The organism is Nonomuraea sp. NPDC049637 (genome assembly GCF_040675235.1).
Taxonomy (GTDB): Bacteria; Actinomycetota; Actinomycetes; order Streptosporangiales; family Streptosporangiaceae; genus Nonomuraea.
On the sequence record NZ_JBFAOM010000001.1, the window covers coordinates 224,564 to 450,364 of the forward strand.

General features: G+C 72.6%; 216 protein-coding genes, 1 tRNA gene and 2 pseudogenes (2 of these 219 only partly in view). 101 read left to right on the top strand and 118 right to left on the bottom strand.

Translation table 11 applies throughout. The features are described from left to right. The 3 genes in view from htpX to AB0J71_RS01050 are tightly spaced (at most 5 nt apart) and all read right to left on the bottom strand, a layout consistent with a single transcriptional unit that may run on beyond the window. Window positions 1-44, bottom strand: partial view of a zinc metalloprotease HtpX gene (gene htpX, locus AB0J71_RS01040; RefSeq protein WP_364411841.1) — the start only. The gene continues 856 nt to the left of window position 1, outside the view; the window shows 44 of its 900 coding nt (coding positions 1-44); its start codon is at window positions 42-44; the stop codon falls past the left edge of the window. Window positions 45-49: 5 nt separating this feature from the next. Continuing rightward, entirely contained in the window at window positions 50-328 is a 279-nt protein-coding gene (locus tag AB0J71_RS01045; protein ID WP_352323076.1) for a hypothetical protein, read from the bottom strand. Then, window positions 325-1,128, bottom strand: a complete 804-nt coding sequence (locus tag AB0J71_RS01050) for a PspA/IM30 family protein (RefSeq protein ID WP_352323075.1) — start codon at window positions 1,126-1,128, stop codon at window positions 325-327. The genes AB0J71_RS01045 and AB0J71_RS01050 overlap by 4 nt, the downstream gene beginning before the upstream one ends. A gap of 151 nt (window positions 1,129-1,279) precedes the next feature. Here AB0J71_RS01050 and AB0J71_RS01055 point away from each other — a divergent pair, with 151 nt between their 5' ends. Continuing rightward, window positions 1,280-1,864 (top strand): DUF3043 domain-containing protein, encoded by a 585-nt coding sequence (locus AB0J71_RS01055; protein WP_352323074.1) that lies wholly within the window; start codon window positions 1,280-1,282, stop codon window positions 1,862-1,864. Between the two features lie 108 nt (window positions 1,865-1,972). On the opposite strand, the gene AB0J71_RS01060 is transcribed toward AB0J71_RS01055, so the two are convergent. After that, a complete protein-coding gene (locus tag AB0J71_RS01060) occupies window positions 1,973-2,929 on the bottom strand; it encodes a hypothetical protein (RefSeq protein ID WP_352323073.1) in 957 nt (318 codons plus the stop codon). Between the two features lie 56 nt (window positions 2,930-2,985). Between AB0J71_RS01060 and AB0J71_RS01065 the strand changes: the two genes are divergently transcribed. Then, window positions 2,986-3,984, top strand: a complete 999-nt coding sequence (locus AB0J71_RS01065; protein ID WP_352323072.1) for an aldo/keto reductase family protein — start codon at window positions 2,986-2,988, stop codon at window positions 3,982-3,984. A gap of 62 nt (window positions 3,985-4,046) precedes the next feature. Here the strand turns inward: AB0J71_RS01065 and AB0J71_RS01070 are convergent, their stop codons facing one another. Beyond that, window positions 4,047-4,253 carry a hypothetical protein gene (locus AB0J71_RS01070; RefSeq protein WP_352323071.1) on the bottom strand — a complete coding sequence of 69 codons (207 nt, stop codon included), beginning with the start codon at window positions 4,251-4,253 and terminating at the stop codon, window positions 4,047-4,049. A gap of 84 nt (window positions 4,254-4,337) precedes the next feature. On the opposite strand from AB0J71_RS01070, the gene AB0J71_RS01075 reads away from it, so the two are divergent. Then, window positions 4,338-5,060 (top strand): SCO2322 family protein, encoded by a 723-nt coding sequence (locus tag AB0J71_RS01075; RefSeq protein ID WP_364411844.1) that lies wholly within the window; start codon window positions 4,338-4,340, stop codon window positions 5,058-5,060. Between the two features lie 10 nt (window positions 5,061-5,070). Beyond that, window positions 5,071-6,054 carry a bifunctional adenosylcobinamide kinase/adenosylcobinamide-phosphate guanylyltransferase gene (locus tag AB0J71_RS01080; protein WP_352323069.1) on the top strand — a complete coding sequence of 328 codons (984 nt, stop codon included), beginning with the start codon at window positions 5,071-5,073 and terminating at the stop codon, window positions 6,052-6,054. Between the two features lie 22 nt (window positions 6,055-6,076). On the opposite strand, the gene AB0J71_RS01085 is transcribed toward AB0J71_RS01080, so the two are convergent. Then, window positions 6,077-6,877 (bottom strand): ATP-binding cassette domain-containing protein, encoded by an 801-nt coding sequence (locus AB0J71_RS01085; protein WP_352323068.1) that lies wholly within the window; start codon window positions 6,875-6,877, stop codon window positions 6,077-6,079. A gap of 35 nt (window positions 6,878-6,912) precedes the next feature. Here AB0J71_RS01085 and AB0J71_RS01090 point away from each other — a divergent pair, with 35 nt between their 5' ends. Beyond that, window positions 6,913-7,656, top strand: a complete 744-nt coding sequence (locus tag AB0J71_RS01090; protein WP_352323067.1) for an adenosylcobinamide-GDP ribazoletransferase — start codon at window positions 6,913-6,915, stop codon at window positions 7,654-7,656. A 71-nt stretch (window positions 7,657-7,727) separates the two neighbouring features. Here the strand turns inward: AB0J71_RS01090 and AB0J71_RS01095 are convergent, their stop codons facing one another. From AB0J71_RS01095 to AB0J71_RS01105, 3 genes are read right to left on the bottom strand one after another with little or no spacing between them, the layout of a single operon-like run. Beyond that, complete coding sequence (locus AB0J71_RS01095) at window positions 7,728-8,615, bottom strand: CPBP family intramembrane glutamic endopeptidase (RefSeq protein WP_364411846.1); 888 nt, start codon at window positions 8,613-8,615, stop codon at window positions 7,728-7,730. Beyond that, window positions 8,612-9,577, bottom strand: coding sequence for a hypothetical protein (locus AB0J71_RS01100; RefSeq protein ID WP_364411849.1), 966 nt, complete (start codon window positions 9,575-9,577; stop codon window positions 8,612-8,614). The genes AB0J71_RS01095 and AB0J71_RS01100 overlap by 4 nt, the downstream gene beginning before the upstream one ends. Next, window positions 9,574-9,921 carry a GntR family transcriptional regulator gene (locus AB0J71_RS01105; protein ID WP_352323064.1) on the bottom strand — a complete coding sequence of 116 codons (348 nt, stop codon included), beginning with the start codon at window positions 9,919-9,921 and terminating at the stop codon, window positions 9,574-9,576. Before AB0J71_RS01105 ends, AB0J71_RS01100 begins: the two co-directional genes overlap by 4 nt. 105 nt (window positions 9,922-10,026) lie before the next feature. On the opposite strand from AB0J71_RS01105, the gene AB0J71_RS01110 reads away from it, so the two are divergent. The 14 genes from AB0J71_RS01110 (at window position 10,027) to AB0J71_RS01175 (ending at window position 25,164) form a co-directional block, all read left to right on the top strand. Further along, window positions 10,027-11,496, top strand: coding sequence for a leucyl aminopeptidase (locus AB0J71_RS01110; RefSeq protein ID WP_352323063.1), 1,470 nt, complete (start codon window positions 10,027-10,029; stop codon window positions 11,494-11,496). A 51-nt stretch (window positions 11,497-11,547) separates the two neighbouring features. Then, window positions 11,548-12,912, top strand: a complete 1,365-nt coding sequence (lpdA, locus tag AB0J71_RS01115; RefSeq protein WP_352323062.1) for a dihydrolipoyl dehydrogenase — start codon at window positions 11,548-11,550, stop codon at window positions 12,910-12,912. Window positions 12,913-12,950: 38 nt separating this feature from the next. Next, window positions 12,951-14,417, top strand: coding sequence for a 2-oxoglutarate dehydrogenase, E2 component, dihydrolipoamide succinyltransferase (sucB, locus tag AB0J71_RS01120; protein WP_364411852.1), 1,467 nt, complete (start codon window positions 12,951-12,953; stop codon window positions 14,415-14,417). Window positions 14,418-14,483: 66 nt separating this feature from the next. Beyond that, complete coding sequence (locus AB0J71_RS01125; RefSeq protein WP_352323060.1) at window positions 14,484-15,377, top strand: TIGR01777 family oxidoreductase; 894 nt, start codon at window positions 14,484-14,486, stop codon at window positions 15,375-15,377. Between the two features lie 36 nt (window positions 15,378-15,413). After that, window positions 15,414-16,151, top strand: a complete 738-nt coding sequence (locus AB0J71_RS01130) for a peptidase E (RefSeq protein ID WP_352323059.1) — start codon at window positions 15,414-15,416, stop codon at window positions 16,149-16,151. Between the two features lie 37 nt (window positions 16,152-16,188). After that, window positions 16,189-16,881, top strand: a complete 693-nt coding sequence (lipB, locus tag AB0J71_RS01135) for a lipoyl(octanoyl) transferase LipB (RefSeq protein ID WP_352323058.1) — start codon at window positions 16,189-16,191, stop codon at window positions 16,879-16,881. A gap of 56 nt (window positions 16,882-16,937) precedes the next feature. Further along, window positions 16,938-17,921 (top strand): M48 family metallopeptidase, encoded by a 984-nt coding sequence (locus AB0J71_RS01140; RefSeq protein ID WP_352323057.1) that lies wholly within the window; start codon window positions 16,938-16,940, stop codon window positions 17,919-17,921. 42 nt (window positions 17,922-17,963) lie between these two features. After that, window positions 17,964-18,893: a lipoyl synthase gene (gene lipA, locus AB0J71_RS01145; protein ID WP_352323056.1), complete on the top strand. Its 930-nt coding sequence runs from the start codon at window positions 17,964-17,966 to the stop codon at window positions 18,891-18,893. A gap of 122 nt (window positions 18,894-19,015) precedes the next feature. Continuing rightward, window positions 19,016-19,972 (top strand): helix-turn-helix domain-containing protein, encoded by a 957-nt coding sequence (locus AB0J71_RS01150; RefSeq protein ID WP_364411855.1) that lies wholly within the window; start codon window positions 19,016-19,018, stop codon window positions 19,970-19,972. Window positions 19,973-20,068: 96 nt separating this feature from the next. Further along, complete coding sequence (locus AB0J71_RS01155; RefSeq protein WP_364411858.1) at window positions 20,069-20,452, top strand: VOC family protein; 384 nt, start codon at window positions 20,069-20,071, stop codon at window positions 20,450-20,452. Next, window positions 20,449-21,240: an alpha/beta hydrolase gene (locus AB0J71_RS01160; protein ID WP_364411860.1), complete on the top strand. Its 792-nt coding sequence runs from the start codon at window positions 20,449-20,451 to the stop codon at window positions 21,238-21,240. Before AB0J71_RS01155 ends, AB0J71_RS01160 begins: the two co-directional genes overlap by 4 nt. 67 nt (window positions 21,241-21,307) lie before the next feature. Then, a complete protein-coding gene (locus tag AB0J71_RS01165) occupies window positions 21,308-23,662 on the top strand; it encodes a glycoside hydrolase family 3 C-terminal domain-containing protein (RefSeq protein WP_364411863.1) in 2,355 nt (784 codons plus the stop codon). 57 nt (window positions 23,663-23,719) lie between these two features. After that, window positions 23,720-24,400: a DUF4191 domain-containing protein gene (locus AB0J71_RS01170; RefSeq protein WP_352323051.1), complete on the top strand. Its 681-nt coding sequence runs from the start codon at window positions 23,720-23,722 to the stop codon at window positions 24,398-24,400. Then, window positions 24,400-25,164 carry a methyltransferase domain-containing protein gene (locus tag AB0J71_RS01175; protein ID WP_352323050.1) on the top strand — a complete coding sequence of 255 codons (765 nt, stop codon included), beginning with the start codon at window positions 24,400-24,402 and terminating at the stop codon, window positions 25,162-25,164. Before AB0J71_RS01170 ends, AB0J71_RS01175 begins: the two co-directional genes overlap by 1 nt. On the opposite strand, the gene AB0J71_RS01180 is transcribed toward AB0J71_RS01175, so the two are convergent. The 4 genes from AB0J71_RS01180 to AB0J71_RS01195 are packed head-to-tail and all read right to left on the bottom strand — an operon-like array spanning window position 25,145 to window position 28,414. Beyond that, window positions 25,145-26,086 carry a hypothetical protein gene (locus AB0J71_RS01180; RefSeq protein WP_364411866.1) on the bottom strand — a complete coding sequence of 314 codons (942 nt, stop codon included), beginning with the start codon at window positions 26,084-26,086 and terminating at the stop codon, window positions 25,145-25,147. The genes AB0J71_RS01175 and AB0J71_RS01180 overlap by 20 nt on opposite strands. Further along, the gene (locus AB0J71_RS01185) at window positions 26,083-26,709 is read right to left on the bottom strand and encodes a TetR family transcriptional regulator (protein WP_364411869.1); all 627 of its coding nucleotides are present in this window, start codon (window positions 26,707-26,709) and stop codon (window positions 26,083-26,085) included. Before AB0J71_RS01185 ends, AB0J71_RS01180 begins: the two co-directional genes overlap by 4 nt. A 50-nt stretch (window positions 26,710-26,759) precedes the next feature. Continuing rightward, the gene (locus tag AB0J71_RS01190; protein ID WP_364411872.1) at window positions 26,760-27,956 is read right to left on the bottom strand and encodes an MFS transporter; all 1,197 of its coding nucleotides are present in this window, start codon (window positions 27,954-27,956) and stop codon (window positions 26,760-26,762) included. Beyond that, a complete protein-coding gene (locus tag AB0J71_RS01195) occupies window positions 27,953-28,414 on the bottom strand; it encodes an RDD family protein (protein WP_352323046.1) in 462 nt (153 codons plus the stop codon). Before AB0J71_RS01195 ends, AB0J71_RS01190 begins: the two co-directional genes overlap by 4 nt. 77 nt (window positions 28,415-28,491) lie before the next feature. Between AB0J71_RS01195 and AB0J71_RS01200 the strand changes: the two genes are divergently transcribed. Together AB0J71_RS01200 and glnA (AB0J71_RS01205) are read left to right on the top strand one after the other, a co-directional pair. Continuing rightward, window positions 28,492-29,514 carry a hypothetical protein gene (locus AB0J71_RS01200; protein ID WP_364411875.1) on the top strand — a complete coding sequence of 341 codons (1,023 nt, stop codon included), beginning with the start codon at window positions 28,492-28,494 and terminating at the stop codon, window positions 29,512-29,514. Window positions 29,515-29,609: 95 nt separating this feature from the next. After that, complete coding sequence (glnA, locus tag AB0J71_RS01205) at window positions 29,610-31,034, top strand: type I glutamate--ammonia ligase (protein WP_352323044.1); 1,425 nt, start codon at window positions 29,610-29,612, stop codon at window positions 31,032-31,034. A 206-nt stretch (window positions 31,035-31,240) separates the two neighbouring features. Here the strand turns inward: glnA (AB0J71_RS01205) and AB0J71_RS01210 are convergent, their stop codons facing one another. After that, window positions 31,241-31,966, bottom strand: a complete 726-nt coding sequence (locus AB0J71_RS01210; RefSeq protein ID WP_352323043.1) for a 5-formyltetrahydrofolate cyclo-ligase — start codon at window positions 31,964-31,966, stop codon at window positions 31,241-31,243. A 7-nt stretch (window positions 31,967-31,973) separates the two neighbouring features. Beyond that, window positions 31,974-33,158: a helix-turn-helix transcriptional regulator gene (locus AB0J71_RS01215; protein ID WP_352323042.1), complete on the bottom strand. Its 1,185-nt coding sequence runs from the start codon at window positions 33,156-33,158 to the stop codon at window positions 31,974-31,976. 749 nt (window positions 33,159-33,907) lie between these two features. On the opposite strand from AB0J71_RS01215, the gene AB0J71_RS01220 reads away from it, so the two are divergent. The 6 genes from AB0J71_RS01220 (at window position 33,908) to AB0J71_RS01245 (ending at window position 36,635) form a co-directional block, all read left to right on the top strand. Then, the gene (locus AB0J71_RS01220; protein WP_352331366.1) at window positions 33,908-34,105 is read left to right on the top strand and encodes a hypothetical protein; all 198 of its coding nucleotides are present in this window, start codon (window positions 33,908-33,910) and stop codon (window positions 34,103-34,105) included. Between the two features lie 70 nt (window positions 34,106-34,175). Further along, window positions 34,176-34,388 (top strand): DUF397 domain-containing protein, encoded by a 213-nt coding sequence (locus tag AB0J71_RS01225; protein ID WP_352331368.1) that lies wholly within the window; start codon window positions 34,176-34,178, stop codon window positions 34,386-34,388. Between the two features lie 79 nt (window positions 34,389-34,467). Further along, the gene (locus AB0J71_RS01230) at window positions 34,468-34,866 is read left to right on the top strand and encodes a hypothetical protein (protein ID WP_352331370.1); all 399 of its coding nucleotides are present in this window, start codon (window positions 34,468-34,470) and stop codon (window positions 34,864-34,866) included. A gap of 216 nt (window positions 34,867-35,082) precedes the next feature. Further along, window positions 35,083-35,421 carry a hypothetical protein gene (locus tag AB0J71_RS01235; protein WP_364390736.1) on the top strand — a complete coding sequence of 113 codons (339 nt, stop codon included), beginning with the start codon at window positions 35,083-35,085 and terminating at the stop codon, window positions 35,419-35,421. Between the two features lie 43 nt (window positions 35,422-35,464). Continuing rightward, complete coding sequence (locus AB0J71_RS01240) at window positions 35,465-36,241, top strand: hypothetical protein (protein ID WP_364390738.1); 777 nt, start codon at window positions 35,465-35,467, stop codon at window positions 36,239-36,241. Window positions 36,242-36,401: 160 nt separating this feature from the next. Continuing rightward, a complete protein-coding gene (locus AB0J71_RS01245; RefSeq protein ID WP_364411878.1) occupies window positions 36,402-36,635 on the top strand; it encodes a hypothetical protein in 234 nt (77 codons plus the stop codon). 25 nt (window positions 36,636-36,660) lie between these two features. Here the strand turns inward: AB0J71_RS01245 and AB0J71_RS01250 are convergent, their stop codons facing one another. Both AB0J71_RS01250 and AB0J71_RS01255 read right to left on the bottom strand, forming a co-directional pair. Next, a complete protein-coding gene (locus tag AB0J71_RS01250; protein WP_364411881.1) occupies window positions 36,661-37,383 on the bottom strand; it encodes a phenylalanine--tRNA ligase beta subunit-related protein in 723 nt (240 codons plus the stop codon). After that, window positions 37,380-38,654, bottom strand: a complete 1,275-nt coding sequence (locus AB0J71_RS01255) for an MFS transporter (RefSeq protein WP_352330721.1) — start codon at window positions 38,652-38,654, stop codon at window positions 37,380-37,382. The genes AB0J71_RS01250 and AB0J71_RS01255 overlap by 4 nt, the downstream gene beginning before the upstream one ends. Before the next feature lie 83 nt (window positions 38,655-38,737). On the opposite strand from AB0J71_RS01255, the gene AB0J71_RS01260 reads away from it, so the two are divergent. Continuing rightward, entirely contained in the window at window positions 38,738-39,565 is an 828-nt protein-coding gene (locus tag AB0J71_RS01260) for a LysR family transcriptional regulator (protein WP_364390742.1), read from the top strand. Window positions 39,566-39,578: 13 nt separating this feature from the next. Here the strand turns inward: AB0J71_RS01260 and AB0J71_RS01265 are convergent, their stop codons facing one another. Beyond that, window positions 39,579-40,622, bottom strand: a complete 1,044-nt coding sequence (locus AB0J71_RS01265; protein WP_352329488.1) for a hypothetical protein — start codon at window positions 40,620-40,622, stop codon at window positions 39,579-39,581. Window positions 40,623-40,655: 33 nt separating this feature from the next. Beyond that, window positions 40,656-43,577: a bifunctional [glutamine synthetase] adenylyltransferase/[glutamine synthetase]-adenylyl-L-tyrosine phosphorylase gene (locus AB0J71_RS01270; protein WP_352329486.1), complete on the bottom strand. Its 2,922-nt coding sequence runs from the start codon at window positions 43,575-43,577 to the stop codon at window positions 40,656-40,658. 84 nt (window positions 43,578-43,661) lie between these two features. Here AB0J71_RS01270 and AB0J71_RS01275 point away from each other — a divergent pair, with 84 nt between their 5' ends. Further along, entirely contained in the window at window positions 43,662-44,240 is a 579-nt protein-coding gene (locus tag AB0J71_RS01275) for an HXXEE domain-containing protein (RefSeq protein ID WP_364411884.1), read from the top strand. 34 nt (window positions 44,241-44,274) lie between these two features. Here the strand turns inward: AB0J71_RS01275 and AB0J71_RS01280 are convergent, their stop codons facing one another. After that, the gene (locus AB0J71_RS01280; RefSeq protein ID WP_352329483.1) at window positions 44,275-44,961 is read right to left on the bottom strand and encodes a type 1 glutamine amidotransferase; all 687 of its coding nucleotides are present in this window, start codon (window positions 44,959-44,961) and stop codon (window positions 44,275-44,277) included. 114 nt (window positions 44,962-45,075) lie between these two features. Here AB0J71_RS01280 and AB0J71_RS01285 point away from each other — a divergent pair, with 114 nt between their 5' ends. Next, window positions 45,076-45,924 (top strand): alpha/beta hydrolase, encoded by an 849-nt coding sequence (locus AB0J71_RS01285; protein WP_352329481.1) that lies wholly within the window; start codon window positions 45,076-45,078, stop codon window positions 45,922-45,924. Between the two features lie 44 nt (window positions 45,925-45,968). Here the strand turns inward: AB0J71_RS01285 and AB0J71_RS01290 are convergent, their stop codons facing one another. After that, a complete protein-coding gene (locus AB0J71_RS01290) occupies window positions 45,969-46,682 on the bottom strand; it encodes a hotdog fold domain-containing protein (RefSeq protein WP_352328044.1) in 714 nt (237 codons plus the stop codon). Between the two features lie 445 nt (window positions 46,683-47,127). Here AB0J71_RS01290 and AB0J71_RS01295 point away from each other — a divergent pair, with 445 nt between their 5' ends. Next, a complete protein-coding gene (locus AB0J71_RS01295; protein ID WP_352328045.1) occupies window positions 47,128-47,721 on the top strand; it encodes an AAA family ATPase in 594 nt (197 codons plus the stop codon). Between the two features lie 37 nt (window positions 47,722-47,758). Beyond that, window positions 47,759-48,103, top strand: coding sequence for a YciI family protein (locus tag AB0J71_RS01300; protein WP_352328046.1), 345 nt, complete (start codon window positions 47,759-47,761; stop codon window positions 48,101-48,103). A gap of 26 nt (window positions 48,104-48,129) precedes the next feature. Here the strand turns inward: AB0J71_RS01300 and glnA (AB0J71_RS01305) are convergent, their stop codons facing one another. After that, window positions 48,130-49,491 (bottom strand): type I glutamate--ammonia ligase, encoded by a 1,362-nt coding sequence (gene glnA / locus AB0J71_RS01305; RefSeq protein ID WP_352328047.1) that lies wholly within the window; start codon window positions 49,489-49,491, stop codon window positions 48,130-48,132. Between the two features lie 153 nt (window positions 49,492-49,644). Here glnA (AB0J71_RS01305) and AB0J71_RS01310 point away from each other — a divergent pair, with 153 nt between their 5' ends. Together AB0J71_RS01310 and AB0J71_RS01315 are read left to right on the top strand one after the other, a co-directional pair. Continuing rightward, a complete protein-coding gene (locus tag AB0J71_RS01310; RefSeq protein ID WP_352328048.1) occupies window positions 49,645-50,190 on the top strand; it encodes an EF-hand domain-containing protein in 546 nt (181 codons plus the stop codon). Window positions 50,191-50,198: 8 nt separating this feature from the next. Next, on the top strand, window positions 50,199-51,179 hold the full coding sequence (locus AB0J71_RS01315) for a terpene synthase family protein (protein ID WP_358294221.1): 981 nt from the start codon (window positions 50,199-50,201) through the stop codon (window positions 51,177-51,179). Between the two features lie 6 nt (window positions 51,180-51,185). Here the strand turns inward: AB0J71_RS01315 and AB0J71_RS01320 are convergent, their stop codons facing one another. Then, a complete protein-coding gene (locus tag AB0J71_RS01320) occupies window positions 51,186-52,163 on the bottom strand; it encodes a DUF5937 family protein (protein WP_364411887.1) in 978 nt (325 codons plus the stop codon). 58 nt (window positions 52,164-52,221) lie between these two features. Here AB0J71_RS01320 and AB0J71_RS01325 point away from each other — a divergent pair, with 58 nt between their 5' ends. From AB0J71_RS01325 to AB0J71_RS01345, 5 genes are all read left to right on the top strand, one after another. After that, entirely contained in the window at window positions 52,222-53,415 is a 1,194-nt protein-coding gene (locus AB0J71_RS01325; protein ID WP_352328051.1) for an MFS transporter, read from the top strand. Window positions 53,416-53,532: 117 nt separating this feature from the next. Beyond that, a complete protein-coding gene (locus AB0J71_RS01330; RefSeq protein WP_364411890.1) occupies window positions 53,533-55,413 on the top strand; it encodes a sensor histidine kinase in 1,881 nt (626 codons plus the stop codon). 49 nt (window positions 55,414-55,462) lie between these two features. After that, the gene (locus AB0J71_RS01335; protein WP_364390744.1) at window positions 55,463-56,959 is read left to right on the top strand and encodes a BTAD domain-containing putative transcriptional regulator; all 1,497 of its coding nucleotides are present in this window, start codon (window positions 55,463-55,465) and stop codon (window positions 56,957-56,959) included. 32 nt (window positions 56,960-56,991) lie between these two features. Next, window positions 56,992-58,764, top strand: coding sequence for an NAD+ synthase (locus AB0J71_RS01340; RefSeq protein WP_364390746.1), 1,773 nt, complete (start codon window positions 56,992-56,994; stop codon window positions 58,762-58,764). A gap of 99 nt (window positions 58,765-58,863) precedes the next feature. Continuing rightward, a complete protein-coding gene (locus AB0J71_RS01345; protein ID WP_364411892.1) occupies window positions 58,864-60,027 on the top strand; it encodes a DNA alkylation repair protein in 1,164 nt (387 codons plus the stop codon). A 7-nt stretch (window positions 60,028-60,034) separates the two neighbouring features. Here the strand turns inward: AB0J71_RS01345 and AB0J71_RS01350 are convergent, their stop codons facing one another. From AB0J71_RS01350 to AB0J71_RS01360, 3 genes are all read right to left on the bottom strand, one after another. After that, window positions 60,035-60,652 (bottom strand): TetR/AcrR family transcriptional regulator, encoded by a 618-nt coding sequence (locus AB0J71_RS01350; protein ID WP_352327866.1) that lies wholly within the window; start codon window positions 60,650-60,652, stop codon window positions 60,035-60,037. Between the two features lie 7 nt (window positions 60,653-60,659). Then, window positions 60,660-62,201: an MFS transporter gene (locus tag AB0J71_RS01355; RefSeq protein WP_352327865.1), complete on the bottom strand. Its 1,542-nt coding sequence runs from the start codon at window positions 62,199-62,201 to the stop codon at window positions 60,660-60,662. Window positions 62,202-62,449: 248 nt separating this feature from the next. Beyond that, window positions 62,450-63,691 carry an MFS transporter gene (locus AB0J71_RS01360; protein ID WP_352327864.1) on the bottom strand — a complete coding sequence of 414 codons (1,242 nt, stop codon included), beginning with the start codon at window positions 63,689-63,691 and terminating at the stop codon, window positions 62,450-62,452. A 134-nt stretch (window positions 63,692-63,825) separates the two neighbouring features. Here AB0J71_RS01360 and panB point away from each other — a divergent pair, with 134 nt between their 5' ends. After that, window positions 63,826-64,665 carry a 3-methyl-2-oxobutanoate hydroxymethyltransferase gene (gene panB, locus AB0J71_RS01365; RefSeq protein WP_352327863.1) on the top strand — a complete coding sequence of 280 codons (840 nt, stop codon included), beginning with the start codon at window positions 63,826-63,828 and terminating at the stop codon, window positions 64,663-64,665. A gap of 70 nt (window positions 64,666-64,735) precedes the next feature. On the opposite strand, the gene AB0J71_RS01370 is transcribed toward panB, so the two are convergent. Next, a complete protein-coding gene (locus tag AB0J71_RS01370) occupies window positions 64,736-65,671 on the bottom strand; it encodes a serine/threonine dehydratase (RefSeq protein ID WP_364411895.1) in 936 nt (311 codons plus the stop codon). 47 nt (window positions 65,672-65,718) lie between these two features. Beyond that, window positions 65,719-66,891 (bottom strand): aminotransferase class I/II-fold pyridoxal phosphate-dependent enzyme, encoded by a 1,173-nt coding sequence (locus AB0J71_RS01375; protein ID WP_352327861.1) that lies wholly within the window; start codon window positions 66,889-66,891, stop codon window positions 65,719-65,721. A 60-nt stretch (window positions 66,892-66,951) separates the two neighbouring features. Here AB0J71_RS01375 and AB0J71_RS01380 point away from each other — a divergent pair, with 60 nt between their 5' ends. Genes AB0J71_RS01380 through AB0J71_RS01405 form a run of 6 tightly spaced genes read left to right on the top strand, consistent with a single transcriptional unit; the run spans window position 66,952 to window position 72,457 of the window. Beyond that, window positions 66,952-68,397 carry a PLP-dependent aminotransferase family protein gene (locus tag AB0J71_RS01380; RefSeq protein ID WP_352327860.1) on the top strand — a complete coding sequence of 482 codons (1,446 nt, stop codon included), beginning with the start codon at window positions 66,952-66,954 and terminating at the stop codon, window positions 68,395-68,397. Window positions 68,398-68,410: 13 nt separating this feature from the next. Beyond that, entirely contained in the window at window positions 68,411-69,100 is a 690-nt protein-coding gene (locus tag AB0J71_RS01385; protein ID WP_352327859.1) for an alpha/beta hydrolase, read from the top strand. Window positions 69,101-69,146: 46 nt separating this feature from the next. Continuing rightward, complete coding sequence (locus AB0J71_RS01390; protein WP_364411898.1) at window positions 69,147-70,028, top strand: ABC transporter ATP-binding protein; 882 nt, start codon at window positions 69,147-69,149, stop codon at window positions 70,026-70,028. Further along, window positions 70,025-70,744: an ABC transporter permease gene (locus tag AB0J71_RS01395; protein WP_352323857.1), complete on the top strand. Its 720-nt coding sequence runs from the start codon at window positions 70,025-70,027 to the stop codon at window positions 70,742-70,744. Before AB0J71_RS01390 ends, AB0J71_RS01395 begins: the two co-directional genes overlap by 4 nt. A gap of 19 nt (window positions 70,745-70,763) precedes the next feature. Further along, entirely contained in the window at window positions 70,764-71,855 is a 1,092-nt protein-coding gene (locus AB0J71_RS01400) for a sensor histidine kinase (RefSeq protein WP_364411901.1), read from the top strand. Further along, the gene (locus AB0J71_RS01405) at window positions 71,852-72,457 is read left to right on the top strand and encodes a response regulator transcription factor (RefSeq protein WP_364411904.1); all 606 of its coding nucleotides are present in this window, start codon (window positions 71,852-71,854) and stop codon (window positions 72,455-72,457) included. The genes AB0J71_RS01400 and AB0J71_RS01405 overlap by 4 nt, the downstream gene beginning before the upstream one ends. Here AB0J71_RS01405 and npdG read toward each other — a convergent pair. After that, a complete protein-coding gene (gene npdG / locus AB0J71_RS01410; protein WP_352323861.1) occupies window positions 72,454-73,107 on the bottom strand; it encodes an NADPH-dependent F420 reductase in 654 nt (217 codons plus the stop codon). The genes AB0J71_RS01405 and npdG overlap by 4 nt on opposite strands. 103 nt (window positions 73,108-73,210) lie before the next feature. Between npdG and AB0J71_RS01415 the strand changes: the two genes are divergently transcribed. After that, window positions 73,211-73,789, top strand: a complete 579-nt coding sequence (locus tag AB0J71_RS01415) for a hypothetical protein (RefSeq protein ID WP_352323862.1) — start codon at window positions 73,211-73,213, stop codon at window positions 73,787-73,789. Window positions 73,790-73,847: 58 nt separating this feature from the next. Here AB0J71_RS01415 and AB0J71_RS01420 read toward each other — a convergent pair whose 3' ends face one another. Next, complete coding sequence (locus tag AB0J71_RS01420; RefSeq protein WP_352323863.1) at window positions 73,848-74,789, bottom strand: LysR family transcriptional regulator; 942 nt, start codon at window positions 74,787-74,789, stop codon at window positions 73,848-73,850. Between the two features lie 73 nt (window positions 74,790-74,862). On the opposite strand from AB0J71_RS01420, the gene AB0J71_RS01425 reads away from it, so the two are divergent. Both AB0J71_RS01425 and AB0J71_RS01430 read left to right on the top strand, forming a co-directional pair. Continuing rightward, window positions 74,863-75,114, top strand: a complete 252-nt coding sequence (locus tag AB0J71_RS01425; protein WP_352323864.1) for a hypothetical protein — start codon at window positions 74,863-74,865, stop codon at window positions 75,112-75,114. Beyond that, the gene (locus AB0J71_RS01430) at window positions 75,111-75,758 is read left to right on the top strand and encodes a cyclase family protein (RefSeq protein WP_352323865.1); all 648 of its coding nucleotides are present in this window, start codon (window positions 75,111-75,113) and stop codon (window positions 75,756-75,758) included. Before AB0J71_RS01425 ends, AB0J71_RS01430 begins: the two co-directional genes overlap by 4 nt. Window positions 75,759-75,765: 7 nt before the next feature. On the opposite strand, the gene AB0J71_RS01435 is transcribed toward AB0J71_RS01430, so the two are convergent. After that, window positions 75,766-75,942, bottom strand: a complete 177-nt coding sequence (locus AB0J71_RS01435; protein ID WP_352323881.1) for a hypothetical protein — start codon at window positions 75,940-75,942, stop codon at window positions 75,766-75,768. A 32-nt stretch (window positions 75,943-75,974) separates the two neighbouring features. Here AB0J71_RS01435 and map point away from each other — a divergent pair, with 32 nt between their 5' ends. Next, window positions 75,975-76,823, top strand: a complete 849-nt coding sequence (gene map / locus AB0J71_RS01440; protein WP_352323866.1) for a type I methionyl aminopeptidase — start codon at window positions 75,975-75,977, stop codon at window positions 76,821-76,823. Between the two features lie 13 nt (window positions 76,824-76,836). On the opposite strand, the gene AB0J71_RS01445 is transcribed toward map, so the two are convergent. The 4 genes from AB0J71_RS01445 to AB0J71_RS01460 all read right to left on the bottom strand — a co-directional run bounded on the left by AB0J71_RS01445 (window position 76,837) and on the right by AB0J71_RS01460 (window position 81,315). Beyond that, window positions 76,837-77,226: an ATP-binding protein gene (locus AB0J71_RS01445; protein ID WP_352323867.1), complete on the bottom strand. Its 390-nt coding sequence runs from the start codon at window positions 77,224-77,226 to the stop codon at window positions 76,837-76,839. Window positions 77,227-77,432: 206 nt separating this feature from the next. Beyond that, window positions 77,433-79,409, bottom strand: coding sequence for a cytochrome c oxidase assembly protein (locus AB0J71_RS01450; protein WP_364411907.1), 1,977 nt, complete (start codon window positions 79,407-79,409; stop codon window positions 77,433-77,435). Continuing rightward, entirely contained in the window at window positions 79,406-79,987 is a 582-nt protein-coding gene (locus tag AB0J71_RS01455) for a copper resistance CopC family protein (protein ID WP_364411910.1), read from the bottom strand. Before AB0J71_RS01455 ends, AB0J71_RS01450 begins: the two co-directional genes overlap by 4 nt. Before the next feature lie 44 nt (window positions 79,988-80,031). Continuing rightward, a complete protein-coding gene (locus AB0J71_RS01460; RefSeq protein WP_352323870.1) occupies window positions 80,032-81,315 on the bottom strand; it encodes a helix-turn-helix domain-containing protein in 1,284 nt (427 codons plus the stop codon). 452 nt (window positions 81,316-81,767) lie between these two features. On the opposite strand from AB0J71_RS01460, the gene AB0J71_RS01465 reads away from it, so the two are divergent. Genes AB0J71_RS01465 through AB0J71_RS01475 form a run of 3 tightly spaced genes read left to right on the top strand, consistent with a single transcriptional unit; the run spans window position 81,768 to window position 90,174 of the window. Next, window positions 81,768-84,566 (top strand): BTAD domain-containing putative transcriptional regulator, encoded by a 2,799-nt coding sequence (locus tag AB0J71_RS01465; protein WP_352323871.1) that lies wholly within the window; start codon window positions 81,768-81,770, stop codon window positions 84,564-84,566. Further along, window positions 84,563-87,370 (top strand): BTAD domain-containing putative transcriptional regulator, encoded by a 2,808-nt coding sequence (locus tag AB0J71_RS01470; protein ID WP_364411913.1) that lies wholly within the window; start codon window positions 84,563-84,565, stop codon window positions 87,368-87,370. Before AB0J71_RS01465 ends, AB0J71_RS01470 begins: the two co-directional genes overlap by 4 nt. Further along, the gene (locus AB0J71_RS01475; protein WP_364411916.1) at window positions 87,367-90,174 is read left to right on the top strand and encodes a BTAD domain-containing putative transcriptional regulator; all 2,808 of its coding nucleotides are present in this window, start codon (window positions 87,367-87,369) and stop codon (window positions 90,172-90,174) included. The genes AB0J71_RS01470 and AB0J71_RS01475 overlap by 4 nt, the downstream gene beginning before the upstream one ends. A 2-nt stretch (window positions 90,175-90,176) precedes the next feature. On the opposite strand, the gene AB0J71_RS01480 is transcribed toward AB0J71_RS01475, so the two are convergent. After that, on the bottom strand, window positions 90,177-91,745 hold the full coding sequence (locus tag AB0J71_RS01480; RefSeq protein ID WP_352323874.1) for a helix-turn-helix domain-containing protein: 1,569 nt from the start codon (window positions 91,743-91,745) through the stop codon (window positions 90,177-90,179). Window positions 91,746-91,840: 95 nt separating this feature from the next. Here AB0J71_RS01480 and AB0J71_RS01485 point away from each other — a divergent pair, with 95 nt between their 5' ends. From AB0J71_RS01485 to AB0J71_RS01495, 3 genes are all read left to right on the top strand, one after another. Next, window positions 91,841-94,048 carry a molybdopterin cofactor-binding domain-containing protein gene (locus tag AB0J71_RS01485; RefSeq protein ID WP_352323876.1) on the top strand — a complete coding sequence of 736 codons (2,208 nt, stop codon included), beginning with the start codon at window positions 91,841-91,843 and terminating at the stop codon, window positions 94,046-94,048. Beyond that, window positions 94,032-94,265 (top strand): EF-hand domain-containing protein, encoded by a 234-nt coding sequence (locus AB0J71_RS01490; protein ID WP_352323877.1) that lies wholly within the window; start codon window positions 94,032-94,034, stop codon window positions 94,263-94,265. The genes AB0J71_RS01485 and AB0J71_RS01490 overlap by 17 nt, the downstream gene beginning before the upstream one ends. A 61-nt stretch (window positions 94,266-94,326) precedes the next feature. Then, window positions 94,327-95,706, top strand: a complete 1,380-nt coding sequence (locus AB0J71_RS01495; RefSeq protein ID WP_352323878.1) for an NCS2 family permease — start codon at window positions 94,327-94,329, stop codon at window positions 95,704-95,706. On the opposite strand, the gene AB0J71_RS01500 is transcribed toward AB0J71_RS01495, so the two are convergent. After that, entirely contained in the window at window positions 95,703-96,662 is a 960-nt protein-coding gene (locus tag AB0J71_RS01500) for an excalibur calcium-binding domain-containing protein (RefSeq protein WP_364411918.1), read from the bottom strand. The two genes, AB0J71_RS01495 and AB0J71_RS01500, sit on opposite strands and share 4 nt — an antisense overlap. A 166-nt stretch (window positions 96,663-96,828) precedes the next feature. On the opposite strand from AB0J71_RS01500, the gene ald reads away from it, so the two are divergent. Next, window positions 96,829-97,944, top strand: coding sequence for an alanine dehydrogenase (gene ald / locus AB0J71_RS01505; RefSeq protein WP_352323880.1), 1,116 nt, complete (start codon window positions 96,829-96,831; stop codon window positions 97,942-97,944). 94 nt (window positions 97,945-98,038) lie between these two features. Here the strand turns inward: ald and AB0J71_RS01510 are convergent, their stop codons facing one another. After that, window positions 98,039-98,740: a DUF3105 domain-containing protein gene (locus AB0J71_RS01510; RefSeq protein WP_352328500.1), complete on the bottom strand. Its 702-nt coding sequence runs from the start codon at window positions 98,738-98,740 to the stop codon at window positions 98,039-98,041. A gap of 119 nt (window positions 98,741-98,859) precedes the next feature. On the opposite strand from AB0J71_RS01510, the gene AB0J71_RS01515 reads away from it, so the two are divergent. Both AB0J71_RS01515 and AB0J71_RS01520 read left to right on the top strand, forming a co-directional pair. Then, window positions 98,860-99,501 carry a DUF305 domain-containing protein gene (locus tag AB0J71_RS01515; RefSeq protein WP_352328502.1) on the top strand — a complete coding sequence of 214 codons (642 nt, stop codon included), beginning with the start codon at window positions 98,860-98,862 and terminating at the stop codon, window positions 99,499-99,501. 57 nt (window positions 99,502-99,558) lie between these two features. Then, the gene (locus tag AB0J71_RS01520; protein ID WP_364411921.1) at window positions 99,559-100,980 is read left to right on the top strand and encodes an NAD(P)/FAD-dependent oxidoreductase; all 1,422 of its coding nucleotides are present in this window, start codon (window positions 99,559-99,561) and stop codon (window positions 100,978-100,980) included. Window positions 100,981-100,987: 7 nt separating this feature from the next. Here the strand turns inward: AB0J71_RS01520 and AB0J71_RS01525 are convergent, their stop codons facing one another. From AB0J71_RS01525 to AB0J71_RS01550, 6 genes are all read right to left on the bottom strand, one after another. After that, window positions 100,988-102,037, bottom strand: a complete 1,050-nt coding sequence (locus tag AB0J71_RS01525) for a low specificity L-threonine aldolase (protein WP_352328505.1) — start codon at window positions 102,035-102,037, stop codon at window positions 100,988-100,990. After that, window positions 102,034-102,663, bottom strand: coding sequence for an SDR family NAD(P)-dependent oxidoreductase (locus AB0J71_RS01530; RefSeq protein WP_352328507.1), 630 nt, complete (start codon window positions 102,661-102,663; stop codon window positions 102,034-102,036). The genes AB0J71_RS01525 and AB0J71_RS01530 overlap by 4 nt, the downstream gene beginning before the upstream one ends. After that, window positions 102,660-104,723, bottom strand: coding sequence for a DUF6421 family protein (locus AB0J71_RS01535; RefSeq protein WP_364411924.1), 2,064 nt, complete (start codon window positions 104,721-104,723; stop codon window positions 102,660-102,662). Before AB0J71_RS01535 ends, AB0J71_RS01530 begins: the two co-directional genes overlap by 4 nt. Before the next feature lie 70 nt (window positions 104,724-104,793). Continuing rightward, the gene (locus tag AB0J71_RS01540) at window positions 104,794-105,450 is read right to left on the bottom strand and encodes a response regulator transcription factor (RefSeq protein ID WP_125630960.1); all 657 of its coding nucleotides are present in this window, start codon (window positions 105,448-105,450) and stop codon (window positions 104,794-104,796) included. A 70-nt stretch (window positions 105,451-105,520) separates the two neighbouring features. Then, a complete protein-coding gene (locus AB0J71_RS01545) occupies window positions 105,521-107,236 on the bottom strand; it encodes a protein kinase (RefSeq protein ID WP_364390912.1) in 1,716 nt (571 codons plus the stop codon). Continuing rightward, window positions 107,236-108,711: a hypothetical protein gene (locus tag AB0J71_RS01550; protein ID WP_364411927.1), complete on the bottom strand. Its 1,476-nt coding sequence runs from the start codon at window positions 108,709-108,711 to the stop codon at window positions 107,236-107,238. The genes AB0J71_RS01545 and AB0J71_RS01550 overlap by 1 nt, the downstream gene beginning before the upstream one ends. Window positions 108,712-108,813: 102 nt before the next feature. On the opposite strand from AB0J71_RS01550, the gene AB0J71_RS01555 reads away from it, so the two are divergent. Together AB0J71_RS01555 and AB0J71_RS01560 are read left to right on the top strand one after the other, a co-directional pair. Next, entirely contained in the window at window positions 108,814-110,814 is a 2,001-nt protein-coding gene (locus tag AB0J71_RS01555; RefSeq protein WP_364411930.1) for a hydantoinase/oxoprolinase family protein, read from the top strand. Beyond that, the gene (locus AB0J71_RS01560; RefSeq protein WP_364411933.1) at window positions 110,811-112,511 is read left to right on the top strand and encodes a hydantoinase B/oxoprolinase family protein; all 1,701 of its coding nucleotides are present in this window, start codon (window positions 110,811-110,813) and stop codon (window positions 112,509-112,511) included. Before AB0J71_RS01555 ends, AB0J71_RS01560 begins: the two co-directional genes overlap by 4 nt. Here the strand turns inward: AB0J71_RS01560 and AB0J71_RS01565 are convergent. The 10 genes from AB0J71_RS01565 to AB0J71_RS01610 form a co-directional block, all read right to left on the bottom strand. Next, complete coding sequence (locus AB0J71_RS01565) at window positions 112,454-113,110, bottom strand: Uma2 family endonuclease (RefSeq protein ID WP_364411936.1); 657 nt, start codon at window positions 113,108-113,110, stop codon at window positions 112,454-112,456. The genes AB0J71_RS01560 and AB0J71_RS01565 overlap by 58 nt on opposite strands. Continuing rightward, window positions 113,107-113,745, bottom strand: a complete 639-nt coding sequence (locus AB0J71_RS01570; protein ID WP_352323660.1) for an adenosylcobinamide amidohydrolase — start codon at window positions 113,743-113,745, stop codon at window positions 113,107-113,109. The genes AB0J71_RS01565 and AB0J71_RS01570 overlap by 4 nt, the downstream gene beginning before the upstream one ends. After that, complete coding sequence (locus tag AB0J71_RS01575) at window positions 113,742-114,518, bottom strand: ABC transporter ATP-binding protein (protein WP_352323661.1); 777 nt, start codon at window positions 114,516-114,518, stop codon at window positions 113,742-113,744. Before AB0J71_RS01575 ends, AB0J71_RS01570 begins: the two co-directional genes overlap by 4 nt. Then, window positions 114,515-115,564: an iron ABC transporter permease gene (locus tag AB0J71_RS01580; protein WP_364411939.1), complete on the bottom strand. Its 1,050-nt coding sequence runs from the start codon at window positions 115,562-115,564 to the stop codon at window positions 114,515-114,517. Before AB0J71_RS01580 ends, AB0J71_RS01575 begins: the two co-directional genes overlap by 4 nt. A 2-nt stretch (window positions 115,565-115,566) precedes the next feature. Then, entirely contained in the window at window positions 115,567-116,532 is a 966-nt protein-coding gene (locus AB0J71_RS01585; protein WP_364411942.1) for an ABC transporter substrate-binding protein, read from the bottom strand. Window positions 116,533-116,769: 237 nt separating this feature from the next. Next, entirely contained in the window at window positions 116,770-117,687 is a 918-nt protein-coding gene (locus tag AB0J71_RS01590) for a Gfo/Idh/MocA family oxidoreductase (RefSeq protein WP_364411945.1), read from the bottom strand. 12 nt (window positions 117,688-117,699) lie between these two features. Beyond that, complete coding sequence (locus AB0J71_RS01595) at window positions 117,700-118,536, bottom strand: SDR family oxidoreductase (protein ID WP_352323666.1); 837 nt, start codon at window positions 118,534-118,536, stop codon at window positions 117,700-117,702. Further along, window positions 118,533-119,750 carry a cytochrome P450 gene (locus tag AB0J71_RS01600; RefSeq protein WP_364390766.1) on the bottom strand — a complete coding sequence of 406 codons (1,218 nt, stop codon included), beginning with the start codon at window positions 119,748-119,750 and terminating at the stop codon, window positions 118,533-118,535. Before AB0J71_RS01600 ends, AB0J71_RS01595 begins: the two co-directional genes overlap by 4 nt. Then, complete coding sequence (locus AB0J71_RS01605; protein WP_364411948.1) at window positions 119,747-120,703, bottom strand: phosphotriesterase-related protein; 957 nt, start codon at window positions 120,701-120,703, stop codon at window positions 119,747-119,749. The genes AB0J71_RS01600 and AB0J71_RS01605 overlap by 4 nt, the downstream gene beginning before the upstream one ends. Beyond that, complete coding sequence (locus tag AB0J71_RS01610; RefSeq protein WP_352323669.1) at window positions 120,688-121,455, bottom strand: phytanoyl-CoA dioxygenase family protein; 768 nt, start codon at window positions 121,453-121,455, stop codon at window positions 120,688-120,690. The genes AB0J71_RS01605 and AB0J71_RS01610 overlap by 16 nt, the downstream gene beginning before the upstream one ends. Window positions 121,456-121,514: 59 nt before the next feature. On the opposite strand from AB0J71_RS01610, the gene AB0J71_RS01615 reads away from it, so the two are divergent. Together AB0J71_RS01615 and AB0J71_RS01620 are read left to right on the top strand one after the other, a co-directional pair. After that, window positions 121,515-122,441, top strand: coding sequence for a TIGR03621 family F420-dependent LLM class oxidoreductase (locus AB0J71_RS01615; protein ID WP_352323670.1), 927 nt, complete (start codon window positions 121,515-121,517; stop codon window positions 122,439-122,441). Continuing rightward, window positions 122,434-123,018, top strand: coding sequence for a histidine phosphatase family protein (locus AB0J71_RS01620; protein WP_352323671.1), 585 nt, complete (start codon window positions 122,434-122,436; stop codon window positions 123,016-123,018). The genes AB0J71_RS01615 and AB0J71_RS01620 overlap by 8 nt, the downstream gene beginning before the upstream one ends. Before the next feature lie 10 nt (window positions 123,019-123,028). Here AB0J71_RS01620 and AB0J71_RS01625 read toward each other — a convergent pair whose 3' ends face one another. The 5 genes from AB0J71_RS01625 to AB0J71_RS01645 all read right to left on the bottom strand — a co-directional run bounded on the left by AB0J71_RS01625 (window position 123,029) and on the right by AB0J71_RS01645 (window position 126,047). Further along, on the bottom strand, window positions 123,029-123,826 hold the full coding sequence (locus AB0J71_RS01625) for a maleylpyruvate isomerase family mycothiol-dependent enzyme (protein ID WP_364411951.1): 798 nt from the start codon (window positions 123,824-123,826) through the stop codon (window positions 123,029-123,031). A 35-nt stretch (window positions 123,827-123,861) separates the two neighbouring features. Then, window positions 123,862-124,605 (bottom strand): hypothetical protein, encoded by a 744-nt coding sequence (locus AB0J71_RS01630; RefSeq protein WP_364411954.1) that lies wholly within the window; start codon window positions 124,603-124,605, stop codon window positions 123,862-123,864. Window positions 124,606-124,648: 43 nt separating this feature from the next. Continuing rightward, window positions 124,649-124,888, bottom strand: coding sequence for a hypothetical protein (locus tag AB0J71_RS01635; RefSeq protein WP_352323674.1), 240 nt, complete (start codon window positions 124,886-124,888; stop codon window positions 124,649-124,651). Window positions 124,889-124,988: 100 nt separating this feature from the next. Beyond that, window positions 124,989-125,225, bottom strand: a complete 237-nt coding sequence (locus AB0J71_RS01640) for a DUF397 domain-containing protein (protein ID WP_352323675.1) — start codon at window positions 125,223-125,225, stop codon at window positions 124,989-124,991. After that, window positions 125,226-126,047, bottom strand: a complete 822-nt coding sequence (locus AB0J71_RS01645) for a helix-turn-helix transcriptional regulator (RefSeq protein WP_352323686.1) — start codon at window positions 126,045-126,047, stop codon at window positions 125,226-125,228. A 232-nt stretch (window positions 126,048-126,279) separates the two neighbouring features. On the opposite strand from AB0J71_RS01645, the gene AB0J71_RS01650 reads away from it, so the two are divergent. Next, window positions 126,280-126,774: an ATP-binding protein gene (locus tag AB0J71_RS01650; protein ID WP_352323676.1), complete on the top strand. Its 495-nt coding sequence runs from the start codon at window positions 126,280-126,282 to the stop codon at window positions 126,772-126,774. Window positions 126,775-126,851: 77 nt separating this feature from the next. Continuing rightward, the gene (locus tag AB0J71_RS01655) at window positions 126,852-129,269 is read left to right on the top strand and encodes a helicase-associated domain-containing protein (RefSeq protein ID WP_352323677.1); all 2,418 of its coding nucleotides are present in this window, start codon (window positions 126,852-126,854) and stop codon (window positions 129,267-129,269) included. Here AB0J71_RS01655 and AB0J71_RS01660 read toward each other — a convergent pair. Beyond that, the gene (locus AB0J71_RS01660; RefSeq protein ID WP_364411957.1) at window positions 129,263-130,321 is read right to left on the bottom strand and encodes an ABC transporter substrate-binding protein; all 1,059 of its coding nucleotides are present in this window, start codon (window positions 130,319-130,321) and stop codon (window positions 129,263-129,265) included. The two genes, AB0J71_RS01655 and AB0J71_RS01660, sit on opposite strands and share 7 nt — an antisense overlap. Before the next feature lie 251 nt (window positions 130,322-130,572). Between AB0J71_RS01660 and AB0J71_RS01665 the strand changes: the two genes are divergently transcribed. The 3 genes from AB0J71_RS01665 to AB0J71_RS01675 are packed head-to-tail and all read left to right on the top strand — an operon-like array spanning window position 130,573 to window position 133,366. Beyond that, window positions 130,573-131,559 (top strand): iron chelate uptake ABC transporter family permease subunit, encoded by a 987-nt coding sequence (locus AB0J71_RS01665; protein WP_364390775.1) that lies wholly within the window; start codon window positions 130,573-130,575, stop codon window positions 131,557-131,559. Beyond that, on the top strand, window positions 131,556-132,563 hold the full coding sequence (locus AB0J71_RS01670) for an iron chelate uptake ABC transporter family permease subunit (protein ID WP_364411960.1): 1,008 nt from the start codon (window positions 131,556-131,558) through the stop codon (window positions 132,561-132,563). Before AB0J71_RS01665 ends, AB0J71_RS01670 begins: the two co-directional genes overlap by 4 nt. Beyond that, the gene (locus AB0J71_RS01675) at window positions 132,563-133,366 is read left to right on the top strand and encodes an ABC transporter ATP-binding protein (RefSeq protein WP_352323682.1); all 804 of its coding nucleotides are present in this window, start codon (window positions 132,563-132,565) and stop codon (window positions 133,364-133,366) included. Before AB0J71_RS01670 ends, AB0J71_RS01675 begins: the two co-directional genes overlap by 1 nt. Before the next feature lie 14 nt (window positions 133,367-133,380). Here the strand turns inward: AB0J71_RS01675 and AB0J71_RS01680 are convergent, their stop codons facing one another. Continuing rightward, window positions 133,381-134,019: a TetR/AcrR family transcriptional regulator gene (locus tag AB0J71_RS01680; RefSeq protein ID WP_352323683.1), complete on the bottom strand. Its 639-nt coding sequence runs from the start codon at window positions 134,017-134,019 to the stop codon at window positions 133,381-133,383. A gap of 37 nt (window positions 134,020-134,056) precedes the next feature. On the opposite strand from AB0J71_RS01680, the gene AB0J71_RS01685 reads away from it, so the two are divergent. Next, complete coding sequence (locus tag AB0J71_RS01685; protein WP_352323684.1) at window positions 134,057-134,374, top strand: rhodanese-like domain-containing protein; 318 nt, start codon at window positions 134,057-134,059, stop codon at window positions 134,372-134,374. Window positions 134,375-134,393: 19 nt separating this feature from the next. Here the strand turns inward: AB0J71_RS01685 and AB0J71_RS01690 are convergent, their stop codons facing one another. Continuing rightward, window positions 134,394-135,647, bottom strand: a complete 1,254-nt coding sequence (locus AB0J71_RS01690) for an ArgE/DapE family deacylase (RefSeq protein WP_364411963.1) — start codon at window positions 135,645-135,647, stop codon at window positions 134,394-134,396. Between the two features lie 55 nt (window positions 135,648-135,702). Between AB0J71_RS01690 and AB0J71_RS01695 the strand changes: the two genes are divergently transcribed. Together AB0J71_RS01695 and AB0J71_RS01700 are read left to right on the top strand one after the other, a co-directional pair. Beyond that, on the top strand, window positions 135,703-136,638 hold the full coding sequence (locus AB0J71_RS01695; protein WP_364411966.1) for an endonuclease/exonuclease/phosphatase family protein: 936 nt from the start codon (window positions 135,703-135,705) through the stop codon (window positions 136,636-136,638). Between the two features lie 75 nt (window positions 136,639-136,713). After that, window positions 136,714-137,034: a co-chaperone GroES gene (locus tag AB0J71_RS01700; RefSeq protein ID WP_352327236.1), complete on the top strand. Its 321-nt coding sequence runs from the start codon at window positions 136,714-136,716 to the stop codon at window positions 137,032-137,034. Here AB0J71_RS01700 and AB0J71_RS01705 read toward each other — a convergent pair. Next, window positions 137,029-137,958: a hypothetical protein gene (locus AB0J71_RS01705; protein WP_364411969.1), complete on the bottom strand. Its 930-nt coding sequence runs from the start codon at window positions 137,956-137,958 to the stop codon at window positions 137,029-137,031. The two genes, AB0J71_RS01700 and AB0J71_RS01705, sit on opposite strands and share 6 nt — an antisense overlap. A gap of 72 nt (window positions 137,959-138,030) precedes the next feature. Beyond that, the gene (locus AB0J71_RS01710) at window positions 138,031-138,486 is read right to left on the bottom strand and encodes a TIGR02611 family protein (protein WP_352327238.1); all 456 of its coding nucleotides are present in this window, start codon (window positions 138,484-138,486) and stop codon (window positions 138,031-138,033) included. Between the two features lie 149 nt (window positions 138,487-138,635). Here AB0J71_RS01710 and AB0J71_RS01715 point away from each other — a divergent pair, with 149 nt between their 5' ends. The 3 genes from AB0J71_RS01715 (at window position 138,636) to AB0J71_RS01725 (ending at window position 141,782) form a co-directional block, all read left to right on the top strand. After that, the gene (locus tag AB0J71_RS01715; protein WP_352327239.1) at window positions 138,636-139,541 is read left to right on the top strand and encodes an aryldialkylphosphatase; all 906 of its coding nucleotides are present in this window, start codon (window positions 138,636-138,638) and stop codon (window positions 139,539-139,541) included. A gap of 208 nt (window positions 139,542-139,749) precedes the next feature. Beyond that, complete coding sequence (locus AB0J71_RS01720; protein ID WP_364411972.1) at window positions 139,750-141,003, top strand: histidine kinase; 1,254 nt, start codon at window positions 139,750-139,752, stop codon at window positions 141,001-141,003. A gap of 80 nt (window positions 141,004-141,083) precedes the next feature. Next, entirely contained in the window at window positions 141,084-141,782 is a 699-nt protein-coding gene (locus tag AB0J71_RS01725) for a response regulator transcription factor (protein ID WP_352327241.1), read from the top strand. Window positions 141,783-141,834: 52 nt separating this feature from the next. Here AB0J71_RS01725 and secY read toward each other — a convergent pair whose 3' ends face one another. Then, window positions 141,835-143,124 (bottom strand): preprotein translocase subunit SecY, encoded by a 1,290-nt coding sequence (gene secY / locus AB0J71_RS01730; protein ID WP_364411975.1) that lies wholly within the window; start codon window positions 143,122-143,124, stop codon window positions 141,835-141,837. 85 nt (window positions 143,125-143,209) lie between these two features. Here secY and AB0J71_RS01735 point away from each other — a divergent pair, with 85 nt between their 5' ends. Next, a complete protein-coding gene (locus AB0J71_RS01735) occupies window positions 143,210-143,806 on the top strand; it encodes an AAA family ATPase (protein ID WP_352327243.1) in 597 nt (198 codons plus the stop codon). Here AB0J71_RS01735 and AB0J71_RS01740 read toward each other — a convergent pair. Then, on the bottom strand, window positions 143,748-144,368 hold the full coding sequence (locus AB0J71_RS01740; protein WP_352327244.1) for a TetR/AcrR family transcriptional regulator: 621 nt from the start codon (window positions 144,366-144,368) through the stop codon (window positions 143,748-143,750). The genes AB0J71_RS01735 and AB0J71_RS01740 overlap by 59 nt on opposite strands. 52 nt (window positions 144,369-144,420) lie before the next feature. On the opposite strand from AB0J71_RS01740, the gene AB0J71_RS01745 reads away from it, so the two are divergent. Then, entirely contained in the window at window positions 144,421-146,694 is a 2,274-nt protein-coding gene (locus AB0J71_RS01745; RefSeq protein WP_352327245.1) for an excinuclease ABC subunit UvrA, read from the top strand. Here AB0J71_RS01745 and AB0J71_RS01750 read toward each other — a convergent pair. Next, window positions 146,603-147,382: a putative hydro-lyase gene (locus AB0J71_RS01750; RefSeq protein ID WP_352327246.1), complete on the bottom strand. Its 780-nt coding sequence runs from the start codon at window positions 147,380-147,382 to the stop codon at window positions 146,603-146,605. The genes AB0J71_RS01745 and AB0J71_RS01750 overlap by 92 nt on opposite strands. Before the next feature lie 214 nt (window positions 147,383-147,596). On the opposite strand from AB0J71_RS01750, the gene AB0J71_RS01755 reads away from it, so the two are divergent. The 3 genes from AB0J71_RS01755 to AB0J71_RS01765 are packed head-to-tail and all read left to right on the top strand — an operon-like array spanning window position 147,597 to window position 149,391. After that, complete coding sequence (locus AB0J71_RS01755) at window positions 147,597-148,088, top strand: hypothetical protein (RefSeq protein ID WP_364411978.1); 492 nt, start codon at window positions 147,597-147,599, stop codon at window positions 148,086-148,088. Next, a complete protein-coding gene (locus tag AB0J71_RS01760) occupies window positions 148,064-149,227 on the top strand; it encodes a hypothetical protein (RefSeq protein WP_364411981.1) in 1,164 nt (387 codons plus the stop codon). Before AB0J71_RS01755 ends, AB0J71_RS01760 begins: the two co-directional genes overlap by 25 nt. After that, entirely contained in the window at window positions 149,224-149,391 is a 168-nt protein-coding gene (locus AB0J71_RS01765) for a hypothetical protein (protein WP_352353608.1), read from the top strand. The genes AB0J71_RS01760 and AB0J71_RS01765 overlap by 4 nt, the downstream gene beginning before the upstream one ends. A 117-nt stretch (window positions 149,392-149,508) precedes the next feature. Here AB0J71_RS01765 and AB0J71_RS01770 read toward each other — a convergent pair whose 3' ends face one another. Both AB0J71_RS01770 and AB0J71_RS01775 read right to left on the bottom strand, forming a co-directional pair. Further along, window positions 149,509-149,748, bottom strand: coding sequence for a hypothetical protein (locus tag AB0J71_RS01770; RefSeq protein WP_352327066.1), 240 nt, complete (start codon window positions 149,746-149,748; stop codon window positions 149,509-149,511). Beyond that, complete coding sequence (locus AB0J71_RS01775) at window positions 149,748-149,972, bottom strand: DUF6158 family protein (RefSeq protein WP_125631040.1); 225 nt, start codon at window positions 149,970-149,972, stop codon at window positions 149,748-149,750. The genes AB0J71_RS01770 and AB0J71_RS01775 overlap by 1 nt, the downstream gene beginning before the upstream one ends. A 96-nt stretch (window positions 149,973-150,068) precedes the next feature. Between AB0J71_RS01775 and AB0J71_RS01780 the strand changes: the two genes are divergently transcribed. Next, window positions 150,069-151,001: a LysR family transcriptional regulator gene (locus AB0J71_RS01780; protein WP_352327067.1), complete on the top strand. Its 933-nt coding sequence runs from the start codon at window positions 150,069-150,071 to the stop codon at window positions 150,999-151,001. Between the two features lie 308 nt (window positions 151,002-151,309). Here AB0J71_RS01780 and AB0J71_RS01785 read toward each other — a convergent pair whose 3' ends face one another. After that, window positions 151,310-151,837: a histidine phosphatase family protein gene (locus tag AB0J71_RS01785; RefSeq protein ID WP_352327068.1), complete on the bottom strand. Its 528-nt coding sequence runs from the start codon at window positions 151,835-151,837 to the stop codon at window positions 151,310-151,312. 239 nt (window positions 151,838-152,076) lie between these two features. Here AB0J71_RS01785 and AB0J71_RS01790 point away from each other — a divergent pair. Both AB0J71_RS01790 and AB0J71_RS01795 read left to right on the top strand, forming a co-directional pair. Continuing rightward, a tRNA-Ile gene (locus AB0J71_RS01790) sits at window positions 152,077-152,150 on the top strand. A gap of 299 nt (window positions 152,151-152,449) precedes the next feature. Next, window positions 152,450-152,815: pseudogene (locus AB0J71_RS01795) on the top strand (helix-turn-helix domain-containing protein); the annotation flags it as partial. Between the two features lie 205 nt (window positions 152,816-153,020). On the opposite strand, the gene AB0J71_RS01800 reads toward AB0J71_RS01795, so the two are convergent. Both AB0J71_RS01800 and AB0J71_RS01805 read right to left on the bottom strand, forming a co-directional pair. After that, the gene (locus AB0J71_RS01800) at window positions 153,021-153,431 is read right to left on the bottom strand and encodes a DUF1801 domain-containing protein (RefSeq protein WP_364411984.1); all 411 of its coding nucleotides are present in this window, start codon (window positions 153,429-153,431) and stop codon (window positions 153,021-153,023) included. Beyond that, complete coding sequence (locus AB0J71_RS01805; RefSeq protein ID WP_352327070.1) at window positions 153,428-153,820, bottom strand: DUF1761 domain-containing protein; 393 nt, start codon at window positions 153,818-153,820, stop codon at window positions 153,428-153,430. The genes AB0J71_RS01800 and AB0J71_RS01805 overlap by 4 nt, the downstream gene beginning before the upstream one ends. An 85-nt stretch (window positions 153,821-153,905) precedes the next feature. Between AB0J71_RS01805 and AB0J71_RS01810 the strand changes: the two genes are divergently transcribed. Further along, window positions 153,906-154,541 (top strand): TetR/AcrR family transcriptional regulator, encoded by a 636-nt coding sequence (locus AB0J71_RS01810; RefSeq protein WP_352327071.1) that lies wholly within the window; start codon window positions 153,906-153,908, stop codon window positions 154,539-154,541. 33 nt (window positions 154,542-154,574) lie between these two features. Here AB0J71_RS01810 and AB0J71_RS01815 read toward each other — a convergent pair whose 3' ends face one another. The 5 genes and pseudogenes from AB0J71_RS01815 to AB0J71_RS01835 form a co-directional block, all read right to left on the bottom strand. Further along, a complete protein-coding gene (locus AB0J71_RS01815) occupies window positions 154,575-155,525 on the bottom strand; it encodes an integrase core domain-containing protein (RefSeq protein ID WP_364411987.1) in 951 nt (316 codons plus the stop codon). Continuing rightward, the gene (locus AB0J71_RS01820; RefSeq protein ID WP_364411990.1) at window positions 155,522-155,677 is read right to left on the bottom strand and encodes a hypothetical protein; all 156 of its coding nucleotides are present in this window, start codon (window positions 155,675-155,677) and stop codon (window positions 155,522-155,524) included. Before AB0J71_RS01820 ends, AB0J71_RS01815 begins: the two co-directional genes overlap by 4 nt. 463 nt (window positions 155,678-156,140) lie before the next feature. Continuing rightward, window positions 156,141-157,568 (bottom strand): annotated as a pseudogene (locus AB0J71_RS01825) (DEAD/DEAH box helicase). A gap of 352 nt (window positions 157,569-157,920) precedes the next feature. Further along, window positions 157,921-158,127, bottom strand: a complete 207-nt coding sequence (locus AB0J71_RS01830; RefSeq protein ID WP_020545593.1) for a cold-shock protein — start codon at window positions 158,125-158,127, stop codon at window positions 157,921-157,923. Between the two features lie 1,200 nt (window positions 158,128-159,327). Further along, window positions 159,328-159,516: a hypothetical protein gene (locus AB0J71_RS01835; protein ID WP_364411993.1), complete on the bottom strand. Its 189-nt coding sequence runs from the start codon at window positions 159,514-159,516 to the stop codon at window positions 159,328-159,330. Window positions 159,517-159,655: 139 nt separating this feature from the next. Here AB0J71_RS01835 and AB0J71_RS01840 point away from each other — a divergent pair, with 139 nt between their 5' ends. From AB0J71_RS01840 to AB0J71_RS01850, 3 genes are all read left to right on the top strand, one after another. Further along, complete coding sequence (locus AB0J71_RS01840) at window positions 159,656-159,955, top strand: hypothetical protein (protein ID WP_352327075.1); 300 nt, start codon at window positions 159,656-159,658, stop codon at window positions 159,953-159,955. 94 nt (window positions 159,956-160,049) lie between these two features. Beyond that, window positions 160,050-160,994, top strand: a complete 945-nt coding sequence (locus AB0J71_RS01845; RefSeq protein WP_364411996.1) for a hypothetical protein — start codon at window positions 160,050-160,052, stop codon at window positions 160,992-160,994. A 371-nt stretch (window positions 160,995-161,365) separates the two neighbouring features. Then, window positions 161,366-161,917 carry a hypothetical protein gene (locus tag AB0J71_RS01850; RefSeq protein WP_352327077.1) on the top strand — a complete coding sequence of 184 codons (552 nt, stop codon included), beginning with the start codon at window positions 161,366-161,368 and terminating at the stop codon, window positions 161,915-161,917. 173 nt (window positions 161,918-162,090) lie between these two features. Here AB0J71_RS01850 and AB0J71_RS01855 read toward each other — a convergent pair whose 3' ends face one another. The 10 genes from AB0J71_RS01855 to AB0J71_RS01900 form a co-directional block, all read right to left on the bottom strand. Further along, window positions 162,091-165,426 carry a GH116 family glycosyl hydrolase gene (locus tag AB0J71_RS01855; RefSeq protein ID WP_364411999.1) on the bottom strand — a complete coding sequence of 1,112 codons (3,336 nt, stop codon included), beginning with the start codon at window positions 165,424-165,426 and terminating at the stop codon, window positions 162,091-162,093. Window positions 165,427-165,457: 31 nt separating this feature from the next. After that, on the bottom strand, window positions 165,458-166,429 hold the full coding sequence (locus AB0J71_RS01860) for an ABC transporter substrate-binding protein (RefSeq protein ID WP_352326495.1): 972 nt from the start codon (window positions 166,427-166,429) through the stop codon (window positions 165,458-165,460). 54 nt (window positions 166,430-166,483) lie between these two features. Beyond that, a complete protein-coding gene (locus tag AB0J71_RS01865; RefSeq protein WP_352326494.1) occupies window positions 166,484-167,497 on the bottom strand; it encodes an ABC transporter permease in 1,014 nt (337 codons plus the stop codon). Beyond that, a complete protein-coding gene (locus AB0J71_RS01870; protein WP_125647845.1) occupies window positions 167,494-168,270 on the bottom strand; it encodes an ATP-binding cassette domain-containing protein in 777 nt (258 codons plus the stop codon). The genes AB0J71_RS01865 and AB0J71_RS01870 overlap by 4 nt, the downstream gene beginning before the upstream one ends. A 103-nt stretch (window positions 168,271-168,373) precedes the next feature. After that, entirely contained in the window at window positions 168,374-169,039 is a 666-nt protein-coding gene (locus AB0J71_RS01875; RefSeq protein ID WP_352326492.1) for an FCD domain-containing protein, read from the bottom strand. Between the two features lie 304 nt (window positions 169,040-169,343). Continuing rightward, entirely contained in the window at window positions 169,344-170,801 is a 1,458-nt protein-coding gene (locus AB0J71_RS01880; protein ID WP_364412002.1) for a hypothetical protein, read from the bottom strand. Between the two features lie 36 nt (window positions 170,802-170,837). Continuing rightward, window positions 170,838-171,524 (bottom strand): response regulator transcription factor, encoded by a 687-nt coding sequence (locus AB0J71_RS01885; protein ID WP_364412005.1) that lies wholly within the window; start codon window positions 171,522-171,524, stop codon window positions 170,838-170,840. A gap of 5 nt (window positions 171,525-171,529) precedes the next feature. Beyond that, on the bottom strand, window positions 171,530-172,672 hold the full coding sequence (locus tag AB0J71_RS01890; RefSeq protein WP_364412008.1) for a histidine kinase: 1,143 nt from the start codon (window positions 172,670-172,672) through the stop codon (window positions 171,530-171,532). A 74-nt stretch (window positions 172,673-172,746) separates the two neighbouring features. Continuing rightward, window positions 172,747-173,190, bottom strand: a complete 444-nt coding sequence (locus AB0J71_RS01895; protein ID WP_364412011.1) for a hypothetical protein — start codon at window positions 173,188-173,190, stop codon at window positions 172,747-172,749. 161 nt (window positions 173,191-173,351) lie between these two features. Further along, entirely contained in the window at window positions 173,352-174,995 is a 1,644-nt protein-coding gene (locus AB0J71_RS01900) for a chitobiase/beta-hexosaminidase C-terminal domain-containing protein (protein ID WP_352326487.1), read from the bottom strand. A gap of 342 nt (window positions 174,996-175,337) precedes the next feature. Here AB0J71_RS01900 and AB0J71_RS01905 point away from each other — a divergent pair, with 342 nt between their 5' ends. After that, window positions 175,338-175,808 (top strand): pyridoxamine 5'-phosphate oxidase family protein, encoded by a 471-nt coding sequence (locus AB0J71_RS01905; protein WP_352326485.1) that lies wholly within the window; start codon window positions 175,338-175,340, stop codon window positions 175,806-175,808. An 81-nt stretch (window positions 175,809-175,889) separates the two neighbouring features. Here the strand turns inward: AB0J71_RS01905 and AB0J71_RS01910 are convergent, their stop codons facing one another. Continuing rightward, window positions 175,890-176,897, bottom strand: coding sequence for a WYL domain-containing protein (locus AB0J71_RS01910; protein WP_352326484.1), 1,008 nt, complete (start codon window positions 176,895-176,897; stop codon window positions 175,890-175,892). Window positions 176,898-177,001: 104 nt separating this feature from the next. Here AB0J71_RS01910 and AB0J71_RS01915 point away from each other — a divergent pair, with 104 nt between their 5' ends. Beyond that, entirely contained in the window at window positions 177,002-177,847 is an 846-nt protein-coding gene (locus AB0J71_RS01915) for an NAD(P)H-binding protein (protein WP_364412014.1), read from the top strand. Window positions 177,848-177,850: 3 nt separating this feature from the next. Here AB0J71_RS01915 and AB0J71_RS01920 read toward each other — a convergent pair whose 3' ends face one another. Genes AB0J71_RS01920 through AB0J71_RS01945 form a run of 6 tightly spaced genes read right to left on the bottom strand, consistent with a single transcriptional unit; the run spans window position 177,851 to window position 184,354 of the window. Beyond that, entirely contained in the window at window positions 177,851-179,218 is a 1,368-nt protein-coding gene (locus AB0J71_RS01920) for a carboxylesterase family protein (protein WP_352326882.1), read from the bottom strand. Beyond that, window positions 179,203-180,525, bottom strand: a complete 1,323-nt coding sequence (locus AB0J71_RS01925; protein ID WP_364412017.1) for a M28 family peptidase — start codon at window positions 180,523-180,525, stop codon at window positions 179,203-179,205. The genes AB0J71_RS01920 and AB0J71_RS01925 overlap by 16 nt, the downstream gene beginning before the upstream one ends. Next, on the bottom strand, window positions 180,522-181,322 hold the full coding sequence (locus AB0J71_RS01930; RefSeq protein ID WP_352326880.1) for a carbohydrate ABC transporter permease: 801 nt from the start codon (window positions 181,320-181,322) through the stop codon (window positions 180,522-180,524). The genes AB0J71_RS01925 and AB0J71_RS01930 overlap by 4 nt, the downstream gene beginning before the upstream one ends. After that, window positions 181,319-182,230, bottom strand: coding sequence for a sugar ABC transporter permease (locus tag AB0J71_RS01935; protein ID WP_352326879.1), 912 nt, complete (start codon window positions 182,228-182,230; stop codon window positions 181,319-181,321). The genes AB0J71_RS01930 and AB0J71_RS01935 overlap by 4 nt, the downstream gene beginning before the upstream one ends. Before the next feature lie 2 nt (window positions 182,231-182,232). Then, complete coding sequence (locus AB0J71_RS01940) at window positions 182,233-183,486, bottom strand: extracellular solute-binding protein (RefSeq protein ID WP_364412020.1); 1,254 nt, start codon at window positions 183,484-183,486, stop codon at window positions 182,233-182,235. Window positions 183,487-183,496: 10 nt separating this feature from the next. Further along, window positions 183,497-184,354, bottom strand: a complete 858-nt coding sequence (locus AB0J71_RS01945; RefSeq protein ID WP_364412023.1) for an alpha/beta hydrolase — start codon at window positions 184,352-184,354, stop codon at window positions 183,497-183,499. A gap of 66 nt (window positions 184,355-184,420) precedes the next feature. Between AB0J71_RS01945 and AB0J71_RS01950 the strand changes: the two genes are divergently transcribed. Further along, a complete protein-coding gene (locus AB0J71_RS01950) occupies window positions 184,421-185,107 on the top strand; it encodes a TetR/AcrR family transcriptional regulator (RefSeq protein ID WP_352326876.1) in 687 nt (228 codons plus the stop codon). Here the strand turns inward: AB0J71_RS01950 and AB0J71_RS01955 are convergent. The 3 genes from AB0J71_RS01955 to AB0J71_RS01965 all read right to left on the bottom strand — a co-directional run bounded on the left by AB0J71_RS01955 (window position 185,077) and on the right by AB0J71_RS01965 (window position 189,633). Beyond that, on the bottom strand, window positions 185,077-186,975 hold the full coding sequence (locus AB0J71_RS01955) for a hypothetical protein (RefSeq protein ID WP_364412026.1): 1,899 nt from the start codon (window positions 186,973-186,975) through the stop codon (window positions 185,077-185,079). The two genes, AB0J71_RS01950 and AB0J71_RS01955, sit on opposite strands and share 31 nt — an antisense overlap. Next, window positions 186,972-188,552, bottom strand: coding sequence for a hypothetical protein (locus AB0J71_RS01960; protein WP_352326874.1), 1,581 nt, complete (start codon window positions 188,550-188,552; stop codon window positions 186,972-186,974). The genes AB0J71_RS01955 and AB0J71_RS01960 overlap by 4 nt, the downstream gene beginning before the upstream one ends. A 70-nt stretch (window positions 188,553-188,622) precedes the next feature. Further along, entirely contained in the window at window positions 188,623-189,633 is a 1,011-nt protein-coding gene (locus tag AB0J71_RS01965; RefSeq protein WP_352326873.1) for a LacI family DNA-binding transcriptional regulator, read from the bottom strand. A 156-nt stretch (window positions 189,634-189,789) separates the two neighbouring features. Here AB0J71_RS01965 and AB0J71_RS01970 point away from each other — a divergent pair, with 156 nt between their 5' ends. The 5 genes from AB0J71_RS01970 to AB0J71_RS01990 are packed head-to-tail and all read left to right on the top strand — an operon-like array spanning window position 189,790 to window position 196,346. Then, window positions 189,790-191,079 (top strand): ABC transporter substrate-binding protein, encoded by a 1,290-nt coding sequence (locus tag AB0J71_RS01970; protein ID WP_352326872.1) that lies wholly within the window; start codon window positions 189,790-189,792, stop codon window positions 191,077-191,079. Then, entirely contained in the window at window positions 191,079-191,927 is an 849-nt protein-coding gene (locus AB0J71_RS01975; RefSeq protein WP_364412028.1) for a sugar ABC transporter permease, read from the top strand. The genes AB0J71_RS01970 and AB0J71_RS01975 overlap by 1 nt, the downstream gene beginning before the upstream one ends. Continuing rightward, complete coding sequence (locus AB0J71_RS01980) at window positions 191,924-192,742, top strand: carbohydrate ABC transporter permease (protein WP_364412031.1); 819 nt, start codon at window positions 191,924-191,926, stop codon at window positions 192,740-192,742. Before AB0J71_RS01975 ends, AB0J71_RS01980 begins: the two co-directional genes overlap by 4 nt. Beyond that, window positions 192,739-193,728, top strand: a complete 990-nt coding sequence (locus AB0J71_RS01985) for a serine hydrolase domain-containing protein (RefSeq protein WP_364412034.1) — start codon at window positions 192,739-192,741, stop codon at window positions 193,726-193,728. Before AB0J71_RS01980 ends, AB0J71_RS01985 begins: the two co-directional genes overlap by 4 nt. Continuing rightward, entirely contained in the window at window positions 193,725-196,346 is a 2,622-nt protein-coding gene (locus AB0J71_RS01990) for a family 78 glycoside hydrolase catalytic domain (RefSeq protein ID WP_352327688.1), read from the top strand. Before AB0J71_RS01985 ends, AB0J71_RS01990 begins: the two co-directional genes overlap by 4 nt. Window positions 196,347-196,364: 18 nt before the next feature. On the opposite strand, the gene AB0J71_RS01995 is transcribed toward AB0J71_RS01990, so the two are convergent. Then, window positions 196,365-197,318, bottom strand: coding sequence for an acyl-CoA desaturase (locus AB0J71_RS01995; RefSeq protein ID WP_364412037.1), 954 nt, complete (start codon window positions 197,316-197,318; stop codon window positions 196,365-196,367). Window positions 197,319-197,535: 217 nt separating this feature from the next. Here AB0J71_RS01995 and AB0J71_RS02000 point away from each other — a divergent pair, with 217 nt between their 5' ends. The 4 genes from AB0J71_RS02000 to AB0J71_RS02015 are packed head-to-tail and all read left to right on the top strand — an operon-like array spanning window position 197,536 to window position 202,835. Further along, window positions 197,536-198,828 (top strand): cytochrome P450, encoded by a 1,293-nt coding sequence (locus tag AB0J71_RS02000; RefSeq protein WP_364412040.1) that lies wholly within the window; start codon window positions 197,536-197,538, stop codon window positions 198,826-198,828. A 2-nt stretch (window positions 198,829-198,830) separates the two neighbouring features. Further along, window positions 198,831-200,411: a peroxidase family protein gene (locus AB0J71_RS02005; RefSeq protein ID WP_364412043.1), complete on the top strand. Its 1,581-nt coding sequence runs from the start codon at window positions 198,831-198,833 to the stop codon at window positions 200,409-200,411. Then, window positions 200,408-202,537 (top strand): hypothetical protein, encoded by a 2,130-nt coding sequence (locus AB0J71_RS02010; RefSeq protein ID WP_364412046.1) that lies wholly within the window; start codon window positions 200,408-200,410, stop codon window positions 202,535-202,537. Before AB0J71_RS02005 ends, AB0J71_RS02010 begins: the two co-directional genes overlap by 4 nt. Window positions 202,538-202,547: 10 nt before the next feature. Further along, complete coding sequence (locus AB0J71_RS02015; protein ID WP_364412049.1) at window positions 202,548-202,835, top strand: hypothetical protein; 288 nt, start codon at window positions 202,548-202,550, stop codon at window positions 202,833-202,835. Between the two features lie 10 nt (window positions 202,836-202,845). On the opposite strand, the gene AB0J71_RS02020 is transcribed toward AB0J71_RS02015, so the two are convergent. The 3 genes from AB0J71_RS02020 to AB0J71_RS02030 all read right to left on the bottom strand — a co-directional run bounded on the left by AB0J71_RS02020 (window position 202,846) and on the right by AB0J71_RS02030 (window position 204,264). Beyond that, window positions 202,846-203,025: a hypothetical protein gene (locus tag AB0J71_RS02020; protein WP_364390829.1), complete on the bottom strand. Its 180-nt coding sequence runs from the start codon at window positions 203,023-203,025 to the stop codon at window positions 202,846-202,848. A gap of 117 nt (window positions 203,026-203,142) precedes the next feature. Continuing rightward, on the bottom strand, window positions 203,143-203,685 hold the full coding sequence (locus tag AB0J71_RS02025) for a M56 family metallopeptidase (protein WP_352331124.1): 543 nt from the start codon (window positions 203,683-203,685) through the stop codon (window positions 203,143-203,145). Window positions 203,686-203,907: 222 nt separating this feature from the next. Beyond that, entirely contained in the window at window positions 203,908-204,264 is a 357-nt protein-coding gene (locus AB0J71_RS02030) for a BlaI/MecI/CopY family transcriptional regulator (RefSeq protein ID WP_352331123.1), read from the bottom strand. A gap of 149 nt (window positions 204,265-204,413) precedes the next feature. Here AB0J71_RS02030 and AB0J71_RS02035 point away from each other — a divergent pair, with 149 nt between their 5' ends. Both AB0J71_RS02035 and AB0J71_RS02040 read left to right on the top strand, forming a co-directional pair. Continuing rightward, window positions 204,414-205,106 (top strand): DUF899 family protein, encoded by a 693-nt coding sequence (locus AB0J71_RS02035; protein WP_364390832.1) that lies wholly within the window; start codon window positions 204,414-204,416, stop codon window positions 205,104-205,106. 29 nt (window positions 205,107-205,135) lie between these two features. Next, the gene (locus AB0J71_RS02040; RefSeq protein ID WP_364412052.1) at window positions 205,136-205,852 is read left to right on the top strand and encodes a PIG-L deacetylase family protein; all 717 of its coding nucleotides are present in this window, start codon (window positions 205,136-205,138) and stop codon (window positions 205,850-205,852) included. A gap of 52 nt (window positions 205,853-205,904) precedes the next feature. Here AB0J71_RS02040 and AB0J71_RS02045 read toward each other — a convergent pair whose 3' ends face one another. The 8 genes from AB0J71_RS02045 to AB0J71_RS02080 form a co-directional block, all read right to left on the bottom strand. Further along, complete coding sequence (locus AB0J71_RS02045) at window positions 205,905-206,579, bottom strand: Crp/Fnr family transcriptional regulator (protein ID WP_352327016.1); 675 nt, start codon at window positions 206,577-206,579, stop codon at window positions 205,905-205,907. Window positions 206,580-206,703: 124 nt separating this feature from the next. Then, entirely contained in the window at window positions 206,704-207,831 is a 1,128-nt protein-coding gene (locus AB0J71_RS02050; protein WP_352327017.1) for an alpha/beta hydrolase, read from the bottom strand. Between the two features lie 133 nt (window positions 207,832-207,964). Continuing rightward, a complete protein-coding gene (locus AB0J71_RS02055; protein ID WP_352327018.1) occupies window positions 207,965-208,909 on the bottom strand; it encodes a chlorinating enzyme in 945 nt (314 codons plus the stop codon). Window positions 208,910-208,913: 4 nt separating this feature from the next. Next, window positions 208,914-210,650, bottom strand: coding sequence for an amino acid adenylation domain-containing protein (locus AB0J71_RS02060; protein ID WP_364412055.1), 1,737 nt, complete (start codon window positions 210,648-210,650; stop codon window positions 208,914-208,916). After that, window positions 210,647-211,546, bottom strand: coding sequence for a DUF6039 family protein (locus AB0J71_RS02065; RefSeq protein ID WP_364412058.1), 900 nt, complete (start codon window positions 211,544-211,546; stop codon window positions 210,647-210,649). Before AB0J71_RS02065 ends, AB0J71_RS02060 begins: the two co-directional genes overlap by 4 nt. Window positions 211,547-211,625: 79 nt before the next feature. Then, entirely contained in the window at window positions 211,626-213,011 is a 1,386-nt protein-coding gene (locus AB0J71_RS02070) for a carboxyl transferase domain-containing protein (RefSeq protein ID WP_352327021.1), read from the bottom strand. After that, window positions 213,008-214,201 (bottom strand): cytochrome P450, encoded by a 1,194-nt coding sequence (locus AB0J71_RS02075; protein WP_352327022.1) that lies wholly within the window; start codon window positions 214,199-214,201, stop codon window positions 213,008-213,010. Before AB0J71_RS02075 ends, AB0J71_RS02070 begins: the two co-directional genes overlap by 4 nt. Window positions 214,202-214,311: 110 nt before the next feature. Continuing rightward, complete coding sequence (locus AB0J71_RS02080; protein WP_352327023.1) at window positions 214,312-215,802, bottom strand: MFS transporter; 1,491 nt, start codon at window positions 215,800-215,802, stop codon at window positions 214,312-214,314. A gap of 137 nt (window positions 215,803-215,939) precedes the next feature. Here AB0J71_RS02080 and AB0J71_RS02085 point away from each other — a divergent pair, with 137 nt between their 5' ends. After that, window positions 215,940-217,250 carry a fatty acid--CoA ligase family protein gene (locus tag AB0J71_RS02085; protein ID WP_352327024.1) on the top strand — a complete coding sequence of 437 codons (1,311 nt, stop codon included), beginning with the start codon at window positions 215,940-215,942 and terminating at the stop codon, window positions 217,248-217,250. On the opposite strand, the gene AB0J71_RS02090 is transcribed toward AB0J71_RS02085, so the two are convergent. The 9 genes from AB0J71_RS02090 to AB0J71_RS02130 all read right to left on the bottom strand — a co-directional run. Continuing rightward, window positions 217,247-217,786, bottom strand: a complete 540-nt coding sequence (locus AB0J71_RS02090) for a DUF1697 domain-containing protein (protein ID WP_364412061.1) — start codon at window positions 217,784-217,786, stop codon at window positions 217,247-217,249. The genes AB0J71_RS02085 and AB0J71_RS02090 overlap by 4 nt on opposite strands. A 5-nt stretch (window positions 217,787-217,791) precedes the next feature. Beyond that, a complete protein-coding gene (locus AB0J71_RS02095) occupies window positions 217,792-218,853 on the bottom strand; it encodes an NAD(P)/FAD-dependent oxidoreductase (protein WP_364412064.1) in 1,062 nt (353 codons plus the stop codon). A 108-nt stretch (window positions 218,854-218,961) separates the two neighbouring features. Further along, window positions 218,962-219,360 carry a DUF3224 domain-containing protein gene (locus AB0J71_RS02100; RefSeq protein WP_352327373.1) on the bottom strand — a complete coding sequence of 133 codons (399 nt, stop codon included), beginning with the start codon at window positions 219,358-219,360 and terminating at the stop codon, window positions 218,962-218,964. A gap of 66 nt (window positions 219,361-219,426) precedes the next feature. Next, a complete protein-coding gene (locus AB0J71_RS02105) occupies window positions 219,427-220,680 on the bottom strand; it encodes a beta-ketoacyl synthase N-terminal-like domain-containing protein (RefSeq protein WP_352327372.1) in 1,254 nt (417 codons plus the stop codon). After that, window positions 220,677-220,916: a phosphopantetheine-binding protein gene (locus AB0J71_RS02110; RefSeq protein ID WP_352364810.1), complete on the bottom strand. Its 240-nt coding sequence runs from the start codon at window positions 220,914-220,916 to the stop codon at window positions 220,677-220,679. Before AB0J71_RS02110 ends, AB0J71_RS02105 begins: the two co-directional genes overlap by 4 nt. Next, window positions 220,913-222,130, bottom strand: coding sequence for a hydroxymethylglutaryl-CoA synthase (locus AB0J71_RS02115; RefSeq protein WP_364412068.1), 1,218 nt, complete (start codon window positions 222,128-222,130; stop codon window positions 220,913-220,915). Before AB0J71_RS02115 ends, AB0J71_RS02110 begins: the two co-directional genes overlap by 4 nt. Beyond that, window positions 222,127-222,363, bottom strand: coding sequence for a phosphopantetheine-binding protein (locus tag AB0J71_RS02120; protein WP_352327369.1), 237 nt, complete (start codon window positions 222,361-222,363; stop codon window positions 222,127-222,129). The genes AB0J71_RS02115 and AB0J71_RS02120 overlap by 4 nt, the downstream gene beginning before the upstream one ends. Continuing rightward, window positions 222,350-223,273: an LnmK family bifunctional acyltransferase/decarboxylase gene (locus AB0J71_RS02125; RefSeq protein ID WP_352327368.1), complete on the bottom strand. Its 924-nt coding sequence runs from the start codon at window positions 223,271-223,273 to the stop codon at window positions 222,350-222,352. The genes AB0J71_RS02120 and AB0J71_RS02125 overlap by 14 nt, the downstream gene beginning before the upstream one ends. Further along, window positions 223,257-225,801: the final stretch of an SDR family NAD(P)-dependent oxidoreductase gene (locus AB0J71_RS02130; RefSeq protein WP_364412071.1), read on the bottom strand. 17,909 nt of this gene lie beyond the right edge of the window; only the last 2,545 of its 20,454 coding nucleotides appear in the window; the start codon falls outside the window, past its right edge; it ends in the stop codon at window positions 223,257-223,259. The genes AB0J71_RS02125 and AB0J71_RS02130 overlap by 17 nt, the downstream gene beginning before the upstream one ends.

The window sequence follows — 225,801 nt, forward strand, 5'->3', positions numbered from 1 at the left end:
ATGCGGCGGGTCAGGCCGCTGTCGGACGCGAACCACGTGCCCACGGGGCTCAGCCCGGGATGAGGCCTTGGTCGCCCAGCATCTCCCGGACCTCCTCGATCGAGGCGTCCGCGGGGGGAAGGATCAGCTCTGACGGCTCAAGGCTGTCGTCGGGAAGCGCCTTGCCCACATGGCGCACCTTGTCGAGCAACGCGTGCAGCTTGACGCGGAAGGCCCCCTCGTCACCGGTCTCGATGGCGGCCTCCAGCTCGCTGTCGAGCTCGTTGAGCACCGCGATGTCGTCCGGCGAGATCTCGACCTGGCCCTCGCCCATGATTCTGACGATCATGCGTTCTCCCCGGGCTGACGCAGCTGCTGGGTGTGACCCTGCTGCGGCTGGGCCTGCTGCTGCGGCTGGCCCTGCTCGATGGCGCTCTTGGGCGCCGGGCCCTGGCCCAGCTCGGCCTTCATCCGGGCCAGCTCCAGCTCGACGTCCATGCCGCCGCCCATGCGGTCGAGCTCGGCCTGGATGTCGTCGCCGCGGGTGCCGCTGAAGTCGTCGAGCGCGCCACTGGCCAGCAGCTCGTCGATCGCGCCGGCGCGGGCCTGCATCTGCGCCGTCTTGTCCTCGGCGCGCTGGATCGCCAGGCCGACGTCGCCCATCTCCTCGGAGATGCCGGAGAACGCCTCGTTGATGCGCGTCTGGGCCTCGGCGGCGGTGTAGGTCGCCTTGATCGTCTCCTTCTTCGTGCGGAAGGAGTCGACCTTGGCCTGCAGCCGCTGGGAAGCCGTGGTCAGCTTCTCCTCCTCGGCCTGCAGGTTGTCGTGCTGGACCTTGAGGTCGGCCATCTGCCCCTGCAGATTGGACCGCCGCTGCAGGGCCTCGCGGGCGAGGTCCTCGCGCCCGACGGACAGCGCCTTGCGGCCCTGGTCCTCGTAGCGCCTGGCCTGCGCCTCCAGGCCGTTGATCTGCAGTTCTACCCGCTTGCGCGAGGTGGCCACGTCGGCCACCCCTCGACGCACCTTCTGCAGCAACTCGAGCTGCCGCTGATAGGAGTAGTCAAGCGTCTCGCGCGGATCCTCCATCTTGTCCAGGGCCTTGTTGGCCTTGGACTTGAAGATCATCGAAAGTCTCTTCATCACGCTCATGCGCGTCGGCCGTCCCCTTCTAGGTCGTGCTGGTGTTCACCCAATGCAGCGCAGCCGCCTTGGGATTACCCTACGCATAACGCACGGGGGCGTCACTAAGTTGCAGTCCAGGTAGGGTTGACGTGTGTTGCGACGCCGATCCCAAACCTCCGTGGACGACACCCCCGTCCCCGTTGACGATCCTAAGCCCCAGGGTAAAGGTCGTCCCACACCCAAGCGCCGGGATGCCGAGGGCAGACGACGCCAGCCGGTCTCCGCGCCGAAGGACCGCAAGGAGGCCTATCGGCAGATGCGCGCCAAGCAGGCCGCCGAGCGCGACCGGGCCCGCAAGGGCATGCTCGCAGGTGACGAGCGTTATCTTCCGGTTCGCGACAAGGGCCCGGCGCGCAAGTTCGCGCGCGACTGGGTCGACTCGCGGCGCCTGCCCAGCCAGTACTTCCTGCCGTTCTCGCTACTGATCCTGCTGGCCACCTGGATCCCGTGGCCGATCGAGATCCGCGCCAAGGTGCTCAACATCGTGATCGCGGTCGGCTGGCCGATCATGATGGTCGGCGTCCTGGCCACCTCCCTCTACGTGGCGTGGAAGGTGAAGAAGGAGGTCGCGGCCAAGCTCCCCAACGAGAGCGTGAAGGGCGTCGGCTTCTACGCGGCGATGCGCGCTTTGCAGATCCGCAAGCTGCGCTTCCCGCCGCCCACGGTGCTGCCGGGCGGGAGGCCCGCGCCGCCCAAGAAGTAGCCCCGTTTTCCCGATTTTTCGGGAAAACGGCTTATCGGCGACGCCCGCGTGCCCATCACCGTCCGGTGGTGGGCACTCGTGCTTCCCGCCTCCCCGCGTCCCGCCCGCTCAGCGGGCGGGTTTCCAGCGCAGGAGGCCGCCGGTGACCACGGGGCGGCGTCCGTCGATCGTGCCGCCCCGTTCGAGGGCGTCGGCGACGGTCCGCAGCAGCGTGTACGACGACCGCAGCCGCCTGGCCGTGACCCCGGCCACCGTCCCGTCGGCCGAGCTCACGGTGGCGTACGCCGTGGCGCCGTCGGCGGTCGTGTAGGACAGGATCGGGATCAGCAGGCCGTCCCAGGAGCCGGCCGGGCGGCGGGCGCACATCTCGCGCCAGGCGTCCCTGATGCCGCGGACGGTGAGGTGGTCACCCGCCCCGGGGCGGAAGCCGAGGATCCCGGCGCCGCGCGCGCCGTTGTGGCGCAGCAGGGAGGCGCGCAGGGCGTCGGGGAAGTCCACGCCCATCTGCGACTCCGCCACGGCGATCGTGCGCGCCCTGACCGGGCCGCCGAGCGTGCGGTAGGTGCGGGGGGCGTTGCTCCTGAGCCAGCGTTCGATGCGCCGCCACTGGGCGTCCACGGCCCGCTTGACGTCGGGCGCGACCCTGCGGGGGTCGATCGGGCGGCGCCGGGGCGCGCAGTTGGGCGCCTGGGCGGCGGAGGCGGCGGGCGTGGGCTGCGCGGTCGCCGCGGGGTCGGCCGGCGGCTCCACGGGCGTCAGGGGCGTCACGGGTGTCAGGGCCTCGCGGCCCGCCGGGGGCGGTTCCTCCTGCTCGGTGACGGCGCGCACGAGGGCCAGGGCGCCGCGCTGCACCGACGTCCCCATCAGGGCGAACCCCAGCGTCAGGGTCACGACGACCCCGATGACCAGCCACGACAGGACCGTCCCCGCACCCCGGCGCCGCGGCGCGGGAGCCGGGACGGACGGCGGCGGCTCGGCCCGCGGCAGGCGGGCCCGGCGGCGCAACCGCACCGCGAGGGCGATCAGGACGGCCGCGGTGAGAGCCTGGCGGACGAGCTTGAGCACGTCGCGCACCCTATCCCGAATCGAATCGGCTCATGTGACGCTCTATGGTCGAACGTATGGAATTCCGACACCTCGGCCGCAGCGGTCTCCTGGTCAGCGAGATCAGCTACGGCAACTGGCTCACCCACGGCTCCCAGGTCGAGGAGGACGCCGCCAAGCTGTGCGTGCAGGCGGCGCTCGACGAGGGCATCACCACCTTCGACACCGCCGACGTCTACGCGGGGACGAAAGCCGAGGAGGTGCTCGGCCGGGCGCTCAAGGGCGTCCGCAGGGAGTCGCTGGAGATCTTCACCAAGGTCTACTGGCCCACGGGCCCCGGCAAGAACGACCGCGGGCTGTCCCGCAAGCACATCACCGAGTCGATCCACGCCTCGCTGCGCCGCCTCCAGACCGACTACGTCGACCTGTACCAGGCCCACCGCTTCGACAACGAGACCCCCCTCGAGGAGACCCTCAAGACGTTCGACGACCTCGTGCGCCAGGGCAAGGTGCTCTACGTCGGCGTCAGCGAGTGGACGGCCGAGCAGATCGGCCGCGCGCTGAAGATCGCCGACGAGATGGGCTTCGACCGGATCGTGTCGAACCAGCCGCAGTACTCGATGTTGTGGCGGGTCATCGAGGCTGAGGTCGTGCCGCTGAGCGAGCGCGAGGGCATCGGCCAGATCGTCTGGTCGCCGATCGCGCAGGGCGTGCTCACCGGCAAGTACCTGCCCGGTCAGCAGCCTCCGCAGGGCTCGCGGGCGACCGACGCGAGCGGCAGCGCCATGATCGCGCGGTACATGAACGACGACGTGCTCACCCGCGTGCAGGAGCTGCGGCCGATCGCCGACGACCTCGGCCTGACCATGGCCCAGCTCGCCGTGGCCTGGGTGCTGCAGAACCCGAACGTCTCCAGCGCCATCGTCGGCGCCACCCGCCCCGAGCAGGTGCGCGACAACGTCAAGGCGGCCGGCGTCAAGCTGGAGGACGACGTGCTCAAGCGCATCGACGACGTGCTCGGCACGGTCGTGGAGCGCGACCCGGCCAAGACGGTGAGCCCCGCCACCCGTCCGTGACCCGGAAAACGGAAAACCCCTTGAGCCACAATGCGCTCAAGGGGTTTCCGTTTTTTCGCGGATCACTCCGGACGCAATGACAATCCCGTGTATTCGACGCGGTCCTCGTCGAGCAGCGCCACCTGCTCGACGCCGGATTCGAGCAGCTCACGCCAGTTCTCCCCGAGCCAGGACTCCGCATCGGCCTGACTCGGGAAAACCTCTCGCGGCAAAGGGCGGTCCGTCACCTCACCACCATTTGCATTTTCATAACGCCACCGCCATGTCATGCCATACGCTCCTTCTCCGCGGGTTCGCCGGCGCCTTCCCTCCGACGGCACTGGAACCCTACTCCCGAGCTCGGAGGTCCATCGATGCTGCGCGCGGGCCGTGTTGCCGCGGCGGTCGTCCTGGGGGCGGCCGCCGTACTCCTTCTCCCCTCCTCCGCGCTCGGCTCACCCTCCTCGCGGCCCGCTGGTCCCGCGCCGGAGGTCGTGCGGCTGTGGGGGGTCTGGCGCAGCGACGGCACGGCGTGGCTGGCGTCCACGGCCGCGTACGAGCCGGCGGACGGCTCGGTCGTGGGGTGGCGCTTCGCGGTCTCGGCCGACGGGGCGGTGGGCGAGCCGCCGGGGGGTGAGCTGCCGTCGTTCCCGGCGGTGTGCGTCCAGGACGCGGCCGGTTCGGGGCACAAGCGGGTGGTGGTCGCGGTGGACTTCGGGGACGGGGAGGGCGACGTCCCGCCCGGTGACCGGCCGCCGGCGCACCCGCTGCTGCGCTGCGTGACCGGCGCCGAGGACGCGACCGCCGCCCAGCTCCTGGCCGCCGCGGCCAGGGTCGGCGTGAACGGGCGCGGCGAGGTCGTGTCGGTCAGCGGCTACCCGTCCCGGGGCTCGGGGACCGTCCCGTCCGGGAGTGCGGAGAGCGCTCCGTCCGGGGAGCCGGACGTCGCCGAGCGGGCCGCCGAGCCCGCCAGCGCGCCCGGCGGCATTCCGGCGCCGCTGATCGCGGCCGCCGCCGGGGTGCTGTTGCTGGTCGGCGCGGGCACGGCCCTGGCCGCCCGCCGCCGCCCCGGTCGGGCGGGTCGGGCCGGTCGGTAGCCTCTGGGCGGTGAAGCTTCTTCTCTCCGGGACCGGGGGTGCGGCGGGCTGGCCCGTGGACGGGTGCTCGTGCGCCTCGTGCGCCCGGCTCCCCCAAGGCCGTCGCCGCCCCTTCGAGCTGGTCGTGGACGACGCGGCGCGGTTCCCCTTCACCGGCGGCGGCGCGTTCGGCGGCGGGCTCGGCCTGGTGGCGGCCGACGGCGCGGCGGTGTTGTGCCTGCCGCCGGGCCGGGAGGCCCCCTCCGACGGTCCCGCCCGCTACGACATCGTCGTGCTGGACCTGCTGGACCGCCCGGAGCGGCTCGGCGAGCTGCGCCGCGCGGGGCTGGCCGACGAGCGGACCACGGTGGTGGCCGCGTGGCTGGACCACCGGATCAGGTCGGAGGAGGAGCTGGCCAGGCGGCTGCGGTTGTGGGGGGCGGTGGCCGTGCCGGACGGGACGGTCCTGGAGTGCGGCGGAACGGTACGCGAGACGCCGCCGCGGCGGGCGCTGCTGCTCGGCGGGTCCAGGTCGGGCAAGTCGGCCGAGGCCGAGCTGCGGCTGGCGGCCGAGCCGTACGTCACCTATGTCGCCACCGGCGGCGACGGCGCGGCGGACGGCGAATGGGCGGCGCGGGTACGGGCGCACCGGGAACGGCGGCCCGCTCACTGGGACACGGCCGAGACGACGGACCTGGTGGCGGTCATCGCGGCGGCGCGCACGCCCCTGCTGATCGACGGGCTGGGCACGTGGCTGGCGGCGGTGTTCGACGAGCACGGGGCCTGGGACGGCGACCGCACGCCGGTCGCCCGGCGCTGCGCGGAGCTGGTCGAGGCGTGGCGCGGCACGCCGGTGCCGCTCGTGGCGGTCTCGGACGAGGTGGGAATGGGCGTGGTGCCCGCCACGTCCGCCGGCCGGGCCTTCAGGGACGCGCTCGGCAAGCTCAACGAACGGCTCGCCGCCGAGTCCGAGTACGTCGCCCTGGTGGTCGCGGGACGCCTTCTGGAACTGTGACCTCGGGCCCCCGGAGCAGGGGCTACGGGCGTACGGCTCTGGCGTACCAGCGGCCGTCGAGGCGGTCGACGTGCAGCGGGCGGCCGAAGCACTCGGACAGCAGGCCGGGGGTGAGCACCTCCGACACCGGCCCGGCGGCCAGCAGCCGCGAGTCGCGCATGAGCAGCGCGTGCGTGGTGGTCGCGGGCACCTCCTCCAGGTGGTGGGTCACGGTGACCGTGGTCAGCACCGGACGGGTGGCGGCCAGCTGCTCGACGGCGGTGATGAGGTCCTCGCGGGCCGGCAGGTCGAGTCCGGCGAACGGCTCGTCGAGCAGCAGCACGGCGGGCTCGGCCATGAGCGCCCTGGCCACCCTGACCCGGGCCCGCTCCCCTTGCGAGCACACCCGGAACGGGCGCTCGACCAGGTCCTTGCAGCCCAGGTCGGCCAGCAGTCGGGTGGCGCGCTCGCGCTCGTTGTCGCCGTACTTGTCCCACAGCGGGACGCTCGTGCCGGTGTGGCCGGTCAGGACCACCGTGTGGGCGGTGGCGCCCTCCTCCTCCAGCAGGTCTTCGTCGATCAGCCGCTGGCTGGCCGCGACCAGGCCGATGTGGCGGCGCAGCTCTCGCAGGTCGACCCGGCCGAGCCGGTGGCCGAGCACGCTGACCGCGCCCTCGCTCGGGTGGCGCACCGCCCCGGCCAGTGAGAGCAGAGTGGTCTTGCCCGCGCCGTTGGGGCCGAGGATCACCCAGTGGTCGCCGTACGCCACCTGCCAGTCGATGCCGTCGAGCAGCGTTTTGCCGACAACCCGGACAGCTACACCTTCGAGTTCAAGCACGTGCATTCCCGCCACATTAGTCGGCCCTAGGATCGGTCGTTATGCCGCTTGCTGAGCTGACCCATGGGCTGCGCTTCGCCATCGGCATGCTCAGCGCCGTTCCCGTGCCGGTCGACAGGATCGATCGGGAGGTCGCCGGGCCGGCCATGGTGGCCGCCCCCGCGGTCGGGCTGGGGCTCGGCGCGGTCGCCGGCCTGGCGCTGCTGCTGCCGGGGCCGCCGCTGCTGGGCGCGGCGCTCGCGCTCGGGCTGCTGGCCGCGCTCACCCGGGGGCTGCACCTGGACGGGCTGGCCGACCTGGCCGACGGCCTGGGCAGCGGCCGGCCCGCCAAAGACGCCCTCGACATCATGAAAAAGTCGGACATCGGGCCGTTCGGGGTGATGACGCTGGTCCTCACACTGCTCGTCCAGGCGGCGGCGCTGACCGGGGCCGGTTACCCCGCCCTGGTGACCGCCTGCGTGGCCGGGCGGCTGGCGCTCACCTGGGCGTGCCGGGCGAGCGTGCCCGCCGCGCGGCCCGGCGGGCTCGGGGCGATGGTGGCGGGCACCGTCGGCGATCCGGCGGCGTGGCTGGCCACGGTCGCCGCCCTGGCCGTGACCGGCGGGCTGGGGCTGGCGGCCGGGACGTGGGCGCCGCCGGTCGCCCTGGCGGCCGGGCTCGGGGCGGCGCTGCTGCTGCTCCGGCACGCCCGGCGGCGGCTCGGCGGCGTCACGGGTGACGTGTTCGGCGCGCTGGTGGAGACCGGGACGGCGGCCGCGCTGGTGGTGTACGCGATCCTGGCCTGACCGCCAGACCGCCAGACCGCCAGACCGCCAGACCGCCAGACCGGCGGACCGGCGGACCGGCGCAGGCGGGGTCAGGCGGCCGGCTGCGGGGCGCGGGCGCGCAGGCGGCGCAGGAGCACCACGCAGAGCAGGGCGAGCGGGACCCAGCCGACCAGCCCGGTGAGCCCGGACACCGCCGTGTCGGGCGGGGCCGCGGCGTCCCCGAGCAGCAACACGGCGGGCAACACCGCGTTCAGCGAGCCGTGCGCGACCACGCAGGGCCACACGCTGCCCGTACGCAGCCGCAGCCAGCCGATCGCGACGCCGGCCAGCACGCAGAAGCCGGTGAACTGCAGCGCCGCCCACGACCCGAGGCTCGGGTAGTTGTAGCCGAGCAGGGTGAGCGGGGCGTGCCACAGCCCCCAGATCGCCCCGGACAGCGCCAGGCCGCCGATCGGGCCGTACGTGGCGGACAGCCTGGGCAGCAGCCAGCCGCGCCAGCCCCACTCCTCGCCCAGCGCCGGGACCGCGTTCAGCACCGGGCCCGCCAGCACGCCGATGGCGATCTGCAGGTAGAGCGCCGGGCCCGGGTCGGCCGGCGGCTGCACGCCCGCGGCCGCGAGCTGGGCCCGGAACAGGCTGAACCGGTCGAGGTCGAGCGGGAACAGCCCGACGGCGGTGCTGAGCCCGGCGCAGACGGCGATCAGCAGCGGCACGCCCAGCCAGGCGGCCAGCACGTACCGGCCGGTGCGGCCCTTGCTGTCGCCCAGGGTCAGGCCGGTCTCGGCGGCCCAGCGCCGCCAGGGCGCGCGCGACAGCGCCCACACCCCGAGCACCCCGGCGGTCGGCGTGAACATCATGACCGCGGCCAGCCCCTTGGCCGCCGGCGAGCCCAGCCCCGCGCCGAGCCAGATGGGCAGCGCCACCAGCCAGGACAGCCCGAAGGCGAGGGCGAGGAAGACGGGAAGCTGTTTTCTCATGACCGTGCACGCTCCGAGACGAGGGCGTTGATGAGGGAGGCGCCGCGCTCGGCGTCGTCGATGCTGATCGCCAGCCGCCCCCCGGAGCGGTAGCCGACGACCAGGCACTCGCCGCCGCGCAGCATGATGGTGGCCGCGCCGGGCAGGCCGCGGAAGCCCCAGCCGCCGACCTCGCTCGGCCTGCGGTCCTCGGTCCAGGCCCGGTCGATCCGCGACAGCGGGATCCTGCGCGCCGGGACGCCGAACGGCCCGAAGCCGATGACGAGCGCGTCGTCGCCGACCCGTACGGACAGCGTCGCCGTCGCCAGCCCCGCGACCAGCACGATCACCGCCCCGGGCAGGGCGGAGGCCAAGGTCGCCGGCGACAGGACGCCGGCCAGGCGCAGCCCGCAGAGCACGACGACCGCCGCCGCGGCCACCAGCGTCAGCGCGACCAGCCAGGGGTTGACCAGCCGGCTGACCCAGACCGTACGGCGGCCGGGCCGCAGCTTCATGGCCGGGGGCGGCGCGACGCCCTCGACCGGGTCGGGCCCGCCCCTGCCGAGGGACCCGGCGAGCACGCCCACGCCGAGCGAGCCGACGACGACCAGCGGGACGTGCCAGCCGGGAAGGCTCGCGGCCGTCCAGTCGGGCACGTCGAGGTTGGCCGCCAGCGTGGCGGCCTGCGTGCCGAGCACCAGGACGCCGCCGCCGAACAGCCCGCCCCACCACAGCGCCCGCCCGTTGCGGTGCCGCAGCGCCCAGCCCCGCGCGGCGACGGCCAGGAACGCGATCCACACCACGGTCCACACCGCCGCCACGGTCAGCACGTGGGCCTGGAAGGAGGCCGAGCCGTCGACGCCCGATGCGCCCCAGTGGGTGGCCAGCGGGTCGGGCAGCCGGTCGCGCAGCCCCAAGGGGGCCAGGACCAGGGCCGCCGTGACGGCCGCGCCCCACGCGGCCGCCGGGATTCGGGGGTTCATGGCAGATCCTCCAGGATGGTGATGAGGTCCTCACGGCGGTAGCCGTGCCTCTTGGCCTCCTCCAGCAGCTCCCGGGCGCGCTGCACGAGCAGCGCGCGCCCGTCGGCCTGGCCCGCGACGCTGACCCCGCGGCCCCGCCTGAACTCCAGCAGCCCTTCGTCGCGCAGGTCGCGCAGCGCGCGCAGCACGGTGTTGGGGTTGATGCCGAGCGCCCTGGCGAGGTCGCGGGCCGGTGGAAGGCGGTCGCCGGGCGCGTAGGAGCCCTCGCCGATGGCGCGGCGGATGGCGCCGGCCACCTGTTCATGGAGGGGCCGTGCGTCGTTGAGATCGAGCGCTAGCAACATGATGCTAATGACACTAGCACCATGAAACGGAATGCGCCCGACCAGCATTTGTAGGATGAACCCCTGTTTGTGAGTACGCAGAAACCGTGGATAGCATCGGTTTACGTGACCACTGTGCGGCTGAACTCAGCAGACCCAGTCTCTGTCGACACCGACGCCCTGATCGTCGGCTTCCGGCCCGGCCAGGACGGCCCCCGCCCGGCCACGGGCGCTGAGTCCCTCGACGCGGCTTTCGGCGGCAACCTCGCCACCTCCCTCAGCTCGCTCGGCTTCTCCGGCAAACCCGGAGAGCTGGCCAAGCTGCCCACGTTCGGCGCCGTCCAGGCCCCGGTGCTCGTCGCCGTCGGCCTGGGCGACTCCTCCGACCACGAGTCCCTTCGCCGCGCCGCCGGCGCCGCCGTGCGGTCGCTGGCCGGCACCGCGCGCGCCGCGCTGGCCCTGCCTGCCGACGACGACGCCCAGGCCGAGGCCGTCGCCCTGGGCGCGCTGCTCGGCGCGTACGGCTTCGACCGCTACCGCACGGGCGAGCCGCCGAAGGCGCCCGTCTCCGAGATCACCGTCCTGTCCGGCCGGGGCGAGTCCGCCGCCGAGCGGGCCGGCGTGCTGGCCGAGTCGGTCTCGCTCGTCCGCGACCTGGTCAACACGCCACCGTCCGACCTGTGGCCGGCCAAGTTCGCCGAGATCGCCGAGCAGGAGGGCGCCAAGCACGGGCTCACCGTCGAGGTCCTCGACGAGAAGCAGCTCAAGGACGGCGGCTACGGCGGCCTGGTCGGCGTCGGCCAGGGCTCGGTCAACCCGCCGCGCCTGGTCCGCCTCGCCTACAGCCACCCCGAGGCGGGCAAGACGCTGGCGTTCGTGGGCAAGGGCATCACGTTCGACTCCGGCGGCCTGTCGCTCAAGCCGTCGGCCGCCATGGACTGGATGAAGTCCGACATGGGCGGCGCGGGCGCCGTGCTCGGCGCGCTGGTCGGCATCGCCCGGCTCGGCCTGCCGGTCAACGTCGTGGGCTACCTCTGCCTGGCCGAGAACCTGCCGAGCGGCACCGCCCAGCGCCCCTCCGACGTCATCCACAGCTACAGCGGCAAGACCGTCGAGGTGCTCGACACCGACGCCGAGGGCCGCCTGGTGCTCATGGACGGCATCGCGCGCGCCGCCGAGGACGACCCCGACCTGATCGTCGACATCGCCACGCTGACCGGCGCGCAGATCGTCGCGCTCGGCTGGCGCACCGCGGGCGTCATGGCCAACGACGACGCCGTCCGCGAGCTGGTCGTCGAGGCCGCCACCGCCGCGGGCGAGGGCGCCTGGGGCATGCCGCTGCCGGAGGAACTGCGCAAGGGCCTCGACTCGCCGGTCGCCGACATCGCCAACCTCCACCCCGAGCGCTTCGGCGGCATGCTCACCGCCGCCATCTTCCTCAAGGAGTTCGTCCCCGACGGGGTGCGCTGGGCGCACATCGACATGGCCGGACCGGCCTACAACAAGGGCGAGCCGTACGGCTACACCCCCAAGGGCGGCACCGGCGCCATCACCCGCACCCTCATCGGACTCGCAGAGCGGCACGCGAGCATCTGAAACAAATGAAAAGATGACGGCATCACGAACACCCCGACAAGGAGCCTTCCTGTGGCCTATGACATCGTCGTCCTAGGTGGCGGCAGCGGCGGTTACGCCTGCGCGCTCCGGGCGGCCGAGCTGGGCAAGTCGGTCGTCCTCATCGAAAAGGACAAGATCGGCGGCACCTGCCTCCACAGGGGATGCATCCCCACGAAGGCCCTGCTGCACTCGGCCGAGGTCGCCGACGAGACCCGCGAGAGCGCGTCCTTCGGCGTCAAGGCGAGCTTCGAGGGCATCGACGTCCAGGGCGTGCACGCGTTCAAGGACAAGATCGTCACGCGGGCCTGGAAGGGCGTCCAGGGCCTGCTCAAGGGCGCGGGCGTGACGGTCGTCGAGGGCGAGGGCCGGCTGGTGGGCCCGCGCAGCGTGCAGGTGGGCTCGGAGGTCTACGAGGGCGCCAACCTCGTGCTGGCCACCGGCTCGGCCCCCCGCACGCTGCCCGGCCTGGAGATCGACGGCGAGCGGGTCATCACCAGCGAGCACACCCTGAAGATGGACCGCGTGCCGTCGTCGGTGATCGTCCTGGGCGGCGGCGTGATCGGCGTCGAGCTGGCCAGCGTCTACCGCTCCTTCGGCGCCGAGGTCACGATCGTCGAGGCGCTGCCGCACCTGCTGCCCACCGAGGAGGAGTCCAGCTCCAAGCTGCTGGAGCGGGCCTTCCGCCGCCGCGGCATCAAGTACGAGCTGGGCGTCTTCTTCGACTCGGCCAAGACCACCGAGACGGGCGTCGTCGTCACCCTGGCCAACGGCAAGACCCTCGACGCCGAGATCCTGCTCGTCGCGGTCGGCCGCGGCGCGGTGTCGTCCGGCATGGGCTTCGAGGAGCAGGGCGTCACGGTCGAGCGCGGCGCCGTCGTGGTCGACGAGCACTGCCAGACCTCGGTCCCCGGCGTCTACGCCATCGGCGACCTGATCCCCACGCTGCAGCTGGCGCACGCCGGGTTCGCCGAGGGCATCATGGTGGCCGAGCACATCGCCGGCCTCAACCCGCCGCCGATCGACTACGCCGGCGTGCCCCGCATCACCTACTCCGACCCCGAGGTCGCCTCGGTCGGCATCACGTCGGCGCAGGCCGCCGAGCGCGGCATCGAGATCGTCGAGCAGGTCTACGACCTGGCCGGCAACCCCAAGAGCCAGATCCTCGGCACCTCCGGAGCGGTGAAGGTCATCGCCCAGAAGGACGGCCCGGTCGTCGGCGTCCACATGGTGGGCCGGCGCATCGGCGAGCTCGTCACGGAAGGCCAGCTGATCTACAACTGGGAGGCGCTGCCCGCAGAGGTCGCCCAGCTCATCCACGCACATCCGACTCAGTCCGAGGCAGTCGGTGAGGCGATGCTGGCCCTGGCCGGCAAGCCGTTGCACGTACACAACTAGTCCAGCCCTCGAGATCAGAACGCGAGAGAAGAATAACGATGCCGGTCTCCGTACAGATGCCCCAGCTCGGCGAGAGCGTGACCGAGGGCACGGTAACCCGTTGGCTGAAGAAGGAGGGCGAGCGCGTCGAGGCCGACGAGCCGCTCCTCGAGGTCTCGACCGACAAGGTCGACACCGAGATCCCGTCGCCTTCCGCGGGTGTCCTGACCAAGATCGTCGTGGCTGAGGACGAGACGGTCGAGGTCGGCGCCGAGCTCGCCATCATCGACGAGAACGCCCAGCCGGGCGCCGCCGCCCCGGCCCCGCAGGCCGCTCCCGAGCCCGAGCCGGAGCCCGAGCCCGCCCCGGCTCCCCCGGCCTCCTCCATCCCGCAGCCGGCCCCGGCCCAGCCCGCTCCCCAGCAGGCCGCCCCGGCTCCGGCCCCGCAGGCCCCGGCCCCGCAGCAGGCCGCTCCGGCTCCGGCCCCGCAGGCTCCGGCTCCGCAGCAGCAGCCCGCCGCCGAGCCGGCCGCGCCGGCGCCCGCGGGCGACAGCCCCTACGTGACGCCGCTGGTGCGCAAGCTCGCCAACGAGCACGGCGTCGACCTCGACTCGATCAACGGCACCGGCGTCGGCGGCCGCATCCGCAAGCAGGACGTGCTGGAGGCCGCCAAGTCCCAGCGCGAGCAGGCCGCCGCCCCGGCCGCGGCTCCGGCGGCCCAGCCGGCCGCCGCCGCGCCGGCCCCCGCCGCCGCCCAGGCCCCGGTCGCCGCGGCGCCCGAGCCGGTCGAGGTCGACACCACGCTGCGCGGCCGTACGGAGAAGATGACGCGGCTGCGTCAGACCATCGCCAAGCGCATGGTCGAGTCGCTGCAGACCGCGGCGCAGCTCACGTCGGTCGTCGAGGTCGACGTCACGAAGATCGCCCAGCTCCGGGCGCGGGCGAAGGACGACTTCTTCCGCCGCGAGGGCGTGAAGCTGACCTTCACCCCGTTCTTCGCGATGGCCACCGTCGAGGCGCTCAAGCAGCACCCGAAGCTCAACGCCACGATCAACAACGAGACCAACGAGGTCACGTACTTCGACGTGGAGAACCTGGGCGTCGCGGTCGACACCGAGCGCGGCCTGCTCGCGGCGGTCGTCAAGAACGCCGGCGACCTCAACCTGGCCGGCCTGGCCCGCAAGGTCACCGACCTGGCCGAGCGCACCCGCAACAACCAGGTGACGCCCGACGAGGTCACCGGCGGCACGTTCACGCTGACCAACACCGGCAGCCGTGGCGCGCTGTTCGACACGCCGATCCTCAACCAGCCGCAGGTGGGCATGCTCGGCACCGGCGCGGTCGTCAAGCGGCCCGTCGTGCTCGACACGCCCGAGGGCGAGGTCATCGCGGTGCGGTCGATGGTCTACCTGGCGCTGACCTACGACCACCGCCTGGTCGACGGCGCCGACGCCGCCCGCTTCCTGACGACGATCAAGCGTCGCCTGGAGGAGGGCCGCTTCGAGGCCCAGCTCGGGCTCGCGTAGTCATCGCTCTTGAGGCCGGGTGGCTCCTTCGGGGGGCCGCCCGGCCTCTGGCGTACTGTGGGGGCCATGGCGATCATCGTGACCGGGGCGTCGGGCCTGATCGGTACGGCGCTGGTCGGGGCGCTGCGCGACGAGGGGCGGGAGGTCGTCCGCCTGGTCCGGCGGGAGCCCGCGGGGCCGGGAGAGGCCTTCTGGGACCCCTCGGCGGGGGTGCTCGACCGGGCCGCGCTCGAAGGGGCCGAGGCCGTGGTGCACCTGGCCGGGGCCTCGGTCGGCGACCGGCGCTGGACCACCGGCTACAAGCGCGAGCTGGTGCGCAGCCGCGTCGAGGGCACCCGGCTGCTGGTCGACGCCCTGCGCGCGCTCGGCAGGCCGCCCGAGGTGCTGCTGTCGGCCTCCGGGGTCGACTTCTACGGCGACACGGGCAGCCGGGAGATCGACGAGAGCCAGGGCAAGGGCCGGGGGTTCCTGGCCGAGCTGTGCGAGCGCTGGGAGCGGGAGGCCGAGCGGGCCGCCGAGGCCGGGTGCCGGGTCGCGCGGCTGCGCACGGCGATGGTGCTGAGCCGGCACGGCGGGGCGCTCGGGCGCATGTTGCCGATCTTCCGCATGGGGCTGGGCGCGCCGCTGGGGACGGGCCGGCAGTACTGGTCGTGGATCTCCTTGGACGATTGGGTGGCCGCCGCACTACATATCCTGAAAAATCGGGAAATCGAAGGTCCGGTCAATCTCGGGTCCCCTTCTCCGGTCACCAACGAAGAATTCACCCGGACTCTGGGTAAATGCCTGCGTAAAGGCACAGTCCCCATGCCGGTACCGGCGTTCGCCCTGTCCATCGGGGTGGGCGAATTCGCCCGCGCGGGGCTGCTGCCGAGCCATCGCATGATCCCGCGGAAACTGCTTGACAGCGGCTACGGCTTCACGCATACCCGTCTCGACGAGGCGCTGCGCGCCGTACTGTAGGGTGCCGTTCGTCCTTCAGCACGCGGGAGATCCGACATGAGCAGGTCCGGGCAGTCGCACATTCTGGCCATCGGGGGCGGGTCGTTCCGCCCGAGCGAGCGCCACAACTTCATCGAGGCGAGCGGGTTGCTGCGGTACGGCCTCGACCTGACCGGCCAGGACCGCCCCAAGCTCGGCTTGGTCGCCACCGCCCTCGGCGACTCCGCCGACTGGCTGCTGAAGATGTACGGCGCCTTCTCCGGCTGGGACGTCGAGCTGAGCCACCTGACGGTCTTCCCCATGCCCAACGTCGAGGACGCGCGGGCCTGGGCGCTCGAACAGGACATGATCTACGTCAGCGGCGGCAGCGTGGCCAACCTGATGGCGTTGTGGCGGCTGCACGGCCTCGACGAGGTCTTCGAGGAGGCCTGGCGGGCCGGCGTGGTGCTGTCCGGGCAGAGCGCGGGCGCCCTGTGCTGGCACGTGGGCGGCAACACCGACTCCTTCGGCCCGGCGCTGCGCCCGTGGGCCGACGGGATGGCGCTGCTGCCGTACTCGTGCGGGGTGCACTACAACGCCGAGCCGCAGCGCCGCCCGCTGCTGCAGGAGTCGGTCGCCTCCGGCGAGCTGCCCGGCGGGTACGCCGCCGACGAGGGCGTCGCCCTGCACTACGTGGGCACCGAGTTCATCCAGGCGGTCACCGTCGACCCGCGGGCGTACGCCTACCGGCTGGAGTACGACGGCGCCAACGGCGTCAAGGAGTTCAGGATCGAGCCACGCCTGTTGACCCCCTGATTACCCGGACAGGGTGAGGGAACGGCACAATAGGCTCATGCGCCCCACCCACGGGGACGATCCCCACGCGCTGGCCGTCGTCCGCCTCGGTGTGGACGTCCCCTACGAGCAAGCCTGGTCGTTGCAGCGCTGGATGCACGGCAAGCGGGTCGCCGGCGAGCTGGGCGACGCGGTCCTGATCCTGGAGCACGCCCCCGTCTACACCGCGGGCAGGCGCACCCTGCCCGGCGACCGTCCCGCCGACGGCACCCCCGTCGTCGACGCCGACCGGGGCGGCCGGGTCACCTGGCACGGCCCCGGCCAGCTCGTCGCCTACCCCATCGTCGCCGTCGCCGACGTCACCCGTTACGTCTGCGCCCTTGAGGAGACGATGATCCAGGTGTGCGCCGACTTCGGCGTCACCGGCCGGCGGGTGCCGGGGCGTCCGGGCGTGTGGGCGGCCGGCGACGTCGCGCTGGGGCTGCCCGACCGGCAGCTCGGCGCGGTCGGCATCCGCGTCGCGCGCGGCGTGACGATGCACGGCTTCGCGCTCAACTGCGCCAACGACCCGCGCTGGTTCAACCGGATCGCGCCGTGCGGGCTGCCCGATGCGGGGGTCTCCTCGCTCTCGGCCGAGACCGGCCGCCGGATCGTGGTCGAGGAGGTCATCCCGATCGCCGAGAAGCGGCTGGCCGAGGCGCTCGGCAGGGAGCCGTTCGACCTGCACGAGGAGGATCTGCTGCGCAGGTGACCGAACCGGCATCGAACAGCGGTTGAATCCGGATCTTTCCGGCTTAACATCGCCGTGTGAAGCGTTCCGCCGCTCTCGTCCTTGCGCTCCTGGTCCACCTGCTCACGCTGGCCTTCCTCGCGCTGGGCGCGTGGGCCGTGCTGGCGCACCTCGGCTCCCTCGTCGCGTGGCTGGCCGGCGGCGTGAGCCTGGCCGTGGGCTGGGCGCTGCGGCCCCGCCTTCCCCGCCTGCCGGCCGACGCAGAGGTGCTCGACCGCGCCGCGGCCGGCGAGCTGTACGCGCTGGCCGACCGGGTGGCCGACCGGGCCCGCGTCAAGAGGCCGCGCAAGGTCGCGGTCCGGGATCTGGCCACCGAGACCGTCTATGACCATGTGGGCGTGCCGCGCACGCCGGTGCTGGTCATCGGGCTGCCGTTGTGGCTGGCCCTGACGCCGCGGCAGCGGGTGGCGCTGCTGGCCACCGCGTACGCGCGCACCCCCGCCGCCGAGGAGCTGATCGTGGACGGCGCCCTGTTCACGCTGGCCTCCTGGCACGACGCGCTGCTCGGGTCGAGCGCTCCGCTGAAGATCAGGGAGGAGGCCCAGGCCAAGATCGCCGCTTCGTCGCTGGGCGCGATCGACCAGCCCGGCACGACGTACGAGGCGGCGGGGTTCTTCGGCCGGCTGATCGGGCAAGTGCTGGGCGGCCCGGTGCTGCTGGCGGAGTACGCGCTGACGGCGCTGGCCCGCGCCGGGCGGCCTCGTACCGAGGAACGGCGGGCGGCGATCGCCCGGCGGGTGGTGTCCGAGGCCGAGCTGGACGAGCTGCGCGACCTGGCCGCCGGCGGCTACCTGGCGCCCATCCAGGCCGCGGCCCTGCGCGGCGAGAGCGTCACGGCCATCAGGCAGGGCGCGCTGGCCCGCCACCGGCTCACCGACGACGGCGTGCTGACCTCGGCGCCGCACTCGGAGCTGCTGGACACCGCCGGGTCCGCGCTGATCGACGAGGAGCTGCTGCGCCACTACACCAGGGCGATCCGCGGCTTCGGGCTCATCACCTGACCCTCGACCGGTCCGGTTCGACGGCGGACGTAAGCTGGACGGGTGACCGTTGCTCCTGATGGCCGAAAGCTCCTCCGCCTGGAGGTGCGCAACGCCGAGACCCCTATCGAGCGCAAGCCCCCGTGGATCAAGACCAAGCTGAAGACGGGCCCCGAATACACCGAGCTGAAATCGCTCGTGCGCCGGGAGGGCCTGCACACGGTCTGTGAAGAGGCGGGCTGTCCCAACATCTACGAGTGCTGGGAAGACCGCGAGGCGACCTTCCTCATCGGCGGCGACCAGTGCACCCGCCGGTGCGACTTCTGCCAGATCGACACGGGCAAGCCCAAGGAATACGACCGCGACGAGCCGCGCCGGGTCGCCGAGTCCGTCCAGCAGATGGGCCTGCGCTACGCGACCGTGACCGGCGTGGCCCGCGACGACCTGCCCGACGGCGGCGCCTGGCTCTACGCCGAGACCGCCCGGCAGATCCACTCGCTGCTGCCCGGCTGCGGCGTCGAGCTGCTGGTGCCCGACTTCAACGGCAACCGCGACCAGCTGGAGGAGGTCTTCTCCAGCAAACCCGAGGTGTTCGCCCACAACGTCGAGACGGTGCCGCGCATCTTCAAGCGCATCCGTCCGGCCTTCCGCTACGAGCGTTCGCTCGGGGTGATCACGACGGCCCGCGAGGCCGGGCTGGTCACCAAGTCCAACCTGATCCTGGGCATGGGCGAGACCCGCGAAGAGGTCGTCGAGGCGATGCGCGACCTGCACGCCGCCGGCACCGACCTGCTGACGATCACCCAGTACCTGCGGCCGACGCCGCGCCACCACCCGGTGGAGCGCTGGGTCAAGCCGGAGGAGTTCGTCGAGCTGCAGGCCGAGGCCGAGGCGATCGGGTTCGCCGGGGTGCTGTCCGGGCCGCTGGTGCGCTCGTCCTACCGCGCGGGCAGGCTCTACCAGCAGGCCATCGCGGCCCGCCAGACCACCTGATCCAGGCTGGTCCCAGCTGATCCCGATTGATCCCGCTTGATCCCGCTTGAGCGGAGCCCCGGGCCGTTTGCCCGGGGCTTTTCGCGTCCCTAGCATGGCAGGGCCGAGGGAGGGGTGAGGCCATGGCGACCGTGATCCGCACCAGCGACCTGCCCGCGCGCAGTCGTCACGAGGCCTGGCGCGGCATCGTCTGCGACACGCTCGGGCCGCTCGACCTGCGCATCGATTCCGGCGCGCCGCTGCGGGGCGAGATCGAGCTGGGGCAATTAGGCCCCGTGGGCGTGGGCCGGGTGCGCACGTCCACGCCGCACAGCGTCCACCGCACGGCGAAGTTGATCCACCGCGACAACCCCGAGCTCTACCGGGCCGTGCTGGCCGTCTCGGGCAACCCGGTGCTGCGCCAGGACGGCCGCGAGATCCGCCTGGACAAGGGCGAGTTCGCCATCTACGACTTCACCCGCCCCTACGAGGTGGCCTACGACTCGGCCGTGCAGGTGGCGGTGTTCAGCTTCCCGCACGAGCTGCTGCCGCTGCCCTACGACGACGTGGCCAGGCTGACCGCGGTGCCCGTCTCGGCGCGCGAGGGCACCGGCGCGCTGGCCGTGCCGCTGCTGCGCCGGGTCACCCAGGACTACGACGACTACACCCCGGCCAGCGCGGCCAGGCTGGCGACGGTGGTGATGGACCTGGTCACCACGGCCCTGGCCGAACGGGCCGAGCAGGCCGCCGCGGTGCCCGAGGACGCCCGCCGCCGCGCCCTGCTGCTGCGCGTGCGCGCCTTCATCGACCAGCGGCTGGGCTGGGCCGACCTCGACCCGGCGATGGTGGCCGAGGCGCACCACGTCTCGGTGCGTTACCTGCACCGGCTGTTCGAGTCCGAGAACACGACGGTGGCCGCCTGGATCAGGCACCGGCGGCTGGAGCGCTGCCGCGCCGACCTGCTGGGCGCCCGCCACCTGCCGGTCGGCGAGGTCGGGGCGCGGTGGGGGCTGCCCGACTCGGCGCACTTCAGCAGGCTGTTCAAGCGGGCGTACGGGTTGCCGCCGGCCGAGTTCCGGCGCGCCAACCCCGTGCGCTGATCGTCAACCGTCCTGGCACGGGGATCCAAGACGCGCGGGGTCGTGGTGAGCAGACTGAAGGTGTCACAGAACACCTCAGATGCCTAGGAGCACGACATGCAGCTCTTCCTGAACCTCCCGGTCACGGACCTGGACCGGTCGCAGAAGTTCTTCACCGAGCTCGGCTTCACCATGTACGGCATGGCCGAGGGCATGGCCTCGATGCTCGTCAACGAGCAGACCCAGGTCATGCTGCTCACCGAGCCGACGTTCTCCGCCTACGTCACCAAGGAGATCGCCGACGCCACCACCAGCACCGAGGCCATCCTGGTGCTCGGCATGGAGAACCCGGCCCAGGTGGACGAGCTGGTGGACAAGGCGCTCGCGCTCGGCGCCACCCCGGCCGGCGTGCCGCAGGAGGCCGGCGTCCGCTACCAGCGCGGCTTCGCCGACCTCGACGGGCACCACTGGGAGGCCCTCTGCCTGGTCCAGCCCGCGTGAACGGCCACGCCACCTCGGCGGACGGCACCGTGCTGGCCTACGACAGCTACGGCGCCGGCCCGGCGGTCGTGCTGGTCAACGGCGCGTTCGGCGACCGGGCGCACCCCACGCCGGCGGGTGTGGCCGCCGGGCTGGCGCCCTGGTTCACGGTCGTCAACTACGACCGCAGGGGCCGGGGCGGCAGCGGCGACACCCGGCCGTACGCGGTCGAGCGGGAGATCGAGGACCTGGCGGCGGTGATCGGGGCGGCGGGCGGGACGGCCATGGTGTTCGGGGGCTCGTCCGGCGCGGCGCTCGTGCTGGAGGCCGCCGCCCGGGGCCTCGGCATCACCAGGGTGGCGGTGTGGGAGCCGCCGTACCACGTGGACGCCGACGCTCCCCCGCTGCCGGACGACTTCGCCGCGCAGCTCGACGCGCTGGTCGACGCCGGCCGCTGGGAGAAGGCGGTCGAGCGGTTCATGGTGGAGGCGGCCGAGGTGCCGGCCGAGGCCGTGGCCGCGATGCGGGCCGACGCGTCGTGGGCGCACCTGAAGGGCGTGGCCCGCACGCTGGCCTACGAGGCCGCCGTCCTCGGGCCGGGCAACCGGCTGCCGGCCGCCACGCTGGCCGCGATCGCACAGCCGCTGCTGGTGCTGAGCGGGGAGCGCAGCCCCCGGTGGATGGCGGGCGCGGCGCGGGCGGTCGCGGCGGGCGTGCCGGGGGCGCGGCACCGGGTGCTGGAGGAGCAGTCCCACGCCGTGACGCCGGAGGCGCTGGTGCCCGAGTTGCTGGAGTTCTTCGCCCGGTGAGAGGCTTTGCGTAACGTAAAGGTCACAAACCTATCGAGTGCTCGGTTTTCTGGTGAACACTGATGCCGTGGAACTCGACGAACTGATCGCCCGGCTCGACCTCGCCACCAAGATCCGCCTGCTCACCGGGGCCGGCATGTGGTCCCTTCCGCCGATCCCCGAGATCGGGCTCGACCGGCTCGTGATGAGCGACGGCCCGATCGGCGTCCGCGGCGAGCAGTGGACCTCCGCCGACCCGTCGATCGCGCTGCCCAGCCCGACCGCGCTCGCGGCCACCTGGGACGTGGAGCTCGTCCGGCGGGCCGGCGCGCTGCTGGCCCAGGAGGCCCGGCGCAAGGGCGTGCACGTGCTGCTCGCGCCCACGATCAACCTGCACCGCTCCCCGCTCGGCGGCCGGCACTTCGAGTGCTTCTCGGAGGACCCGTACCTGACCGGCGAGATCGGCGCGGCCTACGTCGAGGGCGTGCAGGAGGGCGGCGTGGCCACCACGCCCAAGCACTTCGTGGCCAACGACTTCGAGACCGACCGCTTCACCGTGGACGTGCGGGTCGACGAGAAGACGCTGCGCGAGGTGTACCTGCGGCCGTTCGAGCGGGTGGTGCGGGCCGGCGCGTGGGGGCTGATGACGGCCTACAACTCGGTGAACGGCACGACCATGACCGAGCACTCCGCCCTGGTCAACGGCGTGCTGAAGGACGAGTGGGGGTTCGACGGGCTCGTCGTGTCCGACTGGACGGCCGTGCGCAGCACCGAGGCCGCCGCCCTCGGCGGCACCGACGTGGCCATGCCCGGCCCGTTCGGCCCGTGGGGGGACAGGCTGGAGGCCGCCGTCCGGGAGGGGCGGGTGCCCGAGTCGGTGATCGACGACAAGGTCCGGCGCGTCCTGCGGCTGGCCCGGCGCACGGGTGCGCTGGGCGGCGGCGACCGGCCCTCACCCGGCGTCGTCGACGGCCCCATCGACGGACCCGCGCTGGCCCGCGAGGTGGCCGCGCGCGGGTTCACCCTGCTCACCAACGACGGCGTGCTGCCGCTGCGGGACGTGCGCACGCTCGCGCTCATCGGCTCGGCCGCCGGCGAGGCCCGGGTCATGGGCGGCGGCAGCGCCCAGGTCTTCCCCGACCGGATCGTCTCGCCGCTGGCCGGGCTGGGCGCGCTGGAGGGCGTCGAGGTCCGGCACGCCGTCGGGACCGACCCGCGGATCCGCCTGGCGCCGCTGGCCTGCCCGGTCGTGGCGCAGTTCCTCGACGCGGCGGGCGGCCTGCTGGCCGAGCACCCGCTGGCGGCGGCCGAGGCGCGCTGGGTCGGCCAGTTGCCGCCGGACGTGGACGGCGAGCGGCTCGGGGCCGTGCGGCTGCGGGCGGCGTACACGCCGGCCACGTCGGGACGGCACGAGCTGTCGGTGGCGGGCGTGGGCGCCTTCACCGTCACGGTGAACGGCGAGACCGTGCTCGACGCGGCGATCGAGCCGGAAGGGGGCGATCCGGCGGCCGCGTTCCTGTCGCCGCCGGAGCGGCGCTTCGCCGTCGAGATGACCGCGGGGGAGCCGTACGAGCTGAGCGTGACGCATCCGGCGGGGGCCTTCGGGGGCATGGCGTTCGTGGCGTACACGCTGGGCCACGCCGACCCGGCGCCGGGGCCGGACGAGCTGATCGCCGAGGCCGTGCGGGTGGCCGCGGACAGCGACGTGGCGGTGGTGGTGGCCTCGACCACGCCGGAGGTGGAGAGCGAGGGCTTCGACCGCGAGACCCTCGCGCTCCCCGGCCGCCAGGACGAGCTGATCCGCGCCGTGGCCGCCGCCAACCCGCGCACGGTGGTGGTGGTCAACGCGGGCTCGCCGGTGGAGATGCCGTGGGCGGACGAGGTCGCGGCCGTGCTGCTGACCTGGTTCCCCGGGCAGGAGGCCGGGGCCGCGCTGGCCGACGTGCTGTCGGGCCGCGCCGAGCCGGGCGGCCGCCTGCCCACCACCTGGCCCGCCACGCTCGCGGACGCCCCCGTCACGGACGTCACCCCCGTGGACGGCGCTGTGGCCTACGACGAGGGCCCGTACATCGGGTACCGGGCCTGGGAGCGGTCGGGGCGGGTTCCGGCCTTCTGGTTCGGCCACGGCCTCGGCTACACGACGTGGAGCTACGACTCCATCGCCGCCGAGGGCTCCACCGTGACCGTCGCGCTGACCAACACCGGCGACCGCTTCGGCCGCGAGGTCGTGCAGATCTACCTCTGCCGGGGCGCCGACCGCCGCCTGGCCGGGTTCGACGTGGTCGAGGCCGGGCCGGGCGAGACCGTGATCACGACCGTCTTCCTGCCCGACAGCGCCTTCCAGGTGTGGGAGGACGGCTGGCGCACGGTCGAGGGCGAGTACACGCTCCAGGCGTCGCACCACGTCGCGGACCCGAGGCTGTCGATCACGGTGAAGATCTAGCGACAAAGGCCGGTCGCGTTTTCCATAGTGCACCAGTTGGTTTGTATCCTTCTGAGCATGGCAAAGTCCGAGGATCCAGAGAAGCCGGGGCGCATCAAGCAGCTCCGCATGATCGCGCAGATCATCAAGCAGGCCAACCCCAAGGGGATGCCGATCGTCTTCCTCTCGGCGGTGGGCACGCTGGCTGTGGTCGTCGTGATCGGCCTGGTCACGGACTACCTGTGGTATTCGGTGTTCATCGGCGTCCTGGCCGCGCTCACTGTCGGGCTGGTCGTCTTCGGCCAGCTCGCCCAGAAGGCCCAGTACTCGATCCTGCACGGCCAGACCGGCGCCGCCGCCGCGGTCCTGCAGGGCATGCGGGGCAACTGGCAGGTCACCCCGGCCATCGCCGTCAACCGTGACCAGGACCTGGTCCACCTCGTCGTCGGCTTCCCGGGGGTCGTGCTGGTCTCGGAGGGGCCGGGCAACCGGGTGGCCAAGATGCTCGCCGCCGAGAAGAAGCGGGTCGCGCGCGTGGTGCTGGGCGTCGAGATCTACGACATCCAGTGCGGCGACGGCGAGGGCCAGGTGCCGATCGCCAAGCTGCAGCGGCACATCATGAAGCTGCCGCGCAACCTGAAGAAGCCCTCGGTCAACGAGGTCAAGGACCGGCTGCGCTCGCTGCCGAAGAACCTGCCGATGCCGAAGGGCCCGATGCCCAAGGGGGCCCGCATGCCGCGCGGCCCGAAGATGCGCTAGTGCTGTCGGTCTCCTCGCGGGCCAACCGCCACTGGTGGGACGGCAACGCCGACGACTACCAGGTCGAGCACGGCGGCTTCCTGGGGGACACCGGTTTCGTCTGGTGCCCCGAGGGCGTCGACGAGGCCGAGGCGCACCTGCTGGGCGAGGTGCGCGGCCGGCGCGTGCTGGAGATCGGCTGCGGCGCGGCGCAGTGCGCGCGGTGGCTGGTGACGCAGGGGGCGCGGGTGGCCGCCTTCGACATCTCCCACCGGCAGTTGCGCCACTCCCAGCGCATCGACCTCGACACCGGCCTGCGCGTGCCCGTGGCGCAGGCCGACGCCGAGTCGCTGCCGTTCGCCTCCGGCGCCTTCGACCTGGCGTGCTCGGCGTACGGGGCGCTGCCGTTCGTGGCCGACCCGCTGGCGGTCTTCCGCGAGGTGCGCAGGGTGCTGCGGCCGGGCGGCCGGTTCGTGTTCTCGGTGAGCCACCCGATCCGGTGGGCCTTCCCCGACGATCCCGGCCCGCGCGGGCTCACCTCCGACCGCTCCTACTTCGACCGCTCGCCCTACGTCGAGCGGGACGACGACGGCACCCCCACCTACGTCGAGCACCACCGCACGATGGGCGACTGGATCGGCCTGCTGGCCGCCTCCGGGCTGACCCTCACCGGCCTGCTGGAGCCGGAGTGGCCGCGGGGGCACGAGCGGGCGTGGGGCGGCTGGAGCCCGCTGCGCGGCCGGCACATCCCCGGCACGGCCATCTTCACCTGCGCGAATACCTAGCCGCGAGCGCGGCGAAGACCTCCTTGGGCTCCCAGCGGGTCTCGTCGAGCATCCTGACCACGCCGTAGGAGCCGAGGTCGTCGGCGCCGCGCCGGTTGTAGGCGGCGAAGGTGAACCAGAACGCGGCCGCCAGGCCCTCGACCTCGAAGACGTCGAGCAGCTCCTCGAAGTAGCGGACCTGCTCCCCCTCGTCGGGCACGGCCCCCTCGGGCACCAGGTACGCCGAGCCGCCCCGCTCCCCCGCGCCCTTGTAGGCGCAGGTGCCGAACTCGGTGGCGGCCACCGGCTTGCCGTGGGCGAAGTGGGCGCGCAGCTCCGCCGGGAAGTCCGCGGCGTTGTAGGCGGCGCGGTAGGCGTCGACGCCGACGATGTCGAAGGGCGTCCAGTCGACGAACTCCCAGGGGCCCGACGCGTACGTGAGCCGTCCGCCGAACCGGGCCCGGACCGCCGCGGCGGCCTCGGCCAGGAAGGCGTTGAAGCGGGGCGCGACGTCGGCGGCCGTCGTCTGCCACCAGGCGAGGTCGGCGGTCGTCATGGCCGCCAGGCGCTCGCCGTAGCTGGCGCCGGGGATGAAGCCGTGGCAGAACGCGCTGGTCTCGCACCCGGCGACCAGCACCACCTCGGCGCCGGTGCGGCGCAGGGACTCGGCGCGGGCGGCGCAGTCGGCGTAGAGGGCGACGGCCTGCTCGGGGGTGGCGTCCACGGGGAAGGGCGCGAACCACACCTCCAGACCGGCCGCGGCGGCCCGCTCGGCCGCGACGGAGAGCCGGTCGGGATCGCCGCCGGAGACGCGGACGGCCGTGCAGTGGAGCTCGTCGGCGATCACCCGCATCTCGCGGGCGACGACGTCGGGATCGAAGGTCCGGCGGCTGAGCTGCGGGCCGTTCAGAAACCCAGTGTCGTAGTTAATCCCTTTTTTCACTCTTTTTCCCCTTTTATGGATGAAAAGCCGTTTTCGAGGAGATCGAAGGCCGTCTCGACGTCGTCCGCCAGCAGCCGGCCCGCCTCCTCCAGCGCGGCCCCCGAGGCGAGCCGGTGGAAGAACGTCTCCTGCAGCGTGGTGACCGCGGCGGTGATCTGGGCCGCCATGAGCTGGGCGGTCAGGTCGCCCGCGGGCGCGCCCAGGTCCTCGGCCAGCGCCGCGGCCAGCGCGTGCCGCTCCCCCGCGTGGGTCTGCTGGACGGCCGCCAGCAGCGCCGGGGTGGCCGCGATCACCCGGACGCGGGTCAGCAGCCCCTCCACGTCCACCTCCCGCGCGCCCTGGGCGGCCATCGTCCGGTAGTGCTCGCGCAGCGCGCCCAGCGGCGAGCGGCCCGGCGCCCGGCCCGCCACGATCGCGGCCGTGTCCTCCGTGACGCCGTCGAGAGCCAGGCACTCCTTGCTGGGGAAGTACGCGAACAGCGTGACCTTGGCGACCCCGGCCGCCTCGGCGATCTCGTTGACCGTCACCGCGTCGAAGCCGCGCTCGGCGAACAACCGCAGAGCCGTCTCCGCGATGCGCCGCCGCGTCTGCTCCTTCTTGCGCTCCCTGAGCCCCGCCATCATGGCTCAACGATAACCGTACCGAGTAAGAATTCAAACCCGGTACGGTTTCTTTACTCCGCAGTGCTCATCGGCGCGCGGGCCGCCAGGCCGGCGGTGGCGGCCAGCATGGCGGCGCTGAGCGCGAAGACGCCGAGCACGCCGGTCGCGCCCGCCACCACGCCCGCCAGGGCCGGCACCAGCACCTGACCCAGCCGGTTGCCGGTCAGGCGCAGCGCGAGCGCCGTGCCGCGCTCGCCGGCCCGCGCGCGACCGGCTACCCAGGACAGCGTCAGCGGCTGGCCCAGCCCCAGCGCGAACCCCATCAGCGCGACGACCGGCACCGCGGCGGCCGTCCCGCACAGCGGCAGCGCGGCGACGGTGACCGCGGCGGCGACGGTGCTGGTCACCAGGACGGCGCGGCGGCCGTACCGCAGGACCAGGCGTTCCATGGCGAGCCTGCTCGCCATGGTGGTGGCGGCCCGCAGCGCCAGCAGCGCGCCGACCGCGACCACCCCTGCGCCGCGGCTCTGCCCCCAGGCCGGCAGGTACGCCAGCACCATGTCGATCGTGGACACGGTGGCCAGGCTGGTGACGAGGGCCTGCCACATGCCCTCCTGGCCGAGCGTGCCGCGCAGCGGAAAACGCCGGACGGCGGCCCGCTCGCGCGCCGGGCCCGGCCCGTCGGCCCACAGGCTCGCCAGCCCCGCCACCAGCCCGAACCCGGCCGCCACGACGAGGGCGGGCCCGACGCCGGTCGCACTGCCGGGGCCGCCGCCGGCGGCGATCGTGCCGCCCGCGACGAGGGCCGCGGCGGACGGCCCGGCGAGCTGGCCGAGCGAGGTGAACACGGTGAAGCGCGCGTAGGCCCGGTCGTGGCCCCCGGCGGCCACCCGGTTGGCGATGACGGCCTGCTGGGCGACGACGGACAGCAGATGCCCGAGCCCGAACAGCGCGTTGAGCAGCACCAGCGCCCACAACGAGCGGGCCACGGCCAGGGCCAGGGCGCTGCCGGTGATCAGCGCGGCGCCCAGCAGAGCCGCGCCGCGCTCGCCGGAGGCGTCCACCCAGCGGCCCACGGAGACGGCCGCGAAGAGCGGGAGCACCGAGAACCCGGCGGTGATGAGCCCGATGCCGAGGTTGCCCGCGCCGATCTCGATGGCCCGGTAGCTGACCATAGGACGGGCCGCGAACGTCGCCGCCTGCACGCACACCGCCGCCACCATGAGCGGGCCGAACCACCGGCCCGCCCCGGCCCGGCCGGTCGTCACATCCGGACGACCACGGTGTTGGACACCCGGTCGTGCACCCCGCGGTGGTCACGGTCCCAGATCAGGGCCGGCAGGGCCAGGCCGAGCAGGACGGTGCGCACCAGCACGGGCAGCAGGCGCGGGGCGCCGCCGTCCATGGCGGCGACGCGGACGCCGGCCAGCCGGTGGCCGAACGTCTGGCCCATGAAGCCGACGAGCAGCAGGTACTGGAGCGCGAACACCAGCACCGGCGCCCACGGGGACTCGGCCGGGTTCATCCTGAGCAGCAGCTGCACGACGACCCAGGTGCAGATCATCCAGTCGATCACGAGCGCGGCGATCCTGCGCCCCCACCCGGCGACCGATCCGCTGCCCTCCTCGGGCAGCCCGAGACGCTCACCCGGGTATCCGAGGTCGATCCCGGCCGACCGGATGCCGCCCAGCCAGGTCTGCGTCCACCGAGGCTCGTTGCTGCTCATGCCGTCAACGGTATCCGGCCCCCTGGGCGGTCGGCATCGTGACCCAACCGCGCTCTGCCGTCGCCATCATGGTCGCCATGCCACACGGGGATGACCTTGACGCGCGCTTCAACGAGGTGATCGCGCAGTTCGACGAGGGCGAGCGCCGCAGGATGCGCTCGTCCGCCGCCAAGGGGGCCAGGGAAGGCGTCACGCGGCAACGCGCGCCTCGCCCGCCGCGGCGGGACCGCTTACCCGCCGGCCACGTGCCGGCCGAGCGCGGCTCGCGCCGGCTCGGGCGCATGTCGGTGGCGCTGATCGCGCTGTGCGCGATCGTGGGCGCCGCCGGGGTCGTGGTCACCTACCGCCCCGACCTGCTCGGCGGGAACCCCGGCCTGGAGGCCCTGTCCCTGCCCGCGACCCGCGTCGACGCGGACGACCCCTTCGCCGGCTCGCCCGCCGAGCACTACGCCGACGGCGCCGCGGGCCTCGTGATGCCGGCGGCGAAGGCGCTGGGCGGCCTGTCGAAGGCGGAGGTGGCCAAGGGCCTGGAGCGCACCCGCGCCCTGCTGGCGGCGGCCCTGCTCGACCGCGAGACGCTGCTGGGCGGCAGGCCCAAGGCGTTCGCCGGGCTGCTCGACGCCGACCAGCGCGAGGAGTTCTACAAAGAGCTGGGCGGCAAGAAGTACGACAGCCGCCAGATGGTCAACAGCTTCGCCCCCGGCAGCGCCGAGCTCGCCACCGACGTGGTCAAGATCCACGGCACCGCCCGCCTCGGCACCTTCCGGGAGGACGGGCTGCACGGTGTCAAGGTCGAGGTGAACTACCTGGCCGTCTACGCCGTGCGCCGCCCCGGCGTGCCGGCCACCACCATGCGGCTGGTCTCGCAGCTCACCGGCGAGGTGCAGCTCCACCGCTCGGACGGCAAGCCCGCCGTGTACGTGGACTGGGGCATGAGCAGCACCCCGGCCGACTGCGACATCGACGACGGGTTCGTCCACCCCGTCTACGAGGACGACCCGCCCGGTTCCGTCGCGCCGACGGGCCCGGCCACCGACCCCTACGACCTGGACGTCCGGCCGGATTTCGACGGAGGCTGCGACACGTCCCAAGGGACGTGACCCTGCGTAACACATGCGAAACAATCGAGACACCGTACGGAAACGGCCGCGACTTAGCGTCGGCACGATGGCCAGTCCCTCAGGGAGGTTCGAGAGTGTTCAACTCCGCCGACGACGTCCTGAAGTTCATCAGTGACGAAGGGGTGCAGTTCGTCGATGTCAGGTTCACCGACCTGCCGGGGACGACGCACCACTTCACCTTCCCGGTCGAGAACTTCGGCGCGAACGTCTTCACCGACGGGCTCATGTTCGACGGCTCGTCCATCCGCGGCTTCCAGGCGATCCACGAGTCGGACATGCTGCTGCTGCCCGACCCGTCCAGCGCGGTGCTCGACCCGTTCCGCCAGCACAAGACGCTCAACCTGAACTTCTTCGTGCACGACCCGCTGACCGGCGAGGCCTACAGCCGCGACCCGCGCAACGTGGCGCGCAAGGCCGAGGAGTACCTCAAGGGCACCGGCATCGCCGACACGGCCTACTTCGGCCCCGAGGCCGAGTTCTACATCTTCGACGACGTGCGCTTCGAGACGAAGGCCAACGCCGGCTACTACTACATCGACTCCATCGAGGGCGCCTGGAACACCGGCAAGCGGGCCGAGGGCGGCAACCTGGGCTACAAGCCGCGCTACAAGGGCGGCTACTTCCCGGTCCCGCCGATGGACCACTTCACCGACCTGCGCTCGGAGATGGTGCGCAACCTCATCGAGTGCGGCATCGACGTCGAGATGCAGCACCACGAGGTCGGCACGGCGGGCCAGGCGGAGATCGACTTCAGGTTCGGCACGCTGCTCAAGACGGCCGACAACCTGATGCTCTACAAGTACGTCATCAAGAGCACCGCCCTGGAGTACGGCCACACCGTCACGTTCATGCCCAAGCCGATCTTCGGTGACAACGGCTCCGGCATGCACTGCCACCAGTCGTTGTGGAAGGACGGCTCGCCGCTGTTCTACGACGAGGTCGGCTACGCGGGCCTGTCCGACACCGCCCGCTACTACATCGGCGGCCTGCTGCGGCACGCGCCGTCGCTGCTGGCCTTCACCAACCCGACGGTCAACTCCTACCACCGCCTGGTCCCGGGCTACGAGGCCCCGGTCAACCTGGTCTACTCCCAGCGCAACCGCTCGGCCTGCGTGCGCATCCCGATCACGGGGTCCAACCCGAAGGCCAAGCGCATCGAGTTCCGCGTGCCCGACCCGTCGTGCAACCCGTACTTCGCCTTCTCGGCGATGCTGATGGCGGGGATCGACGGCATCCGCAACAAGATCGAGCCGCCGGAGCCGGTCGACAAGGACCTCTACGAGCTGCCGCCGGAGGAGGCCCGCCAGGTGCCGCAGGTGCCCGGCTCGCTGCCCGAGGTGCTCGACGCGCTGGAGGCCGACCACGACTACCTGCTCGAAGGCGGCGTGTTCACGCCCGACCTGATCGAGACGTGGGTGTCGTACAAGCGGGAGAACGAGGTAGACCCGATCCGCCTGCGGCCGCACCCGCACGAGTTCGAGTTGTATTACGACGTCTAAAGACGGGTTTCTCCGGCCTCGACAATCTTTCTGAGGACGGGCGTTGACCCGGGGGAAAACGTTCTCGTCCTTACGCGAGACCGAACGGGAACGGCCCGGCATCGAGTGACGATGCCGGGCCGTTCCCGATGTGCCGCGAGAATCACGGCACACGATGTACGGTCGATCAGCTGCGACCAAGGGTTCCGCGACCGTCCCGCTAACCCCTAGCCATTACGACGCCACACTCGCTCCGCCAAAAAAGGAATAGCGGCGATCTTCTCAGGGCTCAAGCGTTCCCATGACAGGCCCGTTGGTCGCTTCGGTGAGCCGCATTCGATGACCCGCTCAGGCGTGACGATGAAATCCGCACGAAAATCATGCTCATCCTCAGGCAAGTCCTCTTCGAGCACTTGGAGCTCGTGAACAGTGGTCACGATGGTGGTCTTGCTCGTCAGCAGGCCCGCCTCGGCCAGCAATGCGACCTCGATATCGGAGTAACCCGCACCCTTACCCAGGCGTACTCCGGCCCGGTTCACGGCCACGCTGCCGCACACCACGAGGTCGACTGGTCTCATCTCCTCCACACCGACCTTTCGGGCTACACGGGCTGCGACAGCTCGGTCAGCGGCCTCCTCGGCCGGCATGGATAGATCGTGCGGGTCGAGGAGGTAGAACGGCGGCACCGTGGCCAGTCTCGGCACAGCCATGTAAACGATCTTGCCTGCTTTGAGGGCACGCACCCTCACGGGAAGCTGCGCTCGGTCTGGTACAGCCTTCACAACCCGGCCACGCTGCCATGACGAAAGCGCCGTCAACCGCTCGGCGGCCTCGTCAGCACCCCTGAAGTTCGGGATGTAGCCGCGTGCTCCAGCCCCGGCCGCTCCATACTGCTCAAGGAGCGCCCACACCCGTTCGCGTACAGCCTGCTTCGCCTGGTCAATGCCAGCCACGTCGTCCCTACCCCATGGTCATGAGACTCAAGAGCCTGTCCTGCACGTCCTGCACCGCTGGAACGTCCGGCCAGGAACGCAAATCGCGACTGGCCCTGAAAACGATGTTCAGGCCACCGCCGCCCCAATTGACCTCGATCACGTCTATGGCTTGGTGCAACCTTGCCGCCGCAACATCCAGGTCGCCTTGCCGAATCGCGGCCAACGCCAGATTGCCCAGCACAATCGCGCGCGCCTTGGACTGGTCATCCAATGCCAGCGCCGTACGTTCGAGCAATGACCGTGCACGCCGGTGATCCTTCAAGAACAGATAGCACGAGCCGGCCATTCGACTGAACTGACTGGACGAGAAGAGGTCGATCGCAGCATCGGCGTCATCTACCCGGCCGAAGCAGGTATCGGCTTCGGCGAGCGCCGCTTCACATGCGGCTCGTGCGCTCAACATGGCATGTGCCTCAGCCAAATGCAGCAGGGCCAAGCCGCGCAGTACCTCACTGGCGTGCATGGTGATCTCCGCAGTCTGCTGGGCAAGAGTGAGCGCGGTACGCGGGCTTTGCTCGCCGTACAGGACCACGATCGTCTTGCGCAGCAAGGCGAGCCCTTCTGCTACCGGATCACAGCACTGACGTGCGGCTCGCAGCGCCTGGTCGAGGTATAGGTGGGCCGTCGCATGGTCACGTCGCTGAGAGGCGTCCCAGACGAGTTGGCCCATGAGAGTGGCGGCTTCAGCTTCCACGACGGACAGTTCGCGCCGGACGCGCCCATTGAGGCTGTGCGCGCTCAGGAAGCGAACCTGGGCGAGGTACTGCCCAGCATCGGCCAAGAGCGCGGTCGATGGTTCGCAGACGTACCGGTCATCGAGCTGGTGGACCTGGAGCCGTAGGTGGGCCACAGCGACCAGGTCGAGGCGAGCGGGGAGGTGGGCGGTCAGTACGAAGCGCTCCTGGTCGTCAGTCGCGCCCTGGGGCAGGCGCCACATCGCGGCGGGCGGTGCGAGGGCCACCAGTTCGCCGCCTGCCGCGAGTGCTTTGTCCAGTGCGGTGGCGACCGCCAGGCTGGGTGTGCTCCGTCCGTGTTCGAGATCGGAGATGTAGCTCTTGCTGCAGTTGGACAGCCGGGCAAGATCACGGACGGACATGCCCGCGTCCAGGCGTAGACGCCGAAGTGCCCCGTCGAACAGTTCTGCGTCCATGAGGTGCTCCCCATCGCATCGCCGAGTGTCCGCCGGGTGTCCGGAACTGCTCCGGACACCCGGCGGACAAGCAACCCCTAGCCATTACTGACGGTCCTGACAACGCTACTCCTGTGAGCTGCTTCTACCAGCGCCCTCACGACAAAAGGCGGCCCCGGCCCACCGCTCGCGAACTCCGGCGGAAGTTCCAGGGCCTTGATCAGGAATAGAGGTTCTGCCCCATGCGGAAGCGTAGAGCCGTCCGGTGGCGGTGGCCGAGGCCCTCCCGGCGCCCCCACCCGCTCGGCTGCCTTCAACAGGTTCCGGTGACCAGACGAGATATGGCCGGACCAGCGCGGGCAACGCGCCGGCATCCGCCGCCCTGCGCACGTCGTCATCCGCGAACGCAGGCACGTCCACTCGCGGCCGGCAGGCCGCGAGCCCATCGAGGTCCCACTGCGGCCTGCTCGGGCAAAGGTCGCATCCGATCGACACAGGACGCGTGCTTGCTCACGTCCAGATGGACCAGCGTTTCCACGTCCCTGCCGGCCCCGCACACCGTCCTGATCCTGCTCGGCCCGCTCCGGTGAACGGTCGCGGGGAGAGAGCAGGTGACGGAACGAATCGGCCGAGCGCCACGGCCGAGTAAACATATCGCTTCGTCCCGGGTGTGGGAACCGCAGCGGGCCGCCGGAGGCGGAACGGTCCGTATCTGGCACACGTCATGCTGTGGCGCCTACGAATTGGCCAGCCTCGGGGGCCAATACTTCGTGCTCCGTCAGGACGGCCGCGGTGGCTACGAGGAGACCGCGCGCGGCGTCCACGCTCACGCCCTGGCGGCCTACATCGAGCTCGTGACCGAACACCGCCACCCCCACGGGCGGAGAGGAGAGCCCGCCGAACCCGGCCCTCTCCTGGAAGTCCCCGAGCAGCCCGGCCGGCCGTCGATCGAGCGGCGGGCCGGGTGACCGTAGCGCCGAACCGGCGCACGGGCCACCGACGCCCCGGTACCTGCCGGGGCCGAAAGGAGAAACACACATGGATTTGTACGCGCTCCCGCTCGGCGAGCTGGAGTTCAGCCGCCGGTGCGGCGGCAACCAGCAGAACGAGGACGGTGAGTCGTGCGTCGAGATCGCCCCGATCCCGGGCGTCGAGGACGTGTTCGCCCTGCGTGACTCGAAGAACCCGAACGCCGGGACGCTCCGCTTCACCCGGAACGAGCTTCACGCCGCCGGCATGACCACCATCTGAACCATCCGATGACAGGGGTGGTCCCTGCCTGACCGAAACAAGCAGGGGCCACCCCCTGAAGACCACTCTACGGAGCAGCATGCATTGGCACGCCTACCAGTGGACCGGCTCTGGGGTCGAACGCGGCGACGAGGCCGGGCGGCGGCCCTCCTCCCCCGATTTCCCCACCTCGCCGCTGCCGCCCATGCGCACCGGCGACTGGCTGGCCAAGCCGTCCGCTCGCGTCGCGGGCACGTTCGACGACGTCACCGCCGCCGTCAAATGGCTGGCCGACCAGTACCACGTCGTCTCCGGCCTGCTCCTCCACCCCGATCGCGTCCCGCTGGACGACCGGCTCGGCACCGCCCGCGACGCCATCTCCCGAGGGGTGGACGTGCAGTGGGGCGAATGGCTGCACGGCGGCCGGTTCGCCACGGTCGGCATGATCTGCTGCCCCAACCGCCACGTCCCCCACCCCTGCCCGACCCGCGCCCGGTGACGACTGCCACACGGCGTATCCGCAGCGCTTCTCCGTGCCGCAGAAGCGCTGCGGCGGCCCTAAGGCGAAGGGGCCGTCCGCGTTTCGCGCGGCGATAAACGCAAAATGCTCACCTCACGACATTTCCTGACAAAGTCGGGCCGCTCGGGCGGGAGACAAATGCTACCTTTCCCCTCCCGCCTATCAATGATCATGCGATGCCTGGATACTGTCGCCATGTCACGACGGAAGCTTATGTGGGCGGGGGGCGTCGTCACCGTCGGCGCGATGGCCGCTCTGGCCGTCTACTTCGCCGTGGTCGGCCTTGAGCGGGCCGAGAAGATCGCCACTGTGCTGGCGCTGTTCATCGCCCTGGCCGGCCTGGCGCTGGCCGTTCCGGGCCTTCTGGAAATGCGCCGGGATTCGGCGCCTCCCGGCGAACTCGACCCGCCCCCGCCTGCCGGGAAAACGAAGGAACGCTCCTCGCCCGGGAATCGCACGGTGAACCTGAACGGCCCGAACAACATCTACAACGAAGCGCCGTCCCGGATTCACATCGAGAACTACAAGAAGTAATCAGGAACGACGCGAAAGACGATGGAGTTCGCTGCGAGGATCTGTGTCACATAGCGACGATGTCATTGTTGCCATTCTCCGCAAGATCGCCGACGGGACCCACGACGACCGGGACATCGACTATTTGAAGAAGTCGATGCGCTCGTCCGACAGGAACGTCGTCCTCTTCGGAGACACCACCGTGTACCTGGAGCAGGGCGGGGAGGTGGTCATCAACTCGACGGTGGTCCGCGGCGCGGACGCCGACGCCATCGGCGACGTCGTACGGGACCTGCTGGACGAGCACGACGAGGACATCCCCCGTGGCTCGCTGCGCAGCGTCGGCGGCTTCATCTACGGCGCCGGCTTGCTGATCGGCGTCGGCAGCGTCGGATTCAGCATGATCAATAGCGCCCTCGGCGGCGGCCGTTCGTCCCATGACGTCTTTCCCAACGCGTTCATCGGGCTTTTCGTCGGCGCGATCGTCACGGTGGTCGGCCAGCTCGTCAAGGAGTCCGAGAAACGCCGCGACCGCGCGCGGCGGAGAAACGGCGGCGGCAGCGCCGCCGCCCGCCGGACCGGGCCCGCCCGCGGATCCGGCGGGTCCTTCGCCGGAGGGCTGTCGAAGCTGGTGGAGATAGCGGGAGTGGTCATCTGCTTCATCGGCATCTATCTGTTCGTCTCCCCCGCCTTTCCCCTGTCGAGCGGGGAGATGACCATCACCGAACTGGCCGCCAAAGGATGGCCGCCGCCGATGGCCATGCAGGGATTCGCGGTTCTCGCCGCAGGAATGGTCGTGGCGGCCGTGGGCAAGATCATGGGCGGCTGGACCAGGAAGTGAGCCGGGCCTGCCGCGCCGTCAGGCGTTCTCGCCGGACGCGGATGGGGTCGTGAAGCACCAGAGGAATGATCTGGCGGGTGGGGCGGAACGCGGTTACGGTGATCCCAGATCGCGCGGCCGGCGTCCCGCCGATCGCGCCCGAGGGATCTGGAGGACCTTCATGAAGCTCAGGCGAGGGGTGTTAGCCGCGGTACTGACCGCGGGCGCTCTGTGTCTCGTCTCGACTCCGGCTCACGCCATCCCCCCGCCGCCGCCCGGCGGCGACCTCCTCGTCGTCTTCGCCTACTTCAACGGCGATCAGCTCGTCGGCCAGCGCTGGTTCGGCTGCGGCCAGCCCGCCGGCGAGTGGGGCGTCCTGTCGGGCACCCAGAAGGTCTACTTCACGCCCTGCTGAGCCGTGAGCGGGGGCCGCCCCGTGGTCAGAAGTCGAAGCGGGGCGACGACGCGGTGAGGATCTCCGACTTCGGCGACACCGGCCACAGGGCGGTCAGCTCGTCGTAGAGGGCCGTGGCCAGGCGTTCGACGTCGGCGCGGGCCGTCTCGTGCAGGGCCTCGGCCACGATGAGCACGTCGGTGGTGGTGTCGCGGACCGCCGACAGGCCGCTCTGCCGGTTGGTCCAGCGGCGCGCGTGCGCCCGGTCGCCGGCGTCGGCGAAGATCACTTCTCCGGCGGCCGGGTGCTCCGTCTCGCCGGAGAAGGTCAGGTACGTCTCCTCGCCCGAGGCGTACCGCACCTCGAGGAAGCCGGAGACGCGGGAGACGTCGAACACCGCCACCGGCACGGCGAAGGCGACCGAGACCGCGTTGCACAGGTCGATCAGGGGATGCAGGCGCGGCAGCGCGCCCTCCTTCCTGAAGCGGCGCAGCAACGACTCCGACGCGCACCGGTACTGCGTCGGCTTGAGCCCCATCCGCGTGAATGCCCGCCGCCACGCCTGGATCTCGGGCAGCTCGCTCTCGGGGGCGGCCCGCCGGGCGGCCAGGTCGCAGTAGCGGGCCACCTGGTCGTCGACGCGGGCGGCGGCGTCGACGCCCGTCGCGTGGAGCGCGAAGGGCACCAGGTCGGGGAAGTCCCGCCAGATGTCCGCGGAATGCTGGAAACGCACTGTCACCTCGCCGGTCGTCTGACTCGTGCGCCTCACGATACTGCGGCGGGCTCCCGGCGTCCCCGCGCGGCGTGCCGGGCGCGGGCGGCGGCCAGGGCGTAACAACCGAACGTCGCCGCCGTCAGGACGGCCGCCGCGACCAGGGGCCGCCCGACGACGCCCAGCACCGCGACGCCGAGGGTGGCGCCGACCTGGCGGGAGGCGTTCAGCACGCCGCCCGCGGTGCCCGCCGTGCCCGCGGGGGCGGCGTTCACCATGCCCGCCATCAGCGCCGGGAACACGAACGACAACCCGAACCCCATGACCACCAGCCAGGGCGCGAGCACGTCGGTGAAGGCCACCCCCGCCAGGCCGGTCGCGAGGAGGGCGAGACCGCCCAGGATCGGCGGACGGGGGCCGTAGCGGGCCACCAGACGGCCGGTGAGCAGCGGGTTCACCGTCATGGGCAGGGTGAGCGGCAGGAAGGCGAGCCCGGCGGCGACCGGGGTCAGGTGGCGGGTGTCCTGGAGGAGGAGGGTGAGCACGAACAGCGCGCCGGAGAAGGCGAAGTTGGCGACCGTCCCGGCCAGCAGCTCCGGCCAGGTGGCGGCGAGCAGGCCGCCGGGCAGGGCGGGGGCGTGGCTGCGGCGCTCCACAAGCACCAGCGCCACCAGGACGGCCACGGCCAGCCCGGCGGCGGGCGCGGAGGAGTCGATGAGGGCCTCGGCGACCAGGCCGAGCAGCACGCAGGCCAGGGCCTGGACCTGCCAGTCGATGCGGCGGGACCCGCGCGGCGAGACGACGGTCCGCATGATCAGCAGGCTGGCCACGGCGAAGGGCACGTTGACCAGGAACACCGCGCGCCAGCCGGACAGCCCGACCAGGACGCCGCCGAGCAGGGGGCCGGCGGCGAGCGCCGAGCCGGTGAGCGCCGCCCACAGGCCGGTGGCGCGGGCGCGGGCGGCGGGCGCCGGGAACAGCTCGGCGAGCAGCCCGAGCGAGCCGCCGGTGCACAGCGCCGCGGCCACGCCGAGCAGCGCGCGCAACACGACCAGCACCCCGAGGTCCGGCGCCGCCGCGCTGAGCAGCGACAGCGCGCCGAACAACGCCACCCCGGCCTTGAAGACGCGGGCCGCGCCGAACCGGTCGGCCACGGCGCCGGCGGTGAGCAGCGACGCGGCGAAGGCGACGGTGTAGGCGTTGACCGCCCACTGCTGCCCGGCCAGCGAGCCGCCGAGGGAGGCGCGCAGGTCCGGCAGCGCGATCGTCAGCACGGTCGTGTCGAGGATCACCAGGAAGTAGGCGAGGGAGAAACCGAACATTCGCATGCCCACAGCCTGCTGAAACGCCGCTTTTCCCCTCAACAGGCGCCGCCGTACGGGGCATTCGGGAAAACCTTATGCTGCTTTATATGGACTTGCGGCAGTTGAGGGGCTTCGTCGCCGTCGCGGGGGCGGGCACCGTCACCGGCGCGGCGAACGCGCTCGGCCTGGCCCCGGCGTCGGTGTCGGAGCAGGTGCGCAGGCTGGAAGGCAGCCTCGGCGTGCCGCTGTTCGAGCGCACGCCCCAGGGCATGCGCCTGACCGAGGCCGGCGCCGCGCTGCTCGGCCGCGCGCAGGGCCTGCTCGACCACGCCGAGGAGGTGCGCCGCGCGGTCACCGGCCGGCGCCGCCGGGTGCGCGTCGGCGCGCTGGAGATGCTGGCCGCCGCCCGGCTGCCCGCCGTGCTGCGCCGCCTGTCCGAACGCCGTCCCGACCTGGACGTGGACGTACGCTCCCTGATGCGGCAGGACCTGCTGGCCCAGGTGGCCTCCGGCGACCTGGACGCGGCGCTCCTGCTCGACCTCGGCCCGCGGATCGGCGGCCTCGGGTTCACCCCGCCGCCCGGCATGGACTTCCTCGACGTCGGCGAGGTCGCGCTGTCGCTGGTCGCCGCGCCGGACGGCGAGCGGGAGCCGCTGCTGGTGAGCCCGCCCGGCTGCTCGATCCGGCTCGCGGCCGACCAGGCGTTCGGCCCGGACGTGCCGCGCCGGGAGCTGACCAGCATCGCCACCGCCCGCGAGTGGGCCAGGCAGGGCTTCGGGCAGGCCCTGCTGCCGGACTTCGCGCTGGGCGCCGACCTCGCCTCCGGCGCGCTGGTCGCGCTCGACTGCCGGGCGCCCGCGCTGGCCCTGCGCCTGGTCTGGCTGCGCGGGCGCGAGGAGTCGCTGCGGGACGTGCTGTACGCCATGAGCGCCTGACCCGGCGGCCTGCTCACTGGTCCTTGCGCCGGGCCTTGATGCCGGTGATGCGGCGGAACACGTCCCACCAGAAGGGGGCGCCGAACAGCAGGGCCACGTACGTCAGCAGGTAGCCGGGCCAGTGGCTGGGGGTGGTGAGCCGGCTCCACCAGGTGGCGCCGTTCCAGTGCAGCGTGGGGTCGCCCTCGGCCGGGATGGCGATGCTGACCAGCGCGTGCTGGAGCATCTGGACCATCGCGGGCTCGCTGAGCGTCTCGGTGATGCACGGCACCGGGTCGGACTGGCCGCATCGGGCCTTGAGCTCGTCGTAGGCCGCCGGGCCCGCCTCGGCCACGGCGGTCACCGAGGCGCGGAAGGCGTTGTCGCGCAGCAGCGTCTTGCCGTACTCCAGGCCGTCCATGGTGAACAGCAGCGTGACCAGGAGGCCGAGGACGGCCACCACCCACTTGACGTAGCGCCTGTACAACATCGACAGGCGTTCCATCTCGCCGTCGAACCAGGTCTCGACGCCCTGCCTGAACCGGTCGAGGTCGCGCTGCGCGGTCTCCCAGACGCCGCGCAGGTGGCCGTACAGGGGGCTGCCCATCTCCTTGAGCTTGGCCAGGAAGCCCTCGACGCCCTCGGGCTCGGCGGCCGCCATCTCCATCAGGGCGACGGCGAAGCGCCCCGGCGGGATGTTCGCGATGCTCGTCCGGCCCTTCGTCGGGTGGTCGATCTCCTGGACGCGTTCGTACAGCAGCTTGACCATGGCGTCCTGCGCCTTGGGCTCGGCGGCCGGCAGCGTGCCGGGCTCGGCGGGCGAGGGCTGGTCGCTGTGGACGGGCCGGGGGTCGCGGGAGAACGGCAGCGCGGCGAACACGTCGCGCACCTTGGCGGGCAGCCATGACCTGCCCTGCGCGTCGGCGCCGTCGAGGGTGTCCCTGAGGTAGGCCCACAGGAACTTGCTGCGGATGGCGAGCAGGCGCACGAACGCCTCGTTGACCCCGCTCACCAGCAGTGAGAGCAGCAGGAACGACACCACCAGGCCGAGGGCCAGGTCCACGTAAACGGATAACACCTGCGCCTTGATACACCCGGCCGCGGACCGGGATCAACCCCCGTAGAAGACGCGCTCGACGACCTGGCGGGCGCGGCGGGTGACGCGGCGGTAGTCGTCGAGGAAGTCCTCCGAGCCGTCGGGCGGGTAGCCGAGCGTGCGGGCGATGAGCCGGCGCTCCCCCGCCTCGGCCGGCACGCTGTCCCCCGGCCTGCCCCGGACCAGCATGATCGCGTCGCGGACCCGGGAGGCGAACCGCCACGCCTCGGCCAGCACGCGCTCGTCGGCCGGGTCCAGCAGCCCCTCGGCCGCCGCCGCGCGCAGCGCCCCGATGGTACGGGTGGTGCGCAGGGCCGGCACCTCGCCCGCGTGGCAGAGCTGGAGGAGCTGGGCCACCCACTCCACGTCCGACAGGCCGCCGGGGCCGAGCTTGGTGTGCAGGGCGGGGTCGGCGCCGCGCGGCAGCCGCTCGGCCTCCATGCGCGCCTTCAGCCGCCTGATCTCCCTGACGGCGTCCTCGCGCAGCCCGCCGGCCGGGTAGCGCAGCTCGTCGATGACGGCGGTGAACGCGTCGCCGAGCGCGGCGTCACCGGCCGAGAAGCGGGCGCGCAGCAGCGCCTGCGCCTCCCACGGCGACGACCAGCGGGCGTAGTAGGCGCGGTAGGAGGCCAGCGTGCGCACCAGCGGGCCCTGGCGGCCCTCGGGGCGCAGGTCGGGGTCGATGAGCAGCGGCGGGTCGGGCGCGGGCAGCGACAGCAGCCGACGCAGCTCGTTGGCCACGGCGAAGGCGGCGTCGGTGGCCTCCCGCTCCTCGACGCCGGGCAGCGGCGCGTGCACGAACATCACGTCGGCGTCGCTGGCGTACGAGCACTCCATGCCGCCGAGCCGGCCCATGGCGATGACCGCGAACCTGGTCACGTCGGGGGCCTTGGCCAGCGCGGCGTCGAGCGCGGCCTGGAGGGTCACGTCGGTGAGCGACGACAGGGCCGTGCCGACGGTCTCGATGTCGAGGAGGCCCGAGATGTCGGCGACGGCCGTGCGGAACAGCTCCCTGCGGCGCAGCCCGCGCACGGCCGCCACCGCGGTCTCCGGGTCGCCGGCGTGCCGGGACACCGCGGCCGACGCCTCGCCGCGCAGCGACTCGGGCGGGCGCACGGCAAGCTCCGCGTCGGAGCCGAGCATCGCGACCGCGTCGGGGGCGTGCATGAGCAGGCCGGTGGCGTAGCGGCCGGTGCCGAGCACCCGGGCCATGCGGGCGGCCACGGCCGTCTCGTCGCGCAGCAGCCGCAGGTACCAGGGGGTGCTGCCGAGCTTGTCGCTGACCTGGCGGAAGCCGAGCAGCGCCGCGTCGGGGTCGGGCGTGTCGGCGAACCAGCCGAGCATGACGGGCAGCAGCGTGCGCTGGATGGCCGCGCGCCTGGACACGCCCGTGGACAGCGCGGCGATGTGCCGCAGGGCGCCGTTGGGATCGACGTAGCCGAGCGCCTCCAGCCGGGCCGCCGCCGCGGCCGTGGACAGCCGCGCCTCCGACTCCGGCAGCCGGGCCACCGCCTGGAGCAACGGCCGGTAGAACAGCTTCTCGTGCAGCCGCCGCGCCTCCATGGCGTGCCGCCGCCACCGGGCGGTGAACTCCCCCACCGGGTCGGCCTGCATGCCGAGGGCGCGGCCGAGCCTGCGCAGGTCGGCCTCGTCGGTGGGCAGCAGGTGCGTCCGCCGCAGCCGGTGCAGCTGCAGCAGGTGCTCGACCTGGCGCAGGAACGAATACGCCTCGGCGAGCCCGCGCGAGTCGTCGCGGCCGACGTAGCCGCCGCGGGAGAGGGCGGCCAGGGCCGGGAGGGTGGCCCGGCGGCGCAGCAGCGGGTCGAGCCTGCCGTGCACGAGCTGCAGGAGCTGGACGGCGAACTCGATGTCGCGCAGCCCGCCGGGCCCCAGCTTGAGCTGCCGCTCCCCCTCGGCGCGCACGTGCGACTCGACGCGGCGGCGCATGGCCTGCACGTCCTCCACGAAGTGCTCGCGGGTGGCGGCCGTCCAGACCAGGTCGTTGACCGCCTGGACGTAGGACTCGCCGAGCTCTTGGTCGCCCGCCACCGGACGGGCCTTGAGCAGCGCCTGGAACTCCCAGGTCTTGGCCCAGCGGCGGTAGTAGGCCAGGTGGCTGGCCAGGGTGCGGACCAGCGGGCCGGACCGCCCCTCCGGCCGCAGGCCGGCGTCGACCTCCCACAGCGAGCCCTCCTGGGTGGCCGCCGTGCAGGCCCGCATCATGGCCTGGGCCAGCCGGGTCGCCGACCGCAGCGCCTTGGTCTCGTCGGCGCCCTCGCGCGGCTCGGCGACGAAGATCACATCTACGTCGCTGATGTAGTTGAGCTCGCGCGCGCCGCACTTCCCCATGCCGATGACCGCCAGGCGTGCCTCGGAGTCGTCGACCTCGGCGCGGGCGATCGCGAGGGCGGCCTCCAGCGCCGCACCGGCCAGGTCGGACAGCTCGGCCATGACCTCCGTGAGCGTGGCCTGCCCGGTCAGGTCGCGGGCGGCCAGGTGCATGAGCCGGCCCCGGTAGGCCACCCGCAGCGCCACCAGCGGGTCGGGGGCGCCGGCGCGCGGCTCGGGCTCGCCGGGCTCGGCGCCGACGGCGCGCAGCAGCGCGGCGCGCGCCTCGCCCAGCTGGGGCTCGGCCAGCAGGGCCGTCTGCCCGGGGTGGCGGACCAGGTGCTCGCCGAGCGCGGCGCTGACGCCGAGCACGGCGAACAGGCGCGTCCTGAGCCGCTCGTCCTCGCGCACGGCGGTCAGAACGGCCGGCTCGCGCTCGGCCAGGCGGGTCAGCGAGACCAGGGCCAGGTCGGGATCGGCCACGGCGACCAGGAACTCCAGGAGGTCGTCGAGGTCGGCCGGGGTGCGGTCGAGCAGCTGCGCGGCTCTGGCCCCGTCGGCGAAGCCGAGCTTGGCGAGGCGTGCGGCGGTCGATTCGATCCTGGGCACCTGCCCATCTTGACAGGTGGCTTCGGGAAAGCCGTAGAGTACAACGCAACGTAGCGTTGCGTTTTGCTTCAGGAGGGGGACGACATGAGCCGGATGCCCGCGGCGGTGACCTGGGGACTGCTGGCGGCCTGGGCCGTGCACGACGCCGAGGAGCTGGCGACCATGGCGGGATGGGCGCGGCGGGCCCGTCCCCGGCTGGAGCGGCTGTACCCGGGGGTGCCGTGGGAGCGGCTGGAGGTGTCGCAGGCGCGGGTGAACGTGGCGATCGGGCTGATGGGCGGCGTGGTGGCGGGGGCCTCGGCGCTGGGGGCGCGCAGCGGCGGGCGCAGTCCGGTGTTCCAGGCGGTGCTGGCCGGGTTCGGGCTGCACGGGGTCGTCCACCTGGCGCAGGCGGCCGCCACGCGGGGGTACACGCCCGGGGTGGCGACGGCGCCGCTGGTGGTGATCCCGTTCTCGGCGTGGGCGTGGCGGCGGTTGCGGCGGGCGGGGGTGGTGGCGGCGCCGGGGCGGTCGGCCGCGTTCGGGCTCGCGGCGCTGCCGCTGACGGTGGGGGCCGTGCACGCGGCCGCCCATCTGCTCACCCGCCGCCACGACCGGTCCGCCGGGTCCGCGCCGGCCGCGTCATCGGCCACGGACGGCCTCGGCCGCGACCGCTGGTTCTGACCCGCGTCGGCACCTCGCCTCCCGAGGTGGGCCGTCAGGCTGGGCGGGAGGCTTCGATCACCTGGGCGAAGGCCTGCGCGACCGGGCGCCAGGTCGCGACCAGGGCGGGCTCGGCGGCCTTGACGGCGGCGTTCAGGTCCTCGGCCGCCTCCAGGTCCGACTCCGCCGTCCAGGAGGTGAAGATCTCCGGGGTGGCCTCGGGGTGGAACTGCACCGCCCAGGCGCGCTCGCCGATGCGGTAGGCCTGGTTCGGGTACTGGGCGCCGGTCATCAGCGGCACCGCGCCCTGCGGCAGCCGCGTCATGGCGTCCTGGTGGTACTGGACGGCGGTGGCCCGGGCCGGGACGCCGGCCAGCAGCCGGTCGGAGGCGGCGGCGGGCAGCGCGACCACCTCGCACGCCCCCACCTCCAGGCCGTTCCCGCCGCGCTCGACCGTGCCGCCGAGCGCCATGGTGAGAAGCTGGGCGCCGAGGCAGATGCCGAGCGTGGGCGTGCCCTCGGCCACGGCGCGGCGCAGCAGGGCGCGGGTGGCGGGTTGCCAGGGGCTGCGCTCGTCCTCCCAGGCGGCCGCGGCGCCGCCGAGCACGATCAGGCCGTCGGCGGCCCGCTCCGGCACCGGCTCGCCCCGGTACGGCCGTACGACGTCGCAGGTCAGGCCCAGCCAGTCCGCCAGGTAGCCGAGCCCGGCGCCGGCCTCGTGCTCGATCACGGTGATGCGCATATCGGGTAATTTATCCGCATTTTTTGGTGAAAACGCTCTTACGCCCGTCGTGCGACGTGCCTGCACCGACGGGCGGTGATTCCCGGCCCCGGACGGCCTCCCTAGGATCCGGCTATGAGATTCGACGAAGTGGACGGGCTCCGCGTCGCCACGTTCGGCACCGGCCCCCGCAAGGTCATCGCGGTCCACGGCATCAGCGCCTCGCTGATGGCCTGGGGCGCGGTCGGGCGACGGCTGCCCGAGGAATGGTCGCTGATCGCGATGGACCTGCGCGGACGCGGTCACAGCGCCTCCCTGCCCGGCCCGTACGGGCTGCCCCGGCACGCCGAGGACGTCCTGCGCGTCGCCGAGCACGTCGGCGCGGGCCCGGACGCGGTGCTGGCCGGCCATTCGATGGGCGCGTACGTGGCCGTGCTGGCCGGAGCCCGGCGCGACTTCGACCGGGTCGTCCTGGTGGACGGCGGCCTCCCGCTGCCCCTGCCCGAGGGCGCGGACCCCGACGCCGCGCTGGCGGCCACGCTCGGCCCCGCGCTGGACCGGTTGCGCCGGACGTTCGCCTCCGCGGAGGAGTACGTGGACTTCTTCAGGGCCCACCCGGCCTTCGCCGGCCACTGGAGCCCCGACGTGGAGGCGTACGTGCGCTACGACCTCGCCGGCCCCGAGGGCGCGCTGCGCTCGCGGGCGGTGGGTGAGGCCGTGATGGCGGACGGGCGCTGGATGCGTACCGAGACCGACGAGATCGGCGCCGCGCTGGCCGCGATCAAGGCGCCGGCCTATTTGCTCAGGGCCCCGCGCGGCCTGCTGAACCAGGACACCGGCATGCTCCCCGACGAGGTCGCCCGCACCTGGACCGCCCGCGTGCCCGGCCTGCGCGACGAGGTCGTGCCCGACTGCAACCACTACACGATCCTGTTCGACGAGCAGCCGGTGACGACCGTCCTGGAACGCATCACCGGGGCATGAGAAAGGCCCCCGAGCCGAGCTCGGGGGCCGTCCTGATGCGCAGGTCAGCGTGGAGCGATCCACGTGGCGCGGGCGGCGGCCACCAGGGTGCCGTCGTCCTCGTAGATGCCGCTCTCGCCGTACATCTTGCGGCCGTCGCGGCCGGTCGGACGGGCCACGACGGAGTAGCGGCCGCCCGGCAGCACCGGGCCGTTGATCTGCACGACCAGGCGGCCGAGCAGGGCCGACTCGCCGGGGCCGAAGTGCGCCCAGCCGGTGATGCAGTCGAGCACCGCGCCCACGATCGAGGCGGGCACGCCGTCCTCGCCGCTCACCGTGAACGGCACCCGCCATCCGGCGGCGACCAGGTCGGAGCCCTCCACCGGGCCGGGGAAGATGCGCAGGCCGTCGCCGGGCTCGCGCAGGCCGCAGGCGAAGCACTCGGCGAACGGGTGAGCCTTCAGGCCGACGAACCCGGCCTCGGCGCGGGCGGCGTCGGTGAACGGCACGAACCCGGGCCCGGCCAGGGTCTCGGCGACGGGGATGGCCTCGACCAGGACCTTGTCGCCGTCGGACAGCGAGACGCTGTTGGCGACGTGCTCCAGGCGCAGCTCGGTCTCCAGGGGCGTGGGCGCGTGCAGCGTGACCTCGACCGCTGATCGGCCGCCGTTCAGCGCCTCTGCCATGGTGCCCGCGATCCAGCCGCCGTTGGCGACTCCCACCGGGCCCCGGAAACGCTCGGGAACGGTCAACACGGTCTGCAGGGCAGCCGTCGTCATGCCACACCCTCCAATATCGCCCCACAAGGCGAGAAGTCCGGAAATATCGTAAAGAGTAGGCCGATTTTACTGGACTCCCGGATTACCACGATGCTGGGGGTCCCTGACCGACGGCCGACTCATGCCATAACGCCACAGGCGTGGCCGAAACTTCCCCGGCCGCCCCCGGCCGTCCCCTCCCAGGGTCGGCGCCGTCCATGGCACGGATGTGACTCGGGGGTGAGGAACAACGAAAATCGGCCCCAACCCGGAGCCGCATCTGTATCCGGGGTGAGACCGATCAAGGCGTCGGCAGTACCTTATCCCGTGATTTCCCCGCCCCGGACCCGTTCCCGGTATATCCCGTCGGACCGTTCCGGCGGCCGGGCCCGCCCGCCACGCGCCCCCGCCCCCTATGCTGGCGCGCACAGGGGTCGAAGCGAATCCGATCGGGCGGGGTGGGTCTGTGCAGCGGGCGACGTTACGCTTTCCGCCCGGGTCGCTGGTCGTGCTGACCGGGCTGCCCGGCGCCGGCAAGACCACGCTGCTGCGCCGCCTCTACGGCCTGCACGGCGCCGAGAGCGCGCCCGTCGCCGCCGAGGCGGTCGTGGTGATCGACTCGGGGCAGTCCCGCCTGCGCTGGCACGGCCGGATCCCCTGGGCCCCCCGTCCGGTGCGCCGCGCCGTGGTGTTCGCCACCCACCTGAGCCGCATCAGCCGGGCGCTGGCCGGCGGTCGGGCGGTCCTCGCGCACAACCGGGGCTGCGCCACGTACGTGCTGAAGGGGTTCGCCTGGCTGGCCCGCAGGCAGCGGGCGAGCTTCCACCTGCTGCTGCTCGACGCGCCGCCGGAGGTGGCGGTCGCCGGGCAGCACGCCAGGGGCCGGGTGGTCGCGCCCCGCACGTTCGCCCGCCACCGCCGCCGCTGGGAGAGCCTGCTGGCGCGGGTGGCCGGCGGCGACCCCGCCCCGGCCGTCAGCGCGCACGTGCTCACCCGGGCCGAGGCCGACCTGCTGGAGCACATCGTCTTCGACAGCGCCGACCGCGCCCCCGCCGACTGACGGCGTCCGGGGGACGCGGACGCACGAGGGAGGACCCATGAAGCAGTACCTGCTCACCCTGTTCGAGCCCGACGGCCCGCCGCCCGAGCCCGCCGTCCTGGAGCCGATCATGCGCGACATCGGCGCGGTCGAGGCGGAGATGCGCGCGGCCGGCGTGTGGGTCTTCTCCGGGGGCCTGGCCCCGGCCGAGCAGGCGTCGGTGATCCGGATGCGCGCGGACGAGACGTTCACCACCGACGGCCCCTACACCGAGGGCAAGGAGCACGTCGGCGGGTTCACCGTCATCCGGGCTCCCGACCGGGACGCCGCGCTGGAGTGGGGGCGCCGGCTGGCCCGCGCCGTGGGCGTGCTGCCGGTCGAGGTGCGCGAGTTCAAGGGCTGAACCGGGCGGGTGCGTCCCGCCCGGCCTCACAACACCGGCAGGTAGCGGCCCAGCTCGAACTCGGTGACCGTACGGCGGTACTCGCGCCACTCGGCCCGCTTGTTGCGCAGGAAGAAGTCGAAGACGTGCTCGCCCAGCGTCTCGGCCACCAGCTCGCTGCGTTCCATGACGGCGATGGCCTCGTCGAGCGAGCCGGGCAGCGGCTGGATGCCCAGGGCCCGGCGCTCGGCGCTGGTCAGGGTCCAGACGTTGTCCTCGGCGGCCGGCGGCAGCTCGTAGCCCTCCTCGATGCCCTTGAGCCCGGCGGCCAGCACCAGCGCGAAGGCCAGGTACGGGTTGCACGCCGAGTCGAGGGAGCGGAACTCGACGCGGGTCGAGCCGCCCTTGTGCGGCTTGTACATGGGCACCCGGACCAGCGCCGAGCGGTTGTTGTGCCCCCAGCACACGTAGGAGGGCGCCTCGCCGCCCTGCCCCGCGATGGCCTCGGCGCCGCCCCACAGCCGCTTGTAGGAGTTGACCCACTGGTTGGTGATGGCGGTGATCTCGGCGGCGTGCCGCAGCAGGCCCGCGATGAACGAGCGGCCGATCTTCGACAGCCGGTAGTCGGTGCCCGCCTCGTGGAAGGCGTTGCGGTCGCCCTCGAACAGCGACATGTGGGTGTGCATGCCCGAGCCGGGGTGCTCGGTGAACGGCTTGGGCATGAACGAGGCCCAGATGCCCTGCTCCAGGGCGACCTCCTTCATGATCAGCCGGAACGTCATGATGTTGTCGGCCGTGGTGAGCGCGTCGGCGTAGCGCAGGTCGATCTCCTGCTGGCCGGGGGCGCCCTCGTGGTGGCTGAACTCGACGGAGATGCCCATCGACTCCAGCATCATGATCGCCTGGCGCCGGAAGTCGTGGCCGGAGCTGTGGGGCGTGTGGTCGAAGTAGCCGCCGGAGTCGATCGGCTCGGGCCTCTGGCCGGCCTCGGGACGGTTCTTCAGCAGGAAGAACTCGATCTCGGGGTGGGTGTAGAAGGTGAAGCCCATGTCGGCGCACTTGGCGAGCGTGCGCTTGAGCACCCAGCGCGGGTCGGCGTGCGACGGGGTGCCGTCGGGCATCAGGATGTCGCAGAAGATGCGCGCCGCGCCCGGCGTCTCGCTGCGCCAGGGCAGGATCTGGAACGTCGAGGGGTCGGGCTTGGCCAGCATGTCGGACTCGTAGACCCGGGCGAAGCCCTCGATCGCCGAGCCGTCGAAGCCGATGCCCTCGGCGAAGGCGCCTTCCAGCTCGGCGGGCGCGATCGCGACGGACTTGAGGAAGCCGAGGACGTCGGTGAACCAGAGCCGGATGAACCGGATGTCGCGTTCCTCTAGCGTGCGGAGCACGAACTCCTGCTGGCGGTCCAAGGCATCCCCTCGTCGAAGCTGGTGCGGGTCTTGACATCAGCATGCCGTGCCCGTGTTTCGCACACGTTACGGGGGGTGCCGGTGCGAGCCTCACTGACAAAGGGGCCGCCCAGATCTACTGTGATCACGCAGTTAGTCTCGGGGGAGGCATTGGTGGCTATCGACCTGCTCAATCACAAGCTCGATCGGGCGTTCGACCACATCGACGCGAACGGCAACGGCGTCGTCGAGCGGGAGGACCTGCTGGGGCTGGGCGCACGCCTGCTGGTGGGTTTCGGGGAGTCCCCCACCTCGGTCACCGGCAACCGGCTCGTCGGCAGCTTCGACGGCATCTGGTCGACGTTGTCGCAGGCGCTCGACCGCGACGGCGACTCCGGCATCGCGCGTACGGACTTCCGCGGCGGGATGACGGCGGCGTTCGTCACCGGCGACCGGTACGAGCCGGTGTTCCGGCCGGCGACGGTGGCGGTGGCCCAGCTCTGCGACGGCGACGGCGACGGCCTGATCCGGCCGGGCGAGTTCCGCACGATGCTCAGCGCGTTCGGCACCGCCTACGACGACGTGGACGAGGCCTTCGACCGGCTCGACCGGGAGGGCAGAGGCGCGCTCACCGTCGAGGAGCTGATCCACGCGGCCGAGGACTACTACCGCAGCTCAGACCCGAACGCCGCGGGCAACTGGCTTTACGGTCCGCTGTGAACACGGCCGTGAGCACCACCGTGTTCGCCACGGTGCGCACCGCGCTCCGCTCGGTCCTGCACTGGAAGCCGATGTTGCCGCTGCCGCGCAAGGGCGGCTCGCCCGCGCTGGCGCTGCTGCCGCTCGTCGAGCGGGTGCCGGCGATGGCGGCGCCCTGCCGGATGCACCCGGCCGTGTACGCCATCGAGGCCGCGGTCATCGACTGGGCCAGGCGGACGGGCCTGCGCGCCGACGCCGGGGTGGGCTTCCACCGGATGGCCGGGCGCGCGTTCGCCGAGTTCGACGCGGCCGCGGCGGCACTGTTCGCCCAGTGGCTGACCTGGCTGTTCCACCTCGACGACGAGCTGGACGAGGGGTCGTGCCCGCTGGACATCTTCGGCGGCATGCTCAAGGGCGCGGCCCGGCACCCGCTGGAGGCGGCCTTCGCCGACCTGTGGCGGGTGACCAGCGCGCGCATGAGCGACCAGTGGCGGGCCCGCTTCGCGGTCAACCTGCGCCGCCAGGCCGACGCGTGCCGCACCGAGGCCGACAACCGGGCCGCCGGGCGCATGCCGACGCTGGAGGAGTACCCGGCCCTGCGCAGGGGCACCGTGGGCCCCTACCTGTACGACCTGGTGGAGCCGTGCCTGCGGGTCGAGGTGCCGGCCTGGGTGGTCCAGTGCGACCCGTGGCGGGAGCTGGTGGAGGCCTGCAGCGACGTCACGGCCTGGTGCAACGACGTGGCCTCGCGGCCCAAGGAGCGCGGCGACGTGCACAACCTGGTCGTGCTGGCGGTGCGGCAGCTCGGGCTGGGCGAGCGCGAGGCCGTGGCGTGGGTGCTCGACCGGATCGCCGGGCGCTGCCAGGACATGAACCGGGCGGCCAGGCGGCTGCCGCTCGACGACCTGCCGCCCAAGGCGGCCAGGGACGTCAGCAAGGTCGCCTGCGCCTACCTGGCCGCGCCGCGCGCCCACCTGGACTGGCTGCTGGAGTCGTCCCGGTACGCGTGAGGCCGGTCAGGGGGCGGCGCCGGCGAGCATGTCGCCGGCCGCCGTCCGGCGGTAGACGACCTGTTTGCCGAGGCGCAGGCCCACCGCCAGCCCGCCGTCGCTGAGCACCCCGAGGTGCTGGCTGACCGCGCCCGGGGTGAGCGACATCCGGGCGGCCAGCGCCGAGGTGGTGCTCGGCTCGGCCAGCGCGAGCAGGATCTGCGCCCGGCTGCGGCCGATGAGCGCGGCCAGCGCGCCGGGTGCGGGCGGCGGCCCCTGCTCCCACAGCGTGCCGACGCCGAGCACCGGATAGACGAGCATCGACTGGTACGGCGCCGACATCACGGCCACCGACGGCCAGTAGAACGCGCTCGGCACCAGCAGCAGCCCGTCGCCGTGCAGGCCGCCCGCGTGGCACCAGGGCCGGTCGATGAGCAGCCGCTCCCCCGTCCACTCCACGGCGGGGCCGAGCCCGGCGAACAGCTCCCTGGCCCCGCCCTGGGCGAGCTGGCGGGAGCGGCGCAGCACGTCGCGTTCGAGCAGCCCGTAGACGCGCGGCCAGAACTCCTCGAAGCAGGCCCGCCAGTACGTCTCCAGCGCCGCCGCCACCCGCGCCACGCCGGCCGCCGGGTCGGCCATGAACCGGTCGAGCAGCGCCCGGTCGGTGCCCGCGATGGTGCCCGCGATGGTGGCGGCCTCGGTGCGGGCGCGTTCCGGCGGCGTGTTGCGGACCTGCTCCAGCTCGGCGGCGTAGTCGGGCAGCGGCGTGCGCGGGGGCGGCGTGATGAAGTCGGCCAGGTAGCCGCTCGGCGGCACCAGCGCGAACAGCTCGTCGAGGTCGAGCCCGGCCAGCCGGGGGCGCACGGCCTTGATCCAGGGCAGGTGGATCGACTGCCTGGAGGGGTCCTGGAGGGTGCGCAGGCTCGCGACCAGCTCCCACATGGGCGAGAACGCGAACCGGATGCGCGCGACGTCCTCCGGCTTGAGGTCCCAGGTGACGGCCATGGTTTTAGTGTGCACTAAATCGATGGCGCCTCGGCGTCCCAGACCTGACCCTTGGTCCGTGTCTAGCACCGCTGTTGAGAAGCCTTCCTTCCTCCGCTCCCAGATCGGCGGGCTGCCGCGGCCCTTCTGGGCCCTGTGGAGCGGCACCCTCGTCAACCGCCTGGGCACCCTGGTCATGCCGTTCACCGGCGTGTACCTGACTCACTCCCGCGGCATGTCGGTGACCGCCGTGGGCCTGGTCATGGGCGTCTACGGCGCGGGCTCGCTGCTGTCGCAGATCCTCGCCGGCGTGCTCACCGACCGGATCGGGCGCCGTGTCACGCTGGCGGGCGGCATGCTGGCCACCGCCGCCACCATGCTGGCGCTCGGTTACAGCACCTCGCTGCCGGCGATCGTCGCCTCCATGTTCGTGCTCGGGCTGGTGATCGACATCTACCGGCCGGCGTCCAGCGCCCTGGTGGCCGACCTGGTGTCGCCGTCGGAGCGGGCCCGCGCGTACGGGCTGCTGTTCTGGGCGATCAACCTGGGTTACGCGGTCGGCATGACGGCCGGCGGGTGGCTGGCCAGCGTCGGGTTCGCCTGGTTGTTCTGGATCGACGCGGCGTCGTGCCTGGTCTTCGCCGCGCTGGTGTGGCGGGCGGTGCCCGAGACCCGGCCGCCGGCGCGCGAGTCGTCCGGGGGGTTCGGCGTCGTGCTGCGCGACCGGCTGATGGTGGCCTTCACGCTGGTCGTGCTCGGCAACGCGCTGGTCTACCTGCAGACCGTGACCATGCTGCCGGTCGCGATGACGTCGGTGGTGAAGCTGACGCCGGGGCAGTTCGGCCTGGCCATGGCGCTGAACGGGGTGCTGATCGTCGTCGTGCAGCCGCTGGTGTCCGGCTGGCTCGGGCGCAGGGACCCCTCCCGCACGTTCGCGCTCGGGCTGGCGGTCATGGGGGCCGGGTTCGCGCTGACGGCCTTCGTCACCACGACGTTCTGGCTGGCCGTCACGATCGGGGTGTGGACCGTCGGCGAGATCATCACCGCGGGCATCGCCGGGACGATCGTGGCCGCGCTGGCCCCCGAGCACCTGCGGGGGCGGTACTCGGGGCTGTTCGGCTTCGCCTGGTCGCTGGCCTCGGTGCTGGCGCCGCTGATGGGCGGCCCGCTGCTCGCGGCCGGGCCGAAGACGTTGTGGTTCGCCGTGGGCGGCGTCGCGCTGGTCTCGGCGGCCGGCATGCTGGCCCTCGGCCCGGCGATCCGCCGGCGCTGACGCCGGCCTGAGGTTCTGGGCGGCGTTTCAACGGAATCCGCCGCCGTTGAGAGAATTTTGATCAGATGTTGGCTTCGTCCCGATAATTTCCTGCCGATCACGGAAGGAAATGGTGGGATGCGCCACGCAGTCTGGGCGCGCCGGGTGGTGACGAGGCTGGCCACGCCCCGCGTCGCGATCGGGATCGCCACGTTCGCCGTCGTGCTGGAGCTTGCCGACATCTGGGTGACCGCCCAGTTGCCGCCGTCGCCGTCCACGCCGCTGCCGTTCGCGCCGGAGGACATGGCGGGCACGGCCTTCCCGGTCTTCGGCGCGATCCTCGTGCACAGCAGGCCGCGGCTGGTCATCGGCTGGCTGCTGTGCCTGGGCGGGGCGAGCGCGGCGGCCAACATCCTGTCGGCCAACCTCTACCAGCTGCTCGACGGACGGCCGGGGCTACGCTGGCCGGTCGTCAACCTGACCTGGAACGTCTGCGAGCTGACCCTCGGCGTCCTGCTGCCCCTGCTGTACCCGGTGGGCAGGCTGCTGTCGCGGCGCTGGCGGGCGGTGATCGCGCTGGCCGTGGCCGGGCAGGCGCTGGACTGGGCCGGGCTGCTGACCGGCCGGCCGGAGCTGCGCGAGGCCGGGCACGGCACGCTCTCGGCGAGCATGGTGCTGGCCTTCGCCTCGCTGGTCGTGCGCTTCCGGCGCGGCGACGCGGTCGAGCGGCGGCAGCTCCTGTGGCTGCTGGTGGCCCTGCCGGGCCTGCTGGTGCCCTGGATGCTCGGCGCGGACGTCTGGTGGGTGGCCTCGCTGGCCATCCCGCTGATCCCGGCGGCCATCGCCGTGGCGGTGCTGCGCTACCGGCTGTTCGGCATCGACACGCTGATCAGCAGGGCGCTGGTGGGCACCGGCCTGGCCATCGTGATCACCCTCGTGTACGTGGCGGTCAGCGCGGCGCTCAGCCTGTTCCTGTCGGAGGTGGACCGGATCGCCGGGATCCCGGCGGCCCTGTTCGCCGGGGCGTTCTTCCAGCCGATGCGCCGCGGCCTGCAACGCGGCGTGGACCGCCTGCTGTACGGCAGCACCGGCGTCCCCGGCACGCTGGCCCGGCGGCTGCGGCACCGGCTGCAGCACACCGACCCGGTGCACGGCCTGCTGGCCACGCTCGACGTGCTGCGCGATGGCCTGTCGGTGACCGGCGTGGCGGTCGAGGCCGACGGCGCGGTCACCACGTCCGGCGTGGTGGGCGCGGCGGCCAGGACGGTGCCGCTGGTGTGGCACGGCGAGCCGGTCGGGCTGCTGCTGATCGGGCCGACGGACCGGCGCAGGTTCCCCGCGGCCCACGACGAGCGGGTGATCGCCACGATCACGCCGTACATCGCCGACGCCGCGCACGCCGTACGGCTGACGGCGGCGTTGCAGCGCTCGCGCGAGCGCATCCTGACCGCGCGGGAGGAGGAACGGCGGCGGCTGCGCCGCGACCTGCACGACGGGCTCGGCCAGTCGCTGACCGGCATGGCCATGTCGATCAACGCCGCCCGGCTGACCATGCACAGCGCCCCCGAGCAGGCCGACCGGCTGCTGGCCGGGCTGCGCGCCGGCATGGACGCCGTGACCGGCGACATCCGCCAGCTCGTCTACGGCCTGCGCCCGCCCGCCCTGGACGAGCTGGGCCTGGCCGGCGCGATCGAGGAGCTGGCCGGGACGCCGATCGAGACGTCGGGCGAGCTGACCGGCCTGCCCGCCGCGGTCGAGGTCGCGGCCTACCGCATCGTGCAGGAGGCGCTCACCAACGCCCGCAAGCACGCCAGTGCCTCGCGGATCACGGTGGCGCTGCGCCGCGACGACCGGCTGCGCGTCACGGTCCGCGACGACGGGATCGGCCTGCCGCCGGACGCGCGGCCCGGCGTCGGGCTGGGCTCGATGCGCGAACGGGCCGCCGAGCTCGGCGGCACCTGCGCCGTACGAACGGGACCAGGAGGTGGCACGGTTGTCCACGCCGAACTTCCCCTGTGACAATTCGCCATATCCCCGGACGTGTTCTCCCTCTACGCTTACCCCTGACATGCTGACATTCACCGCACTGGGACCGTTCCACGCCTGGAGCGACGGCGTCCCCCTCGACCTCGGCGGCCAGCGGCAGCGGGCGGTGCTCGCCCGTCTGCTCGTGGCGGGCGGCCGGGCCGTGCCCGTGCACACCCTCATCGACGAGCTGTGGCCGGGCGATCCGCCCGCGCAGGCCCTGTCCACCATCCAGGGCTACGTCTCCCGGTTGCGGCGCGCGCTGGAGCCCGGCCGCGCGCCGCGCGAGGAGGCCGAGGTGCTGGTCTCGGCCGCGCCCGGCTACGCGCTGCGGGCCACGCCCGAGCAGGTGGACTCGTGGCGGTTCGAGGGCCTGGTGAAGACCGAGGGGCCGCCGCCGCAGGTGTGGGCGGCCATGGAGAGCGCGCTCGGGTTGTGGCGCGGGCCGGCGCTGGCCGAGTTCGCCGAGCTGACCTGGGCGGCGACCGAGGCGGGCCGGCTGGAGGAGCTGCGGCTGATCGCGGTCGAGCGGCGCGCCGACGCCGGTCTCGCGCTCGGCCGGGCCACCTCCCTGGTGGCCGACCTGGAGGCGCACGCCTCGGCCCATCCGCTGCGCGAGGAGGCGTGGCGGCTGCTGGCCCTCGCGCTGTACCGGATGGGCCGCCAGGGCGACGCGCTGGCCGCGCTGCGCCGGGCCCGCGCGGTGTGGCGGGACGAGCTGGGGCTCGACCTGTCGGCCGGGCTGCGCCGGCTGGAGGCCGACATGCTGGCCCAGCGGCTGGAGGAGCCGCCGCCCGTGCCGTCCGCCCCGTCTCCCGTGCCGTCTCCCGCGCCGTCGCCCGTGCCGGCCGCGGCCGCCGACGAGCGGGTGCTGCGCGTGCTGGTGGCCGACGACCAGGCGCTCGTACGGGCGGGGCTGCGCGCCATGCTCGACAGCGAGGACGGCGTCGTGCTGGCCGGCGAGGCCGCCAACGGTGAGGAGGCCATCGCGGGGGTGCGCGCGCACCGGCCGGACGTCGTGCTGCTGGACATCCAGATGCCGCACCTGGACGGCCTGGCCGCCGCCCGCCGGATCCTGGCCGGGGAACGCCCGCCCAAGGTCGTCATGATGACGACGTTCGGCAGCGACGAGAACCTGTACGCGGCGCTGCGCGCGGGCGTGAGCGGCTTCGTGCTGAAGACCTCGGCCCCCGAGCAGTTCCTGGCCGCCATCAGGGCGGCCGCCGTCGGGGACGCGCTCATCGACCCGGCGGTCACCACCCGGCTGATCTCGGCGTTCGCCGGCCGCACCGACCCGGCCTCGCCGCCGGCGCTGGCCGGGCTCTCCGACGCCCGGCTCGACGTGCTCAAACTCGTCGCGCGCGGGCTGACGAACCGGCAGATCGGCCAGACGCTCGCACTGCCCGAGGAGGAGGTGGCGGCGCTGGTGAAGTCGCTGCTGGACCACCTGGGGCTGTTCGACCGGGCGCAGCTGGTGATGGCGGCCTACGAGTCCGGATTGGTCACTCCTGGCGACATGGGACACTTTTCGTCGCTTTGACGATAAAAATCGGGTCGTACTAGGCTAATGACGTGGCACAACTGCGCATAGCCCTGGCACAGACGAATCCGACCGTCGGCGACCTGGCCGCCAACGCCGAGCGGCTGGTCGCGTGGACCCGTGACGCCGCCGAGCGGGGCGCTCACCTCGTCGTCTTCACCGAGATGTTCCTCACCGGCTATCCCGTCGAGGACCTGGTGCTGCGCACGTCCTTCGTGGACGCCAGCGTCAGGACCCTGGAGGAGGTGGCGCGCAGGCTCGACCGCGAGGGACTGGGCGACCTCCCCGTGGTCGTCGGCTACGTCGACCGCGCCGGCCTGGCCCCCCGCGTGGGGCAGCCCAAGGGCGCGCCGCTGGACGCGGCCGCGCTGCTGCACAAGGGCGAGGTCGTCACCCGCACGGCCAAGCACCACCTGCCCAACTACGGCGTGTTCGACGAGTACCGCTACTTCGTGCGCGGCGACCGGTTGCCGATCTTCCGGTTGCACGGCGTGGACGTGGCGATCGCGGTCTGCGAGGACCTCTGGCAGGAGGGCGGGCCGGTGTCCGTCGTCGGCCAGGCGGGCGCCGGGCTGCTGGTGGTGCCGAACGCCTCGCCGTACGAGAAGGAGAAGGACGACGTACGGCTGGAGCTGTGCGCCCGCAGGGCGCGCGAGGCCGGCTGCGCGCTCGCCTACGTCAACCAGGTCGGCGGCCAGGACGAGCTGGTCTTCGACGGCGACTCGATCGTCGTCGACGGCTCGGGCGAGCTGGTCGCGCGGGCCGGCCAGTTCCGCGAGGAGCTGCTGGTCGTGGACCTCGACCTGCCGGTCTCCGACGCCGAGCCCGGGACGTTCCCCTGCGACGCCCTCGACGGCACCACGATCACCGTGGAGCGCCGGGTGCTCTCGCAGGAGCCCGTGGCGCCCTACCCGGCGGCGCCCGCCCCCGTCGCCGAACGGCTCGACCTGCACGCCGAGGTGTACTCGGCCCTGGTGCTCGCGGTACGCGACTACGTGGCCAAGAACGGCTTCCAGTCGGTCATCCTGGGCCTGTCGGGCGGCATCGACTCGGCCCTGACGGCGGCCATCGCCTCCGACGCGATCGGCCCGTCGCGGGTGCACGTCGTGCTCATGCCCTCGCGCTACTCCTCCGACCACTCGCTGGCCGACGCCGAGGACCTGGTGGCCAGGCAGGGCATCAACTCCAGGATCGCGCCGATCGCAGAGATCGTCACGGCCTTCGAGAAGGAGATCGAGCTGTCCGGCCTGGCCGCGGAGAACCTCCAGGCCAGGGTGCGCGGCATGATCCTCATGGGCCTGTCGAACGAGCACGGCCACCTGGTGCTGACCACCGGGAACAAGAGCGAGCTGGCGACCGGCTACTCCACCCTCTACGGCGACTCGGCCGGCGGCTTCGCCCCGATCAAGGACGTGCCGAAGACGATGGTGTGGGAGCTGTCCAAGTGGCGCAACGCGCACACCTGCGAGGGCTTCCTGATGGACGTCGAGCAGCCGATCCCGGAGAACTCGATCACCAAGGAGCCCAGCGCCGAGCTCCGTCCCGACCAGCGCGACACCGACTCGCTGCCGCCGTACGAGGTGCTGGACCGGCTGCTGGACGACTACGTGGAGAAGGACATGGGCTCGCAGGAGCTCATCGCGGCCGGGCACGACCCGGCGCTGGTCACGCGGGTGATCAGGCTGGTGGACCTGGCGGAGTACAAGCGCCGCCAGTACCCGCCGGGGCCCAAGATCACGCCGAAGAACTTCGGGCGCGACCGCCGTCTGCCCATCACCAACCGGTGGCGCGAGACGACGACCTGACCCCATCGCCGTCCACCCGCAAGAAGAGCGGCAGGCCCGCCCGCCCCTCCGCTCCGGAGGGGCGGGCGGATTGTCGGTCGTGGATGGCAGGGTGGGGCCGTGGCACAACCGCTCAAAGACCTGATCAACGCCCGGTCCGTCTCGGTGCTGGCCGACGGCATGGCCGCCGTGTGGCCGTCGTTCCCGCGCGCCCGGTTCACCGAACGCGCCCTGGCCGGGCTCGGCCCGCTGGAGCTGAAGGGCCGCGTCAGGCACGTCTCCACGGCCCTCCACGACGCCCTGCCGCTGCCCTATCCGCGGGCCGCCGAGCTGGTGCGGGCCTGCGCCGCGCGCGGGGAGCTCGACCTGTGGAGCGGCTGGCCGCTCACCGACCACACCGCCGTCCACGGGCTCGGCCACCTGGAGGCGGCGATGGCCACGCTGGCGGCGCTCACGCCGTACTCGACGGGCGAGTTCGCCGTGCGCCCCTACCTCGACCACCACCGCGACGACGCCCTCAAGATCATGTACGGCTGGGCCGAGTCCCCCGACGAGCACCTGCGCCGCCTGGCCTCCGAAGGCTCCCGGCCGCGCCTGCCGTGGGCTCCGCGGGTCGGCTGGCTGATGGCGCCCGGCCCCACCCTGCCCCTGCTCGACCTGCTGCGCGACGACCCGAGCGAATACGTCCGCCGCTCGGTCGCCAACCACGTCAACGACCTGGCCAAGGACCACCCCGACGCGGCGCTCGCCGTGCTGGCCCGCTGGCGGGCGGGTGGCGGCTCGCACGTCGAGCGGGTCGTCCGCCACGCGGTGCGCGGGCTGCTGCGGTCGGGGCATCCCGAGGCGCTCGTGCTGCTGGGCGCCACGCCGGGCAGCGGCTCGGCGCGGGCGCTCACCCTGGAGTCCGACACGGTCGCCGTCGGCGGCAGCCTGACCTTCAGCGTCACGGTCACGGCGGGCGCGCCAGGCCCGCTGGTGGTCAAGTACGCCGTCCGCCGGGTGGGCTCTCGCCGCGTCTTCCACCTGGGCGAACGGTCGGCCACCGCCGAGGGGGCGGAGTTCACGCTGCGCAAGAGCCATTCCTTCCGCCCGGTCACCACCCGCAACGAGCCGCCCGGCCCGCGCGAGCTCGACGTCATCGTCAACGGCCGCGTGGCGGCCACCGCGCCCTTCACCCTGACCGGCGGCTCAGACGGCTCAGGGCACGGCGCGACAGTAGGGCACAGGCCACCCCGGAACGACGAACGGAGGCCGTCCCGAGGGACGCGCCTCCGTGCGGGGTGAGGGAGATTCAGGGCTCGGCGCGGTCTCCGGCCAGCCCGAGCAGGACCATGTCGACCACCCGTTCGGCCAGGTCGGCCGGGAGGTCGCCGGCCGGACCCCACTTCGACTGCCACATCATCGTGCCGGAGAACAGGGCCATCGCCAGGTCGACGTCGAGGCCGGGCCGCAGCTCGCCGGTGGCGACGCCGCGCTCGACCACCGAGCGCAGCGCCTCCCTGCGCGGCTCGACGGCCCGCTTCACGAAGCGCTCCATCAGCCGGGGATAACGATCGGCCTCGCTCATCGCGATGTTCATCACGCACCGGGTGCGGGCCTGGCCCGCCTCCCTGCGCATCGCGTCCAGCAGGACGATCAGGTCGTCGCGCACGGAGAGGCCGGACAGCGGCGGGAGCGGCGCCTTCAGCGTGGACAGGGCGTCGACGACCAGGTCCTCCTTGTTGGACCAGCGCCGGTAGATCGTGGTCTTGCCGACGCCCGCCCGCGACGCGATGGCCTCGATCGACAGCTCCGACACCCCCATGCCCTCACCGATCAGGTCGAGGGTCGCGTCGATGATCGCCTTCTCGGCCTTCTCGCTGCGCGGACGGCCCGCCGGGCGGGCAGTCCCTGAATCCTGGATCGTCATCGCGGCCTCACACTACCGCTGGTTCCTTCTGTTCCGCCTGCTGGACCGGGCGCGCCTTGCCCGGCATCCACTTGGCCACCACCGCGACGCCCACCAGGCCGATCACGGCCGACACCATCGCCGTGACGTGCATGCCGTCGACGAAGGCGGTGAAGGCGGGCTTGATCAGCGCATGGCCGCGCTCGCCGAGCGTTCCGGCGAACTGCAGCGTCTGCATGATCGACTCACCGGCGGTGTGCGGGGCGCCGGCGGGGAGCGCCGAGGCGATCTCGCCGCGGTAGCTGCTGGACAGGACGGAGCCGAGCACGGCCACGCCGAGCGCGCCGGCGACCTGGCGGACGGTGTTGCTCATGGCCGAGCCCACACCGGCCTTCTCCCTGGGCAGCGCCTCCATGATGGCGGTGGTCGCGGGCGGCATGATGTTCGCCATCGCCGCGCCCTGGACGAAGAAGATGATCTCGATCAGCACCACGGGCGTGTCGACGTCCATCAGCGCGTAGCTGCCCAGCGCCGCGGTCACCACGAGCATGCTGACCGTGGCCGACAGCTTGGCGCCGAAGAGCTGGTTCACCCGCTGGCTGAGCGGCGCGAAGATGAGCTGCGCGGCGGCGAACGGGATCATCAGGGCCCCCGCCTGGATCGGGCTGAAGCCCAGCACGATCTGCAGGTAGAAGGTCAGGAAGAACATCCCGCCCATCATCGCGAAGAAGACCAGGCCCATCATGCCGATGGCCGAGCTGAACCGTACGTTGCTGAAGTTGCGCACGTCGAACACCGGGTTGTCGATGCGCCGCTCCCACCACACGAACACGCCCAGCACGAGCAGGCCGGCCACCGTCGGGACGATCACCTCGGCGTTCGCCAGGGTGCCCAGGTCGCCGCCGCGGATGATGCCGTAGACCAGCGCGACCAGACCGATGATCGACAGCAGCACGCCCACCGGGTCGAGCTTGGACGGCTTCGGGTCACGCGACTCGGGCACGAAGGCGGCGATGAGGAACATGCTGATCACCACGATCGGCACGTTGATCAGGAAGACCGAGCCCCACCAGAAGTGCTCGATGAGCAGGCCGCCGGTGATCGGGCCGATCGCCACCGCGAGCCCCACGCCGCCGGCCCAGACGCCGATCGCCTTGCCACGCTCGCCGGGCGGGAACACGTTGGAGATGATCGCCAGCGTGGCCGGCATGATCGCCGCGCCGCCGATGCCCATCGCCGCCCTGGCGAGGATCAGCTGCATCGGGTCCTGGGAGTAGGCGCTGGCCAGCGAGGCCAGGCCGAACAGCGCCATGCCGATGAACAACATGCGCTTGCGGCCCGTGCGGTCGCCGATCACGCCGAAGGTGAACAGCAGCCCGGCGAAGACCAGCGTGTAGGAGTTGATCGCCCACTCCAGCTGGCCCTGCGTCGCGCCCAAGCCGGCATGGGGGTCGGCAATGGTCTTCATCGCCACGTTGAGAATCGTGTTGTCCAGCACGACCGCCAGGAGGCTGAACACCAGCACTCCCAGGATGCCCCACCTGCGTGGATGCCCCGCGTTCTGATCCATGAGAACGTCCTTAATTTCGATACGACCAAGTTTCGCAACGACACCGTATCGCAAGGTATTCCGATACGCAACGGTCCCGTTTCGTAACTTTCCTCTGACGGGCGGAGTGCGCACGGGGAAACAACGGGGAAACCCCGTTCACCCCGGCGCAGGGCGTCACAACCACCCCCGCACAGGCCGTCACGAAGCCTGCGGGCACCGCTGACACACCCGCCGGCCCGACGGCCGGCAGGCTGGAACCCCCCGGATCAGCTCTTGGCCGCCGCCGGAGGCTGGACGTGCTCCTCGGCCTCGACCGGCGTGCCCGCGACCGGTGTGCCCGCGACCGGCGGACGCCGCCGCCACAGCGGCAGCGCGACCGCCACCATGACCACCCCGACCAGCCCCGCCACCACGAACGCCCACGTCGGCCCGCTGCCGTCGATGATCGCCCCGGCGATCGGCGAGGACGCGGCCCCGCCGATGAGCAGGGCCGTGCCGTGCAGGCCCATCGCCTCGCCCCTGGCCGCGGCGGGCACCCAGCGGCTGAGCACGTCGACGGTGGAGGACAGCGCCGGGGCGCACAGCAGACCGGCGGGCAGCATCGCCAGGATCAGCCACCGCCAGTCGGCGCCGGCCAGGCCCACGGGGATGGTCAGCAGGCCCATGCCCGCGATGAGCACCAGGGGCGAGAACCCGCGCGACAGCCCGCCGTAGACGAAGCCCCCGACCAGCGAGTAGAGGCACCAGATCGCCACGGCGAGGCCGACCCACTGCGTCTCGCCCGCGGTGTTGATGGTGGCCACCAGCCCGAGCTCGGTCGCGGTGAGGATGAACGTGGCCGCCGCCGTGGTGCCGAGCAGCGCGACGAAGCCCGGCGTGAGCCACTGCCGCCGCGGCACCTTCACCACCGGCTCCTCCAGCTCGACGGCCGACCGGGTGGGCGGGTTGAACACGATCAGGCCGAGGCCCGCGGCCGTGATGCCGACGCCGATGAGGACCAGCGTCGTCGTGCTGCCCAGCGTGGTGATGCCGGCCGCGGCGAGCGCGGGACCGGTCATGTACGACAGCTCGACCAGCATCGAGTCGAGCGTGAACCCGGTGCGCCGCTGCTCCGGCGGCACCAGCGCGGCCAGCGACTGCCTGGTCACGCTGAACACCGGCAGGTTGAGCAGGCCCGCCAGGGCCGCCATGACGGCGAGGGCGGGCAGCGGCAGCGCCCACGCGCACGACCAGAACACCGCCTGGGCCAGGGTGGTGACGACGAGCACGGGACGCACCCCGTGGCGGTCGACCATCCGGCCCGACAACGGCGAGCCGACGGCCATGCCGACCGTGCTGGCCATCGTCACCACGCCGGCCTCGACGTAGCCCAGGCGCAGCCCGAAGACCACGTGGAGGGTGAGCGCCATTCCCATGGCGGTGGCCGGGACGCGCGCGAGCATCCCCACCAGGAGCAGAGTGCGGACGCCGGGCAGCCGGAAGAGCCTGCGGTATTGGTCGAGAGCCATGGTGTGTCGTTTACCTCCGCGTCGATTGTGTCAAGAGGCACCGACAGTTTCGCCACCGGATTTCCCGCATGACATCATCGAAGGAGTCCGGGGACGTCACTGGGACGCCTCGAGACGTTTCTGGAGGGAGTTCCATGTCTTCCACCACGTCTTCCACCACGCTGTACGGCGGCGCGTCAGGGCGCCGGATCACCGTCCGCGACCTCGCGGCGGCCAAGGAGCGCGGAGAGCGGTGGCCCATGGTCACCGCCTACGACGCGATGACGGCCCGGGTGTTCGACCAGGCGGGCGTGCCCGTGCTGCTGGTCGGCGACTCCGCGGCCATGGTCGTCTACGGCTTCGACTCCACCCTCCCGGTCACCCTCGACCACCTCGTCCCGCTCACCGCGGCCGTGGTGCGGGGGTCGTCGCGGGCGCTCGTCGTGGCCGACCTGCCGTTCGGGTCGTACCAGGGGTCGCCGCAGCAGGCGCTGGAGTCGGCGGCCAGGTTCATGAAGGAGGCGGGCGCGCACGCGGTCAAGCTGGAGGGCGGCCGGCGGGTGCTGCCGCAGGTCGAGGCGCTGGTGTCGGCGGGCGTGCCGGTCATGGCCCACCTCGGGCTCACGCCGCAGTCGGTCAACGCGCTCGGCGGCTACCGGGTGCAGGGGCGCGGGCAGTCGGGCGACGAGCTGATGGCCGACGCCAAGGACCTGGAGCGGGCCGGGGCGTTCGCGGTGGTGCTGGAGTGCGTGCCGGCCGACCTGGCGCACCGGGTGACCACGTCGTTGTCGGTCCCGACGGTCGGCATCGGGGCGGGGCCGTCCACGGACGCGCAGGTCCTGGTGTGGCAGGACCTGATGGGGCTGACGCCGCGCCCGGCCAAGTTCGTCAAGCGCTACTTCGACCTGGCCTCGGAGATGGACCGCGCGGTGCGGGCCTTCGCCGACGAGGTGACCTCGGGGGCCTTCCCGGCCCCCGAGCACACCTACAGCTGACCGCGCGCGCCGTCCCGCACCGCGAAGAAGCCCCGGGTGCCGTCCCGCGCCCCGCGCATCTGGGCCGCGCTCACCCCGCCGCGCCGTAGAGCGTGGCGGGGTCGGTGTTGGAGCCGCACACCACGACGGCCACCCGCTCCCCCGCCGCGGGCCGGTAGGCCCCCGACAGCAGCGCCGCGTACGCCGCCGCGCCCGCGGGCTCGGCCACCAGCCGGTGCCGCTCCCACAACGTCCGCCGGGCCGCGACGATCGCGTCGTCGTCCACCAGGACGCTGTCCACCCCGGCCCCCGACAACACCTCGAAAGCCAGCCCGCCGAGCTGCGTGGCGCCGAGCGCGTCGGCCGCCACGCCGCCCACCGGCACCGGCACCGGACGGCCCGCGCGCAGCGCCTCGTGCAGCGTGGGGATGGCGTACGGCTCCACCGCCACGATCCGCGGCGCGGCTCCCCCGGCGCGGGCGCCCAGGGTGATCCCCCCGGCGAGCCCGCCGCCGCCCACGGCCACCACCACCGTGTCCACGCCCCCGGTCTGCTGCATGATCTCCAGCCCGGTCGTGCCCTGCCCGGCCAGCACCTCGGCCTGGTCGTAGGCGTGCACGGCCAGCGCGCCGGTCTCGGCGGCGCGCTTGGCGGCGGCCTCCGCGGCCTCGGAGTAGATCGCCCCGATCTGGGTGGTGTGCGCGCCGAGCGCCTTGAGCCCGGCCACCTTGACCGGGTTCGTCACCTCCGGCACGAAGATCTCGGCCCGCACGCCGAGCGCCCTGGCGGCGTGGGCGACGGCCAGCCCGTGGTTGCCGCCGCTGGCCGCGATGACCCCGGCGGCGGGCAACGGGCCGGCCGACAGGATGCGGTTGAACGCCCCCCGCACCTTGAAGGAGCCCGAGTGCTGCAGCAGCTCCAGTTTCAGTGACAGGCCCGGCGAGATCTCCAGGACGGGCGTGCGCAGCACGTGCCCTTCGATCCGGCCGGCCGCGTCGAGGACGTCCTGGTGAGTGACGGTGGTCACGGCTCTCCTTCGGTCGTGCGCCCGCAATGGGCGGGTATGAGCCGACGTTATCCGAGCGCCTGGGCCAGGTCCGCCCACAGGTCCTCGGGATGCTCGACGCCCACGGCCACGCGCACCATGCCCTCGCTCACGCCGTGCCTGGCCAGGTCCTCGGGGCCGAGGAAACGGTGGGAGGTGGTGGCGGGCTGCATGACGCGGGTCTCGACGCCGCCGAGCGAGGGGGCGATGCGCGCCAGCCGTACGGACCGCATGAACGCCTCCCCCGCCGCCCGCCCGCCGGCCAGCTCGAAGGAGAACACGCCGCCGAAGGCCGGCAGCAGCTTGGCGGCCAGCTCGTACGACGGATGCGCGGGCAGCCCCGGCCAGTGGACGGCCGTCACGGCGGGGTGCTCGGCGATCCGGCGGGCCAGGAGGTCGGCGTTGGCGCAGTGGCGTTCCATGCGCAGCGGCAGCGTCTGGATCCCGCGCAGCGTCAGCCAGGCCGTGAAGGGCGCGGCCGCGGCCCCCAGTTCGGTGGCGAAGTGCCAGACCTTTCCGTACAGGTCGGGGTCGGCGAAGACGGCGATGCCGCCGATCACGTCACCGTGCCCGGACAGGTACTTGGTGGCGGAGTGCACGACGACGTCGGCGCCGTGCTCAAGGGGACGGCAGAGCACCGGCGTGGCGAAGGTGTTGTCCACCACCGACAGGACGCCCAGCTCGCGGGCCGTGGCGCACATCGCGGGCAGGTCGGCGACCAGCCCCATCGGGTTGCTGATGGTCTCCAGGTAGACCAGCCGCGTCTCGGGCCGGACGGCGGCGCGCAGCGCGGCGGGGTCGTTCTCGGGGACGTGGGTGACGGCGATGCCGAACCGGCCGGCCAGGTCGTTGAGCATGGTGGCGGTGCCGCCGTACAGGGAGCGCTGGGCGATCAGGTGGTCGCCCGGCTTGAGCAGGGCGAGCAGCACGGTGTTGATCGCGCCCATGCCGGAGGCGGCGGCCAGCGCGGCGGCGCCGCCCTCCAGGCCGGACACCGCCAGCTCCAGGGCGCGCACGGTGGGGTTGGTGTCGCGGCCGTAGACGAAGGCGTCGTCGGGGCGGGTCATCGCCACGCCCATCAGCTCGGGGTCGTCGAAGGCGAACCCGGCGCTCTGGTAGATGGGCATGCCGATCGGCCGGCTGCCCTCGACCGGGGGCTGCGGCAGATGGACGGCACGCGTCTCAGGGCGAAAATCACTCATGTCATCGAATATCCCCTGGATTGGTGCGCGAGTGCAGAGCCAATACCGGAGAATTGGTCCATGAACAGGGCCAATCCCGATGACCTCGTCCATCTGCTGGGCCGGTGGGCCTCCGGGCGCGGGCCGCTCTACCTGCTGCTCGCCGCCCGGCTGCGGGCGCTGATCGACGACGGCGTGCTGCCGCCCGGCGAACGGCTGCCGCCCGACCGGGTGCTGGCCGACCGGCTCGCGGTCGGCCGCGGCACGGTGGTCGCCGCCTACGAGCTGCTCCAGCAGGAGGGCCGGGTGACGCGCCGCCAGGGCAGCGGCACCCGCGTCGCGCCGGGCGACCCGCCGGCCACCAGGACCGCCGACGGCGTGGCGGCCAACCCGCTGATGCTGAACCTCCTGCACGACTCCGACGGCGTGCGGCTGCTGACCTGCGCGGCGCCGGACGACCCGCCGCCGGCGCTGTTCGAGGCGTACCAGGAGGCGGGGGCGCGGGTGGCCGGCCGGCGCGATCTGGGCTACCACCCGGCGGGCGACCCCGCGCTCCGGGAGGCGCTGGCGGGCTACTACGCCGCGCGCGGCCTGCCCACCACGGCCGACCAGATCATGGTGACGACGGGCGCGCAGCAGGCGCTCACGCTGCTGGCCGGCCTGCTGGTGGCGCCGGGCGACACCGTGCTGACCGAGGCGCCGACGTACCCGGGGGCGCTGGAGGTGTTCCGGCACGCGGCGGCCGTCGTCAAGCCCGTCGACCTGGGCGACGCGGGCGGCGACCAGACGCTGCGCGCGATGCGCGAGCGGCCGGCGCTGGTCTACAGCGTGCCCACCGCGCGCAACCCCGACGGCGCGGTCATGGACGACCCGGGCCGCAGGCGGCTGGCCGCCCTGGCCGCCGCGCACGACGTGCCGCTGGTCGACGACGAGGTCTGCGCCGAACTGTGCTTCTCCGGCGGGACGCCGGCGCCGGTGGCGGCCTTCGGCGGGGGCGAGCGGGTGGTCACCGTCGGCTCGCTGAGCAAGCTGGTGTGGGGCGGGCTGCGGGTGGGCTGGATCCGCGCGGCCGCCCCGCTGGTCTCGCGGCTGGCCAGGCTGCGGGCCGTGCACGATCTCGGCGGCGAGGTCTTCAGCCAGCTCGCCGCCGTCGCGCTGCTGCGCCGCCTCAGCGAGGTGCGCGAGTCCCGCGTACGCGCCCTGCGCCGGCGGCACGACCACCTGTGCGCCGAGCTGCGGGCGCGCCTGCCGTCCTGGACGTTCGAGCCGGCCCAGGGCGGCCAGACCGTCTGGGTGCGCCTGCCGCGCGGCGACGCCGGCTCCTTCGCCCAGGTGGCGCTCCGGCACGGCGTCGCGGTGCCGCCGGGCGGCTCCTTCGACCCGCTGGGCGGCCACGCCGGCCACCTGCGCCTGCACTTCCTGTTCCCCGAGGAGGAGCTGTCGCGGGCGGTGTGCGACCTCGCGGCGGCCTGGGCGGCCTACGACGGCGCCGGGAAACCCGTCTCCCGGCACGCCCTCGTCGTCTGACAGGGTGGGGGCCATGGAAACGACCTTCGTGCTGGTGCACAGCCCTTCCGTCGGGCCCTCGACGTGGGCTCCGGTGGCCGAGTCGCTGGCGCGGCGCGGCCGGGCGGCCGTCGTCCCCGACCTGACCGGCGTGTCCGCCGGCGGGGCGCCGTACTGGCCGCGCGTGGTCGCGGCGGTGCGCGCGGCCGTGCACTCCGACGGGCCGCTCGTGCTGGTGGCGCACAGCAACGCCGGGTTCTTCGTGCCGGTGATCAAGGAGGGGCTGGGCGACCGGGTGGTGGCGTGCGTGTTCGCCGACGCGCACGTGCCGCCGTCCCAGGGGCTGGTCAGGACGGCTGAGGAGGGCTTCCTGCCGTTCCTGCGCGGCCTGGCGGGCCCCGACGGCGTGCTGCCGCGCTGGACCGACTGGTGGGACGAGGAGGACATCGTGGCCATGCTCCCCGACCCCGCCCAGCGGCTGCTGGTCACCGGCGAGCAGCCGCGGCTGCCCCTCGACTACTACACGCAGCCCGTCCCGGTGCCCGCGGGCTGGGACGCGGTCAGGTGCTCGTGCCTGTGGTTCGGGCCGCCGTACGAGGAGGTGGCCCGCGACGCGGCCGGGCGCGGCTGGCCGGTGACCCGGCTGCCCGGCCTCCACCTGCACCAGGTGATCGACCCCGAGGGGGTCACGGACGCGCTGCTGAAGCTGTCCAGGAAGTCGTGAATTCTTCACTGTCGGCCCCCTGACCCGTCCGGCCATAGTCGGACACATGATCGAGGTGACCGAGCTCAGGAAGAACCACGGGACATTCGCGGCGGTCAGGGGCGTCTCGTTCCGGGTGGGCGAGGGCGAGATCTTCGCCCTGCTCGGCCGGAACGGCGCGGGCAAGACCACCACGGTCGAGGTGCTGGCCGGCTTCCAGCGCCCGGACGGCGGCGCCGTCCGGGTCGCCGGCCTCGACCCCTGGTCCGACCGCGCGGCCGTACGGCAGCGCGTCGGCATCATGCTCCAGGAGGCCGGCTTCTTCCCCGACCTGACGGTCGCCCGGACGGTCAAGGTCTGGCGCGACTTCACCCCCGCGCCGCGCCCGGCCGGGGAGGCGCTCGACCTGGCCGGCCTGACGGACAAGGCCGGGACCAGGGTCCGCCAGCTCTCCGGCGGCGAGAAACGCCGGCTCGACCTGGCGCTCGCCCTGCTCGGCCGCCCTGACGTGCTGTTCCTCGACGAGCCCACGACCGGCATGGACCCCGAGGCCCGCGCGAACACCTGGGAGGTCGTCTCCGGCCTGGCCGCGCGCGGCACCACGATCCTGCTCACCACCCACTACCTGGAGGAGGCCCAGCGGCTGGCCTCGTCCATGGCGATCATGGACAGGGGCGAGATCGTCGCGGCCGGCGGGATGGCCGAGACGCTGGCCGCGCGGGGCGGACGGGTGACCTTCCGGCTGCCCGCCGGGGTCGCCGCGGACGACCTGCCGCTGCCGGTCACGGTGGACGGCGGCATCGCCGTCTGCCGGGCCGAGGACCCCGACCTGGCCGCGCAGACGCTGCTGACCTGGGCGGCCGGCCGCGGGCTGCGGCTGACCGGCCTGGAGGTCCGCGCGGCCACCCTCGAAGACCTCTTCCTCGACCTGCCCAGGAGCGCCCGATGAGCCTGACCGCCACCTACCGTCTCGGCACCCGCCTGTTCTGGCGCGACCGGGCCATGCTGGCCGCCTCGGTGATCACCCCGGTCGGGCTGACCGTCGGCATGCCGGCGCTGATGCGGCACGTCACCGGCGGCGGCGTGCCGTTCGCGACGGCGGTGTTCCACAGCTCGCTGGCGATCGTGCTGGCGCTCACCGCGTTCATGAACATCGCGGTCGCGCTGACCAACCGGCGCGACCAGCTCGTGCTCAAGCGGCTGCGGGCCGGGCTGCTGACCGACGCGCAGATCCTGGCCGGCCAGGTGGCCAGCACGGCCACGCAGACCTTCCTGGTGATCGTGCTGTGCGCGGTGGCCGTGCGGTTCGCCGCCGGGGTGCCGCTGCCGGACGACCCGCTGCTGTTCGCCGCTATGACCGCTGCGGGCTCGGCCGTCATGGCGCTGCTGGGGGCGGCCTACACGGCGGCGATCCCGCGGAGCGAGCTGGCCGGGGCGTTCGCCATGCCGGTGTTCCTGGTCGCCGCCGTGTCGGCGGGCGCGATGGGGCCGATCCCGCTGCCCTCGTGGCTGAGCCCGGTGCTGGACCTGCTGCCCACCTCGGCCGTGGTGCACGCGGTGAAGACCGGGGAGGCGCTCGTGCCGGCGCTGGTCCTGGCCGGTTGGGCGGTGGTGGGCGGGGTGGCGATCCGGCTGTGGTTCCGCTGGGAACCGCGCCGGTCCTGAGTCGGACATAATCGCTGCTGTGGTGGTCTCGTCCTCGGCGCAGAGGCTCGCGCGCGTGCTCATCACCGGCGTCTCGGTCGTCTATTCGCTCATCGGGCTGCTCTACTTCATGGGCGGCCCGGCGATCGGGCTGCTCGCGGCGGCCGTGACGGTCGCCGTCGTCTCCACCCACTACGTCAACATGCGGGCCGCCCTGCGCGGCGGGCGGCCGCCGCTGTTCCCGGCCACGCTGGTGCTCCAGGCCGTCGTCACCTACGCGGGCGACTACCTGCTGCCGAGCGGGTGGTCGTCGATCGCCGCCCCGCTGCTGGCCGGGACCCTGCTGGTGTTCCTGGGGCTGCGCTGGGCCGTGCCGCTGGTCGTCCTCATGATGTCGTACGAGGGCGCCATCATGTGGATCGGCCCCCACTACGCCGTGGTCACCCTGTTCTACGTGATCGCCGTCCCCATCACCGGCTCGATGATCTACGTCCTGGTCCGGCTCGTCCGCGTCGCCGCCGAGCTGGAGGAGGCCAGGGCCGAGCTGGCCGACGCCGCCGTGCTCAAGGAACGCCTGCGCATCTCCCGCGACCTGCACGACGGCCTGGGCCGCAGCCTCACCGCCATCGCGCTCAAGGGCGACCTGGCCGCCCGCCTGATGGACCGCGACCCCGCCTCCGCCCGCGGCGAGGTGGGCGAGCTGGTACGCGTCGCCCGCGAGGCCGCGCAGGACGTCCGGCACGTGGCCCGCGGCTATCGCGCGATGTCGCTGAGCGGCGAGACCGACCGCGCGGCCGCCCTGCTGGAGTCGTCGGGGGTGAGCTGCCAGGCGCACCTGGCCGCCGTGACGCTGCCCCGGCGGGCCGAGGAGGCGCTGGCTTGGGGGGTGCGCGAGGCGGTCACCAACGTCCTGCGCCACAGCAGGGCCACCACCTGCACGATCACCACGTCGCTGCGCGACGGCCGGGTCCGCCTGGAGGTCGCCAACGACGGCGCGGCCGGCACGCCGGCGCGCGAGCCCGGCGGTGGCCTGACCGGGCTCGCCGAACGGGCCTCCCAGGCGGGCGGCACGAGCGCCGCCGCCCCCACGGACGGCGGCGGCTTCCTGCTGACCATGGAGGTTCCGGCGTGATCCGGGTGCTGCTGGCCGAGGACATGCACATGATCCGCGCCGCGCTCACCGCCCTGCTCCGGCTGGAGCCGGACATCGAGGTGGTGGCGGAGGTCGTCCGCGGCGACGAGATCGTGCCGGCAGCCCTCGACGTCCGGCCCGACGTGGCGGTCGTGGACATCGACCTGCCGGTGACCGACGGCATCACCGCCGCCGCCGAGCTGCGCGAACGGCTGCCGTCCTGCCGGATCCTGGTGCTCACGGCCATGGGGCAGCCCGGCCACCTGCGCCGGGCGCTGGCCGCGGGCATCGAGGCGTTCCTGGTCAAGGACGCGCCGGGCGACCGCCTGGCCGAGGCCATCAGGCGCACCGCGGCCGGCCTGCGCGTACTGGAGAGCGAGCTGGTCTCCTCGGCCATGGAGTACGGCGAGAGCCCGCTCACCCCCCGCGAGACCACCGTGCTCCGGCAGGCCGCCAGGGGCGCGACCGCCGAGGAGATCGCCGCCGGCCTGCACCTGTCGCCGGGCACGGTGCGCAACTACCTCACGGCCGCGATCACCAAGACGGGCGCCCGCAACAAGATCGACGCCGTCCGCGTCGCCGAGGACGCGGGCTGGCTCTAGACGTCGGTGACGCGCAGCCCGGCGTGGGCCTTGTAGCGGCGGTTGATCGAGATGAGGTTGGCGGTCAGCGCCTCGACCTGGTGGGCGTTGCGCAGCCGGCCGCCGTAGACGCCGCGCACCCCCGGGATCAGCTCGGCCAGCGCCTGCACGGTGTCGGTGGCCTCGCGGTCGTCGCCGAGCACCAGCACGTCGAGGTCGACCTTCTCCACGGCCGGGTCCATCAGCAGCACGGCCGACACGTGGTGGAAGGCCGCCACGACCCGGCTGTCGGGAAGCACCGCGGCGGCCTGCTGGGCGGCGCTGCCCTCTTCCACCGGCAGCGCGTAGGCGCCCTGCTTGTCGAAGCCGAGCGGGTTGACGCAGTCGACCACGATCTTCCCGGCCAGCTCGGCGCGCAACGACTCCAGCAGCGCCTTGTGCCCCTCGTACGGCACCGCCACGATCACGACGTCGGCCTCGGCCGCGACGTCGGCGTTGGCCCCGCCCCGCGCGCCCGAGCCGATCGAGGCGGCCGCCTCCTGGGCCCGCTCGGCGCTGCGCGAGCCGATCAGCACCGTGTGCCCGGCCAGCGCGAACCGCCGCGCCAACCCCTTCCCCTGGTCCCCGGTGCCGCCGAGGATCGCGACGGAGAGCCCGTTCACATCTGTCATGACTCCGATCATGCCAGCCCCGGCCGCGCGGGCCGCAGTCCGGGGGCGGCCACCCGGCCGCGAACGGGCCACCTGCGCCGCGCTCCTCGTGCACCATGGAGGCATGGACTCAGGTTCGGTGGCATTCCTGCGCGAGCTCCTGGCCACGACGGGCTGGCTCGAACGCACCCGCGAGCTGGGCCTGGCCCTGCGGACCACCCGCTCGCCCGGCGGCCTGCTGCTCGTCGGCCCCCCCGACGACGAGCCCTGGCACGTCACGGCCCACCTCAGCGACGAGGCCAAATTCTCCGGCCTGCCGCAGCTCGCCCCCACCCTGATCCGCTGGTCGCCGCCCGCCGACGCCCCCGCCCACCTGCGCGTCGGCCTCGACCGCCTGCGGCAGGCGGGCCGCGGCGAGACCCTGTTCGTGCTGTCGGAGCAGGCCGCGCCCGTCCCGCTGCTGGAACGCGTCGACGACGCCCGCCGTACGGGGGCGACCATCCTGGCGATCGAGGGCGCCGACTCCGAGCTGAGCGGGCTGGCCCACGACGCCATCGCCGTCCCGCCGACCGGGCTGATCACCTTCGACGGCGCCCAGCACCTGGTCAGCGCGGCGGCCGGCGAGGTCGAGCGGCGGGCGGGGCTGCGCGAGCGGCTGGCCCGCCTGCTGGAGAAGGTCAGCGGCCCCCGCCTGTCGGAGTAGGCCACGGCCGCAGGGTCGGGGCTGGGCCGCGCGACGGGGGCCGAGTGCGGCTCGCGGGTCAGGGATGGGCGGCGAGGCGGGGGCCGAGGGCGGTCCGCAGGTTCTCGGTGGCCTCCTCGATGGCGCCGATCACCACCGCCTGCACCGGGTCCGGCTCGCCCGACCGCGTCCTGCTCACCCGGGTGACCGCGTCCAGGCGGCGGGCCCCCACCTCCCGCACCTCGCTCACCCGCACCTCGCCCTCCGGCACGTCGAGCAGGGCGAGGGCGGGCACGATCGCCACCCCGTGCCCGGCGGCCACCAGCGCGAGCACCGGCGAGAAGTCGGTGACGACGTGCGTCCTGCGCGGCTCGACGCCGTGGATCCCGGCGAGCCGGTCGAGCGCCTGCCCGCACGCCTGGTCCGGCTCGGCGGCCACCCAGGGCAGGCGCATCAGGTCGGCCGTCGACTCCGGCTCGGGCCAGTCGGGCGGCAGCACGACCCGGAACTCGTCCACGTGCAGCGGCCGGACGTTCAGCGACGGCTGCGCCGGCACCGGCAGGCTCATGTCCTGCTCGGTGATGAGCAGGTCGACGGCGCCCAGCCGCAGCTCCTGGAGGGCGGGCTGGCCGTAGACCTCGTGGATGACCGGCGTGATGCGGGGGTGGCGCTCGGCCAGGGCGCGCATCGCCGGCACCAGCATGTGCTTGATGGCCGTGGGGAAGGCGGCGATGCGCACCGGCCCGGCCAGGCGCTCGGTGAACCTGGTCAGCTCCTTCCTGGCTTCGCTCAGCTCCTCCTCGACCCGCTCGGCGTAGCCGGCGAGCACGCGTCCCGCCGGGGTGAGCGAGACGCGGCGCTGCGAGCGGTCGATGAGCGCCAGCCCGACCTCGCGTTCGAGCTGGGCGAGCTGCTGGGAGACCGCGGAGGGGGTGAGGAACAGCGCCTCGGCCGCGCGCATCACGCCGCCGCGGCGGGCGACCTCGTGCAGGACACGCAGGCGTCGAGGATCAATATCCATGCAGGTCAGCTTACGTCTACCTTTAGCTTTCTTTATTTGTGCTTTAAGGCCAAAAATCCAGAGAATATCGGCCATGGATCTCCTCCTCGACGCCGTCGGCTGGGCCGGAGCCGCCCTGCTGCTGGCCGGGTACGCCCTGGTCTCGTCCGCGCGGCTGTCCGGCGACGGCGCGACGTACCAGGTCGTCAACCTGCTCGGCGCGCTCGGGCTCATGGTCAACAGCGCCTACAACGCCGCCTGGCCCTCGACCGGGCTGAACCTCGTCTGGGCCGCCATCGGCACGGTGGCCCTCGTCAGACTCGTCCGGGTGGGAGCCGCCAGATGATCGTCGAACTCAGCCACCGCATCACCGAGGGCATGACCACCTACCCCGGCGTCCCCGGGCCGACGCTGGGCACCCACCTGAGCAGGGAGGACTCGCGCGAGGTCTACGCCCCTGGCACCGAGTTCGAGATCGGCGTGATCACGCTGGCCGCCAACACCGGCACCTACCTGGACACCCCGCACCACCGTTACGCCGGGGGCCAGGACCTGGCGCAGGTGCCGCTGAGCAGGCTGGCCGACCTGCCCGGCCTGGTCGTACCGGCCTCGGGGGACGGCCGTGAGGTGGTGCTCGACACCGCGCTCGACGTACGCGGCCGGGCCGTGCTGATCCACACCGGCTTCGACCGCCACTTCGGCACCGGCGCCTACTTCCGCGACCACCCGTACCTGGCGCCCGCGTCGGCGGCGTGGCTGGCCGAGCAGGGCGCGGCGCTGGTCGGCATCGACTCGCTCAACATCGACGACACCCCGCCGCACGGCGAACGCCCCGCCCACACGATCCTGCTGAAGGCGGGGATCCCGATCGTCGAGCACCTGACGGGGTTGTCGGCGCTGCCCGCGGAGGGGTTCAGGTTCCATGCCGCGCCCCCGATGATCGCGGGCATGGGCACCTTCCCCGTACGGGCCTACGCCGTGGTGCCGTAGGCGGGGGTCACTCGTCCTCCTGCTCGGCCTCGTCCCACGCCTTGTTGCGGTCGGCGGCGCGCTGCAACGCGCCCGCCGCCTCCTCCTCCGAGGCGTAGGGACCCATCCGGTCCTTGTTGGGGCAGCCCTGGTCGGGCTCGACCCGCATGTGCTTGAGACAGAACCACCACTGGCCTTCGCTCACATGGTCAATTCTGCCCCGTAGACTCGTGTTTCATGACGACACTGCTCCAGCCCGGGCGAGTCTCGCCCGTCCGGAAGGTTCCCGCCCACATCGAGCGGCCGGAGTACGTCGGCAAGAAGCGCCCCACGACCGGCGAGTCCGACGTGAAGACCCCCGAGATCATCGAGCGCATGCGCGTGGCGGGCCGCATCGCCGCGCAGGCGCTCGAGGAGGTCGGCCGGCACATCGCCCCGGGCGTCACCACCGACGAGCTCGACCGCATCGGCCACGAGTTCCTGATCGACCACGGCGCCTACCCCAGCACGCTGGGCTACAAGGGTTATCCCAAGTCGCTGTGCACCTCGATCAACGAGGTCATCTGCCACGGCATCCCCGACGACACCGTGCTGCGCGACGGCGACATCGTCAACATCGACATCACCGCCTACATCGGCGGCGTCCACGGCGACACCGACGCCACCTACCTGGTGGGCGAGGTCGACGAGGAGTCGCGCCTGCTGGTCGAGCGCACCCGCGAGGCGATGATGCGGGCCATCAGGGCGGTCGCCCCCGGCCGCCAGCTCAACGTGGTCGGCCGCGTCATCGAGGCCTACGCCAAGCGCTTCGGCTACGGCGTCGTGCGCGACTTCACCGGCCACGGCATCGGCACGAGCTTCCACTCCGGCCTCATGGTCCCCCACTACGACGACCCGTCGCTGCGGGTGGAGCTGGTGCCGGGCATGACGTTCACCATCGAGCCGATGCTCACGCTGGGCACGATCGACTACGACATCTGGCCCGACAAGTGGACCGCGGTGACCAAGGACCGCAAGCGCACGGCCCAGTTCGAGCACACCATCGTGGTCACCGAGTCGGGCAGCGAGATCCTGACCCTCCCCTGACCGGCCCTGGCCGTCAGCGCCGCCTGGGGATCGCCCCGCTCACCGTCGTGCCCTCGCCGGGCACGCCGTTGACCGACAGGGTGCCGCCGAGCTCGGCGAACGCGGCCCGCATCCGGGCGATCCCGCGCCCCGCGCCGCCCTCGGCGAAGCCCTGGCCGTCGTCGCTGACCGTCAGGCGCAGGCCGCTCGGGCCCGTGGTCACCGCCACCGCGACCGTACGGGCCCGGCTGTGGCGCTCGACGTTGGACAGCGCCTCGCGCATCGTCTCCATGACGCCGCCCGACACCCGTGAGGGCACGTCCGTGCCGGGCAGCGCCCAGGTCTCGACGGCGATCCCCGTCCGCTCCGACCATTGCGTCAGGAGGCCTTCGAGCGCCTCGGCCAGGCTCTGCCCCCCGCGCATGCGTGTCTCTTCCGCCAATGGTCTCGCCTTCCTCGGCACCCCGGGCCCGCGCCGGTCCCCACTCCGGCGCCCCGCACGCGTCGCGCAATCCCCCCTCAAGGTCTGCGCGCGCTAGCTGATGAGGTTATGCCCTTCTCCCCTGTGAGACAGGCTACCCGGCGGTCCTGAGACCTGTGGGCGGAGGATAGGGTGCCATGGCCGAACCGCTACTCGCCCTTGTCAGCGCGGTTGAGACGGGCGAGATAGTCGTTGTAGGAGTCGAGTTCGGTGTCGCGGGCGCCGCCCCGGTCGGCCTTGCGGTCGCCGCGCCGGGCCTGCCGCTCGTCGTCGCGGTACCACTGGGCCGCGATGGCCAGCAGCACGAGCAGCGTCGGGATCTCGCCGAAGCCCCACGCGATGGCGCCGCCGTCCTGCTGGGTCTGCAGGAGGTTGTCGCCCCACGTACGGCCGAGCGGCTCGTACCAGCCGGCGGCGATCACCGAGCCGGTCATCATCAGCGCGATGCCGAAGAAGGCGTGGAAGGGCATGGTGACGAAGAGCATCAGCAGCCTGCCGACGTACGGCAGCCGGCTCGGGCCCGGGTCGACGCCGATGATCACCCAGAAGAACAGCGAGCCGCTGAGCAGGAAGTGCAGGGTCATCCAGATGTGCCCCAGGTGCTCCTGCATGGCCGACTCGAACAGCGGCGTGAAGTAGAGGGCGTACGTGGAGCCGACGAAGACGGCCGTCGCCACGACCGGATGGGACATGACCTTGACCACCCGGCTGTGCAGGATCGTGGTGATCCACTCCCGGGGGCCCCTGTCGCCCCGCCGGGCCGCCGGCTTGAGCGCCCGCAGCGCCAGCGTGACGGGGCCGCCCAGGACCAGGAAGATCGGTACGATCATGGACAGCGTCATGTGCTCGATCATGTGCACGTCGAACAGGACCTTGGCGTAGCGGGCCAGGCCGCTCTGGGTGGCGAACACCAGCAGCGCGATGCCGATGAACCAGGCGGCGGTGCGCCCCCACGGCCAGGAGTCGCCGCGCCGCATCAGCCGGTAGACGCCGGCGCCGTAGAGGCCGGCGAGCACGGCGGCCACCGCGGCGAAGAACAGGTCGAACCACCACAGCGAGAACACGTTCGCGATCGTGATCTCCGGCGGGACGGGGAAGCCGAGCAGCTCGAAGGCCCGGTCGGCGGGCACGCTGAACTCGGGGGGCGGCGTGCGCGACAGCGCGACGGCCAGCCCGACGGTGGCCAGCATGAGCAGCGTCTCGCCGCCGGCCAGCCGGGTGAACGCCCTGGGCCGCCCCGCCTCCAGGTCGACGAGCGTGCGCTGCCGGTGCCAGTAGCCGACGTAGCCGAGCAGCACGAAGGCGACGATCTTGGCCAGGGCCAGCAGGCCGTACTGGGTGGTCCACAGGTCGGACAGCGCGCCGAGCCGGGCGACCAGGCTGAACACGCCGGACAGGCCGACCGCGACGAAGCACCACAGCGCCAGCGCGGAGAACCGGGCGGCGGCCACGGCGAGCTGCGGCTGCCCGCGCATCGCGTGCGCGGCCAGCACGACCAGGCCGCCCACCCACAGGGCGAGCGCGAGCAGGTGCAGCGAGACGGCCGAGGTGGCCAGGTCGTGGTTGGGCGAGGAGGAGGTGTGGCCGGTCAGCGGCGGCGGCAACATCGTCACCAGCGCGAAGACCAGCAGGCCGGCCGCGGACCCGGCGGTGATCGCGCCGCGCGAGAACAGCGCGATGGCCACCCCGAACAGCACCACCAGCGTGAGCGCCACGCCCTGCGTGGTCTGGGTGGCGGTGCTGGTCAGGTATTCCCGGTTGAGGATCTGCGGGACCGTACGGCCCCAGGAGTCGGCCGTGGTGAACACGATGGCCAGGAACGCCGAGGCGGCCCAGCCGAGCGCCGTCCAGGACGAGGCCCTGACGTAGAGCAGGCCGGACTTGCCGAGCAGGCCCTTGTCGTTGGGCAGCAGCAGGGCGGCCGTGAGCAGCAGGCCGACGGTGAGCACGCCGGTGACGTCCATCAGCAGCTTGGACACCGGCAGGCCCCACCTGACCACCGCGCCGGCGTCGGGCAGCCCGGGGATGATCCTGGGGAACGCCCTGCCGCCGGCGATCATGCCGATCACCAGGGCGGCGACCGCGGCCACCGCACCCGCGAGCGCGAGCCGCGCCGTTCTGCTCATGGCTTCTTCTTCCGCGCGCTGAACAGGAACCCGATGCCGATGCCGACCAGCGCGCCGATCACGATGACCAGCCAGGTCGGGAAGCCGCCCTTCGGCGTGGCCGCCGCCTGGTCGGCCGCGGGGGCGACCGGAGCGGCGGAGGAAGGAGCGGGGGCGGCGGTGGAGGGCGCGGCCGACGCCGCGTCGGCGGCCGGCGCGCTCGGCGAGGCCGCCGGGGCCGCCTTGACCGTGAAGGGGATCTCGCCCTCGATGGGATGGCCGTCGGAGGAGACGACCCGGTAGGCGAGGGTGTACGTGCCGCCCGGCAGCGGCCCCTTGACCGCCTGCCGCACCACCGCGCCGTCGACCTCGGGCTTGCCCTCCTGGAAGACGGCCTCCCCCGCGCCCCGGACGATGACGAACGGCATGCGCACCTTGGCGGTGAACTCCAGCCTGACCTCGTCGAGGGCCTCGACCTCGGCGCCCTTGGCCGGGTCGCTGCTCTTGAGTGAGTCGTGGGCCAGCGCCGGGGTGGCGGTGCCGAGCACGAACAGGGCGGCGAGAATCGCGGTGAGTGCCGCGAGCGGGGAACTCTTCATGGCACCACCAAGGCTACCGACGCCACCGCCCGGTCCTGACCTCGCTACAGCCCCGCGCAGGCGAGGGCCCGCTGGTAGGCGTCCACGGCGCCGTCGGAGTCGCCCAGCTGCTCCATGGTCTCGGCGGTGGCGTACCAGGTGGCCGCCGATCGGCGGGAGTCGGGCAGCGGCGCCAGCCAGTCGCGCACCGGGAGCACGTGGGCGCGGGCCTCCTCCATCCGCCCGACTCCGCCGTAGACCCGGCTCAGCAGCAGGTCGGCCTCCGCGCCCAGCGCCGAGCCCGAATACGGCAGCAGTTCCTGACCCGCCTTGGCCTGCTTGACGGCCTCGTCCAGGTTTCCGGTCATGGCCTCGGCGACGCCCAGCTCGATGCGCACGCGGGCCCGCTCGATGGGGCTGGTGGAGGTCTGCTCGTGCTCGACGACGCCCTGGCGCAGCATGTCGCGGGCGGCGGCGGCCTCGTGCGGCCGGGCCTTCAGCCGCCTCTGGGCGAGCGCGAGCCGCATGATCGCGATGCTGCGGGGCTGACCGTGCTCCAGTTGCACGGCCATGGCCCGCTCGGCGAAGGCCAGCGCCTCCTCGGTGTGGCCGGTGATGGCCGCCGTGTTGGAGGCCATCCAGTTGGCCGCCACCAGCGAGCGCGGGGTGCCGAGGGCGTCGGCCGCGTTGAGCAGCTCGGCCGCGAACTGCCGGGCGCGCAGCAGGTCGCCGCGCTCCATGTACGCCGCCAGCAGGCTGCCGCCGAGCTCCACGAGCAGATCGTTCCAGGCGGGCCGCGCCGAGGCGTTGAGTATGCGCTCGGCGACCTCGACGGCCTCGGTGAGCCGCTCGCTCTCCCGGTAGCTGCGGCACAGGTTGATGGCGATCTCGATCCGGCGCTCGGCCGACAGCTCCTCCTCCCGGAGGCGCAGCAGGATGGCGATGGCGCCGTCGAGGTCGCCGCCCGCCTGGGTGGCGAGCGCGAGCCCGAATTCGGTGTCTTGACGAAGGGCCGTCAACCCTGTCAGGTTGTTGTTCGCCAGCAACTCGGTGAAACGTGTACGCGCTTCGGCGACCTCACCGTTCTCCAGCGCCAGACGCGCGTAGCCGAGTGCCAGCTCGATGTCCTCCATCTGCTCGGCGGTCACGCCGTTGATCAGGTAGGACAGCGAACAGTCGAGTTTCTGTGCCAGCAACTCCAGGACGGCGGGGGTAGGGGTACGCTTGCCACTCTCGATCAAGGAGACGTAGCTGTCCGACAACTCGGGGTGTGCCAGCTGTGCCTGTGACAGGCCGCGCTGTCGCCGAACGGTCTTAATACGGAGGCCGACCAGGTCAGATGTGGTCACAGTCGTTGCTCCCTGAGATGATGAAGTCCGAGCAACCCCACATAGGCGAGGGAGAACCCCCATGCGCATGCGTATTGCCCTGTCTGCGCTAGCCACCGTGCTCATCGCAGCGGTGGCTGTCGCAGGCAATGTTACGGCGGCGAACGCCGAGACGTCTGCACTCTATTCGGGCCAGGACTTGGCGCACTGCTGCTGAGCGGCTGACCTCACCATGAGGGGGTGCGTCGCGCACCTCTGGGGCTTGCACCGCACCAAGCCTTCGAGGGTGTGAAAGCGCACCATGAGGACGACGTCCTCGAGCCCGTCGATGTGCCCCCTCTTCCTCCGTCTGGCCGAGAGCGTACCTGACGCCGTCTACATTCGATCTACAGTCGTGTGACCGCTTCACCTCCTCGGGATTCTGATTACGCTGCCCTGGTGAGCGGACACGGGGCCGTAACCGGGGAGGACGCGTGAGCGACGACATCTACATCCGCCTGCTCGGCGCCGTTCACGCCGAACGCGGCCTCCAGCCCCTCGACCTCGGTCCCGCCAGGCAGCGGGCCACGCTCGCGATCCTCGCCTCGGCCGCCGCCCGGCCGGTCTCGGTGAACCGGCTCGTCCAGGGAATGTGGGGCGACGAGCCGCCGCGCAACGCCGAGCAGAGCGTCTACACCTACGTCGCGGGCCTGCGCCGCGTCTTCGAGCCCGGCCGCGGGCGGCGCGCCCCGTCGCGGCTGCTGCCGGGCACCGGCGCCGGATACGTCTTCGACATCGCTCCCCAGCAGGTCGACTCCGTGTGCTTCGCCGCGCGGCTCGACGACGCCCTGCGCTGCCGGCGTGAAGGCGACGACCGCCAGGCCGTGCGGATCCTGGACGAGGCCCTGGCGATGTGGCGCGGCACCGCGCTGAGCGGCCTGACCGGCCCGTTCGCCGAGCGGGAGCGCGCCAGGCTGGAGCTGTTACGCCTGACCGCGCTGGAGCAGCGGTACGAGAGCCTGTTACACCTGGGCCGCCACCACGAGCTCACCGACGACCTGCGCGACCTGACCGCCCGCCACCCGCTGCGCGAGCGCGTCCGCGAGCTGCTGATGCTGGCCCTCTACCGGTCGGGCCGCCAGGCGGAGGCGCTGGAGGTCTACGAGGAGGGCCGGGTCCTGCTCCTGGAGGAGCTCGGCCTGACGCCGGGCGAGGGGTTACGCAAGTGTCACCAGCTGGTGCTGCGCGGGGAGCCCGGACCGTGGCGCGGCGACGGGGTGCCGCACCAGCTCCCGCGCCATCTGGCCGGGTTCGTGGGCCGCTCCCGCGAGCTGGAGGAGCTGGAGCGGCGGCTGGCCCCGGACGGCGGGCGTCCGCCGACCCCGCTGGTGATCGTCTCCGGGCCGCCGGGCGTCGGGAAGTCCACGCTGGCCGCCCAGGTCGCCCACCTGGTCCAGGAGCGCTTCCCCGACGGGCAGCTCTTCGTCAACTGCCGCGGCGCCACCCCGGAACTGCCCGCGCTGACCGGGCTCGACCTGCTCGGCCGGTTCCTGCGGGGGCTGGGGGTGGCGGCCGACGCCGTGCCGGCCGACCTGGACGAGGCGGCGGCGATGTGGCGCAGCCTCCTGCACGGCCGCCGGGTCCTCGTCCTGCTGGACGACGCCGCCGACCTGGCGCAGATCCGCCCGCTGCTGTCCACCCCCTTCGGCACCGCGCTGCTGGTGACCAGCCGCGAGAGCATGACCTGGGGCGAGGACTCCTACCAGCTCGAACTCGGCCGGATGTCCCCCGCGGAGTCGGCCGCGATGCTGGCCGGGCTGGCCGGGGAGGAGCGCGTGCGGGCCGGCGCGGGCGACACCGCCGAGCTCGTACGGCTGTGCGAGGGCCTGCCCCTGGCGCTGCGCATCGCGGGGGCCCGCCTGGCCAGCCGCCCCGACTGGAGCATCGCGACGATGGCCGGCCGCCTGGGCGACGAACGGCGGCGGCTGCACGAGCTGGTCGCCGGCGACCTGGCCGTACGGTCCAGCCTGGCGGCCGGCTACACCGCGCTGGAACGCAGCCCCCGCCCCCTCGACCGGCTGGCCGCCCGCACGCTGTCCCTGCTGGGCCTGCTGCACGTGCCCGAGATCACCGCCGAGGCGGCCGCCACGCTGCTCGACTGCGACCCCGCCGACGCCGACCTGGCCCTGGAACGGCTGGCCGACGCGCACCTGCTCGACCGTCCCAGGCCGGGCCACTACCAGCTGCACGACCTCGTCCGGCTGTTCGCGGGCGAGCTGCGCCCACCCGACCCCAAGAAGCCGGTCCTGCGCGCGCTCGCGTACTACACCGCCTCCACGCACCTGGCCAGCGGCGTCCTGGACCCGCACCGCGTCCGGCGCGGCACCGCTCCGGAGTCGGCCGCGCACATGGTGGCCGGGCGCGAGGAGGCGACGGCCTGGCTGCTGGAGGAGGAGGCCGTCCTCGCGGCCGCGGCCCGCCAGGCGTTGTCCGCCGAGGACGACGACATCGCCGCGATGGGCGTGGCGCTCACGCTCGCCCTGGAATGGGCCTACCAGCGCAGCTACCGGACGCTGGAGATGATCGAGCTCAGCTCCATGGCCCTGACCGTGTGCGAACGGCTCGGCGACGCGGAGAGCACGATGCACGCGCGGGGTCTGCTCGCCAACGCCCTGCGCATGCAGGGGCGGATAGAGGAGGCCGTCGAGCACCTGCGGGCCGAGCTGGCCCTCGCCAGACGGCTCGGCGACGCCTTCTCCGAGCAGCGCGCGATGGGCAACCTCGCCAACGCGTACTTCAACGGCGGCCACTACGAGCAGGCGATCGGCTGCGCCGAACAGCAACTCGCCATCGCCGACCTCATCGGCGCGCGGGTCGGCGCCCGGTACGCCATGCTCATCATCGGCGAGGCCCGTCAGGCCCTCGGCCGGGCGGAGGAGGCCCGCGAGATCCTGAGCTCGGCCCTGTCCGAGGCCGAACAGGTGGGCGACAAGACCCATCAGGCGCAGCTGCGCGCCGTCCTCGGCCGGGTGCATCTGGATCTGGGCGAGCCGGAGCACGCCCTGCCCCACTACCTCATCGCCCTGGAGCTGATCGAACGGGCCGGCTACCGCGTGGGACGGGTGCGCGACCTGGTCGGGTTGTCGCGCACGTACCGTGCCATGGGCGAGCTCGACCTGGCGCTCGCGCACGTCACCGAGGCGGTGGCCGGGGCCGACGGGCTGGCGGAGTGGGAGAGGGAGGCCAGGGAAGAGCAGGCCGCCGTGCACGAGGCCCGCGCGAGGCACCGGTGACCGACGGCGTGGCCATCCGCCTGCTCGGCCCGGTGACGGGCGTGCTCGACGGCCGGGAGATCGATCTGGGGGCCGCGCGCCAGCGCGCGGTCGTCGCCATGCTGGCCTCTCCCCCGGACCGCGTCGTGACCATGGGACAGCTGGTGGAGGGCCTGTGGGGCGCGAACCCGCCGGCCAGCGCCGGGCAGAGCATCTACACGTACGTGGCCGGGCTGCGGCGCACGCTCGACCCCGGACGCAGGCCGGGCCAGCGGTCCAGGGTGCTCGTCGGCGAGGCGGGCGGATACCGGCTGCTCGTCGATCCGCGCCAGGTGGACTCCTGCGTCTTCGCCGAGCTGCTGGAGACGGTCGACGTTCGCGGGCCGGACGACGACGACGCTCTGCGCACACTGGACCGGGCGCTGGCGCTGTGGCGGGGCGTGGCTCTGAGCGGCCTGACCGGCCCGTTCGCCGAGACCGAGCGCATGCGGCTGGACGAGCTGTTCCTCGGCGCCACCGAGAGGCGCGCCGAGCTGCTCATCCGCCTCGGCCGGGCCCGCGAGGCCATCGCCCCGCTGCGCGAGCTGACCGGCCGCCACCCGCTGCGCGAACGGCTGCACGAGCTGCTCGTCCTGGCCCTGGACGGCGACGGCCGCCAGGCGGAGGCGCTCCAGGCGTTCGAGGAGGCCAGGCGCGTCCTCGACGCGGAGCTCGGCGTCCTGCCCGGCGAAGGGCTGCGCGCGGCGCACAAACTGCTGCTGTCCGGGGGCGAGGAGGAGCCCGAGCCGGCCCGTCCCGCCGTCCCCCGGCAGTTGCCGCGCGATCTCATCGGGTTCGTCGGCCGGGCCGCGGAGACGACCTGGCTGAGATCTCTGCTGTCGCCGGCGGACGGCCCTCCGCACCCGTTCGTGGTGATCTCGGGGCCGCCCGGCGTGGGCAAGTCGGCGCTGGCCGTCCACGTGGCACACCAGGTCGAGGGCCGGTTCACCGACGGGCAGCTCGCCGTCGGGCTGCGCGGCGGCACGCCGGGCGTCTCCCCGCTGCCGCCCCATGAGATCGCGGGGCGGCTGTTGCGCGGCCTCGGCGCGGCCAACGAGGAGATCCCCGCCGACCTGGACGAGGCCGCCGCGCTGTGGCGCAGCAAGCTGCACGGCAGGAAGCTGCTGGTGCTTCTGGACGACGCGGCCGGTCTGGCGCAGGTCAGGCCGTTCCTGCGCACCCCGCTGGGCGTCACCCTCCTCGTGACCAGCAGGGAGTCCTTCAGCGCCGGGGACGACTGCGTGCAGCTGCGGCTGGGCCGCCTCACCTCGTCCGACGCCGCGGTCATGCTCTCGGGGCTGGCCGGCGCCGACAGGGTGCAGGCCGACGCCGAGCGGACCGCCGCCCTGGTGAGGCTGTGCGACGGTCTCCCGCTGGCGCTCCGGATCGCCGGCGCCCGCCTCGCCGACCACCCCGGGTGGAGCCTGGGCGCGCTCGCCGACCGGCTCGCCGACGAGCGAGGCCGCCTGCGCGAGCTGGCGGCCGGGGACCTGGCCGTGCGCTCCAGCCTCGCGAGCAGTCACCACGGCCTGGCCACCGGTTCCCGCCCGCTCGATCGGCTGGCCGCCCGCGCCCTGCCGCTGCTGGGGCTGCTGCACGTGCCCGACGTGACGGCCGAGCTGACGGCGATGCTGCTCGGCAGCTCCGTCGAGGAGGCGGAGCGGGCCCTGGAGCGGCTGGCCGACGCGAACCTCCTCGAACGGGCCCATGACCGGCGTTACGCGCTTCACGACCTGGTCAGGCTCTTCGCCGGCGAGCTGCGCCCGGCGGACTGGAAGGAGGCCCTGCTGCGAACCTTGTCCTATCTGGCCGCGTCGGCGCGGTCGGCGAGCGTCGCCGTCGACCCGCACCGGGTGCAACTCGCCCGGCACGTCGAGGGGCCCGTCCGGGAGCACGCGGACGCCGGGCGGGCGGCGGCCTGGCTGCGTGCGGAGCGGCAGGTGCTCAACGCGGCGGCCGTCCAGGCTCTGGACTCGCCGGACGACGACCTGGCGGAGCTGGGCGTGACGCTGACCTTCGCGCTCCTTTGGCAGCAGCAGCGCGAGCACGCGGGTCAGGAGATGATCGATCTCAACGTGCCGGCCCTGCGGGTGTGCGAGCGGCTCGGCGACGAGCGCCTGGCCCTGGTCGCGCACGACAACATCGCCAACGGCCTGCGCCTGACGGGCCGGGCCGAACAGGGGGTGCCGCACCTGGAGGCGGCGCTGGAGCTGGCGGCCAGGATCGGCGACTCCTTCGGCGAACTGCGCGCGCTCGGCAACCTCGCCAACCTCCACGTCACGGCGCAGCGCTACGTGAAGGCGCTGCCCTACGCCGAGCGCCAGCTGGACGTGGCACGGGCGACCGGCTCGCAGGTCGGTGTCCGCTTCGCCCTCATCGTGATCGGCAAGAGCCTGCTCGGCCTGGGACGTGCCCGCGAGGCGTACGAGCCGCTTTGCGAGGCCCTGGACGGAGCCCTCGCGGCGGGCGACGACACCCATGAGGCGCATGTCCGCCTGGCGCTCGGCGATGTCCTGATCCAGCTCGGCGACCCCGAGCACGCCCTGGAGCACCTGCGGGTGGCGCAGTCCCTGCTCGGCTCGACAGGTCACCGGTTCAACGTGAACGCCCTCATCTCGCTGTCGCAGGTGTCGCGCGCGCTCGGCAGGCTCGACGAGGCCCTGTCCTACGCCGACGACGCGGTGCGCGTCACGGAGCGGTTCGGTTACCTGTCCTGGGAGAAGCGGGCCAGGGACGAGCAGGCGGCCGTCCGGGCGGCGATGAGCATCGCGGCGGGCCGTTCATGAGCGCGCCCGGTCTCGGTCTGCGCTTCCTCGGGCCGGTCTCGTGCGCCGTCGACGGCACGGAGGTCGATCCTGGGCCGCCGCGGCAGCAGGCGGTCCTGGCGATGCTCGCGGCCGCCCCTGGGCGGGTGGTCACCAAGGAGCGGCTGTTCGAGGGGCTGTGGGGCGATCGCCCGCCGTCGAGCGCCCGGCAGAGCGTCTACACCTACGTCGCGGGGCTCAGGCGCGCGCTGGAACCGGACCGGAACCCGGGTGAGCGGCCGGGCCTGGTGGTGAGCGCCGCGGGCGGGTACCGGTTGCTGGTCGAGCCGGACCGCGTGGACGCGATCGCCTTCACCCGTCTCACCGAGACGGCGCACAGGTCGGCCGCGGCGGGCGCGCAGGCGGAGGCGCTGCGGGCCTACGACCGGGCGCTGGGGCTGTGGCGCGGACGCCCGCTCGGCGACGTGCCGGGGCCCTTCGCCGAGGCGGAGCGGGCCAGGCTGGAGGACCTGCACGCGGGCGCGGTCGAGGGGCGGGCCGCGGCCAGGATCCTGCTCGGCGCGCCGCACGAGGCCGTCCCCGAGCTCAGGTCCCTGATCGCCCGGCATCCGCTGCGCGAGCGCCCGTACGAACTGCTCATCCTGGCGCTGGACGCCTGCGAGCGGCGGCCGGAGGCGCTGCGCGTGTACGCGGAGGCGCGGCGGGTCCTCAGCGACCGGCTGGGGGTGGGGCCCGCGACGGGCGTGCGGCAGGCGTACGCCCTGGTGCGCGCTCGAACCACAGCCGGCGGGGAGGCGGTGCCGGCCCCCAGGCAGCTGCCGCGCGATCTCCTCGGCTTCGTGGGCAGGCCGCGCGAGATCGCCCACCTCCGGGGCCTGCTCGCCCCCGATGACGACACCGGGCCACGTCCGCCGGTCGTGATCTCGGGGGCGCCGGGCTCCGGCAAGTCCGCGCTGGCTGTGCGCGTCGCGCACGCCGTACGGCACCGCTTCCCGGACGGGCAGGTGTTCGTCAACCTCCGCGGCGGGACGCCGAACGTGCCGCGGCTGAACCCGCAGGAGATCGTCGCCCGGCTCCTGCGCGCGATCGGCACCCGCAACGAGGAGGTGCCGCCCGGCCTGGACGAGGCGGCGGCCCTGTGGCAGGCCAGGTCCGCGTCCAAGAGGCTTCTCGTGCTCCTGGACGACGCCGCCGACCCGGAGCAGATCCGCCCGCTGCTGCCGCCGCCGGCCGGCGTCTCCGTCCTCGTGACCAGCAGGGACTCGTTCAGGGCGGAGGACGATCTCGTCCGGGTCCGGCTCGGCCGGCTCTCGTCCGCCGAGGCGGGAACGATGCTGGCCAGGCTGGCCGGGGAGGACCGGGTCGGCGCCGACCCCGCCGGCACCGCGTCGCTGATCCGCCTGTGCGACGGGCTGCCGCTGGCGCTGCGCATCGCCGGGGCGCGCCTGGCCGACCGCCCGGACTGGACCGTCGGCGAGCTGGCCGGCCGGCTGGCCGACGAGCGCACCCGGCTGCAGGAGCTGGAGGCGGGCGACCTCGCGGTCCGGTCGGGGCTGGCGGCGAGCTGGAGCCATCTCACGCACAGCGAGCGCGCCGTCGATCGGGCGGCCGCGCGGATGCTGGCCCTGCTCGGGCTGCTCCACGTCCCCGACCTCTCGGTGGACGCGGCCGCCCGGCTGGCCGGCGTGCCCGAGGGGGAGGCCGGGCGCGCGCTGGACCGCCTCGGCGACGCCCACCTGATCGAACGGGACGCGCGGGGCCGCTTCCAGTTGCACGACCTCGTCCGGGTGTTCGCCGGCGAGCTGGTCCCCGCCGAGGACCGCAAGGCCCCGCTGCTGCGGGTGTTCGCCTACTACGCGGTCAGCCTGCGGTCGGCCGCCCGTACCGCGGACCCGAACCGGGTCCACCCGACGCACCTCGCGGTGGCCGGTCCGGGCCGCGCCTTCCGGGACGCCGCCGAGGCGAACGCCTGGATCGAGCAGGAGGAGGCCGTCCTGCTGGCCGCCGCGGCCCAGGCCATGGCCGACCCGGACGATGACCTCGCCCGTACGGGGGCCGCCATCGGCCTGGCCATGTTGTGGCCCCAGCAGAAGGCCTACCGGGTGGCCGATCTGATCTCCGTCGGCAACCAGGCGCTGTCGGTGGCCGAGCGCCTCGCCGACGACGAGACCGCCATGCACGCCCACAGCCAGGCCGCGGCCGGCGAGTACTTCAAGGGCGACCTCACCGCCGCACTGGACCACCTCGACCGGCACCTGACCCTGGCCAGACGGCTCAACGACCGCTTCGACGAGCAACGGGCCCACGGCAACCTGGCCGCCACGTACGTGAAGGCGCAGAGGTACGACCTGGCCCTCGAACACGGGCTGGCCCAGCGCGAGATCGCCCGGGAGATCGCCTCGGAGGTCGGCGAGCGGTACGCCCTCCTGCAGATCGGCAACGCCTACCGGCACCTGGGCCGTCTGGAGGAGGCGGCGCTCGCGCTGGAGGAGGCGGCGGCGATGGCCGGGCGGGCCGGCGACGCCTCGCTGGAGGCGCACATGCGCCACGCGCTCGGCGGCCTCCAGCTCGACCGCGGTGACCTGGAGGCCGGGCTCGCCCAGCTCGGACGGGCGCTCGACCTCGCTGTGGCGGGCGGTACGAAGCTCCTGCAGGTGCAGTGCCTGATCCAGCTCGCCCGCGCCAACCGGCTGCTGGGGCGGCGCACGGTGGCGGCGGAACGCCTGGCCGAGGCGGAGTCCCTGGCGCTGGCCCTGGACAGCGCGTCCTGGCTGGAGCGCGTCGCCGAGGAGCGGGCGGCGGGCGCGGCGGACCGGGAGAGGTGAGGTCAGGCGGGTGGGGTGGTGTCGCGGAGGGCGAGGAAGAAGTCGACGCGGTCGGACATCGCCGACAGGTTCCTGCCGGTCAGCTCCTCGATCCTGCGGACGCGGTACCGGACCGTGTTGACGTGCACGTGGAGCCGTTCGGCGCAGGCGTTCCACGAGCCCGAGCAGTCGAGGAAGACGTCGAGCGTGCGCACGAGGTCCGACTGGTGGCGGCGGTCGTAGGCGAGCAGCGGGGACAGCAGCCGGTCGGAGAAGGAGCGGCGCACGTCGCCGGGCACGGTGGCCAGGAGCAGCGCGTGGGTGTAGATCTCGTCGCTGGTGACCACGCCGCCGTCGCGGGCCTGCGCCAGCCGCCTGGCGTGCCCGGCCTCCTCCAGGCCGCCCTTGAGCGCGGCGGCGCCGGTCAGCGCGCCGCTCAGGCCGACGCTCAGGCGGGTGCCGGGCAGCGCGGCCAGCACGGCGGCCCCGGCCCGCAACCGCGCGGCCAGCTCCCCGGCGCTCCTCCCCCGCAACGCGACCACCGCCACCGCCCCGCCGCCACTTCCCTGAGGCGGCTCGGCGGGGACGGGGGCGGCGACGACCTCGCGGGCCAGCAGTTCCTCCAGGATCCGGCCGCCGAGGACGGCGGGAGCGGGGCCGGGCGGGGTCGTCGGGCCCGGATCGGCTGCGCCGGGGGCGCCGGGGGGTGCGGCGATGGCGGCGGGGGGCGCGGCGGTGGCGCTGACCACGGCGTACGGCTCGTCCGCGTCGATACCGCAGGTGCGCAGCCGGGCGTTGAGGTCGGCCGCGTCGGACTCGGCCAGGGCGGCCGCCACGAGCTGCCCGGCCAGGCGGCGCTCGACCCGGCGGCCCTCCTCCAGGCGGCCGCGTTCGAGCGCCACGCAGGCGGCCAGCTCGTAGCCGAGGTCGGCGCGGCCGAGCAGGTCGCCGTCGCAGGCCAGGACCCAGCCGGCCGCCCGGTGGCCGCGTCCGACGGCGAAGAGCGTCGCGCCGCCGGCCAGCGCGGGCAGCCGGGGCGCGGTCAGGTACGCCCTGGCCAGCCCCGCCGGATCGGCGGCCGTACCGACGACCACCTCACCGCACGCGGACAGGACGGCGCCCGTGACGCCCAGCTCGGCGGCGGTCAGCTCGAACAGCCCGCGCAGGTCGGCGCCCTCGGCCAGGGCCGCCACGAGCCTGCGGTGACGCCCGAGCGCGTCGCGCACGTCGCCGGACAGCCGGGGCGCGACCAGCTCGGCCAGCGTGCGGAAGGAGACCTCGACCGGCACCTCGACCAGCGGCAGCCCGGCCTGCCCGCAGGCCGAGACGAGGTCGGCGGGCACGTGCCCGAGCCGGGCCGCGCCCGCGCCGAGCGCGGACACCCCGCACTCCACCAGGGCGGTGACGAAACGGGCGGAGTCGGCGGCGGTGTCGCGCCACATCAGGCCGGTCAGCACCAGCTCGCCGCCGGACAGGTAGCGCCCCGGCTCGGGCAGGTCGGTGATGTGGACCGTGCCGAACTCGCGCTCCGGGTCGCCGGCCAGCAGCCTGAGACCCAGCTCGTCGATCGCCAGCAGGTCACTGATGCGCACTTGGAGGAATATACAAGCCCGCTCTGTCAAGCGATGACCGGGATTTCACGTCACGGGCATAGGACGCCCGGCCGGGCCGGTGCTCTACTCGGAGGATGACGGAGACGGTCCACCCCACCAGGTCCGAAGGCGTCGGCGAGGGGGTCGGCACGAGCGCCCGGCGGCCGGACGCGACGCTGAAGGTGACCGGCGAGTTCGCCTACGCCTCCGACCTGTGGCTCGACGGCATGGTGTGGGGCGTGACGCTGCGCAGCCCGCACCCGTCGGCCTGGATCCGGTCGATCGACGTGGGCCCGGCGCTGCGGATGCCGGGCGTGCTGGCCGTCCTGACGCACGAGGACGTGCCCGGCGAGAAGTTCTACGGGCTCGACCACAAGGACCAGCCCGTGCTGGCCATCGACCAGGTCCGCCACCAGGGCGAGCCGGTGGCGCTGGTGGCCGCCGACCATCCGGAGACCGCGCGCAGGGCCGCGCGGGCCGTCGTGGTCGACTACGAGCCGCGCCCGGCGGTGACCGATCCGCGCGAGTCGCGCGAGTACGTCAGGCGCCAGCCGGTGCGCAAGGGCGACACGTTCGAGGCCGAGGTCGTCGTCACCGGCGAGTACGAGGTCGGCATGCAGGACCAGGCGTTCCTCGGCCCGGAGTCGGGGCTCGCGGTCCCGGCCGAGGACGGCGGCGTGGACCTGTACATCGCCACCCAATGGCTGCACGTGGACCGCGACCAGCTCGCCCCCTGCCTGGGCCTGCCGCCGGAGAAGGTACGGCTGACGCTGTCGGGCGTCGGCGGCGCGTTCGGCGCCCGCGAGGACCTGTCGATGCAGGTGCACGCGTGCATGCTGGCCCTGCGCCTGAACCGCCCTGTCAAGATCGTCTACGGCCGCGAGGAGTCGTTCTTCGGCCACGTGCACCGCCATCCGGCCCGGATGCGCTACGAGCACGGCGCGACGCGCGACGGCAGGCTCGTCTACGTCAAGGCCGACATCCTGCTGGACGGCGGCGCGTACTGCTCCTCCTCCCCCGCCGTGGTCGGCAACGCCGCCTCGCTGGGGGCCGGGCCGTACGAGGTGCCGAACGTGTGGATCGACGCCGCGGGCGTCTACACCAACAACCCGCCGTGCGGGGCGATGCGCGGGTTCGGCGCGGTGCAGGCGTGTTACGCCTACGAGTCGCAGATGGACCGGCTGGCCGAGGCGTGCGGCCTGTCGCCGGTCGAGATCCGGGTGCGCAACGCCGTCTCCCAGGGCTCGGCGCTGGCGACCGGCCAGGTGATCGACTCCCCCGCGCCGCTGGCCGGCATGTTGCGCGAGCTGGAGGCCATGCCGCTGCCCGCGCCGCGCACGGGGGCGGACCTGCGGGCGCTGCCGGGCGGGGTGTCCCAGACCACGCACGGCGAGTCGGTGCGGCGCGGGATCGGCTACGGCGTCGGCATCAAGAACATCTGCTTCTCCGAGGGCTTCGACGACTACTCCACGGCCCGGGTGCGGGCCGAGCTGGTCGGCGGCGAGCCGCGGGTCACCGTGCACACCGCCGCCGCCGAGGTGGGCCAGGGCCTGGTCACGGTCCAGGCCCAGATCGCGCGCACCGAGCTGGGCATCGAGGAGGTGACGGTGGCGACCGCCGACACCGCCGTGGGCTCGGCGGGCTCGTCGTCGGCCTCGCGGCAGTCCTACGTGACGGGCGGCGCGGTCAAGGCGGCCTGCGAGGCGGTGCGCGAGCGGTTCGGGGGGCTGCCGCCGCGGGAGGCGCTGGCCAGGTTCGGGCCGATCGAGGAGACCCGGGAGTACCGGCACCGGCCCACGAAGCCGATGGACCCGGTGACCGGGCAGGGCGACTCGCACACGCAGCTCGCGCTGTGCGTGCACCGCGCGGTGGTGGACGTGGACGTCGAGCTCGGGCTGGTCAAGGTGGTGGAGCTGGCCGCGGTGCAGGACGTGGGCAAGATCATGAACCCGCAGGCGCTGGAGGGCCAGATCCACGGCGGCACGGCCCAGGGCCTCGGGCTGGCGCTCATGGAGGAGATCCAGATACGCGACGGCCGCGTGCTGAACCCGTCGTTCACCGACTACCTGATCCCCACCATGCTCGACATGCCGCCCATGCAGCTGAAAATCCTGGAAAATCCGGACCCGTCGGCACCGTACGGCCTCCGGGGCGCCGGCGAGCCGCCCACGCTCTCCTCCACCCCGGCCGTGGCCGCCGCCGTACGCGCCGCGACCGGGCTCCGGTTGACTCGCGTTCCGATCAGGCCGGAAGATATCGCCTTGTCCAATCACGGGGAGGTATCCGATGGCGAGCGGTCGTGAAGCCGCCGAGGCGGAGTTCAGTCGCTTCGACACCGACGGCGACGGTCTGCTGACCGCGGCCGAGATCAGGCAGGCCAACGAGGCGCTGGGGGTCCACGGCGCCTCCGAGGAGGAGATCGAGGCGTTCATCAACGCGGCCGACACCGACGGCGACGGCCGGATCGGCCTGGAGGAGTTCGTCGGCCTGGTCGGCCACGGGCGGCACGAGAAGGCGTGATCATGTCCCCCGCCGGGTAGGTGACCCGCATTCCCCTCGATCATGACGAGGGGGACGTGTGGTGCTCGACAGACTCTTCGAGCTGACCGGGCGGGGGACGACCGTCGGACGCGAGGTCCGCGGCGGCCTGACCACGTTCATGGCGATGGCCTACATCATCCTGCTCAACCCGATCATCCTGGCCGGCGCGACGGACGTCACCGGCGCCCGGCTGTCCATCGCCGAGCTGACCACCTCGACCGCGCTGGCGGCCGCGATCTCCACGCTGCTCATGGCGTTCGTCGGCAACGCGCCGTTCGCGCTGGCCGCCGGGCTCGGGCTGAACGCGGTGGTCGCCTACCAGGCCGCGCCGCACATGACCTGGCCGCAGGCGATGGGCCTGGTCGTGCTGGAGGGCGCGGTCATCATCGTCCTGGCCGTCACCGGCCTGCGCACCCTGATCATGAACGCGATCCCGCTGGCGCTCAAGCACGCGATCAGCGTCGGGATCGGCCTGTTCATCGCCCTGATCGGCCTGGTGGACGCGGGTTTCGTCGCCCGGGGCACCGGCACCCCCGTGCAGCTCGGCGCGACCGGGCACCTCACGGGCTGGCCGGTCACGCTGTTCTGCTTCGGCCTGCTGCTGATGATCGTCCTGTACGTGCGCAGGACCCCGGCCGCCATCCTCGTCAGCATCGCGGTCACCGCGGTCCTGGCCGTCGTGGTCAACTCGCTGGTGCCGGTTCCCGCCAAGGAGTGGGGGGTGGTCGTGCCGCACATGCCCGAGTCCCTGGTCGCGGCGCCGAGTTTCGGGCTGGTGTGGCAGTTCGACCTGTTCGGCGGGTTCGCCAGGGCGGGCGCGCTGACCGCGACCGTGGTGCTGTTCACGCTGGTGTTGTCGGGCTTCTTCGACGCGATGGGCACGATCATCGGCGTCAGCGACGAGGCCGGGCTCGTGGACCAGGTCGGACGGGTGCCGCGGCTGGGCCGCATCCTGACCGTCGACGGCGTCGCGGGCATGATCGGCGGCTCGGTCAGCGCCTCGGCCAACACCGTCTTCGTCGAGTCGGCCGCCGGTGTGGGCGAGGGGGCGCGCACGGGTCTGGCCAGCGTCGTGACCGGGGCGCTGCTCGGGCTGACGCTGCTGTTCACGCCGATCGCCGCGGTGGTGCCGGCGGCCGCGGCGGCGCCCGCGCTGGTGCTGGTCGGGGCGCTGATGATGACGCAGTCCAAGAACGTGCCCTGGACCGACATCGAGCTGGCCGTGCCGGCGTTCCTGACGATCGCGCTGATGCCGTTCACGTACTCGATCACGAACGGGGTGGGGGCCGGGGTGATCTCGTACACGCTGATCAAGGCGGCCAGGGGCCGGTTCGCGGAGATCCCGTGGCTGTTGTGGGCCGTCTCGCTGGTCTTCCTGGCCTACTTCGGCATCGACGCCCTCCGGGCCCTGTTCGGCTAGCGGATGTCAGCGCTGTTGCAGGCCACGCCGTTGTGGTCGAGGTCGGGATACCAGGAGTACTCCTCGTGCCGCCCGCGCGTGTAGGGGCCGTCGCCGGCGGCCTGGGCCTCCTTGCAGCTGGCGTACCGCTTGTCGGGGACGCGGGCGACGCCCGCGGGGGCGGTCGTGCCGGTGGTCGCGGTGCCCTGGCCGGTGTCCGTGGGCTGCTGCGGCTGCTGGTTCGGCGGCTGCTGGTTCGTGGGCTGCTGCTGGTCCGTGGGCTGCTGCTGGTCCGTCGGTTGCTGGTTGGTGGGCTGCTGGGGCTGCTGGTCGGTGGCCGGCTGGGACGGCTGCGGCTGGGACGGCTGGGACGGCGACGCGCCGAGTATCCGGACCACCAGCGCGTCGGCCTCCTCCTTGGTGAAGCCCGCGATGCTCAGGCTGTCGCCGTCCATGCTCTGGGTGACGACCGGCGCGGCCAGGACCGTCTTCGGCGTCTGCTCGCCTTCGGGCGCCAGCACGATCGCGACCTGCCGCTGCGTGGGCTGGAGCTCGTCGATGAGCCGCACCAGCCGGCTCTTGAAGACGGGCGCGACCGCGATGCGCACCGAGTAGGAGTTGTCGGTGCCCCGGACGGCCTCGATCCGCTGCACGGCGCCGACCGTGACGCCGTCCTCCAGGAGGTAACAGGTGGTCTGCTGCTCGTCGAGCACGGCCGGCTCACCCGGGCAGGGCGCGGTCTTGGTCTCCTTGACCGGCGCGAAGTGGATGGGCGTGGCCAGGCGCTGCGGCGGCGCGCCGCCGAGCAGCGGGCTGTCGGGGCTCTTGGTCATCAGGACGGCGACCGTGCCGAGCACGCCCGCCACGACGACGACCAGCACCAGCGAGACGGTCAGCACGAGGGTGGTGAGACGGCTGGCCTTCGGCTCCTCCGGCTCTTCCGGCTCCGCGGGAGGCGCCTCTACCGGTCTGTCCATCGTTGACGACCCCATCCTGACGTTCGGGCTGCCGGTGAGCTTATCGAGGACGGGCAGCAGCGGGGTAATCAGCCGAAAAATCCTCACCCATCTGTGAGATCGGAGGAAAAATGGAAATGAGAACGCAGGTTGGCGACAACTTTCCACGCGAACGAGGGATGACCCCATGAAGGTCGGAGTTCCCCGCGAGGTCAAGAACAGCGAGTACCGCGTCGCACTCACCCCCGCGGGCGTCCACGAACTGGTACGCCACGGGCACCAGGTCCACGTCGAGCGGCAGGCGGGCCTCGGCTCGGCCATCCCGGACGAGGACTACGCCGCGGCGGGCGCCGTCATCGCGCCGCACGCCGACGAGGTGTGGGCCACGTGCGACCTGATCATGAAGGTGAAGGAGCCGGTGGCCGAGGAGTACCACCGGATGCGCAAGGGCCAGATCCTGTTCACCTACCTCCACCTGGCCGCCTCGGGCCCCCTGACCAGGGCCCTGCTCGACTCGGGCGTCACGTCCATCGCCTACGAGACTGTGCAGAACAGGGACGGCTCGCTGCCCCTGCTCGCCCCGATGTCGGAGGTGGCCGGACGGCTGGCGCCGCAGGTCGGCGCGTACCACCTGATGCGCTCGCAGGGCGGCAGGGGCGTGCTCATGGGCGGCGTGTCCGGTGTGCGGGCGGCGAACGTCGTGGTGATCGGCGCCGGGGTGTCCGGCATGAACGCCGCCGCCATCGCGCTCGGCATGCAGGCCGAGGTGCTGCTCCTCGACCGCAACATCGACAAGCTCCGCCAGGCGGACATGATCTACCAGGGCCATTGCCAGACGGTCGCGTCGAACACCCTGGAGATCGAGAAGGCCGTGCTGGAGGCCGACCTGGTCATCGGCGCGGTGCTGGTGCCGGGGGCCAAGGCGCCCACGCTGGTCACCGACGACCTGGTGAGCCGGATGAAGCCGGGCTCGGTGCTGGTGGACATCTCGATCGACCAGGGCGGCTGCTTCGAGGGCTCGCGGCCGACCACGCACGCCGAGCCGACGTACCGGGTGCACGAGTCGGTCTTCTACTGCGTGGCCAACATGCCGGGCGCGGTGCCGCACACCTCGACGTTCGCGCTGACCAACGTGACGCTGCCGTACGCGCTGGCCGTCGCCGGCAAGGGGTGGCGCGAGGCGGTCCGTACGGACGCCGCCCTGGCCGCGGGCGTGAGCACCCACGAGGGACGCCTGACCAGCCGGCCGGTGGCCGAGGCGCACGGCCTGGAGTGGACGCCGCTGGAGGAGGTGCTGGCCTGAGCCGCGGCCCGCTGGCCGGCGACCTCCGGCGGAACCCCGGACAGATGTCGAGGGCCCGGCCGGAGCCGGGCCCTCGACGTCTGGCGAAGGGGTGTTACTTGGACTGGCTGGGCGAGGGCGCCAGCGTCTCCATCGGGGTGTTGCCCGTCGGCGCGGGCGGCAGCGGAGCCTGGTCGGCCGTGGTGGTAATGGCGTCCTGGCCGCCGCAGATGGCGCCCGGCTCGGGGGTGTCACGGCCGTTCTGGTACTTCTTGATGAAGGCCGGGAGCTTCGGGTCGGACGGGTCCTGGAGCTTGAGCTGGTGGCCCCACGTCGAGGCGACGATCGGCGCCGGCAGGCCCGGGTAGGGGCTGACCAGCATGTAGTCCTGCTGGCCGGTGGAGGTGGCCACTTCCTTCAGCGCGTCGAGCTGCGCCTTGGGCAGGTCGGGGCGGTAGGTGATCCAGACCGCGCCGTGCTCCAGCGAGTGCACCGCGTGCTCGTTGTGGATCGGCTTGTCGTAGACCGCGCACTGCTGCCAGTAGTTGTTGTGCTCGCCGCCGACGGGCGGGGTCTCCTTGTAGGTGACCGTCTTGGCGACGTGCTGGCCGGCCTCGTACTTGTAGTTGGCCACCGCGTCGAGCGAGGTCGCGCGCGCCTGGTTGACCAGGTAGACGCCCACCACGCCGACGAGGAGCACGACGATGAGACCGCCCGTCCCCCACATGAGCAGTGCGGCGCGGCGTTGTTTGCGCTGCTGCTCGGCCCGCATCTTCTGCAGATGCTCGCGCCTCGCCTGCGCCTTCTCCTTCGTCATCGTCCCTCCAACGGCTACCTGACTCCGGTCACCCTATGCCCTACCGGCGTATGCGGAGAATAAGAGGCGCATAAGCGTCGGATCACAGCTTGCGCGGGCATGGGTACGCTGGACGAGCCATGGAAAAGCCCGCCAGAAAACCCGTTCTGATCGTCTGCGCCGTGCTGGTGCTCCTCGCCGCGGCGTTCCTGCTGTTCGGCCGCGACTCCACGCCCGGCGACTCCTCGCCCGAAGCCGGGTTCGCCCGCGACATGGCCACGCATCACGCGCAGGCCGTGGAGATGGCGTTCGTCATCCGGGACAAGAACCCGGCCAAGGAGATCAGGAACCTCGCCTTCGACATCATCACCACGCAGTCCAACCAGCGCGGCATGTTCCAGGGCTGGTTGCAGCAGTGGGGTCTCGACCAGGCGACCGACCAGCGGCCGATGGCCTGGATGGCGGGCCACGGCCACGGCGCCACGCCGGCGACGCCCGGCACCGCCCCCGGCACGATGCCGGGCATGGCCTCGCCGCAGGAGCTGGCCAAGCTCAAGGAGCTGCAGGGCGTCCAGGCCGAGGTGCTGTTCCTGCAGCTCATGATCCGCCACCACGAGGGCGGCGTGGAGATGGCCGAGGGGCTGCTCAAGCTGTCCAAGCGGGACGAGGTGGCCGGCATGGCCCAGAAGATCGTCCAGGGGCAGAGCGGTGAGATCAAGCTGATGACCGACCTGCTCAAGCAGCGGGGCGCGCAGCCGTACCCGTCGATCCTGGCCTCCTGAACCCCGCCCGGGGCGGCGTGAGAGGCTGGAGGCCCGGAGCGCGGAAGGGCGGGCGCCATGATCACCGCAAGGGCTGAGACGGTCGTCGTGGGGTCGGGCCCCAACGGGCTGATCGCCGCGGTCATGCTGGCCCGCGCCGGGCGCGAGGTGCTGCTGCTGGAGGCCGCCGACCGGTTCGGCGGCGGGCTGCGCTCCGGCGAGCTGACGCTGCCCGGCCGGGTGCACGACCTGGGCGCCACCGTGATGGCGATGGCGCTGGCCTCGCCGGCGTTGCGGGCGCTCGACCTCAAGGGGGTCGAGTTCGCCCATCCCCCGGTGGCCGCGGCCCATCCGCTCGACGACCGTCCGGCCGTGCTGCTGCACCGCGACGCGGCCCGTACGGCTGAAGGGCTCGGCAGGGACGGCGGGGTCTGGCAGGCGACCGCGGGCGCGGCGGCGCGGGCCGGGTTCCCGCTCATGGAGGTGCTGCTCAGCCCGCTCGGGCCGTGGCGGGCCGGGCCGGGCACGTTCGCGCGGGCGGCCGGGTTCGGGGCCGCGGCCGCGCTGCCGGCCACGACGTTCGGCCGGGTGGCGCTGCGCACCGTCGAGGGGCGGGCGCTGCTGGCCGGGCTGGCCGCGCACTCCATGCTCGACCTGCGCTCCCCCGTCAGCGCCGGTTACGGGCTGGTGCTCGGGGCGCTGGCCCACCTGGTGGGCTGGCCGGTCGTGCGCGGCGGCTCACAGGTGCTGGCCGACGCGCTGGTGGCCGAGCTGCGTTCGCTGGGCGGCGAGGCGGTGACCGGCCACCGGGTCGAGCGGCTCGACGAGCTCGACGCCCGGACGGTGGTGCTCGACGTGACGCCCCGGCAGTTCCTCGCGATGGCCGACCTGCCCGCCGGTTACCGCCGCGGCCTGCGCCGCTACCGGTACGGGCCCGGCGTCTTCAAGCTGGACTGGGCGCTCGACGGCCCGGTGCCCTGGCGTGACCCGGAGGTCGCGCGGGCCGGGACCGTGCATCTGGGCGGGACGCTGGAGGAGATCGCGCTCGCCGAGGCGGAGGTCGCCGCCGGACGGCACTCGCCCCGCCCGTACGTGCTGGTCGTGCAGCCGTACGCGGCCGATCCGACCAGGGGCGGGCACACGCTGTGGGCCTACTGCCACGTCCCCAACGGCTCGGCCGTGGACATGACGGACGCCGTCGAGGACCAGATCGAGCGGTACGCGCCCGGCTTCCGCGACCGGGTGCTGGCCAGGCACGCCACCGGCCCCGCCGCCCTGGAGGCGGGCAACCCCAACCTGGTCGGCGGCGACATCGGCGGCGGGCTCAACGACCTGGTCCAGCTCGTGCGGCGGCCGGTCTGGTCGGCCGCGCCGTGGCGCACCCCGCTGCCGGGGGTGTTCCTCTGCTCGTCCTCGACGCCGCCGGGGCCCGGCGTGCACGGGATGGGCGGCTGGCAGGCCGCCCGCCTGGCCACGCAGGCGGAGCGGCACGCCTCCTGACCGCCGGTCAGGCCCGCATCTCCTCGGCGACCGCCGCCGCGAACGCGTCGACGTCCGCCTCGGTGGTGTCGAAGGCGCACATCCAGCGCACCTCGCCGGTCGCCTCGTTCCAGGTGTAGAAGCGGAAGCGCTTCTGCAGCCGCTCGGTGACGTCCGCCGGCAGGATCGCGAAGACCGCGTTGGCCTCCACGGGCCGGGGCAGCCTGACGCCCGGGATGCGCCCCACGGCCTCGGCCAGCCGCCGCCCCATGGCGTTGGCCTGCCGCGCGTTGCGCAGCCACAGGTCGCCCGAGAGCAGCGCCTCGAACTGCGCCGAGACGAACCGCATCTTGGACGACAGCTGCATGAACGTCTTGCGGATGTAGTCGACGCCGGTGGCCGCCGACGGGTTGAGCACCACGACGGCCTCGCCGTACAGCAGGCCGATCTTGGTGCCGCCGAAGGAGAGCACGTCCACGCCCGCGTCGGTGGTCAGGGCCCGCATCGGCACGTCGAGCGCGGCGGCGGCGTTGGTCAGCCGCGAGCCGTCGAGGTGGACGAGCAGGCCGAGCTCGTGCGCGTGGGCGCAGATCGCGGCGATCTCCTCGGGCGTGTAGACGGTGCCCCACTCGGTGGTGTTGGAGATGGACACCACCTTGGGCTGGGCCCGGTGCACGTCGCCGAAGCCCCACGCCTGGCGGTCGATCAGCTCGGGGGTGAGCTTGCCGTCGGGCGTGGGCACGGTGAGCAGCTTGATGCCGCCCGCCACCTCGGGGGCGCCGCCCTCGTCGGTGTGGATGTGGGCGCTCTCGGCGCAGATGACCGCCTCCCAGTGGGCGGTCATCGCGCGCAGCGAGACCACGTTGGCCGCCGTGCCGTTGAAGACCGGCCAGGCCCGCGCCCCGTCGCCGAAGTGCCGCTGGAAGACCTGCTGCAGCGCCTCGGTGTAGACGTCGTCGCCGTAGGCGATCTGGTGACCGCCGTTGGCCTGGACGATGGCCTGGAGGATCTCCGGGTGCACGCCGGCGTAGTTGTCGCTGGCGAACGCCTTGAGCTGGGGGTCGTGCCGGGGGATCAAGAAGTGAGGTCCAATCGGGTGCCGTTGATGTCTGCGGCGGGGCGGTCGTAGAGGCCGGCGATCGCCGCCGCCAGGTCGCCGACGTCGGTGAAGCCGGGGAACTTCGCCTCCGGCTTCGCGGCCCTCATCGCGTCGTTGACCAGGGCCTTCACCACCAGTATGACCGCTGCCGCGTTCGTGTCGGACAGCGCGTCGGCCAGGGAGAGCGTCCAGGCCTCCGAGGCCGCCTTGGCCGCCGCGTAGGCCGCGCCGCCCGCCGTGGGCCGCTGGGCGGCCTTGGCGGAGATGATCACGAACCGGCCGTTGTCGCTCTTGCGCAGCAGCGGCTCGAAGGCCAGCGACACGTGCTGGAGCGTGCGGATCAGCAGGTCGTGCAGGGCGTCCCAGTCCTCCAGGCGGGTGTCGGCGAACGTGCGCGAGCCGCGCCAGCCGCCGACCAGGTGGACCACGCCGTCGACCCGGCCGTGCTCGGCGTCGATCCGGGCCGCGAGGTCCTGGACGGCCGCGCGGTCGAGCAGGTCGACGTCGTCCTTGTCGACCCCGATCACGGTGTGCCCCTGCTTGCGGAAGTGCTCGGAAACGGCTTCCCCGGTGGGGCCGCCGGCCCCCGTCACCAGGATGATCATGCGCGGATCCCCTTAGTCGACTCGACCACGTCTGTCAGCTTACGGCGCAGGGCCTCGTAGAACATGCTGAGCGGGAACTCGTCCGGCAGCACCGCGTCCACCTTGGCCTTCTGCTCCTCGGGCAGGGCCTGGACGCCCTTGGCCCACACCGAGCCGGGCGCCGGCGGCACGTACGCGCTGACCAGCTCGTGCGCGGCCAGCCAGTGGGCCAGCTTGGACCGGTCGATGCTGTCGCGGTACAGCTTCTCGACCTCGCCCCGCAGGTCGGCGACGCCGCCCGCGACCCGCTCCCAGTCGATCGTGAGCCGGTTGTCGGTCCAGCGGATGACGTCGTTGCGGTGCAGGTACGCGAACAGCAGCTGGCCGCCCAGCCCGTCGTAGTTGCGCACCCGGTCACCGGTGACCGGGAACCTGAACAGCCGGTCGAACAGGATGGCGAGCTGCACGTACCGGGCGTGCGGCACGCCCTTGCCCTCCAGCTCCACGGCCTCGCCGAACGCCGTCAGGTCGCAGCGCAGCTCCTCCAGCGAGTACAGCCAGTACGGCATCCGCTGCTTGATCATGAACGGGTCGAACGGCAGGTCGCCGTGGCTGTGCGTGCGGTCGTGGATCAGGTCCCACAGCACGAACGTGTCCTGGGCGAGCTGCTGGGAGTCCAGCAGGCGGGCGGCGTCCGGCGGCAGGTCGAGCCGGAGCGTGGCGGCGGCCGCCGCCGAGACCCGGCGGAACCGGGCGGACTCGCGGTCGGCGAAGATGCCGCCCCAGGTGAAGCGGGCCGGCGCCTGGCGCACCGCGACCGTCTCGGGGAACAGCACGGCCGAGTGGGTGTCGTAGCCGGAGGTGAAGTCCTCGAAGGCGATCGGCACGAACATCGGGTTGTCGTAGCCGCCCGCCTCCAGCCGGGCCAGCCAGTCGGGCCAGATGGTGCGGATCCAGACGGCTTCGAGGTTGCGGTTGAGGTTGCCGTTCTGGGTGTACATGGGGAACACCACGACGTGCTCCAGGCCGTCCACGCGCTGGGTGTCGGGGTGGAAGAGGTCCAGGGCGCGCAGGAAGTCGGGCACGCCGAGGTCCTGCTCGGCCCAGGCGGCCAGGTCGTCCTGGACGGCCTGGAGGTACGCGGCGTCATGGGGGAAATAAGGCGAAATTTCGCCCACCCGGCGGCCGATCTCGGCGACCAGCGCCTTGGCCCGCTCCTTCTCCTCCGGCACCGAGCCGTCCTTGACCTGCAGCGGGCGCAGCTCCTCCACGGCCTCCTTGAGCCGGGCGAACAGCGCGGCCTTGGCCTCGTCCCGGGAGCCGGCGGCCTCGTCGCCGCCGGGGACGCGAGCGGCCCAGGTGATCACGTTGCCCCAGAGCCTGCGGTGGTCGTAGTCCTCGATCGAGTCGTCGCCGAACAGGTCGGAGTCGGCGAACACGACGACCCGGCCCTTGCCGTGCCGCAGGGCGACGGCCAGCGGCGCGCCCGCCGGGTCGGCGGTGGCCGAGGTGGCGAACAGGACCGTCGCCTCCTGCGGGGCGGTCAGCACGCCCGAGCGGTAGAAGCAGGCCCGCTGCACGCCGGCCAGCACGCCGTCGCCCGTGGCGCGCTCGGCCAGCACCCAGGTGGCGACCTCGCGGTGGGCGTTCTTCGGGTCGCGCACGGTCGTGTGACCGACGCCGACGCCGAAGCGGGCGAGCAGCTCGGCGACGTTGTTGCCGTACTTGTCCTGCTCCTCCTCGGCCAGCACCACGAGCCCGCCGCCCTCGGCCACGAACGCCTCGACGGCGTCCAGCTCGGCGGGGGCGAAGACGGGGCTGCCGTGGCCGGTGGTGCGCTCCCACCGGTCGCCGGACGGGTGGGCGATCACCAGGACGTCCTGGCCGGCCAGCGCCCCGGCCGTGAGGGCGCCCTCGGTGTGGGCGAGCACGTCGTGCCCCAGATGGCGCAGCGCGGCGGCCGCGCGCGCGTAGCTGTTGTCGTCGGGGTGGGCGGGATTGATGGTCTCGGCGACGTCGCGGCGGATGGTCCACGACTCGCTGTGGGCCTCGTCGAACAGCACGCGGGGGAACGATGGCATGAAATATCTCCTGTTGCTACCGCCTTCTCACGGAAAATATACACATACATACCCCCCTGTCCGTCAAACCTCAGGCCGCACCAGGGCGCACAACCCCTGATTCGTAGGCGAAGACGACCGCCTGGGCCCGGTCCCGCAGGCACAGCTTCATCAGCACCCTGGCGACGTGCGTCTTGACCGTGGCCTCGCCGACGTACAGGTCTCTGGCGATCTCGGCGTTCGTCAGCCCTCTGGCCAGCAGCCGCAGCACCTCCAGCTCGCGCGGCGTCAGCTCGGCCAGCATCGGCGAGGGCGTGGGGTCGGCGCGCCCGGCGAACGTGGCGATCACCCGGCTGGTCACGGCCGGGTCGAGCAGCGCGTCGCCGGCGTGCACCACCCTGATCGCCTCCAGCAGCTGCTCGGGCGGCGACACCTTGAGCAGGAACCCGCTGGTGCCGGCGCGCAGCGCGGCGTAGAGGTTCTCGTCGGTGTCGAACGTCGTCAGCGTGATGACCTTGGGCGGCGAGGGCGTGTCCAGCAGCTCCTTGGCCGCGGCGAGCCCGTCGAGCCGCGGCATGGAGATGTCCATCAGGACGATGTCGGGTCTGGTGCGGCGGGCCACCGCGATGGCCTCGCGTCCGTCGCCGGCCTCGCCGACGACCTCCATGCCGGGGTCGCTCTCGACGACCATGCGCAACCCGGCCCTGACCATCGCCTGGTCGTCGGCGATGACGATTCGTATGCCCACAGGCGGAGGGTAGACGGCCGATGCCCGGCTTGGACACCCAGGTCAAGCCGGGCACAAGTCAGTTACAAGTCTACGAAAGGCGCACGCTCTGCCTGATGCGCGTCTGGACGGCGTCGTCGCAGGTGTTCTTGGCGCAGAAGTACATCACGAGCATGGTCTTGGGCTGACGGTCGATGACGTAGCTGACGAATCCCAGCCGGGTGCCGCCGGCCGGGTCGTGCAGCACGCCGTCGAAGCGGGTGGCCGGGCTGCTGCCCGCCTGGTCCTGGACCGGCTTGCCCAGATCCACCTGGCCGGGCAGCAGGTTGTCCATCTTGCTCTTCATCTGCTCGGAGTCGCCGCCCGCGTCGAGGGTGTCGGAGACCTGGACGTACACGCCCACGGCGCTGTCGGGGTCGTCGGCGACGATCTGGGAGATCGCCGACCAGTCGGCGCCGGGACCGGCCACGAACAGCGACTCGAACTCGGTGGCGTGCGGCGAGGCCACGGCGAACAGGTCCTGGTGGGTGCGCGCGGTCCAGTCGCCGGGGTACTCGAAGGCCAGCGGCGCGGCGGCGCTGGCGGCGTAGCGCGACCAGGTGTCGCCGCGGTGGTTGAAAATGATCATCGCGACCAGCGTCAGCGCGGCCACGGCGGCCACCAGCGTGACCACCACGATCGGCAGCCGCCCCGGCCGCCTGGCCGGCGCCGTGGGATGGGTGGGGGCGGCGCGCCGGGAATGGTCCTCGTGCGGCCCCGAGGGCTGCCCCAGGCCGTGCGGGCCCGTCCCTGGCACCGCGTACGGGCTCTGCTGCGGCCCGGTCTGAGGGACGGCCTGGGGCCCCGTACGAGGGCCCGTCAGCGGGCCCGCCGCTCCCGGCACCGGCGCCGCGTGCGGGCCGGTGCGCGGGACGGCGTGCGGGACCAGATGCGGCCCCGACGGGTGCCGGCCGCCCGGCTCGGCCTCCTGGCCGCTGATCGCGTCGCGCAGCGCGGTCACGAACTCGGCGCAGGTGGCGTAACGCTGCTCGGGCGCCTTGGCCAGCGCGCGCGCCATCACGACGTCCACCTGCGGCGGCAGCTCGGGACGCAGCTGCGACAGCGGCGCGGGCTGCTCGGCCAGGTGCGCCCACAACAGCGCGATGTCGTTCTCCCGCTGGAACGGCAGCCGCGCGCTCAGCGCCTCGTAGACCACGCAGGCCAGCGCGTACTGGTCGCACCGGCCGTCGATGTGCTCCTTGTTGATCTGCTCGGGCGACATGTACCGGGGCGTGCCGATGAACTGGTCGGTCTGGGTCAGGCCGGAGATCGACGAGCGGTGCTTGGTGATGCCGAAGTCGGTCAGGTAGACGTGGTCGCCGGCCAGCAGGATGTTGGCCGGTTTCACGTCGCGGTGGATCAGGTCGTGGGCGTGCGCGGCGTCGAGTGCGGCGGCCGTCTGGGCGAAGATCTGGCTGGCCTGGGCGAGCGGCAGCGGGCCCCGGTCGTAGATGAGCCGGCGCAGGTCGAGGCCGTCCACGTAGCGCATGGCGATGTACAGCACGCCGTCGGCGTCGGCGTTGGCCTCGTAGATGGGGATGATGTTGGGGTGCTCGATGCTGGCGACCGTCCTGGACTCCAGGATGAAGCGCTGGCGGAACCTGTCGTCCACGGAGAGCACCGGGTTGAGGATCTTCAACGCCACGCGGCGGCTGAGCCGGGGGTCGAGCGCCAGGTAGACGACAGCCATGCCGCCCTTGCCGACGATGTCCTCGATGTAGTACCCGGCCACCTCCTGGCCGATGAGCGATCTGTCGTTCAATTGCATCACGTCTCGATGGGATGGCCGCAGTAGCCGCAGAATCGATGGGCCGGGCCGAGCCTCATGCCGCACGAGGTGCAGTACTTGACCGGCGGCGAGTCGGGGGCGGTCATCACCTGCTGCTGCTGCGGGACCGCCAGGAACGGCTGCGAGCGCCGTACGACGACGGTCTGGCTCGCGCCCTCGTCGAAGGGCGAGGGCACCGGCAGGGGCTCCGGCAGCTCGACCGGTCTGTCCGGGGCCCGCCGCCGCCACAGCAGGAACACCAGGCCGGCCCCGGCGATGAGCAGCAGCCCGGCCGCCACCAGGAACGGCCACAGCGGCGTGGAGCGCGACGGGGGCGCCGCCGCCTGCTTGGTGCCCTGGTCCTCGGGCCCGCCGCGCTTGGCCAGCGACGTCTTGAGCAGCGTGGCGGCCACCACGTTGCCGGGGTAGAGCTCCAGCACGCGCTGGAAGCCCGGCGCCGCCTCGGTGTAGTACCTGGTGTGGTAGCGGGTCAGCGCGGCCTCGAAGGCGGTGTCGATCGCGCCCCGGCGCGGCGCGACCTTGGCCGCGGCCAGGGTGGCGGTGATCTCCCTGACGCCCAGCATGGTGGCCGACTTGCCGCCGCCGATGAGCATGCCGATGACGTGCCCGTCCTTGTCGCCGATCACCGGCGCGCCGGCCAGGCCCTGGTCGGCCAGCGCGCCCAGCTTGACCGGCTCGTCCACCTTCTTCTCCGGGTCGGCGAACGGCCTGCCGGACACCCCGGCCTGGCCGCCCTTGGCCAGGTGGGCGATCTGCACGGTCTCCTGGACGCCGGGCCCCGGCCGGCCGAGGAAGCCGGCCACGTTGGTCGGCGAGCCCTCCTGCTCGGGCACCTTGTCGGCGAGCGGCGCGGTCGGCATGCCGACGCTGCCGGCGGCGGGCGTGAGCGGGACCAGCACGGCGGGGGTGTCGGGGGTCTTGCCGGCCTTGATGCACTTGTACTTCAGGCCCTGGCCGGGCGGCGAGACGTTGGTGAACACCGTGATGTCGGTGGTCACGTCGATGATGCAGGTGGCGGTGCTGGTCTTGGGCGGGTAGCACTCCTGCAGGTGGTGGTCGAGCAGGTCGTCCTTGAGCTTGTGCTTCTGGTAGTCGAGCGGGATCTTGACCTTGTGGTGCTCGGCGAAGATCTTGTTGGCGGCGTAGACGGCGACGTCATCGGGGTTGACGGCGTTGCGCCTGAGCGTGACGACGTCGCCCTCGGGGTTGACGACCGTCCCCGTGCCCGAGGCGAACGGGATGTCGTAGGAGCGCTCCACGTGTTTCAGCTCGCCGATGTGGTCGAGCAGAGTGATCTCCACATGGGACACCGCCTCCACCCGCACCACGGCCGGCGTCACCAGGTCGGTGATCCCGCTGGGATGGTTGTGGGCCGCGGCGGGAAGAGCCGCGGGGATCGCGAGCAGCACGAGCGCCGCCGCCACGCTGCCCGCCAGAGCTGTGATGCGCGCCATCTTGGCTCCAAACACTGAATAGGTCCAGGTTCCCAATCAGATGCCGTAAGTCAATAGATCGATACATAGACAAGCGCTTGCTCGGGGATCTACCGTACCGGGATGGGGTTCGCGATCGGCGTCGACGTCGGCGGCACCTTCACCGACGTGGTCCTGAGCGGCCCCGGCGGGGTCGTCGCCGTGGCCAAGTGTCTGAGCACCCACGACGACCCCATCGCGGGCATACTCACCGGCGTTACTCGCGCGCTCGGATCCGTGGACCCCGCCCGGGTCACCCGGGTCGTGCACGCCACCACGCTGGCGACCAACGCGGTGCTCGAACGCACCGGCGCGCGGGTGGCGTTCGTGACCACCCGGGGCTTCCGCGCCGCCGTCCCGCTCGGCCGTTACGCCCGCGTGGAGGAGGACCGGTACGACCTGCGCTTCACCCCGCCCCCTCCCCCGGTCGCGCCCGGCGACTGCTTCGAGGTGGACGAGCGCGTCTCGGCCCGCGGCGCCGTGCTGACCCCCCTGGACCCCGGCTCGGTGCGGCGGGCCGCGGCGGAGATCGCCCGGCGCGGCATCACCTCGGCGGCCGTCTGCCTGCTGCACTCCTACGCCGAGCCCGCCCACGAACGGCGGGCCGCGGCGATCCTGCGCGAGCACGTGCCGCACGTGGTGGCCTCCTGCGAGATCTGGCCCGAGATCCGCGAGTACGAGCGCGCCACCACCACCGTCATGTCCGCCTACATCGGCCCGCTGATGACCTCCTACCTGTCGCGCCTGCGCGAGCGCCTGGCCGCGATCGGGATCGACGCGCCCGTGCACGTCATGGAGTCCGGCGGCGGGGTCGTCTCGGCCGAGCTGGCGGCCCGGCGCGCGGTGTCCACCATCGAGTCGGGCCCGGCCGCGGGGGTGCTGGCGGCGGCCGGGACCGGGCTGCCGGACGTGATCTCGTTCGACATGGGCGGCACGACGGCCAAGGCGTGCGTGGTGCGCGGGGGGCGTCCGGAGATCACCCACGAGTTCCACGTGGGCGGCAAGGGCAGCTTCGGCGGGCGGCGGGCGGGCACCGGCGTGCCGATCAAGACCCCGGCCATCGACCTGGCCGAGGTCGGCGCGGGCGGCGGCAGCATCGCGTGGCTGGACCCGGCGGGCGCGCTGCGCGTCGGGCCCCGGTCGGCGGGCTCCTCCCCCGGTCCCGCGTGCTACGGGCTCGGCGGCGGCGAGCCGACGGTGACCGACGCCGACCTCGTGCTCGGCTACCTCTCCTCGGCCTCGACGCCGCTGTCGGCGCCGCTCGCGGCCAAGGCCGTGGACCGGCTGGCCGGGCCGCTCGGGGTGTCGCGGGAGGAGGCCGCGCACGCCGTGCACGAGATCGTCAACGCCTCGATGGCCGCGGCCGTGCACGTGGTGACGGTCCAGCGCGGGATCGACCCGCGGGGGTTCGCGCTGGTGGCGTTCGGCGGCGCGGGGCCGATGCACGCGGCCGGGGTGGCGCGGCGGTTCGGGATCGCGACGGTGGTGGTGCCCGCGTACTGCGGGGTGGCCTCGGCGGCCGGGCTGCTGGCGGGGGCGCTCTCGACGGACCGGGTGTTGTCGCGGCTGGACGCGGCCGACCCGGAGGAGGTCTTCGCCGCGCTGGCCGCCGACGCCGCCGCCGATCTGGGCCTCGCCCGGGTGCGGGTGGCCCGGTCGGTGGACGTGCGGTTCAAGGGCCAGTCGCACGACCTGACCGTGGACTGGGCGGAGTCGCGGGAGGAACTGGCCTCACGATTCTTCGCGAAATATGCGCAGGTGTATGGGATTGTCCAGCAGGGCGAGATCGAGCTGGTCAGCTACCGCGTCCGCGTCACCGACGCCGCCACGCCCACCCCCGGCCCCGGCCCCGCTCCCGCCCGGCCCGCGCCGTCCGGTGGCGGCGCGGAGGGCGGCAGGAGGGCGTACTTCCCCGAGGCCGGGGGGTGGCTCGACGTCCCGGTGCACACGCGGCGGACGCTGGACCGGGTGCGCGGCCCGGCGATCGTCGAGGACGCCGAGTCCACGATCGTCGTCCCGCCCGGCTGGCGGGCCATGGCGGAGCCGTCGGGCGCCGTGCGCCTGACCCTGGAGGATGCGCCGTGAACGACGCGCTCACCGCCGAGGTGCTGAGGAACGCGCTGGTCGTGGCCGCCGAGGAGGCCAGCATCGTGGTGGTGCGGTCGGCGTACTCGACGTTCATCGTGGAGGGCTCCGACGCCTCGGCGGCGATCCTGGACGCCGGGGGCCGCCTGGTCGCGCAGTCCATGGCGACCACGCTGATGAACAGCATGGCCCTGAAGGCCGCGCTGCCTGAGCTGCTGAAGGACGTCCCGCTGCACACCATGCGGCCCGGCGAGGCGTACGCGCTCAACGACGCCTACCGGGGCGGCGTGCACACCAACGACCTGCTGGTCTACCGGCCGGTGTTCGCCGGCGGGGTCCCCGCGTACTTCACCGCCACCATGATCCACGTCTCCGACCTGGGCGGGCTGTCGGCCGGCGGGATGGCGCCGCTGGCCACCGACATCTTCCTCGAAGGGCTCCAGCTCCCGCCGGTCCGCCTGGCCACCCGGGACGGCCTCGAACCGGCGGTGGAGGCCGTCCTGCGGGCCAACAGCCGCACGCCCGACAAGGTCATGGGCGACGTGCGGGCGCTGGTGGCCGGGACGGCGGTCGCGGCGGCCCGCGTGGCGGCCCTGATGGCCGAGTACGGCGTGGCGGGCCTGGCCGCGGGCGTCGAGGACTACCTGGACCACACCGAGACCAGGACCCGCGCGGCACTGGCGGAGCTGCCCCGGGGGCGGTTCGAGGCGTCGTACCCGATCGACGACGACGGGGTGCGGCCGGGGGTGGCGCACCACGTACGGGTCGCCGTCACGCTCGGCGGGGACGCGGCCGTCCTCGACTTCACCGGCACCGGGCCGCAGGTGCCCGCCGCGATCAACGCCTCGGCGTCGCAGTCGCTGGCGGCGGCCGTCTTCGCGGTGCGCTGCTTCCTGGACCCGACGATCCCGATGAACGACGGCTGCCTGCGCGCGATCGAGGTCGTCCTGCCGGAGGGCTCCCTGCTGAACGCCCGTTCCCCGTATCCGTGCGGCGGCCGGTACGTCCCCATCTACGCCGCCATGGAAGCCGTGTTCCAGGCGATGTCGGACGCGATGCCGGACCGCGCGATCGCGGCCAGCGGGATCCTCCAGCCGTTCTCGATCGCCGCGGTGGGGGCGCCGTACTGGATCCACCTGTCCTACGACTTCGGCGGGGTGGGCGCCCGGCAGGGGCTGGACGGGCCGGACGCGACGGGCGTGCACTTCGGCATCGGCCGCAACTCGGTGCCGCAGGCCGAGCCGGTGGAGAGCCGCTGCCCGCTGATCGTGGAGTCGGTCGGGACGATCGCCGACTCCGGCGGCCCCGGCCGCTTCCGGGGCGGGCTCGGCTCGCGTACCGTCTACCGCTTCCTGGCCGACTGCCACGTCACCACCCGCGGCGACCGCCTCCGCCTCCCGCCCCCGGGCCGCGACGGCGGCCTGCCCGGCAGGGTGGGCGGCTTCCACAAGCGCCACCTGGACGGGCGGGTGGAACGCCTGGCCTCGAAGGTCAACAACGTGCGGTTCGCGGCGGGCGAGGCGTTCGTCGTTGAGACCACGGGCGGCGGCGGCCTCGGCCCCCCGTCGGAGAGGGACCCGGCGGCGATCCTGGCCGACCTGGAGTCAGGCCACATCACCCCCGAAGGCGCCGCGACCGACTACGGCTTCGAACCCCGCGGGGCGACCAGAACGGCCGGATCGAAGCTCACCGGATAGGGCGCCGAGAGATTGACCGTGGTGCCCGCCTCGTACGCGACGGGCCCCTTGTAGGAGTCGTCGTCGAGCTCGTGGACGTAGAGCGTCGGCCCCTCGTCAGGCTCCACACGCCAGTAGACGGGGATTCCGGCTGCCGCGTAGGCCGCCGCCTTGGTGGTCCTGTCGAAGGCCCGCGTGCCGGGGCTGACCACCTCCACTGCCAGCAGCAGGTCGCTGGGGGCGAACATGAGCGGCACCGACTCGCACGCCTTCTCCGGCACGACGGCGAGGTCGGGGATGTAGAAGTCCTTCTCGCCGGGACGCACGTTGACAGTCGTCAACGCCTCCAGCCCGAGGGGGGCCGCGTCGTCGAGGAGCACCAGTAGCCGAGAGATCACTCGCTGGTGCAGGGGGGTGGGGGCAGGGCTCACTACTAGGCTCCCGTTGAAGAGCTCATAACGGTTCCCGTCGTCGGGGAACTTGAGCAGGTCGTCGACTGTGAACGGCGGCGCGCCGGGAAGAACGGTGCGCCTCGTTGTCGGTTCGATCGCCAATGCGGTCACCCACTCAGTATCGGGAGTCACGCCCTCGTCGACATCGTACTTCCCGAAGATAGTCACCTGTAGTCACCGGGGCGCCACGCCTCGGCGCCGCGGCGGACGGCGGTGTGGACGGCGCGGGCCGCGCGGGCGCCCCACTCCGAGCGGGGCCCGCCGAAGAGCTGCTCCGGGCCGTCCTGCGGCACCACCACGCAGACGGCGTCCGAGGCGGTGCCCGTGCAGGGGTAGCCGGCCTCGATCAGCGCCTGGGTCTTGGCCTCGGTGACCGTCATGACCAGGTTCACCAGGGCGGCGTCGGTCATGGCGACGGGCAGGACGGTCACGATGTTGACGGTGCCCGCCCGCATGGGGGCGAGTTCGGGGTCGGCGGCGCCCTCGGGGGCGGCGGCCCAGGTGGGGACGCGCAGCCCGACGGTGGCCACGGCCTCCGCTCCCCCGTCGGCGGCCCGCACGTACCGGTCGACGGAGGCGGCGGTCAGCATGCCGACGCCGGTGCCGGGCGGGCCCAGCTCGACCAGGTGGTCCACCGGGTCCATCCGCGCGTAACCGGCCACGACCTGGGCGTTCAGCACCCATTCGCGGGGGCCGATGCCGCCGCCGAGCATGGCCGAGGAGATCATGCGGAAGCCGGGCCCGAACTCCCACAGCAGGGAGCCCAGCCGGGTCCCCTCCTCCACGCGATAGGTCAGCTTCACGTCCCACCTCGCACCAGGTGCACCACGGGCCGCCCGTCGGGGCCCGGCTCGATCTTGACACGGGCGTCGAAGTGGCGGCCGATCAGCGCCTCGGTGAGCACCTGTTCGGGGCGGCCCGTGGCGGCGGCGTGGCCGTCGGCCAGCAACATCAGGCTGTCGGCGTACAGGCCGGCCACGGTCAGGTCGTGCAGGGTGGTGACGACGGTCAGGCCGTCGGCGCGGCGCAGGCGGTCGACCAGTTCCAGCACCTGCTGCTGGTGGCCGAGGTCGAGCGCGGTGGTGGGCTCGTCGAGCAGCAGCACGGGGGCCTGCTGGGCCAGCGCCCTGGCCAGCACGACGCGCTGGCGCTCGCCGCCGGACAGCTCGCCGACGCGGCGTCCGGCGAAGGAGGTCAGGTCCAGCCGGTCCAGCACGGAGGCGGTCACCTCGCGGTCGTGCCGGCTCTCCCGTCCCAGGTAGGGGATGTACGGCGTGCGTCCCAGCAGGGCGTAGTCGAAGACCGTCATGTCGGGCGGCAGGGCGGGCGTCTGCGGGGCGTAGGCCAGCAGCCGGGCGCGCTCGCGGGGCCTGAGCGCGGCGAGCGGGCGCTCGTCGAGCACGACCTCCCCCTGGTGCGGGACGATCGCGCCCATGACGGTCTTGAGCAGCGTGGACTTGCCCGCGCCGTTGGGCCCGATGATCGCCAGCCACTCGCCGCGCCGCACGTGCGCGTCGACGCCGGTCAGCACGTCGCGCTCGCCCAGGCGCACCGACAGGGCCCGTACGCCGATCACGTGGCCACCCGCCTGGTCATGCGCAGGACGCCGACGAAGAACGGCGCCCCGACGAACATCGTGACGACCCCGATGGGCAGCTCGGCCGGCGCGATCACGGTACGGGCGATGAGGTCGGCCGCCACGAGGAAGGCCGCGCCGCCGATCAGCGACAGCGGCAGCACGATCCGGTACGAGCCGCCCGCCAGCCGCCGGACGACGTGCGGCACGACCACGCCGACGAACCCGATGAGCCCGCTGACCGCGACGGCCGACGCGGTGGCCAGGGAGGCGGCCACGAGGACGGTCAGGCGCACCCGGCCGGCCCGTACGCCGAGGCTGCCGGCCTCCTCGTCGCCGACGCTGAGCACGTCCAGCATCCGGCCGTGCAGCAGGAGCAGGACGGAGGAGACCGCGGCGTACGGCAGCACCAGCAGGAGCTGGTCCCATCCGCCGCCGACGTCGCCGAGGATCCAGGAGTAGATGCGCTCCAGCTCCTCGACCTTGAGCTGCTGGACGAACGTCTGGATCGCGGTCAGGAACGACGTGACCGCCACCCCGGCCAGCACCAGGGTCGCCGTGCCGCCGCCGGTGCCGCCGCCGGAGCGGCCGGCCGCGTTGCCCAGCGTGTACGCCAGGAACACCCCGCCCACCGCCCCGGCGAAGGCGGCGACGGGGATGCTCGCGCTCGAGCCGGGCAGCAGCACGATGGCCAGCGTCGTGGCCAGCCCGGCGCCGGAGGCGGCCCCCAGCAGGTACGGGTCGGCCAGCGGGTTGCGGAACACGCCCTGGTACCCGGCGCCGGCCATGGCCAGCAGGCCGCCGACGACCGCGGCGACGAGCACCCTGGGCAGGCGCAGCTCGTACAGCAGGCCCTGCTCGACCGGGGCGAGGCCCGAGTCGGCCGAGACGAACGGCAACCAGTCCACCACCTGGAGGACCACCTGCCACGGCGAGATGTCCGCCGCGCCGCCGAGCAGCCCGGCGACCATCGTGAGGGCCAGCACGGCGAGGGCGCCCGCCACCCAGACGGGACGCGCCCTCGACGGCTGCGCCTTGCCTGTCACGCTCAGCCCGCGCCGCCGGCCTTGGCCACGGCCGCGCCGATCGCCTGGGCCAGGTCCACGACGCGCGGGCCCCAGCGGGAGGCGAGGTCGTCGTCGAGCTGGATCACCTGGTCGTTCTTGACGGCCGACAGGTTCTTCCAGCCGGGCCGCTTGACCAGCGTCTCCTTGCTCTGCTGGCAGCACTTGACGTCGGCCAGGAAGATCAGCGCGGGGTCGGCCTGGGCGACGAACTCGGCCGACAGCTTGGGGTAGCCGCCCGCCGCGTCCGGGGCCTGGTCGGCGATGTTGGTCAGCCCGAACATGGCATAGACCTGGCCGATGAACGTCTTGGACGTGGCCGCGTACGGCGTCTGGTCCAGCTCGTGGTAGTAGGTGAGCTTCTTGTCCTTGGGGGCGTCGGCGGCCAGCTTGGCCATGGCCGCCTTCATGCCGGAGACGACCTCGTCGGCCTTGGCCTTGTTGCCGGTGGCCGCGCCGATCTCAGTGATCTCCTCGTACGCCTCCTCCAGCCCGGTCGCGGCCGGTTCGAGCAGGACGGGCACGTTCACCTTGGCCAGCTCGGCGACGATCTTGTCCTGGTCGTTGGAGAGGATGACCAGGTCGGGCTTCTTGGCGATGATCGCCTCGACGTTCGGCTTGAAGCCGGACAGGTCGCTCTTGGGCGCCTCCGGCGGGTAGTTCGACTGGTCGTCCACCGCGACGACCTGGGGGCCGGCGCCGACCGCGAACAGCGTCTCGGTGTGAGTGGCCGAGAGCGAGACGATGCGTTCGGGCTTCTTGGCGAGGGTGACCTTGCCGTTGCCCGCCTCGACGGTGACCGGGAAGTCCCCGGCGCCCGCAGCCGCGGTGGTGGGAGGGGGGCTGTCGGGGGAGTTCGAGGGGGCGACGTTGGCGCCGGTCTGGCCACATCCGGCCAGGACGAGCGTTCCCAGCAGCGCGCCCGCGAAGGCCGTGCGTACGGGCCTCACGAGTAGTCCTTTCACACTGTCGGAACCGAGAGACCCGCGATGAGCGACGGATCACCCTTTTCCACGAGGGTTGATGACGTCGGCGCAGAGGCAGGCGACCTGGCTATGACAGTTGCGGGACAGCGCCGGAATCGCACCGGACTTCGCTGCAGCACTGCGCGTCGGACAAACGTTATCAATGCCCCAGACGTCCTCGACGTCAAGGGGTCTCGGGGGCAGACGCGCGAAGGCCCCGGGTCAGGCGGCGAGCTGCGCCTCCGCGGCGGCGATGATCTCCTGGAGGCGCAGGCCGTGCGCCGCGTCCAGCGGGTGGCCGCCGCCGCGCCGGACGGTCTGGGCGAACTCCTCGGCCACAACCTCGAAGGGGTCCTCGTCGCCGGGCAGCAGGACGGCGTTGCCGGTCCTGCCGTACACCTCGAAGGTCGAGGGCGGCAGGTCGCCGACGGCCGCCATGCACAGGGACGCCTCGCTGACCGCGCCGCCCTCGTGCTCCAGCAGCAGGCCGGTCCAGCCCAGCGGGTTGCCGTGCGCGCGCACGCCGACGACCGGGCCGAGCGCGGCGTCGAGCAGGTCGATCACGTGCGGGCCGACGTCCAGCAGGGCGCCGCGCTCCAGCCGCCACGGGGTGGCGAACGGGTTGCCGCCGAGCAGCGCGCCGGAGATGTTGGCGGCGTGCCCGCCGAACGGCTGGATCTCGGCGCAGCGGGCCAGGAACGTGCGGGTCGGGGTGGCGTAGCGCATGGTGAGCATCATCTGCGAGGGCACGCCCGTCTCCGCCACGGCCTCGGCCACCCGCATGGCCCCCTCGACGGAGTCGGCGAGCGGCTTCTCCAGCAGCAGCGCCTTGCCCGCGTGGGCGGCGCGGACGGCCAGCTCGGCCTGCACGCCGGGCGGCACGCAGAACGCCACGGCCTCGCAGGCGTCGAACAGCTCCTCGACCCGCTCGTACACGGGGGCGCCGAGCCTGGCGGCCTGCTCGGGGCGGCGGGCCCAGACGCCGGCCAGCCGGGTGTGGGGGCCTTTGGCCAGCATCGGCGCGTGCGCCATCTCAGCCCAGGGCCCTGCCCCGATCAACCCGACCGCGACCGGCTCCATCCGTCCCCCTAAGTCCGCTTTTCTCCAGACCTTAGATCCCCCGTCCGGTCTCCCGTCCATCGGCCCCTCCGGTCAGGCGCGGGAGCGGTGGATGGCGTGTTCCGGGCGGTGGACGAGGGTGCCGCCGTCGAGGGCGATGGTCTGGCCGGTGATGCAGCGGGACTCGGCCGAGGCCAGGAAGCCGACCAGGTCGGCCACGTCCTCGGGGGCGCAGGGCCAGGGCAGGAGGCGTTCGGCGGCCTTGTCGGCGAGCTGCTCCGGGGTGAGGGCGCGCTCGGCGGCGGCGGTCATGACCAGGGCGGGGGCGACGGCGTTGCAGCGGATGCCGCGGGCGCCGTACATGGTGGCGACGTAACGGGTGAAGCCGACCAGGGCCGCCTTCGAGGTGCCGTACGCGGCATGGTCCACGTCGCCGGTCAGGCCCGACACCGAGGACGTCAGGACGATCGCGCCGCCGTCGCGCATCACCGGGACGACGTGCTTGACCAGCAGCATCGCGCCCCGCAGGTTGACCTCCATCGTGCGGTCCCAGACGGCGGCGTCCATGGCGGTCAGGTCGCGGTCGCGGCCGTAGACGTCGCGGTCGAGGCAGGCGGCGTTGGAGTGCAGCACGTCCACCCGGCCGAAGGCGGCCACCAGCGCGGCCACCGACTCCTCCACCTGCTTCTCGTCCGACACGTCGCAGGTCAGCGCCATGGCGGCGCCGCCCCGGGCGCGTACGGCGGCGGCGGTGGCCCGGGCGGGGGCGGCGCGCAGGTCGAGCACGCCCACCCGGGCGCCCTCGGCGGCCAGCCGGGCCGCGCACGCCGCGCCGATGCCGGACCCCGCGCCCGTCACCAGCGCCACCCGCCCGCCGAACCGCCCCTCGGACCGCCCGCCGGGCCCCGCGCCGGGGGGATCCGCGGTCACCACTCCACCTCCAGCGCGCTCAGCCCGCGCCCGACCAGCGACCTGCGGTAGGCGACGGGCGCGTCAGGGGCGAGCCGCAGGCCGGGCAGGCGGCGCCCGAGGACGTCGAGCGCGGTGCGCAGCTGCAGGCGGCCGAGCGCCGCCCCGACGCAGAAGTGGATGCCGTACCCGAAGACCAGGTGGTCGGCGGCGTTGGGACGGTCGATCACGAACCGCTCCGGGTCGGGGAAGACGGTCTCGTCGTGCCCGGCCGAGTCGGTGGACAGCAGGACGAGCGAGCCCGCCGGGATCGTCACGCCGTGCAGCACGACGTCCTGGACGGCGTGCCGGAAGGAGCCCAGCGAGGCGCCGTCGATCCGCATGCACTCCTCGACCGCCCCGGGGATCAGGGCCGGCGGCACCGGCCAGGCGTCCTCGCGCAGCAGCCGCAGCACGCTGTTGCCGAGCTGGTTGGGGACGGTGTCGTTGCCCCCGAGCAGGATCGTGGAGATCAGCTCGACGACCTCCCGATGGCTCAGCTCGTCGCCGATCAGCGAGGTCATCAGGGACGTGAAGTCGTCCCGCGGCTCCTTGGCGCGGGCGGCCACCAGGCGGTCGACGTAGTCGAGGTAGGCCAGGAAGCTGTCGGCCAGCTCGAGCTGGCGGGCCGGCGGCTGCGGCGACAGGAACAGCAGGAACCAGTCCTTGACGTGCGCCTGCACGAACGCCTCGTCGGCCGCGGGCACGCCGATGAAGCGGGCGGTCAGCTTGACCGACGGCTCGTGCCCGATCTCGGCGACGAAGTCGGCCCGGCCCCTCGGCGCGACCCGGTCGAGGACGTCCTCGTTCAGCCGCCGGAAGCGCTCCTCCATGGCGGCGACGGCCCGCGGCGTGAAGGCCCGGGAGACCGAGCGGCGCAGGCGGGTGTGGTCGGGCGGGTCCACGTTGGCCACGAAGCTGGACAGGAACGAGCCGTGCTCGCCCAGCCTGGCGCGGGTCTGCGGGGTGAGGCTGCGGGAGATCGTCAGCGACCCCTCGGAGGAGAAGCGGGCCGGGTCGCCGTACGCGGCGCGCACGTCGGCGTGGCGGGTCAGCACGTACGCGTCCAGGTGCTCGCTGCGGAACACCGGCCGCCCGGAGCGCAGGCGGCGCAGGAAGTCGTACGGCGCGGCGACGTGCCAGTCGGCGGCGACGTCGAAGTCCTGCGCCGAGGCGGGGGTCGTCGCAGAGGTCATCGCAGGATCCTCCTGGGGTTGTCGACGAGCATCTGGTGGAGCTGGTCGCCGGTGACGCCGCGGCTGCGCAGTTCGGGCACGACGTCGCGGGAGATGTGCAGGAGGTGGTAGTTCGGGTGGCGACGCCGTACGACGTCGGGATCGAACCGGTCATTGAAACAGTACGAATCATGACCTAGAACCATTTTTCCGGCGTGGCCGCGTTCGCACATCGCCGCCACCACCGCCACCCGGTCCTCGAACGAGCTGATCGTCTCGATGCCGAACCGGTCCATGCCCAGGTAGGAGCCGCCGGCCACCAGCTCCTCCAGGTACACCAGGTCCGTCGAGTCGCCCGCGTGCCCGATCACCACCCGTTCCAGGTCCACGCCGAGCGAGCCGAGCAGCCGCTGCTGCTCCAGCCCGCCCCTGGAGGCGCTGTGCGAGTGCGTGGTGATCGGCGCGCCGGTGGCCAGATGGGCCTCGGCCACGGCCCGGAACACCCGCTCGCACCCCTTGGTCATGCCGAGGTGGTCGGAGGCGCATTTCAGCATGGCCGCCTTCACCCCGGTCCGCCCGATCCCCTCGGTGAGGTCGCGGACGAAGAACTCGGCCAGCCGGTCCGGGCCGCCGAACAGCGACCCCGGCCCCCGGTTGCCGAAGTACGGCGGCAGCGCGTCGTAGGTGTAGAGCCCGGTGGCGGCCACGATGTTCACCGACGTCAGCTCGGCCACCCGCTGGACGGCCGGGACGTACCGGCCGAGCCCGACGACGGTCAGGTCGACGATCGTGTCGATCCCCTCGGCCTTGAGCGCGTCGAGCTTGGCCGCCGCCTCCCGCGCCCGCCGCTCCAGGTCCCAGCCCTCGGGGACGTCCGGCCAGTTCCACAGGATCTCCGGGCTGAGCCCGAACACGTGCTCGTGCATCAGCGTCGCCCCGAGGTCGGCGACCGGCCCCCTCACGGTCTCAGGCACGGGAACCTCTCGTGCTCGAAGGGCCGGTTGACCTCCAGGCCGAGCCCGTCGGTCTGCCGGTACGGCAGCCCGGTGTAGAGGGCGTCGGCGTCGAAGTAGGTGACGGTGAACGACAGGCGGGCGGCGTCGCGGCGGTTGGCGGGCGCGCCGTGCACGGTGAGCGCGTGGTGCACGGTGGCGTCCCCGGCCCGCAGGTCGAGCGGCGGCGACAGCTCCAGCTGCGCGAGCCAGGGATGCTGGCTGAGCTGGTCGTCCCCGGCGCGGGTGAAGCTGCGCCCGAGCAGGCCGTAGCGGTGGGAGCCGCTGTAGAAGCGCAGCGCCCCCATGTCGGCGGGCACGTCGGCCAGCGCCAGCCACACCGTCAGCATGGCCGAGCGGTCCATGGGCATCCACGGGAAGTCCTGGTGGAACTCGGTGGCGCCGTGCTCGCCCGGCTCCTTGACCAGCAGGTTGGTGACCTGCACGCGCACGGCCCGCACCCCGCCCAGCAGCCGGACGGCGTTGCGGCCCATGGCCGGGCTGGTGCTCAGCGCGCCGAACAGCTCGTCCTCGGCGGCGACGTCGCGGGACTGGCCGAAGGCCCGGTCGACCGGCGTGTCCGCGGCCCGGCCGCGCGACCGCAGGCGCTCGCGGGCCCGTTCGCGCAGCTCGCCGACCGTGTCCGGGGCGACCAGCCGGTCCAGGCGGACCCAGCCGTGCTCGCCGAAGAACGCCACCTCGTCGTCGGTCGCCTGGCGTACCGGGATCTCCATGGCCACCAGTGTGCCACTCCAAGCAAGCGCTTGGTAAGATTCGGGTCGAGGAGGATGCCGTGCGAGGGTTCAGGTTCGGTGCGGTGCTGCGCGGGGCGCGGTCCGGCAAGGAGTGGGCCGAGCGGGCCAGGCGGCTGGAGGCGTCCGGCTTCGACGTGCTGCTGGTGCCCGACCACCTGGTCGGCCCGCGCTTCGCGCCCCTCGCGGCGCTGACGGCGGCGGCCTGCGCCACCACCCGGCTGCGCGTCGGCACGCTGGTGTTCGCCAACGACTTCCGGCACCCGGCCGTGCTGGCCAAGGAGGCCGCCACCCTGGACCTGCTCTCCGGCGGACGCCTGGAGCTGGGCCTCGGCACCGGCTGGATGGCCGACGACTACGGAGGGGCCGGGCTGCGGCTCGACCCGCCCGGCGTGCGCCTCGACCGGCTGCGCGAGGCCCTGGAAGTGATCAAGGGCCTGTGGGACGGCGGCCCGCTGACCTACGAGGGCGCGCACTACCGCCTGGCCGGGCTGGAGCAGGAGCCCCGGCCGGTGCAGCGCCCGCGCCCGCCGATCCTGCTGGGCGGCGGCGGCCCCCGCATGCTGGCCCTGGCCGCCGAGCACGCCGACATCGTCAACCTCGGCACCCGCGTCAAACCGGACGGCACCGGCCCCGACCCGCGCGACGCCGGGCCGGAGGCGTTCCTCGCCAAGCTGGCGCTGCTGCGGCGCAGCCCCCGCCACCACCTGCTGGAGATCGGCACCAGCGTGATGCAGGTGGGCGAGCGCAAGCCGGAGGAGTCGTGGAGCGCCGCCGACAGCTCCCGGCTCGGCGACACGCCGCAGGTGCTGCTCGGCACCCGCCGCGACATCGCGGACCAGCTGCGCCACTGGCGCGACGCGCACGGCGTCTCCTACTTCGTGCTGCACCACGAGCGCGACCTGGCCGCCTTCACCCCGGTCGTCGAGGAGCTGGCGGCTCTGCCGGATGATGGACCTCATGGATGAGATGTTGTTGCTGAGGCACGGAGCCACCGAATGGAGCACGGCAGGCCGGCACACCGGCCGTACCGACCTGCCCTTGACGCCCGAGGGGGAGGACCAGGCCAGGGCGCTGGCGCCGCTGGTCAAGGCGTCCGCGTTCGGGCTGGCGCTGGTCTCCCCCGCGCAGCGGGCCCGCCGTACGGCGGAGCTGGCCGGTTTGACGGACTACGAGGTCGACCCCGACCTGTGGGAGTGGGACTACGGCGGCTACGAGGGCATCACCACGCCGGACATCAGGAAGACCCGGCCCGGCTGGTACCTGTGGCGTGACGGCGTGATCCCCGGCGACGCCGAGCATCCCGGCGAGAGCGCCGCCGAGGTGGCCGCGCGCGCCGACCGGGTGATCGAGCGGGCCCGCGGGGCCGAGGGGCGGGTCGTGCTGGTGGCCCACGGCCATTTCCTGCGCGTGCTGGCCGCCCGCTGGCTCGGCCTCGACCCGGCGGACGGCCGGCTGCTGCGGCTCGACACCGGCACCTACTCCCGGCTCGGCTTCGAGCACGCCGAACCGGTGCTGCTGAGCTGGAACTCACCGGTCGCCTGAGGGGGGCTCGTCAGTCGCAGCCCAGGGTGGCGGCGGCGCGGATCAGATCGCGCGTGAGCTGCCGGTCGCCCTCCGACGCGTGCGGGAAGGCGTCCGGGGGCCACCGGCCGGCCACCAGCCGGCAGAAGTCCACCGCGCCGGCCGAGATCACCCCGGCGTCCGCGCCCGGGGTGCGCGAGAGCGGGACCGTCCACGTGCCGCCACCGGGCCCGGTCAGCACGACGGTGACCGAGACGTCGGGGCGCGGCCCGCGCAGCGCCCGGGGCAGCAGCGCCAGGCCGAACCCGGCGATCAGGCGCACGTGCCCGGCACGCGGCGGCGCGGGCGGGCGGCCGGTCGCGGCCCTGATGTCGTCGGCGTGCGTCCAGGTCTCGAACGTGCGCTGGATCAGGGCCTGGCGCAGCGGCGCGCGGGCCGGGCGCACCCCCGCCAGCGCCACCTCCACCCCCAGCAGCACCTCGCCGGCCCTGGAGAGCCGGTCCAGCAACGCCCCGGCCTGCTCCCGCCAGCGCCGGTGCTCCGGGGCCGCGCCCGCGCCGGGCAGCCCCATGAAGGCGGCCACGGTGGCGTCGTTGGCGGTCAGGTGCCCGACCAGGTCGCGGACCGTGCCGTGCCGGGCGATCGGCGTGTCCCACTGGGCCGGGCTCAGCTCGGCGAGCAGGTCGTCCATGAGCGCCACCTGCTCGGCGTACGGCACGGTCACGGACGCCACGCCACCGGCGGCGGGCGCGCGCCGGCGGCGGGCCCCCGACAACACGGCCGCGCGCAGCCCCGGCGGCGGGCCGCCGTAGAGGTACGGGTCCGTCATGGCTGCCTCCGCAGCCGACGCTAACCCGGCCGCGGTCACCGCGCCAGACGGCTGCCGGGAAACGGCGCGAGCAGGGTCTCGCGCCAGGGGCCTTCGAGGTAGCCGCGGGCCCGCCTGCCCCAGTCGAGCAGCCGGGAGTCGGGCGCGACCTCGTCGTCGAGCCCGAGCGCGGCGTCGCGGGCCCGCTGGGTGGCCAGGTGGTCGTCCAGCGAGACGGCCCACATGGTGACGGCCTCGGTGTCGCAGAACAGCACCTCGTACAGGCCGGTCAGGGTGTGGCCGTGCTCGGCCAGCAGCGGGGCGCGCTCGGCGCGGACGGCCTCCAGGTAGTCCAGCGCGGCCCCGGGGCGGACGCGGGCGCTCTCGAAGAGGTAGAACTCGGCGGCGGGGGCCGCGGCGAGCGGCGGGCAGCCCGGCGCGGCGCCGAGCGGCCTGGAGAAGGCGGAGAAGCGCAGGTCGTCGATGTCCGACAGGAACAGGCGCTGGTCCACGCCCTGGTAGATGTCCATCATCTGGCGCCAGCCGCCGTCCCACCCGCCGTGACAGTCCCACAGCGTGACGGCCTTGAACTGCGGGTGGCCGGTGATGCCCACGGCGTAGAAGGCGCCGACGAGGTCGATGTCGCGCGACCTGATGGACATGCCGGTGGTCAGGGCGGGCTCGGCGCGGCTCTCGTCCTCGCGTTTGTAGCGGGTCAGCCAGGTCAGGTACTCCAGCGGCCGCCTGGAGTTCATCGGCCGGAAGTCGACCTCTTCGAGCAGGTGGATCGCGCGCCGCACCACGCCTCCTCTACCAAGCATTTGCTTGGCATGAGGATAGCGATCAGGTCAGCGCCTGGGAAGGCCGCGGCCCCCTGCCGGTCAGCCACTCCAGCACCCGGCGGTGCCCGGAGGCGGCGTCCTCGAAGTGGCCCCAGTGCCAGTAGCGCGGCTGGTCGCGCAGGCCGGTCACCCAGGTGCGGTAGGAGATGGCGGCGCCCGCGGGCGCCACGCCGTACGTGCGGACCACGACCTTGCCGCCCGGCGCGAGCAGCACGTCGTCGGCGATCGGGTACAGATTCATCCGGTCGAGCATGTACGACATCCTGACCTGCGGAAATTCCCCGCCGGTTACGCCTCCGGCGCGCCCCCGTTAAGGGAGCGCGCCGGAGGTGAACAGGCTGTTACACGAGAAGGCCGTCGAACTCCCCGTCCTTCGCGCCGAGCACCAGGGCCCGGATCTCGTCACGGGTATAGATGAGAGCAGGACCGTCGGGGAAGCGCGAGTTGCGGACCGCGATCCCTCCGTCGGGAAGCTCCGCGAGCTCCACGCAGTTGCCCTGCGAGTTGCTGTAGCGGCTCTTGCGCCAGGCGACCTGGGTGAGGTCGGCCGCGGGCATGCCGTTGTAGGTGTGGTTCATCTACATCTTTCTGAGAAGACCGCCGATGAGCTCGACGGTGCCCCCTGGCGTGGTGCTTTCCACGCACAGTTGCTCCATGGCGGTGAGGTACGGGTCGATGTCCTCACGTTTGTCCAGGTACAGGGCACCCCAGAGCTGCTCGACGTAGACAACGTCCGACAAATCGGACTCGGGAAACCGCAAGATGCTGAACGCGCCCCCCTCGGCGGCGTGTTTGCCGAACCTGAAGGGCATCACCTGGAGGGTGATGTTGGGCAGGGCGGCGACTTCCAGCAGATGCTGGAGCTGCTCGGACATGACCTCTCGCCCGCCGATGGTCCGCTTGAGCGCCGCCTCGTCGATGACGGCCCACAGCTTGGGGCCGTCCTTCTGGGTGAAGCGCTCCTGGCGCTGCATGCGCATGTGCACGCGGCGCTCGATCTTGTCCGGACTCGCGTCGGGGTTGCCGAGCTGGAAGACCGATCGCGCGTACGAGGCCGTCTGCAGCAGGCCGGGCACGAACTGCACCTCATAGGTACGGATCACGCTCGCGGCCTCCTCCAGGCCCACGTACGTCGTGAACCACGAGGGCAGCTCGGCGGAGTACTTGTGCCACCACCCGGGGGTGTTGGCCTCGCGGACCATCTCCAGCAGGGCACGGCGTTCGGCATCGTCGACGACGCCGTACAGGGTGAGCAGGTCCTCCACGTCACGTGTCTTGAACCCGACACGCCCGAGCTCCATCCGGCTGATCTTGGACTCGGACGCCCGGATGTGGAACCCGGCCTGGCCGCGGTCGAGACCGGAGGCCTCGCGCAGGCGCCTGAGGCTCGCACCCAGCATGATGCGCCGAACGGTCGAGCCGGAGCCGGGCGGATCAATGGACACGTGCTGCTCCTTGTGTCGTTTCCTTGAAGACACAGTCTGTCACTTGGCGGCCGAAAGATCATGGGCCGCGGACAAGATCCCCTTTCCCCCATATTGACCACTTGAGGAGAACCGTAGCGCTTGCACGAGTTGTCTGCACGTGCATTCGCTCTTGCACCTGCATGAGAGATTGCCGCAGAATGATCACGTGCAATCCACCACGGCGCCCGGCCAGTGGACCACGTTCGACTGGTGGCCGCCCGTCGGCTGGTGGCCGGAGGCGGCTCGCGATCTCCTGGTGACCGGCCCGTCCGCGAGCGCCACGTACGTGCTCCCGCCCACCGCCTCCTCGGTCCACTCCGCTCGCAGCTTCACCACGGGGACCCTGTCCGGCTGGGGGCTCGGCGAGCTGGCCGAGAACATGGAACTGGTGGTCTCCGAGCTCGCCACCAACGCCCTGCGCCACGGCCTGCGCCTCGACGAGCCCCACTGCCAGCGCCCGGTCCACATGTCCCTGGTGCGCCGCGGCTCGCTCGTCACCAGCGCGTTCACCGATCCCGGCACCTCGGTGCCCGTGCTGCGATACCCTGGCCCCCTTGACACCGGCGGCCTGGGTCTCCACATCGTCGAATCACTCAGCCTCCGCTGGGGGTGGTCGGCACTCGCGCCCCACGGCAAGATCGTCTGGGCAGTCCTCTCCTGACGGAGGGGTGCTCTGCACTACCGTGGATGGTCATGGCTCACGGTGAGTCCCACGCGACCCCATGAGAGTGCTGACAGATGGAAGATCACCTGCTCGGCTGGCTGCGCACACTAGACGAAAACCGGCTTGCCCGCATCCTGGCCAACAGGCCCGACGCCATCGCGCCGCCCTGGCCCCGCAGGCTCGACACGCTGGCCCAGCGCCTGGGCAACGGCTTCGCCGTCATGGAGGCCATGCGCGGGCTGCCGCTGCCCGCCCTGCAACTGGCCGAGGCGGGCCTGACCATGACCCGGCCGACGCCGGAGGGGCTGGCCGCCTTCCTCGGCGTCCCGGGCGAGACGGTGGAGCCCTGGCTCGACCATCTGTACGACCACGCGCTGGCCTGGCCCGACGACGAAGGCGTGATCCATCTGGCCGAGGGCGTGGCCCGCTGGTGGGCGGCGCCGCTCGGCCTGGGCGAGCCGCTGGAGCACTACCTCAACTCCTGGACGATCAGCAACGACGCCCTGCGCGCCCTGGCCCGCGTGCTCGGCCTGCCCGCCCACGGCAACAAGCGGCGCACGATCGCCCGCGTCATCGAGCTGCTGTCCGACCCCGGCCGCCTCGACCGGCTGACGGCCACCGCCCCCGACGGCACGCTCGCGCTGCTCGGCCGCCTCGCCTGGGACGGCCCCGCCCGCGACGTCGACGGCGGCCGGTTCGTCACCCCCGGCACGCCGGAGAAGTGGTGCGCCGACCACGGCCTGCTGTTCCGCCCGAGCTGGCACGTCGCCGAGATCCCCCGCGAGGTGGCGCTGTGCCTGCGCGGCCCCGGCTACCATCCGCCGTTCCAGCCCGAGGCGCCCGAGGTGGCCTCGATCCCGGTCGACCCCGAGGAGGTCGACCACCTGATGACGCTGGCCGCGCCGCACGTGGTCGAGCGCTGCGCGGCCCTGCTCGACAACACCTCCAAGACCCCGCTGCCGCTGCTCAAGACCGGCGGCGTGGGCGTGCGCGAGGTCCGCAGGGTCGCCAAGGAGACCGGCTGCGACGAGGACGAGACCCGCCTGCTGCTGGAGGTCTGCGCGGTGGCCAGGCTGCTGGCCTGGGACGAGCAGTCGGGCGGCATGATCCCCACCGAGCGGTTCGACCGCTGGCGGCTGGACGAGGGCTCGGCCCGGCTGCGGGTGCTGCTGTCGGCGTGGTGGCGGATGGAGCGTTCGTCCCTGCGCAAGGTCGACGGCAAGTACGCCACCGTGCTCGGCGACGACCCGTCGGGCAGCGCGGTGGCCAGGGTGCGCAGGGCCGTGCTGGCCGCGCTGGCCCATCTGCCGGCCGGCACCGCCTTCGCCGACCGCGACAGCCTCGTGCGCAACGTCCACTGGCACGCCCCGCTGCTCGACCAGGCGCTGCTGGCCGAGTGCGCGCCGGCCGTGCTGGAGGAGGCCACGCTGCTCGGCCTGCTGGCCAACGGCGCGCTCACCGACCTCGGGCGCGCCCTGGCCGGGCTGACCGCCGACCCCGGCGACGAGAACGACGACGCCGTCCCGCAGGTCGAGCACGATCCGGTGCTGGCCGAGGCGTCCATCAGGGCGCTGGCCAGCGTGCGCAGGAGCGCGCTGTTCGGGCCCGACCTCACCGCGGTGGTGACCGGGCCGCCGTCGGCCGAGCTGGCGGCGCTGCTCGACCGGGTGGCCGAGCGCGAGTCGCGCGGCGCGGCCTCGGTGTGGCGTTTCACCACCGAGAGCGTGCGCGGCGCGCTCGACCACGGCTACGACGCCGACGAGCTGCTCGACGAACTGGCCACGGTCGGCACGATCCCGCAGCCCCTGGAGTACCTGGTGCGCGACACCGCGCGCCGGCACGGCGAGGTGACGGTCTCCACGGTCGGCTGCGTCGTGCAGGCCGGTGACACCGCGCTGCTCGCCGAGATCGCCGGGCACCGGCGGCTGGCCCGGCTGGGCCTGCGGCTGCTGGCCCCCACGGTGCTGATCAGCGCGGCCCCGGCCGAGCGCACGCTGGCCGCCCTGCGCGAGAACGGCTACTCCCCCGTGCCCGTCTCCGACACCGGCGAGATCACCATCCACCGGGCCAGGGCCGAGGAGCCGCACAACGGCAAGCTGATCCTGCTGCCCGGCGGGCAGGTGGCCGAGCTGTCGGAGTTCACGCCCGGCTCGGAGCCGCACCCGCCGTACGTGATCGCCGAGCCGGCCCCCGACCCGCACGAGCACGCCCGCCGCCTGGTCGAGGCCGGCCGGGACGACTCCGGCAAGCACGGCCGCACCTGGGCGGTCATCGGCAGGATGGCCACCAGGCTGCCGACCGCCCAGCAGTCGTTGCTCGGCTTCGTCGTCGACCGTGGGGTGCGCGCCGGCATCACGCTGGCCGACGGCCTGACCGCCACGATCAGCCACGGCGAGCTGCGCGGCGGGGCGCTCGACGCCTGGTGCGAGGAGGCGGGCGACTACCTGGAGTTCCCGCTCGCCGAGATCGTCGAGGTGCGCGGGGCCTACTGAAGCTTCTTGGCCTTCTTCAGGTTCGACACCAGCTCCTCCAGGAACGCGGCGTAGCCCTGGTAGCTGAAGGGGGCCTCGGCGCGCCAGGGGTAGAACTGGCCCGCCTTGACCGCCGGGAGCTTGGCGAAGGTGGGCTTCTTCAGCATCTCCTCGGGCTTGAGCGACTGGGTGCGGGTGTCGTAGAGGATCACGTCGGCGTCGTAGGTGTCGGCGTTCTCCCAGCTCAGGGTCTGGAAGAAGCCGCCGTCGTCCACCTTCGCGGGCTTGACGATGTTCAGGCCGTTCTCGGTGAGATGCACGATGTCGGGGTACTCGGGCGGGTTGACGACCCACATGGCGTCGGCGCCGCCGGACATCATGAGGATCTTGAGGTCCTTGAAGGCGGCCAGTTCCCTGGTCGCGGCCTCCATGCGGGCCTTGGCCTCGGGCACGCCCCGGAGGTCGGCGCCGAGTGACCGGGCCAGCTCCTCGTACCTGCCGATCACCTGGGTGGCGCTGCGGCCGGTGAGCATGACGCCGGCGGTGGGGGCGACCTGCTCGATGGTCTCCTTCGACTTCGCCGGCACGTACCACAGGTCGCCCTTGACGTACATGCTGCTGACCAGGAGGTCGGGCTGGAGGGAGATGTACTTCTCGACGTTGAACTCGTCCCAGACGTTGCCCAGGCCCTCGACCTTGGCGATGTCGACGTTGCCGACCTGCGGGTCCCTGGATCCGTCGGCGAGCTTGTGCGGGCCGAAGACGGCGACCGGGCGCACGCCGAAGTCCCACAGCGCGGCGGCGGCGCCCACCTGGGCCACCACCCGGGACGGGCGCTCGGGCAGGTCCAGCTTCTTGTCGCGGTCGTCGGTGAACGTCCAGCCGCGCGCGGCGGAGGCGGCGGGCGCGGCGGAGGCGGCGGGCGCGGCGGAGGCGGCGGGCGCGGCGGAGGCGGTGGCGCCGCCGTCGCCGGCCGCCCGGGTGCCGCCGCCGCAGGCCGACAGTGTCAGGGCCGCCGCGAGCCCTGCCGTGGCGGCCAGGAAGCCTCTGCGCGCGAGTACCGGTCCCGACATGTCCATCTCCTAAGGTTAGGCTTGCCTTCTTACGGAGACATTAGATTAGCCTTGCCTAAGTTTTGACCGCTACGAGAGGGGGTCGGGTGCGCCCGGCTGAGGACACGGCTGAGCCCGCCGGCGGGCGTCCGGCGGCCACCGCGGAACACCGATCCGGTCCCGCGCCGGGCACCGGGGAAGAGCCGCAACCCCACCGATCCGGTCCCGCGCCGGCCACCGGGGAGGGGCCGCGGCCGCGGCGGTCCGCGTCCGTGCTGGTGAGCGGGCTGGTCGTGACCGCGGGGGTGCTGGCGCTGGTGGCGATGGCGAGCGTGGCGCTCGGGGCGCGGTCGGTGCCGCTCTCGACGGTGATCGACGCGCTGCTCGCCCCGGACGGCTCCAGCGACCACGTCGTCATCCGCGAGCTGCGCATCCCGCGCACGCTGCTCGGCATCGGCGTCGGCGCGACGCTGGGCCTGGCGGGGGCGCTCATCCAGAGCCTGACCCGCAACCCGCTGGCCGACCCCGGGCTGCTCGGCATCAACGAGGGCGCCGCGCTCGGCGTCACGCTCGCGCTCGGCCTGTTCGGCCTCTCCGACCCCGCCGTGTACGTCTGGTTCGCCTTCGGCGGCGCCGCGGTGGCCTCCGTCGTCGTCTACGCGCTGGCCGCGGCGGGCCGCTCCGGCGCCGGCCCGGTACGCCTGGCGCTGGCCGGCGTCGCGCTCGGCATGGTGTTCACGGCCGTCGCCTCGGCGATCCTGCGCATGGACGCGCAGACCTTCGACCGGATGCGGTTCTGGCTGACCGGCTCGCTGGCCGGGCAGAACGCTGACACGCTGGCGCGGCTGGCGCCGTTCATGGCGGCGGGGCTGGCGCTCGGGCTGACGCTGGCCAGGCCGCTCAACATGCTCTCGCTCGGCGACGACGCCGGGCGCTCGCTGGGCGTCGCGGTCGGCAGGACGCGCGTGCTCACCGGCGTGGCCGTCACGCTGCTGTGCGGGGCCGCGACCGCCGCCGCCGGGCCGCTGTGGTTCGTCGGGCTGGTCGTGCCGCACGCCGTGCGCGCGCTGGTGGGCGGCGACCAGCGGTGGGTGCTGCCGTACTCGGCGCTGGCCGCGCCGGTGCTGCTGCTGGGCGCCGACGTCGTCGGGCGGCTGATCGCGCGGCCGGGAGAGGTGCAGGTGGGCATCGTGTGGGCGGTGATCGGCGCGCCGATCTTCATCCTGCTGGCCCGGCGCAGGCGGGTGGCGGCGCTGTGACCGTACGTCTCGGCCCCTGGTCCGTACGGCTCGCGCCCCGGTCCCTGCTCGTCTGCGCCGCCCTCGTGGCGGTCGGCTGCGGGGTGGGCGTGGCGGCGATCGCCACCGGCGAGTTCACCGTCTCCGTGCCCGACGTCCTGGACGCCCTGTTCGGCCAGGGCACGCCGGTCGCCGAGCTGATCGTGAGCAAGCTGCGGGCCCCCCGCGTGGTCACCGGGCTGCTGGTGGGGGCGGCGTTCGGGGCGGGCGGCGCGATCTTCCAGAGCCTGACCAAGAACCCGCTGGGCAGCCCCGACTTCATCGGCTTCACCGCCGGCGCCTCGGCGGGCGGCATCCTGGCCGTCGTCGCGGGCGGCTCGGCCATGACGATCGCGGGCGGCGCGCTGGCCGGCTGCGTGGTCACCGCCGTCCTGGTCTACGCGCTGGCCTTCCGGCGCGGCGTGCAGGGCTACCGGCTGGTGCTGGTCGGCATCGGCGCCAACACGCTGCTGCTGGCGGTCAACAACTACCTGCTGACCAGGGCCAACATCAACGACGCGGCCACCGCGGGCGCGTGGCTGACCGGCAGCCTCGCCGGGCGCGGGTGGGACCACGCGATCCCGGTCGCGGTGGCGCTGGCCGTCCTGCTGCCGGTGTGCGCGCTGGTGGCGCGGCCGATGCGGATGATCGAGATGGGCGACGACGCGGCCAGGGCCATGGGCGTCAAGGTCGAGACCGTACGGGCCGCCGCCGTCACGGCCGGGGTGCTGCTGACCGGCGTGGCCACCGCCGCGGCCGGGCCCGTCGTCTTCGTCGCGCTGGCCGCGCCGCAGATCGCCCGCCGGCTGACCCGCTCCCCCGGCGTCACGCTGGGCGCCTCGGCGCTCATGGGCGCGGTGCTGCTCACCGCCTCCGACCTGGTCGCCCAGCGGTTGCTCGCGCCGACCCAGCTGCCCGTCGGGGTGGTCACCGCCGCCGTCGGCGGCACGTACCTCGCCCTGCTTCTGCGAAAGGACCGTCACTGATGGCCGACCACCGACTGTCGGGCACCAGCCTCACCCTCGCCTACGACCAGCGGGTCGTGGCCACCGAGCTCAGCGTGGCGATCCCGGACGAGTCCTTCACCGTGATCATCGGCCCGAACGCGTGCGGCAAGTCCACGCTGCTGCGCGCGCTGGCCAGGATGCTCAGGCCCAGGAAGGGCGCCGTGCACCTGGACGGCAGCCTGATCACCGCGCTGCCGTCGAAGGAGGTGGCGCGGCGGCTGGGCCTGCTGCCGCAGAGCTCGATCGTGCCCGACGGGATCAGTGTGGCCGACCTGGTGGCCCGCGGCCGCTACCCGCACCAGCGGCTCATGCGCCAGTGGTCGAGGGCCGACGAGGCGGCCGTGGCCGAGGCCATGCGCGCGACCGACGTCGCCGGGCTGGCCGACCGGATCGTGGACGAGCTGTCCGGCGGGCAGCGGCAGCGGGTGTGGCTGGCCATGGCCCTGGCCCAGGAGACGCCGATCCTGCTGCTGGACGAGCCCACCACGTTCCTGGACATCTCCCACCAGATCGAGGTGCTCGACCTCTGCGCCGACCTGCACGAGGCCGGCCGGACCATGGTCGCCGTGCTGCACGACCTCAACCAGGCGTGCCGGTACGCCACCCACCTGATCGTCATGCGGGCCGGCGAGGTCGTGGCCGAGGGCGTGCCGGCCGAGATCGTCACGCCCGAGCTGGTCCACCGGGTGTTCGACCTGCGGTGCGAGATCATCCAGGACCCGCAGTCGGGCACGCCGATGATCGTGCCGGAGGCACGGCGGCGGGTGACCGCTCCAGCCTGAGCCAACAACTTGGGCTAGACCGGCTGGACGAGGGCGGCGGCCAGGGCCGTGATGCCCGCGGTCGCGCGCTCGCGGCCGTACTCCTCGCGCAGCACCCCGGCCGCCTCCGCGCCCATCGCGGCCAGCAGCGTGTGGGCCAGCACGTCGGCGTCGGCGCCGGGCCGCGCCTCGGCCAGCAGGATCGCGATGTGGCGGTGCCAGAAGCGGTAGGCGCCGATGCGGTAGCGGGCCCCCGGGCTGGCCGTCTCCGACATCCGCACCAGGTCGAGGTGGGCGTAGAGGTAGTCGAGGTAGGCGGCCGTGAAGGCGGTCAGGCGCTCGGCGGCCGGAGCGCCGGGGCCGACGGGCGGCGGCCCGGACAACACGCGTTGTTGCAGGTCGCGCTCGCGGGCGTCGAGCAGCGCCACCGCCAGCCCCGACTTGTCGCCGAACCTGCGGAACAGCGTGCCCTTGCCGACGCCCGCCGCGGCGGCGACCGCGTCCATCGACACCGCCTCCACGCCCTTCTCGGCGAACAGCCGCGCGGCGGCCGCGAGCACCTTCTCCCTGTTGCGCGCCGCGTCCGCGCGTTCCCTGACCGGTTTGCCGGTCAGCAGCTCCAGCGGCTCGCTTGACGAACCGGACTGCGGTCCGTTAGGTTCCTGGCCATTCACACATCCGGACTTTAGTCCCTTTCGCTTGGAGGCCACAATGACCATCACCCGCGAGGAGCTGCACGCCCGTCTGGGCAGCGTGACCGTGCTCGACACGCTCGGCGGCTCCTACTACGCCCAGCAGCACCTGCCCGGGGCCGTCGCCCTGGTGGAGAGCGAGGTCGCCGAGCGCGCCGCCGAGCTGCTGCCCGACAAGGACGCCACCATCGTCACCTACTGCTCCAACCCCGCCTGCGGCAACAGCAAGGCCGTGGCCAACCGGCTGACCGCGCTCGGCTACACCGACGTGCGCCGGTACGTCGAGGGCATCGAGGACTGGGTGGGGGCCGGCCTGCCGGTCGAGTCGTCCCTGTGACGGTCGTACCGGGAACCGCTCACAGGACTCCGCAGCGGCGCACCGCGAGCAGCGCCAGCGCGCGGGTGACCTCGCGCAGCTCGGCCAGCTCGACCTGCTCCCTGGGCGCGTGCGCGAACCGGACGTCCCCCGGGCCGTAGTGCAGCGTCGGGACGCCGCCCGCAGCGTACAGGCGCAGGTCGCTCCCGTACGGCGCGGCGGCCTCGGCCGGACGGCGGCCCGCGACGTCGGCGACGGCCTCGTTCACCGCGCCGAGCAGCTCGTGCCCGGCGGGCAGCCGGCCGCTGGCGAACTGGCCGCCCGGCCAGGTCACCGCGGGCGGGTTGTCCCGCAGCCACGGGTGACCGGTCGAGGCGACGGCCTCCTCGAAGGCCGCCCGCGCCGCGGCCGGGTCCTCCTCCAGCCGCACACCGAGGCGTCCCTCGGCCACCAGCAGGTCGGGCACGGTGCTCGCCCAGTCGCCGGCCCGCACGGTGCCGACCTCGATGGGATACGGCATGGGGTTGTCGCCGAAGAGCTCCGGCACGTCCCGGTTGCGTTCGGCCTCCAGACGCCTGATCGCCTCGAACACCGGCCAGAAGACCTCGATCGCGTTGACGCCCTCGTACCGCGTGGCGCCGTGCGCGGCGCGGCCGGCGATCTCCAGCCGGAAGGTCTGCGCGCCGGCGTTGGCGGTGATGACCGCGCCGCTGGTGGGCTCGGTGATCACGGCGGCCTCCGCCGTGTGCCCCCTGGCCAGGGTGGCGAACGCGCCGAGGCCGCCGTCCTCCTCGCTGATCACGCAGTGCACCGCGAGGGGCCTGGCCAGGCGCACCCCCGCCCGCTTCAGCGCCCGTACGACGGCCAGGTTGGCCACCAGGCCGGCCTTCATGTCGCAGGCGCCCCTGCCGTGCAGCACGTCGCCGGTGATCCGGGCGGCGAACGGGTCGCTGCCCTCCCATTTGGCCAGGTCGCCAGTCGGGACGACGTCCACGTGGCCCTGGAGGGCGAGTGCCGGCGCGCCTTCGCCCTCGGTCACGGCGACGACGCCGTAACCCTCCTGCCTGGGGGCCTCGGTGCCGGGGAAGCCGGCGCGCGCGGTGAGGTCGGCGAGGTCGAGTTTCCAGACGTCCACGTCCAGGCCGGCCTCGGTGAGCAGGCGGGCGAAGCGGTGCTGGAGGTCGGACTCGGCGTCGGTGCCCGTGACGCTCGGGACGCGCACCGTCTCGGCCAGCAGGCCGACGGTCTCCGCCTCGTCGATGGCGTTCAGGACCCTGGCTTCCACGTCGCGCATGGAGCACACTTTCTCACGCCGTGAACGCCTTTCACGATATATGGCGATACAGGACGTGCGTAGCTGGATGAGCTGGATCGCGGTGACGCCGTTCGCCGTCTGGGCGGCGGTGCGCCTGAGCGGGTTCGAGCCGGACTGGCCGTGGGTGCCGGTGGTCGCGTTCACGCCGCACGCGGCGGTGGGGGCGGCGCTGGGCCTGGCCCTGGCCGGGCTGCTGCGGCGGTGGGCGGCGGGCGCGGTCGCGCTGGTCACGGTGCTGGCGCTGGGCGCCGCGGTGCTGCCCCGCGCCCTGCCCGACGCCCTGCCCGACGCCGCGCCGGCCGCCCACGGCGCGGCGCTGCGCGTGCTGGCCGCCAACCTGCTGCTCGGCACGGCCGACGCGGCCGGCCTGACCGCGCAGGTCAGGTCGCTGCGGCCGGACGTGCTGACGTTGCAGGAGTTCACGCCCCTCGCCGGGCGGCGGCTGGCGGCGGCCGGGCTGCGCGAGCTGCTGCCGTACGCGGTGACGTGGCCCGCCCCGGGCGCGGGCGGCTCGGCCGTGTACGCCCGCCATCCCCTCACCGCGGGCGAGCTGATCGAGGCGGGCGGGTTCGGCCAGGCCACGGCCGTGCTGAGACATCCCGGCGGGGCCCGGGTGGAGATCGTCTCGGTGCATCCGTGCGCCCCCAAGCGGACGGGCAGGCGGCCGTGCTGGCTGGCGGGGCTGCAACGCCTGCCGCGCGGCGACGGACGGCTGCGCGTGCTGGCCGGCGACTTCAACGCCACCCTCGACCACCTCCCGCTCCGCGAGCTGCTGGCCGCCGGGTACCGCGACGCGGCCGACGCCATGGGCCGCGGCCTGTCGGCGACGTGGGGCGGTTGGGGGCCGCTGCCCGGTGTGACGATCGACCACGTGCTGGCCGGCGAGCGCATGGCGGTGCGGGACTTCCGGGTGCTCGCGCCGGTCGGCAGCGACCACCGTCCGGTGTACGCCGAGCTCCTGCTGCCGTGACCCGGACGCCGGCGGGAACAGGACCTGGGAGGATCGCGGGATTCCGGAGCTGCGGCGGCTCGTAAACTGTGACCCGTGGAAGCGCCCAAGTTCGAGATTCAGATGCTGCACGACCGAGTGATGATCCGGCTGGAGCAGGAGGCCGAGGAGCGGCGCAGCGGCTCCGGGATCGTCATCCCCGCGACGGTCAAGATGGCCAACCGGCTGGCGTGGGGCGAGGTCTGCGGCGTCGGCACGAACGTGCGCGCGGTCAAGGTGGGCGACAAGGTGCTGTTCAACCCGGAAGACCAGTTCGAGGTCGAGGTGCACGCGCGGGTCTACCTCGTCATGCGCGAGCGCGACCTGCACGCGGTGGCCACCCAGGAGACCGACCACGGCACGGGCCTGTACCTATGACACGCGGGTCCTGGCGAAGTTGACCCACAGCTCGGCGGCCCAGGTGGCGGCGGGCACGTCCGCGAGCACCCGCGTCGTCCGGCCGGTCAGGTCGAGCACCGACAGGCGGCGGCCCTTCCCGGCCGTCGTGACGGCGATCAGGTGCGTGTCGTCCCACCAGCCGAACAGGGCCGCCGGCTTGACGGCCACGCGCTGGGCGATCGTGCCGGTGGCCAGGTCGACCAGGCACACCTGCTCCTTGAACCGCGAGGGGCACCACGTCGTCAGGCGTTTGCCCGAGGGCGCGTAGGAGTCCTCCGGGCCGGTCGGCAGGCCCACGTTCGCGTACGTGCGCAGCACCGCGCCGTCCGTGGGGCGGTAGACGCGCAGGCCGGTGCCGTACATGCTGACGAGGTTGCCGTCGGGGCTCCACCAGAAGCCGGCCCGCCGGGCCAGGCCCGTGACGCGGACGGTGCTCGCGGTGCCCGCGCGCACGTCCACCACCGTGAAGCCGAGCACCCGCCACGTGCCGCCGATCTTCTGCTCGACGGTGAGCGCGACCTTCCCGCCGTCCCTGGACCAGGACGCGTAGGCCGCCGTCATGGGCTTCTTGACGGTACGGATCCGCGTGGCCCTGCCGGTGGCCCGATCGGTGACGACCACGGAGTCGTAGCCCGCCCGGTACGAGGACGGCACCCCGGCCGTCAGGCGGCCGTCGGGCGAGACCGCCACCTCCGACAGGCCCTTCTGCCGGGTGAAGGCGTCACCGGCGGCGGCGCGCAGGTACGTGCGGCCGGTGCCGAGCCCGTACGCGCTGAGCCGGACCGGGTCGCCCGATCTCTCGTGATATTTCATGCCGCCGGTTTCCGGCAACGTCAGGTCGGCCCGAGCGGCGGCCGGGGCGAGGAACGTCAGCGACAGCACGACGGCGAGGTGAGCGATCACGCCCGCAGAATAGGCAGGGAAAGGCGGCGATTCCGGGAACGATAACGACCCGGTCTGAAAGCCCCTCCGGAACTAGACGAAACGCTGGGCGATCTCCAGCAGGTCGATGCCGAGCGTCAGCATGCCGAAATAGACGATCACCGCGGCGGCGGCCACGGTCACCAGCAGCACGAGGATGCGCACCGTCCAGCCCTGCCGCTTGTACCACTGCGTCCAGGCGTGCAGCGTCTGCTTGCCGAACTCCAGCACCCGGTGGGCCCAGTGGAACTCGGTGGCCAGCACCGCCAGCCCGGCGAACACCACGAGCCAGCCCGGCCCGGGGAACGGCACCATGATCAGGCCGCCGACCACCATCACCGCGCCGATGACGCCGACCACGATCTTCAGCGTGAGCGCGCCCGCGCGGGTGGACCGTATGCCGTCGAGCCGGCCCTTCAGGCCGCCGCGGCGGGCGGGCATGGCGGAGCGGTCGGCGGCCTCGTCCTTCATCACGTCGGCGTCGCCCGTCTCGGAGTTCTGGATCGGCACGTCTCCCCCGTGTCGTCGGCTGTCTCTCAGGATACGGCCCACATCGACAGGAACACTTGCAGACCACTAGCAGGTCGCCAAACAGGACGAAGAGTAAAATTTCCCGCCAGAAGGAAGGGGATTCCGGCAACTATCGGTTAATGTCTGCTATGCCCGAGGTCATCCTTCGCACCGTCACCGGCCCCATTCGCGCGGCAGCGGTGAACGGCGCCGTACTCCCCCACGAGCACCTGCGCAACGACATGCGCTGGGCGGTCGGCATCGACTCCGACCCCCACCGCTGGCTCGACGAGGAGACCACTGTCACCGCGGAGCTCCGCGAGCTGCGCCAGTCCGACGAGCTCAACCTGGTGGTCGACCTGACCTGCCTCGGCATGGGCCGCGACGCCGCCGCCCTGGCCCGCATCGCGGCGGGCAGCCGGGTGCCGGTGATCGCCTCCACCGGCTTCTTCGCCCAGCCGTTCAGCGACGTCGGCGACGAGGACGTCGAGCAGCTCACCCGGCGCCTGATGACCGAGATCTCCAGCGGCGTGGACGGCACGGGTGTCTTCCCCGGCGTGATCGGCGAGGTCGGCAGCTGGGGCGCCGAGCCCACCGCCCGCGAGGAGCGCTGCCTGCGCGCCGCCGCCCGCGCCTCCCGGCAGTCGCGCCTGCCCGTCGCCACCCACGGCCAGAACGCCCTGGCGCTGCTGGAGATCCTGCTCGGCGAGAACCTGCCCGGCTCCCGCGTGGCCGCCGGCTACTCCGGCGACCTGGGCGGCGCCCGCAAGATCGCCGAGGCGGGCGCGTACGTCAGCCTCAGCGTCCTGGCGCTCGGCCCCGACCAGGCGGCCAGGATCGCGCTCGGCCTCATCGAGGACGGCCACGCCGACCGCCTGCTCCTCAGCACCGGCCTGAGCCGCGTGGCCCAGGTCCAGCGGTACGGCGGCTGCGGCTACGCCCACCTGTTCCACAGCCTGCTCCCCCGCCTGCGCGAGGCCGGCACCGGCGAGGACGTCATCCGCCTGATCACCCACGACAACCCCCTGCGCTGGCTGACCGACGGCATGCGCTGACCCGCCCGGCTGACCAACGGAATGCGCTGACCCGACCGGCTCCCCTTCACCGGCTGACTCGCGGACCCGGTCGGCTTCCCTGCGCCGGTGGGGCTGATCCGGGACCTCTCGGCAAGATCGTCTCAGGGCGGCCGGGCGGGCGGTGATCGGACCTCGCCGCCCGGAACTCGCTAGGATCAGGGGCGACACGAGCCTGGCCGGGTGGGGGATGGTGAGCGAGCACACGCAACGCGGCGGGCGCCTGCGCAGGCCGTTCGCGGCGCTGTCGCGCCTGAGCCGGGTGGGCGACGTCCCGGTCGTGGTCATGCTGGCCTGGGCCGGGTGGCTGGCCGTCCCGTGGTCGTTCAGCGGCCTCGCGCAGGCCAGGGCCGCGGCAGCGGCGGCCGCCGCCGACGCCGAGCCCCCGCCCTCGTCCCACGCCTCCGACACCGCCCCACCGCCGTCCGCGCTCGCCTCCCACAGCACGCCGCCCTCCACGCGCGCCTCCCACAGCACACCGGCGTCCGCGCTCTCCTCCCACAGCACGCCGCCGTCTGCCGCCGGCTCTCGCATCGGGTCGCCGTCCGGGGCGGCCTCGCAGAGCACGTCGCCGTCCGCGTTCGTTCCGGGGGTGTCCGTTGCCGGGGGCGGGGGGCTGTGCGGTCCGGGGGCTGGGGAGGCGGCTTCGGGGCGCGGGGCCTGGCCGGTGGGTGCGGCCTGGGGGATCCCGGCGCCCGCGGTCGCCCACCCCGCCGCCACCGTTCGTCCCGCCGGGCCCATCGGTCCCGCCGGGCCTACCCGTCCTGCCGGGCCTACCAGCCCCGCTGGGCCCGCCGCCACCGCCGATGCCTTCGCGACCGCCGCCACCCCGTACGCGCCGGAGGCCGTTCCTCCCGGTGAGGCCGAGGCGGTGGCGGCCGAGCGCGCCCGGATCGCCGGAGAGGTGCACGACGCCGCCGGTCACGGGCTCGCCGCCATCGCGATGCAGGCCGGGCTCGCGCTCGTCGTCCTCGACGACGACCCCGAGCAGGCACGGGCCTCGCTCCGGGCGATCAGGGAGACCAGCACGACCGCCCTGGCCCACCTGCGCGCCGCGCTCGACGGCATCGACCCGCCGGCCGGCGACCTGACCGGCCTCGTCGCGGGCGTACGCGCCGCCGGCCTGCCGGTCGACGTCGAGCCCGCCGACCCGGCCGTGCCCGCCCATCTCAGGGACGCCGTCTACCGGGTGGTCCGCGAGTCCCTGACGAACGTGCTCCGGCACGCCGGCCCGACCAGGGCCTCGGTGCGCCTGGCCGACGGGCCGTGCGGGTTCGTCCTGGAGGTGGCCGACCGCGGCGCGGGCTGGAACGGCGCCGCCGAGGGCCGCGGGCTGGCCGGGATGCGCGCCCACGTCGCCGAGGCGGGCGGCCGGCTCACCGCCGGTCCCCGCGAGGGCGGCGGCTTCCAGGTGACCGCCCGCTTCCCCCGGTCCGAGGCATGACCGCGCCCGGCCCAGGCCCTCACCGGCCAGGCCCGGACGCGCACGCCGCCGGCCCAGGCCCTCACCGGCCAGGCCCGGACGTGCACGACCCCGGCGCAGCCCCGCCCGATGTCGACGCCGGGGGGCGCGCGATCAGGGTGGCGGTCGCCGACGACCAGGCCGTCGTGCGGATGGGGCTGCGGGCGCTGCTGGAGCGGGAGCCCGGCATGGAGTGCGTGGGCGAGGCGGCCGACGGCGCCGCGGCGCTCGACCTGATCCGCCGCACCCGTCCCGACGTGCTGCTGCTCGACATCCGCATGCCCGGCACCGACGGCCTGTCCGCGTTGCGCGCCGTGGCCGGCGATCCCACCCTGGCCGGCACCCGGATCGTCGTGGTGACGACGTTCGCCGTCGACGAGTACGTCTTCGCCGCCCTCCAGGCCGGGGCGAGCGGCTTCGTGCTCAAGGACAGCGCGCCCGACGAGCTGGTCAACGCCGTGCGCGTGGTGGCGGCCGGCGAGGCGCTGCTGTCGCCGTCCATCACCAGGAAGGTCATCGGCCTGTTCGGCCGCGGCGGCGCCGAGCCCGTCGAGGGTCTGGACACACTCACCCCGCGCGAGCGCGAGCTGGTGGCGTGGGTGGCGACGGGCCGGTCCAACGACGAGATCGCCAGGGAGCTGGTGATCAGCCCCGACACCGTGCGCACCCACGTCAGCCGGGCCATGGTGAAGCTGCGCGCCCGCGACCGGGCCCAGCTGGTGGTGTTCGCCATGCGGGCCGGGCTCGCACCGCCGCTCTGAGCCGGGCCGTGCGGGCCGGGCTGGCGCCGCCGCGCCGAGCCGGGCCCGCGGCCTACCGCAGGAAGCCCTCGTAGTTGCGCTGCTGGAGCTGGGCCTCGATCTGCTTGACCGTGTCCAGCCCGACGCCGACCATGATGAGCACGCTGGTCCCGCCGAAGGGGAAGTTCTGCTGCGTGCCGGGGTCGCGCAGGATCGCGAACGCCACCAGCGGCAGCAGCGCCAGCACGCCGAGGTAGAGGGCTCCGGGCGCGGTCAGCCGCGACAACACGTACGCCAGGTAGCGGGCCGTCGGCGCGCCCGGCCGGATCCCCGGCACGAACCCCCCGAACCGCCGCATGTTGTCGGCCACCTCGACGGTGTTGAAAGTGATCGCGACGTAGAAGTAGGCGAAGAAGACGATCAGCAGCACGTACACGCTCATGTAGAGCGGATGGGTGCCGGCGGTCAGGTTGCGCGAGACCCAGGCGCCCGCCTCCGCGCCGAGCAGCGGCGCGGCCAGCGTCGGACCGTAGAGCAGCGACGAGGTGAAGATCACCGGTACGATCCCCGCCTGGTTGACCTTGAGCGGGATGTACGTGCTGCTCCCCCCGTACATGCGCCGCCCCACCATGCGCTTGGCGTACTGGACGGGCACCCGCCGCTGGGCCTGCTCGACGAACACCACCGCCGCCACCAGACACAGCCCGGCCGCCAGCATCACCGCGAACCCGAACGGCGTGAGCACGAAGATCTTCGCCATGTACCCCGGGAACACCGCCACGACCTGCGTGAACATCAGGATCGACATGCCGTTCCCGATCCCCCGGTCGGTGATCAGCTCCCCCATCCACATGACCACGCAGGTGCCCGCGACCATCGTCGCCACGATCACGGACACCGCGAGCAGCCCCTGGTCGCGCAGCAGCGGACGGGCACACCCGGGCAGCAGGTTCCCCGAACGGGCCAGGGTGACGACGGTGGTGGCGTTCAGGACGGCGAGGCCGACGGTCAGGTAACGGGTGTACTGGGTGATCCGCGCCTGCCCGTTGGACCCCTCCTTCCTCAGCGCGTCGAGCCGCGGCACCACCACGGCGGACAGCTGCAGGATGATGCTGGCCGTGATGTAGGGCATGACGCCCAGCGCGAACACCGACAGCTGCAACATCGCGCCGCCGCTGAGCATCTGCATCATGTCGAAGACGCCGCCGCTCGCCGAGCCCACGCACTGCCGCACGGCCACGACGTCCACGCCGGGGGCGGGCATGATCTGGCCGAGGCGGAACAGCACGATCAGCCCCAACGTGGACAGCAGTTTCCTGCGCAGCTCCGGCACCCGGAACGCTCTGGCGAAGACGGTCAGCATGAGCAGGAAGTCTGTCCGCGGGCGCGCCGGACGTCGTCCGCCCAGGCGAGGCACCCGAATACGCAGATCCGCGTAGGTTGGGCGCATGACGACCGTGTGGGTGATCAGCGGGCCGCCGGGGGCGGGCAAGTCCACGGTGGCGGCCGAGCTGCTGGCCCGCCTGTCGCCGGTGCCGGCCCTGCTCGACAAGGACACCGTCTACGGCGACCTCGTCGCGGAGGTCCTGCGGGCCCACGGCCGCGACCAGGGCGAGCGCGAGGGCCCCTGGTACGACCGGCACGTCAAGCACCATGAGTACACCGGCCTGACCAGGATCGCCGCGCAGATCCGCGGCCACGGCTGCCCGGTGCTGCTCGACGGCCCGTTCACCGCGCAGGTGCACGACGCGGCGCGGTGGGCTCAGTGGGTGGCGGAGCTGGGCGGCCCGCCCGTGCGCCTGTTGTGGGTGCGTTCGGACGGGCCGACGCTGCGCGCCCGGCTGGAGGCGCGCGGCCTGGCCAGGGACGCCGGCAAGCTGGCGGCCTTCGCCGACTACCTGCGGAACATCCGGGTGGACGAGCCGCCCGTCGTGCCGCACCTGGAGATCGACAACCGGCGGGGCGCGCCGCCGGTCGGCGACCAGCTCACGGCGGCGGGTACACCGCCGCGAACACGGCCGGCAGCCGGGGGACGAGCCGGGTGAACCGCCCCTCCTCGTAGGAGGCGCCCGGCTCGTTGCTGAGCTGCTGGGACACGGGCCCGGCGATCAGGCTCGCGGCCAGGGCCAGCCCCTCCTCGCCCGCGGCGTCGGGATGCAGCTCCCCGCGCCCGACCGCGGCCCTGATCAGCTCGGCGAAATGCTCGTGGACGGCCAGCGCGGGCGCGTACGCCTCCGGCGAGGGCGCGAACCCCGGCACCGGCCGCCAGAACATCAGCTGGGCCAGCACCTGGTTCTCCATGATCCACCGCGCTCCGGCCTCCAGGGACGGCCCCATGGCCGCCAGCCCCGGCTCATGCGCCTCGGCCCCCCGCCGCACGGCCTCCAGATAGCCCTCCTGCCCGCGCCTGAACAGGGCGTCGTAGACCGCGTGCCGGGACGGGAAGTACTTGTACAGCGACGGCGGCTGGATCCCGAGCCGCCTGGCCACGGTCGCCAGGCTCAGCCCCGCGACGCCCTCCTCCGCCATCACGTCGAGGGCGATGCCGAGGATCTCGGCCTGCGTCTCGGCTCGTCGTCGTGCTCGCCGGTCGGGAATGTCAGCCACATGGAATAGCTTAGGCTATAGGTAGTAGCCAAAGCTATTGGGGGTGTGTCCCGTGTCGCGCGACATCGAGCTGATCGGCCTGCGGCAGAACAATCTCAAGGACGTCTCGCTGCGGCTGCCCAAGGAGCGGCTGACGGTGTTCACCGGCGTGTCGGGGTCGGGCAAGTCCTCGATCGTGTTCGGCACCATCGCCACGGAGTCCCAGCGGCAGCTCAACGAGACCTTCAGCGCGTTCGTCAGGAACCGGCTGCCCAAGCACGAGCGCCCGCGCGCCGAGCGCATGTCCGGCCTGACCGCCGCCGTGATCGTGGACCAGAAGCCGGTCGGCGGCGGCGCCCGCTCGACCGTGGGCACGATGACCGAGGTGCACGCGATCCTGCGGGTGCTGTTCTCGCGGCGCGGCGAGCCGTCGGCGGGGCCCGCGACGGCGTACTCGTTCAACGACCCGCAGGGCATGTGCCCGGTCTGCGACGGCCTGGGGAAGAAGGTGGAGGCCGACGTCGGCAAGATGCTCGACGAGGAGCTCTCGCTGAACGAGGGCGCGATCCGCATGGCCCCGCCCGGGTCGTACGTGTGGCAGCTCTACGCCAGGTCGGGGCTGTTCGACCCGGACAAGCCGCTGCGCGGCTTCACGCCGCAGGAGCGAGACCTGCTGCTGTACGGCGGCGGCTTCAAGGTCAGCCGGGGTGAGTACACCAACACCTACGAGGGGCTGGTCACCCGGTTCGAGCGCGTCCACCTCAAGCGCGACCTCGACCAGCTCGACAAGGCCGCGGCGCCGTACGTGCGGCAGGCCACCTGCCCGGAGTGCGGCGGACGGCGGCTCAACGCGGCCGCGCTGGCCTCGCGCATCGACGGGCTGTCCATCGCCGACCACTGCGCGATGGAGGTGACCGACCTCATCGGCGTGCTGGAGGGCCTCCGCGACCCGGTGGCGGAGGCGGCGGTGGAGTCGTTGCGCCGGATCGACGCCATCGGCCTCGGCTACCTCAGCCTCGACCGCGGGACGCCGACGTTGTCGGGCGGCGAGGCGCAGCGGCTCAAGACCGTGCGGAACCTGGGCAGCAGCCTCACCGGCATGACGTACATCTTCGACGAGCCCAGCGTGGGGCTGCACCCGCGTGACGTCCACCGGCTCGGCGACCTGCTGGTCGAGCTGCGCGACAAGGGCAACACGGTGCTGGTCGTCGAGCACGACCGCGACCTGATCGAGCTGGCCGACCACGTGGTGGACATGGGGCCGGGCGCGGGCACGCGGGGCGGCCGGGTGGTGTTCGAGGGCACGGTGGCGGCGCTGACGTCCGGCGGCACGCTGACCGGCCGCATGCTGCGGCGGGTCACCGGGCTCAAGGACGCCGTGCGCGCCCCGGCCGGCTGGCTGACCGTCGAGAACGCGAACGCCCACAACCTCAAGGACGTCACCGTACGCGTGCCGCTCGGCGTGCTCACCGCGGTCACCGGCGTGGCCGGGTCGGGCAAGAGCACGCTGATGCGCCAGGAGCTGGTCGCCCGGCATCCGCACGTGGTGCTCATCGACCAGTCGGCCATCGGCGGCTCGCCGCGCTCGACCCCGGCGACCTACCTCGACGCCATGGACCCGCTGCGCAAGCTGTTCGCCGACGCCCACGGGGTGCGGCCGGGGCTGTTCAGCTTCAACTCGGCCGGCGCGTGCCCGGTGTGCAAGGGGCGCGGCGAGATCAAGACGGATCTGGCGTTCATGGACCCGGTGACCCGGGTGTGCGACGCGTGCGGGGGCAGCCGGTACAGCGAGCAGGCGCTGTCGTACACGGTGGAGGGCCGCACGATCGCGGACGTGCTCGCGATGACGGCCGAGGAGGCCGCGGGCCTGTTCGACCTGCCGGGCATCGGCGGGCTCGGCGCGCTCGGGCTCGGCTACCTGACCCTCGGGCAGCCGCTCAGCACGCTGTCCGGCGGGGAGCGGCAGCGGCTCAAGCTGGCGCACCGGATGCGCGAGCGCGGCCAGGTGTACGTCTTCGACGAGCCGACGACCGGCCTGCACATGGCCGACGTGGACACGCTGCTGGCCCTGCTCGACCGGCTGGTGGACGGCGGCGACACGGTCATCGTCGTCGAGCACGACCTCGACGTGGTCAAGCACGCCGACTGGGTCATCGACCTCGGCCCCGAGGCGGGCCGGCACGGCGGCGAGGTGATCTTCGAAGGCACCCCGGCCGAACTGACCGAAGCATCCACCTATACCGCGAAATATCTGGTCAAGTCACTCGATAGTCGTCGTCCCGGACGTCCAGCACGGCCATGTGCCCTGGCAGATGACCGATCGCGTACTCCACGCCGCTCGCCATGACCGCTGCCTGCGGCGTCACCCCGCAGGCCCAGAACAGCGGCACGTCCCCCGGCCGCAGCTCCACCGGGTCACCGAAGTCGGGACGCCCCAGGTCGAGCACGCCGATCGCGGCCGGGTCGCCCACGTGCACCGGCGCGCCGTGCACCCGCGGATACCTGCCGCTCACCTCGACGGCCGTCCGCACCAGCTCCTCCGGGACCGGCCGCATCGAGACGACCAGCGGCCCCGACAACGAGGCGGTGGACTCGCAGGACACGTTCGTGCGGTACATCGGCACGTTCCTGCCCTGTTCCAGGTGCCGCACCGGGACACCGGCGGCCAGCAGCGCCGCCTCGAAGGTGAAGCTGCAGCCGATGAGGAACGGCACGAGGTCGTCCCGCCACTGGCCGGTCACCTCGTCCAGGTCGGCCACCGGCTCGCCGTCGCGGTAGAGGCGGTAGCCGGGCAGGTCGGTGCGCAGGTCGCCGCGGAACAGGGTGGTCGACCAGGCGCCCGGCTCGCCCACGTCCAGCACGGGGCAGGCCTGGGGGTTGCGGTGGGCGAACAGCAGCAGCTCGTACCGCAGGGCGGCGGGCACGGCGATCAGGTTGGCCTGCGTCCAGCCGCGGCACCAGCCCGCGGTGGGCACCCGTTCGCCGACGCGGAAGCGGGCCCGCGCCTGGGCGGGGGTCAAGGTGGCGACGTCCACCTCTCGACACTATGGCGACCGCCCCACCCGGTCCACATCGCCGCTCCACGCACATCACCGGCACCACGCCCCCACACCCTCACCGCCGGCCACACCCTCACCCCCCACCGCAACCAACGCACAGCACCGGCACCACACCTCCACGACAACCGGCGCCCGCCGCGCGCGGTCCGAGGCGCGGCTATCGCGGTGTTTTCCGGGTAGCGGGCCGGTTGTGCGATTAGACGTCAACCTCCTCGACTACCTGCTCATCGCGGTCTACTTCGCCACCGTGCTCGCCATCGGGTTCGCCGCCCGCCGCCGGATCAGCTCCAGTCTCGACTTCTTCCTCGCGGGCCGCGGACTGCCCGCCTGGATCACCGGGCTGGCGTTCGTGTCGGCCAACCTGGGCGCGATCGAGATCCTCGGCATGGCGGCCAACGGCGCCCAGTACGGCGCGATGACCGTGCACTACTACTGGATCGGCGCCGTCCCCGCGATGGTGTTCCTGGGCATCGTGATGATGCCCTTCTACTACCGCTCGAAGGTGCGCAGCGTCCCGGAGTTCCTGCGCAGGCGCTTCAACGGCGCCACCCAGCTGCTGAACGCCCTCATGTTCGCGGTCGCGCAGATCCTCATCGCCGGGGTGAACCTGTACGCGCTCGCCCTGGTCATGAGGCCCTGCTGGGCTGGCCGCTGCCGGTGTCGGTGGTGGTGTCGGCGCTGATCGTGCTGTCCTACATCACGCTCGGCGGCCTGTCCTCGGCCATCTACAACGAGGTGCTGCAGTTCTTCGTGATCCTCGCCGGGCTGATCCCGCTGACCGTCCTCGGCCTGGTCAAGGTCGGCGGCGTGGCAGGGCTGTTCGACAAGGTACGGCAGAGCGCGCTCGGCGAGGGCGGCCTGCACACCTGGGCCGGAACCGCCGGCGCCAACCCGATGCAGGCCCACTGGATCGGGATCGTCTTCGGGCTGGGGTTCGTGCTCTCCTTCGGCTACTGGACGACGAACTTCGCCGAGGTGCAGCGCGCCCTGTCGGCCAGAAACACCAACGCGGCCCGGATGACCCCGATCATCGCCGCCTTCCCCAAGCTGTTGATCCCGCTGGTCACGGTGCTCCCGGGGATGATCGCGCTGGTGCTCTTCGGCGACCTGGGCAAGGGCCAGGACTACAACGACGCGATCCCGCTGCTCATGCGCGACCTGCTGCCGAACGGCGTGCTCGGCGTCGCGGTGACCGGGCTGCTGGCCTCGTTCATGGCGGGGATGGCGGCCAACATCAGCGGGTTCAACACGGTGTTCACCAACGACATCTGGCAGGCGCACGTACGCCCCGACCGGCCGGACGGCCACTACCTGAACGTGGGGCGCGTCGCCACCGTCGCCGGCGTGGCGCTCGGCGTGGGCACGGCGTTCATCGCGGCCGGCTACTCCAACATCATGAACTACCTGCAGGCGCTGTTCAGCTTCTTCAACGCGCCGCTGTTCGCCACGTTCGTCGTCGGGCTGTTCTGGCGGCGGATGACGCCGTGGGCCGGGTTCTGGGGGCTGCTGGCGGGGACGCTGAGCGCCTTCGCGTCGTACTTCGCCTACAAGGCCGGCGTGGTGGACTTCGGCACCGAGCTGAACGCCAGCTTCTGGGGCGCGGGCATCGCCTTCGCCGTGGACGTGGTGGTGTCGGTGATCGTCACGCTGGTCACCACGCCCAAGCCGGAGCGGGAGCTGCGCGGCCTGGTGTACGGCCTGAGCGCCGCGGACCTGGAGGATGACGCCCTGGCCGGCGACACCCGCTGGTACCGCTCGCCGGTGCTGCTCGGCACCGCCGCCGTGATCCTGGCCGCCCTGTTGTACGGAGTGATCCTGTGAGCGACATCCGGATGGTGATCGGCGGGCTGTTCCTGCTGTACGGCGTGATCCTCGTCGTCGCCGGCCTGCTGGGGGACGCGGTGAACCTGTGGACGGGCCTGCCGATGGCCGTCTTCGGCGCCGCCTTCGTCCTGTGGGCCCGCCTCCGCCCCCTCAAGCCCTAGCCGTACGGGCTCCGATCGAGCCACCGAGCCCGCAGGCCGCACGCCCGGCCTGCGGGCTCCGCACCGGCATTCCCGCACCGGCACCCCCTGCGGCGGCGCTGAGCCGTCCGCGTCCGTTCAGTACTCGACCTCGAAGGTGTGGGGGCCGAGGCCGTACCCGTCGCCCCGCGGGACGACGTACCCCTGGCCCGTGAGAACGGCCAGGCTGTCGCGCACCTCGTCGTCCTCCAGGCCGGTCGCCCGGATCACCGCCTCCAGGCCGGCCACGCCGCCGGACCCGACCACCTGCGAGGCCACCGCCTCGTAGACGTGGATGTCGACGTCCGACAGCTCCTGCACGTCATGCCCCTCGGACATCAACGTTGCCTCGCCCCCTCCCTCAGCCTGGCCGGATCGACCTCGCGGTCGGGGAACCTGCGAAGGTATTCCGCCTCTAGCTCGTTGGTACGGGAAGTGTGACGTGCCAGAGCATCGTCTGATCCATGGAAGAATGTGTCACTACGAGTGGCATGGAGTTGCCGCAGCTCGCGTACCACATCCTCGTCGCTGAGCTGGGCCGGATCTATTCCCATCGTCGTCATGGGTTCCCCCTACCCCAGACACCCCCGACAATATCTGTCACAATTCCTGACATATAGCCATTGTTTGGGAGCGATTCGTCGCCTTACCTTCCCGGTATGGACCTCGAGCTCAGGCACCTCAGGATCGTCCGCGCGGTAGCGGACGCGGGAAGTGTGAGCAAGGCCGCGTCCCTGCTCGGGCTGGCGCAGCCGGCCCTCACCGCCCAGCTCAAACGGATCGAGAGGGTGCTCGGCGGCGCCCTGTTCGAACGTGACCGCCACGGGGCGCGTCCCACGCGGCTCGGCGAGCTGGTGCTCGCCCGGGCGCGCGTGCTGCTCCCCGCGGCCAAGGAATTGCAGGACGAGGCCGTACGATTCGCCCACACCCCCTCCCCCGGCTTCCGCATCGGCGCCACCAACGGCCCGATACTCGGCGGCCTGGTCGACCGGCTGGCCGCGGAGCGCACGGTCACCACGTTCACGTCGTGGTCAACGCACGAGCTGATCAACATGGTCGAGCTCGGCCGCCTCGACTACGTGCTGACCGGCGCCTGCGGCGACTCCGGCACCCCCACAGGAACGCTCCTGTGGGAGACGATCAGCGTCGACCCGGTCTTCGCCCTCGTCGGCGAGGACCATCCGCTCGCCAAGGAGAAGGAGGTGGAGCTGGCCGACCTGGCCGGCGAACAATGGGCCGTCACCCCCGGCGACGGCTGCTTCGCCGACTGCTTCGCCATGGCCTGCGCCCGTGCCGGCTTCACCCCCGGAACGATCTACGAGACGGACGTGCCCACCTGCACCCACCTCGCCCAGGTGGGCCGCGCCGTGGTGCTCTGCCAGGCGACCCACCAGGCCCTGCCGGGGCTGGCCATGGTCCCGCTCTCCGGCGCGCCGCTGCGCTGGCGGCAGCTCCTCGGCCGCCACCCCACCGCCCCCGACGCCACCTGGGTCGTCGCCCAGGCCAAACAGGCACACACCGAGGCCGTACGCCGCAGTCCGGTCTACTCCGATTGGCTCGCCCGCAACCCGGCGTACGGCACCGCGCCATAACACCCTGATAGGAGTGAAGTAATAACTCCTCGCCCCCTGGGCCCGCCGTTACCGTGACGGCACCCCCAGTGGCGGGAGACAACCCAGCTCCACCCGCCGGCGCTGATCGCGGACGCGATCGGCGCATCAGCCATGTCCGGCGCCCGCCACCACGACCAACCAGGCCCCATCCCACCCTGACCCGGCCCCCGCCTCCAGAAAAGCCACCATGCCACCCCGCACCTCCGGCACCATGCCACCCCGCACCCCAGGGCGTTAGACCAGCTTCGTACTCCAAGGTGCTTATGCCACCTGCGCACACCAAGGCGCTATGCCAGCTCGTACTCCCACCCGGGCCGCCACTCGAACGGCGCGTCCACCAGGTCCTCGAGCGGAGTGCCGTCCAGCAGGTGCTGCAACGCCCACCGATTGGCCGAATGGGACACCACCAGCACCGTGGCCCCCTGCCACTCCTTCCGCAGGTCCTCGAGGAACGCGGCCGTCGCCGCCACGACCTGCCGATAGCTCTGCCCGCCCGGCCACGGCGTGTCGATGTGCCGCCGGCGCAGGGCCGCGACCTCGCTCACCGGCCGTCCGTTGTAGCTGCCGTAGTCGCACTCCCTGAGCCGCGCGTCGAGCCGGACCTCCTTGACGCCCCCGAACGCCACCTCCACCGTCTCGACCGCCCTACGCAGATCCGAGCAGTGGACGACGTCCACCTCCCGCCTCCGCACCCCGAGCTCGGCGGCCAGCTCCCGCCCCCGCTCGGACAACTCCCCGGGCAGCCACCCGGTGGCGACCCCGATCTCGTTGTCCACCGTGATGGAGTGCGTCTCGTACACCACCTTGATCGCCATATCGGCACCGTACCTCCCCTCCCAACCCCTCCCATTCCGCCCACAGCAAACACAACCCCCAACCGAGACCCGAATATGATCGACACGACTCCACCAACCTTGCCCGGCATGGAATGATGTCCGCGGGACCCCGTCCCCATACGGCCGTGCGGCACTCCCGGATCCGATGCTCTAGCCTTGACATGCGCGAGCCTCACCAAGATCCACCAGCCGCACACCGCATGTCACAACTGAATCCAGGGGCGGTAGCTCAGCCGGTCAGAGCATCGGACTCATAATCCGTGGGTCGTGGGTTCAAGTCCCACCCGCCCTACTCTTCAAAACTGCGTCTGACCTGGGATTTCTCGGTTTTCGCCAGCCTCGGATCCCGTTTTTGATCACGGCTGGTCGCTCGCTGGTTGCTCTTGCGTACGGACCGTGTACCGGCGGTAGATCGTTTAGACGTCCAGCATCAACTCAGCCCCCAAAGACGACCACCAGAAGCCCAAGCCAGAACGCCCCCTCAGCCTCGCCACCAGGGACGGCTCCAGGCATGGGCCGATCCCGTCGGTGAAGACGAATCCGCTGTCCGTACACGCCTCCCCCGCGCTCAACCGCTCAGCGGCTTGGCGCTTGCGGTGCGCGCGTGGCGCCGTGACGGTGTCGGCGTCCAAGGCGATAGCGCGGTCGCTGGCCTCGGTCTTCGGCCTGCCCTCCACCGGCTCCCAACCGAGCTGGCCTACGCCATCCGCTGCCGGAGGGCTCCATCGCTGGCGCACCGAAGGCGAGGCAGGCCTGTACGACCGGCCCAGCCGTCCGCACACCACCCCGCACCGCACCGCCCCTGACCTGGAAGCGCAGGTGTGCCGGCTACGCACCAGGCGCAAGCCCGGCCTGGCCCGTATCGGCCCGATCCTGGGCCTGCCCGCCTCCACAGTGCACCGCGTCCTGACCCGCCACGGCCTGCACCGCCTGGCATGGCTGGACCGGCCCACCGGCCGGGCAAGGCCGAGTCCGATCCCAGCCAAGTGCGGCGGCGAGGTCCTGGCGCAGGCGCCTCGGATAGATCCCCGCGCCGCAGCCGCCGACCGGGATCGCTCCTTTGGCTGGTCCGGCTCCGGATCGGGTGAGCACCCGCAAGCACACCGGGACGCCCGACGCCCCGGAGCCTTCAGGCGGGGCCGCCGCTTCAGGGGCCGCCGCTTCATCCGGGCTGGTTCTTCAGCTTGCGCCATCCGCCGGCTCGGTTGTTCGCGATGATCTGCCGGAACATGGCGGTGAGAGCGGGAGCGTTGATCGTTTCCCCTTGACGGAAGGCCACCGTGCGGGCGCTCTTGTTGTCGTGGCCGGCCGTGATGATGCCTTCGGGGTCGGGGACGATGGCGCCGTCGTACAGGAACACGTTGACGTGGTCCTTGGCGGCGAGCAGGGCGCACACGTTGCCCTTGAGCACGAAGTAGGGCTGTACGGTTCGCTTGATGGTCTCGTTGACCTCGGGGTCGGCGGCGTGGATCAGGTCACGGACCTGTCGGCAGATGTCCTGCTGCCACCCGGGCAGGGCGTCAATGTAGGCATCTACGCGTGGGTCCCTCTCGTAGGGGCGTACGTCGTTCACAGCCAGGCACCCACGATCGCCGAGATGGCGAGGATCTTAATCAGCCAGTCGCCGGCGTGCAGCGTCGCGGTGGCGGCGGGGGTCTTCTCCCACATCATGGAACCGGTGAGCAGCACTGCGGGAAAGCCGAGCCAGAGCACCAGGCCGAGCACGACCGCCGACTTGACGTCGGTGAGGCCGGCGTACCGGGCCAGGCCCGCGATCGCCGAGGCGACGATGAGGCCGCGTGCCAGCTCCAGGAGGATCTTCAGGGGCGGCGGCCGATCGCCTCGGTCCGGGGCGCGCTCGTCCAGCAGGCGTTTCTCGGTCGAGGTGAGCAGAGCGTAGTAGGTCGAGCTGATGACGAACGCCGCGAGCGAGGCGACGAGGACGGAGATCGCGATACCCACGTTCCCTCCAAGGTAAACTAAACGGTATCGTTTCCAACGCTTGTAAACTAAACCGGGTAGTGTTCTGTGTCAAGGAGGTAGTTCGTTGACCGCTTCGGCACGGGCTGAGGCCCGCTCGGCGCGCAAGCGCCAGGAGATCCTCACGGCTGCGCGCACGGTGTTCACCGCCCACGGCTACGTCGGCACGAGCATGGACGCGGTGGCCGCCGCCGCCGGCGCCTCGAAACGGACGGTGTACCAATACTTCGCCGACAAGGAGGAACTGTTCGCCGGCGTCGTCCTGGACACCGTCGACCGCGGTTACGAGTACTTCAAGCCCGCGATCCACGCGCTCGCGGAGGCGGACGACCTCGAGACCGCCTTGCGGGACCACGCCAGGATGACGCTCGCCGGGTTGATGAACCGGGAGGTCCTGCAGATGCGACGCCTCGTCATCGCCGAGGCGGAGCGCTTCCCGGGCATCGGACGCGAGTACTTCGAGCGGAGCTGGGGGCGTACCCTGAAACTCCTCGCCGAGACCTTCGCCAGGCTCACCCGGCGCGGCCTGCTGAACACCCCCGACCCCGAACGCGCGGCCTACATGTTCACCTGGCTGATCGCCTCGATCCCCACCAACCGGGTCGCCTTCCTGGGCGACGCGGCCGTCGGCTCCCCCGAGGAGCTGACCGAACTGGCCGACGAGGGCACCCGCATCTTCCTCGCCGCCTTCACCCCCGCTTGAGAGTGCGCCTGCCGAAAACTACGTCCGTGCAGCTCAAGCAGCATGTGAGTATGCGTGGATGATGCCTCCGAGACAGTCATGTCGGCGGATGGTCAGGTCAATGACACGCACCGGTTCGATGATCGGGTCTGGGACGGCGCGGAGTGGTGCTGCCTGATCGAGGGCTTGATGGGCGCGGTGCTGGTTGTAGAACTTCTCGTACTCGCCGAGGGCCTGGCGGAGGTGGTGTTCATTCCAGAGCAGGCAGCGGTCTAGGAGTTCGTGACGGCAGGTTGGTGCCCGCCGTTCCACGATGGAGTTCATCCGCGGTATCCGAATGCCGGTGAGTACGGTTTGGGTGCCGGCTTCGGCGAGGATCTCCTCGATGAGGGTGGGGAACGTGCCGTCTCGGTCGCGAATCAGGGACCGTGCCCTGCTGCCCGCATCCTCCAGATCCATGACGAGATTCCTGATCGCCTGGGTTACCCAGGTGGCGGTGGGGTGAGCGGTGGTGCCGAGCACACGAATACGCGTGGTGGCGTGCTTGATGACGGCCAGGATGTACTGGCGCTGCCCGGTAAGAGTGACGGTTTCGATGAAGTCGCAGGCCAGGAGTGCGTCGGCTTGCGAGCGCAGGAAGTCAGCCCAGGTGGTGGAGGCTCGCTCGGGTGCTGGGTCGATGCCTTCCTGCTTGAGGATCTCCCAGACCGTGGACGGCGCGACCTTGATGCCGAGTGTGGCGAGCTCACCATGTACCCGCCGATAGCCCCAGCCGGGGTTCTCCCGAACCAGGCGCAGGATGAGAGCGCGGATGGACCGGATCGTGGGTCGGCGCCCACGTCGGCCCGGCTGGCAGGTACGGGCGTGGCGCCGTCTCATCAGGTCGCGGTGCCAGCGCAGGACGGTGTCCGGACGGACGACAAGCCGCAGCCGGGGCAGAACCTCACGCGGCAGTGAGGTCAGGCGCGCGGCGAGAAAGGCCCGGTCCTCGGGTGCGAATTTCACTCTGGTGTCGGCGCCGACATGGCGTTGGAGGACGGTGATCTGGTGGCGCAGGACGGGAGCATCTCCACGTCCTTGTCCCGATCGCTCAGGGGCAGCAACCGCAGCGCGGCGAACGTGTTCGTGACGGTGAGGTAGGCCAGGCGAGGGAGCACGACTCCTCATCCTGCCGCACGCGTTTCCGTCCCCCGGGTGGCCCTGAGTTCGCGCCGCCACGAGAAGGCCTCACATGGTCATGACCTCGGCCGATGTAATTTTCGGCAGGCGCAGAGATGACGGCGACAACTACGTCCAACGAAGATCAGGTAGATCTCCCAGCCTCGATCTTTCTCGACCTTGAGCCGGTCGTCCATCGCCCCGGCCGAGCAGCGCAGACAACAACAGGTCCTGGCCCTGCTCCACCATGACCCCAACCGCCCCTGACCAGCCCGGGGCATCGCCCGCCACCTCCGCGATGTCACCCTCGATACCATGTAGCGGCAACTGTCCCGCTGGGCCGGCAGCCAACTCATCCGCAAGATCGGCCGGGTATCCACACCGCCCGCCGATCTCTTCAGCACTCTTGCCAACAGCCCAAAAGCCTCAACTGCCTGGCCTTGGGCGAGTCCCCATCCGCTGCTACCGGAATCGTCTGCCGTTCCGTCCCGACCGGCGACTGACAACCGGTGTGGTGATCGTCACAGGGATGCCTGAGGGAGCCTGGGCGCCCGTGATACGCCTCAGCTCGGCCTCGCCCGAACGGACCTCGCTGGTCTGCGGGACGATACCGGCGTCGGCCATCAAGCGGGTCATGTCACGGCGCTGATTGGGCAGCACCAGGGTGACGACGCTGCCGGACTCGCCGGCGCGGGCGGTGCGGCCGCCGCGGTGCAGGTAGTCCTTGTGGTCGCTCGGCGGGTCGACGTTGACGACGAGGTCCAGGTCGTCGACGTGGATGCCGCGGGCCGCGACGTTGGTCGCCACCAGCGCCGTGACGTGGCCGCTCTTGAACTCGGCGAGGGTGCGCGTGCGCTGGGGCTGGGACTTGCCTCCGTGCAGCGCGGCGGCGCGCACTCCGCTGTTCAGCAGCTGTTCGGTGAGCCGGTCCACAGCGTGCTTGGTGTCCAGGAACATGATCACCCGACCGTCGCGAGCAGCGATCTCCACAGTGGTGGCCTGCTTGTCGGCGCCCTGGATGTGCAGCACGTGGTGCTCCATCGTGGTGACCGCGCCCGCCGAAGGGTCGACCGAATGGACCACCGGGTCGCTCAGATAGCGGCGGACCAGCAGATCGACGTTGCGGTCCAAAGTGGCGGAGAACAGCATCCGCTGGCCATCTGGGCGCACCTGGTCGAGCAGGTGGGTGATCTGCGGCATGAAGCCCATGTCGGCCATCTGGTCGGCCTCGTCCAGCACGGTGATGCCGACCTGGTCCAGGCTGCAGTCGCCGCGTTCGATGAGATCTCTGAGCCGTCCCGGGGTCGCGATGACGACCTCGGCACCGTTGCGCAGCGCATGGGCCTGGCGGCTGATCGACATGCCGCCGACGACCGTGGCCAGCCGCAGCTTCAGTGCTTGGGCTTACGGCGTGAGCGCATCGGTGACCTGCTGGGCCAGTTCCCTGGTGGGGACGAGGATCAGGGCGAGCGGTCGCCGCGATTGTGCCCGCTGTCCGGAGGTGCGGACGAGCAGGGCCAGGCCGAAGGCGAGTGTCTTGCCCGACCCGGTGCGCCCCCGTCCCAGGACGTCCCGGCCGGCCAGGGAGTTCGGCAGCGTGGCCGCCTGGATGGGGAACGGTTCGTTCACGCCCAGGCCGCTGAGCACCTTGAGCAGTGCGGGCGGCATGCTCAGTTCAGCGAATGTCGCGGCTGCCGGCAGGGCCGGGGTTACGGTGACCGGCAGCGCGAACTCTCTCTGGAGCGCGGCGGGACGCCGCCCGTTGCCGGACCGGTTGGAGGCGCCTGAACGGCCCTGAGCCGGAGAGCTGAATCGGCCGCCCCTGCTTCGGGCGGAGCCGCCCGTACGGGGCGAAGAGTTGCGATCGTGCGCGCGAGTTGCGTGGTTCATGCAGAACCTTCCTCGATGCGGCACGTGTCAGGATCCTCGGCGCGATGAGCGGCACAAGAACAGCTAGCACGAGCCGAAGAAAGACGAGTCGAGCCGGCGGAAACAGCCTGGGCTCGTACGTCGAAATGGTCGGCTTTCGCCGGGAAGAACGCGGCTGTGATGCGGCGCCCTGGAACTGGAGCGGGCCTATGCCCGAACCGGAGCCATCGGTGGTGCATCCGGTGTGCGGCGGAAGAACAGACATGCTGTGCTTCTCGGGTTGTGAGGTCATCACGGCACGATGGATGCCACAAAAGCAACGCGCCGGGGACCGCGCCCTGCGGCGCGGGCCCCGGCTACGTGGTGCGCAGTGTCAGGCGGGAACGATGTTCTCGGCCTGCGGGCCCTTCTGGCCCTGCGTGACGTCGAAGGCCACCTTCTGGCCCTCGCGCAGCTCACGGTAGCCGCCGTTGGCGACGATGTTGGAGTAGTGCGCGAAGACGTCGGCGCCGCCGCCGTCCTGCTCGATGAAGCCGAAGCCCTTTTCCGCGTTGAACCACTTCACGGTGCCAGAAGCCATGTTGATCTCCTTCGATGGGTGCAAAGCCGAAATCCGCATCGAACGGATTCCGCGTCGCCGCGATAGGACCACACACCCGGAAATGACCGGAGAACAAAAAATGCACCTGAGGCTACATACCGTCAGGTGCACACAAAGTCTTTATGGGTACCACAACTGCAACTGATCCCAATCTAGCACATGTGCCGGCGTGCTGCGCATGCCCCCGCCGACGCCGACCTCATCCGCGCGCCATCGCCGCCTTGACCTGCAAGTTCCAGGTCCAACTGCGCTGTTGCCCGCACCGCGCCATCCCGATCGGCCAGGCAATCTCCTCGTCCTGCAGCTCATCAAAGAGGCCGCCATTCAGGCTGGGAAAGGCTTACGGTTCCGGGCCCCGCAGGTGTCCCGGCCAGCGCGGCCTGCCTGTACGACCGAGCAGACCGGCAGGTCGGCGAGGTACTCGGCGGCAGCGGGCCGCTCGCCAGTCGAGGATCGGCTAATACTCCAGTGACACATCGGGTCGCCCACCTGGTCGAGAACCAGCCGGTCGCCGAGTACGGCGGCCCGGGCTGGTACCGCATCAAGAGTCGCGGCAAATGCTTCTAGGCGGACGGGATATCAGGCAGCTCAGCGTGCACGATTGCGACTGGGAGCCGCACCAGTGGTGGGAGCTGCGCGTGGGCGGCAACTGGACCCAGGGCCCGCCCGTCCCGGGCACCGGCCCCCAACTGTGCGCCTGCCGGAAAGCACGTCCATGCACGTCAGGCAGACCATGCATCGCATCCGAGGTCCGCTGCGAGCCATCCTGCCTGTGAACGCAAATGACCACGCGATGACTGCTCGGTGGTTGCTCGCACAGCTCGGTCCGCCGCAAAATTCGAGTTCACCACGCAAGCCTGGCCCCAGTCAGCCGCGCCGAGATGGGGGACAAATGGCGCCTAGTGCCGATGGTCAAGAACGCATGGTTGCTCGGTGGTTGCTCGTGTGTACGCGATACAGCACGGCACGCGTCGGCACAGACCGACACGACGACGGGGATAATTCCGGCCACGACAATACAAAACAGCACTCCGTGACACCGAGCGACATCAACCAAGGATTCTCATAATCCGTGGGTCGTGGGTTCAAGTCCCACTCGCCTTACTACGCCGATCGGCGGCTTCACGAGCATAGGTAGTCGCGTCATCTGACCATGAGTCACGGTGAGCCACATGTGAGTCACGTCGTCTCCCGTGCCTTGCCGATCTTCCGATTGGCCCCCCGTACAGCCTTCAGCACCGGCCGCGCCGTCGCCCGGACGCTGTCGTGATACAGCTGCGGCAGCACCGAGACGTAGACGTCGGCGGTCAGCACGATGCCGGCATGCCCCCACGCCGCAGCTCCATGACGCAGGTCGGGCAACGGCACCGGCGGCCTTCGTTGCGCACGCTCGTGCCAGCCGGCCAGCGCCGGGAGATGCCGCGTCGAACCCAGATCTTGACGATTACCCGAGGCCGGTGCTCACTCGAAGGTGTTTCTCCATCCCGACCGTGAGGAGTCACCCGCGATGAGGATCCGCCGATTACCCTCCGCCGTAGTCGCCGTAGCGCTGGGCGTCAGCGTCCTGGCCGGGACCGCACCAGCCTCCGCCACCACCTCCGCCACCGCCACAGCCCGGACCGGCGCGGCCGGCTGGCCGGCGCCCGACTGGTACCTGCGGGGCCCCTACCAGACGCTGGCCGACTGCGACGCCGGCTTCGACAACGCCGCCGACAGCGGCCTGTACACCGCCCTCGCCGGCTGCCACTGGTTCCGCGGGGGCGGCCTCTGGGCGCCGGGCTACTACTTCGAGGTGTACCTCCCCTGATCGACCGGCGCACTGCGCAGCGATGAGATCGGCAAGGGGCTCAGGCAGGCGTCCGCCCGCCTGAGCCCCGGTGAGAGAGGGCCACGCTGTGGGCATGGAAGATCCCCTTCATCTCTTAGGACGTCTGCGGCTGGGCAGGGAGGAATACTGCCAGCGCCTCCTGACCATGCTCATCGTGGCGGGTCCCTACCCTCCCTGGAACAGCCGCTCCCGGCCGTCGCCTCAGGGAGCCCGGTTCCTGCGATCACTGGACGAGCTGTCGTTCGGTCAGGGCGACTGGCGGACGCCACCGCTGTTCGTGGACGAGTTCGAACTGCGTCCACGGCACGACGACGAGCAGGGCGGGGCCCCCGACTACGCCGCGCTGTGGCCGGACCGCCTCTGGATGATCGAACTGAAGACGGAGACCTCCAGCCACCGGCGGGGCCAGCTGGCCACCTACGCCACGCTCGCCCGCCATCACCATCCCGGCCTCCGCGTCGACCTCACCTACCTGACTCCACCGCTCACCTTCGCCCCGCCGGCCGGCCAGGACGGCGTCAGGCTCGCACACGTCACCTGGGCTCAGGTCCTGCCCCTGTTGACGCAGGTCTGGGGCCGGGGCACGGACGCGGAACAGCATGCCCTCGCCACGCTGCTGGAGGCGTTGGCCGGCATCGGATCCAGCTGGTCCGACTGGCGAGCCCAGCGGACGCAGCCGACGCAATCGACTCAGCGAGAGCAGCGGGCTCAGCGGGCCGGCACGACGAGAGCCGAGCCGGCGCCCACCGAGGACACGGTCATGGCCATGGTCGAGGCCACCGCCCGCGACGGACGTCAGCGAGCCGTGCACGATCCGGCGGCGGACCTGGACCTGCTCCAACGTCGTCGTCTGGCCCTGCGCCAAGCCATTTGTGCCGAGCCGGAGCACTCCCCTCTCCGGCACGTACGTCCCTGGCTCTGGAGCGCCGCGTCGAGCCTCGGTGCCGCCCTCTCGGCCTCTGGCCGAGAGACCGGCTTCGAACTCCGCCTCTCCCGCTACCGGAACCCGGTGTGCTGAGAGTACGACCGCACCTCGGCATCACGACGGCCGCCACACGCCCGGTGGCGGGCGGGGGCAGGGATGGAGGTCGGTGAAGGTGAGGGTGTTGGTCACGTCACGTCGATCGAGGAGAGGACGTCCGGGCGATCTCGTGCGCCGGGGCGGCGTACGCGAGGTCCTGCGAGCAGTGCGGCGCGAGGACGGCGCCGCGGGCCGCGGCCCTGACGGACGCCGGAGGTCACACTGCGTGTCGGCGAGGTACGGATCTGCAACCCTCAGGGGCATATCACGGAACCGCTGGTGAGGCTGTCATGTCTACGTACCCGTGGTTCCGGTCGTGAACGTCGCCCCGTCAATGCCCTGCCGTTCATCCCCCTAGGGAGCGTCCTGTGAGCTTTCGTTCAGCTCGGCGAAGCCGGGTCCTGCGCGCGCTGATCGCCGCCGCGGTCGCCGCCGTCAGCGTGATCGCCCTCAGTGCGGCCGCTCCGGCCGCGCGTCCGGCCTACGCGGCCGCGCTCGTGCAGTGTCAGGGGACCGAGACCGTCACGTACAACCCGGGGGTCGTCCTGACGCCGCGGAACGTCACGCTCACGGTGCGGGGCCGGTTCAGTTCCTGCCTCGACAGTACGGGCCAGGTGGCGAGCGGGGCCTACGACGAGGTGTTCACCATCTTCGTCGGCTGCAACGACCTCCTCGACCCGTTCCAGGGCGAGCGGATCATCAAGTGGAACACCGGCGACAGCAGCGTCATCGACGGCAGCGGGAGCAGCACCGCCGTGGGCGGTCAGGTGGTCACCACGTTCACCGGCCCGATCGTCGGAGGCCGTTTCCAGGGCCGCCACGCGGTGGAGACCATCACGCTCGTCCAGACCGAACTGCTGCAGTGCCTGACCACCGGGCTCACCCGGGCGACCGGCCTGACGACGCTCACCATCGTCTGACCCTGCGACGGCCACGACCCTGGCGCCGGCGGCCGGGCGCGCGGCCGCGGAGCCGCGCGGGCGGGGTGGCGGTTCGCCGGGCCGGAGTTCGCCCGGCCGGTGGGTCAACGCCTGGGCCAGGGCGTTGACCCACCGGCCTTCGGGGCACTACCCGCCCCGGCCTTGCCGGGAGCTCATCGCACCACGTGGACGCGCAGGGCCGAACCGGCCTTGAGGACGGCGGGCCGGGCAAGGATCACGGTCAGGCGCGTCCCTTCGGCGGAGGCGGAGGCGGTGGCGGTGGCGGTGGCGGTCACGGGTCTGCCGTCGAGGTATGCCTTGACGTGCTTGGGGGTCCCGGCCGCCGCCAGCTCCAGGTCGACTGTCCGCACCGTCGCGGTGCCGTACTTCAGGGTGAGGACGTCGTTCTGGGTGAGACCGGCCCGCTTCTGGGCGAACGTGCCCCAGGCGGCGCCGGTGCTGAAGAAGGAGCGGTGGTCCTCCGGCTTCCAGGTCGGGGCGAAGGTCACCTTCTGGGCAGGCCCGTCGAAGGCGAAACCCTGCATCGCCGTCAGCAACGACCAGGACGACAGAGTCCTTCCGTACCATTTGCCACACTCGTCGTCACCGAACGGGCTGCCGGTACCGTCGCCTGTCGAGCACGGGTCCGCGCTGATGTGCTCGGTCCTGGCGCGGCCGTCGTAGCGGTCGGAGACTGCCTTGACCACGCGCAGGCCCTCATCGAGCAGGCCACGCTGGAGCATCAGCGCCGCCGCCGAATACTCGAATCCGGACATGACCTCGTCGAAGTAGAGCGGGCTGTTACCCGGTTTGGGGTTCTTCGGCCAGGTCATCATCTGCAAGCCGGCGTCGGTCTCCTCCACGTACTGCCGGAACTGGTGGCTGACGTCGTAACCGAGGAAGTGCTCCTTGAAATTGTGGCGGAACAGGTTCTTGGCGGCCGTGGTGATGTCGGCCGACGGGTAGATGTCGCCGAGGCCGAGCTGGGTGGACCACCACTGGCCGAGCAGCATGTCGATCTCGACGCCGTCGCCGTAGGAGTGTCCCTGGGGCGAGTAGACCTCGTGGAAGTACTCGCCGTTGAAGAACCGCCGGCTCTGCTTCGTCCGGCCGGAGGCGTAGATCGTGTCATAACCTGCCTTGGCCGTACGGTCGCCGGCGAGTTCGGCCATCTTGGCCGAGGCGTTGACGGCGGCCAGGTAGAGCGAGCCGAGCCAGGACCCGTCGCCGGTCTCGCCGCCGTCGAGCGTGGTGTTGTGGATGCCGGTCAGCACGCCGTCCCGGTCGGGGTCGGCCTGGGCGACCACGTACTCCATCGCCGACTTGATCTTCGGCCAGTTGGCCGTCACCCAGGCCCGGTCCGTGGTCTGATAGGTCCGGTACGCCGAGAGGATGACGCCGGTCTGCCCGTCGAGGGTGAAGCCGGCGTCGCTGTCGAACCGCATCGGGATCTTGCCCGCGGAGTCCATGTTGTCCAGCCACTGCTGGGTCCAGCGCTGCCCGACCTCGGGCCACAGCCAGGCCTGGCTCTGGGCGTAGTGGAAGACGTGGGTGGGCATGCCCGGACAGCAGCCCCAGCCCTCGCGGGCGCCGAAGAAGCCGTTCTTGGCCCACCACACGGTCGGGGTGTGCAGCAGCGCGGTGGCCGAGGTGACCCGGTCGAGCAGGTACTGGGGCAGGTTCGAGTCGTAGACGGTGTCGTGGTAGAGCCTCGTCCGGCCGATCAACCGGCCGAGGTTGTCCTCGACGTAACCGGCGACGGCGTCGGCGCCGGTCCACCAGTTCTCGTACTGCCGGCCCGGGCCGCCGTTGAAGTTCTGGGCGCCGGGGAAGTGCCAGCTCAGCACGACGGGGATTGTCTTGGACGCACCGGGCTCGACCGTCACCGTGGCCGCCAGTGCGCCGTCCACGGTGGTGTTCGCCGCCGGGCTGCCGGCGTCGGCGGGGCCGGCGAGCGCGCCGTCGTCGGCGAGGTCGCCGTGCAGGGCGTCGAGCGTGGTCCAGGCGGCGGTGCCGGTGACGCCGCCGGCCAGCGCGGCGAGGTTCATGCCGCCCGCGCCCTGCTTGCCGGTCATGCGTAGATTCTTGCCGTCGAACACGGTGCGGTTGTCCCCGTAGCCCGCCACGACTCGGTTGCCGGCGCCGCCGATCGTGTCGTAGCCGTTGAAACCGACCGCGTTCTGCTGCGCGGCCAGCATCGACACCTCGGCGGGCCGCCGGCCCGGGTTCTTGACGGTGATGTTGTAGATCGCGGTGGGGATGGCCGAGTCCTTGACGTCGCCCGGGATCATCGGGTTGAGGACCTCGGTGGAGACCTCGACCGGCAGCGACTCGTCCTTGTACTGATAGTTCAGGATCGGGTACTCACCCTGCTGGGTGAGCGACTTCATCGGCTCGAACGCGCCCACCCCGGTCGTCTGCAGCGCCCGCACCACCGGCCGTCCGCCCGCGGCCTTGGCGCGCACCGCGAAGAAGCTGTTGGGCAGCCTGCCCTTCTGGTAGGTGTCGGCCTCCAGGTGCCAGCCGCCGCGGCCGAGGTTGTTGAAGATCCACCAGGTTGGTCTGGCGCCTGTGCCGTCGTGCACGATGCCTGCCGAGCCGAGCGGGCCCACCGGGAATCGGGTGTCGGTGAGGTTCTGTCCCGCGTAGGTGACCGTGTCCCCGCGTGCCCGCAGGTCGGCGTACGGCCGGGCGTAGGCGTACACCTTGCCGGACTCTGCGCCCGACGAGAGCGCGGACACCGCGTAGAAGTAGGCCGTGTCCGGGCCGGTCGCCCGGTCGGTGAAGCTCGTCCCGGAGACCTCGCCGAGTTTGGTGAAGCCGGAGTCGCGCTCGGTGGAGCGGTAGACCGCGTAGACCTGTCCGCCGATGGCGGGGTCCCACGTCAGCGTCGTCCGGCTCGCCGTGCGGGCCACCCGGACCTCGCCGGGTGTGGCGGGCAGGTCGTTGCGGATGTCGTCGACCGTGATGTGGCCCCAGCCGCTGGTGGAGTCGTCCACCACCTTGACGATCGCGCGTTCGCCGATGTGCGCGGACACGTCGAGCAGGCGCCGGGCCATGACTTCGGCGCTGTCGCCCCGGGCGACGGCGAGCTCCTGCCCGCAGCCGTCGGGCCTGGTCTCGTCGTAGGCGCAGACCGCGACGTAGGTGTTCGCGCCGCTGCCGCCGCCGACCAGCATGGAGACGACCGGCTGGGCGATGGTGAACGTCCCGGAGACGACCACGCCGCGGTAGCCGTCGTCCGGCGTCTGGGTGGGGCTCTCCAGGGTGGACAGGTGGTAGGCGCCCTGCCTGTTGTACGGCCTGCTGTCGTTGTGGTTGACGGCCCGGTCGGTGATGAGCTGGCCGAAGGAGCCCGAGACGATCCGCCAGCCTGCGGGCAGCGTGCCGCTCTCGAAGTTCTCGGTGAAGGCGTCGGCGGCCTGGGCGGGGAGATCGACGACGACGGCGGGCAGGACCAGCAGGCCGCCAACGGCCAACGTGATGAGTCGTCCGGATGGTGTGCGCATGGGTGTTCTCCTGAAGGGGGTCGCCCGTCGATCAGTCGCAGGTCGTCTTGTAGATGAACTTCGCGACGTCGGGCTGGGTCATGTTGTCCTTGGTCAGCACGACGAACGGCGTGGAGATCTTGGGAGTGGTCGCCTCGCCCTTCAGCGCGGCGACGGCCTGGGTGACGGCGTCCACGCCCATCTGCAGCGGCTGCTGGACGATCAGCGACTCGACGACGCCGTTCCTGACGTCGTCGAGGATCGGGTCGGAGGTGTCGAAGCCGACGATGTGCACCTGCCCCGCCTTCGACGCGTTCTGCACGCCGGTGGCGACCCCTTCGACCTCCTGCGTGCTGACCGCGAACACTCCGGCCAGGTCGGAGTTGGCGGCGAACACGGCGGCGAACTTGGACGTGGCCGTCGCCGGCTGACTCTCGCTGTACTGCGGCCCCAGGTAGGTGATCCCCGAGTGCTTGCCGATCTCGTCCTCGAAGCCCTTCTGCCGGGCGTCGGTCGTGGAGATGCCGGGCTTGGCGCCCATCACCATGACCTTGCCCTTCTCCCCGACCTGCTTGGCGAGGGTCTGCGCGGCCAGCACGCCTCCCGCGTAGTTGTCGGAGGCGATCTGCGAGACCGCGAGGGTCGCGTCGTCGGCGACCGAGTCGGCGAAGACCAGCTTGATGCCCGCCGCCTTGGCCTTGCTCAGGGCCGGGACCATGGCCTCCCCCGCCATCGGTGAGATGACGATCGCGTCGGGCTTCTGCGCGATGACGCCGTTGAGGATCGGGGTCTGACTCTGCGGGCTGTAGTCCTTGCCGCCCTGCGCGTCGAACTGCACGCCGAGCTCCTTGGCGCGCTCCTGCGCGCCGCAGGTCAGCGAGGTGAAGAACGGGTTTCCCGCCATCCCCTGGACATAGGTGATCTTGTACGGCTCGCTGCCGCCGGCCGCCGGTCCGCCGGTTCCCGAGCAGCCGGCGACCAGGGCGAGGACCGCGACCGACAGTGACAGGACGCTTGTGCGCATGCTGACATGACCTCTTCTCGAAACGGGGGGTGTCTCTCGTCTGGGACGAGGGGGCTACGACTTCTCGCGCGACTTGCGCTTGAGCTGGTCGATGTAGACGGCGAGGACGAGGACCACGCCGATCGCGACCTCCTGCCAGAAGGTCTGCACCTTGAGGATGACGAAACCGTTCTGCAGCACCGCGGGGATGAAGACGCCGATCACGGTGCCGGGGATGGTGGCCACACCGCCGAACAGGCTGGTCCCCCCGAGCACCACGGCGGCCACGGCCTGGAGGTTGTCGGTGGAGTGACCGGCGATGTTGGCGCTGGCGAACAAGGCGAGGTCGAGGAAGCCGGCCACCCCGGCGAGCAGCCCTGCCAGGCCGTACACCTTGATCAGGTGCAGGTCGACGTTGATGCCCGACCGGCGCGCCGCCTCGGCGCCCGAGCCGACGAACAGCGTGTACCGGCCGAACCTGGTCTGGTTCAGCACCACCGCTCCGGCGACGGTCACCACGAGCGCGATCACGACCAGCCAGGGCACGACGCCGAAGAGCTTGCCGAGGCCGACCGTCTCGTACAGTGCCTTGGGCACGCCGGACAGGTCGTTGCCGCCGGTGACGAGCTGCGCGATGCCCAGGGCCGCGCCCATCGTGCCGAGCGTGGAGATCAGCGCGGGGACCTTCGCCTTGGCCACGAGCAGGCCGTTCAACGTGCCCCAGACCACGCCGGACACCACGGCGACGGCGAATCCGGCCAGCACGACGCCGAATCCGGAGCCGCCCAGCGCGGTCATCGTCCGCAGGGACATCACCGCCGAGAAGACCAGCACCGAGCCGACCGACAGGTCGATGCCCGCGGTCGCGATCACGAACGTCATGCCGACGGACAACACCAGCAACACGGAGGTGACCGTCAGCATCGTCTGGATGTTGTAGGCCGACAGGAACGCCTCGGGCGCCGCGGCCGAGAAGACCGCGATCATCGCCGCCAGCGAGGCGGACAGGTAGGTGAGCGGGGACGCGGTGAGCCTGCGGCGCAGCCCCGCCGACGGCCTGGCGGCCTCCTCGATCGATACCGACGTCATGCCGTCTCCTCCAGAGTCACGCCGTGAGTGAGCAGGCCGGTCATGGCGGCGACGAGGTCCTCGGCCTTGGCCTCGCCCGTGGTGAACCGGGCGACCCGGGCGCCGAGCCTGAGCACCTCGATCCGGTCGGACACCTCGAGCACCTGCGGCATGCTGTGACTGATCAGAACCACCGCGATCCCGCGGTCGCGTACCTGGCGGATCAGGTCGAGCACGCGTCTGGTCTGGACGACGCCGAGCGCGGCCGTGGGCTCGTCCATGAAGATCACCCGTTTGGCCCAGGTGACCGCCCGGACGATCGCCACACTCTGCCGCTGCCCTCCGGACAGGGTCGAGATCGGGCCGTCCACGTCGGCCAGGCGCACGCCGAGGGAGGCCAGCTCCTTGATCGTGCTGTCCCGCATGCTCGCCTTGTCGAGGAAGCCGAGCCTGCCCAGCGGGCCACGGCGGGTCACCTCGCGGCCCATGAAGAGGTTGGCCGCCGGGCCGAGCGCGGGCGCCAGGGCGAGATCCTGGTAGACGGTCTCGATCCCGGCCGCCTGGGCGTCGGTCGGCGAGGAGAAGGCGACGGGCTCTCCGTCCAGGAGGATCCGGCCGCTGTCCGGCCGTACCGCGCCTGACAGCACTTTCACCAGCGTGCTCTTGCCCGCGCCGTTGTCGCCGATGAGCGAGACGATCTCGCCCGCGTAGGCGGTGAAGTCGGCTCCTCTCAGCGCGTCGACGTGGTCGAACCGCTTGCGGATGCCGCGGGCCTCCAGCAGCGGCTCAGCCATCACGGCCTCCGAGGGACAGGGCAGGCATGGCGCATCGTCCTTTCGACGGGGGGTGTTTTCGGGCAGGCTTCCGCCACGTCGTGGCGGGGGGAGGACAGGACGGTCAGTGAGCGGTGAGGATGGCGTCCTCGATGCCGGCGATGTGCGCGGCCGCCCTGATGCGGGCACGGTAGCTGTCACCGGCGGTCAGGGCCTCGTAGATCGCCTGATGTTCGGTGAGGGTCAGGTGCAGGTCGGACTCGCCGGTCATCCCGCACCAGGCGTGGGGCCGGAGCGTCTTGCCCGACATGGTCTCGACGATGGTGGCCAGGACGGGGTTGCCCGACGCACGGGCGATGACTCCGTGGAAGGACTCGCCGTTCTTGCGCAGTCGCGCGCGGTCGGCCGGCTGGGCGGCGACGAGTTCGGTGGCCTCGGCCTGGAGCGCGGCCAGCTCGCCGAGCGCGTCCCTGTCGATGTGCAGCGCCGCCATGGCGGTCACCTCCGGCTCCAGCAGCCGGCGCACCTCCAGGAAGTGCCGGATCGTACTGTCCTGGTGCAGGTCGACGACCATGCTCATGGTGCCGAGCAGCAGCTCAGGGTCCAGACTTGTCACGTACGTGCCGTCGCCGCGCCGGGTGTGCAGCACACGCATCATGGTGAGTGCGCGAACCGCCTCCCGCAGCGAGTTCCTCGACAGGCCGAGCCGGGCGGCCAGCTCCTTCTCAGCCGGTAGACGGTCACCGGGCTGAAGCTCGCCGGTGATGATCATCTGACGGATTCTGTCCACGGCATTGTCCGTGAGCGTCACTGGGCTCCCTTCTTGCGCGCCTCCCATCTTGACGGATCGCCTGCGCCGTCGCCGCGAGTGATCGTCGAGTTGTTACCTACGTCGCGAGAACTTCGTCAAATCGACCCGATGTTTGCGGGTAGCAGCACCGTATGCTCGGCGGCGAGATGGTGTCAATAAGCCCATGTTTAACGTATTCGCAACAGACCCCGCCCGATCCGGCGGGGCTTTCGTGCCTATTTATTGCGATTCTCTGCTGCGGGCGGAGCCCAAACATCGGGTTAATCCCAGCCTGGAAGCAGGTTCACCCCTGCGGTCGGACGGGCGCACCGGGAGCCTGCCCGCCCGTGGAGGGGCGGACAGTGCGGTGTGCGGAGCGGCGGACGCGGAGCCGGGCGAGGGCGATGAGCAGCATCGCGACCGAGCACCAGGCGGCCCAGTCGCCCAGGCCGGCGTAGACGGTCGAGGCGCCCTGCTCCGGCAGCGTCGCGAACACCGTGGTCACGCCGGGCTTGCCGCTGCGGCCTTCGGCCAGCACCCGTCCCCGGGTGTCGCTCACCGTGAGAAGGCCCTGGCGGGCCGCGCGCGCCACCGACAACCCGCTCTCCACCCCGCGGACCAGCGCCATGCGGCTGTGCAGCCAGGCGTCGTCGTCGAAGTCCCAGGCGGGGGCGAGCAGCGTCGTCGCGCCGGCCTGGCGGTACTGCCGTACCAGCCAGGGGAAGTCGAGGTCCTTGCAGACGATCAGGCCCGTCGTGGTCCGGCCGAGCAGGGTCAGCGTGCTTCCGGGCGTGAACTCCGGCTCCAGCCCGGGGATCATGTGGTGCTTGTCGTAGCGGGCCCCGGACGGGTAGGCCAGCGCGCTGTTGGTCCACGTCGCGCCGGCGCGGAGCGCGACGCCGGCGACGACCACCACTCCCGGCCCGGCCAGCGGCAGGCGGGCGGTGACCGTCTCGAACGTCTTCTCCGGCAGCAGCACGATCTCGGCACCGCGGGCGGCGGCCGCGTCGACGGCCCGGCGGTAGCGCCGGAGCAGGTCGCGCCCCTGCGGGGAGTCGAGTTCCACGGTGTCGCGCGGGTCGTCGGTGGAGATCAGCGCGACCTCGCGGCGCTGCCCGCCGTCCTGCCCGCCGTCTTGGCCGCCGTCGGCGCCGAGCCGGGCGAAGCCGTACGCCAGGGCCGGCGCCACCAACGCGCCCGCGGTCACCGCGACGGAGAGCCGGCGGGTCGCGCCCGGCGCGAGCAGCGCGGCCAGCGCGGCGGGCACGAGCAGGAGCAGGAAGGTGATCCCCCAGACGCCGGCGACGGAGGCGGTCTGCAGGACGGGCAGCACGTCGGCCTGCGTATAGGCCAGGCTCCACCAGGCGCCGTGCGGTCCGGCCACCGCCATCAGGTATTCGACGCCGACCCACGACGCCGGTACGGCGAGCACGGCCGACAGCGGCCGCCGCCTGGCCAGCAGCGCACGGTGCAGCAGCACGCCGAGGCCGTACAGCAGCGCCGGTCCGGCGAGCAGGCCGGCCGCCACCGGGACGGGCGTCTCCAGCGTCCCGGTGAAGTACGGCCACCACTGCAGCTGCCCGCCCAGCCAGGCCAGGGCGCCCGCGGCGAAGGCCCAGCCTCCCCCCACCCGGGGAGCGGCGAGCAGCACGGGCAAGGGGGCGAGCCACGTCAGCCAGGCCACGGGGTGCAGGCCGGTGCCGAAGTGCAGCAGGACAGCCGAGACGAGAGCCGCGGCGAGCGCGATCAGGACACGTTTCATGACGACGATGCTGCTGGCGGCCACCCTGGTGGCGCGTCAGTCGTGAGTGTGATCTCCGATGTCACTCTCACCGGCGACCACGAGGCCGCATTCGTAGGCGAACACCGCCGCCTGCACCCGATCCCGCAGGTCCAGCTTGGTCAGGATGCGGCTGACGTGCGTCTTGACCGTGTGCTCGGTGACCACGAGCGCGGCGGCGATCTCGGCGTTGGACAGTCCGCGGGCGACCAGCCGGAGCGTTTCGCGTTCCCGTTCGGTGAGCGCCGCCAGCCGTCCCGCCAGCCGCGGCATCGGGCCGTGGGCCGGCCGTCTGACCAGGCTCTCCAGCAGCCTGCGGGTGGCGGCGGGCGCCAGCAACGCCTCACCGGCGGCCACGGTGCGCACCGCGTGCGCCAGCTCGTCGCGGCGGATGTCCTTGAGCAGGAAGCCGCTGGCGCCCGCGCGGACGGCGTCGTAGACGTACTCGTCCAGGTCGAACATGGTCAGGACGAGCACCTTGGCGGCGGTGGTCGCGCAGATCTCCCTGGTGGCCTCGATGCCGTTCCTGCCCGGCATCCGCACGTCCATCAGGACCACGTCCGGACGCAGCCGCCCGGCCAGCGCGATCGCCTCGTCGCCGTCCGCCGCCTCGCCGACCACCAGCATGTCCGGCTGGGCGCCGAGGATCAGGCCGAACCCGGCGCGGAAGAGATCCTGGTCGTCGGCGATGAGCACGCGCAGCATGCGCGCTATTCAAGCGGAAAGGCGGCTCTGACGAGGAATCCGCCGTCCTGTCCCGGTCCCGCGGTGAGCGTGCCGCCGTACGCGGTCGCACGTTCGCGCATGCCGATCAGGCCGTAGCCGCCGCCGTCGCGACGTGACCCGCCGCCGTCGTCGGCGATCTCGACGAGCAGTTCGCGCGCGGTCCAGCGCAGGTGCAGCCGCACGTCGCGCACCCCGGCGTGTTTGCGCACGTTGGTGAGGGCTTCCTGGACGATCCGGTAGACGGCGGCTTCCAGGCTGCCCGATGTCCGCCGCCGCTCGCCCTTCACGGTGATGGCCACGTCCAGGCCGCTGCGTGCGGCCAGTGAGGCGAGTCCGTCCAGGCTCGGCTGGGCGGGCCCGAGGCCCTCCCCCTCCGGAACGGCCGACGCGCGCAGCGCGGTGAGCAGGCCGCGCAGCTCGGTGAGCGCTCCCCTGCCGGTGTCGGCGATCGCGTCGAAGACGGCCTCGGCCCTGGGCGCGTCGCTCCGTACGACCACGGGCCCCGCCTCGGCCTGGACGACCATCAGCCCGACGGCGTGCGTGATGATGTCGTGCATGTCACGCGCGATCCGCGCCCGTTCCTCCGCCGCCGCGGCGATGTGCTCCTGTTCCCGGCGGCGGGCCCGTTCGGCCAGTTCCGCGGTGCGCGACCGGCTCGCGCGGGCGCTGGTGCCGAGCGCGTAGGCGGCCACGAAGGCGGTGCCCATCAGGCGGAAGATCTCGCTGTCCTCCCCGGGCAGCGCCAGGGAGACGCCGACGATGACGGCGACCGCCGGGATCGCGGCCAGGCGCTTCCACCTGGGGCTGACGTCGGCGATGGTGTAGACGGCGACCAGGGGGCCGAACGGCAGGAACGGCTTCTCCCAGAAGACCATGACGGTCATCGCCGCGCCGACCAACAGCGCCACGGCCATGGGCGCGCGCCTGCGCCAGTAGACGGGCGCGGAGGCGAGCGCGCCCAGCCCGACGATCCACCACGCCTTCGGATCGGGCACCAGCAGCGGGCCGAGGGTGGCCGCGGTGGTGAGCGCCGCGATCGCGGCGTCGCCCCTCGGACCGGATAACCCGGCGGTACGAAGCGTCCGGGCCCCGCGGGCGCGCCCCTCGGAAGGTGTTGCTGCTGACATGCGGAGACTCCTTGAGAGACGCGATCAGCACCGTGCTCGCCCGGCCGGCGGTCCGTTTCTCGGGGGCGGGCGGGTCAGCCGCGTCTGGTGCGCCAGCGGGAGGTGCGGAAGCCGTCGGAGCGCTCCAGGAGGTAGGTCAGCCTGGCGGCCGTCTGGCGTACGCCGTCGTCGTGGCGGTGTCGTTTGTCGGGGGCGAGGCGGGAGCGCAGGTCGAGGATGTGGGCCAGTTCGCCGGCGACCTCCGAGACCAGCCGGTAACGGATGCCGAAGGAGTGCAGGTCGCCGTGCACGTCGTCGACCAGGTCCTCGTCCACGTGCCGCTGCAGCGGTTTGAGCTTGGTGAGCAGTCGGGCGTCCATGCCGGCCACGGGCGCCCTGCGGCGGGCGTCGTCGGCCGGCACCGCCACCAGGGCGCGGATCCGTACGAATGCCAGCGCCCGCTCGGCGTCCGGGGTGGAGGGGTGTTCGGCGAGGTCCAGCAGGCGCCGCAGGGTCTCCTGCGTTTTGTCGTCGAACATGAGGACAAGTCTATGCACTCCGGCTCAGGAGCTCTGCTCTGTCCGGATGGCCCGGCGGAGGCCGCCGGCGATGGATCCGCGGTCCCGCCGGCCGGGCCGAGGCGGTCAGCCTGCGAGCCAGGCCGGCGGCGCCGGCGTTCACCTTGAACCGGGGCGACGTGCTACTTCAGCACGTCCGCGGCGACAGGCGACTGGTTGCCCTGCGCGTCGACCGCGACGACCTCCGCGCGGTACCGCGCGCCGTCGCGCTGGACCGGGACCGGGATGTCCATGGAGGCGGCGGCGGGCACCACGTCGAAGCGGTTGGCGACCTTGGTGTTGAGCACCTCGGCCCCGTTGTCGGCGCGGGTGACGCGCACCTTGTAGTGGTACACCAGCTCGTCGTCCGCGGCCTGTTCGATGCGCAGCGCAAGCCGGCCGTCCTTGCCGGCCTGGGCCGTCAGCGGGTGCGGGGACGTCCAGGACGGGGCCGTGCGGTTGCGGTTGGCGTCGGTGTAGGTGAAGTTCCGCACGACCTGGGCGTCGTCGCCGGCCGTCCTGATCTCCCAGGACCTTCCCGCCAGCGTGCCGTCGCTCTGGAACGGGGGCTTCCAGTTCGCCGACCACTTACCGCCGGTGTAGATGTCGTGGAGGTCGGCGTTGAGGTTGACGCGGTTGACGACGGTGCGGCCCCGGTAGACCTCGACGGCCAGCCCCTGGGCGGTGGGGGTCTCGAAGCGATTGGCCAGCTGCCCTTCGGCGTCGAGCATCTGGTATCCGTGGTCGATCTCGATGTAGGACGAGCTGCCGTCGTTGACCGCGGTGAAGCTCTTCTGGTGGATCGAGCGCGGGTCGTTCACGTTCAGATGCGAATGGCCCGAGAAGTAGACGGCGCGCGGGAACTTCGACAGGTCCTCGGTGAGGCGCGGGTTGCTGGTCTGCTGGCCGTCCATCACGGTTCCCGGAGCCGGCCGGTGCCCCTGGACGATGATCGGCAGGTCGCGGTAGGCGGGGTCCGCGGAGATCTGCCCGAGTTGTTCACGCAGCCAGGTGGCCTGGGCCGCGGAGTAGTTCTCGGTGTTGACCGTGATCAACGGGACGCCCTTGACGTCCGTGCGGTAGTAGCCGCCGCCGGAGTCGGGGAACCACTCCTTGGGGTAGCCCGCACGGAGCTCGGCCAGGGTCGCGTCGTGGTTTCCGTACGACATGAACACCTGGGTGGCGTTCATGCCCTTGCGCGCGAGGTTCTCCTTGAAGATGCGGGCGGTCAACTGGTGGTCCTTGCCGCGCCCGTCCCAGTTGTCGTTGATCATGTCGCCGTTGGAGAGGATGGCGTCCGGGGTGCCCGTGACCGCCGCGATGGTGTCGAAGTAGGACGACCAGCGGTCGCGGTCAGCCTCGTAGCTCCCGATGTGCACGTCCGAGACGATCATCAGGCGGGCGATCGGCTGCTCTCCCTCGCGAATGAGGTACCCCTCGGACTTGACGGCGCCGGCCTGGTTGCCCTTGAAGGCGCGGGCCGTCAGGTTCGTGTCCTCGGTGATGCGGATGGGCTTGCCGGCGAAGGTCGGGCTGCTCTTGGTGGGAATGCTGCCGTCGGTGGTGTAGCGGATCGTCTCGCCCTGCCCGGCCCGCAGCTCGACGGACACCGCCTGCTCGAAACGACCGCCCTCGACACTGAACGCCGGGGCCTGCGGCGTCCCGCCCGGGACGGCCGACGCGCTCTGTGCCAGCGGGAAGAGCCCCAGACCGATGCCGACCGAGACTGCTGCGAGGTGGCGCCAGGCAGCCGGTTCCCGGCGGACGGTGAAGTCGGCATGTCTCATGTGGTGCTCCCCGATCTTGCCGCGGCGCGCTCGGCGCCGCGACACGTGCTTCAAAAGTGAACGACTAGAACCTGGAGCACCAAGGTGTACGGAAACGGCGACCTGCATGAAGTCCGCACGACCTGCAAGGTAAGAAGTGAGCATCCCGCCCGCCGAGGACTCCGTCCGCGCACTCCCCGCGCCGGGCGACGCGGTCGAGGCGTCCCGCACGTCTTTCCTGGTCGGGAGCGGTTCCCGTGCGGTAACTCGGTGCCTTTCAAGTGCCGTCTTCCGCGGCCTCCGCACGGTGACGCACGATGCCCTGGTCACCGAAGACGGATCGAGCCAGAAGGAGTGCCGTCGATGACCACGTCATTCGCCGAGATCGAGAGCGAGTTCAACGCCTACGTCGGGGCCATCCGGTACGCCACCATGGTCACCGTCGACGCCAAGAACCGTCCCCGCACCCGCATCCTCATCCCCGTCTGGGAGACCGTGGACGGGCGGCCGCGCGGGTGGCTGGCCACCTACCGGACGCCGGTCAAGGCGGCCCACCTCGCGGGCAATCCGCACACCTCCTTCTCCTACTGGAAGCCCGGCAACAGCTCGGTCGCCATCGACGCCACCGCTGCCTGGGTCGACGACCTGGCGACCAAGCGCCGGGTCTGGGACCTCTACCGGGCGACCAGCCCGCGCGGGGCCGGTTACGACCTCGGGGCCTTCTGGCGGTCGCCCGACGACCCCGCGCTGCACGTCCTGCGCCTCGAACCCTGGCGCGTCCAGGTGATCCGCGGCACCGATCTCCGCAGCCGCATCTGGACGCCTCCGGAATGACGCGGCCGCGGAAGGCCGCGGGCGGGGCGTCGGCCGGCACGATCAGCCGTCACGGCGGACGCCCGAACCGGGCGACGGGCCTCAGCGCGGGTCCGCGGCGTGGGCGAAGGCCGCGGACCGGTCCCGGAGCAGGGCGGCGAGCTCGGGAGAGTCGACCACCTCGAAGGGCCACCGCACCCAGAGCAGGCCGCCGGCGAGCACCTCGAGGCGGACGTCGGCGATGCGCCAGTGTGTCGCCGCCCGGCCGGTGGCGGTGGTCGTCGGGGCGAAGTCCGTGGCGAAGCCGCCCATGTACGCCTGCACCTGCTCGATCGGCGCGTGGATGAGGATCGTCGCCGTGTGCCGGCGGGGCGGGGCGCCGAGCCGGCTGGTGACGAACGCGACCGGGTCGCCCCCCGGGACCTCCTCCGGCTCGAAGCGCACGCCCGTCGCCGACGCCGCCGTGATCCGGTCGACGCGCAGCACCCGCCAGCCGCGGTCGAGGTCGCGGCAGACGAGGAACCACCGGGTCTGCCGGGGCACCAGGGCGGCGGGCTCGACGTGGCACGGGGACTCCCGTCCTGAGCCTGCGCCCTCGGTGCTCATCACGCGCAGCCGGACCCGCTCGGCGTCCCGGCAGGCCAGCGCCAGGACCGCCAGCACGCCGGCGTTCAGCGGCGCCGGATAGGCGCCGGCCACGGCGTTCGGCGTGCCGCCGAAGGCGACCGAGGAGCGCAGCGCCCGCACCCGCCGGCGTACCGCTGGGGGCATCACCTGCTCCATCTTGGCCAGGGCGGTGAGCGCGACCTCGCCGCCGCCGGCGGCGCCGCTGGCGGCCGACGAGGCCAGGGCGGCGGCCACGGCGAGCGCCTCGTCCGGGCTGAACACCAGCGGCGGCAGGTCGCTGCCCGTGGACAGCCGGTAGCCGCCGTCGGGGCCGCGGCGCGCCTCGACGTGGTAGCCGAGGCGGCGCAGCCGCTCGACGTCCCGCCGGAGGGTGCGGCCGTCGACGCCGAGGCGGTCGGCGAGCTCGCCGCCGCTCCAGGACCGGCGGGCCTGCAGCAGCTCCAGCAGGCGCAGCGCCCGCCCGGTCGTGGTCTGGTCCGGCATACTCCCCGAGCCTAGTAGAAGTGGACAGAAAATGACCTAAAAGCTCCCTAAGTTGGAGTTCGGGCCGGACGGACCGGCACCGCATTTCCCTGAGGTGAGTCACCTTGAGCATCCTTGTCACCGGCGCGACCGGCACCGTCGGCCGTCATCTCGTCACGACCCTGCTCGCCCGCGGCGCCGCCGTGCGCGCGCTGACCCGCAAGCCCGACGACGCGGGCCTGCCGGCCGGGGTCGAGGTGGTGGCCGGCGACCTGGCCGACGCCACCACGCTCGGGCCGGAGGTGTTCGCCGGCGTCGATCGTGCCTTCGTCTTCCCCGCCGAGGGCGTCGAGGCGTTCGTCGCGGCGGCCACCGCCCGCGGCGTCCACCGGTTCACCGTGTTGTCCTCCCTCGCCGCGGCGAAGGAGTTCCCGCGCGACCACGGGTCGGCCAGCCAGCGCCACCACACGGCGGTCGAGTCCGCCGTGACCTCACGTGCCGGCGCCTGGACGATCCTGCGTCCCGGCACCTTCGCCGGCAACCTGCTCTCCTGGGCCTGGCAGATCCGCTCCGGCGCACCCATCCGGGCGCCCTACCTCGCCTCGGCACAGGCCCCGATCCACGAGTACGACATCGCCGAGGCCGCCGCCGAGACCCTGCTCTCCGACGATCACCTGGAGACGGCGATCCCGCTCACCGGCCCGCAGGCCCTGACCCGCGCCGAGCAGGTGGCGATCATCGGCGAGACCCTGGGCGTGGAGATCCCGCTGGTGGAGATCACACCGGCGGAGTTCCGTGCCGAGACCGGGCGGTTCATCCCCGAGCCGGTGATGAAGATGCTGCTCGACTACTGGCACGACACCCTCACCGTCCCCGACGTCCCGCGTCCGGTCACCGCGGTGACCGGACGGCCGGGCCGCACGCTCGCGGAGTGGGTCGCCGACCACCGCGCGGACTTCACGGCCGGCTGACTCTCACGCCGACGGTGCGGGATCGTCGAAGATCATGGTGTGGCCGAGCGGCCAGCCGGGGTCGCCGGTGCGGGCGAAACGCACCCAGGCGGCGTGCATCGCGTCGGCCAGCGCCTGCGGCGCGCCCGGTCCCGCCGTGCGCTCGACGCCGGGCGCGTCCAGCACGTCGAAGACGAAGGGCAGGTCGAGGTTGTGCACCGCGCCCACGCGTCCGCCGCCGGCCGGGCTCTCGACCGGCGACTCCCACCGGAACTCGTAGCCGTAGGCGGGCCTGGCCTCGCGGATCCAGCGCGTCTCGCGGGTGAACAGGTGCCGGGTGACGGCGCGGCCGACCCGTTCGGCCGGGGTGAGCCCTGGTTCGTCCACCTGGACGCCGAGGTGGTCGAGCGCCGCCCGCGCGGCGGCCTCGTCGAGCCCGGCGGCCATGCCCCGGACGAACACGTCGGCCTCCTGGGACGTGCAGCCGACCAGCAGCGGACGGTCCCCGCCCGTGCCCGCGCGCAGGGCGTCCAGCGGGACGGCCGGGATCAGGTCGCCGTCCACGACCGGCTTGACCGGCACCGAGTCGTTCAGCCCGCCGGAGCCGCCGGTCAGCGGCGGCGGTTGTGCGGCGACGAGCGCCTCGGGGGGCAGCGCGGCGAAGGACGCCCTGGTCGGCGCGATCCCGAGGCGGGCGGCGAGCGCCCTGGCGTGGTCGCGGGCCTCCTGCTCGGCGGCGACCAGGGTGGCCGAGCCGCTCATCACGATCGCGCGCCGGAACAGCCCTTCGGCGCGGGGCATGGTGAGCAGGGTCGCGACGGCCGCGGCGCCCGCCGACTGCCCGGCGATGGTCACGTTGCCAGGGTCGCCGCCGAAGGCCGCGATGTTGTCGCGCACCCACTCCAGCGCGGCCAGCCAGTCGAGCACGCCCCGGTTGAGCGGGGCGTCGTCCAGGGCGAGGAAGCCCTCGAAGCCGAGCCGGTAGTTGACGGCCACGCACACCACGCCGTCGCGGGCGAAGCGGTGACCCTGATGCCAGGCCGCCCCGTTGCCGCCGATGGAGAACGCGCCGCCGTGGATCCAGACCAGGACGGGCAGCCCCGGCTCGCCGGTCCCGGGGGTGCGCACGTCGAGGTTGAGGCAGTCCTCGCCGGTCCGGAAGACGTCGGGCGCGTACAGGCCGATGTCCGCGCCGGCCGCCTGCGGGGCGGCGGCGCCGCGCGTGACGGCGGGCCGCACGCCGTCCCACGGCGCCGGCGGGACGGGCGCGCCGAAGCGGTGCTCGCCGAAGGGCGGGGCGGCGTACGGCACGCCGAGGAAGGCGCGCCCGCCCTCCTCGGCCCTGCCCTCGACCAGCCCGGACGCGGTACGGACGATCATGCGCGACGCCATCCGGCCGTCCCTTCGACGATCCTGACGGCCGCCCGGGTGAGCGGTTCGAGGCCGTCCTCGTAGACCTTGTCGAGGGTGTCGGCCGAGTCGAACAGGTACATGGGGGCCGACAGGAAGTGCACCAGCGGCACCCCCTCGGGGTGGAAGAAGGCCCCGTCGGTGGGCGGCATCGGGGAGAAGGCGTCCGGCGGCAGCACGAACGAGCGCCTGAGGTCCTCCGCGACGAGGGCCGCCGCCACCAGGCTCTCCAGCTCCGGATTCCGGGTGGTGAACCACCAGCCGGGTTCGGGGTCGCCGGTGGGGACCAGCTCGCCGTCCACGGCCACGCACCGCCGGGCGGCGTGCTCCAGGTGGAGCTGGAGCACGACGTCGCCGAGCAGGGCGCGGTGCTCCTCGATGAAGGCCCGGGTGCCGGCGGCGTGCGCCATGTGCCCGGCGGTCAGCAGGAAGAGCAGGTTGTGCGGCCGGTCCCGCTCGGGCACGCTCGCCCAGTACCGGGCGGCGGCCAGCACCAGCGCGATCCCCGAGGCGTCCTCGACGGCCGAGGCCCAGGGCGCGTCGTGGTGCGAGCCGATGATCACCCACTGGCCGGAGCGGCCGGGGAGCGTGCCGATCACGTTGTGCGAGACGGCGGGGCCGGTCTCCGACTCGACGGTGAGCGTGCCCGTGCAGGGGCCCGCGTCGACCAGGTCGAGCACCCGCCGCGAGTCGCCGCCGGACAACCAGACGGCCGGCAGGTCGCGGTGCACGGCGTCGTAGGGCACGTAGTAGTCGCGGGTCTCCCACGGCACCCCGGTCAGCGCGCCGGCGAACGCGGCGGCGCCGCCGTCGATCACGCCCTGGAGCACGTCGAGGTGGTCGAGCTGGAACGGCAGCGTCTGGACCAGGTCGTCGAAGACGCCCTCGGGGTCGTGCACGGCCGTCGCCAGGTCCCTGACGTAGGACTGCGGCAGCTCGGTGAAGGCGTACTCGGGCACGACGATCGCGCCCGGCACGACCTCGCGGCTGACCGGCGCGGTCACGGTCGCCTTCGGCGTGGTGTACGGCAACGCGGACGCCGCCACCCGCACGACCCGCGACGGGTCGGCGTCCAGGCGCACCACCAGGGACGCCGTCACCGGCCGCCAGACGGGCAGCTCGACCGGCGCGAGCCGGACGTCGCGCAGCCCGAACTCGGCGAAGCGCTCGGCGGCCCACGCGGCGGTCCAGTCGTCGGCCGGGTAGCCGGGACGCCGGACGCCGCGCGCGGTGACCGTCTCGATCCACTCCATCATCCGGGCGGCGCCGGGGATCAGGTCCGGGATCATCGTTTCAGCCCTCCGAAGGTGAGCCCCGCCACGTAGTAGCGCTGCAGCGCGACCATCAGGACGAACGGCGGCACGGCGGTGACCAGCGCCGCGGTGGTGGTCAGGTGGTAGGTGACGCCGACCTCGCTCTGGAAGTTGGCCAGTCCCACGGGCAGCGGCCACAGCTCCTGCTCGTTGGCCACGATCAGCGGCCACAGCAGGTTGTCCCACTGCGCCAGGAAGTGCACGAGGAACAGGGTGATGAGCGCGGGCCGCAGCAGCGGCACGGCGATGCGCGCGAAGATGCGGAACTCCCCCGCGCCGTCGACCCGCGCGGCCAGCAGCAGCTCCTTCGGGATGCCGAGGGCGAACTGGCGCACCAGGAAGACGCCGAATGCGCTGATCATGCCCGGCACCATCATGCCCTGGAACGTGTTGACCCAGCCGAGCTCCTTCACGATGAGGAAGACCGGGATGACCATGACCATCGGGGTGAGCGCGAGCGTGCCCACCACCAGCGCGAACAGGACGCGGCGGCCGGGGAAGGACAGGTGGGCCATCGCGTGACCGGCGGCGGCCGAGAAGAGCACGTCCAGGACGCCGGTGCCGACGCACAGGATCAGGCTGTTGCGCAGGTACGTGGGCAGGTTGCCGGCGCCGAACAGCACCCCGATGTTCTCGGGCAGGTGGAAGCCGTTGAAGACCAGCCCGCGCAGGTCGGTGTCGTCCGGCGCCGAGGCGACGACGACCATGGCGTAGACCGGCAGCAGCATGAACCCGACCGCGACGATCAGCCAGACGGCGCGCAGCACCCTCATTCGTCGCCGCCCTTCAGGAACGCGAACTGCACCGCCGAGACGATCACCATGGCGACCAGCAGCACCATGCCCATGGCGGCGGCGTAGCCCATGTGCTCGTAGGGGAAGGCGTTGGCCCAGATGTAGTACGGCAGCACCTGCGTGGCGTCGGCGGGCCCGCCCCCGGTGAGCAGGAACGCGGGCACGAACGCCTGCATCGAGCCGGCGACCGAGATGACCAGGACGAACAGCAACGTCCTGCGCAGCAGCGGGAGCGTGATGCGGGTGAACGTGGTGACCGGTCCCGAGCCGTCGATGGCGGCGGCCTCGTACACCTCGCCGGGCAGCGCCTGCAGGCCGGCGGTCAGGATGATCACGAACAGCCCCATGCTCTTCCAGACGACCATCACGACCAGGGCCCAGATGGCCAGGCCGGAGCTGGTCAGCCAGGACTGCGGGGGGATCCCGGCCAGGCCGAGGAGGGTGTTGGCCAGGCCGCGGTCGGAGTAGATGATCACCCAGACCATGGACGTGGCGGCCAGCGGCATCACGGCCGGGATCATGACGAGCGCCCTGAGCCAGCGGTTGAGCCGTCCCGGCCTGCTCAGCGGCACGGCCACCAGCAGGGCCAGCAGGATCGTCGGGACGACCGTGCAGACCGTGTAGACGACGGTGATCCACGCCGAGTTGAGGAAGCCGGGGTCGGCGAACATGCGCTCGTAGTTGGTCAGGCCGATCCAGTTGGGCGTGCCGGCCATCTCGTAGTCGGTGAAGCTGAGATAGATCGCCGACAGGAACGGGACCAGCCAGAACACCACGAAGAAGACGGCCACCGGAAGGGTCAGCGCCACGCCCGCCGTGGCCTGCGGCCGGACCCTGACCCCGCCGAGCAGCCCGCCGAGCAGCCCGCCGGGCCGGGCGCCGAGCACGCTCACAGGATCGGTCGCACGGTGGCGTCGAAGGTCGCCGCGGCCTGGGCCGGGGTCGCCTTGCCGTGGGCGACGGAGTCCACGGCGCCGGACGCGGCCTTGGCCAGTTCCAGCGCGCCGGGGATGATCGGGCCGAAGTCGACGTGCGGCAGGCTGCCGGCGACGATCTCCATGATCTCGGACTTGCCGCGCGGCCCGGCCTCGCGCCAGCCCTTGGTCGGGATGATGATGCCGTTGTCGAGGTTGGCGGCCACCGACGGGGCGCCCTGGAGATAGTTGACCAGGTGCCAGGCGGTGAACTGGTTGGGCGAGTCCTTGGCCACGCCCCAGCCCCACGTGTAGGCGGGGACGACGGACGGCCCGCCGTCCCAGGTGGGCATGGGGGCGACGCCGTACTGCTTGCCGAAGGTGAGCTTGTCCTTGCCCAGCTTCTCCAGCGCGGGGCCGAGGAAGGCGCCGCTGACGACCATGGCCGCCTGGCCGGAGTAGAACAGGCCGAGCGCGCCCAGCGGGTTGGAGAGCTTGGGGTTGCCGATGCGCGACATGTACGTCAGGGCGGCGATGCCCTGCTCGGTGGCCAGCGACGCCTTGCCGCCGCCCGCCGCGACCAGCTCGCCGCCCTTGCCGCGGACGAGGGCGGTCAGCGTCATGAGGGCCCACTGCGGATCGCCGTAGAGCCACTGCAGGCCGACCCGCGCCCGGTCGGGCGAGGTCAGCTTGGCGCTGTGCTCGGCGACCTCCTCCCAGGTCGCCGGGGGCTTGTCGGGGTCGAGCCCGGCCTGCTCGAACCGGTCCTTGCGGTAGTAGAGCAGGCAGGGGTTGAAGTCGATGGGCACGCCGTAGGGCACGTCCTGGTAGGTGAGCGGGGTGGTCGTGCCCGGCTCGTAGTTCGCCAGGGGGAGGGCCTTGGTGTCGACGGGGGCGAGCCGCTGCTTCTTGGCGTGGGCGGGGAAGCTCCAGTGGCCGATCTTGAAGACGTCGGGCGGGGCGCCGCCGCTGAAGGCGGTCAGCAGCTTGGCGTCGAGCTGGCCCACGGGCAGGTAGAGCAGCTTGACGTCGACCTTGAACTCGGCGATGTAGCGGTGCACGAGCTCCTGGAACTGCTGGCCGGTGTCCTGCGAGCCGTGCAGCCAGACGGTGACCTCGCCGTGCGGCCCGGCGGCCGCGGCCTGCTGCCGGGGCTGGTCCTTGCCGCATCCGGCGAGCAGGGTGAGCGCGCCGGCGGCGAGGAGCCCACGCCGCGTCAGATCCGCCATGGTGGTTCTCCTAGGTGAGGTTCTTGAGCGCCTGGTTCTGCCAGGCGGTGTTGGTGGGGAGCTCGGGGGCGCCGCCGGCGAACGCCCCGCGGGCCTGGGCGTCGGCCTGGAGCCGGTACCTCAGCCAGGCGGTCACGTAGCCGAGGAAGGCCCCGCCGGTGTTCTGGATGTCGTTGTGTCCGGCGCCCTTGAGCAGCGCCCGGCCCGCTCCGGCGGTGGCCTGGTCGTAGTAGCCCTGCACGGTCGCGGCCGAGGAGATCAGCCAGTCGTCCGCCCCGCTGAGGAAGAGCACCGGGCAGGTCAGGGCGGCGACGGAGAACTCGTCCCCGGGGCTGGCCATCCACTGCGCGGGCACGGCGATCGGCACGACGGTCTTGATCAGCCCGGCGGAGTGGTTGGCCGCGTTGACGACCCCGCCCGCGCCCTGGGAGTGGCCGACGGCGCCGACCTGGGCGGTGTCCAGCTTGCCGTGGAAGACGCTGGCGGGGTCGGCGTTCAGGCCCACGAGGTGCTGGGCGGCGGCGAGGATCTCGGCGCCGGTGCCCGTGGTGGTGTCGGTGGAGGCGACCACCGCGAAGCCCCAGGAGGCCAGGTGGTTGAGCAGCCCCGGATAGTTGTCGGGGGTGGCCCACGAGCCGTTGCCCCACGTGACGATCGGGTGGGTGACGCCGCCCGCGCCGAGGTTCGAGGGGTAGTAGAGCCGGTGGCCGCCCGAGGTGCCGGTGGCGACCGGCCACGGACCCGTCGCCTTGTAGGCGGTCTCGATGGTGGCGGCGGCCTCGGCCGCGGTGGTCCACGACAGGAATCCGGCCGACGCGAGGCCGAGCGCCCCTGCCCGCAGCGCCTGCCGACGAGTGAAGTTCTCCATGGTCACTCCGTGGGATATTTGGAGACGTGAACGTCTCCTAAGAGAGGGAAGTACGATCGGTGAGCGATGTCAAGAGATGAACAGAAGGAAGTTCCGGCGGTCCGGCCGCTTCCGCGAGGGCGGCACGGGCTCTCCCCCGACACGGTGCGCGAGTCGCAGCGCGACCGCCTCGTGGAGGCCATGCTGCGGCTGGTGGCCAGGCGCGGCTACGCCGCCACGACCGTGCCCGACGTGATCGCCGCCGCGCGGGTCTCGCGCAACGCCTTCTACGCCCAGTTCGCCGACAAGGAGGCGTGCTTCCTCGCCGTCTGCGAGCGCGACCTGCCCGAGATGATCGACTCGATCCGCGCGGCCGCGTCGGGGGCGGGCGACCGCTGGCGCACGGCGCTGCGGCTGGGCCTGGCCGCCTACCTGCGGTGGTGGCAGGAGCGCCCGGAGTACGCGCAGGCGTACTTCGTGGAGTTGCCGAGGGCGGGCGAGCGGGCCGTCGAGCAGCGCGACACCGCCTACCGGCCCTTCCTGGACATGCTGGCGGCACTGGCCGCGCGGGCCAGGCTGGAGGACCCCTCGCTGCCGCCGCTGCGCGCCGCGATCCCCCGGCTGATCGTCTACGGCACCACCGAGTTCATCGCCTCGGAGGTGCGCGCGGGCCGCGCCGCCACGCTGACGTCGTCGGCGGGCGACCTCTACCACTACACGGTCGCCCTGCTGGCCGGCCCCGATCACGGCATCGGGACCACTCCCTCCGCCTGAACCCGCCAGCCCTCGGGGAAGCAGCCCGAGGCCGCCATGTGCGCGACGGCGGCCAGCAGGCCGCCGTTGCCCGGCAGGTAGAGGGGCAGCAGGCCGGGCCACTGGTGGTTGTGGCCGCTGGGCAGGTAGGTGTTCTTCGGGGCGTCCATCAGCAGGGCGTCCACGGCGGTGCCGGGCTCGCCGAGCCGGGCCGCGCACATGGCGAGCATCGGGAAGTCCCAGCCCCACGCGCTGTCCCAGTCCCAGTCGGCGAGCACGTCGTGCAGGGTGGCCCGCATGACCTCGGGGTCGATCAGCGGGGTGGGCGGCACGAACCCGAGCGCGCCGGTCATCGAGGGATGGTCGGTCCTGACCGTGTACGGCTCCACGCCGATGGCCGCGTACACGCCGTCGCGCACCAGCGGCCGGGCCAGGCCGTCCAGTACCCGCGCCCACGCCGGGTCGGGATCGAGGCCGAGCAGGCCCCGCCACCGCTGGGCCGTCGCCAGCCCCCACCACCAGTAGGCCAGCTCGAACGCGGGATCCCGCACCGACCTCCTGGACTCGTGGTAGGACTCCTGCGCCGGCACCAGCGGCGGCCCCAGGTGCCCGCCGGCCGCGAAGGAGGCCATGAACTCGGCCGTCTCGAACACCAGGTCCCGGTACTCCTCCAGCGCCCCCGGGCGGATCCGGCGGAGCAGCTCGGCGAAGTAGATCAGGTGCGGCTGCTGCCAGACGATGAAGGCGCCGATCTCGCTCGGGCTCTCCCTGCCCTCCGGCCCCACCTGCTTGGGCCAGCGGGCGCCGCGGAACCCCTGCCGCGCCGCCGTGGCCCTGGCCCGGGGCAGGATCGAGCGGTACCACGGCAGGCTCCGCTCCAGCAGCTCCGGCCGGTTCCACAGGGCGAAGTGGGCGGCGTGCCACCAGTGCATCTCCAGGTGGAACTTGCCGCTCCAGGAGTTGACGGCCAGCCCGGTCTCCTGCGGCGGGGTGGTGCCCGCGCAGTTGACCGCGGTGAGGTACTGCGAGAGCACGACCCGGCGTTCGAGCTCGGGCGCCCGGGGGTCGGCGCTGCCCTCGAAGCTGACCGCGCCACCGCGCGTCCAGAACCGCTCCCAGTGGGCGGCGGCGGCCGCGCGGACCTGGGAGAAGGACGGCAGGCCGGCGCCGACGGGGTGCCGGGCGAACTCGACGACGAGCTCCAGTTCCTCGCCCTGGATCAGGTACACGTGGGGGGCGGGCGAGGTGAACCGCGCCGCCCCCGTCCACTCGGCGGCCACGTGGTAGCCGTCCTGGTCCAGGACGCGGGTGAAGTCGCAGCGCGAGCCGCGCCGCGTGCACGTGGTGGTGTGCCGGTCGGGGCTGTCCCAGTCGGCGGTGGTGTGCCAGCCGTCGCTGGCGTAGGGGAAGGCGATCCTGACGCCCGTGCCGCCGGTGACGCGTACGGCCAGCAGGTCGCGCTCGGGATGGCAGACCGTCTCCACCTCGTGCGGCCGCCCGCCCAGCTCGAACGAGCTGGACAGCGTGCCGGTCCACAGGTCGAGCGTCTGCGCCGACCGGCCCATCGGGACGTCCTCGCCTACGTCGAGGCCGATCCGGCCGAGATGCAGGCGGTGCGGGTTGACGTGCAGCCAGCCGCCCGCCTCGGTGGCCGGGTAGAGGTCGGGATAGCCGACGCCGTCGTAGTCGGTGAGCGCGTCCTCCAGCACGTGGCCCTTGGGGTTGGGCATCGTGTGCCAGCCCCACTGCGCCTGCGTGCCGAGCGGCGCGAATGTCTGGAGCCCGGTGGCGTCGGCGGTGAAGGCGAACTCGCCGTTGCCGACGGTGAGCGGGCACCCGGCGCCGGCGACGTTGTGCCGGCGCACGAGCGCCCTTCTGTCTATGCTCACGCACACCCCGGCGTGCCGGCGGCGCGCTGCTGGCGCATGGTCGTCACGTCGCCCGCGACGGCCGACTGGGCCATCGGGCCGAGGTCGAGCACGACGTCGGTGAAGGCGAGCGACGCCTTGCGCATCACCGGCAGGTCGATCGCCTCGGCGCCGAACTGCGGCGAGAACAGCGTCTTGGGCGCGGCGATGGGCGCGATGACGGGCAGCAAATGCTGGTTGTACGGCGTGCCCTCGCCGCCGAAGCTGCAGTGGTGCGGCACGGTGGCGAGGTCGGCGGCCGACAGGCCCTTGAGGATCGCGGTGCGCCGCACGTCCCAGTACTCGATGTGGCCCTTGACCAGCTCGCGCAGCGGCGTGCTCTCGCTGACGGGGACCCACAGCAGCTCGGTGAGACTGGGGCTGGCGACGAGCTGCTTGCCCGGCAGGCCGTTCGGCCTGGCGACCGCGTCGTAGCGCTTGGCGCCGAGGTGTTCGAGCACGACGACGGAGGAGACCTTGCCCTGGTCGTACTCGGCGTCGAGCTGGGCGGCGAGCTGACCGGCGCCGCCCTCGCGGACGTCGGGACCGGTCAGGTGCTGGTAGAGGTGGCCGGTCACGAACGCGAACTGCACGGTCCGCGGACGGCACTCCACCGGCAGCGACGACAGGTAACGGGCCATCTCGATCATGGTGAGCGGGCCGTTGTCCCACACCGGGCTCATGCCGTCGGTGTGGCTCTCCACGACGATCTTCTGGGCGCTCCCGCCGGGCAGCGTGGCGAGCAGAGTGCGGGTCGTCGTCGGCGTCCAGGCGGCGTTCACCGTCAGCGACGCCTGGACCGGCTGCCCGGCGGCCAGCGCGTCCTTGATCTGCTTGCCCTGGTCGGCGCCGACGTACGCGCCGGGCACGCCGTACGGCAGGCCCTCGTAGGGCGCGTACATGTCCTTGATCTGGGCGTGCGGGAGCTGGCTGACCTCGATCACGCCCAGCGCGCCCGCGGCGGCGGCCGCCTTGAGGTCGGCGTCGGCCGCGGCCGGGGCCTCCATCGACTCCGAGCCGAGCAGGTTGATCGTCATGCCCGGGTCGTACATGGAGTAGCCGAGGGTGGGCGGATAGAACAGCAGGTTGGGCACGCTGGTCCAGGGCAGGTCCCGGACGACGATCTTCCCGGCGGCGTTGGCGGCGGTGATGTTCGTCCCCGCGGCCAGGTGCACGAGCGGCGCCGAGACGCCGCCCGCGCCGGTGGAGGAGGAGAACGGCACGGGCGCCGCGACCTGCACGGACGTGCCGCCGACGGTCAGCCCGGTGCCCAGGTTGTCCCAGCGGTCGATGGCGTAGGGCAGGGAGGAGAGCTGGAGGCCGGGGATGGCCGCCATCTCCTCCTCCAGCCAGTCGACGTAACCGGCGTGCGCGGCCGAGCCGGTCGGCCTGGGTCCGAACGTTCCCTGCCGGGTGGCCAGGGCGCTCAGGCGGGCCTCGGAGGCGAACGCGGCCGGGTCCACCCTGACCGGGCAGACCGTGGCGGACGCCTGGGCCAGGGCCGGTTGCGCGGGCGCGACCAGCGGGAGGAGAAGGGCGAGGAGAGCGAGTCGTCTCACGTGGGGGGTCCTTCCATCGAATCGTTTTAATGCACGGCCCGCGACCGTCCCCCGGGGCGCGGCCGAGTTCTCAGCGGCGGGGCGGTCCGGTGGTTCCGCGGACGATCAGCGTGGGCGACACCGACGAGGCCACCGAGCGCGTGCGTCCTTCGATGCGCTCGACGAGCAGGCGCGCGGCGGTCGCCCCGATCACCCGTCCGTCCTGGTCGACACTGGTGAGCGAGATGCGCTTCAGCGAGGCGATGCCGATGTTGTCGTAACCGGCGACGGACAGGTCCTCCGGCACCGACAGGCCGGCCTCGTCGGCGGCGCGCAGGACGCCGAGCGCCGCGATGTCGGCCCCGGCGAAGATCGCGGTGGGCCGGTCGGCGCGGGCGAGCAGTTCCCGCGCACCCTCGTAGCCGCCCTCCTCGGTGAAGGAGGTGGCCAGCACGTCGTCGGCCAGCCCGTGGGCGCGCATCGCCTGGCGGTAGCCTTCGGCGCGCACCATGTGCGGCAGTCCCTGGGCGCGGGCCCGCTCCAGGTGGGTGATGTGCGCGATGCGGGTGTGCCCGAGCCCGACCAGGTGGTCGACCACGAGCCGGGCCCCCATCACGTCGTCGTCGACGACCGCGTCGTGGTCCGCCGCGCCGCCGTGCCTGCCCACCACGACGACCGGGACGGCCGCCGCAATGGCGGCGAGTTCGGCGTCCGTCATGACCGGCGAGATCAGGATGAGCCCGTCCATGCTCCGGTCGATCATGGCGTCGGTCATCCTGGCCTGCGTCTTGGGCTCGATGCCGCCGGGCCCGAGCAGCACCTGGTACTCGGTGTCGCCGAGCCGGCCGGTGATGCCCTCGATGATGTCGGGGAAGAACGGGTTGCGGGTGTCGGAGAGCATCACGCCGAGGGTGTAGGTGCGTCCGCGCAGGGCCCGGGCCGCGGCGTGCGGGCGGTAGCCCAGCTCGTCGATGGCCTGCCGCACCTTGGCCTGCATCTCCGCGCTCACGCCGTACGCGCCGCGCACCACCTTCGACACGGCGGCCGTGGAGACCCCGGCCCGCCTGGCCACATCGGCGATCGTCACCCGTCCGCTCGTCACACGCCATCCTTTTGGGTTCTCGTAGAACGAACTACATACTTTGCTGACAGCAGAGGCTAGCCCGCTCCCGCTCCTCAGGTCCACCCCTTGACGGAGGTTTCGATCTTGCCGTAGAACGTTCTACACATTCTCCCCCACATGAACAGGAGCACGAGCGTGAGAGCACCAACTCGTCCGCTCGGCGCGGCGATAGGCGCCGTCCTCGCCCTGTCCCTCGCCGGCTGCGGATCCTCCGCCCCGGAGGGGACCGGTCAGGTGAAGCTGACCCTCTGGCACAACAGCGCGGATCCGGCGCCGCTGCTGGAGATGTACAAGAAGTTCGAGAAGCAGTCCGGCCACAAGATCGAGCTCGTGTCCATCCCGTCCGACGGTTTCGAGGACACCACCCAGACCAAGTGGGCCACCGGCGAGCGCCCGGACATCCTGGAGTACCACGCGACGGTGAGCGGCCTGCTGGCGCTCAACCCCGCCCAGAACCTGCGCGACCTGACCGGCGAGGCGTACATCGCCAGGTCCGGCGACCTCTACCAGGCCGCCGGGGCCGTGGGCGGCAAGGTCTACGCCGCCATCACCGGCTTCCCCCAGGTCTTCGGCCTCTACTACAACAAGAAGGTCTTCACCAAGGCCGGGCTGACCCCGCCGGCGAACTTCGCCGAGCTGGCCGCCTCCTGCCCCAAGCTCAAGGCCGCCGGCGTCACGCCGGTCTTCGAGTCGGGCGGCTCGATCTGGCCCGTGCAGATCCTGCCCATCCTCTACCTGGCCGGCGCCAACCAGGCCAACGCCTACGGCAAGGCCATCGCCGGCCACAGCAGCACGCTGGCCGACCCCGGCTCGCCCTTCGTCGCCGGCCTGACCGCCTACGCCAAGCTGAAGGCCGACGGCTGCTTCAACAAGGACATCGTCACCGCCAAGTTCGAGGACTCGATGAAGGCCCTGGTGACCGGCGAGGCCGCCATGGTCGCCCAGCACTCCGACATGCTCCCGGCCCTGCTCGCGGCCGCCGGCGGCGACCAGAAGACCGTGGACGAGTCCGTCGGCTTCGTCGGCCTGTCCAGCGACAAGCCGCTGGTGACCTACGCGCCCGGCCCGATCGGCACGTTCTACCTGCCCAAGACCGGCGACTCGGCGCGCGAGAAGGCCGCGCTCGACTTCGTGCGCTTCATGACCGGCCCCGCCTACGCCGAGTACATCGCCGCGTCCAAGACCTTCCCGGTGCTCAAGGACGTGCCCGGCCCGCAGGGCGTCTCCTCCGTGCTGCAGGACGTCAAGAAGGCCTACGACACCGGCGCCGTCATCGCCTTCAACTCCGACATCCCCGGCATGGGCGGCCTGGCCCAGCTCATGTCCGAGCTGATCGCCGGGCAGAAGGACCCGCAGAAGGCGGCGACCCAGCTCCAGGGCCAGGTCGAGCAGGCGGCCAAGGCGGCAGGGCTGCCCGGATGGTGATGCGGAACAGGGCGGCCTGGCTGCCGTGGGCGCTGCCCGCGATCGTGCTGGTCACGGTCTTCTTCGTCGCCCCGTTCCTGCTCAACGTGCGGTTCGCGTTCTCCTCCTGGACGAGCTTCCGGGCCGAGATCACCTGGAACGGGCTGGAGAACGTCCGCACGCTGATCGACCAGGACCTGCTGGCCAACGCGGTCACCGTGACCGTGCTTTACGCGATCCTGTGCATGGCGATCCAGAACACGGTCAGCCTCTCGCTGGCGCTGGCCCTCCAGCGGACCAGCCGGATCAACACCGTCTTCCGCTCGGCGTTCTTCCTGCCGACGCTCATCTCGCCGCTGGCCGCCGGGTACATCTGGCGCGGGCTGCTGGCCCCCGACGGGGCGATCAACTCCTTCCTCGGCATCGAGTGGGCCTGGCTGGGCGAACCGTCCACCGCGCTGGTGGTGGTGGCGTTCATCGACGCGTGGAAGTGGAGCGGGCTGATCACCCTCGTCTACATCGCGGGCCTCAACTCCATCCCGAAGTCGCTGCTGGAGTCGGCGACCGTGGACGGCGCCGGCCCGTGGACCCGGCTGCGGCGGGTGGTGTTCCCGATGCTCGCCCCCGCGCTGACCTTCAACGTGGCCGTCACGCTGGTGGGCGCGCTCAGCGCGTACGACGTGATCGCCGCCACCACCGGCGGCGGCCCCGGCGACCACACGCGGGCCCTGAACGTGGTGATGCGCCAGCAATGGGGACAGGGCTTCTTCGGCTCGGCCAGCGCGCTGGGGTTCACCGTGACGCTGCTGGTGATCGCGACCGCCGTGCCCCTGGTGTGGTGGCTGCGGCGCAGGGAGGTGACGGGATGAGAGCGGCGCTCAAGTACGCGGCGCTGACGGTCTTCGCGGTCCCGTGGGTGCTCGTGCCCGTCTGGCTCGTGGTCGTCAACTCCTTCAAGCCCGCGGGCGAGGCCGCCGAGCTGGGCCTCGGCCTGCCCAGGACGTGGGCGATCGCCGAGAACTACGGCATCGTGCTCGACCGGGGCGGCTACCTGACCGGGCTGCTCAACAGCCTCAAGGTGACCGTGCCGATCGTCATCGCGGTGGTGCTGCTCGGCGCGGCGGCGGCGTGGGCGTTCGGGCGCAGCCGGTCGCGGTGGCTGCAGGCGGCCTACTTCGTGATGGGGCTGTCGATCCTGCTGCCGCCGTCCATCATCCCGACCGTCTACCTGCTGCGCGCCCTGTCGCTGGACGGCGGCTCGCTCGGCTACGTGCTGACGATGACCGGCTGCCGGCTGGGCGTCGTGATCTTCCTGGCCACCGGGTTCGTCCGGGCGTTCCCGCCGGACCTGGAGCAGGCCGCCGCCATCGACGGCGCCTCCCGTCCGCAGGTGTTCGTGCGCATCCTGCTGCCGCTGCTGCGGCCGGTGCTGTTCGTCGGCGGCGTGATCCTGATCATCAACGTCTGGAACGACTTCTTCTTCGCCCTCTTCCTGCTCCAGGGCAGCGCGAACGCCACGCTGCCGCTGAGCCTGTTCCAGTTCGCCTCCGGCACCCTGCAGAGCCTGAACTGGAACCTCGTCTTCGCCCACGTCCTGCTCACCACGCTGCCCCTGGTGGCGGTGTACGCCGTCGCGCAGAAGCGCGTCCTGGCCGGCCTCACGGAAGGTGCACTGAAGGGATGACCACGCACGACATCGCGCTCGACTGGGTCAGGCGCGAGATCAAGGAGGGGCGGCTGCCGTGCGCGGTGTTCGGCGCCGCGACCTCCGACGGGATCCAGGTGCTGGAGGCGTTCGGCGCCCACGACGGCCGCGGGACCAGGACCGACGACCACTTCGCGCTGTTCTCGGTGACCAAGCCGCTGATGGGCCTGCTGGCCCTGCGCCAGGTCGAGCGCGGGCTGCTGTCGCTGCGCCGCCCGCTGCGGGACGTGCTGCCGGGCTTCGCCCGGCCCGACGTCACGCTCTGGCACCTGCTGACCCACACCAGCGGCATCGCCGAGCAGACGCTGACCCCCGACGACCTGGTGGAGCACCTGCTCACCGCGCCGTCGCTGTTCGAGGCGGGCACCCTCAGCCACTACTCCAACCTGGCCTTCGCCGGGATCGCGGAGATGGTCCGCGACGTCACCGGCCGCGACGTGGCCGAGCTGGTCGACTCCGACCTGAACACGCTGGTGCCGGGCGGCGGGCGGATCACCTTCGACCCGGCGTGCGAGGCGGCCGAGGTGCACGGCCTCGAACTGCTCGGGCCCGGCTTCGACTTCGACGCGTTCGTCCGGCTCCGTCACCCGGCGGGCGCGCTGTTCTCCCGCGCCGAGGACCTGCTGGCGCTGGGCGGGGCGCTGCTGCGCGGCGACCGCGCGCTCATCCACCCGACCACCCTGGCCGCCATGACGACCCCGCAGACGACGGGCCTGGTCAAGCTGCAGCCCGACCCGGTCAACGCCGGTCAGGACTGGGGGCTCACCTGGAACCTGCGCCACTCGGCCCCCGGGCTGCTGGACCGGCGGCTGTACGGGCACGGCGGCGCCTCGGGCTGCCAGTGGTGGATGTACCCGGAGCAGGACGCGTGCTTCGTGCTGCTGATCAACGTGATGGCGCCGAGCCTGTCCGGCGTCGACGTCGACGGCCTGCACAACGCCTTCACCACCGGGCTCGATGCGTGAACCGGGACTCGGGGGTGCTCGACGTGCAGGTCTCGGGCGCGCAGACGCCCTACATCCGGCCGGCCCCGCCCGGTGCGCGGGCGGGCCTGACGTGCGGCCTGGCGGATCCGGTGGGCGTGGACGAGCCGTCGCCCCGCCTGTCGTGGGACGCCCGGACGACCACGGAGGCCACCGTGGCGCTGTCCGCGGACGGCCGCGAGGTGTGGCGGTCCGCCGTGCCCGCCGGCTCGCACGGCGTGGACGTGCCGGACGAGCTGCTGACGCCGCTGACGCCGTACACGTGGGAGGTGGAGGGGCTGGCGGCGGGCGCGTTCACCACGGGCCTGCGGGCGCGCGGCGCATGGGAGGCGCCCTGGCTGCCGGGCGATCCCGAGGCGGCGGTGAGCCTGCGCGGGACGTTCACCTGGCGTCCCGCGCCAGGACGCGCCTGGCTGGCCGCCACCGCGCTCGGCGTCTACCGGGCGCTGCTCAACGGCGCGCGGCTGGGCGAGGAGGAGCTGGCCCCCGGCTGGACCGACTACGGCCACCGCACCCGCTACCGGCTGCTGGAGCTCACCGACCTGCTGGCGCCCGGCGAGAACGAGCTGGAGCTGTGGCTGGCTCCCGGCTGGTACGCCGGTCACGTCGCCGGCGGCGGCCCGCGCCGCTACGGTGACCGGCCCGCCGTCAGCGCCCAGGTGCTGGTGCGGGACGACGACGGCCCGCGCCGCGTGTTCGCCACGGACGCCGCCTGGACCCGGCGGGACCTCGGCCGCCCGCGCGCCGACCTGGTGATGGGCGAGACCGTCCAGGCGCCCGCCGAGGGCACCGGGCCGGCCGGGACGACCGCCGCGCCGGAGATCCTGGTGGAGGCCGACCCCGCTCCCCCGGTCCGGGTGATCGGCACGGTGCCCGCCGTGTCGGTGACCGAGCCCGCGCCGGGCGTGCAGGTGGCCGACTTCGGGCGGAACGTCGTGGGGCGCGTCCGGCTGCGCGTGGACGCGCCGGGGCCCGTGCGGATCGTCGTCCGGCACGGGGAGGAGCTGACCGCGACCGGGCGGCTCTACACCGACAACCTGCGCACCGCGGGCCAGCGTGACGAGTTCGTCCTCGACGCCGGATCACACGTCGTCGAGCCCGCCTTCACCCTGCACGGGTTCCGCTACGCGGAGGTCACCGGCTGGCCGGGCGCGCTGACGCCGGACGACCTGGAGGCGGTGCTGCTGTCGTCCGCGCTCGCTGTCACCGGCTCGCTGACCGTGAGCGATCCCGCCGTGCGGCAGCTCGTCGCCAACATCGGCGCGTCGGCGGACGGCAACCTGGTGAGCGTGCCGACCGACTGCCCCCAGCGCGACGAGCGGACCGGCTGGACGGCCGACATCTCGGTGTTCGGCTCGACGCTCAGCTTCCTGCGGCACACGCAGGCGTTCCTGTCCGGCTGGGTGACGACGCTGATCGACGGGCAGCGGGCCGACGGCGCCGTCCCGCACGTCGCGCCGGTGCTGCCCGAGTACGGCTACGACTCCCCCGTCTGGTCCGACGCGCTGGTCGAGGTGCCGTGGCTGCTGTGGCGGCGCTACGGCGACGACCGCACGTTGCGCCGCGCGTACGACCCGATGCGGCGGTGGGCCGCCTACTGCCTGGCGCAGTCCGACGACGGCCTCCGGCCGGGCCGGGCGCTGGGCGACTGGCTGGCCCCCGGCACGGTGGAGACGCCCAGGAGCCTCATCGCCACTGCCGCGCTGGCCCGCAGCCTCCGTCTGATCGCGCACGCGGCCACCGTGCTCGGCGAGCCGCACGCCCCCGAGTACGACGAGGCCGCCGCCCGCGTGTCGGACGCCTTCCGGCGGGCCTTCCTCGACGGCCCGCGGCTGCGCACCGAGACGCAGACCGGGTACGCCGTCGCCCTGGCCTGGGATCTCGTCCGGCCGCAGGACCGCGCCGCGGCGGCGCGGGCGCTGGCCGACCTGGTCCGCGCCGACGGGCACCGGCTCATGACCGGCTTCGTCGGCACCCCCCTGCTGCTGCCCGTGTTGTCGGAGACCGGCCACCACGACCTGGCGTGCCGGATCTTCAACCAGGAGGGCTACCCGTCGTGGCGCTACCAGCTCCGCGCCGGGGCGACGACCATGTGGGAACGCTGGGACGCCTGGCACCACCGGTACGGCCTCCAGACGCCGGCCATGAACTCCTTCAACCACTACGCCTACGGCTGCGTGGGCGACTGGCTGTTCCGGCACGTGGCCGGCCTGGGCGACGACCCGCGCGGGACGGGCGGCGGGTTCGGCGAGCTGCTGCTGCGTCCGGGGCCCGTGCCGCTGCTGCGGCAGGCGCACGCCCGCTACGCGAGCGCGTCGGGGGCCGTCGAGTCGGGCTGGCGGGCCGGGCCCGACGGGGTGCAGTTCACCTTCGCCGTCCCGCAGGGCGTGAGCGCCCGCGCGGTGCTGCCCGTACGCGGCGCCTGGGACGGGATGACCGTCAACGGCACCTTCCTCATGGGCCTCGGCGAGCAGCTGCCGACCACCAGGCTGGCCGACGGCGGCTGCGCCCTCGACCTGCCGCCGGGCCGCTGGTCGTTCACGGCCCCCGCCGCCGCCACGTCCCACCTGCTCCAGGAGTGGGACGACCTGGGCCGGTGAGCCGCGCCCGCCCGGCGCTCAGTCGGGGACGCGGCCGGGGACGCGCCCGGCGCGGCGGGACGTCAGGCGGTCGGGGGCCGGCCAGCGCACGGCGTGGGCCCAGCCCGCCCGCTCGAACCAGCGGATCAGCCGCGCGCTGGGATCGAGCTGGCCCTTGAGCACGCCGTGCCGGGCGCAGGTGGGGTCGACGTGGTGCCAGTTGTGCCAGCCTTCGCCGAGCGTCAGCATCGCCACCCACCACACGTTGGACGACCGGTCCCTGGTGCGGAACGGGCGGTCGCCGAAGGTGTGCGCGATCGAGTTCACCGACCAGGTGACGTGGTGCACGACGGCGTAGCGGACCAGGCCGCCCCACAGCAGCCCGCTCCACGCGCCCGCCCACGACATCGACCAGAGCCCGCCGGCGGCGGCCGGAAGCGCGAACGACAGCAGCACGACCGCCGGGTAGGCGGCGTCGAAACGGCGGACGTCCGCATCGGCCAGCAGGTCGGGCACCCAGTGCCGGCGGCTGGAGCGCTGACGGGCCGTGTAGAACCAGCCGATGTGGGCGTGCAGCATGCCGCGCAGCAGGGCCGGGCCGCTGTCGCCGTAGCGCCACGGCGAGTGCGGGTCGCCCTCGCGGTCGGCGTACTTGTGGTGGCGGCGGTGCTCGGCGGCCCAGAGGGTGAGGGGGCCCTCGACGGCCATGCCGCCGGCCAGCATGAGCGCGATCCGCAGCGCCCGATTGGCCCTGAAGGCGCGGTGGGTGAACAGGCGGTGGTAGCCGATGGCGATGCCGAAGATGCTCACCAGGTACATCACGACCGCGATGGCCAGGTCGCGCGGGCCGATGCCCCAGCCCCAGGCCGCCGGCACCGCCAGGGCCAGCAGCAGCACGGGCAGGACGACCAGGACGACCAGATAGGCGGCGCGGCGGCCGGTGGTGACCGTCACCGTCTCCGCCGTGCCCGGCTGCGGCAGGGGTGACGTCACGTTACCTCCCATGAGCGGTACGGGGTCGATCAGGCTCCTTATTCAATGACCAGGCTCATGTACTGCGGCAATGTCCTGACAGTGACGGAGTAATTACCGTGAGGCGCCAAAACAATGCACTCGATTGTCATGAAGAAAGGGTGTGAAGCCTCCCTAGATTGTGATTGCGCAACGTGATCATCCCAGTGCGCTCCGATATCAGGCGGAAGGTCCACGAATGGGTGCTGTCGATCAGGCGACCACGGGCGGCTATCTGGACAGGTACGACCAGGCGCTGGCCAAAGACCCGATATCGGCGTTCGGCCTGGTCCGGGAGTGGATGCGGACCGACTGGCGGAGCCTGTTCGCCGAGCTGCGCGAGCGGCGTCCGGTCTTCGTCACCCCCGCCTTCACGGTGGTGACCCGCTTCGCCGACGTGACCGAGGTGCTCGCCCACGAACAGGTCTTCTCCGTACGCGCCTTCGCTCCCCGCCTCGACGCCGCGCTGGGCGCCCCGTTCATGCTGGGCCGGGACGCCACGCCGATGAACTGGCGGGAGAAGGGCCTGATGCAGCTCATGCTCGCCCCGGAGGACGCGGCCGGCGTGCGCGAGCTGACCGGCCGCCTGGCCGACGAGCTGCTCGACGCCGCCGGGCCGGGCGGGCGGCTGGAGGCGGTCGAGGCGCTGTTCCGCCCGGTCGCCCTCGGCGTGTGCGCGCGGTATTTCGGCGTCCCCGGCCCCGACCCGCGGACGCTGGGCCGCTGGACGCGGGCCGTCGTCGCCGACGGCTTCGCCAACTTCCTGGGCGACCCGCAGCTCCGGGCGGCGTCCGTCAAGGCGGGCGCCGAGCTGGTCGGGTACCTGCGTGACCTGCTCGCCGAGCACCGGGCCACGCTGCGGGCCGGCCGGGAGCTGCCCGACGACGTCTTCGCCCGGCTGGTCCGCACGTCCCCGCCCGGCGTCCCCGACGACCGCATCGTGATCAACATGGCCGGGCTGCCGCTGGGCTTCGTGGAGAGCGCGCCGGGGGCCATGGCCGAGGCGGTCGAGCAGCTCCTGCTGCGCCCGCGGGTGCTGGCCGAGGCGACGGCCGTCGCCGGCGATCCCGAGCGGTTCGACCCGTACGTCTGGGAGGCGCTGCGGTTCAGCCCGTTCTTCAAGCTGCTTCCCCGGCTGTGCGAGCGCGACCACGTGCTGGCCGCCGGCACGCCGCGCAGCACGGTGATCCCGGCGGGCACGTTCGTGCTCGCGGCGCCGGCCTCGGCCATGTTCGACGCGGACGTGGTGCCGGAGCCCGATGAGTTCCGCCTCGACCGTCCCCCGCACCATCGGCTGTTCTTCGGCTCGGGCCATCACGCCTGCCTCGGCGTGCACGTGGCCGCGGTGGTGATCGCCGAGACCGTGCGCCGGCTGCTGCTGCGTCCCGGCGTACGGCTGCTGCCGCCGCCGGAGGGACGGGTGGAGCGGTCACTCGGCATCTTCCCCGACGCCTTCGCGCTCGGGCTCGGCGCCGGCGTGCGGGAAGGCTGACGATGGCGGTGAGCCGAGCACGCAGCATCGCCACGGACGGCCTGTCCAACCGGCTCAGGTTCCTGGCCCTGACCCACAGCCGGCCCCTCTGGGACCTGCTGCAGAGCAGCCGCCCGGTGCGGCGCCGGATCAACGCCTCGCTGATCGACCACGCGATCCGCGAGATGCCGCCGCGCCCCGAGCCGCTGAGCACCATGGCCGGCTACACCTCGTGGGCCTCGCTGACCGACCGCACCTACAGCGGCAGGCACCTGCCTCCGGTCGCCGTCCCCGAGGGGCGGCTGCCCACGCCCGAGAGAGCCGCCGACCTGTTCGCCCGCGGCGAGTCCATGATCCCGTGCCCGCGCTCCACGGTGCTCTTCGCGTACTTCGCCCAGTGGTTCACCGACGGCTTCCTGCGCGGCGACGTCAACCTCCCGCGCGACCCGCGCAAGAACAGCTCCAACCACCACATCGACCTCAACCAGGTGTACGGCCTCGACGAGGCGGCCACAGCCGCGCTGCGCGCCTTCGACGGCGGGCTGCTCAAGAGCCAGTCGGTCGGCGGCGGCGAGTTCCCGCCCTACCTGTGCGAGAACGGCAAGATCAAGCCGGAGTTCGCCCCGCTGCGCGTCATCCGCTTCGACCAGCTCTCCGACGCACAGCGCGACACGCTGTTCGCCACCGGCAGCGACCGGGGCAACGGCCAGATCGGCTTCACCATGCTCACGGTGCTGTTCCTGCGCGAGCACAACAGGGTGGCGCGGCTGCTGGCCCGGGAGAATCCCCGCTGGGACGACGAACGGCTGTTCCAGACCGCCCGCAACATCCTCATCGTGCTGCTGATCAAGCTGGTCGTCGAGGAGTACATCAACCACATCACCCCCTACCACTTCCGGTTCGCCCTCGACCCGTGGCTGTCCAAGCGGCTCGACCGCGCGGCCTGGCACCGGCAGAACTGGGCCTCCGTCGAGTTCAACCTCGTCTACCGCTGGCACAGCCTGGTCCCGTCCCGGCTGTCGGTGGCCGGGCGGGAGCTGCCGATGGCCGAGACCTTCTTCGCCGGCTCGCTGATCCCCGGCCCCGGCCTCGGGCGGCTGTTCGAGGACGCCTCCCGCCAGCGCGCCGGCCGCATCGGCCTGTTCAACACCGACCCGGTGCTGCGCGAGATCGACGTGGCCAGCCTCGCCGACTCCCGGGTGCTGGGCCTGGCCCCGTACAACCGCTATCGCGAGCACTGCCGTTTCCCCCGGGTGCGCGCCTTCGAGCAGATCACCGGCGACCGGCGGGTCAGCGGCGCGCTGCGCGACCTCTACCGCGACGTCGACGACGTCGACCTGTACGTCGGGCTGTTCGCCGAGGAGCCCGGCTCCCCCGACGCGATCCTGCCGCCGCTGCTCACCAAGATCATCGCCATCGACGCCTTCTCCCAGGCGCTCACCAACCCGCTGCTGGCGCCGCGGATCTTCAACGCCGCCACGTTCTCCCCCCAGGGCCTGCGGATCATCGCGGCCACGCGCACGTTGTCGGACGTGCTGCGCCGCAACACGCCCGAGGACCCGGCCCCCCGCTTCGTCAGCATGTCCCGGCGGGCCCGGCCATGACCGGCGACGACGATCCGGCCGCCGGGCACCTGCGCGCCCTGGCCCGGGAGCTGGTGGACGTCGCGGTCACGATCCACGGCGCGGCGTCGCACGCCACGGCCGCGCTGACCGACGACGCGCTGCTGCGAGCCGTGCCGCGCGCCCCCTCGGCGGCCGCACCCGCCTACCGCGCGCTGCTGCGGGCCACGACGAACGGCCGCGGCCTCGGCTGGTCCTTCGCCGGGGGCCGGCCGGCCACCGCGGCCGCCAAGGCCGGCGCCATGCTGGGGGCCGAGAGCCTGGCCGTGCGGGTGCTGGCCACGTCGTTGCGGCTGCGGGTGGCGGCGGTGGCGCTCGCCCATCCCGAGCTGACCGGGGATCCCATGCTCGTCCGGCTCATCGAGGCGGCCGCCGCCGACCGCGACGTGGAGGCCGTGCGGGCATTGCGCGCCCTGCTCAAGGACCGTGGCGCGGTGCGCGCGCTCAGCCAGCTCGCGCCGGTCTTCGGCGAGGTCCTGGCGCTGCGCGCGTTGCTGGACGAGAACCCGCTCAACGACGCCGCCGCCTGGCTCATCGCCACGGGGACGGGCTTCGCCACCGCCGATCCACTCCTCGGACTGAGCAACAGGGCGATCGCCGTCCTCGACGTCGGGGAGGGCGCCGCGCGCCGGGTCGAGCTGAGCGCGGCCGAGTCGGCCCGGCTGTGCGCGCGCGGGTCGCTGCTCGGCTTCCTGTCCAACATCAGCACGATCGGCACCACCGGGCGGGCCCTGCTCCAGAGCGTCGAGGGGCCGGACGGCGTGATCCGCCACGTCCTGCACGCGCCCGGCATGCGCCTCGGGCGTCCCGACGGCGAGTCGCCTCAGGACCTGCTCGGCGCGTTCAGCAGCGCCGTCCTGGCCGCCAGCCCCTACAGCCGCGCCCTGGCACGGGCCGTCGCCGACTACGGGTTGCCGCCGGGCGCCGAACTGGCGCTCGTCGGGCACAGCGCGGGCGGGGCGGCGATCATGAACCTGGCCCAGGACCCCGCCTTCTGCGCCCGGCACACGGTCACGCACGCCGTCGCCGTCGGCTCGCCCGTCGACTTCAAACGCCCCGCCGACCCGCGCACCTGGGTCGCCAGCGTCACCAACCAGCACGACATCATCCCCACCCTCGACGGGCAGGGCGCCGGCACCTGCTTCGACCTGCACCCCGACTGGTACGTGGTGGACTACAGCGATTCCACCCACATGTTCCCGCAGTGCCACAGCGTCGAGCGCTACCTCGCCAACCTCACCGACGACCTGCCCGAGGCCCGCGACGTCATCGAGCGGCGGCTCGCCCCGTACCGGGGGCGGGTCGTGCGCTCCCAGGCGTACCTGCTGTTCGACCGTCCGCCCGGTCCGGAGCGGTCGCCCTTGCGGGCCGTGCCGGTCGACGGGTCCGAGGGGGGCGTCGAGCTGCCGATCAGGTGCCGCGACGGCGAGGCGCTCACGGCCTGCTTCGCCGTCAGCCCGGCGGCGGTGGCCGGGCTGCTGGAGGGCACGGGGCTCGGTCCCGTCGTACGGGTGGCGGGGCGGGCGCTGGTCGTCGTGCACGCCGCCCGGAACCGGCACACCGGCGTGGGCGACTACGCGGAGTTGCAGGTCGGCGTCGTGGTGCCGGGGCCGTTCCGGTCGCCATGGTGGGGGTCCCGTCTTCGCGACCTGCTGCGGGGCGCGGACGTGCGCCGCTGCGGCGCCTTCCTCGTCGGCTCGGCGGCCGACAGCGCGGCCGTCCAGGCCCTGGGCGCGCGGCTGTGGGGCGGCGAGACGTACCTGACGGCTCTGGAGCTGCGGCTCGGCCCGCGGTCCGCGCATCTCGCCGCCGACCGGATCCTGACCCTGCGTGGCCGGCTCGGTCCCGGCCTGCCGCTGAACGATCCCGGCCTGGTCGGCTACGCCCGCGAGGCCGGCGCGGTGCTGCGGTCCTGCGTCCGCGCCCGCGGGCGGGCCCGGCTGCACGCGGCGCCGTCACTGCGGCTGGCCGTCGAGCCGGGATCGGCCCACCCGCTGGCCGGCCGGCTGCGCGAGCTGGGCCTCGACGGCGCCCGCCCGCTGCTGTGCCTGTCGGCCACCACCCGCCGGACGCTCCGGGACGCCGCCGTCCCGCTGCCGACGGCCTGACGGAGGAGCCATGCCCGCCCGGATCGCCGCGATCGTCGCGCACGCCGAAGTCCTGCGCGCCGACGCCCGCGCCCTGGCCGCCTGCGCCGAGCGGCTGCGTGCCGTCGAGGCAGGCCTGAAGACGGGCGACGGGACGCCTGCCTGGTTGCGCGCGGCGGTGGCCGCCCATCTGGCGGCGTGCGTGACCGCCGCCGCCGACCTGGAGGCGTCCGCCCGCCACCTGCTCCGCTACGCGGACAAGGCGGGCGCCGAGCAGACCGGGCGCCGGCGGCCCGGTCGCGACGAGCCCGGCCGGTAGCGGCGCGGGGTCAGCCGTCGGCCCGCGGCTCCGGCTGCTGTTCCGGGCCGGGCCGGGCCGCCGGCTCCCGCGCGGCCCGGCCTTCGGCGGCCTTGGCCCGCGCCTCTGCGCGCACCAGGTGGACGACGCCGACGATGAAGGCTCCGCCGACCACGACGGGGGGCGCGAGAGCGGCCACGATCTCGTACACAGAGACACCTCTTTCCGGGCTGCCCGCCCAGGATATGCAGAACGGCTGCGCCTCGGCGGCGCCGGTTGCTCGACCAGGCCGCCGAGCTCTGCGGCGCACGCCCCCGCGCCGTGGGGCCTAGAGGGCGAAGCAGACCAGCGGCGCGATCAGCACCGCCAGCGGCCCGCTCAGCTGCAGGACGGCCGCCGAGTAGGCCGCCGCCGACACCCAGCGCGGCCGGCCGCGCCCGTCGAGCAGGCGCTCCAGCCGTTCCGCCACACCGGCGTCGGCCAGCGCGAACGCGGCCGCCCCCGGCTCGGCGCCACCGCCCGCCATCCGTACCAGGGCCCGCGCCAGCGGCAGCTCTCCGTGCACGCGGCGGGCGTGGTCGTCGGCGATCATCTCCAGCAGCACGGCCACCGCCTCACGGGCCGTGCGCGCGGCGGGCAGCCACGAGAACGCGTGCGACAACGCCACGAACGGCAGCAGCGCCAGGTGGTGACGTCCACGCGCGTGCGCACGCTCGTGCTCCAGGACGGCCCGCAGCTCGGCCGGCCTCAGCGCGTCGAGGGTGCCCTGGCTCAGCACGATGCGCCGGCGCCTGCCCGGCACGCAGTAGGCCACCTGCCCGGACACCGGCAGCACGTAGGCGTCGTAGGCCGGATGATGATCGGCCACCACGTCGACCAGCAGGCGCTGCCGCCGCCGCTAGCGAAGGGTCTTGGCCGTGGCCCGCGCCGTGTGCACGGACAACCAGCTCAGCAGCCCCGCCGACCAGGCCAGGGCCGGGAGGTGCAGCGGGCGGGCAACGGTACGACCAGGCGGCTCCGGCCAGGGCGCGGGCGACGCGGCCGCCCAGCGTCACCGGCAGCAGCGCCACTCCGGCGGCGGCGAACCAGGCGATCACCGCGCCGGTCCGTCCTGCTCCTCCAGCGCCTCGCGCAGCGCCGCGGCCACCTCGGGCGTCACCGTGCCGACGAACCGCTGCACGGCCGCCACCACGTCGCCCGCCTCCGCCAGGGCCGCGCGCATGGCTTCGGCGACGAAGGCGTCCTTGCCCGCGGTGGCCTTGTAGAGGTGGGCCCGGCCGACGCGCTCGCGGACGACCATGCCCTTGTTCGCCAGGCGCATCAGCACGGTAAGCACCGTCGTGACGGCGGGCCGGGAGGGCAGGCCGGCCGCGAGGTCGTGGGCGAACATGCCCTGAGGATGCCGCCACAGGGCTTCCATGATCGACCGTTCGAGATTGCCGAGCTGCATCCGCGCCCCCTCCCGGGTCCTGCCCGAAGGAGAAGGCTACCGCCAGGACGTGCTCGGGAGTCCGTACGGGCGGGCCCGCCGATGAGTTTCGCGGGCACGGCCGGTCTGTCCCTGTGCCTCGAGAAACCGCGACCGATCAGTGAGGGACCATGAGCGCGAACGCACTACCGCCCGTCGTCGACGCCGAGACCTGGCGGCTCCGGCTCGACGAGCTGCGGGCCAGGGAGAAGGCCGCCACCCGTGAGCTCGACGCCATCGCCGCCCAGCGCCGTCGCCTGCCGATGGTGCGGATGCCCGACTACGTCCTGGAGGGCGAGGACGGGCCGGTCCGGCTGGCGGACGTCTTCGCGGGCAGGCGGCAGCTGATCGTCTACAACCACATGTGGTTCCCGGGCAAGGAGTGGCAGTGCCCGGGATGCACCGGGTTCACCGCGCAGTTCACCCGCCTGGAGTTCCTGGACGACTACGACGCCCGCTTCGTCGTCGTCACCCAGGGCCCGATCGACGAGGCACTGGCCTACCGGCGGCGGGTCGGCAACCGGATGCCCTGGTACTCGACGGCCGGCAGCCCGTTCGGGGCCGACGTCGGCGCGCCGCCCGGCGCGGGCTTCGCCGTGAACGTGTTCCTGCGCGACGGCGAGGCCGTGTACCGCACCTGGCACACCGACGGCCGGGGCACCGAGCAGCTCACGCACACCTTCGCGCTGATCGACCTGCTGCCGTACGGGCGGCAGGAGGAATGGCAGGACTCCCCCGGCGGCTGGCCGCGCTCGCCGGCCTACAGCCGCTGGCCCTCCTCCCAGGAGATCGCCCGCCGCTACGGGCCGGACGATCAGGTTTAGCGATCTTCCGTCATGTCAGGGGGAATGACATGACGGACGACTTACAGCCCATGCCCGATGACTGGACGAGAGCACTGGCCGTCGTGGCCCACCCCGACGACATGGAGTTCGGCAGCGCCGGCGCCGTGGCCGCCTGGACCGGCGCCGGCAAGCAGGTCGGCTACCTCCTGCTCACCCGCGGCGAGGCGGGCATCGACTCGATGCCGCCGGACCAGGCGCGCAAGGTGCGGGAGGAGGAGCAGCGGGCGAGCGCCGCCATCGTCGGCGTCTCGTCGGTGGAGTTCCTCGACCATCCCGACGGCGGGATCGAGCACTCCCCCCGGCTCCGGCACGATCTGGTGGCGGCGCTGCGCCGGCACCAGCCCGAGCTGGTGATCACCTTCAACCACCACGACTTCACCTTCACCGGCAAGTGGAACAGCCCCGACCACCGCGTCACCGGCCGGGCCGTGCTGGACGCGGTCCTCGACGCGGGAAACCGCTGGATCCTGCCCGACGCCGGGGCCGAGCCGTGGGGCGGCGTCAAGTACGTGGCGATCGCCGGTTCCGTCCGGCCGACGCACGCGGTGGACGTGACCGGATACCTGGACGCGGCGCTGGCCTCGGTCGAGGCGCACGCGGCGTACCTGTCGGCGCTGGGGGTGCCGCCGGGCGGCGCCCGGGTGCCGCTGGAGGGGTTCGTGAACGCCGCGGGTCAGCGGTTCGGCGGCCGTCCGGCGGTGCCGTTCGAGCTGATCTCCTGCTGAAACGCGGCCCGGCCCGGCCCGCCGCGCGCGGACCGGGCCGGGGGCGGCTCCGTCAGTTGACCTCGTCGACGTACTCGGCCAGGCGCTCCTCGTCCACGACCAGGAACGGGTCGGAGGTGGGCAGGACCAGGCCGGCGTCCTTGAATCGTTTGAGGAAGAATCCGACGCGCGACCGGGTGGTGCCGACCATGCCGGAGAGTTCTTCCTGGGTGATGCGCTCCTCGATGGCCCGCACATTCGGGGCACGGCGCTTACCGATCTTTCTCGATAAGCGCAGGAGAACGGAGGCCAGGCGCTGCTCGCTGTCCATCGTGACCATTGTCGCGATCACTTCCTGCTGTTCCCGCAGGCGTAGCGCGAGATAGTCGATGAACCCGTCCATGAGTTCGTTGTCGGCCATGGCGGCGCGGAAGCGGGCGGCCGGGATGCGACGCACCCAGGTGGTCCGCATGGCGGTGGCCGTCTCGCTGCGCTCGGCCCCGAGCAGGGAGGACTCGCCGAAGATGTCGCCGGCGGTGAAGATCGAGAGCAGGCATTCCTTGCCGCAGCGCGCGTACATCTGGGTCTTGACCTGGCCGCTCTCGATCACGTAGATGTTGCTGTCGCGCTGGCCGCAGTTGTAGATGTTGGCGCGTTTCGGCACCCGGATCGAGCAGGCGCCCGACGTTTCCTGGGAGATGAAGGAGCGGAGCCCGGCTCTCAGTCGCGCAGCGTCGGATGGCTTCATTTACCCCGCCCCTCGGAATTCATTTCATGTTGTCGTTGCCCCTACCCATCAATCGACTGATTAACAAGCTGCCCCATAATTCTCTGACATGTCCGGAGAATTGCCTGGAAGCAAATTTCGGCCGTTATCGGACCGCGGCGGCGTCAATAAAGTCCCGGGCCATATCCATCAACTCCGGGTCACCCTTGAACAGCGATATGTGGTCGCCGTGCGCCCGCAGATGCAGGACGGCGTCCGGCAGCGCCGCCGCCACCGCCTTCGACCCCGCCGGGTGGGCGGTCTCGTCGTCGTGACTGGAGACCACCAGGACGGGCCGGTCGATCCCGGCCAGCCACGGGCTCACGTCCGTCGTCATGATCTCGCCGTTCAGTCGGCAGTAGCGGTGCAGCAACTCCGGCGTCGCGTACGGGTAGACCACCAGGTGCGCCAGGTCGGGCGGCACCGAGGAGAGCATCGTCTGGCAGAGCACGGGATGGATGGCGGCGGCCCGGTCGGGGCCGGCCGCGGCCATCTCCATGAGCGCCACCAGGTTCTGCTGGTGGTGGGTCCGGTCGGCGCCCTTGACGGCGGCGAAGTCGCCGTGCCACAGGCTGAGCGAGCCGACGCGGGCGGGATCGAGGTGCGCGGCGGCCAGGCCGATGACGGCTCCGCCGCACAGGCACATCAAGTGCGCGCGCCGGACGCCGAAATGGTCCATGACCGCGAAAAGGTCGCCGGCCTGCGCCGTCACCCCCACGTCCGGCGGCTCCGCCGCGGAAACCGGCCCGAACAACTCGCGGGTCTCCCAGGTGAGGACGTGATGGGTGCGGGACAGGAACCGCATCCACTGCTCGCACAGACGGGCCGGCATGCCGCAGGCGGCCACGATCACGACGGCCGGGGCCTGCGGGTCGCCGGCCGCGTAGGCAGGCAGCGGCGGGCCCCCGTCCGCCCGCGCGACCTCCTCGCGCGTGCACAACCCCTCGAAGCCGTCCCGCGCCGCGCCATCTACGACCTCGTCGACGGTGTCCGGCGGCAGGTCCTCGCCCATGCCGTCGCGCAGCGCGAGATGGTCGCTGACCAGGCGTTCGAAGGTGTCGAGCGAGTCCTGGTCGGTCAGGGCGAAGTCCGGTGCGCCCAGCCGTCGGGTCACACGGCCCAGGAGGGAGGCGAGGCCGGGCGGGCCGGCCAGGCGCACCGGATGCCGCAGGACGTCCGCCAGCGGCCGCGCGTCCTGCACGGCCCGGGTCAGACGTCTCAGTTCGGCGGCCACGAGATGATCACCGCATTCCGTGGGTTGTCAGAAGGCGCGCGGGTCGCCGCGTGCTGTGGGCGGGCAGAGGTCGGGTGGCCGGAGGGCGAACGGGTCGCCGCGCGCCGTGGGCTTCGGGAGGTCACGGCGGGCCTCATCGGGTGGTGAAGGGATGGCCGGTGGTGGTGGCCGTGGCGATCCGGTTGTTCGGGTTGGTGTTCTGCCCGGTGACCAGGACGGCGCCGTACCGGTCCAGGCTGACCCGGCCGCCGTACTCCTCGATCTCGTCGGTGTCCGGGTAGACGTCGACCTTGGTCGGGACGTACCGGGCGGCGAACCCCAGGCGCATCTCGTCGGTCAGGCCCTTGTGCGGCAGCGAGGCGTGCATGAGCGTCGACCAGAACAGGATGGCCTCCCCCGGCCTCATCACCATGGAGACGGCCTGCGACTCGTCGGGCTTCCAGTCGGGGTCGATCTGCAGGTCGCGGTAGTCGTAGCCGAAGAAGCCGCGCCGGACGCCGTCCTTATCCTCCTTGTTGATCTTGTTGGGGTCGTAGTGCATGCGCTTGGTCTCGTCGTAGAACATCGTCTCGTGGGTGCCGGGGATGAACTGCAGGCACCCGGTGTCCTCGTTCGCCTCGGTGAAGGCGGTCCAGACGGTGATGGTGCCGCCGAACTCCTCCGCCTGCGGCCAGACGATCTGCGGCTTGCCGGAGGCGTTGGCGAAGGTGTCGGCCTGGTGCCAGTCGGTGCCCTCGTCCCCGGGGTACTTGGGGAAGAACTCGGTGCGCCAGCAGAGCACGTCCGGGCCGAGCACGCTGACCACGCGGTCCACGATCTGCGGCCGGCTGATGTGGTCGGCCAGGAAGGGCGAGTCCAGGTGCCGGTCGTAGTTGGAGATGTTGGTGTTGCCCGAGGCGGCGTCGTCGCGGTAGACGGCGTTGCTGCGGTCCATGAGACGCATGCGCTCGCGCCGCCAGTTCTGGCGCATCTCGTCGATCTCGTAGACCTTGAACGGGCCGAAGTAGCCCTGGGTGTGGAAGCTCTTCAGCTCCTCCGGGGTCATCGAGTACTCGCCCCGGACGGTGGTCTCGTGCATGGGTCTATCCCCTCACGGTCAGTCGTTCCTCGACGCAGGAGGCCAGGGCGGCGACCGACGCCTCCTCCTCCAGTTCGCGTCCCGTCAGCTCCAGCCCGAAGCGCTCGTTCACCTGGGCGATGATGCGGGTCATCGCCAGCGAGGTCGCGCCCAGGTCGAACAGGTCCACCCGGGGTGGCACCTCGTCGCGTTCGAGCACGTCCTCGGCGATGCGCTGCACGACCTTGGCGGCCGACGATGCCTGCGCGGACCTGGCCAGAGCGGCGCGGTCCGCCTTTCCCTGCGGCGTCATGGGGATCTCCGACACGATGTGGTAGGTGGACGGGCGGGCGTGCGCCGGCAGCCGGTTCGCGGCCCGCTCGGTGAGCTGGTCGATCAGGTCCGGCCCCGGATCGCCGTCCGGCACGACGAAGGCCAGCAGCCGGACGTCGCCCTCGCCGTAGTCGCGGTGGGCCACCACCGCGTGGGCGACCCCCGGATGGCCGAGCAGGCACAGCTCGATCTCCCTGGGCTCCAGGCGGAACCCGCGGACCTTGATCTGGTCGTCGGACCGCCCGAGGTAGGCGTACTCGCCGCCGGGCAGGCGGGTGACGACGTCGCCGGAGTCGTAGCGGCGCCCGCCGTCCGGCGTGATCCTGAACCGCTCGGCGGTCAGCTCGGGCCGGTCCAGGTAGCCGCGGGCGAGCCCGGGGCCGGAGACGTGCAGGTTCCCCGTGGTCGCCGGGCGGCCGTGCTCGTCGAGCACGTCGAGGCGCAGGTCCGGGATGGGCACGCCGATCGGGCTCAGCTCCGGGTGGTCGAGGTCGGCCGCGCGGACGCGGCGGTAGGTCACGTGGACGGTGGTCTCGGTGATGCCGTACATGTTGACGAGCTGCGGGTGCTCGTCGCCGTAGCGGTCGATCCACGGGGCCAGCAGCTCGACGTCCAGCCGCTCGCCGCCGAAGACGATCCGGCGCAGCCGGTACGGCGACGGCTCCTCCTGCCGGGCGTCGGCCGCCACCAGGTGCCGGAACGCGGAGGGCGTCTGGTTCAGCACGGTGACGCCCTCCGCCACCAGCAGCCGGCGCAGCGACTCGGGCGACCTGGCCACCTCGGCCGGGACGATCACCAGCCGGCCGCCGTACAGCAGCGCGCCCCAGAGCTCCCACACCGAGAAGTCGAAGCTGACGGAGTGGAAGAGCGTCCAGACGTCGTCGTCGCCGAAGCCGAACCACTGCTCGGTCCGCTCCAGCAGGCGCACGACGTTGCGGTGCTCGACCAGCACCCCCTTGGGCGCGCCGGTCGAGCCCGAGGTGTAGATGACGTAGGCCAGGTCCTCGTCGCGGGCCGTGGCCGCGGGACGTCCATCGGGCGGCTCGGTGTCGGCGAGCACGACGTCGCCGGGCAGGACGCCGCCGAGCCGGCCGGCCACCCCGGACGTCGTGACGACCGTGCGGACCCCGCTGTCCTCCAGCAGGTACGCGATCCGCCCCGCCGGGTAGCCGGGGTCGATCGGCACGTACGCGCCGCCCGCCTTGAGTATCGCGAGCAGCCCGGCCACCAGGTCGATGCCACGGTCCGCGCACAGCCCCACCAGCACGCCGGGGCCGGTCCCCGCGGCCTGCAGCAGGCAGGCCAGCCGGTCGGCCCGGGCGTCCAGGTCTCCGTAGCTGATCTCCTCGGCGCCGCAGGTGACGGCGATCCGGTCGGGGGCCTTCGCGGCGCGCTCGGCGAAGATCTCGTGCAGGCAGCGGCCGATCATGTCGCGTACATCCCCCAGTGGTGCGGGGTGAGGCCGGTGTCGTGCATGCTGCCGGGCACGAACATCCTGGCCCAGGTGCCGCCGCCGCGCTCGGGCGCGATGCGCTGCTGGAAGTACAGGTCCCGCACCTTCTCGTCCTTCACGTGCAGCGCCAGGACCTTGTAGTAGGTGCTCAGCGACTTCATGTGGATCAGCCAGTGGATGCGGTCGGCCGCGCCGAAGGCCTCCTCGTAGACGAAGACGGTGGCCTCGCCGGGCAGGTTCTCGTTGATGGACTCGGCGGCCTCGCGGGCGAACGTGCGCCCCTCGGACCGGAAGTCGTAGTCGAGCTGGGCGGTCCGGTGCAGCAGCAGGCCGCAGTTGCCCGAGTGGACGAGCTGCTCGTAGGGCTGCGGCACCTGCTCGCGGGCGCCGGGCAGCCCGGTGATCTCGCCCTGCTGCAGGTAGACGGTGGACTGCTTCTCGCGCTCGCCGTCGACCGCGGTCCCGTACATGCCCCAGAACTGCGGCAGCAGCACGGTCTCGGTCATGCTGCCGTCGACGAAGATCTCGTCCCAGCCGCTGTCGGCGGTGTTGTCGCGGTACTCGTCGTCGGAGGTGCCCATGTGCACCATCTGCTCGTAGGCGTGCAGCGAGCTGAGGTGGATCAGCCAGTGCAGGCGGTCCTTGGTCCCGAACGTCTCCTCGTACAGGAAGACGCTGGCGACTCCCACCTGCTTGGCGGTCACCATCTCGGCCATCATGCGGGCGAACTTGCGCCCCTTGGCGTGGGAGCCGTTCCTGACCTGGGCGGTCCGCTCGACGATCACGCCGGCCGTGGCCGAGTTGATCAGATCCGCCGCGGGCACCGAGGTCTGCTGCTCGGCCGGCGGGATGACGGGATTCGGGTTGGTCATCGTTCCACTCCGTCTGTCGGCTTGTTCGTCACGCTAATGAGGGCCCGCCGTGCTGCCTGCTCAATAGTGAGCAGGGGCTTCACAGCGGGATGTTGGTGTGGTCGCCGCGCAGCGGCACGGCCTTGAGCAGGGCCTCGGCGAGCCGCCGCCGGGTGCCGGCAGGCTCGATCACCTCGTCCACGACGCCGATCTCCACGGCCTTGCCGACGCCGCCGGCCTCGCGTTCGTGCTCGGCGACGAGCCGGCGGCGCAGCTCCTCGCGCCCGTCCCGCGGGCCGTCGCGCAGCTTCCTGCGGTGCAGGATGTCCACGGCCGCCTCGGCGCCCATGACGGCCACCTCGGCGGTGGGCCAGGCGTAGACCGCGGAGGCGCCCAGGGCGCGGGAGTTCATGGCGACGTACGCGCCGCCGTAGGACTTGCGCAGCACGAGCGTCACGCGGGGCACGACGGCCTCGGCGAAGGCGTGCAGCAGCTTGGCGCCGCGCCGGACCACGCCGTCCCACTCCTGCCGGACGCCGGGCAGGTAGCCGGGCACGTCCACGAGCACGACGAGCGGCACGCCGAGCGAGTCGCACATGCGGACGAACCGCGCGGCCTTCTCGGCCGCCGCCGCGTCGAGGCAGCCCCCCTTGCGCAGCGGGTTGTTGGCGATGACACCGACGGTCCTGCCGGTCAGCCGGCCGAGCGCGGTGACGAGGTTGGGCGCCCACTTCGGGTGCAGCTCCTCGCCGGGGCCGTCGAGCAGCCGGGCGACGATCGGGTGCACGTCGTAGGCGCGCCTGGCGCGTTCGGGCAGCAGGCCGCCGAGCTCGGGGTCGTCGCGGGCCTCCCAGGGGCGCAGCTCGCCCTGGCCGCCGAGCAGGGTGGTGATCCGGCGGGCGGCGGCGATGGCGCCCTCGTCGTCCGGGGCGGTGAGGTGGGCCAGGCCGCTGCGCCTGCTGTGCGGGTCGGGGCCGCCGAGCCGTTCCATGTCGACGTCCTCGCCGGTGACCTTGCGGACGACGTCCGGGCCGGTGACGAAGACGCGCCCGCTCTCGCTCATGATCACCACATCGGTGAGCGCCGGGCCGTAGGCAGCGCCGCCGGCGGCCGGGCCGAGCACGACAGAGATCTGCGGGACGGCGCCGGAGGCCCGGACCATCGCGGCGAACACCTGGCCGACGCCGTCCAGCGCGGTGACGCCCTCGCCCAGCCGGGCGCCGCCGGAGTGCCAGAGGCCGACGACGGGCGCCCGCTCCCGGACGCCGAGGTCGATGGCCCGCACGATGCGGGCGCAGCCCTCGGCGCCCATCGCGCCGCCCATCCGGCCGGGGTCGGTGGCGTAGGCGACGGCCGGCACGCCGCCGATGCCGCCGCGGGCGGCGAGCACGCCGCAGCCGTCGTCGCCGTCATCGTCGCCGGGCAGCGGCCGGAGGGTCCCGGGGTCGAAGAGCGCGCGGACCCGGTCCCGCGGGTCGCGGTTCATCCCCAGGTCACCGGGAGGGCGTGCACGCCGTACACGAACATGTCGGAGCGGAAGGGCACCTCCTCCAGCGGCACCGCGAGGCGCAGCCCCGGGAGCCGGGCGAACAGCGTGGACCAGGCGATCTCCAGCTGCGCGCGGGCCAGCAGCTGGCCCATGCACTGGTGGATGCCGAAGCCGAAGGACAGGTGCTCCTGCCGGTCGGCGAGGTCGCCGAAGCGGCCAAAGTCCAGCCGGTCCGGGTCGGCCCACACCTCCTCGTCGCGGTTGGCCGCGGCCAGCACGACGACCACGCCCTCGCCCTTCCTGATCAGCCTGCCGCCGACCTCGACGTCGGCGGTGGCCGCGCGGCGGGCGCCGTAGTCGATGACGGTCTGGTGGCGGATGATCTCCTCGATGGCGGCGGGCAGCGCCTCGGGGCGTTCGCGCAGCTCGGCCAGGCGATCGGGGTTCTCCAGCAGCGCCACGGTGCCCACGCCGATCTGGTTGGCGATGGTCTCGTAGCCGGCCACCATCAGCAGCGTGGCGATGCCGACGACCTCCTCCCGGCTGACCTTGGCCGCCTCGCGGTGGGCGCCGAGCCGGCTGAGCAGGTCGTCGGCGGGCCGCTGCTCGCGCTCGGCGACCAGCCGCTCCAGGTAGTGGCGCAGGTCCTCGCGGACCTTCATGCGCTGCTCGGGCTCCACGTTGCGGTCGCCGATGACCTTGGTGGTCTCGTGGAAGTAGTCGCGGTCCTCGTACGGCACGCCGAGCAGCTCGGTGATGACCTGGGACGGCAGCGGCAGGGCCAGCGTCTGGACCAGGTCGGCCGGCGGGCCCTGGGCGGCCATCTCGCCGACGAGCGCCTCGGTGATGCGCCGGATGGCCGGGCGCAGCGCCTCCACCCGCCTGCGGTTGAACTCCGGCAGCAGCAGGCGGCGCAGCCGCGAGTGGTCGGGCGGGTCCATCCTGATGAAGGTGCCCGGCCCCGGAGGCTGCGAGGTGAGCCGGGCCGGGAAGCCGGGGGTGGCGAAGTCGGAGCTGAACCGGGCGTCGCCGAGCACGGCGCGGGCGTCCTCGTACCGCGTCACCAGCCAGACCTCGCTCCCGTCGAAGTCCAGCCGGACGCGCGTGATGGGCCGCCCCGCCTGCAGGTCCCGGTATTCGGACGGCGGATCCAGCGGGCACGTCCTGGGGATGGGGTAGGAGTCCATGGCAGCAGCCTCGCCTCGGTGGCCGCGTACGTCTGCTCAACTGTGAGCAGGCCCGTGCGGACATGGCGATGGCGGGGCCGCGCACGGCCCCGCCACCCGGTGCGCCGGGGTCACGCCCTGGCGGCGCGTCCCTGGTTGGGCGCGGTCTTCTGGTCGGCCTTGCCCGCCTTCGACCTGCCCATGGACATGTCGCGCAGCGGGACCTCCTTCAGGAAGAGGCTGGCCACCAGGCCGATGCCGACCGCGATCGCGCAGGCGAGGAACAGGTCGCCCAGCGCGTCGGCGAGCACCGCCGGCGCGACGCCCTCGCCGCCCTGACCGGCCACGCCGAGCCGGGACGACATGATCGAGCCGAGGATCGCCAGCGAGACCGGCCCGGCGATCATCCGCCAGAACTGGATCTGGCTGGTGCCGACGCCCACCTGCTCCATCGGGATCGCGCTCTGCGTGACGGCCGTGGCCATGGGGAACGCGATGCCGATGCCGACGCCGATGAGCACCATGGCGACGATCGGCAGGCCCTGGCCGCTGTCCGGCCCGACGGCCGACAGGATCAGCAGCCCGGCGACGATGGCGGCCATGGCGAAGACGCCGAGCAGCCGGTAGCGCGGCATGGCCGTCATCGCCTTGCCGGCGATCGGGGCCATGAGCATCAGGCCGAGCATCATCGGGATCAGCAGCGTGCCGGAGTGGGTCGCGCTCACACCGAGCACGCCCTGGTAGAGCAGCGGCACGTAGAAGGCCGTGCCCATCATGGCGAACGCGGAGAAGAAGGCCACCACGGCCATGACCGACACCTGGTTGCTGCGGAACAGCGCGAACGGCACCAGCGGGTTCTTGGCCACCCGCGTCTCGACGAAGTAGAACGCCACCAGCAGCACGGCGCCGCCGATCAGCAGCGCCAGCACCTCGGGCGAGGTCCAGGCGTGCCGGTCGCCGGTGAGCGTGAGCCCGATCAGGATCGGGACGAGCCCGGCCACCAGCGTGACGACGCCGGCGAAGTCGATGTCGCGCCAGCTCGCGCCGGTGCGCACGAACGGCACGCCGATGAGCACGGCGGCGATCGCGAGCAGCCCGATGGGCACGTTGACGTAGAAGACCCAGCGCCAGCTCCAGTTATCGGTGATGAACCCGCCGAGCGGCGGCCCGATCACCATGCTGAGGCCGGAGAAGCCGAAGAAGACGCCCTGCATCTGGGTGCGGCGCTCTGGCGTGTAGACGTCGGCGAGCAGCGTGAAGACGTTGGCCATCAGCACGCCGCCGAACAGCCCCGCCAGCCCTCGCGCGCCGACGAGCTGGGGCATCGTCTGGGCCGCGCCGCACAGCCACGACGCCACCAGGAAGCCCGCCAGGCCGACGAGCAGCACCGGTTTGCGGCCGAACATGTCGCCGAGCTTCCCGGCGATCGGCACGACGACGGCGGCCGCGACGGCGTAGGAGACCCCCACCCACGCGTACAGCGACAGGCCGTGCAGGTCGGCGGCGATCCGGGGCATCGCCGCCCCCACCACCGAGACGTCGATCGACGCCAGCGCCAGGGCCAGGAGTGCGCCGATGGTGGCGAACAGCTGGCCGCGCGTACTCGAACCGGTTTGGTTCATGTCATCGCCTCCCTTGTTCTTGGCAGCCGTCCCACTTCTTCGCGGACCCATGCCGACTCCAGCCCACACGAAAGCGCCTCCCGGGTCTGCTCAACACTGAGCATCCGGGGAGCGCCCGGCTTCCTACCATCGGCCGCATGACGACGAACCCGGCAGAACTGGTCAGCGCCCGTCCGGGCGATCATGTGGCACTTGTCGTGGACGGCGAGCGCGAGCTGCGGGTGGCCGACTGGACCGCCCGGTCGGAGGAGCTGGCCGCCCGGCTGGCCCCCGTCAGGACGGCGCTGCGGCACGACGACTGGATCGGGCACGCCGTCGCCGCCGTCGCCGTGCACCTGGCCGGCGGCACCGTGCTCGGGCTGCCGCCCGCGCTGCCGGAGGACGAGGCCCGCGCCCGCCTGGCCGAGTGCGGGGTGAGCCAGGTGCTGCCCGGCCCCCTCGGTGACGCGGCGGGCACGCGGGACGACGACGTCGCCGAGATCCTCTACACCTCGGGCACGACCGGCCGCCCCAAGGCCGTGGCCGTCCCCGTCGCGAACCTCACCTACGGCCACGAGGGCCGCGGGAAGCTGTTCACCGGCGTGGACGGGGTGCTGGCCGCCGTCCCGCTGGGCACGAACGCCGGGCACAGCGCGCTGATGACGGCGATGACCGCCCCGGCGACCACGCACGTGCTGACCGACCTCGGGCCGGAGAACGTGGCCCGCATGCTGGAGAAGCTGCGGGTGCCGATGGCGATCGTCCCGCCGTCCACCGCGACCCGGATGGTGGCGCACGGCTGGCACGAGCGGTACGACCTGTCCGGCCTGCGGGCGCTCATGCTGGGCTCGGCGCCGGTGCCGATGGCCACGGTGGCCCGGCTCATGGAGGCCCTGCCGGGCGTGCGGATCGTCATCGGCTACGGCTCGACGGAGTCGGCCCCCGCCTTCGTGCACCGCCCGGTGGAGACGCCGCCCACGGAGGCCGACGAGGGCCTGCTGGGCCTGCCGAGCGCGGGCACCGAGGTGAAGGTCACCGACGCGGGCGAGATCTGCCTGCGCTCGGCCGCCCCCCGCCGCCGCTACCTGACCGACGCCGCCGCCGACGAGCGCACCTTCCGCGACGGCTGGACCCACATGGGCGACCTGGGCGAACTGGACGGGGAGGGCCGGCTGCGCTTCTTCGACCGGGCCGCCGACGTCATCACCGCCGGCGGGCGCCGGATCTCCTCGCTGCGGGTCGAGCACGCCCTGCACTGGCATCCCGAGGTGGTCGAGGCGGCCGCGGTCCAGGGGCCGCAGGGCGTCACGGCGGCCGTCGTGCTGCGCTCGCCCGTGCCCGAGGACGAGCTGCGCGCCTTCGCCGCCGACCGGCTGGACCCGGCCGAGCGGCCGGCGCGGTACGTGGTCGTGAAGTCGCTGCCGCGCGGGCCGATCGGCAAGACGCTCAAGCGCGAGCTGGCGGGCTAACCGGCGGTGGCCAGCTCGTGCAGCTTGGAGACGGTCTTCCAGTTGCGGGCGGTGGCGGTGACGCCGAGCTTCTTCTCCCAGAAGGAGTAGGACAGCTTGGTGTTGCGCACCCCGTCGGGGCACCAGACGTAGATCTCCTTGCCGACGTGCCGGAACACGTCGGGCTTGAAGGCCTCGGGGTCGAGCGCCTTGATCGGCCCGGCGTCGGGCTTGTCCGACAGGAACGTGACGAGGTGCAGGGCGTCGTCGTCGGCGACGTCCCCGAGCGGGTTGGCCTTGAGGATCTCGCCCAGCTCGGTGCCCGTCCTGGCCAGGACGGGCACCGAGACGCCCAGGTCGCGGGCGAGCGCGGCCTGGATCTCGGCCGCCGCCTTGTCGGGGCTCTTCCCGCTGGTGTAGACGACGTTGCCGCTCTGCAGGTGCGTCTTGACGTCCTCGAAGCCGAGGCCCTCCAGCAGCTTGCGCAGCTCGGCCATGCTCACCATGTTCCGGCCGCCGACGTTCACCCCGCGTAGCAGCGCCACCTGCCTGGACATGTCGCTCAACCCCTTCTGCCCGCCACCGCCTGGGGACGGAACTGCCTGATGCGCTCGACCAGATAAGCCGCGTCGTCCTTTACCCACCAGATGAGCGCCGAACCGTAGGAGTGCTGGCACTGCATGCCGAGGACGTAGAGGCCGGGGGCGGCGGTCACGCCGCGGTCCTGCGTGATGCCGCCGCCGTCGTCATGGATGGGCGCGTGCACCCAGGAGTAGTCGTAGCGGAAGCCGGTCGCCCAGACGACGGCGTCGACGTCGGCCGAGCGGCCGTCCTCGAAGCGCATCGTGCGGCCCTCGGCGTCGACCGTACGGCCCACGAGCTCGAAGCGGTGCCGCTTGGCCAGCTTCTTCAGGCTCGGCCCGACCAGGATCGTCTTCTTGTGCAGCCGGTCACGCTCGCCCATCAGCGGCTTGGCGATCAGCCCGAACTTGTCGCCCCACCAGTGCAGGCCCTTGCCCAGGAACCGGCGGCCGAAGTGCGGCAGCGGCGAGCCCTGCGACAGCAGCACGCGGCGGCCGGCGGCCAGCTCGGGCGCGATCTGGGCGCCGGAGTTCGCCGCGCCGACCACGACGACGGTCCCGCCGGGCACCTGGGACGGGTTGCGGTAACGGCCGGTGTGCACCTGGTAGACCTCGGGGTCCAGCCTGCCCGCGAGCTCCGGCACCTTCGGCACCCGGTAGGCGCCGGTCGCGATGATCACCTGCGGCGCCTCGTACGTGCCCTTCGTGGTCTCCAGCCGGTAGCCGCCCTCGATCGGCTCCAGGGAGGTGACGCGGGTGCCGAGCCTGACCGGCAGGTCGAACTCCTCGCCGTACGCCTCGACGTAGTCGGCCATCTCCTCCTTGGTGGGGAAGCGGTTCTTCCGGCCGGGGAAGCGCAGGCCGGGCAGGGCACAGTACTCGGCGATCGTGAACAGCTCCAGGGAGTCCCAGCGCTGCCGCCACGCCTCGCCGAGCCGGGGTTCCTCGTCGAGGATGACGAAGGGGATGCCGGCCTGTTTCAGGTAGTAGCCCGCGACGAGCCCGCTCTGGCCGCCACCGACGACGATCACTTCAGTGTCCATGCGGCCATCGTCGCGCGCGGGTGCGAGGCGGTCTGCTCAACACTGAGCAGTTCCTGACATGCGAGTACGCGGGGCCGAGGGCCCCGCGTACTCGACTGCGTGCAGCGCCTACTTGAGGTTGAAGTTGAGGGTGACCTCCGCCGAGCCGTCGGTCTTGGAGACGTACCCTCCCTTGCCGCTCAGCCCCTTCAGCTCCTCCGTGCCGGAGTTCGGCACGACGGACCAGTCGGCCTTGGCCACGCCGCCGTCGAAGGTGCCGGTCGCCTGCAGCACGAAGGAGCCCTTCTTGCCGCGGACGCTCCCGACGACCTTCTGCAGGCCGACGAAGCTGGCCTCGGTGTCGCTGGCGTAGGCCATCAGGTACTCGGCCTGCCCCTCGCCTTCGATGTCGCCGGTCCAGGCGTTGGTGACGTGGGCCTGAGTGAGCTTGGGCTGGCCCTTCTTCTCCTCGTAGGGCTTCTCGTCCCAACCGGTGATCTGGTACGAGCCCTTACCTTGGGTAGTCATGTCAGCTCCCTTTTTTGCTCTCTTTTTCGCTACCCCTGACCCTGGGCGCTATGCGTCGGCCTTCGGTCAACGCTCGCGTCCGAGGACGATGCAGGTGTTGAAGCCGCCGAATCCGAAGCTGTTGGACAGCGCGTAACGGATGTCGGCGGCCCGCAGCCTGCCGGGTGCGAGCCGGCAGTCGCGGTTGATCGGATGGCGCAGGTTCAGGTTCGGATGGACGAAGCCGCGGCGCATCTGCACCACGGTCGCGATCGCCTCCACCACGCCGGCCGCGCACATGCAGTGGCCGATCAGCCCCTTGGTGGAGTTGATCCACGGCCGGCCGAAGCTGTCGCCCAGCGCCCTGCGCAGCGCGGCCAGCTCGGCCACGTCGCCGCTGGGCGTCGCCGTGGCGTGGGCGTTGACGTAGTCGATGTCGCGCGGCCCGACGCCCGCGTTGGCCATGGCGTTGATCATCACCTTGGCCTCGCCCTCCTCGCGCGGGTCGGGCAGGCTGTTGGCGTCCAGCTTCAGGTCGTAGCCGCACAGCTCGGCCAGCGCCGTCGCGCCGCGGGCGGCGGCCGAGCGGGCGCTCTCCAGCACGACGCAGCCGGCGCCCTGGCCGGGCACGAACCCCTCGTGCTCCTCGTCGAACGGCCGGCACCTGGCCTCCTGCGGCTCCTCCACGCCGGCGACCGCGCCGAGCGTGGCCAGGCCGCGCTTCTCCATCGGCGACAGGTCGGTCATGGCGCCCACCACCAGGCAGACGTCCACCGCCCCCGACTCCACCAGCCGGCTGGCGTTGATGATGCCGACGTTGCCGCTGGCCGAGGCGCCGCCCACGGTGTAGCCCTCGCCCCTGATGCCGAACACCTGGCTGAGCGTGCCCACCCGGTCGGTGTCCATGAAGTGCAGCGCGAACCTGGCCGGCAGGTGGGCGGGGTTGTCCTCGTACTTGGGGTGCAGGTCGTGGGCGTAGCCGGAGCTGAGGTTGTGCCCGGCCACGACCAGGCCCATCCGCTCGGGGTCGGCCCGCGCCTCGTGCAGCCCCGCCTGCTCGTACGCCTGCATGGCGGCGACCAGGTCCATCTGCAGCGGCTGCGGCGAGCGGTTGGCCGCCCGCAGCGCGCTGCGCACGATCTCCTCGGGCAGACGGCGGCGGGCCGCCACCGCCTCCCGGAAGCGGAAGCCCTTGACCAGGGCGGCCAGGCGCGGCCCGCCGTCGCCGGGGTCGGGCACCGGCCCGATCCCGCACCGTCCGGCCCGCAGCGCCCTGGTGAACGACGGGACGGTGGAGGCGATCGAGCAGACGATGCCCATGCCGGTGACGACGACCTTCATGAATGCCTCGCCAGCAGGTCCACCAGGGACCGGATGTCGTGCACCTCCTGGAACTCCGACACCGGCACGGTCAGCCCGAGGTCCTCCATGCTCATGGTGACCACGTCGGCCCGGTCGACGCTGTTCGCGCCCAGGTCGGTCAGGGTGCCCTCGGTCGTCACGTCGCCGGGCCGCAGGTCCGGCAGCACCTTCAGGACGTTCTGCTTGACGGTCTCGAATATCTCCGCGTTGGTCATGGTGCCAGCCATTCGTAGGTTCGGTGGTAGTCCTTCGTCCCGGTGTTCACCAGGAGGTCGCGGTCGAAGCGGGCTCGGCCGAGCAGGTGCTCGTACGCGCCCACGTCGACCTGCCTGTCCCGCTCCGGCACGAGGCAGGTCAGGGTCTCGGGCAGCAGCGCCGCGTACTCCTCGAAGCCGAGTTCGCAGCGGCCGTCCAGGTGCTCGCCGATCCGCATCGCGGCCAGCGTGCTCGCCGACTCCTCGTCGACCAGGCCGCTGAAGAACTCCGAGGAGCAGCCCGAGCCGTAGGAGTAGAGGCCGACCCGGGCCGGGCCGTCCAGGGTGGCGTGGTCGATCAGGCTGGCCAGGGCCAGGTAGACCGAGCCGGAGCAGAGGTTGCCCACCCGTCTGGGGTAGCCGAGCGAGGGCAGCACCCGCCGCTCGAAGTCCTCCTCGACCGACGCCGTGCCGCCGCCCGACTCGCGCATCAGCTTGCGGTGCGCGGCCTTGACCATCCCGGCGAACGGGGTGTGCATGGCCAGATAGTCGAAGGTGGTGGCGAAGTCGGCGTCCTCGACCCTGGACCGGTAGCCGGCCAGGCAGCTGGTCAGGCAGTCGAGGTAGGCGAACAGCGAGCGGTCGGAGTCGGCGATGTCGAACGTCGGCCCCGGCCGGGCCGAGTCCATCGTCTCGTAGCTGTGGTTGCCGAACGCCCCCAGATCCAGGTCCAGGATCTTCGGCCGGTCGCTGATCAGCACGGCCGCCGCCCCGGCGCCCATGGCGGGCTCGGCGTAGGCGGCGCGCTCGTCCACCAGGGACACGTCCGTCGCGATCACCAGCGCCTTCGCGCCGGGCGACACGCCCGAGGCGACGTACGCGGCGGCGAGCTGGACGGCCGCCGTGGCCGCGTAGCACGCCTGCTTGACCTCCACGACCCGGCAGCTCCTGGGCAGCCCCAGGTATTCGTGCACGTAGGAGGCCACCGACTTGCTGTAGTCGAGGCCGGACTCGGTGGAGGTGATCAGGATCTCGATCCGGTCGTCGCCGGCGATCGGCCGGGCCGCGTTGACGGCGTTGGTCACCGGGTCCTCGAAGGGCAGGCCGACCGAGCGGTTGCGCATCATCAGGTTGCCCAGGCGCTCGGCGTCGAGCCCGCGCCCCTCGAACAGCTCCGGCACCGGGATCTGGGCCAGGCCGCAGTAGACGTTGAGTGCCTCGATTCCGACGTTCACCTCACACGCTCCCACAGGAAGTCGACCAGGGCGTCGATGCTGGGCACGCCGCCGAAGGAGGACAGCGGCTCGCGCACGCCGAGCCGGTCGAGCACGGCCAGGATGATCTCGACCCGGTCCACGGAGTCCGCGCCCAGGTCCTTCAGGTGCGCCCGGCCGTCGATCTCGACGCCGGGCAGGATCTCGTCGATCGTCTTGTGCACGACGCCCTCGACGTGTTCACGCGTCGTCATCGGTGTCTCCCCTCCTGAGAACGCGCAGGGTGCTGACCGCGATCGTGCGGCCCCGGTCCTCCATGACGAGGTTGACGATCTCCTCGTTCTCGTCCTCCGGCGCCGGCCAGCACTCCAGGCTCACCCGCAGCACCGAGTCGGCGTTCGCGTTGCCCAGGTAGCACAGCCGCTGGTCGAGCACGACCCGCCGGAGGAAGTCGGCGACGCCGATCCCCCGGCTGCGCCAGAAGCGCAGCAGCACCCAGTCGACGATCGCGAAGTAGGAGGCGAAGTAGAGCAGGCCCACGCCGTTCAGGTCCCTGGACGGCTCCACCGGGTAGTCGGCGGTGAACGTGACCGGGTCGTCCGGTTTGCGGGCCAGGAACGTGCCGGTGCTCCTCGCGTGGCCGTACACCTTCCGCGGCGAGTACGCGCCGGGCAGCCTCGGCAGGTGCTCGTGCCTGAAGTCCACCGGCGACGACTTGACCAGCCCCTCGTTGCTGCCGGGCGCGCTGCGCGAGATCCAGCGGTTGAAGGTCTCGACGTAGATGCAGCCGGGGTCGTCGAAGGCGTAGAAGCGGTCGGGGTCGAGCTCGCCCGTCCGGCCGCCGCCGCGGCCGATCCGGTGCAGGGCCAGCACCGACTCGCTGCCGAAGCCGAACAGCCGGGAGGTGACCTCCAGCTCGTCGCCGAACGTCAGGGCGTTGACGTGCAGGTCGCGGCTGCCCCTGACGTGGAAGTAGTAGAAGGACAGGTACGTCGGGTCGCCGGCGGCGTTGCGCGCGTCGAAGGCGTTCGTGCCGCACAGCGCGCTGACCGTGTCCCAGGTCCAGTCGCCGACCTCGCCCATGAACAGCGAGCTGGGCCCGCACATCCCTGGCTTGACCAGCTCGGTCCTGGTCACGGTGCTGTCGTCAATTCTGTTCATCATGGAACTCGCAGATCAGCCGGTTGACGTGGTCGGGGCTGGTGAGCTGCGGGAAGTGACCCGCGTCGGGGATCTCCTCGTACCGGGAGTCGGGGATCAGCGCGTGCAGCAGGTGCGCGGTCTTGGCCGGGATGACGGTGTCGTACCGGCCCTGGACGATCAGTGTGCGCGCCCGGACCTCCGGCAGCCGGTCGCCCAGGTCCGGGCGTTCGGCGAACACGTCCAGGTAGCGCAGGCCGACCTGCGGGGCCATGCTCTCGGCGCGCAGCAGCAGCCGCATCAGGGCCTCCCGTCGCTTGCGCAGCCGCTTGGACCCGCTGCCCTCGATGACCCGGTCGAAGTCCTGGGTGGCCACCACCTCCAGCTTGTCGATGTCGCCGACCCGGTTGCCGATGCGGCAGGAGCTGCCGATCAGGATCAGCGACTCGGTGTCGCCGGGGTGGTCGAGCGCGTACGCCAGGGCGACCAGTCCGCCGAACGACGCCCCGGCCACGTGCGCCGGGCCGCCCGCCACGTCGTGGCAGAGCCGGGCCAGGCCGCTGAGCGACAGGTCGGCGGCGGCCGTGGTCGCGCCGACGCCCGGATGGTGCACGCTCGTCACCCGGTAGCGGTGGGCCAGCCCCTCGAACTGACGGGCGTAGACGCCGGCGCCGATGTTGAACGGGTGCATGAGCAGCAGGGACGGCCCGGAGCCGGCGCTGAACAGCTCGACGTCGCCGTCCGGGGTGGTGACGATCTCGTGCTCGACGTCGGGCTGGTGTTCGCGCAGGATCGCCAGGTTGGGGTTGTCGGGGTTCCTCCGGGTCGTGTTCTTCCTGCGGTCGGGACGGGCGGCTTGCGGGGCGTCGGCGCCGAGGAGGGCGCCCAGGCGGGCGGCGGCGTCCTTGGCCTCCTCGACGCTCAGGCCGACCGGCACCGCCAGGCGCACCACGCCTTCGCGGCCGAAGTGCGGAGCGCCCCTGATGCCCGTCTCGCGGAAGATGCGCACGTGGTCGGCGTCCTTCAGCAGCACGCAGTGACCGCCGGGCGGGCCCTCCAGCGCGACGCCCGCCTCCGACAGGCCCTGCCGGAGCGCCGCCACCGCGTCCGCCCGGGCGCGGACCTGGTCGGCCACCGTCTCGCGGTCCTCCAGGGCGGCCGCGATGATCCGGCGGTTGGCCAGGCCGACGTCGCTGCCCCAGGTCTCCAGCCGCTCGGCGACCCGCTCGCGCAGGGCGTCGTCGCGGGTGGCGAGCAGGCCGCCGAACGGCACCCCAAAGTCCTTGGACAGGCTGATCGTGGCGCTGTCGGCCAGGTCGAGCAGCTCGCCGACGACCTCCCACACGTCCCGGCCGTCCGCGACCGCCACCGCGTTGTCCACCACGCGGGCGCCGTCGATCACCAGCGGGACGCCGTGCCGGGCCGCGGCCTGCTTGACCGCGCGCAGGCTCGCCAGTGAGGTCGGCGCGCCGCCGGCCGCGTTGTTGGCCACCTCCACGCAGACGAACGACACCGGCTCGTCCCCGGCCAGCTCCGCCTCCAGCGCCTCGACGTCGATCTCCGGGCCGCCGGGCAGCTCGACCGGCTTGAAACCGTTGTCGGCCAGGCTCAGGAACCAGGTCGGGAACAGCCCGTTGTGCAGCACCCGCCCGCGCCGGCCCGGCCACGACCGGCACAGCAGCGCCTCGGCCGCCCGGCCGGAGCCCGTCGGGACGACGAACGGGAACGGCAGGCCCTCGATCTCCGTGTCCGGGCGGGCGGCCGACCGTTCCGTCAGCCGTCGCAGCCGCTCGGCGATCCAGGGGGCGTCCAGCTCGGCCCAGGAGTCGGTGATCAGGTCGGTGGTGACGTGGTGGGCGGGGACCCGGGCCGGCTCGCCGCCGTACCGGTTCAGCAGCTCCTCCGCGCCCGGCCTGTCCTCGGCCGGTTCATCGGTCGTGGGCTCCTCGGCGGTGGCGGGGCGCAGGTCCGGGTCGGCGATCATGAGGATGATCTCCGAGACCGGCGTGCGGTCCTCCCCCTCCGGCTGGCACAGGTAGATGGGCACGTTCACCGGCCGGAACTTGTTCTTGAACTGGAAGTTCCCCTCGCCGAAGATGCCCGCCGAACGCAGCTCGTCCAGCGCCTGCCGCACGTCCGGGGCGGCGTTGGCCGACTCCTCCGTCTCCACGCCGAAGCTGGCGCCGAAGCTGAACATCGTGCAGCCCTCGGCCACGAGCTGCTCGATGATCTGCACGATCGCGAACTCCAGCCCGCCGAGCGGCATGCCCTTCGGGTAGAACTCGACGTCCAGCAGGTAGCCGTTCTCCGACGGGATCTTCGTGATGACGACGGCGTTGGCCACCTCGTCGTCCAGGTAGGTGACGAAGACGCGGTGCCTGCCGTCCAGGCGGCCCTCCTCGATCTCCCGCCGGACGACCGACACGTACGGGTTGACCATCTGCTTGCGGCCGGCCCACTCGTCCACCAGCCCGGCCAGCCTGCGGTCCATCTCGGGGTCCTCGCCCGAGCGGTACTCGACCGTCCGGCACTCGCCCGCCTTGCAGAAACGC

Coding starts and splice junctions, on each gene's coding strand:
- AB0J71_RS01045 (WP_352323076.1), bottom strand. CDS start 328: ATGATCGTCAGAATCATGGGCGAGGGCCAGGTCGAGATCTCGCCGGAC.
- AB0J71_RS01050 (WP_352323075.1), bottom strand. CDS start 1,128: ATGAGCGTGATGAAGAGACTTTCGATGATCTTCAAGTCCAAGGCCAAC.
- AB0J71_RS01065 (WP_352323072.1), top strand. CDS start 2,986: ATGGAATTCCGACACCTCGGCCGCAGCGGTCTCCTGGTCAGCGAGATC.
- AB0J71_RS01070 (WP_352323071.1), bottom strand. CDS start 4,253: ATGACATGGCGGTGGCGTTATGAAAATGCAAATGGTGGTGAGGTGACG.
- AB0J71_RS01075 (WP_364411844.1), top strand. CDS start 4,338: ATGCTGCGCGCGGGCCGTGTTGCCGCGGCGGTCGTCCTGGGGGCGGCC.
- AB0J71_RS01085 (WP_352323068.1), bottom strand. CDS start 6,877: ATGCACGTGCTTGAACTCGAAGGTGTAGCTGTCCGGGTTGTCGGCAAA.
- AB0J71_RS01090 (WP_352323067.1), top strand. CDS start 6,913: ATGCCGCTTGCTGAGCTGACCCATGGGCTGCGCTTCGCCATCGGCATG.
- AB0J71_RS01095 (WP_364411846.1), bottom strand. CDS start 8,615: ATGAGAAAACAGCTTCCCGTCTTCCTCGCCCTCGCCTTCGGGCTGTCC.
- AB0J71_RS01100 (WP_364411849.1), bottom strand. CDS start 9,577: ATGAACCCCCGAATCCCGGCGGCCGCGTGGGGCGCGGCCGTCACGGCG.
- AB0J71_RS01105 (WP_352323064.1), bottom strand. CDS start 9,921: ATGTTGCTAGCGCTCGATCTCAACGACGCACGGCCCCTCCATGAACAG.
- sucB (WP_364411852.1), top strand. CDS start 12,951: ATGCCGGTCTCCGTACAGATGCCCCAGCTCGGCGAGAGCGTGACCGAG.
- AB0J71_RS01125 (WP_352323060.1), top strand. CDS start 14,484: ATGGCGATCATCGTGACCGGGGCGTCGGGCCTGATCGGTACGGCGCTG.
- AB0J71_RS01130 (WP_352323059.1), top strand. CDS start 15,414: ATGAGCAGGTCCGGGCAGTCGCACATTCTGGCCATCGGGGGCGGGTCG.
- lipB (WP_352323058.1), top strand. CDS start 16,189: ATGCGCCCCACCCACGGGGACGATCCCCACGCGCTGGCCGTCGTCCGC.
- AB0J71_RS01150 (WP_364411855.1), top strand. CDS start 19,016: ATGGCGACCGTGATCCGCACCAGCGACCTGCCCGCGCGCAGTCGTCAC.
- AB0J71_RS01155 (WP_364411858.1), top strand. CDS start 20,069: ATGCAGCTCTTCCTGAACCTCCCGGTCACGGACCTGGACCGGTCGCAG.
- AB0J71_RS01170 (WP_352323051.1), top strand. CDS start 23,720: ATGGCAAAGTCCGAGGATCCAGAGAAGCCGGGGCGCATCAAGCAGCTC.
- AB0J71_RS01185 (WP_364411869.1), bottom strand. CDS start 26,709: ATGATGGCGGGGCTCAGGGAGCGCAAGAAGGAGCAGACGCGGCGGCGC.
- AB0J71_RS01195 (WP_352323046.1), bottom strand. CDS start 28,414: ATGAGCAGCAACGAGCCTCGGTGGACGCAGACCTGGCTGGGCGGCATC.
- AB0J71_RS01200 (WP_364411875.1), top strand. CDS start 28,492: ATGCCACACGGGGATGACCTTGACGCGCGCTTCAACGAGGTGATCGCG.
- AB0J71_RS01215 (WP_352323042.1), bottom strand. CDS start 33,158: ATGGACGCAGAACTGTTCGACGGGGCACTTCGGCGTCTACGCCTGGAC.
- AB0J71_RS01225 (WP_352331368.1), top strand. CDS start 34,176: ATGGATTTGTACGCGCTCCCGCTCGGCGAGCTGGAGTTCAGCCGCCGG.
- AB0J71_RS01230 (WP_352331370.1), top strand. CDS start 34,468: ATGCATTGGCACGCCTACCAGTGGACCGGCTCTGGGGTCGAACGCGGC.
- AB0J71_RS01235 (WP_364390736.1), top strand. CDS start 35,083: ATGTCACGACGGAAGCTTATGTGGGCGGGGGGCGTCGTCACCGTCGGC.
- AB0J71_RS01245 (WP_364411878.1), top strand. CDS start 36,402: ATGAAGCTCAGGCGAGGGGTGTTAGCCGCGGTACTGACCGCGGGCGCT.
- AB0J71_RS01255 (WP_352330721.1), bottom strand. CDS start 38,654: ATGCGAATGTTCGGTTTCTCCCTCGCCTACTTCCTGGTGATCCTCGAC.
- AB0J71_RS01260 (WP_364390742.1), top strand. CDS start 38,738: ATGGACTTGCGGCAGTTGAGGGGCTTCGTCGCCGTCGCGGGGGCGGGC.
- AB0J71_RS01275 (WP_364411884.1), top strand. CDS start 43,662: ATGAGCCGGATGCCCGCGGCGGTGACCTGGGGACTGCTGGCGGCCTGG.
- AB0J71_RS01280 (WP_352329483.1), bottom strand. CDS start 44,961: ATGCGCATCACCGTGATCGAGCACGAGGCCGGCGCCGGGCTCGGCTAC.
- AB0J71_RS01285 (WP_352329481.1), top strand. CDS start 45,076: ATGAGATTCGACGAAGTGGACGGGCTCCGCGTCGCCACGTTCGGCACC.
- AB0J71_RS01290 (WP_352328044.1), bottom strand. CDS start 46,682: ATGACGACGGCTGCCCTGCAGACCGTGTTGACCGTTCCCGAGCGTTTC.
- AB0J71_RS01300 (WP_352328046.1), top strand. CDS start 47,759: ATGAAGCAGTACCTGCTCACCCTGTTCGAGCCCGACGGCCCGCCGCCC.
- AB0J71_RS01320 (WP_364411887.1), bottom strand. CDS start 52,163: ATGGCCGTCACCTGGGACCTCAAGCCGGAGGACGTCGCGCGCATCCGG.
- AB0J71_RS01330 (WP_364411890.1), top strand. CDS start 53,533: ATGCGCCACGCAGTCTGGGCGCGCCGGGTGGTGACGAGGCTGGCCACG.
- AB0J71_RS01335 (WP_364390744.1), top strand. CDS start 55,463: ATGCTGACATTCACCGCACTGGGACCGTTCCACGCCTGGAGCGACGGC.
- AB0J71_RS01350 (WP_352327866.1), bottom strand. CDS start 60,652: ATGACGATCCAGGATTCAGGGACTGCCCGCCCGGCGGGCCGTCCGCGC.
- AB0J71_RS01355 (WP_352327865.1), bottom strand. CDS start 62,201: ATGGATCAGAACGCGGGGCATCCACGCAGGTGGGGCATCCTGGGAGTG.
- AB0J71_RS01360 (WP_352327864.1), bottom strand. CDS start 63,691: ATGGCTCTCGACCAATACCGCAGGCTCTTCCGGCTGCCCGGCGTCCGC.
- panB (WP_352327863.1), top strand. CDS start 63,826: ATGTCTTCCACCACGTCTTCCACCACGCTGTACGGCGGCGCGTCAGGG.
- AB0J71_RS01375 (WP_352327861.1), bottom strand. CDS start 66,891: ATGAGTGATTTTCGCCCTGAGACGCGTGCCGTCCATCTGCCGCAGCCC.
- AB0J71_RS01380 (WP_352327860.1), top strand. CDS start 66,952: ATGAACAGGGCCAATCCCGATGACCTCGTCCATCTGCTGGGCCGGTGG.
- AB0J71_RS01385 (WP_352327859.1), top strand. CDS start 68,411: ATGGAAACGACCTTCGTGCTGGTGCACAGCCCTTCCGTCGGGCCCTCG.
- AB0J71_RS01390 (WP_364411898.1), top strand. CDS start 69,147: ATGATCGAGGTGACCGAGCTCAGGAAGAACCACGGGACATTCGCGGCG.
- AB0J71_RS01395 (WP_352323857.1), top strand. CDS start 70,025: ATGAGCCTGACCGCCACCTACCGTCTCGGCACCCGCCTGTTCTGGCGC.
- npdG (WP_352323861.1), bottom strand. CDS start 73,107: ATGACAGATGTGAACGGGCTCTCCGTCGCGATCCTCGGCGGCACCGGG.
- AB0J71_RS01415 (WP_352323862.1), top strand. CDS start 73,211: ATGGACTCAGGTTCGGTGGCATTCCTGCGCGAGCTCCTGGCCACGACG.
- AB0J71_RS01420 (WP_352323863.1), bottom strand. CDS start 74,789: ATGGATATTGATCCTCGACGCCTGCGTGTCCTGCACGAGGTCGCCCGC.
- AB0J71_RS01425 (WP_352323864.1), top strand. CDS start 74,863: ATGGATCTCCTCCTCGACGCCGTCGGCTGGGCCGGAGCCGCCCTGCTG.
- AB0J71_RS01430 (WP_352323865.1), top strand. CDS start 75,111: ATGATCGTCGAACTCAGCCACCGCATCACCGAGGGCATGACCACCTAC.
- map (WP_352323866.1), top strand. CDS start 75,975: ATGACGACACTGCTCCAGCCCGGGCGAGTCTCGCCCGTCCGGAAGGTT.
- AB0J71_RS01445 (WP_352323867.1), bottom strand. CDS start 77,226: ATGCGCGGGGGGCAGAGCCTGGCCGAGGCGCTCGAAGGCCTCCTGACG.
- AB0J71_RS01450 (WP_364411907.1), bottom strand. CDS start 79,409: ATGAGCAGAACGGCGCGGCTCGCGCTCGCGGGTGCGGTGGCCGCGGTC.
- AB0J71_RS01455 (WP_364411910.1), bottom strand. CDS start 79,987: ATGAAGAGTTCCCCGCTCGCGGCACTCACCGCGATTCTCGCCGCCCTG.
- AB0J71_RS01475 (WP_364411916.1), top strand. CDS start 87,367: ATGAGCGCGCCCGGTCTCGGTCTGCGCTTCCTCGGGCCGGTCTCGTGC.
- AB0J71_RS01485 (WP_352323876.1), top strand. CDS start 91,841: ATGACGGAGACGGTCCACCCCACCAGGTCCGAAGGCGTCGGCGAGGGG.
- AB0J71_RS01490 (WP_352323877.1), top strand. CDS start 94,032: ATGGCGAGCGGTCGTGAAGCCGCCGAGGCGGAGTTCAGTCGCTTCGAC.
- AB0J71_RS01500 (WP_364411918.1), bottom strand. CDS start 96,662: ATGGACAGACCGGTAGAGGCGCCTCCCGCGGAGCCGGAAGAGCCGGAG.
- ald (WP_352323880.1), top strand. CDS start 96,829: ATGAAGGTCGGAGTTCCCCGCGAGGTCAAGAACAGCGAGTACCGCGTC.
- AB0J71_RS01510 (WP_352328500.1), bottom strand. CDS start 98,740: ATGACGAAGGAGAAGGCGCAGGCGAGGCGCGAGCATCTGCAGAAGATG.
- AB0J71_RS01515 (WP_352328502.1), top strand. CDS start 98,860: ATGGAAAAGCCCGCCAGAAAACCCGTTCTGATCGTCTGCGCCGTGCTG.
- AB0J71_RS01520 (WP_364411921.1), top strand. CDS start 99,559: ATGATCACCGCAAGGGCTGAGACGGTCGTCGTGGGGTCGGGCCCCAAC.
- AB0J71_RS01530 (WP_352328507.1), bottom strand. CDS start 102,663: ATGATCATCCTGGTGACGGGGGCCGGCGGCCCCACCGGGGAAGCCGTT.
- AB0J71_RS01535 (WP_364411924.1), bottom strand. CDS start 104,723: ATGCCATCGTTCCCCCGCGTGCTGTTCGACGAGGCCCACAGCGAGTCG.
- AB0J71_RS01545 (WP_364390912.1), bottom strand. CDS start 107,236: ATGCAATTGAACGACAGATCGCTCATCGGCCAGGAGGTGGCCGGGTAC.
- AB0J71_RS01550 (WP_364411927.1), bottom strand. CDS start 108,711: ATGGCGCGCATCACAGCTCTGGCGGGCAGCGTGGCGGCGGCGCTCGTG.
- AB0J71_RS01555 (WP_364411930.1), top strand. CDS start 108,814: ATGGGGTTCGCGATCGGCGTCGACGTCGGCGGCACCTTCACCGACGTG.
- AB0J71_RS01590 (WP_364411945.1), bottom strand. CDS start 117,687: ATGGACGGGAGACCGGACGGGGGATCTAAGGTCTGGAGAAAAGCGGAC.
- AB0J71_RS01600 (WP_364390766.1), bottom strand. CDS start 119,750: ATGACCTCTGCGACGACCCCCGCCTCGGCGCAGGACTTCGACGTCGCC.
- AB0J71_RS01610 (WP_352323669.1), bottom strand. CDS start 121,455: ATGGAGATCCCGGTACGCCAGGCGACCGACGACGAGGTGGCGTTCTTC.
- AB0J71_RS01620 (WP_352323671.1), top strand. CDS start 122,434: ATGGATGAGATGTTGTTGCTGAGGCACGGAGCCACCGAATGGAGCACG.
- AB0J71_RS01625 (WP_364411951.1), bottom strand. CDS start 123,826: ATGACGGACCCGTACCTCTACGGCGGCCCGCCGCCGGGGCTGCGCGCG.
- AB0J71_RS01635 (WP_352323674.1), bottom strand. CDS start 124,888: ATGAATCTGTACCCGATCGCCGACGACGTGCTGCTCGCGCCGGGCGGC.
- AB0J71_RS01640 (WP_352323675.1), bottom strand. CDS start 125,225: ATGAACCACACCTACAACGGCATGCCCGCGGCCGACCTCACCCAGGTC.
- AB0J71_RS01645 (WP_352323686.1), bottom strand. CDS start 126,047: ATGCTGGGTGCGAGCCTCAGGCGCCTGCGCGAGGCCTCCGGTCTCGAC.
- AB0J71_RS01655 (WP_352323677.1), top strand. CDS start 126,852: ATGGAAGATCACCTGCTCGGCTGGCTGCGCACACTAGACGAAAACCGG.
- AB0J71_RS01660 (WP_364411957.1), bottom strand. CDS start 130,321: ATGTCGGGACCGGTACTCGCGCGCAGAGGCTTCCTGGCCGCCACGGCA.
- AB0J71_RS01675 (WP_352323682.1), top strand. CDS start 132,563: ATGGCCGACCACCGACTGTCGGGCACCAGCCTCACCCTCGCCTACGAC.
- AB0J71_RS01685 (WP_352323684.1), top strand. CDS start 134,057: ATGACCATCACCCGCGAGGAGCTGCACGCCCGTCTGGGCAGCGTGACC.
- AB0J71_RS01690 (WP_364411963.1), bottom strand. CDS start 135,647: ATGCGCGACGTGGAAGCCAGGGTCCTGAACGCCATCGACGAGGCGGAG.
- AB0J71_RS01715 (WP_352327239.1), top strand. CDS start 138,636: ATGCCCGAGGTCATCCTTCGCACCGTCACCGGCCCCATTCGCGCGGCA.
- AB0J71_RS01720 (WP_364411972.1), top strand. CDS start 139,750: ATGGTGAGCGAGCACACGCAACGCGGCGGGCGCCTGCGCAGGCCGTTC.
- secY (WP_364411975.1), bottom strand. CDS start 143,124: ATGCTGACCGTCTTCGCCAGAGCGTTCCGGGTGCCGGAGCTGCGCAGG.
- AB0J71_RS01735 (WP_352327243.1), top strand. CDS start 143,210: ATGACGACCGTGTGGGTGATCAGCGGGCCGCCGGGGGCGGGCAAGTCC.
- AB0J71_RS01770 (WP_352327066.1), bottom strand. CDS start 149,748: ATGTCCGAGGGGCATGACGTGCAGGAGCTGTCGGACGTCGACATCCAC.
- AB0J71_RS01775 (WP_125631040.1), bottom strand. CDS start 149,972: ATGACGACGATGGGAATAGATCCGGCCCAGCTCAGCGACGAGGATGTG.
- AB0J71_RS01780 (WP_352327067.1), top strand. CDS start 150,069: ATGGACCTCGAGCTCAGGCACCTCAGGATCGTCCGCGCGGTAGCGGAC.
- AB0J71_RS01785 (WP_352327068.1), bottom strand. CDS start 151,837: ATGGCGATCAAGGTGGTGTACGAGACGCACTCCATCACGGTGGACAAC.
- AB0J71_RS01830 (WP_020545593.1), bottom strand. CDS start 158,127: ATGGCTTCTGGCACCGTGAAGTGGTTCAACGCGGAAAAGGGCTTCGGC.
- AB0J71_RS01840 (WP_352327075.1), top strand. CDS start 159,656: ATGAGGATCCGCCGATTACCCTCCGCCGTAGTCGCCGTAGCGCTGGGC.
- AB0J71_RS01845 (WP_364411996.1), top strand. CDS start 160,050: ATGGAAGATCCCCTTCATCTCTTAGGACGTCTGCGGCTGGGCAGGGAG.
- AB0J71_RS01855 (WP_364411999.1), bottom strand. CDS start 165,426: ATGCGCACACCATCCGGACGACTCATCACGTTGGCCGTTGGCGGCCTG.
- AB0J71_RS01860 (WP_352326495.1), bottom strand. CDS start 166,429: ATGCGCACAAGCGTCCTGTCACTGTCGGTCGCGGTCCTCGCCCTGGTC.
- AB0J71_RS01865 (WP_352326494.1), bottom strand. CDS start 167,497: ATGACGTCGGTATCGATCGAGGAGGCCGCCAGGCCGTCGGCGGGGCTG.
- AB0J71_RS01870 (WP_125647845.1), bottom strand. CDS start 168,270: ATGGCTGAGCCGCTGCTGGAGGCCCGCGGCATCCGCAAGCGGTTCGAC.
- AB0J71_RS01880 (WP_364412002.1), bottom strand. CDS start 170,801: ATGAAACGTGTCCTGATCGCGCTCGCCGCGGCTCTCGTCTCGGCTGTC.
- AB0J71_RS01885 (WP_364412005.1), bottom strand. CDS start 171,524: ATGCTGCGCGTGCTCATCGCCGACGACCAGGATCTCTTCCGCGCCGGG.
- AB0J71_RS01890 (WP_364412008.1), bottom strand. CDS start 172,672: ATGTCAGCAGCAACACCTTCCGAGGGGCGCGCCCGCGGGGCCCGGACG.
- AB0J71_RS01895 (WP_364412011.1), bottom strand. CDS start 173,190: ATGTTCGACGACAAAACGCAGGAGACCCTGCGGCGCCTGCTGGACCTC.
- AB0J71_RS01900 (WP_352326487.1), bottom strand. CDS start 174,995: ATGAGACATGCCGACTTCACCGTCCGCCGGGAACCGGCTGCCTGGCGC.
- AB0J71_RS01905 (WP_352326485.1), top strand. CDS start 175,338: ATGACCACGTCATTCGCCGAGATCGAGAGCGAGTTCAACGCCTACGTC.
- AB0J71_RS01910 (WP_352326484.1), bottom strand. CDS start 176,897: ATGCCGGACCAGACCACGACCGGGCGGGCGCTGCGCCTGCTGGAGCTG.
- AB0J71_RS01920 (WP_352326882.1), bottom strand. CDS start 179,218: ATGGCGTCGCGCATGATCGTCCGTACCGCGTCCGGGCTGGTCGAGGGC.
- AB0J71_RS01925 (WP_364412017.1), bottom strand. CDS start 180,525: ATGATCCCGGACCTGATCCCCGGCGCCGCCCGGATGATGGAGTGGATC.
- AB0J71_RS01930 (WP_352326880.1), bottom strand. CDS start 181,322: ATGAGGGTGCTGCGCGCCGTCTGGCTGATCGTCGCGGTCGGGTTCATG.
- AB0J71_RS01940 (WP_364412020.1), bottom strand. CDS start 183,486: ATGGCGGATCTGACGCGGCGTGGGCTCCTCGCCGCCGGCGCGCTCACC.
- AB0J71_RS01945 (WP_364412023.1), bottom strand. CDS start 184,354: ATGGAGAACTTCACTCGTCGGCAGGCGCTGCGGGCAGGGGCGCTCGGC.
- AB0J71_RS01950 (WP_352326876.1), top strand. CDS start 184,421: ATGTCAAGAGATGAACAGAAGGAAGTTCCGGCGGTCCGGCCGCTTCCG.
- AB0J71_RS01975 (WP_364412028.1), top strand. CDS start 191,079: ATGCGGAACAGGGCGGCCTGGCTGCCGTGGGCGCTGCCCGCGATCGTG.
- AB0J71_RS01980 (WP_364412031.1), top strand. CDS start 191,924: ATGAGAGCGGCGCTCAAGTACGCGGCGCTGACGGTCTTCGCGGTCCCG.
- AB0J71_RS01985 (WP_364412034.1), top strand. CDS start 192,739: ATGACCACGCACGACATCGCGCTCGACTGGGTCAGGCGCGAGATCAAG.
- AB0J71_RS02000 (WP_364412040.1), top strand. CDS start 197,536: ATGGGTGCTGTCGATCAGGCGACCACGGGCGGCTATCTGGACAGGTAC.
- AB0J71_RS02005 (WP_364412043.1), top strand. CDS start 198,831: ATGGCGGTGAGCCGAGCACGCAGCATCGCCACGGACGGCCTGTCCAAC.
- AB0J71_RS02010 (WP_364412046.1), top strand. CDS start 200,408: ATGACCGGCGACGACGATCCGGCCGCCGGGCACCTGCGCGCCCTGGCC.
- AB0J71_RS02015 (WP_364412049.1), top strand. CDS start 202,548: ATGCCCGCCCGGATCGCCGCGATCGTCGCGCACGCCGAAGTCCTGCGC.
- AB0J71_RS02030 (WP_352331123.1), bottom strand. CDS start 204,264: ATGCAGCTCGGCAATCTCGAACGGTCGATCATGGAAGCCCTGTGGCGG.
- AB0J71_RS02035 (WP_364390832.1), top strand. CDS start 204,414: ATGAGCGCGAACGCACTACCGCCCGTCGTCGACGCCGAGACCTGGCGG.
- AB0J71_RS02040 (WP_364412052.1), top strand. CDS start 205,136: ATGACGGACGACTTACAGCCCATGCCCGATGACTGGACGAGAGCACTG.
- AB0J71_RS02045 (WP_352327016.1), bottom strand. CDS start 206,579: ATGAAGCCATCCGACGCTGCGCGACTGAGAGCCGGGCTCCGCTCCTTC.
- AB0J71_RS02055 (WP_352327018.1), bottom strand. CDS start 208,909: ATGCACGAGACCACCGTCCGGGGCGAGTACTCGATGACCCCGGAGGAG.
- AB0J71_RS02060 (WP_364412055.1), bottom strand. CDS start 210,650: ATGATCGGCCGCTGCCTGCACGAGATCTTCGCCGAGCGCGCCGCGAAG.
- AB0J71_RS02065 (WP_364412058.1), bottom strand. CDS start 211,546: ATGACCAACCCGAATCCCGTCATCCCGCCGGCCGAGCAGCAGACCTCG.
- AB0J71_RS02070 (WP_352327021.1), bottom strand. CDS start 213,011: ATGAACCGCGACCCGCGGGACCGGGTCCGCGCGCTCTTCGACCCCGGG.
- AB0J71_RS02075 (WP_352327022.1), bottom strand. CDS start 214,201: ATGGACTCCTACCCCATCCCCAGGACGTGCCCGCTGGATCCGCCGTCC.
- AB0J71_RS02080 (WP_352327023.1), bottom strand. CDS start 215,802: ATGAACCAAACCGGTTCGAGTACGCGCGGCCAGCTGTTCGCCACCATC.
- AB0J71_RS02085 (WP_352327024.1), top strand. CDS start 215,940: ATGACGACGAACCCGGCAGAACTGGTCAGCGCCCGTCCGGGCGATCAT.
- AB0J71_RS02090 (WP_364412061.1), bottom strand. CDS start 217,786: ATGTCCAGGCAGGTGGCGCTGCTACGCGGGGTGAACGTCGGCGGCCGG.
- AB0J71_RS02095 (WP_364412064.1), bottom strand. CDS start 218,853: ATGGACACTGAAGTGATCGTCGTCGGTGGCGGCCAGAGCGGGCTCGTC.
- AB0J71_RS02100 (WP_352327373.1), bottom strand. CDS start 219,360: ATGACTACCCAAGGTAAGGGCTCGTACCAGATCACCGGTTGGGACGAG.
- AB0J71_RS02105 (WP_352327372.1), bottom strand. CDS start 220,680: ATGAAGGTCGTCGTCACCGGCATGGGCATCGTCTGCTCGATCGCCTCC.
- AB0J71_RS02110 (WP_352364810.1), bottom strand. CDS start 220,916: ATGACCAACGCGGAGATATTCGAGACCGTCAAGCAGAACGTCCTGAAG.
- AB0J71_RS02120 (WP_352327369.1), bottom strand. CDS start 222,363: ATGACGACGCGTGAACACGTCGAGGGCGTCGTGCACAAGACGATCGAC.
- AB0J71_RS02125 (WP_352327368.1), bottom strand. CDS start 223,273: ATGATGAACAGAATTGACGACAGCACCGTGACCAGGACCGAGCTGGTC.